Here is a 220,478-nt window from a genome sequence, read left to right as displayed (position 1 = left end):
GCACCGGATGAGGCGGTCCAGCTCAGCGACACTTGCGCGTTGCCAGCTGTCGCCGCCAGGTTCGTCGGTGCCGCAGGCGCTGTAGGATTGGTGGCGATAGAGATTTGCCCCAAATTGATCCAACCGTCCGTATTTTGTTCCGCATTGGCAAAACGAACTTTCTTGGCCGGCAGGAATGGTTGCCACGATTCGATGCTGCCCCTGCCTCTTACATCGGCTTCGCTGACGCTTTCCAGCGGATTGACTACACGCATAACCAGATTGAAATTGCCGTTCACGCCAGGATTACCGACGTTGTAATCAAAATAATAGGGGCTGCCGAAATTCAAATAGCTGCTTGAAGTATTCCAATCCGGGAAAGTGCGGATTTGCAGCGGTTGGACTTTTGACAAATCCCAGTTCGTCTCCCACGTCCGTACCACGTTTCCACCGGAATCCTTCAATCCGATCAGCACTTTCCAGGGATACGGGAACGGAGCCACACCTCTGTTTTCGATGCGAACCCCGACTTTTAACGGACTTCCCGATCCTACGTTGTTATAGTAGGATTCTTTTACGGACAATTCGTAGCCCATTTTGCGTATCGCTTCGGCCACTTTCGTATCGCCGCTATTGTAGCTGGTAATGCCTTGCTGATTGATCATCCAAGAGATGTGGGTCAGCTCGATGCTATCCAGCAAGTTGGATACTTGCCCGCCGCCAGTCGGCCAATTCGAGAACATCGATCCTTGAATCTCAGGCCGTGCTTCCCCGCCGATCGACTGGTTGATCCATCTGTTTTCCCCACCTACATCCAGAGCAAGCTGCAGGAAAGCGTCGGACCACCCTCCCATAGAAACCGGCAGCGTCATGCTTTTCGGCTCGGTCGATCCCGACCTGAATTCTTTGTAAGGCCATGAATCGTCGGCGAAACCGATATTGGCCTGTACAGCATGCCCGCCGCCCAAACTGTGGTATCTGATAACAAGTTTGGTTTTGTTGAACGCATTGTCATATGCGTCAATGACGGTATTTATCGATGCGTCCGTCGGAAAAAGGTTCGGATAACCGTCGGAGGTATCCCTGTCGAACGGCCAGGTATGCCACTCTCCCCATAGCCCAATCAATCCCATATGGACATATGAAATTCTGGGATCCCCATCATATTTCGCACCGAAGGCTTTAATAAAATTCGATAGCGCCTGCAGCAAAAACGGGCTGTCATAATCCGGACTTGTCGTCCCCCAGAACGTATTTTGACGCATTGTCACATTTCCGTTAAAGCACGCAGGAATGCCGTTTCCGGGATGAGTGCCCGTTCCGCCGGGATATTCCATGTAGAGCCGGATGGCCGCCTGATTCCCGCGCGAAGCCACCTCATCCAGCACTTGCTCAATCATTGCCCAATTATACGAACCGCAATTGGACGGGTTGGTCATGATCTCGCTCAGGGCAAAATAAGACCATTCCATGCTGTGCGGATAGCCGGTGGCGTAGTCGGTTTTCGAAAAGAAGAAAGGAAGGAAACCTTTCAGCGGATTGTCGAGCGGACCGGGCGCATAAGTTAAAGCGTGACTTTGCAGAGCCGGGTCCGCCGACGGACTGACCGGCGTGGAATGCGGTCCTGCGGGAGCCGCATTCACAACCGCAGGGATGACGCTCGTCAATAAAATGAATATCAGAACAAACAGAAGCTGTCGTTTTGCGATTTGTTTGTAGGATTTGCTTTTTACCATTCTCCTCATCCACAATACCTCCTCTTAATTCACGCTGATTGCGTCAATGAGCAGTACCGCATACGTGCTGTCACTGTGCACGAGTCTGATGTATTTGGCGTTGGCCAGCGACGACCCGAAAGCGCTGAGCGGTATTGTGATGTCGCTGTAGCTTCCTCCCGCCGTTCCGTAGTTACTGATCGGCCCGATGGTATGATCCGTTCCGTCATTCAGCACGACGTTCCAATGCTTTAATGTGTCGGAAGGATTCCAGTCCCTCATCCGCAGCACCAGATTCGTTTTCCCGGCCAGACTCCTGTTGATGTTTTCCTGGAAGTATTGCCCCGCTCCGCTGGAGTTAAGGACAATATTGCCGCCACTGTCGGAACCATAGTAAGCGCTGTCAATAACCCAACTGATGCTTTGGCCCAAGTCGTTCACTTTATTGTTGAAGTTCGTTGCACTCGCGAACGAATCGATCGTTACGGTGGATACCTCCGGCATCGCACTCGCCTGATTGGAGTTGCCGCTCGTGCCCGCCGAATTGACCGCTTGGACAACATAGTAATAGGTCGTACCGTTGGTCAGCCCCGTGTTCGTGAACGACACCGCCGTCACTCCGCTGGCGACTTGGGCGTATCCCGAACCGCTTGTCGTCGATCGCAGCACATTATAGCTGGTCGCGCCGGTCGATGCTGTCCAACTCAAAGCCACCTGTGCGTTGCCGGCCGTCGCCGTCAAGTTCGTCGGCGCTGCCGGTAAAGTCGGTGCTGCCGGCGTCGCGCTCGCCTGGTTGGAATTGCCGCTCGTGCCCACGGAATTGACCGCTTGCACGACATAGTAGTACGTCGTACCGTTAGTCAGGCCCGTGTTTGTATACGATGTCGCCGTTATGCCGCTGGCGACTTGGGCGTACCCCGAACCGCTCGTTGTCGAGCGCAGTACGTTGTAGCTGGTCGCGCCAGAGGAAGCGGTCCAACTCAGCGACGCTTGCGCATTGCCGGCCGTCGCCGCCAAGTTCGTCGGCGCAGCTGGTGCGGTCGGCGGACCACTGTTTATGGCAACCGAATTGGACAACACGTTATACCCTGTGGCAGCGTCCCAGGTGTTCTGATTCGCCAAACGGATCGAGTATTCCGGCCGAGATCGCAGGCTGCTTCCGTTATCCGGCAGCCACAGCGCAAGCTTGTAAGTTCCACCAGGCATGTTGGAAGGAAGGGTAACGGTCTGCGTGGATACATTCACAGAGCCGCTTTTCCACAGCCGCACATCAATGTTGTTCAATTGAACATTAAAACGGTTCGTTCCGTTATCGAAAACAAGGAAGACCGGCCTCGGTTTAATCGGACCGGCGTACCCGGCGTTGTTTAAATTGGCCGAGAACGCGAAGCTTGCGCCGGCGTTGGCCGACGTTGGAAAAGTGGCGTCAACAAGGCTAAGCCGGTAGCCCAACTTCCGTTTGATTCTCGTAAATGCCGTCTCGGCTGGATCGTTGCCCGCTGACGGCAGATTCGCATTTTTCCAGATGTTGGTGTTTACTTGCGCATAGTCCTCATTAATTTCGGTGAAATGCAATTTGCCCATTTCGGCCTGCACGTTCACGCCTGCCGAGTCGTTGGATCCGGAGGAATCGCAAGTTTCTCCGCCTACCATTTTGTTAGCTCCGGGTGAGGTCGCAAGGTCGTACATCCACTGTTTCTTTTGCTCTACATAGAACCAGCCCATCCAGGAATTATTGTCGTAAGTGCCCATATCCGCACTATCAGACAGAAAACAATCGTTATGGAATCCGATACGGTCCCTCTCCTCTTGTGTGAGTGGGCTGCTTCCGGATGGAGTCGGCAGTTCCAAAACTTCCTTGATAAAGATCGGATAACGAATGACGACCGGTATCGATGCAGGCGTCGTACCCAGAATGCTCTTAATAATGCGATAGCGCGTATCCGCCTGTGTTCGATTGAAAGGATCCGTAAAAGAACTAGTATGCCACTCGCCCCAAGGACCAAGATAACCGGCCTCGAGATGGTTGATCACATCGGCATTAGCTGTAAAAATAGCGCCCAACTGCTCGGTGTGGCGTATAATTTGACTTTCGGGGACGGACGGCGATTCGGACCAGGCGTATGCCGGCCGCAGTACGATTTTTAACCCGGCCTGACGTATGGCGGCAAGGCCCGAGCTAAGATTGTCGAGCAAAGCCTGGGGAAGGTCCTGATTTTTGTATTTATCCAAATGAATATAACTATGGATGAGCGTATTGCTGTTTTGCTTGGCGCGCGCAAACGTCCGGTCCAGCATATCCGGGTTAAAGCCTGCGATGCTTGTTGCCGCACTTGCGTAATCGTTGACGGCAGGGTCATTGATAATCTCGTAACGATTATGGAAGCCCCTTTCCGGATTGGCAAAGGCGGTCGCAGAATCACCGGTATACTGGAATGTTGCCCCGAATGCCTGCGTTACCGGCAGTGCACCAAACAGTACGACAGCAATAAGAAGCATTGCCCATACTTTTCTTCTCAGCATCATTTTTCACCCCATCATTCAAATTTTGTAATCGCTTTCGTTTATAATTTTGATCTCCTCTCTAGCTGTACAAGTATAGTAATGACCGGCACCACCTCTTTCTCAAAATCTGCTTGCTTCTCCATCACCTCCTTTAAAAAATATGCTCCAATAAAAAAATCCCGTTGAGAGGGATCTTGGATGCCGATTCTTATGACTGATGTGCTCTATGGGCTCTATTATATGACATTCAAAATGAGTAATCAACAAATATTTGCGCAAAAATTTTCTTAGACATTACGTAAAAAAGTTAAAGCCTCGATCTTTGCTTATGGTTCGTGATCAAATGAGTGCAAAAAAAAGAAGACCGAGCGGCAGCTCTGATCCTCTTCGGAAAACAGTATGGATATGTGGTTTTTTTGTTGCGGATTTTATGCTGCTAATGCAACTGTTTATTTAACGCCTCAATCTCCGCCTCGGACAAGCCGGTTATTCTCAAAATCACGGAAACCGACAAACCTTCTTGCAACATGCTAGCCACAATTTCTTTATCTCTTTCCGCCTTGCCTTCCTGCCTGCCTTCCTCTTTGCCCCTGGACTTTACATAGTCTAAAGCAGACTGCTCATCCAGCAGCGCTTTTTTCCGCATCTCATACAGCATCCGCGCTTCTTTGTCTTGGCTCAAAAACTCCAATGTCGTCATCGCTTTTTTCAAACCCGGTGTTTCCATCGCTAATTCCTCCCATCGATCCTGATTCGTACCGTTAATGAACATCATTTGGAATGTAGCTGAAGGTCAAGATATTGATCGAAATGACTTTTTGTAAGGTCGTGTACTGCTGGCCTTCCTCTAATTGCTCCTCGTACATTTTGGCCGAGTAATACAAACTGCGCTTTGCCATATCGTACTTGTTGCTCACCTGGATCTCCAAATTCACCTGTTTGCCATCCTCGGTTTTGGCTCGGATATCCAGAATAGACTGTTTATCGGTCAAGGCATTTTTATCGATATTCGAATTAAGTATCGTCAGACTGACAAATGGCTTCGGCTCCGTTTCCCGCAACGCTTCATTCAGGAAATTGAGCAACACTTCATCTTTATTTTCTTCGCTGCCAAAAATTTTTTTGAATACAAAATCGACAGACGGCTTCAACAGTTCAGTCATCGTTTCAACTCCAACGGCTTGCAATTGCCAGAGATTTTTCTCTTTCCATTATACCACAAAAAGGCAGAGCGCAGATGGGAAAGACGCCTACTGTTTGTCGCGGCTAGTGTGCCGCTGTACGGTGTGATCAAACAGCAACCAATTTATTCCTTGAATGATCATTGCCATCGGCCATCAGTCTTAGGTACTTTTCTTCTTAAAAAAACACTGCCCTTTTTTATTGGGCAATGTTTTCGTTATTCTTATTCATCGGTTGGATTTCATCGGTTCAGCTTGTTATATTACTTTTCTAGCTTCCTTTAGTCTCTCAAGTTCCTGCCTAACATCTTCTTTGAAGGCTAAATCCGGAGCGCTAATCGTAGTGGCGCCAACCATTTGGTTTACCCTGTGTGCCGCTGCGGACTTGGCTTCTACGTGCCAGATTTGTTCCTCCATTCTAATGAAGTTTTTCCGGATGTTCTCGGCATTCACCGAGTAAATCGTATTATTCGCGTTTTGAATAGCTTGAGCTGTGTTTACTCTGGACAAGTAGAGCAGCTTTTTGTCTTGTAGTTCACCATATAGCACCACCAACTTTTTCAACTGGTCCTCTAAGAGCAAGGTCTGCTGCTTCACAGTCTCATATTGTTCTCGGCATGCCTCGAGCTTCCTCTCACAGATCACTTTCTCCTCCACTGCCATCTGCGCAATTCCTTCCTCATTCCTGTCAATCGCCATATTCGCTTGTCGAATACGCGTATGTACAAGATGATTCAGCTCGGTAATCATCACTTCATACTTCCGCTCTGCGAGTAATTGATTGGATAAGGCAAGCTTCGCTTCGGTGATCTTTTCTTCCAGTTCTCTAATATATTGCTTAATCATACTAAGCGGGTTTTCCATTTTATCGAGTACCTCATGGATGTTAGCCATAGCGATATCGTTCATACGTTTAAAAATGCCCATTTTCCTTGTCCTCCTTAAGTAAGTTTCGTTCCCATTGGTCCAAGGCCGCTGCTCGCTGCGACGATGGCGCATGGTACAAGACGGAATGCCCGTCCATAGTTAACGCAGGCATAACCACAGTGTTTATGTTCATTCTTCTTTTTTTGATATTCTTCCAAAATACCCAGGCAATGATAACAAGTAAGAGTCCAAATGCAATAAAAAGGATCGGTCCACCATGGAATCCGTGATGATAATGACCATCTGCAAATCCCCCTGGGAACTGATTGCCGACATCAAACCGGCCTCCCGAATTTTCATGCCTCATGCTTTTCTCCACCTCTCTTCTCGTTTTTTTCTTACAAGTTGAAGTATAGGCTCCGTTTCTTAAAAGTTTGTTAACGCCAACTGAAGGACGGTTGAGCATTCACTGAGAGTCTGCTGAAATAAGTTTACGCACATCATAGAATTGCATAAAAATACAATATACCGTATACTTATGCATATCAAAAAATGGGAGGCTCTATCATGTCACTTGTCATAAGAAGTGCTGAACTTGATGATTTGGACGGTTTGACCGAGTTAATGTACGAATACATCGTTGGTTTTTATAAGAAACCCAGACCCGCCACTGAAAAAGTTCATCATTTAATTCAGATGCTTTTAGAAAAGCAAAATGGCGTACAGTTTGTTGCAATACAAAACGGAAAGTTAGTTGGTTTTGCCACATTATTCTTTACATTCAGCACGATGAAAGCAGATAAATATACCGTAATGAACGACCTTTTTGTTATTGAGCAATACCGAGATACAGAAGTGGAATTACAACTGTTTTTAGAATGTCAAAAATACACGCAGGATCATGAATTTGCCCACATGTCTTGGATAACGGGTACGGATAATACACGAGCTCAACGTTTTTTTGATAAAATGGGCAGCATGAAGGGGGATTGGGTTAATTATTCAATTATCTAAGCTCTTGTTATCCCCTGTACTGGAAAAAGCAGCAGAACCAATTTGGTCCGCTGCCTTCTCATTTTAGATCGATCGATACTTTAAAATTAAAGTGATAACGAGTAACACAACGCATAAAGATAATGTGTTTGTTATCAAAAAAGCTAAGCCGGCACCCGTGACAGCCAAACTTATTGCATAAGCTTCCATAAGGCTAATTCCTAAAAGCATAAGCAAATACGCCTTTAAACTTAAGTCCGCTACAGATTTCGTTTTCAAAATTTGAATGATTTGAGGAAGCCAACCCAATGAAAGAATAACGCCGCCGATTAGTTGCATGACAGAAAAAAACATCTAATGCACCTCATTTATTTCTATATGATGCCGCTTTTTGTTCTACACGTATCATATGTCGGAATGGGGATTCGAGTGTATTTTTATCGCATGCATTGGAGCGTGAGGAGGGCATTGAGTATAGCAAAGGGAACTCCATTCCCTTATTTCGGGGAAAAGTGGCATTTCGGGCGCCCGAGGAGAACTACAGGGTCTTATTTCACCACAATGATTTACCTCCCTGCTCGGAATGGTGAAATAGCAGACCCTAGTTCCCTTCCCCTAGCCGAAAGGGTTGTTTCCAGCAAAATAGCGCCCTGTAGTTCTCCTCTCCTGCATGAAAAAAGAGGCAAGCTTCGCCTCCCCCTACTCCATCTTCCGTACATTCGCCAAATCCGCTATTTTCTTGCTTTCCAGATACTGCTCCATCTGTCGTTCCGCGTCAATCACAACCTGCTGGATCAGACACTCGGTTCCGTGATTAAAGCTGCATTCGAACAAAGAGGCTGTCCCTTCGATCGCACGAATGATATCGAGAAAGGAGATATCCTCCTGCTTGTGCTTGAGGCGATACCCGCCGTTGGCGCCCGGTGAGGACTGAATCAGTCCGGCCTTGACAAGCTTGGTCATCAACTTGGATAGATAGGTCTGTGAAACGCCTAGCTTCTCAGCCAGCAATTGCACGCCAACAACAGGCTTATCGGGCGCTGACGTTACCAGATAAAGCATCGCGTGAAGCGCATAGTCGGTTGCCTGGGAATACTTCATTCAGCACCTCCATCAAAGATTATGTGAATCCATAATAACTTTAGCTCATCTAAAAATCAATTTCATCATTGACAAATAAATGTATTTGGGAGTAAGCTTTCAATGTAATTGAATATGTCCTCGTTAGGTGAGGCTCCTATACGAACATAGGCCACTGCCCGGAAATATCGAAAGATGCCAATGGGTAGAACAGGAACTGCCGGATTAAGGCTTTTCATAAGGTGGCTAAGAGCAACCGCTCTTTACGTTGTATAGTGCTAAAACTGGACTAGGGGGAACCGGTTTATTTCATTGTGAACTTATGCCCCCTGGGACCAATCCCGGGGGGCTTTCATATTATATGTACAAAGGGGGGAAACTGGAAATGGACAGTAGTAGTCGAATGCGACAGTTGAACAGATCAAAAAATGCTTTGCTGCCACGGAATTCGTATTTCCATCTACCAGTATGCCCTCAGCAAACCGTAAGCAAATCAAACCCTTTTTTGCAAAGGGTTCATTTGCCGAGCCGATGAACCTGATTGCAAACTGAACAATGGAATGTTTACGCTCTCCTCATGCAATGCTGAGGAGAGCTTTTTATTTGCAAAGGGGGTTTTCATGATGAAATGGAACGGTTTTCTCAATATTAGCAATAAATATAAATTCGGATTGGCCGACGTTATGGTCATTCTCATGCTCTTATCTATTCTTTATTTAACAGCCCATCTTGGTGCCGGCATGGAAGTTCCTTTATCCGAAAGCGATCAACCGACGATGAACCTTGACCCGCATCTGCTTCCTTATTACGCGGGACGATCGCTGCTCAGAATGTTTATTGCCTTCGGGGCTTCACTATTATTTACATTTGTCTACGGGCGTATCGCTGCATATAACCGCATGGCTGAAAAAATCATGATTCCTGCGATAGACATCTTACAATCTGTTCCGGTGCTTGGGTTTCTTTCAGCCACTGTGATGATGTTCATGGCGCTCTTTCCAGGGAGTCTGCTTGGTGTTGAATGTGCTTCGATTTTTGCTATTTTTACCGGTCAAGTATGGAACATGACTTTCAGTTTTTATCATTCCCTTACGACGATTCCACGCCCGCTAAACGAAGCGGCCAGTATTCATCGACTCGGCGTATGGTCTCGTTTTACCAAGCTTGAAGTGCCTTTTTCTATGATCGGATTAGTTTGGAACAGCATGATGTCATTCGGCGGAGGCTGGTTCTTTCTCGCGGCAAGCGAGTCGATCAGTGTGTTGAATCAAGACATTCATTTGCCTGGAATCGGCTCCTATATGGCAATGGCTGCCGACCAAGGGAATGTAAGGGCCATTATATATTCAATAATTACCATGGTCATTATGATATGTCTTGTGGACCAATTGTTCTGGCGGCCGCTTGTCGCTTGGGCACAAAAGTTTAAGAACGAGCACTCGGAAGCAGCGGAAGTTCCGCAATCTTGGGTTTATGACATTTTAAAACGTGCGCGATTCATTCGTTATGTCAATCATACCGTTGCCATTTTCTTTCACGACTTAACAAACAGATTCAAACAAAGGAGTTCCTCCATCCAATGGCCGAAACCGTCGTCTTTCGTGTCCAAAAGTGTGACCTCGATCATTTGGATCATCGTTATCCTCTTCGTTGCCAAGTATGTCTATGAAGCCGTTTTAGAAATCATACAGCTGTCATGGAGCGAATTAATTAGAGTTGTTGTGCTCGGAATGAAAACCGCACTGCGCGTATTCGTATCAACCCTTCTAGCTGTCGTCTGGACGGTTCCTGTAGGCGTCATGATCGGTATGAATCCCAAACTTTCAAGGATTGCTCAGCCCATTGTTCAGGTACTAGCTTCTTTTCCGGCTAATATGGCATTCCCCTTGTTTACAATTCTGTACTTGAAGCTTGGAGTAAGTATGAACATAGGTTCTATTCCGCTCATGATGTTGGGAACCCAGTGGTACATCTTGTTTAACGTCATTGCCGGAGCGATGGCTATTCCTTCCGATTTGAAAGAGGCAGCGTCGATTTTGCGATTGACCCGGGTACAAACATGGTTGAAGTTAATATTGCCGAGCGTGTTTCCGTTTCTCGTTACAGGGTGTATTACAGCAAGCGGAGGAGCCTGGAACGCAAGTATCGTCTCCGAGCTTGTATCTTGGAAAGACAGCACTTTACAAGCATCTGGATTAGGTTCTTTTATCGCCCAAGCAACAACAAAGGGAGATTGGCCGCAAATCATCTGGGGCATTATTGTGATGTGTTTGATGGTTGTGCTTGTAAACCGGCTGGTTTGGCGTAAGCTGTACGCGATCTCAGAAAAAAAATATCATCTGGAATAGAGGTGTTTGATCATGAAAAATACATTAATCCAACTTCAAAAAGTAAGCAAACGTTATGATATGCCCAATACGATGAATGTCAGCATTCTAGAAGATATACAGTTGAATATTGCAGAGGGTGAGTTTGTATCCATTCTGGGACCTTCCGGCTCGGGCAAATCTACCCTGCTGCGTATTATTGCCGGACTTGTGCCTCCTTCTCAAGGTACCGTTTTGTATAACGGGCATGAAATACAGGGAACCAATCCGGGCGTGGGGATGGTGTTTCAATCCTTTGCATTATTTCCTTGGCTTACGGTACTTGAGAACGTAAAGTTAGGGCTTGAAAACAAACCATTAACGGAAACTGAAAAAATGCGCAAAGCCCTCTCCATAATTGATATGGTGGGTCTCGACGGATTCGAAGGCGCATACCCCAAAGAACTGTCAGGCGGTATGAAACAACGTGTCGGCATTGGCCGCGCACTGGTTATGGAACCGGATATTCTGCTGATGGATGAGCCTTTTTCGGCCTTAGACGTGTTAACAGCGGAAAACCTTAAGCGGGACTTGCTTGAATTATGGACAGAGAAAAAAATCCCTACAAAATCAATCATTATGGTCACACACAGTATTGAAGAAGCGGTGTATATGTCCGATCGGGCGATTGTCTTATCTCGAGACCCGGCTCGTGTTATATCGGATATTGTGATTCCTATGCCTCATTGGCGCGACAAACAAGAAACGCAATTTACAGGGCTTGTTGATAAAATTTATTCCATATTGACCAAACGTGAAATCAAGCATAATGAACATGTCGAAGAACAGAAGAAAAAGATCGAAAAAGTTCAAGAAGTACCTGCGGGTGCGCTTACAGGATTTATTGAGTTGATTGATGATCTTGGCAAAACGGTCGATTTATACAAACTGGCGGATCAATTAAGCCTGAATTTGGAGGACTTTTTGCCAATTGTGGAAGCAGCTCAGATGCTCGGTTTTGCCTGCATCCAGCATGGAGATATCGAATTAACGGAAATTGGCCGTCATTTTGCTGATGCAAGTGTTTTGGACAGGAAAGATATCTTCAAAAAGCAGGTGCTTCAGCACGTCCCTATGGTCGAGAAGATTATCTGGATCCTGCATTCTAAATCGAACAACAAAATGGAACGGGAATTTTTCCTGGAAATCTTCGAAAAACATTTTGGATTAGAAGAGGCCGGTCATCAACTTGATATTTTGATTGATTGGGGAAGATATTCGGAATTGCTGGCCTACGACGAAAAAGCAAAATATCTCTATATTGAACACGAAACAGCCGCTGCATCGGAATAATGAATGACACAAGCCTCGGAATCGTTAACTGAGAAGAGACAGCCGCTCTACTTAGACCGGCTGCCTCCACTCAAAGTAAGCAATACAACATAACTTTTGAGCAATACTGTGAAACAAAAGTGCTGGGATTTCGATTAAAGTTATATTTGTAAACGCTTGCAAAAGAGAGGATGAGGATGATGACATTTGTTTCTCCAGGAAAGGCTAAAAAAGTAGGTTTTGCGCTTGGTTTGACCGCTTTGTTGACTGTCTCTGTGATGTCGCTAGCAAGTGCTGCACCAAGTATTGATTACCATATTTGGTCATTGCAGCAGCCGGACGGCTCGACGATTAGTTCGTCACAACTGGTTTCGGGATATTCCAGTAAATATTTCTATACGGCTTCCGACGGAGGCCAAGCGTTCATGGACCCTCAGACTGGGAGTACAACATCGGGCTCGTCTCATCCCCGTTCCGAGATGAGGGAACAAACAACCGGCGGAAGCAATGCAGCTTGGAGTTGGACCGGAACTAACACAATGACGAATACAGCAGCAGTGACATTACAGGGCGGAGGTTCGAGCGGTTCAACTACGATTGGACAAATTTTCAACAGTACCGATTCAATACCATTGGTCGAATTGGAGTATGAAGCAACCCCCAACTCCAAAGGAGGCAATTTCAAATTATTATATGAAGAGGCAAAAGGAGCCGGTACCTACACCGATTTAAGCACCAAAGCTGCTCTAGGTTCAAAATTCACTTATGAAATGTCGCTTTCCGGTGGCGTAGCGACCGTTAAAATCAATGGCACGCAGGTATTTTCTAAAAAACCAAGCTTCTCAGGAAAAACTTTCTACTTCAAGGCCGGCAATTACGATCAAACTGCGACATCAGGTTCGGTTAGCACTACGCCATATACTATTGTTGAGCTTTATTCCGTCAGTGTAGTACATAAATAAACGAATAAAAAACACAAGGAGCCCTTGCCGCGTGCAAACGGCTCCTTTGTGCTTAACTCATTTTCCTCTGTTAGCATTCTTTATTCAGAAATAAGTTCCACTATTCATCATCGAAATGATCAAGCGTCTTTTATTCTCACAATAGAGGTACATGCTTGAACCGATTGAACTACAGATCCATGTCTCTACAATGTTAACATTGAAAAGATTATAAATCGCAAGAATAGCCAATGCATAAGCAATAAACATGCACACTTGCATTTGCTTTAACGCTGTCTTTGAACTTTCTTTTCCAATCAGCGCTTTAACAAAATCAGATATCGTATAATATCCATTGTATAAGTGAGCTTGGAGAATAGCATCGTCAACAGACAATTTTATGGCCTTCGCAGATTCAATGAGTATACCTTCAATTTCAATACCACAGCGAGCGAATTCTTTTAATAATGTATGAGAGTTAATTTCTATTTTAAATTGGGATTTTGAGTGACAAAGACTCTGTACAAAACTAATGAATTTCTGTTCTCTTTCCGTATTCTTCAACATTTTTTTTCTAACAAAATAACTCTTTTCATCCATTCGATCCTCTCCTACCAATCATGTGGTATCCGCCATTCGCACTCCAAGTATAAAATAGTACGTCCCAGATAACTAGGGTGGAAAGTACATAACTTTCGGATACTGTGAGGCGCACAGAAAAACCGTCAGTTCACCCTGACGGTCCTTTTCATACGGATATGTCACCTTCACCTAACCTCTACATAACATATATGACAGTATTGAAGCATCTAGGAGGAACAGTATGATATATCGTTGTCCTGTATGTGGGGGTTGGTACGAATACTACAGTCATGGTCATAATGAGTTCTGGCTCCAGTCAGGCAAAGGGGCTGAAATAAAGGATCAGACAATCATAGATGAATGGAATTCGGTCTCCATTCCACCTGCGCCTACACTGCACTCCATCACAGTTGACCCGAAAACCAGCGCGCTGCTAATTTTAGATATGGAGACGACTATATGCAATCATCATCGCTGTATAGACTCCATCTCCAAGATTAATAAGCTATTAACGATGTCCCGCGATGCAGGCATGCTCGTTGTCTACAGCCTTACACATATGGGAAAACCTTCGGATATTTCCTGGCAGATAGCTCCCTTGCCCTGCGATCCTATTGTAAAATCAAACGTTGATAAATTTTACAACACCAATTTAGAAAACATCTTACAAGCCCATTGTATAAAGACGGTTCTTATTACTGGTTACGCTGCTAATGGTGCAGTCCTTCACACAGCAACCAGCGCTGCTTTCCGGGGATATGATGTAGTGGTTCCAGTTGACGGCATATCTGCAAACAATCCTTATGCCGAACAGTATACGGCGTGGCATATGCTGAACAGTCCCGGAACTCGCAATCGGGCCACTCTAACAAAAACCAATCTAATAACTACTCATTAACGGACCTCGCTGCCGTTATTTTGGATCAATGTGCTTAATCTCATCAATAACGGACTCCAGAGCCGCTACTTGACCAATAGACGACTAAATGCCCACAGATTTCGCAAATAGCTGCTTTGGCGTCCGTTAGAATTAATAAGTGGCTGATTTCCTTCGAATAAAGCCTACAGAGTCCGTTAGCGCAAGGGAAGCCAAAGGGTTCATTTTACTGCAGTAATACATACCTTTTATAAAAATCTATCAGTTTTTGCTCCATAGATGGTTTTAATTCATCTAACTCAGCATTCAGCTGTTCGAAAGTTTCCTTATCCATTTTGTATAATGGTTCTTCGTAGGTTAAGCTCGAGATAAAGGAAACTCGGTTTGCAGTCGGGGGATGCGAGGCATCCAGCCGTGCTCCGGCTTTTACGGAAGCTCGGTGCAACCGCTCCATTTCTCTTTCCGGTAAAACTCTAATCTTCTCTTGAAAATCTTCGAAAAAATGACCTGTTCTCTTTGTATTGATTACTTTGAAAATTGTAAATTCAAACATGCCGTCAAGATGCAGTTTATTCAACAAAGATATCGTGGCTTTAGGACTTGCCGTCTGAGTTACGAGCTGATCGGCTAAATATTCAGCACGTTGCGAATCTTGCCAAAATAGATGGCAAAGGATGTAAAGAAGAAAATGAATGAGCTGCGATAATGCCAACAGAACTAGATTCGCAAAAAACATGAAAAAAGCAAGAACCCGATAACCCGGATCCCAAAGCTGATCAGGTCGTATAACGGTATACCAGTAAGTTAACGTGTAAAAAGCGGAGCCTACCCAATAACTCCTATTTTGATCTCCATTGATACCATGAGCTAACTCGTGCGCAATTAATGCACTTAATTCTTTTTCATCAAGAATTTCTAGCAAAGGGAGTCCTAACGTGATTATTTTTTTCCGTCTCAAGCCAATCTCTCGGTAAGAGGCATTAAATTGTTCGTTTATCACAACGCCGTGAACCTTTTCTGATCCCATTACTTTAGCCATATCATCCATTACGCGATATAGGGCGGGAAAGGCGTCTCTCGTGAGCGGCTTTTCCCGCAATTGATGGAATCGAGGTCTAGCAGCCCATGAAAATACCAATAATAGACAACCCAGCAGCAAAATAATAATTTCTTGGTAATAAAAAACGACCAGAAGTAGCCCACTTATAAAAAGAAACAAGCTGAACAAATGAATAACAGAGGCGACAAGGTAGGTGAACAGGCGTAACCATGAAAAGGAAGTGCGCAAGCTGCCTTTCTGAATCAATCCCTGCAATAAATCCGAACCCATCTTCTCGCCAACCTGCAAATATGTACGTTCAAAAGCATTTTTGGGGTTGCCTTTTTTATGATCAGCCTTTACATTCCACTCGCATTTATCGCACCAAGTAATAAAGCCTTGGTGAACAGGAATTGTTTCCTCACATTCTGGGCATATTGTTGTTTCCTGCATGTCAATGTTCGAAATCATGCGTAAATTCATTCCCCCGTCGCTGAAGCTCGTTCCTTCGATATATCTTCCATCTAAAACCAAATTATTCCTGCTATATTTTTATTACGTTTTTGTACACGGTCTGTAAAAATCAGGCTTCCAATCCTACTGTCTCAACACGAATCGGTCCTAACTCCCCATCAATGCCTTTCATAACAGGCGCAAAATAGGCTGCGAAAGCCGTTAATATCGGAATGCTGCCCGCAATAACTAGCAAAACAGGAATTCCATATGAATTAGCAATAATTCCACCCATGTAACTTCCAGCAGGCTGTAAGGAGCCTCCTACCATAAGCCGTGCCGACATAACGCGCCCCCTTAGTTCGCTTGGAACCATCTGAGCGTAAAGAGAAGAGCTGAATGTGCCAAAGAATGGACCGCAAACGCCAAGTAAAACGATCCAGCATAAAGCCAGCATGAACGAACTTGTTTGACTAAGCGCCATATAAAGCAAGCCATGAGCGAAAATACTTCCAAGCATCGGAATCCGACGCCGTTTGAAATTATTTATCATTGAAACAAGCAAGGAACCCAGGCATATGCCACCCGCCATAGCGGAGCTCAGCAGTCCGATTTGCGAAGCATTTGCATGCAGATGTTGCATGGCAAAGGGAATCATCATGCCGCCTACGGCAACCGAGCACATATTTTTCATAGCGACACAGATCATGATCCCTAACAGTGCAGGCGCTTTTTTGAAAAAAGTAATGCCGTCCCAAAGCTCCCGATAATATAAGCCTGATGCCGGTGGCGCGTATTCTTTGGAATCCGCCAATCGGGTCGGAATAAGAAAAATGAATAGCGCTGAGATTGCAAAACTAACCGCATCTATGGCCAGCGCCGAAGCCGCCCCTAAAGATGAAATGACAAATCCCGCAATAGCCGGTCCTAGAATGACGGCTCCATATTGGGAGGCATCGATGAGCGAATAGCCGCGTACCAGTGACTGCTTAGGAATAAAAGATGGGAGAACGGCCATGCTTGCCGGTTGAAAAAGAGCAGACGCCGCTGCGTTGATGATCGCCATTGCAAATAGAACCCAAAGATGTACCAAGCCTAAGTAACTTAGTACAACTGTTATACCGATTGCTGTAAAACGTATCGCATCAAGAAGAGCCATTAAACGTAAGCGCTGAATACGATCTATTAAAGGCGCCCCGATAAAGCGGACAACCAGCTCGACGACTCCAGCCGTCATCGCAAGCGTTCCCATGATGACCAGGGAGCCTGTAGTTGTGTAAACGAACCATTGCAGTGCGAACAGACCGAAACAATCACCCAGAGTACTTACGATTTGAGCTGCAAACAGCTTCCAAAAATGCCCGTTTTTCAACGATCTCACTCCTCGTCGATAAATTCTTTCAGCTTAGCTGTAAGTTGATTCAGCGTTTCATCACGAAGGGAGTACGTTACGTGGCTCGTTCCCTCGGCTGTTACCCGGATGAGACCGGATGCTCTGAGCGCAACAAGATGGTGATGAACCGTGCTTTTGGCCAATCCGCTGAATTGAACAAGCTCGGTAAAACTTCGCGATTGTTTGCTCATATATTTGAGCATAGATAACCGATTATCGTCAGCGAGACTGCTCAACAATCGACTTAACGCCGGATGAGGCTGGTGTGAAGGTACTGGATTTACATCGCAAGCATAGAAACACACAATCATGTTCTTGTAATGGTTGGATGTGTTCGTTGGCTGCAGGTGATATTGTGGGACAAGCAGTATGACCTCCAGTTCTGGGGTGGGGAGCTGCCGAATCCCATTCGTTGCCTCTTCGAACAAGGCTTCCGGAGACATCGTCGTCATCCAGGTTCGCTTTGTTTCAGCGTCTTGCAGTAAGCCTTCCATCATTCGAGCATCAAGCTTTGAGAAATACTCTTGGTCCCATCTGCGGAGCAAATGCAAGCAGCGATTTTTTCTATCCAGAATGTTAGAAGGCAGTGAATCTACATGCGGGGAAAGCAAGTTAAGCAATTCCGCTGGCTGTAGGCGTTCTAACCAATTGAGAAACGAGCTGGTCGTAACTTTATCATGATCTGGACAGACAGCAATCAATAAATCCAATCCATTAAAGTCGTCGAGATCTGCCGCATCGAGTTCTTGGGAGAGCGAAATCGAAAGGCTGCTTTTCACCGATTTTCTCCAATCAGAACCTAATGCTGTGCCTTTCATGACATTTTTTTTGGCGTACGCAAACAAACTGATGACTAATTCAAAGGTAGGATTGCAGGCGATTTCAATACGATAGCTCATATTTTGTTCTACTCCGATCGAACTTATTTTATTTCTATTTTAACAAAACAAATGAACGTGTCAAGAGAACCTCCTGATTGAAGGGAACTTCATTCCCTTATTTAAGCGATAAGCGGAATTTCGGCGTATAAAGGGAAACTACAGGGTCTTATTTCACCTCAATCATCACATATCTGTTCAAAATGGCGAGATAGCGGACCGTAGTTCCCTTTCCCTCACGCAAAAGGCAGTTTGAGGTGAAATAGCGCCATATAGTTCCCCTACCTGACTGACTACCTGTCTGCCTGCGAGCAGGGAGGCTGGGACAGAGAATAAAAATAACCGTCAGGGAGAAAAAATCACCCTGACGGTCTATTAGGTTTGTTCCGTAGATTGCCGAACAACCAATTCCCCTGAAAACAAAGGCCGCTGCGCTGCCTTTCCTTCGATAGTGTCCAGCAGCAACTTCATGGCGGCTTCGCCCATTTGCGGACGGGGATAATGGATGGCCGTCAGCGGCGGGTCGGTTTGGGAGGACATGAGAATATCCTCGCAACCTGCCAACGCTAGCTGCTCAGGCACCCCGACACCCGCTTTGCGGCAAGCAGCGAGACAGCCCGCAGCCATCAAATCATTGGCGCAGACCAATGCGGTAAAGCCAACAGCACGGCTGCTCAAAACGGAGTAAAGCGTTCGTTCGGCCGTCTCGAACCTGCCGCCGCCAACCAATAAATCCTCCGCATGCCACGTACAGCCTGCTGCCTCCAACGCATGAATGAACGCCCGCAGTCTGACTTCATAATGGTGCATGGCTTCTCCGCCGCCCATGAAGCCAATTCGCGTATGGCCATGCTGCTGCAAATGACGGACCAATGCGGCCATCTCAGCTTCCCAGTCCACATCCAAATAAGGGATGCCGAGCTCCGGTCCAACCGGCTTCAAAACCGATGTAATCGGGATTTCCAGCGATTGGAAATGCTCCACCACCTGCTGCTTCAGCGATTGTCCGAGCAACAGGATCCCGTCCACTCGGCCCATAAACAGGCTTTTGAGCTGTTCTTCTTCCTCTTCACTGTAGGTTTGGAAAAAAACAAAGTATCCTCTGGCTTTCGCGTGATGTTCAATACTTATCAAGAGCCCCGCCTCGAAAGGGTTCCCGAGATAGTTGATCAGCACGGCAATCTGGTTTGTTTTTTTCGTTTTCAAGCTTCGAGCCAGCTGATTAGGTTGATAGCCAAGCTCGCGAATAGCTTCCAGCACTTTCTGCCTCGTCTCTTCCTTCACAATCTCCCGATTATTCAATACGTAGGAGACGACCGCAGAGGAGACTCCCGCGCGGTCGGCAACATCTTTTCTGCTTACCATATGCTTCCACCCAAATCAGATTTAGAATCAAATACCGAACGTATTGCCGCCGTTAACCGAGAGGCACTGTCCTGTAATAAAAGCAGACTCCGGCGATGCTAAGAAAACGACGGCGTTGGCGATATCAGCAGGCTCTCCGACTCGCCCTAAAGGCACACCGGCACTGTAGCCTTCCGTGCTGATTCCCTCATGCCGCTCAACGGGAATCCACCCGGGAGCGATCAAATTCACCCGAATGCCATGAGGTCCCAGCTCACTGGCCCATGATCGCGTCATGCCCACCATGGCGGACTTAGCCGTCACATAGCTGGAGAAATTCGCATTCCCGATTTGTACAACTTCGCTGCCGATATGAATGATGCTTCCTTCTCCACCACGCTTCATGCCCGGGAGCACAGCCTTCGCCAGAAGCAAAGGCGCCTTCACAAAAAACTCTAACTGATCCAAGTAAGTTTGCCAAGTACTCTCTTCAATCGATACCATGGGCTGAGGACCGGTTGCATTGTTGACCAGAATATCAATGCTCCTGCCAAACTGCCGCTCCACACGATCGATGAGCTCAGTTACCTCCGGCTCACTCGTGACATTCGCGCGGAATGCTGCGGCATGGCCCCCCGCATCCGTTATTCTGCGCACCGTCTCCTCCGCATCCTGAGCGCTGTTGGCATAATTGACCGCTACACGGGCACCCGCAGCCGCAAGTGCAGCTGCGATATGACGACCCAATCCGCGAGATGCTCCGGTTACCAGAGCGATCTTCCCTTCCAGTCTTGCCGACGCTGTCAAGACGATCACCTCTTCCTGTGAGCTTACTTGTAGACACTATTTCCAGCATCCTGTAGATGCAGTTCCTTTAATGGTACCATAGACTCTTGCGGAACATAAAATTTAAATGGATTCTCATCAATAACGCCTAACAATTGCTTCCGGTAAGGAGAAGCGTTCTCCAAAAGCTGCTCCGAAGCGGTACGGTAATCAATCGGTCTCATCCAGATCGGGCTGTAGCCTAAGAACAGCTGACGGCGTGTAAATTCGGACTGGTTTGGCGCACCGGCATGCCACAGATTTTGCGGGAAAATGAACACATCGCCCGGCTTCCCGCAGACTTGCACTTCTCCTGGCACCTGGCCGCGGACATCCTGACTCTCCGGATGAAACGGCTTATTGTGCGAACCCGGGATAATTTTCGTATTACCGCGGTCTGGCTGCGACATGTCGCTCAAAATGTAGCACGTTTTGATATAATACGTAGAAGTAAGTCCGTTTTGTTTAGGAAACTGCGGATGCGGTCCGTCTTGATGCCAGTTAATGAAGCTGTGCGATTCGGTCTTCACATCGTTCGGATTCGGCTTCCGAATCGTTAAATGCGAGATATGCAGCTGAATGTTATAGCCAAGCAGATTAACCATCAGCGGCAGCAGCGTCGGCTCATCGATCAGCGAGGCAATTTCATCGTCACGCTCTACACTGTTATAAATGTTGTAAGCCAAGGATTCCGGTTCTTCAGCGACGATGCGGTCAATGGCGGCATTCAGCCGATTAACCTTCTCTTCTGACAAAACACCCGGCAGAATCAAATAACCGTTCTCGTGAAATTGTTGCATCAAAGCAGGAATATCCAAAGTTTGTTGAGTCATAGTAAATCGCTCCTTTTTAAAATAAGATTTAATGTCATTATATCGCTCGAATTTACACGTGTAAATAGTCTTTTAAAAGGAGGGAAGGAAGCCCTTACCTCCTTCCTTCCGATCATTTTACTTCAAATATCCGAGTTCCTTGATTCTTTTCTCCGCTGCGTCCAAGTAAGCCTTATAATTCATCGAACCTTCCAAAGTCTTGAGGAAGTTGTCATAGTCGCTGAGCGGACGCTTGCCGTACAAGAATTTGGAGAACTCTTCTTCAATATAGCGACTCGCGTCTGCGGCGTTATAGCCGTTCGGCATATCAACAAATCCGCCCAAGCCGTCAATGTGCGGCTGTTTGCTTGCGAATTCCATAAATTTAACCTGCGGACCGAATTTCACAGACAAATATTCCATTTCCGGGCGGCCTGCGAATTGATACAGCCAGAAATAACCGCCCTCTTTGCCCATCAGATCCGTCGGAACAACTTTACTGCCATCGAGGTTATAATGCTTGCCTTTCACCCCGTATTGCACCAACAAAGAACCATCCTTCGAAGAAACATAATTCAGCAAGTCGATGACCTTCTGCAGCTTCTCCGGATTTTTCTCAAGCGACTTCGGAACGGCATACATGCCTGCTGCCTTACCGATGTCATAGGCGCTCGCATATTTGCCGCCAGGACCTTTCAAGGCATCGACCTGCACCCATTTCGCATTCGGATTCACTGCTTTCATTTGCTCGACAAACTGATCTTTCGTCATATTCGGCCAATCCAGGTAGACGATACCTGCCTGCCCTTTTATCGCCTTTTGCTGATGCTGCAGGCCCGTGTTGGCCAAAATCTCAGGATCCACCGAACCGGAAGCAATCATTTTCTGAACAAAGGCAAGCGCATCTTTCATCCCGGGATCATACAGCGAATTCACCATTTTATTATCTTTCACGTAGATTGTCGGTGTGCCGCCATCCATACCTACGCCATAGGCACCGAAAACAGTGTCAAACGCACCCAATTTACCGCCTGTGAGACCATACGTATCTTTTTTCCCATTGCCGTCCGGATCTTTCTCTGTGAACGCTTTCGAAACTTCCAGCATTTCTTCCGGTGTCGTAGGGACCTTGAGATTCAGCTTATCCAGCCAATCCTGGCGAATCCAATAAGTGTTGTAGGGAACCTGCGGTGACTTGGCAATGGCATACGTTTTGCCGTTCAGCATCCCTTTCTTCAAGCTGTCTTCTCCAATAAAGTCTTTTACCGTCTTAAGCTTATCCAAATAAGGCGTGAGGTCAAGCAATAGTCCTTGATCCGCAAATTGCTTTAATTGCTGGCGGTCTACAGCGAATAGATCTGGAAAGTTCGCAGATGACATGCGCACGTTTAACTGATTTTTGTAATCATCATTCGATGCATACACGGTTAGGTTGAGATCCGTGCCAAGCGCCTTATCCAGCTCTTGCTTAATAATGTCCTGATCAGGAGAAGGAAGGCCACTGCCCGTTTCGATAATGTCAAGTTTGACCGGTTTGGAGCCGGCTGCCGGCTTGCCGCTCTCCGCAGCTTTGTCGGCAGGCTTGTTCGCAGCAGGTGCTCCCCCGCAGCCGGCAATGAGCGTTCCTCCGGCGAAAGTCATGGCCAGAAGAATTGGCACGAGCAATTTCTTTTTCATAGATACCCCTTCTTTCTTTTGAAAAGTAAAGTTGCTTCTATTGTCGCCGTAGCGGAACGAACCAGGCTGCAGTCCTGATCCATTCAAGCACGGGGTCAACCTTTGACGGAGCCCATCAGCATTCCTTTGGTGAAATGCTTTTGAATGAACGGATACACGAGAATGATCGGCAAGCTTGCAGCGACAACAGACGCCATTTGCATCGTTTCGGTAGGAAGCATATTTTCGGCATTTTCCAGCGGTTGCTGGGTCAGCATCAGAATTTCGCGAATAACGACCTGCAAAGGAAACAAATTGCGGTCCGTCACATACATAATCGCTTGGAAAAATTCGTTCCAATGACCGACCATGTAGAACAACCCTATTGTAAGCATAGACGGAACAGAGAGCGGCAATACAATTTGCCATAAAATCCGGAATTCCCTCGCTCCATCCATCCGGGCCGATTCAAACAACTCTTCAGGAAGACTTTCAAAAAAGCTTTTCATAATCAAAATATTAAAGCTCCAAATCGCATTCGGTAAAATCATCGACCAGACGGAATCCAAAAGTCCCAAGGATTTCACAACTAAATATGTCGGAATAAGTCCTCCGCTGAACAGCATCGTAAAGACGACCATAAGGAGGAAATAGCTTCTGCCCGGCAGATTGCGGCGGCTAAGCGGATATGCCATTAGTGAAGTCAGAATCAGATTCACCAGGGTACCGACGACAGTGATGAAAATCGTCACCCAGAAAGCTTTTGGAATATTGGTTTCGGTGAAAAGCTTGTGATAAGCGCTAAAGGTGATGGACTTCGGAATGAGGATGAAGCCCCCGTTCTTCAGCACCTCGGAGAAAGGTGTGATGGACACGGCTACCACATACATTAGAGGTACGATGGCCGCTAGTGCAGCAAGTCCGAGAATAGTAACGACGATCGTGTTCACGATCCGGTCTTCCCAGCCTCTTACCATATGCCATCACCCCATTTCTTAGATAAATGATTGGAACCGAGTACCAGCACGAGGCCAATCACCGATTTGAACAATCCTACGGCTGCCCCCAGAGAGAAGTTTAATTGCTGCAGTCCCGTCCGGAACACCCAGGTATCTAAGATATCCGCAACTTGATAAACTTGAATGTTATACAGAATATAAATTTGATCGAATCCAGCATCCATAATATGCCCCAGCTTTAAAATGAGCAGCAGCACAATGACATTTCGAATGCCTGGCAGTGTAATGTGCCAAATCATCCGCAGCCGGCTTGCGCCGTCCACGCGGGCTGCCTCGTACAAGGTCGGATCGATTGCCGTCATCGCAGCCAAGTAGATGATCGCGCCCCAGCCGAGATCTTTCCAAACTTCCGAACTTACCAGAATGGTCCGGAAGTAATCCACCGATGTCATGAAGGGGATCGATTGCCCCCCGGCATCTTCGATGAAACGGTTGACAATGCCGGAGTTTTGCGAAAGAAGTGCGATTAAGATCCCGTAAATAATGACCCATGATAAGAAATGCGGCATGTACGTTAACGTCTGTACGATGGTTTTGAACCAGCGCAGCCTGCACTCATTGAGCAGCAGCGCCATAATAATTGGCGGGGCCATGCCAAAGAGCAGCTTATATATGCTGATGACGAAAGTGTTGATCATGAGCTGTCCGAAATAAGGGGATTCAAAAAACGTTTGAAAATGCTTGTACCATGGATCAGCCCAACCACTGCCGAGAATGCCATCCAATATTTGAAAATCCTTGAACGCAATGATCACACCATACATTGGAATATAGCGGAAAATAACGAAATAAATGACGCCGGGCAAAAGCATGAGATAAAAAGCGCGGAAAGCCCAAACCTGCTTCGCAGATAATCTAAACTTCGATTCTCCTGCCTTGCTCCCCGCTTTTGTCTTCTGCCCAACGACGACTTGCTGTTCCATGAGACCACCTCTTTTCCATCTGATCACTCGCTTCCTAACGGGTTGAGTTTAGTATAGCAAGCGCTTTCTTTGGAAAATATACAGTGATCCTGCGAAAATGTCCGAATTTTTGCAAACGCTTTAGTGTGGTTTTTCTGCATGTTCATGTTCCACAGCTGGAAGCTCGATGCGGATTAACGTGCCGACATCCGGCAAAGAGTGAATGGACAGTCCATACTCCGCTCCAAAATGGAGCCCAATTCGTTCGTGAACGTTCTTAAATCCGATTCCGGTGAATCTGTGTTTGCTCGGCGCTTGGTGACGCTCTCCAAACAGGCTGTTCACAGCCTCCCGGGTCATCCCGAGCCCGTTGTCTCTGATCGTAATGATCAATTTCCCCTTCACGCACTTCGTCCGGATACGGATCGTTCCCTCACGCTTGAGCGGAACAAGGCCATGGAAAATTGCATTTTCCACAAGCGGCTGCAAAGTTAGCTTCAGAATTGTTTTGGATAGCGAATCAGAAGCGGCGTCGATCTCCATCGTGAATTTATCGCCGTATCGTACCTTCTGAATGTACGCATACATGCGCAGTCCTTCCAGCTCGTCCGCCAAGGTGACGAACTCCGTGCTTTTATCAAAACTGAATGACAACAAGCCAACAAGCGTCTTGATCGTTTCCCGAACCTCTTGAATTTTGTGCTGCTTGGCCAAAGAGCTAATACAAGCGAGGGTGTTGTACAAAAAATGAGGGGCGATTTGACTCTGCAGCATTTTCAGCTCGAAATGCTTCTTGCGGCGTTCCGCTTCCTTCGTTTCCTGCAGCAGATGATGAATCCGCTCCATCATGGCATTATAGCTTCGCGCCAAACGGCCAATTTCGTCATTTCCGGTGGCGTGTATGGTGTGAAGCACTTCCATATCGCGAACCCGGTCCATCTTCGCAACCAATGTGCGGACAGGCAGCGTAATATATCGGCTTATCATATATGTGCTGGCTAAGACAAGGAATATCCAGAAAACGCCCGCTGTGCTGAAATTTCTATATAGGCTGCGGATATTTTGATAGAAAAAGCTATTCTCGTAGAAGGCGATAAAATACCAACCAAGCTTGTTCATCCCCGACTTCACGGCAACCAAATCGCCTTGCGGACCTCCAATCTCCGATGCTCCCAGAGGAAGCTCCGACACGCTGTCGACAAAGCTTGCATCCAGCTCCGGCGGGAACACAGACATATTATAAGGGAGCAGCCGGTATGAGCTCAGAGGAAGTGCGGCATCAAAGGCATGGACAACATTCTTTTTATTGGTGATGATCGCGAAGGTTTGATTTTTCGTATTCATGAATTGGGCGATCAGATTCGTTAATTGAACGAGATCGATCTCCACAACAGCGATCCCTTTTAAGGCCGTCGAAGAGGATTGAATCGGCAGCACGAAGGCGACTGTTTTACCCGACATCGGGGATTGATAAGGCTCGGTTATAAACATCCCGTAAGTTTCCTTGGCCTTCGTAAGCAGCATGGGGATGTGCGGGTTGCCGACGATTTCAAAAGTCGTTTGCGAGTTGGAAATAATGTGACCATCTTCTTCCCGAACCAAATAGAGCGACTTATACAACGTACTGTTCATATTCGCATAAGAGCGCAGAACGTCCGCTGCTTCCTTCTCCTTGCCTACGTTCAGCAGGTCTTCACGGGTAGAGATGAGCATGAGAATATTTTGCACATTATCCAAATAAGCGTTCATGTACAGATTGGTTCGGTCAATAATAATTTGGGCGTCCGAAACGACCTGCTTGCGAAACAAACCCTCCGCTTCCCGCAAGTTGATCCAGCCAAGTCCCCCTAACAGAATCAGCGTCCCCAGGGATAAAAAAAGAAAATGTTTGGCCACCATGCTCCAACTGCCAAACCATGAGATAAGCGCTTTCATATTGTCATCAGCCCTTTTTATAATCGGTTGGCGCTACCCCGGTCCAATTCCGGAAAAGCTGCGAGAAATAACGGTAACTCGGAATACCTACCTGTTCGGCCACTTCGTACACTTTAAGCTGCGTATTTTGCAGCAGTTGCATAGCCTTTTCCATGCGCAGCCGGGTCACGTAATCATTGAAGGATTCCCCGGTTTCTTCCCGGAACAGACGGCTAAGGTAGTACGAGCTCAGCCCAACCTCATCCGCAACGGAGGTCAGCGTAATCGGCTCACCCAGCTTAGTCTCTACGATCTTTTGGGCTAGGTGGACTTCTTTTCGAATCTTCCGTTCGTCCATCGTTCCTGACTTTTGCGGATTGGACAATTCCCGGCGCGTCCGTTCCTGTTCATAATCCCTTAGATCGGTTTCACGCCGGATCGCTGCTCTCGCCTTTTCAACGGCTGTCTTCATATCCGCTTCATCAAACGACAGCTTCGTAAAGTAGTCCAAGGCCCCCAGCTTCAGCGCTTCTTGCGCATAATGAAAATCGCTGTGACAAGTTAAAAGCACGAATTGGATGAGCGGAAATCTTTTTTTAACCATGCGAAACAATTCCAATCCATCCATGATCGGCATCGTAATATCCGAGATAACCAGATCCGGTTCCAAGGTTTCGCACAGCTCCAGGGCCTCCTCCCCATTCTCCGCTTCCCCGACCAGTTCAGCCCCGAATGAAGCCCATGGCATGGATCGGAGCTCTTGTCTTAACGGCAATTCATCGTCAATGATCAGCACGTTTATCGGTGTTATGGACATGTCGACCTCCGCCTTTTCAGTAAAATCCCTTACACTATTATGACAATGATATCAGTAATTATGTGCAAAATCACCCCTTGCGCGTGGCTTATAAGCCATGTGGGAACTACGAACCTTTATTTTTTTAAAAAATGACCATCTTGCCGCTCGAAGGGAACTACGATCCTGTATTTCAACATTTTCATACATAAATGTGTTAAATAGGGAAAATAAGACCCTGCAGTTCCCTCTAAACCTTGAAATTAGCCTATTTCCTCCAAATAGTGGCCTGTAGTTCCCTTCGGAAAAAAATCGGAAGGATGCGACACAACAAAAAAAGAGCTAACCTCAAACAGAGCATACTGCTTGAAGATCAGCCCCTATAATTATGGTTCTTTCCGTCACATCCCCTGAAGCGCATCCTTCAGTCTGGCCGTCACTTCCGGATACTCCCCGGCCACATTTCGATTCTCCCACGGGTCGCTTTGCACATGGTACAATCGGTCCCCTCGGTCTCGCTCGACAATCAGCTTCCATTCCCCGTCGCAAGCCATCCGCCAGGAACTCAGATGCTGCGGCCCATCGTCCAAGCCGGATATCTGCACCTCTCGTAAAGGGCTCTTCGCCTCACCTCGCAGCACGCTTTTCAAAGAAATCGAATCCTCCGCTTCTTCCATCGAGAGATCCGCCAAATCCAGTATCGTGCTTGCCAAATCCTGCAATTCAACAAGCGCATCGCTATACTGTCCCTTCCGGATGCCAGGACCGCTAATGACCAGCGGAATGTGCACGGAACCGCGCTCCGGCTTGCATTTGCCGAACTCATCGAAATCCCCGAGCATATCGCCATGATCCGATGCGTAGATGATCACGGTATTATCCAAGTCGCCTCTGCGCTTTACAGCATCTAGAAGCAGACCGATATTTCGGTCGATATTGGCCAGCATGGCGGCATAATTTTGCCGAATCCGGTTCCACGTTTGTTCCGGAACGCTGCTGCTGTTCGGCTCTTTGAATTGAACGTGCTCCCACTCGGCTTTCATCCGGTGTGTAATGTCCCACGGTTCATGCGGACCGACAAAGTTAACCATGAGAAACCACGGCTGATCTGCGGGAAACGTCTCCAGCATCTGAAGGCCGTTTCGCGTCAGCCAATTATCGCAATAGGCCTCATCCGGCAGATCCGTAGCATCCGTGCGCTGACCGCGATCTGTCATATCCTTCAGGTGAATATCCGCCAAGCCTTCCTTGTATAGATAGCTCATATAAGGGTCCTTCGGAGACTGTTTGCCCGAAATGATCGCATCGATTTTGCCCGCGTTATCAATCGCATCTGTAAAACCAAGCTGGCTTAATTCATCAATCCAGCCTTCCAGCCCCCACCAATGGGTGGCTTTGTGCAGGTCGAACTTGCCTACGCCGCCGACACGGTAGCCGTTATTTTTTAATTCGGAATAGAACGTTTTCCGGGATAGGGAATAGTTCTCATGATTACCGGCCACCTCCGGCTTGTTATACCGCAATCCCGATGCCAGACAGGCCCTTGCCGGCGCACACAAAGGAGAAGAGGTAACCGCCTTCGTAAAGGTGACGCCCTGCTTCATCAATGCTTCGATATGAGGCATACGCAGCGGCAATGCCTCCATGCCCAAATCGGCCAAAGCGGCCGGCGCATAAGGCATCCAATCTCCCCGGTGCGTGTCCGGAAACAGAAACAGAACGTTGGGACGGCTCATCCCTTTTCCCCCCTTTCATGAAGAATCGGATCTTCGACGCTTTGCTGCCACGCTAACAGCTCATGTTCCATTCGCTGCAGCTGTTCCCGCTTTGCAGGATCCTCCGCCAGATCGCAGGTTTCCCCTGGATCGTTATATAAATCAAAAAGCTGCGTCCGATTCGTACCCGCTCCACCGCTGCGGAAGTAGCGGATTAGTTTCCAGCGTCCGTCACTTACCATACGCTGAACATTTTTATAGGCGGCAAATACGTTCTTCCTTGCAGCCATGGCCTCGCCGGAAATCATTCGTACCATGCTCTTGCCCTCAACCGTTCGCGGCAGCGGCGTTTCGGTTAGTTCGCACAAGGTCGGAAATATATCGATCTGACAGCCAAGTCCGCAGACTTCCTTACCTTTCGGCAAGCCGGGTCCTTGCATAATAAGCGGGATATGAAGGCTGTGCTCATATAAGCTTTGCTTGCCCATAAGTCCATGCTGCCCCAAGGCTATGCCGTGATCCGCTGTATACACGATAATCGTCCGCTCTCGCTGATTCGTCTCTTCCAACGCTTGCACAATGCGGCCAATTTGTTCGTCCATATGCGTGATCATGCTGTAATACTCAGCCAGATGCCGGCGAACTTCTTCGGGCTTGCGCGGAAAGGAAGCCAATTGCTCGTCACGCACATGCAATTCGCCATTGTCGAAGGGATGCTCCGGCATGAAATTGCCGGGAAGCGGCATATCCTCACTCGGATACCGCTCTAAATAAGCTTGAGGCGGAGTCCTGGGATCATGCGGCGCTGTAAAGGCAACATATAAAACGAACGGCTCCTCTTCCTTATACTGCTGGATGAAATCAACAGCTGCTTCTGCAAAAAGCTCCGTAGAAAACTTTTCGCTCGTGGCGGCTTGATCCGAATCATAAATCCCATTGGGATCATAGTCATGTATGGGCAGCCCAATATGCTCCCCCATGCCGCCAAAGAAAATGTTCGCTCCGTCCGAGAAGCTTCTCGCAAAGCTCCCATTGCCATTGTGCCACTTGCCGGTGCCGAATGTCCGATACCCCTCCCTTTGGTACACCTCAGGCCATGTAGGACAGGAAGGATTTATCGCCCACAGCTGCGGATTTTCCGTCTCTTCAAGCGTAACTTCTTTCTCCGTCACCGTCGCACGAAAAACATTCGTCCCCGTCAAGAGACAGGCGCGACTGGGTACACAGAGTGCAGCGGTCTGTCCCCCCATCGTGTAGATGGAGGCAAATCTTACGCCTTCAGCCGCCAGCCCATCCAGAACAGGTGTTTGCACGACCTGATTTCCATAGGCGCCAATACCGTCGAATCGATGATCGTCCGCGATTATAAATACGATATTCGGCTTCTTGCCCCGAGCTTCGTGTTCTCTCATGTTAACCTCCAGAATCCGGCATTTATTTGATGGCGCCGCTCGTCAAACCTCGCTGCATGTACTTTTGACCGAATATATATAAAATCACAACCGGTATCGTAATCAGTACAAGCGCTGCGAACACTTTATGGTAATCAGAGGTATACTCTTTTATAAAAAATTTGGGAGCCATGGTCACGGTCAGCATCGTTTCCTTGCTAATGAAAACAAGCGGCAGCACGTACTGATTCCACGAATTCAGGAAAGCCAAGATGCCAATGGTCGTCAGTACCGGGATGGCTAAAGGCAGCATCACATGAACAAATCTTCCCCAGGCATTCGAACCGTCAATCTCCGCTGCTTCCAAAAGCTCGCCAGGCACCTCATCGAAAGCATTACGGGCCAGAAGCAATGAGAAAGGAATGCTCATCGCTACTTCCGGACCGATTAAGGACAAATACGTATTCATCCAATGAAACGATTTGATCGTTTGAAACAAAGGGACGAGCATCGCGACGGGAGGGATCATCAGACCGATCAAACAGATTGCAAAGACAGCGGAATCCCCGGGAAATCTCAGCTTGCTAAAGCCAAACGCCGCTAAAGAAACAACGACAAGCAGCAGCAGAACCACCGAAGTCGACACAATAAAGCTGTTGATTAGAAAATGCGGAAACAGTTCCAGACTGACGACAGCCTGGTAATTCCCCCACCCGTCCCCTTCGAACGAATACATCACCAGATAAATCATGGGAATCACCCAAACAGCTCCCAAGATGAGGAGAAGAAGATTCATCGTGATTTTCTCAGACAGTTGCATGCGACCGAACATCTTGTCTACCTCCTCACCTTGTTATAAACGCGCAGTTGGAACGCCGTATAGCCGAAGGCAATGAGCAGCAGAACTACAGAGACCGCCCCGCTGTATCCCGTTTTATATTTGAGCAGAGACTCCCGGAACAGGAAAGTAGAGATGAGCTCCGTCTCTCCTCCCGGACCGCCCTCTGTCATAATCCAAATGAGGTCGAAAACTTTGAGCGCATGGATAATGCCCAGAATGAGCAATGTGATGTGCGTACCGCTGAGCATCGGGAAAATGATATGGCGGAACTGCCTCATAACCCCGGCGCCATCGATTTTTGCCGCTTCAAATATTTCCTGATCAATATTTAACAAACTGGTGTAATAAATCAACATGTAAAATCCGGTGTTGGCAAAAATATAGACGGCAGCGATTGAATTCAGCGCCGAAGCTGGCTCGGACAACCAGGAATGCGTCCAGCTTTCAAACCCGGCAAACCGCAGCATCGTATTAAGCAAGCCGAAATTCGGCTCATAAATGCCGGCGAAAGTCGTGCCTACGGTGACAACCGCAATGACATGCGGCAAAAAGAAGATCGATTTAAACAGGCCGCCTGCTCCCCAAACGCCGTTCAGCAAGGTGGCAAGCAGGAGCCCAAGCGCCATCGACAGTGGAATGGTCATCACCAAAAAATAGAACGTATTGCCAAGTGCCTGATAGAAATTAGGATCATGAAACAGATTCACATAATTGTCGAGACCGATAAACAACTTACTTCCAATACCTGACCATTCAAAGAATCCGATGTAGATATTATAAAAAATGCCAAAAAACGTGAACACGGATACAAAAACAAGCAATGGCAGAGCGAAGTACAATCCAGTGAAGCGCCCTCGTTTTTTCTTTTTTGATTTGGCTGTTGCAGGTTTCGTTGTCGATAGCACGATATCCACTTGGCTCCTCCTCACAACCCTCACGGGTGGAGGAACCTCAGCTAATGATGACCGAGGCCCTCTTCTTCGTGAACGTAAGCTTAATTAATGAAACGAAATGTAATCTAAATGAGCAAAATAGTTGTTCGAATTCGTATTTTTCGTATGCTTCACGACTAATTTAATCGTATGATTGCCGGCTGCCAAATCTTGCTTATCCAAAGCCAGCACCTTATTTTGCTGCGAGGCCGCATAGGAGTCGAATGTCGTTTGCAGCACGCCGTCTACGTAAATATCGAATTTGCCCCCGCCTGCTCCTTTTTGGGTATACAACTTAACGCCCGTTCCGTTAAAAGCGTACTCGGCATAGGCATCCTGCGTGGAGCTGTAAGAAATCGTGCCGTCATAACTGGTAGCCCGGGAAATATGATTCCAAGCGCCGCTATAGGTGATGGCTGCATTCGTATCATCGACAATCGTGTCCGTTTGGGTTTGCACCGGAGTTCCCAAGTACTCGAACAAATCCAGATTGACGTTGGTCCCGCTCGAATTGGGGTTCTTTGTGCCGGTGGCGACCATTTTGATTGTGTGCGTGGCGTTCCTGAGCGACGTTGTTTCGTAAGCCGTTACATCAAAGACCGGCGACGACGCATAGGAATCATATGTCGCTACTTTATTGCCATCGATGTAAACATCAAAGATGCCTGTCGATGAATTTTTTTTCGTAATGAGCCTGATGCCCGTGCCTGTAAATGTGTATTCAGCAGAAGCACCGGCTTGAGCGGTGTTCCTATCCGTACTTTTGAAATAACTGGAATTGCTTTGATCGGCCCAGGTGCCGGTGTATGTAATGAGCGGGCTTCTGTCATCGGTTTGCCTCCAGCGCGGAATCTGCCCGATACTATGCATCAAGTCGAGCCCTGCCTGAGATATTTTCCCATTAGGACCTGGAGGAACGCTTACTGCAAATGAAGCATACCGCTTGTTGTAATAGTGCACCTTATTCGCTGTATACGCTGCGCTGCTCCACGGTGCCGCCGGCGATTCATTATTTTTATAGGACCAGTAATCCGTATACAGGCTCCAAGCTTCCTCCCAAGGCGTGCTATTGCCAACCGGCGGGTCCCCGTTCACTAATTCGGTCACATGCACATCGGAATCGGCCGCTTTATTATCATCATGGAAAAAGACGAGCGTATCCGGCTGTATCGATTTCACATGGGCTTCCAACTGCGCTGCTTGGCTATTATTGATGGCTTTGGCATGATCAAACCAAACCGCAATTACGTCCCCATAATTCGTCAGCAGTTCGGTCAGTTCATTTTTTGCAAAATCGATGTACGCGCTGTTCCCCATGACGCCACCCGGAAAATGGTACCTGTCATCCGCATTAAAATAGATGGCGAACTTCAAACCGTACGTCGCGCATGCATCGGATATCGCTTTGACGATATCAAGGTTTGGCGCAGAGCTGGTCGCTGTATCGTAGGTTGTATACGCGCTATCCCAAGCCGCCCAGCCATACCGGTGTTTGGCTACCGCAATCACGTAGTCCATACCGGCGTCTTTCGCAGCGGCTACCCATTGATTCGCATCAAAATCCGTCGGCGCAAAAAGCGTAGAAGGGAAGTTTTGCGGGTTCCCTTCGCCGCCGGCTGTACCGGTGTATGTGTTTAGTCCATAGTGAGGGAAAAAGCCAAAACCTAATTGTACATATTCATCCGGCGTTATCGCCCCAGCGCTGGCGGGAAAGGCAGAAACGGACAGCACCGACGCAACGAGCAAGCTGCCCATGGCTAACATCGCTTTCTTTTTCACAGTTATCTCCTCCTGTCTCTATTAGCGTTTCACGGCATCTGAGGCTTTTTGCACCTCGGCCATCGCTTGCTCCGGTGTAGCCGCTCCGGTCGCCACTTTTTGTAAATTAGCAAAAATCGCTTGTTCGATGGAGGCATTGTCCAAGAAGCGGATACCGCCTACTTGATTCGTAAGTGCGTTCAGAACCACATCAACCGATTGCTTCTCAATGTCCGTTTTAAGATTGGATTTATCCATGGACAGCCCTTCTTTCACGGGAAGGAACTGCAGCGCTTTGCTCAGAATCGTCTGATACTCGCCCGTAGCCATGAATTCCACGAATCTCCAGGCAGCCTCTTTATGCTTCGAATCTTTACTAATTCCAAGGGGTACATCGCCGTTAATGAGGACACTTGTTTGACCGCCGGCAATCGTCGGCATAGGCACGAGTCCGAAGGTGCGGTCGCCAATTTTCAAGCCATCCTTGTTCGCTACGTCTGTCATGATCCATGCACCGACGAGAATCATTGGAAGCTGTCTCTTCTGCTCATACATATCGCGAAGATCCGGATCGAATTTGGTCGTCAGGTTGCCGTCTTGGAAGAGATGATCCGTGTAAAATTGCTTGAAAGCATTCGTCGCCTGAATGAACGCCGGATCGGTAAACTTCGCTTTCCCCGCATCCGCTTCATATATTTTACCCGGCGCAATTTGATTGACGAGGGTATAGAAAACATCCGTTACAGTTGCGCTTTTGCCACCGGCAAACCCTAAACGCGGCACAATGCCCGGCAATTTGGCATCCTCAAATTTTTTCACGACTTGTTTCAGTTCGTCATACGTTTTAGGCGGCTCTGCGCCTACTTTCTTGAACAGATCTACATCATAAGAAAGGAACGGCGTAACCGCGACCCCTGTCGGTATCGTCTTATAATCATTTTTCTTGGACGATTCCAACGGTGTAGATTTGAACAGCTTCTGCCAATCTTTCCCTAACGATTTCTCCGCCAAAGGCGCTAACGGTTCAAGTACAGGCGAATAGTTCTTGATCATCGGTCCGTTGGAAAACGCCATAACATCCGGAACCTCGCCGCCTTGAATGGCAACTTGAATCTTCTTGTCGTAGTCAGCCGATGGCGTACGAACATAGTTCACTTTGATTTTAGGGTATTTCTCATTAAAAGCTTTGATTAAGGTTTGCCAGACGTTATCTTCCGGGGACCAGGACCAGAACGAGATTTCACCTGCGATCTCTTCCGGCTTTTGTGTAGCAAGGGCAGCTTTGGTATCGCTGGCTGGGGTTGCTGTGGTGCTTTTTGTCTGAGAGGAGCATGCGGACAAGAGAAGCAGGCCTATCAGCAAATAACTCATGAGTCTCATTCTTTTCATAAACAGAACACTCCCTTTGAACTTATTTAGTATAAACGTAATACCAAGTAAATAACTCGGCTTAGTTGATATTAATTTAATGTCTATTTGGGAATCTGTCAACAATGAGTTTTTTATCCTTATGAAAAGTCCATTTCATCCCATATTTCAGCTGAACCTCTGCATTTTAGATTATGAAACGCTTTCAAACTCTATGTATTTAGTATATATCTTATACTAAATAAAAGCACGGTAATTTAGGGGTTCCGCCAATATTTTTTTGACATGGAGAGATATTTTGTATATCATTCATACTAAATGAGTATCATGTACTGAAGTAAGGTTGTGATCAACATGCGTTCTAACGGACCGATCGGAAATTATGATCTTGTTAAAAAAATAAATATGGAACATGCCATCTCTACGATTCTGAAATACCGTCCACTATCTCGAGCGAAAATCGCCTCTCTGACAGGACTCAATAAGATGACCGTCTCCAGTTGCGTAGATCTATTCGTGCAGAAAGGCTTTGTCGTTGAACTCGGCACGACGGGAACTTCGAGAGGGCGCCCCCCTACTCTGGTCGACTTGAATGAGAAAGCGGGCATCTGCGTGGGGGTTGATGTTGAAATCAACCAATTCACCGTGCTCGTCACGGATCTGCTCGGCAAAAAGCTGGACAGCATGATTGTTCCGCTTCAAAGCAAAGATCCCTTCTTTTTCGTGGAAGCGATATCGACGATTTTGAAAGATTTAGAGAACAACCACGTGCATCGCCAGCTAGGCATTGTTGGGGTCGGTATTGTTATTCCCGGCTACTACAATATACGGACGGATGTGGTAGATTTCAGCGCGAACCTGCAGGAGTGGAACGATTTCCCCTTGCGGAACGAAATCGCCAAACGAGTTCCCGGGCTTACCATTCATGTGAATCCTGCGCCTTATGCGGGTGCGATGGGTGAAGTCCATTTTGGAGGGGCCAAATCGGCGGATCATCTCGTGTATGTCACCAGTTCTTGGGGACTATCCGTCGGCGTTTACAGCAAAGGAGAAATGTTCACCGGTACGACGGGAACGGCGGGGAGACTCGGGCATTCCACCATCCATATGAATGGCAAGAAATGCACCTGCGGCAGCAGAGGCTGTTGGGAGATGTACGCTTCTATCAAGGCGCTGTACGAACTTTTGGAAACAACCCCTCAAGAGCTGTCGTTCGCAGACATTGTGGAAGGCATTGAGCGCGGTGATTGCAAATTTACAAGTGCCGTGCACGAGCTTGGCCATTATCAAGGCATCGGCCTAGCGAACGTTATCAATGCCTACAACCCAAGGGTCATCTGCATTGGTGGGCTTCTTGCGCTGCTCGGCCCTGCGCTTATTAACTCCATCTGGAATACGCTGCGCGAAATGATTCCCGAGCGCTTTCTTCAGAATTTGGAGATCTACTGCTCCGATTTAGGGGAGCTAGGCGTTGCCCACGGAGGCGTTTCGATGGTGCTGAGGCAGCTTTCTACGACAATTATCGAGAAATCGTTGTTGGAGTAAAAAGATTCGAAGGGAACGAACAGGAACTACGGTCCGCTATTCCCACAAAAAGCAATCATTCGCCAGCTTCAAGGCGTCTACGATCCGCTATTTTGCCGATTCGAGGGCAGATGCAGGCTTCTGGGGTCAGATAAGACCCTGTAGTTCCGCTCACACCCGGTTTTCAGCTGGTTTCAATCAAATAGCGGATTGTAGTTCCCTTTTAATCAACGGGATTCGTCCCCGCCGTTCTGCCAATCATACCCCCGCAACGGCTCAGCTAAACGAAGCTTATGCCGGCCATGAAACGGGTCACGCGCTTCAGCCCGTACATAATCGTCCACATAATGCATCAGCAGCATCTTCTCTTGAATCGCCTCCGGCAGCGGGAGCAGTTCCTCCAGTGACGTATGCGACGGCAGCTGATCATCCTGCATATGGCATTCATGGAAGATCGTCTCGACTTCTCCGGCAACCTTGTTTATGTAGGTTTCATCTAACCGCGTATCCCCGCTAAAATAGAAATATGGCTTGCACAATAGGCCATAACTAAGCATTTCCGGCACATGCTGCGTCCGAATCAGCTCGAAGCGCACACCCGCGATTTCAAACGCATCCTCCACGCATTCCACGTCGAAATAGTCCTCAAAAACTCGCTTTCCTCTTGTGGTCAGCTCCAACCCATGGCGTAAAATTTGCCACAAATCGTCCCGCAGCCCTGCAGGCACATACAGCTTCGGCTTCGCTTTGCCGGGATATACCCGGTGAAACAAGGCCAGCTTTTGCAAGCCGTTAACATGATCCTCGTGCAAATGTGTCACGAAAATATGCTCCACCTCGTTGAGCTTCATCCCCATCTGATGCAAGCTAACATGGTTTGATTCCGGAAAGTCGATGCACAGATTCGTATCGGCAAACGTTACGATTGCGCTGTTATGGCCCTGCTCAACGCTGAAGCCGTCGCCGCACCCCAAGAATGTTAATTTCATAAAAACCGCCTCCTTGTTTATCTCCAAATAATCACGCCATTCCTAGCGAATTTGTAATATGATAGCTGTAGAAAGTTGACATTTTAGGAGGACAACATGAATACACAACACAAACCTAAGCCAAAAATCCAACTGCGTTCCTCGCTCTTTATCCTCATGATTTCGTTAATCATTGTACTACTAACCGACAGCGTATTCTACACGTACACGAAGAGAATGTTGACATCGGAGCTTAAAACCAAGCTGGAGCTGATTGCCGATAACGTCGCCATCTCCATCAAGCATTCCAAATCGGGAGAGAAATATGTTGAAAATCTAATCGGGCAAAATTTACGGACAGCTTCTCTTGCAGCTCAGTACCGGCTCGACCCTGATATTGAAAAAGTAACCAATGAGGAACTTGTCGTTCTCAGCAAAGAGTTGATGGTGGACCATATTACGCTCATGAAACGTAACGGCGATGACATCATTGGCTACAAATCCTCGGAACCCAAGGAAATCAATATGAGCACCAAAAACTGGAGTCGAGACTGGTTCAAAGCTTTTAACCAACTGCTCGATACGAAGGAAACGAATGTCAAAAGCGGCCAAGCGCTGCCGTTTTATTGGTCAGGGCCGATGAACACCTCTATGTCAGATCCGCAATATGTGGATAAATGGGGTTATTACTATGATGGACGTACGAATTACATTCTTGATCCTTATGTCCACGATACGTTTTTCCGGGATTATCGGCGGGAAACCGGCGTCGATGCCGTCATCAATGAAATGATTCATGGCTACACAGACCACGGCGTCCAAGAAATTGCCGTCTTTAACACTCCGATCTTCCTTGGAAAGCAGGAACAGTTCAAGAAAGAAGGCTACACCTGGTTCACCGACCGGGAAGTCTTATTTGGCACCTATACGATGAAGGATACACGGGATCAGAACATGGTGCAGTCGGTCTTACAATCTAATCAAACCCAACAGTTGCTGACCAACATCAATGGTAAAACATATCTCAAAATGTTCATCCCGCTCCAATTGGACATCCCTGTCGTCATTGGACTTACGGCCGATTACGAGAAAGTCCAGCATTCCATTGGGCAGCAGCAAATGAATCTCCTGCTTCTTATCGGGACAACGGCTATTATTGCATTCATTCTTGTTATTGTGAGCATACGCTTCATTAATCGTAATCGCGAAGCAACCGCGGAGAGCATTCAAGAAGTGTACGTCGATCATATCGGATCGCTGTTTCGCTCTATGAAGGAGCAACGGCACGATTTCAACAACCATGTTGCGACCATTCAATCGCTCGTACATCTCAAAGAGTTCGAGGAGTTGAGTCGTTATACCTCTGAGATCATCGGTGAAACGACCGCATTGAATGATATTATTCAAATCAATGTACCGGCCTTATCAGCCATTGTTCAGTCCAAGGTGATTGGGGCCGTTGAACGTAAAATTACGTTCCAGCATGAGGTTGCCAATCTGAAAGAAGTTCCTCTGGGTGCGGTAAAGGCAACCGATTTGGTTCGTATCATCTCGAACCTCATTGATAACGCGTTTGATGCCGTCTCTACGTCTAAGAACGAAGGAGACAAGCTAGTTCGCCTGGTTGGCTATGTTGAAGGCGGCTCGCTCATTTTTCATGTGATTAATAATGGGGAACCGATTGCAGGCGATATCCTTCAACGCATATTTGAGCCGGGCTTCTCGACCAAAAATACTGATGACCTTCACGCGGGATTAGGTTTGAGCATCGTGAAACAACTTGTCGGCAAATATGGCGGAACCGTTCAGGTCAGCTCCACAGAAACCGAAACAACCTTCACAATTTCGATTGCAATCTAACTATTACCTGGGAAATACACGGATTCCCCTCTTAGCGAGGGGGTCCGTTTTTACGTTAAAACCCTTTTATTATCCAGCAAAATATGGTATTATGAAGACGTTCTCAATTGTAAGCGTTATCATTTTAGGAGGGGGATAATAAAATGAACGTAGCGCTCGAAACTAGAAACAGCTATGAAAATTTCGTATTGGAAAGTGATATTATGTACTTCCGAGTCGGAGAGCATGGGCTGGTCTCTTTTCATGGGAAAAATTTTCACATTAAAAAACGGATGTCCACTGAGCAGATTATAGAGATTACAACGGGCGGCGCTTTTTTCAAGGTGAATACAGATTGCTATGTGAACACGAAAAAAATTGTTCAGATTCAAGAGGGCAAAGTATTTTTCGAGATCAAAGGCGCAGATTCCAAATTCATTTCGATTACCAAACTTCGCCAGCATCGTTTGAAGGATATCTTACAGCAGCACAAAACGGATGCGAAATAATCGCCGGAACACAGGGGCACCTGCTCCTGGCGACAAACAAAGCTTAATCAGACTCCTTCATGGAGATCTGGCTAAGCTTTTTTGTTGCCAGAATATCGGGCTTGCCAGTACAATTTCGATGCTATGTTGTATTTTATACAACCAATTAGCCTAATTTGGGGCTCAATGCACATCTATATTGTACTTTATACAACGATTTTGGGCTAAAAGCTGAGGATTCACACCATTTCGGGATAAATGGTTGTATATTGTGCAATGGGAGGCCAGTTTGGTAGGCAGATACCACTTTTATGTTGTATAAAGTACAACGTAGGACCAGTTAATCGTCATGCGTAGCGCCCAAAAAGAGCCCGCGATTACATCGCAGGCTCCTCTTGGGCGTTTATACTATGAAATTTTGGCGATTGTCTCTTGTTGATGTTCACGGATAAGGAACCGGATGTACTGAACTGTCGTATCTTTCACCTTTTTGGCTTCTTCCAAAGTAGCGAAACTGTACTCCGCATAATCCGTGCTTCCGTACTTGTTCAGCTCTTCATAATTCATACCAAGCGTGGAGAAGTTATGAACCAGCTCGTACGGTGTCTTCGCATCGACATTTTGCACGAAGATATCTTTGGAAAAGAAGGAGCCTTGTTTCTCTACTTTAAAAATGACACGAAACGGCTTGTCTTTATCTGACACAAAGCATTTGATGACAACGTCTATTTCCATCGTTTTATAATCCACAGCGTTCGTAGGTTCTTGATTTGGTCTATGTTTTGGCGTAAGGTTAGGCGAATGCATCCATCTTTTCAAAAATCCCAACACAAGATTTCCTCCCTATTAACGACATGAATATAACATATTGTAATAGATACATACCCAATTGACAAACCATAATTTACCTAAATTGGATTTAATTCCTTTTTCCCGGCTGCATTTCGATATTTCCAAATAATAATCAAACATAAAATGCCCGTCATAACTCCGCATCCGACAAAGGCTCCATTCGCACCGAAGCGGTCTGCGACATAGCCGGCAAATAAGCTTCCAATCGGCGTGGAACCGGCAAATACGAGCGAATACACACTCATGACCCGCGCACGGTACTCCTCTTTGGCATGCATTTGAAGATTAGAGTTGCTATTGGTGGCGAACATAATGTTGAAAAATCCAGTCAAAGCCAGCAGAGCGCCGCAAACCCAAACCGACGTGCTCAGCCCGTTAAGAATCAGACAGACGGCAACTACTAGACTTGCAATCATGCTAATTTTTACACTTGGTCCTTGTTTACTGCGAAATGACATCGTCAGCGCCCCTGCAAAAGAACCCACGCCGAGACATGACATTAGTGTGCCGTATGTGGTCTCTCCCAAGTGCAGCACATTTTTCGTGAAAACCGGAATGAGAATATTGAAGTTAAAAGCAAGTGTGCCGATCACCGTCACAAGCAGGACAGTCTGCGCCAGCAAAGGATCTCTTGCGATGTATACGATCCCGTCTTTAATTTCCTTCATGATGCCGTCGCGCGAGGTATTCTTGCGAACATAGGGCGCAGCTTGAATTTGAAATAAACCGTACAAGACAGCCACGAAACTAAACCCGTTGAGCAAAAAACACCACCCCGCCCCAAGCCAAGCCATCATCACGGCGCCAATGGAAGGTCCTACAATCCTGGCCATATTAAACGTGGTAGAATTGAGGGCAATCGCATTCATCAGATCTTCTTTTCCAACGATTTCGATGTTAAAAGCCTGCCTGGTCGGCATATCGAGCGTATTGTTGAGCCCCAGCAAAATCGCCAGCACGATAATGTAGCCGTACTTCACCGAATCGGTCAAAACAAGCGTTGCCAATGTAAAAGCAAGAATCATGGAAACGGTCTGCGTAACCAAAAGAATGTTCTTTTTGGGAAATTTATCAACGACAATACCCGCAAACAGGGAAAACAACAGGATGGGCAAAAATTGACAAGCCGCGACAAACCCTAGCTTGAGCGGTGAGCCTGTAATCGTAAGAACGAGCCAGGACTGCCCGATATTTTGCATCCATGTCCCAACGAGCGATACGCACTGTCCCAACCAGAGGTATCGATAATTGCGATGCGTTAACGCATGAAAGTGCCGGTTTATAAAAACCGAGCCTGCTCCCCTCATGTTCATATCGGTCTACGCCTCCTCTGCGAATCTGGCTGCATTATTACCCATTTTCTCCAAAATGATCAACGCTAACTGCTGCTCCTCTTGGGATAGACCGTAGGTCAAACGCTCGCGCCAATCCGTTAATACTTTGCGTACATCCTCTTTAATTAAAAGCGCCTTCTCGGTCAAATGGACTTCGTTGCATCTCTTATCCTTTTCGCTGACCGTGCGGGTTATATAGCCTTGCTGTTCCAGCTTTTTCAGCGCTTTCGCGGTCGTGCCTTTATCGATCTTCAAATAGTCCGCCAGTTCTTCTTGCGTGAGACCATCCTCTTTGTAGAGCGCATTCAGAAAAATATGCTGCCCTTTGCCGATATCATAGGCTTTCAAGTGCTCGCCTATATACATTTGTCCATAGCGGTATAGAAGCGAGATCCACCTGGGAATAGTGTTGGGGGCATCAATCATAGTTTTGTCTCCTTCCTTCAAGCAAAATGGTGGGAATTACCGAATCGTTGCACTTGCCACGATTTCATCATACGCTTGATTAGTTGCATCCGCAACTAATTTTTCACAAAAAAAGCGCCCTTTTCGAATGTTCGAATACAGGGCTTGCCTTATATGTTCCGTCAAAAAGAAGCGGTCGTCGTACCCGTTGCAACGACTGTTTTGGGAAGCTTTTTCCGCGCCATCCAGCGCCGTTGAACGAGGAAGCCGCGTATCGCTTCATCAAAAATCATAGCGACATAAACGCCATGGAGAAGCCATCCGAATTTGAGTCCGAAGACATAAGTGCCGCCTACGGCCACAATCCACATGATGCCGATGCTCACGTACATCACAAACTTGGTGTCTCCAACGGCGTTAAGCGCGTTATTAAGCGGCATATTCCACATTTTGAGCGGCTGCAAAATCAAGTTCATCGCCATCACCCCGACGACGATCGTAATAATCTCGTTGTTACCAGTAAATGCGCCTACGATATGTTTGCCTAATAAGAATAATAAGACCGTATTTGCAACCACAACCATTTCGCCCCAAAATAGCGCCTTATAGAGACTTCGATAAGCTTTCTCCATCTGTCCGGCACCAAATAAATGTGCAACCTGAATTTGGATAGCCATTGCAAAGGACCAACCGGCCAGGAAAGAGAAGGATTCCATCGTATTCAAGTAGGTTCGGGCCGTAAGCTGCTCAGCGCCCATAGTCGCTACCATTGAAAATAAGACCACCTGCGACAAGGTCCAAGAAGCCGAACTAACCGCCATCGGCAAGCCAACCTTCGCCACCTCTTTCAGCAATCCTCGGTGGAATACCCGCAGTTCCTTCCAAGTGATCAGCATGGAGAATGATTTGCGGAAAATATAAAACAGCACGACCAGCGCGATCATACGGCTTCCTACGGTTGACAGCGAAACACCGAAAAGTCCCCATTTTGGCAGCCCGAGCGCTCCAAAAATAAATATATAGTTGCCGATAATATGAATGATATTCATACCGACCGCAACAAGCATCGTGCCCTTCGTATTCCCCGTACTGCGAATAATGGTGCTCAATGTCAAAACAGCTGCCATGACAATCGTTCCGCTGCCCACAATCCGAATGTATTGCCGCGTCATCTCATAAAGAGACTCCGGCACATGCAGCAAATAGACGAATAGATCAACGCCGAAGTAAAGCAGCAGGGAAACAACGACGCCCAAGCCCAGCGTTAATGTAAAAGCCATCGAAGCCACTTTCCTCGCTTCTTCCTCTTTGCCGGCTCCGAGCTTCTGCGAAATGACAATTCCCGCTCCGCTGGAGATAAGTACGAACAGCATAATGACCGCTTGGAAAAATTGATTGCTGATCCCAACGACCGCAACCGCGTCGTCCGAAATACGGCTGACCATCAGCGTATCTGCGGTACCAATCATAAATTGCAGAAATAACTCAATCATTATCGGCCAGACAAGCCCGAATAGGGTCATTTTCTTAACGGTTTCCATAGCGGTTTCCTGTTCTATGCATAGTAGTGAACACGCGTTCACACACGCGCATACAATGATTTATTTTAGCAACTCTTTGGAGGAAGTCAATGGTATTGCGCACAAAAAAAAGCCCCTGCGACGAGGCTGAAAAGCGAACTACTCACTAACGGACCGAGTACCCCTTATTTCATGAATTTGCGTCCTTTTAAAATGCTAGCGGACACCATAGCCACTATTCCCCTTTGCAATGGAGCTTTCAACTGTTATAGGGTGCAATAACGCTTCTGGTGTCCGCTATTCAAAGAAACAAGTCATTGTATCGAAAAATAACGTCACTGAGGTCCGTTACAAGTAAATTGCCCGCCTCTCAGCTCTCAGCCTAGAGAAATTTCAGGCAAACCGGGCGTGGGACCGCCGCCGTTTGCCCGGTTTCCTGCAGCATCCCCGTCACCGCGTCAACGCGGAATACCGTGATGCTGTCCGATTCCTGATTCGCCGCAAGCAGGAAATCCCCCTGCGGCGACAAAGCGAAGTTCCGCGGCGTCCGCCCCAGCGTCGCCTGCCAACCCACGACGGACAGCGTGCCGCTGTGTCCGTCCACGGCATAAACCGCGATACTGTCGTGTCCGCGGTTAGAGACATACACATGCCGGCCATCTCCCGAGAGATGGATGTCCGCGCATGTGTTTTCGCCGCTGAAGCCCTCCGGCAGCGTCGAAATGCTTTGCAGCGCGGTCAGCGTGCCCGCGCTCGCGTCATAGGCCAGCACCGTCACCGTGCTGTCCAGCTCACCAACCGCGTACACGTGCCGGCTGTCCGCGCTGTAAACCAAGTGCCGCGGGCCTGCACCCGGCTTCACGGCCGCTTCGCCATGCGGCTGAAGGGTGCCGTTCTCCGCGTCAATGCGGCTCACCACCAGCCGATCAAGGCCCAGATCGGCTGAAATCGCATACCGATTGTCCGGCGCCGGCACAATCGAATGCGCATGCGGGCGCTCCTGGCGATCCGCCCGCGGCCCTAACGTGCCCTCATGCTTCACCAACTGCGTGGGCTCGCTCAGACTTCCATCCTCTTCAATCTTATAGGAAGTGACACTTCCGCTTGAATAATTGGCCACAAATACAGCGCGATTCGTCTGATCCAGGCTAATGTAGCAAGGAGCTGAGCCACCCGTTGGCTGCTCGTTCAGTTTCGTCAGCTTCCAGGATCCAGCTTCAATGGCATAAGCCGCGGCAGAGCCTCCGAAGCCGCCTAGATACGAATCAGTCTCACTGACCGAGTACAAGACGGTCCGCTGCGCATTCAGCGCAAGAAACGAGGCATTTGGCAAACCGGTATACGCATCCAACAGTGTTATTGCTCCGCTCTGCGGATCCAGCTTAAATAACGTAATCCCCGTCTTATTATCTTCATTCGTATAGGAACCCACGTAGCCATACATTTCCTTCTGTTCTCCAACTGACACTTGCTATCAGCCTCCGCATCTGCAAAATTTATGTAGTTCCAAACAGGTCATATTTGACTTCCGAGAAATTATGAATCATTTGTTCCTCTGTAGCAGTGTTTCCCGTTCTTTTATCAATCACTCTGCGCCATATTTCATTTTCCCGGTAAGTTCGACCTTCCTTTTCAAGAAAACGGTGATTTCGTTCTTCGATGTGATACGCATGTCTAAGTGGCTCACTGCTGTGAACAGAGCCTTTCAAGTGCTCATCCGTCAACCATAATCGGAACTGGAAGGTCGTCTTCGTCGGATTGTAAATCCGCAAATCAATGTAATTGTAAAAGACGCTCGCTCCGCTCCCGAAAGGCAGTACCCGGTGATCATCCGGAAAAGGATCAAAGCTGTGATGATGCCGTTCCACCACCTGAAGCGGCGTATGCAGCGCCATCCAAAACAGCAGATTGCCCAGCTGGCAAATCCCTCCTCCGATGCCCCGTTTCACACCTCCTTGCGAAAGCAGCAAGCCTTCGATGTAGCCTTTAGCCGACGTTGTTTTTCCAACCAATTTCCAGAAGGAAAAAGTCTCCCCCGGCCGAATCATAATGCCATCCATGCGGGCAACGCTGAGACTCAAATTCGTAATTTTATTTTCTTGCAATTGGGGATCGGAAGAGCCTAGCTTTCTCCGCAGTAAGGACTGATGCTTTTTGCATGCATAGGGAAGCGAATCTAACGCTCTATGCTTGGCATACGTAATCGACGGATTCAAATTAACCAAATGCCGCACCATTCTTAATTGGGCAATTCGCAGACGATACAGTACCGGGAACATGCTGAGCAGCTTTTGCTTCATCCTTGTGCACCTTCCTTTTTCACAAAAAAATGGGTTCGCCAAAACATTTCACCTATAAGATGTTTCAACCATCGATTTAGTTCAATGGAAAGGGGCTTTTCATTACGGACGAATGGCGTAAAGTTTTGGTGCTGCCCTAGAACCTTCAAAAGCTTTTAAAATTTGATTCGGATAAGCTTCCAGTTCGGACAGCGTGGCGATTAGAAAAGCGGGCGCCTCCCTTCCAGGTTCCTCTGACAATAGGCTTGCCTGCTCCAATGTCGTGTAGGCGAACCTCCCCCAAGGCACCGTATCTGCTCCTACAGCCGGATCGATCCAAAAGGGAATATGCAAGCCGTGGAACCAGGCCGCTTTGAGCACCTGCTCCGCAAATGCGCCAGAGCCATACAACGTTAAAGAGCGGATGGCGTCTTTTTTAACCCTTTGAATCATATCGAAAATCATGGCCTGGCTGCCGAAACCATCCCCGAGCCACAAGTAATAATGATACAAATAGTACGGAAAACGTCTGGTCACCATACCTTGAGGCCAATTTACATTCATAACCGACGGCGCATAATTGCAGCTGTTCAGGAAAGCTTCCGGTCCCGCCAAGTACCATTCCTCGGCTACTACTCCGCAAATCGGGGCTATGTACTCCGTGCAGAAATTGTCCTGGTGCGTTAAATTCCCCAAAACGCCCGCCTCTTCCGGCTTCGGCATCGCAAGAACGCGGTGCAGCGGCTTGCTCCACTCTTCAGGCTGGGCGGACGCCCGCGTTAGCCGTCCTTCTTTTTGCTGGAAGAGGTAGGCATAGTAGCTTTGAAAGGCAAGCGCTCCTTTTTGACAGGCTTGTTTGCTTGCAAATTCTTCATCCGTTCTGTGCAGCTGCGCTTGGACGGGGATAATGCGCCCAGACTCCACTGCGACGTATCGAAGGGTTGAGCCGAAACCGCCCATCATCAGCTCCTCCAAAAAAGCCGGCGTTCTCGCGATCCGCTTCCCCGCCTCGCTGCCGCCGCTGCCGGAACGCAGCATGCTGCGAATGTCCATCCCCTGCAGACGAAGTTCATCCAGCCGATTCGCGCCGACGGCGAGCAAATGTGTCATTTGCGGCTGCAATCCCGCAAGACTCACGATCTTTTCCAATGCTCCCTGAATCGTTCCTTGAAATCCGATATCGACCGTCACTAACCGCTCCGGCGCGCCGAATTCCTGCCTCAAATAGCCTACAAAAAGCTGCCTATGCCGCTCAATAGACGCTAAAAGTCTACTTTGCCCGGAGTCGCTAAGCAGATAATTGCGCAGGAGGTCGTAAATGGTTTGGCCATTATCCCCGGAAATGTGCCTGCACGCTTCGACTGTTTCCGTCAGGTAAGCTTTTAACCGCTCTTCTTCCATGCTGATATCAAGAACCTCGAAAAGCTCTCCCACTTTCAGACCGTGAATGCCTAGCAAATACGCAAGCTCCGCTTCACCAAAACGCTCCAGCCCCGCCATAAAAGTCGCTTGTCTGGACACATAAACAGGCTTCACCTGAAGCTCTACGCCTCTTTGTTGTGCGGCCTGCTCAAGCATCGGGGCCAGCAAATGCGCTTCTCTCATCAGCGGATTCACGCATGTGATGCCTTCTTGAACGCAAATATCAAGCACCCACTCACATAAGGTGTGCAAAAATGGCCCCAGCACTTCGGCGCCAAATCGGTAAAACATGCGCTCCTGATCTCCGTGGTTAGTAGCCATATCCGAGGCTGCAGCCAGCTTCCGCAGTGATTTCCATTCCGGGAGCACATCCCCATGTTTGACAAATTCCCAGTGATGCACACTATCGAAATGCTCGGGAATGACAGGATAGTGCAGTCCTCTAACGCCCTCTTTCGCTGCTCCCTCCACATCTGCGGCCGGATTGTCGCCAATGTGTACGATCGCCGAGGCGTCAATCTGCGGGTACAGCTCTTTGAGCCTGGCAAACAGATGCCCCGATGACTTGCCCTCCCGCTCTTCCGAAGATACGAATAGCGTGTCCACACTGGATAGATCCAGACCTGCGGACCCAAGAATCCGCCGAAGCTGGTCTGACGACAAATACATATCCGACAGCAGCGCCACCGGTATTTGCTCTTTTTTACAGGCATACAACAGGGATGTTACATGAGGGTTCAAATAGCAAACATCCTCCTCGGTCTCCACTTCCAACTGAACCAGCTTGACTCTGTTCACAATGGATTCCGGCATTTCATCATAAATCTGCTCCAACGTGACTTCGCCGAAGCCCGTCCGTGCGGCCTGCTTTTCACGCGCTTTATGCTCGGCCTTCATGCGCATTTCTTTGAATGCCGAAGGCGTGATCGAGCCTTTTAGACAGCCCTCCAGATGCGCCCGCTCCGCTATTTGGATAAAAACATCAGACGGATTCGCGCAAGTCCGGAATAAGAGCGTATCGAAGATGTCCAGACTTAGCAGCCGGACAGCCTGCAATTGCCCTGTTAAGGCGCTCAGATAACGATCATTTTGCCATAAAAGTAAATTAAGCGGGCGTATCAGGTTATTCGAACCTTTTAGCATCAAGAGCCTCCTTAGCGTTTGGCGTAAAAGAAAACTGAAACGATTGGATTTGAGAAGTATGACTCATTTGAGGTAAGCTTTATCTATGATAAATCGGAGGTGCTTCTTGTTGTCTGACCAACCCTTGGTGTCCATTATTATTCCAACGTATAATCGCCGAATCGAACTCGCTGAGCTTGCAGAATCATTATACCGCCAAACGTACAAAAACTTGCAAATCATTATCGTCAACGATGCCGGACCTGCGGTAGATTTCATTCAGGATCTGTACCCTGAGCTCGCCATCCAGATTGTGAATATGCCGCAAAACCTGAAGCACGTTCACGCTCGAAACCGCGGCCTGCAAGAGGTGAAAGGCGATTACATCATGCTGTGCGATGATGATGATTTGCTGCTCCCGATCCATATCGAACGCATGCTGCAAGAAATTGAAGGCTATGATCTCGTGTATCCCGACGTCGAAATCTTCGATTATGTGTATGAGAACGATGCCCGCTCCATCACCAATCGGTTCGTTTTTGCCTATGAATTCGATGTGCCGGCGATGCGCAGGTTCTCCACCTTTTTCTCCTCCGGCTGCATATTTCGCCCTGAGTTGATAGATGCTTTGGGACCTTTTGACACCGAAGTATTCCATTATTGGGACTGGGATTTCTTCCTGAGAGCCGCCGAGAAATTCCGCGTGAAGCGTACGCCAGCTGCTAGCGTCCTCTACGCTTTTGCGCAGCAGGGCACGAGCAACATGTCGGGCCAGCTCGACAATATGCGCCCCTTTTTGGACATGCTCTCCGTCAAGCACGGGCTCGGCGATTTACCGACCAAAAACTTCTTCCTCCTGCTGGAGGAACCGGAAGTTAAGGCGCGTCAAGCGAAGACCGAAATCGTCTGGGACGGAGAACCGATCCGTTCGCGTCTATTCAAATAAACCTTTGCCGTATAAGCTTCGAAACTCGCTCGGCGTCATTCCTTCATGCTCCTGAAACCGCTGGTTAAAATAGCTGGCGCTGGCATAACCGGCTTGCACAGCGATATCCTTGACCGGCAAGCTTTCCTTCTCAATCAGGCGCTGCTTCGCGAACTGCATGCGGCATAGCGTAATGAAAGAGAGCGGCGTCATTGAAGTCGCTTTGCGAAACAATTTGCAGAAATAATACGTGCTTACGCCTGTGAGCTCCGCCCATTCTTCCAGAATGAACGGTTCGCAGGCTTTTTGCTGCATGGTGGGAAGGATAGCCAGAATCCGGTCCACGGATTCCACCCCCCGATTGCTCGTTAAAGGTGCGGCGTAGCTCATGAATTCACTCAAAATTTTGTAGCTTAACGTGGAGAGGTTCGTCGGCTTCACAATGTTATTGGCCTCCGCTTCCAGCAGCAGCTCATGAAACGCTTCCTCAAGCTCGCTCCATCTTTTGAGCGTCCACAGCGTCCGCAGAAAGCCTTTTTCCAGCATAAACTCCTTCAGATGATTCCCGTAAAAATGAACCCATCGAACGTCCCAAGGATCTTCCTTGGAGGAGTAATAGCGTTGTTCTTGGAGCGGGAAGTACAGGAAAGCATCGCCTTTTTGAAGCACATGCTGCTCTCCTTCGATCTCCACGTACCCTTTGCCTGAAAGGATAAAATGGATGCTGTACGTCTCATAATAGCCTTCTTGCCGGTAAATGGAATGGTCTGGGAAATCTTGGTACCAGCCAACCGATTCCGGAAAAATGAAATACGGGCATTGCTGCAGCCTCGGCAGCATGACTTGCCGTCTCACCCTCATCACCTCTTTCCTTAATGACAATATTCCGATATCAGATGCAATATATTATCATATTCATTTTAAATAACTCGTTTTATAATAACAATATACCGCTATCAAATATTTTACTATAAGGAGATATGCTCTCATGACTAAGCTTCGTTGGGGAATTTTAGGATGTGCCGGAATTGCAATACGGGCGTGTATTCCGGGAATTGTGCAGTCCAAAACGGGAATTGTAAGCGCTATAGCCAGCCGCAGTTTAGAGAAATCTCAGGAAGTTGCCGAAAAGCTGGGCATTCCAACCGCCTATGGCAGTTATGAGGAATTAATTGCGGATCCGGATATCGATGCTTTGTACATCCCTCTGCCGAATCATCTGCATAAAGAATGGACCATTCGCGCTGCTGCTGCCGGAAAGCATGTGCTTTGCGAAAAACCGGCTGCGTTGACAGCTGAAGAAGCGGCAGAAATGGTAGCAGCCTGCGAGCAAGCCGGCGTACAATTCGCGGAAGCATTCATGTACAGACATCATCCACGCTACGAGCGGATCAAAGAGATCATTGCATCCGGAGAAATCGGCGACCTTCGCGGCATCCATGGCGCCTTCACGTTCAGCAATCCGGGCGACAGCAAGAATGTTCGCTTCAAACGTGAATGGGGCGGCGGTTCGCTCTATGACGTAGGCTGCTACCCGATCTCCGCTGCGAGAATGATTTTGGGCCGGGAGCCTAAGGCGGTTACGACCCATGCGTTCTTCTCCCCTGAACATGATGATGTCGATATGATGATGTCAGGCTTGGTCGAGTTCAGCGGAAGTGTTGCGCTAACGTTTGACTGCGGCATGTGGGCCGGCTTCCGCAATACGCTTGAAATCGTAGGCGCCAAAGGGCGTATTGAGATTCCTTCCGCCTACGTAACCCCAACCGAGGAATCCAGCCAGTTCATCGTCCATGTTGGCAATGAGCGCCGGGTAGAGAACGTCCCGTTCCTTAACCAATACGCGCTGGAGGTCGACGATCTGGCCTATGCCGCTTGGGGCGAGAAGCAGCCGAATTTTCCTGCGAACGATGCCACTCTTAACATGAAAGTGCTTGATGCTTGTCTGGAATCAGCAAGAAAGCGCTCCCGAATTGTTCTGTAACGACCACTACGATCATGCGAAAGGCTGGGATGACCGCGATGAAACATATTCAAATTAAAGGCTTAGATAAACCGGTTTCCAAACTGATTATGGGCTCTGACTTTTTCCGTCTGAACAACGGTCAGGAAGTCAGCGACATTCTTGGACATTACTTGGCGATTGGCGGCAATACCATTGACTCCGCCTTCATTTACTGCGGCGGCGAAAGCGAGCAGGCGCTTGGCATCTGGATGGATGAGCTGGGCAACCGTGATGACATCAACATTTTTACCAAAGGCGCGCACCATGATCAGAACGGCCCCCGCGTGAATGCGGAAGCGATCCGCAGCGACCTGTTCACATCGTTGGAGCGGCTGCGCACCGACTACATCGACCTCTATGCGCTGCATCGCGACGATCCGGCGATACCTGTCGGCGTGATTTTGGAAGCGCTGAACGAGCATGTAGAAGCCGGGCGCATTCGTGCCTTCGGCGGCTCCAACTGGACGCATGCGCGTCTGCAGGAAGCGAACGACTACGCTGCAAAGAACGGCCTTATCGGCTTCAGCTTCAGCTCTCCGAACCTCAGCCTCGCGAAAGCCAAAGAGCCCTTCTGGAGCGGCTGCGTCTCCGTCGACGAGGAAGCTCTGCGCTGGCACGAAGCTGCGCAGCTGCCGCTGCTGTCCTGGTCTTCCCAGGCGCGCGGATTCTTCACAGGCCGGTACTCGCCGGACGTGCTCGACAACGCCGACCTCGTCCGCGTCTTCTACAGCGACGAGAACTGGACGCGGCTGCGCCGCGCGGAACAGCTGGCACAGGAAAAAGGCGTAACCGCGATCCAGATCGCGCTCGCCTATGTGCTGAGCCAGCCGTTCCCGGCTTGCGCGCTCATTGGCCCGCGCAGCGAAGCCGAAATGCTTTCATGCCGCGACGGCGCGGAGCTTGTGCTCACTCCGCAGGAGTTGGCATGGCTTGATTTGACTGCTGCTACTGTGTAGCAGCATATGTTTAGGATGCCCCGGCTGCTTTCGGCCGGGGCTTTTGGCGTTTAGCTCAGCCTCTCTCACTGCCAATTCCCCTCAAATAAAGGACTATAATCCTCTCTCGACGAAAGAGATAGTCATTACTGAACGATTTTGCAAACCGAGGCTCACCGCAGTAGGTTGATCGGCGAATCCATCATAATGACGGAGTTGATTCTATTGAAATATTTTATTATTACCGGGACATCCCGTGGTCTTGGCGAAGCAATGGCGCTTCAGCTCATTTCTCCGGAACATCGCCTGATCTGTATTTCTAGAAAAAAGAACGATGCGTTGATGGCAAAGAGCAGCCACCTCCATTACATCGAATATGATTTGAATAACATTGACGGAATTGAGACTTTAATGGAACAAATATGCCGCCAAATCGATATGGCAAATGCCGAAGGAATCTACTTGATCAATAATGCGGCCGTTCTAGCACCATTTTCCCGAATCGAGCAGGCAAGCTCACAAGCGTTGATGACTAGTCTCCATGTAAATCTGCTAGCTCCCATCGTACTTACCTCATGTTTTATTCGTTCTACCGACCATCTGCAGATCGAGAAGCGGATTTTGAACATTTCCTCTGCCTCTGCCAAGCATCTTCTTCCAGGCATGAGCGTGTATTCTGCCTCTAAGGCCGGGTTGGATATTTTCTCAAGAAGCGTGGGATTGGAACAGGGCAATGAACCGACCTCAGTCAAAATCGTATCCGTTTGGCCCGGGATGATCGATACGAGCTTGCAAGAAGAAGCAAGAAATGCCAGTCAGGACACAGCCGCCTCAGCGGACATTTTCAGAATGGTAAAAGATCGGGGCATGCTCGCATCTCCTGCGGCAGCAGCCAAACAATTGATCAAACTACTGCTTGGCCATTCCTTTCATCAGGGGAGTGTTGTCGAAGAGCTTCGCGCAGAGCCTGGCACCTAATGGACGGCTCATCCATCCACATGATAAGATATACGTAAGCGTTACTTACATCGTTAGCTAGCTTTCCTGAGGGAAAGCTTTTTAGGAGGTTCCATGGGAAAGACAGATATTCGCCGAGATGCCATTATGCACGCCATTAAAGATAAAGGCTCCATCGCCTTGACCGATATCGTTCAGCAGTTTGCCGTATCCGAAGCAACGGCTAGACGGGACCTTGAAATTTTAGAACAAGAGAAACGCTGCATCCGCACCTTCGGTGGCGCCGTGCTGGAAAGCCTGAAGGTGGAAGTCCCCTTTTTCAACAAAATGGACCTCTGTACAGAAGAGAAGAAAGAAATCGCCGACAAAGCGCTAAACTATATTGAAGATGGCGATATCATCGGCTTAACAGGCGGGACGACAACGACGTTCATTGCCAAGAAGCTGAACCAATTCAAGAACCTCACCGTTATCACCAATGCGGTAAATATCGCCTATGAACTGATCGGCACACAAGGGCTGCAGCTCATTCTGACAGGCGGCGTGATCCGCACGCAAACGTTCGAGCTGTCGGGTCCTCTCGCCAATGCGACACTCGATAACCTCAGCATCCGCAAAACATTCATGGGCGTAGACGGCATTTCGCTAACGCGCGGCATGATGATTTACAACGAACTGGAAGCCGAGACGAACCGCCGAATGATGAAGCAATCGATGGAAACATTCCTCGTTGCCGACCATTCCAAGTTTAGCCGGAGCTCTTTATTTGTCATAGGTGAAGTGCAGGAAACGACCGGAATTATTAGCGATTCCAAAATAACCCCGGAAATGAAAGAAGCCTTCAAAGATGCCGGAGCCCGTTTCTTGTAAAAATAGAAAACTCGATCTCACGGTTCATTTACCGCGGGGATCGAGTTTTTTTTCAATTAACAGCACCTGTTAATTTTACCGCTCTCATAACGCTCATGCAGGGAATGCAGGTAGAACTCTTTTTCCGTCAAAAGGGGGGCGTCCGGATGGCACTCCTGCTGGTGCTTCACATATTTGGCATAGTCCGGAATATTGAAAATGACTTTGATCGTCGAATTTACCTTGCTCGTAAAGCTGGCAATCGTTCTCAACACGCATCACGCTCCGAATGTGGATTGGACGAACGGCGATTCTTGTAATTGAGGCTTTTGCTTTTGAATCAAAATGTTGAACCATAGACGGAACGAAATGATGATCATCAGAAGAACAACGATGCCGAAGAAAATCGTTAACCCCGCATCAATATAGTTGTTCGTTACGATTTGGTGCATAACGTCCATATTTTTGGCCGGCGCAATAACTTGTCCTTTATCAATGCCCTCTTGATACTTTTTCGCTGCCGCTAAAAATCCGATGCTGGCGTTTGCGGAAAATGCTTTTTGGTAGCCCGCAGTCAGCGTAGTCACGGCCAGGAACACGAACGGGAACATGCCAACCCAGGCATAGCGTGCTTTGCCCATTTTGATCATAATCGTAACCGCTACGGCTAGCGCGATAGCAGCCAACATTTGGTTGGCAATGCCGAAAAGCGCCCATAAAGAGTTGATACCGCCGAACGGATCGACAGCTCCTTGATACAGAAAGTACCCCCAAGCCAAGCAAACAATTAACGAAGCAATGAAATTGTATCTTAAATCTTTGGTTTGCCCAAAAGGCTTATAGAAGTTGCCGACTAAATCCTGCAGCATAAATCGGCCGACGCGCGTCCCCGCATCCACGGCAGTCAAGATAAAGACAGCTTCAAACAAAATCGCGAAATGATACCAGAATGCTTTGGCGCCGCTTAAAAAAGTAGAGAAAATTTCAGCCATCCCCACAGCCAGCGTTGGCGCTCCGCCCGTGCGGGAGAGTATGGTTTTTTCACCGATTTCTTTGGCCGTGCTTGTAATCAGGTCCGGGGTTAAGGTGAATCCCCAGGATGAAATTTTGGCAGCGACTGCTGCAGGATCGGTTCCAATTACCGCCGGTGAAGAATTCATCGCGAAGTACAGGCCGGGCTCCAGGGAACAAGCCGCAATCAAAGCCATAACCGCGACGAAGGATTCCGCGGCCATACCGGCAAAGCCGATAAACGGCGCATGGCTTTCTCTATCGATCATTTTGGGCGTCGTCCCGGATGAAATCAACGAATGGAACCCGGAAACCGCGCCGCATGCAATCGTGATGAACAAGAACGGGAACAAATTGCCGGAAAATACAGGTCCGGTTCCATCAATAAACTTCGTTACGGCAGGCATTTTTAGCTCTGGTAAAATAACCATAATGCCGCCAGCGAGTAAGAGAATAACGCCGATTTTCAAAAATGAGCTTAAATAATCCCTCGGAGCAAGCAGTACCCAAACGGGCAAAATGGAAGCGATAAGACCGTAGACCACCATCAAAACCGCGATTTGCGGAGCGGTGAACGTAAACATTTCAGCCAGCACCGGGCTTTCCGCAATATACTGGCCTGACCACAAAACGATCATCAACAAAACGAAGCCAATGATAGAGCCCTCGATCACTTTGCCCGGACGAATGTAGCGCATGTAAAAGCCCATAAATATGGCGATCGGCATCGTCATGGCGATGGTGAACATGCCCCACGGAGATTCTGCCAACGCTTTTACAACCACGAGTCCGAGAACGGCCACGATGATGATCAAGATCGCTAGCGTTGCAATGGAGGCTAACGTTCCGCTGAACCGCCCCACTTCATCCTTGGCCATTTGTCCAAGTGACTTGCCGTCACGGCGCATAGAGCCGACAAGGGTCACAAAATCCTGCACGCAGCCCGCTAGAACGGCCCCGATAATAATCCAGAGGATGCTTGGCAAGTATCCCATCTGCGCGGCCAGAATCGGACCAACAAGCGGTCCTGCGCCTGCGATTGCAGCAAAATGATGACCGAACAAAACAAATTTATTCGTCGGCACGAAGTCCTTGGAATCGTTATGAACGTGAGCAGGGGTTGCCCGGTTGTCATTTAGTTCATAGATCTTTTTGGCGATAAAACGGCTGTAGAAACGATACCCGAACGAATACGTACAAATAGCAGCAACGATCAGCCATATCGCCGAAATGCTCTCGCCTCTCGACAGCGCAAGCATGGCGAAACCTGACGCACCAAGCAGGGCAATGGCCGCCCAGATTACGTAGGAAGCGAATTTGTTTTTTAAAAGAAACATGTGTGTGAACACCCTCCAAATTAACATGAATGTTAGCGCTTACAAAGAGTATAGCTTGTTTGAGAAACAAGCGGAATACGTGGAACGCAACATGCCATTTTCGTGCCTCATGATGTTAAATTTCGAGTTTCAAACGCAGCATCTTCACATAATTCCGGCTTACAGGTATCGTGCATCGTCCGGCATCTTCCATGAGCAGGTTGTACGCCCCGTTTACCCAAGTCTTCATTTCGGAAATGGATGCGAGGTTGACCAGATAGCTTTTGTGGCAGCGGAAAAAACCGTACGGCTCCAGCTTGTGCTCCAGTTCCGATAAGGTATAAGACACGATATAAGCCTTATCATAGAGGTGAACTTGTACATGCTTGACCTCCTTACTGATATATATGATATCTTTCGGCGATACATAAATGATTCCCTCGTCCAATTCCAGCGCAAGCTTTACGCTTGTCTTAACGGATGGTATATGGCTCCCGCTTGCGGGCGCTGCGCCGCTGCGAGGCTGAATTTTGCGCAGCTCGCGGAAAACCATCACGATATCCTCTTCATCGTACGGCTTCAGCATATAGTGAAACGCACGAAGCTTAAACGCATGAACGGCATATTGATCATAGGCTGTGGAAAATACGATTTTCACCTGCGGATTGATTTCACCTACAATTTCAGCAACCTGCAGCCCGTTTAGATCCGGCATGTCCATATCCAGAAACAAGACATCCGGCGCTAACTCTTTGACCTTCTTTATTGCATCCATCCCGCCTGATGCCGCAGTAACCTTATCCACCTCCGCATGGCTTTCTAACAAATAAATCAGTTCTTCTCTAGCCGGCTCTTCATCGTCCGCAATGACAATATTCCAACCCACCCGCGATTCACCTCACCCAAAATGTAATCATCGTGCCTTCCCCCGGCTTGCTCACGATTTCCAGCGGATGCTCTTTGCCGTAATGATAATTCAAACGCTGCTCGATATTCCGCAAAGCCATCCCGGCGTGCTCCATCTGACTGCCCAGCCCGGCGGCTTCCAGTCCGATTCCGTTGTCCTCTACAGTAATACGCGTACGAGGCTTGCCATTGTTGCGCTCCTCTTGCACGGTAAGCCTGATGATTCCGATGCCCGGCTTGTTTTTAATACCGTGAACAATGGCATTCTCAATCAGTGGTTGGATCGTAAACGGAGGAATCGAATGATCCAGCAGCTTTTCATCGATTTCAGCGTAAAATTCCATCTGATCCCCCAAGCGGGATTTGATCAAGCTGAGGTAAGACATCACCAATTCGTATTCATCGCGTATGGTGATGAGGCTCTGGTTCCCGTGGCTCATATTTTTGCGCAAAAATCTGGATAAGTGCATGACCATCTGTCGCGCCTCTTCCGGTTTCGTGCGGATAAAGGATTTGACCGTGTTCAGCACATTAAACAGGAAGTGAGGATTCATCTGCGCCTGCAGCGAGCGAATCTCCGCATCCGCCAACAACTGCGTCTGCCGCTCGGATTCGACGAACGCATACTGCTGGGAGAGCAGTTCCGCCAGGGAGGACAGCATTCGCCTGCGTGACGGATTGTCATCCTGTTCCCGCTCAAAATACAAGCGAAACTGCCCGACCAGCGGGCGATTCGGCACACGGATGAGCAAATCGTTCCAGTGCTGCGTTTTTCTGCCTTCCGCTACCCACGCTTCGCCATCCTTGCTGAAAAATGCGCCGGCAGCCCTCATTTCCTCATTCAACACTTTTCCGATTTCCGCTACGGCCTTGTCGAACTCCAGCCGCCACAGCGGCATTGTCATATCCGCAATCTGCAGCGCTTTACGGGCATGCTCATCGCCAATTCGCGCCTCTTCCCGCTCCATCGTATTGTACAGCACAAAATACAAGGCAACGCCGATACTGTTTGCGAGTGTCTGCGGCAAGCCAATAAGCGAAACCAACTCAAGCGCATCATTCCACGGCTTAGCTAAAGCAAGAATAAGAATCATCTGCAAGGATTCGGCCATGAAACCAACAACAAAAGCGAGCTGCACGGACGATACTTGACGGAAGCGCTTCTTGAACGCATTGCGGCACAGTCCTGCCAAAATACCTTGCAGAATAGGCGCGATCATACAAGCAACGGCAACGAATCCCCCTAAGCTGTAGCGATGAACTCCTGCCAAGACGCCGACGATGAACCCGCTCTTGACGCCGCCGAGCAGTCCGGCAATGACAACACCAACGGTTCGCGCGTTCGCGATCGCCGCCGTCGGCGCAACTTCGCCGATCCAAGGCGCCGGCCTGTACGTATAGTCGGAAACGGTCACACCCGAATACGTCGCAAGTATCGCATAAGCTGAAAAAAAGAACAGGAAGCGCCATTGATACGTCCTGTCACCCTGATAGCTCATGTAACTGCGCATCCAGCGGCTGCGGGAAAAGGCAAACGCAAGCGCTATCAAGAAACCTACCCGCTCCATCATATCTACGAACAACTGAAGCAACTGAAGCATGAATCACTCACCTTTTATCATCTCATACCGTAATCCTAACAGAAATCGTGCGTGCTTGCAGTAGGTTGAGTTAGAGGTTTGAGACGGCCTTTTGGGACGGCTCACCGCGATTTCACACCGTCTCGGCGCGTGAGAAGGCCTTTTCCGACGGCTCAAGCCCCCGTTCCCCCAAACACAAAGAGACCGCCCAGGGTGGTCAGATTAGACCCTCCAAGACAGTCCCATTTGTAAACATCCGCCAAACCCTACCCGGCATTAGCTTCCTCAGCCTTCGGTTGAGCCGCTGCACTCGCTTTGTACTTCAACGTAGGCAGCATAATAAATACGCCAATCAGGAAGAGAACGGCTGAAGTGACATAAATGGACTCCAGCGAGAATGAAGCCTTAATCCTTCCCGCCAAACTCATCGTAAGCACCATCGCTCCCATGAACAGCGGGTTCAAAATCCCGTTCACACGACCAACAAACTCTTCTTCTGTGTTGCCGAGAATCATCGTGGAGATCCCGATTTGAATAGCCGGCATGACAAACCCGGAGAAAAATTGCATCAACAGCGCCACCCATACCAAATGGGTCAACCCCAATACCGCAAAAGCCACAACACTTACAGACATCCCGACGATCAACAGCGCTTGCGGGGACACTTTCTTGGAAAAGCCCATCGTCACACCGCCGCCGAGAATCATCGCAATGCCGTTAGCTGCCATAAACCATTGCAAATGATCCTTCGGCAATCCCAGATTCTCCGTTACTAGGAAGATTCCCAGCGGGGAGATTAAACCGATCGCCAAACCTGCTACGGCAAAGCAGCCGCCCAGGGTGACGAGCATTTTATTTTTCAGAACATATTTAAATCCTTGACCCATTTCAGCAAAAATGTGCGTGGATGGCTTCTCGGCTTCTCCTTCATTTTTGCGATCCGCAGGAAGAAACGTTAGCGCGAGTGCGGAAAGCAGGAAGCACACGCCCATGATGGCCACAGCGACTTCGATCCCGAAGTGATAGTAGACGAAAGTGCCCATGATAGGCCCCAAGATCATGAAGATCGCCATCATGGATTGAAACAATGACATCCCCATCTGCATTTGGGATTCATGCACATGTACCTTGAACAGCTTCATTCCGGACGGTTGGGAGAACTGGGACAAGATGGAGGAGACCAGCGTAGCGAAGAAGATCGCCTTCCATGAGCCGTAGTACAAGGTAATCATAATGACAAACACGGAAACGGCACTAAGGATATCGCACCAAACCATCGTTAATTTGGGTCTCCACCGGTCCGCAAAAGCACCGCCAATAAAGGAGAAAATAAAGATTGGCGCAAACTCGGCCACCGAAATTAAAGAAACCGAGTAAGGATCGTTATTGGTCATATCTGTGACATAGAGAAGAATCGCAAAGTTACGAATCCAGATTCCGATTTGTAATAAAAGACCAGACAGCATAATGGATTGCACGAAACGATTGGCAAAAAACGACCGCATCGTCGGCGCATCCGAGGCTACAACATTAGACATAACAAACACCCCTTTTCAATATAAAATAGATCCATCCAACATAACTCCTTTCTAACGTGACAAGAAGAAAAAAGTTGCACTAACCTCATCTAATTTAACGAAAAAGGGGGTTTAGCGTCTAGTGAAATACGTCATATGACCAGTCATAACTTCCTTGCCTCATAACTCCTGTCTCCATCCAACCGGATATTGTTCCGACAAAGTGACAGGCAGCCGCCCAACCGGCTTCTCGATCCCGAGCAGCACATTCGCCAGGGACACCATCGCGAGCGGACGATTTTCGTAACAGGCCAAATACGTCTTCACCTCAGGAAACTCAAGCAAATCATAGGGGTTGCGGCCGGCGGCTACGATAAGATGCAAATCTTCTTTCCCGGCCAACGCTTTGACCAACCCCGTCTGTCCTGGCGAGAACGCCGCATTATACGTGACCACAACCGCCTGCTTCGTGCTCTCGGCTGCTTGAAGAGCCGCGGCAATCTCCGACTCTGAAGGGTACAGTCCCAGGTACACTTCTTGAACAGGCTTTCCTGAGATTGCAGACAGCGTACTGCCCAGCGTCCCCTGCCGGTCCACAACCTCATCGATTTCCGTTCCCGTCTGCACTTCCGTCCAAATCACGAGCGTCGATTCGTTCCTATCCAGAAGTATGCCGGCTTCATTCTTCACCAGCGTAATGCTTTTACGGCTAAGCTCTTTCGCCAAAAACTGATGCTCCGGCGTTGAAATAGCGCCTTCCGGGATCGGCTCAAGCCTATCGTACTGAATGTCCCTTTTGCACTTATAGGTCATTACCCGCAGAACGGACTCATCAATACGAGACTCAGGAATTCGTCCGCTTTCAACGGCTGCAATCACCGCTTCCATGGCGGACACTTGGCGATCCAGCCTATGACTAACCAGTATAAGATCCGATCCGGCCTCAATGGCACGCACAGCGCCTTCTGCGACTCCGATGCCTTCGGATATCGCCTTCATCTCCAGACAGTCCGTTACGATGAGTCCTTTGAATCCCAATTCCTCCCGCAGCAGCTCCGTTAAAATGCGATACGATAACGTGGAGGGGACACCGTTTTGTTCTAACGCCGCGAACACGACATGCGCGGTCATAATCGCGTCTACGCCTCCTTCAATCGCTTTGATGAAAGGGGCCATCTCAAGCTCCATAAGCCGCTCCATGCTGTGCGGAACAACCGGGAGATCATGATGCGAGTCCTCTGACGTGTCCCCGTGCCCCGGAAAATGCTTAACCGTCGCAATCACGCCCATGTCCTGCAAGCCTTTCACGGCATGCGTCCCCATATCGCCTACGATCGCAGCCGTCTCCCCATAAGAACGTACGCCGATGACCGGATTCAAGCGGTTATTGTTAATATCGAGGCATGGCGCAAAGTTCATATTCACGCCCATCTGGCGCAATTCCTTGCCCATGATTTTAGAGCTTGCATATACGCCCGCCGGTGCAAAAGCAGCCCCAAGCGCCATATTTCCCGGCAGCAGCGTGGCTCCCTTTTCAATCCGTGACACCATACCGCCTTCTTGATCCACAGCAATAAATAACGGCTGTCCGCCGCTTCGGAGACTGATCTCTTGCAGTTCTGCCGACAAACGGGCCAATTGGTGCGCTTCTTTCACATTACGTCGGAAATAGATGACGCCGCCAAGCCCATAATCCTCAATTAATTGCGTAATCGCTGCATTAGGCTCTGGAGATTCAAAGCCGCAAATGAACAATTGTCCGACTTTTTGACGCAGCGTTAACGGTTGATGCAGGTTGCCGGATGACGATGACATAACGGACACACTCCTTGGTTTAAATGGCTAATCTTTCAGGCATGCGGTTCATCCTGCTAATTCGTATGCGTTTCTTCCTTATTCGAAGCATCCTGCTGCTTCTGTATTTCCGTCATCAGCGTAACAGGATCGGTTCTTCCGCCGACTAATTCCTGCATGCCGCGCTCCAGTTTCTCACGGACCTTCGTTTGAATGCGCGAGTCGAAGGCGGGGAAAGCCCCTTTACTGTTTGCAAACACATCCAAAATTTGTGTAATCAACGGATTCAAGTCGCTCGTATCCTGCAGCTTCATAGCCGGCGGCATGCCTTCTTCGACCAGCTGTCTTTTTTGCATCTCTTCCGTGTACATCTGTCTGATGAATTCCTTGATCGCAACAAGCTGCGCTGGGGTTGCTTTCTTCGAGAAGCCGTAAGCGTTTGACCAACCGCCATTGATATATCCGTCGCCTGGACCGCCCATATCCGGGAAGCTCATAAAGCCTATGTCCTTCACAATGGCAGACTTCTCCGGATCAAGCAGCGGCGTATTGGCCCAACTTCCGTCAAACATGAAAGCTGTCTCGCCGCTGCTGAATTTGTTTTGCTGCTCGGCATAGGAAAGCAATAAGCTGCCCTCTTGGAAATACCCTTTTTTCACCAACATGTTGTATTTCTCAAAAGCATCCACAACATCGGGATCCGTCCAATGCTTGCTTCCGTCCAGAAACCCTTCGATTGATTTCGGCCCTGCCGTGCGCACCCACATCGTATTGCTCATCATGTTAATGACCCAAGAATCTTTGGCCGCCAGCGCGAATGGCGTTATTTTCTGAGCTTTCAGTTTCGCTGCAGCGGCAAGCAGCTCATCCCACGTTTGAGGCGGTTTGATTTGATGATCGGCCAAAATCTTTTTGTTATAATACAAGCCCTCGACATACCCGGCCATCGGGATTCCATAAATTTTGCCGTCGACTGTAAATTCCTCAAAGCTGTAGAACTTATTCATTAGCCCCAGTTCGTTCAATATAGGCGTCAGATCAAGCAGTCTGTTCGCTTTGACATAATCCTTCGTGTCCGTTCCGCCGAACAAGTCGAAAATATCCGGCGGATTGCCGGTGGCCATCTCAGCTCGCAGCTTTTCAAACCGATTCACCTTGTCCTCTACACCATCCAGTGTAATCGACAGACCCGGCACCTTCGCCTCCGTGTTTTTCACGACCTCCTGCAGCATCGCCAAACGTTTTTTCTGCGTATCTTTGACCTGCGTATGACGGATGGTCAGCATAACCGGTTCTGCTTTAGCCCCGGAGCCAGGCGCTTCGCCGCTTAGATTGGTTAAGTTTAAACGGCTGCAAGCTGACAGGATGAACGATACGGCCACGACCCCTGCTACCTGGATCAACGTTCTTATTCTCATCTTTCTTGATCTCCCTTAGGCTTCTCTACTTTGCCTTCATGCGCTTCTCCCGATATTCCGACGGAATTTCGCCCGTAAACTTCTGGAATACTTTTGTAAAATAGCGCCTTTCGATATATCCAACCGACTTTCCGATGTCGGTAATGCTCTTATCGCTGTGCAGCAGCATCGACTTTGCCAACTCCATCCGGTGCTTGGTGACGTATTCGACGAATGTCTCCCCGAATTGCTGCTTAAACAATAAACTGAAATAACTCGAAGAGATGCCAAGGAAGCTCGCAATATCTTCAACCCCGAAATCATTGGCATAGTGCGTTCGAATATACTCCTTCGCTGCTGTCATCAGCAGCTCGCTGTTCTTCTTCTTGTTGGTACCTTGCAGTCCGATAGTTGCGAGCTGCACCATGACCTGATGCAGGTGCGGAATGCTTTCGCTCTTATCGAGGAGGCTCCATACTTGTTCCTCCTCCTGCACATTGAGGGAATTCATTTCGCGCAATTCACGAAGCACATGGAGGATCAGGAAATGCAGCATTTGATAGGCTCTGGCAAAAGAGCTGTTCGGCAAGCCCTCCAGCAGCAGTTTTAGTCGGTTTAATGCATCTTCCGTTTTGTTGCGATTCAACTGTTTGAGGCCGGTCACAATCTCCTCCACTAAATACCATAAAGAGTTGTTCGGATCTGACGGCTCTTTGGATTCCTTATAAGGCAGCACGGATTCTTGCTTATCGAGATGCAACTGCATGAACCGCTGCAGCTTCCGGTACGTTTCGGAGAGTGTGCGAAGTCCGACGGCATCAGGAAAGAAACCAACGCTAATGCTCAATTTCACGGATTCCCGGACATCTTTTTGCAATTTAAGGGCTGTTTCGTATAATCGTGACTGCGCCCCGGCATCACCGACCTTGCGGGCCTGTTCCTGTTCCACGTCGCCGGCATCGTCCCATTGAATCAGCAGACACCATTCGCCTTCACGCATCTGCAAAACGGAAAATTCCGCCTGGAAATCGGCTAATGAATCTTGCAAAACATTACGGACCGCGAAATTCCACAGCTTTCGTTCTTGCTCCGACCAAGGAAGCGATTTTTGCGAATAATCGTCCACATCGATCATGATGAAACCATACTTCAACGTTTCCAGGTCCATATTATCGATCGGAAGCAGCGAATAAGCGGAAATTTCGGAGTAATTCATAAGAACATCCTGCAAAATTTTCTCGTAGGCTAAATTTTTCATTTTGCCCCACTTGTGCTGCTCTTCCTGCTTCATAACCTTGGAGTCCCTGATTTCGCTTGCCAGCTTACGAATACAATTGCCTAGCTCCTCATAGTTAATCGGCTTTAATATATAATCGCTTACCCCTACCCGCATGAGCGAACGCGCATACTCGAAATCTTGATAGCCCGTCACCATCAGCACTTTGCATGACTCATTGATTTCACGGAGCTTTTGAACAAACGTAATCCCATCCATCAAGGGCATCCGAATGTCGCTCATCACCAAATCCGGCATATGCAGGCTGCATAGCTCCAGCGCTTCGACCCCATTTTTAGCTGTGCCTGCGATATCGATCTCCAGCTCTTCCCACGGTATAACCGCTTGCAGATTTCGTAAAATGTTAGGCTCATCATCGGCCAAAATTGCCTTTAGTCTCATAAGCCTGCCCCCTTTATTTTGGGAATCACGATCTTAATCGTCGTTCCGTGTCCTTCCATACTGCATATAAACATGCCGTAATGCGGACCGTACTGAATGCGTACGCGGTCAGCTACATTGCTGACGCCAAGTCCTCTTCGTTCTTCATTGACATTGGCGCCCAATATCTCGTGAAAAGGTGTTTCCAGCTCTGTTTTATAATGAAACTTAGCTAATTTCTCGGCGGAGATGCCTATCCCGTTATCCAAAATGTACAATCCAATTCGTTCCCCTTCATCGGTCACTTTGATCGAAATAACGCCCATATAGTCGATAGGCTCAAAGCCGTGCTGCAAAGCGTTTTCTACCAACGGTTGAAGGGTGAGCTTTAAGATGCTGAAATCCAGAATCTCTGCATCCGCCTCAATTTCGTACCGGAATTTATCTTCAAAGCGGAACTCCTGAATTTCCAGATAGCTTTTGAGATGCTCCAGCTCTTGTTTCAGCGAAATCTCTTCCCTGCTCTCCATGCCGATCCTTAGCAAATTGCCCAGCCGGTATACCATTTGACTGACTTTCTTGCCTTGGTTTTGAATCGCGAGCACATTGATGGACTCCAGCGTATTAAACAAGAAATGCGGCTTGATCTGCGCCTGCAGCAGCATAAGTTCAGCCTTATTTTTACGGTCCTGCTGGCGTTTGACCTCTTCCAGAAGATCCTCGACCCGCACGACAAGACTATTAAAACCTCTGGCTAGCGCCGTTGTTTCATCCTTGCCGCTTTCCTCCATGCGCGTCGTCAAGTCGCCGCGTTCGACTTTTTTCATCGCATTGAGCATGCGCAAAATTAGTTGAACGATGCGGCGAACGAACACTAAATTATAGACCAGCGCAAAAAACAAACAAACGAACGTAATCCCGGCGACCAGCTTCATAATCGTCTCGATTTCCCCCGCCACGTATTTCCATGAGGTGATCGACACGACACTCCAATCCTGTACGCCCATTTGATTAATATTTAGATGATAGAGCGAAACTAAACTTTTTTCATTTTGAAAATTGGCTTGAAAGCTTTGATTGCCTTGCCGCAAATCCAGCTTGCCCTGCAGCAATTGAAGCACATTGGCGCCTTCCAAATGCTGCTTATTGTCATAGAAAATAAGTCCGCTCTTATTTACGAGCAAGTAACGCTTCGAGCTTTCTTCATTCGTGTTAAAGGATTTGAAAATTTGATCCAGCTCATTAAACCTAAATTTGAGCAGCATGTAGCCGAGATTGTCCATCGTCCAGAAATCCTTGACCATCCTCGCTTGATAGAACTCCCCGCGCCCAGCGCCCAGCTCCTTATATTCAGAAGGGCCGATCCACATCGGGCTCCCGTTCAGTTCTTTTATATGCTCAAAAGCCATACTGCTCGACAGCGTTTTCCATGGCAGCGCATTTCCGCTCGTTCTTCCCGCGCTGAAGGATTTGCCGGCATTGTTATAGATCATGACCGATTGGATCGGCGAATAAGTCAAAATGGAGCCGCGCAGCAGCGTATCAAACGTATTCAAATCATACGACGAAGGCGCTTCTTCATTCGGCCTGACCTCGTCAATCGTTCGATAAATGTCTTGAATGCTGTCCTTGACCATCCAAAAGTCAGAGAAATAATTCGCTTCCTTGAACATGTAATAAATGTTGCGGGAAATCGCTTGCAAAGTAACTTCCGTCAAATCACCGTACTTCTTCTCAATCAGCTGTTGCGATACCGTATACACAGCAGTGCCGAGCACGAACAAAGGGATAATAATAAAAAATAAAAACCCGATAAACACCTTTTTGTTCAAATTCATCGACGTATGGCAAGCCCCTTCTAAACCGAATCAGGCACCATCCTCATGCTGGCGCCTTTTCACCGCTTCTATTTCATTATAAATGACGTGTCTTTGGGTCACCTAGGGATAGGTTTGAATGCTGCGGGGATAAGATCCTCTAGTCAGTCATGGAATTGAATGACCGGTTCCACCGTGACTTCCACGTTGCCTTTGAGAGCTTTGCTGATCATGCATGTCTGTTCTGCGCGATGGGCGGCTTTGCTTATTTTATCCAGCTGCTCCGGGGGAGTAGAAGCGGCTGCTAAAATTTGTGGGCGGTGTATGATGCGGTTCACCTTCATCGCCGGAAAGTTCTCTACATATATCTCCGATTTCAGCTCCAGAGATGCAATGCCTTGACGCTTCAGCAGCATGCCGAGCGTGATGAGATAGCAAGTTGCTGCCGCGCCTAGCAGCATCTCCTCCGGGTTCGTACCGATGCCGGGACCGTCCAATTGGCTTGGCACGGAAATCGCCGCAGCCAGGCTGCCGGTCCGAATGCGGCCTGTGCCGTCCAAACCGCCGGTCCACTCTGCTTGTAGATCAAATCGATGCTCGCTCATCGGTTTCACTCCTTTTTGTATCCAGCTGCGGATTGTAGATCTTGCTTCGGTGCAGGGTTAGACTGCTTTTCATCTCCGCTGCTGCTTATATGCAGGCCAATTACGCCTAAAATGATAAGGACAATGGAAATTACCTTCAACGTGGACACAGACTCATTGAACCACCAAATGCCGATGATTGTTATCAGCGCTGTACCTACTCCCGACCAAATAGCATAGGCCAAGGAGACATCAAGCTGCTTCAAAGCCAGCGTTAACAGCGTGAAGCACAGAATATAACAAATGCCCATCACCACCGCGGGACCGATCTTCGTAAATCCGGCAGACATCTTCATTGCCGTCGTACCTACCGTTTCGAACAATATTGCCAGCAGCAGAAACGTCCAATTCATATTCCAAACCATTTCATCCATCCTTTGCACCTGATCTTGTTGCTCTCATTGTAAAGGAATATTATGGGTTTCACCAGTTTATGGGGCGGGAAATCGTCCAGAAATAACTGTACAGAAAACAAAAATAACCGTATGAAAAGCAAAAAAGGCTGCACGCGGCAGCCAAGGTTTTGGGTATGTGACAATCCGTATTTAACATTCAAGCAAACTTGCTCCGAAGCCTCTCGGCCATGCTTAGGCATACTTCCCACAGATCGGACACGGGTTCGTTCGAAAATGGGATCGTAGGCATATAACCCGGAGGTCCGAATTCCGGCGTTATTGTTGTAAAGGCGAATCCTCTGTTCATTCGGGCTTTCCAAATATGTTCCCACCACATCTCATGCGTCTCCAGTTCCCGCTTATACTCAGGAGCGCCCGGATGAGGAACTTGCGGACCTTGTGCATAGCCTACCCGCGCATGGATATGAATCGTTCGCTCGAAGGCGATCTGCAAATTCTCCTGTTGATCCTCAAGGAGCGATTCACAGACGCAGCACCAGTGGCTGAAATCAGCCGTTATTTTCAAATCAGGAATAGCTTGGAGCAGTCTGGCCGTTGTCCATGGGGTAAACATAGCCCGGTGCCGGTGAGTTTCATGGCCTACTGGAATGCCATACTGCTTCTCTTCTTCGATGGCATGTGCGAAAAATTGCAGCTGACGCTCCTCGCTCATACAATCCCGGGCACTGTGGGAAATAACCAATATCGGGTCTAGTGAGGCCGCCGCATGGAGATTAGCCGTGAATGAGTCCTCGTGATTCTCGGAGGTAGAAATAAGCGCAATATACGCTAGATTGTACTCTTGCAGCAGCTGTGCAAACTCCTTCCGATGCTCCTCCCGTGGAACGGACGCTTCTACACCTGAAAATCCGGCATCCGCTATTTTGGCGATTGCTTCCCGGTAGGAGTACTCTTCCATCCCCCACAATGACTTAAATAACTTCATCTGCATGACCATTTCTCCTTCTCTCATTCCATAAGACTTGCATACAAAGTTTATCGAAAATAGATCCAGTGAACCATGGATACCCGTATTTATTCATGTATAATCGTACGGACAATAAAAAATCGCCCCCGCCCTGTGATCAGGACGAGAACGATTTATTTCCAGCAGTAGATGAAGGCCAGTTGTACATGCGCGGCGCTTCTCTTGCTATATATTGATCTCTATGAAAAAGCATATTTCATGTGTTGGAATCAAAACAATGAAAGCCCTACCTCTCTTCCATCCTTGCGGCTCCAATGACCGCGCCAGTACGAATTGCTTAACAAACACCTGCTGCCGAAACACGATGACACTGCCTCGGGTTTACCATAAAATGAGCTGATTTTACTGCATCATTGGGAGAAATAACAAACAAGGAGAGGGGGTTACTTTCTACTCGCTAATCGTCCGTATGGGGGTAAATGAGGTTTGGTCTAAAGTGTTTATATGGTTCATTTCAATCAATCTATCTAATATACATGAAGATTGTGAAGTTGTCAAGGATTCACCTACTTTAACGGACCCATAGCCTGCCCTTGGGCACGCGCACATCAAAAAACCGCGAGCCTCAGCCCGCGGTCCACTCTACACAGTAAATTTCTGCAGCGAAATTTGCAGCTCCTCTGCAAGTCCTGCCAATGACTTGGCAGAGTTCTCGATTTCCTCGGTCGTTGACATTTGCTGCTGGCTTGCAGCGGATGTCTCCTGACTGACGGAAATGCCTGTTTCCGAAACGGAGCTGACAATGCTCATCACCTGTTCGATGCGTTCATTAGCATCCACAAGCTGATGAATGTTCTGGTTCACACTCTCTACCTTCGCGTTGACTTTGTCAACGGATGTTTCGATGTGGATGAACGATTCTTGCGCTTCGCCGGATATCGTTAATCCGGCTTGCACTTTGCCCGCTCCATCTTGCATGGAGCTTACCGCGTGGTTGATCTGTCTCTGAATCGTGGAGACCAGATTCGTAATGTTACGCGCTGACGAAGCGGACTGCTCCGCGAGCTTGCGCACCTCTCCGGCGACGACCGCGAATCCGCGGCCCGCTTCTCCGGCTCGCGCAGCTTCAATCGCTGCATTCAAGGACAGCAGATTGGTTTGCGTGGAAATATCATTGATAACATTGACAATCTCGCCAATTTTATGAGCATTTTTCCCTAAAGCTTCAATGACACTATTCACTTCCAGCACTGCATCGGAAATCTCGTTCATCTGACCTGCGATCGATACGACGGAACGTTTGCCGTTCTGCGCAGCAGCCGTGGCTTGTCCGACGAGATGAGCCACTTCATGGGCGGATTCATCAATCAGCTTCGTGCTTGTAAGCATTTGCTGCACAGCCTCGTTCGCTTGATTCACGCCTGCAAACTGCTTCTCAAAATCTTCGGAAAGCTGCTGACTGGATGTCGCAACCTGTTTGGCCGCAAGGGAGCTTTGCTCCGAGCTGGCCAAAAGCTCTTCGGAGCTTGCCGAAAGTGTCAGCGCATTATCCGCGATTTGAGCCACCAAACTGCGCAAGCTTTCCGTCATGCTATTGAAAGAGCCGGTTAATTTGCCGACCTCATCGTGATAAGGATAGTCCCCTTTCACGGAAAGATCACCGTCAGCCGCTTTCTCCATGTGCTCCTGCAATTTCCGAATCGGAGTCGTAATAATCATGTTCAATGCCAACGCATTGGCCGTCATAATGATTATGGCAACGATGATCGTCGTGACGATCACCCAGTGCGAGGTCGCAGAGTCCCTGCTGCTTGTAAGCTGAAAACTCTCTGCCGCGGACTCTTTTAATTTCACCAATTTATTGAGTGCTTCTATGGTTTTGGCACTATGCGGCGATACCTCATTGTTGTACACTTGATAGGCAACTTGATTATTTTTCGTAGCGTGTTCAATCGTCGTCGTGACGATCTCGCGGTACTTCTTATTCAACTCTTCATAGCTTTGGAATGCAGCCTTTTCCTCATCCGTTAACCGGACGCCTCCCAGCTTCGCGACAAGTTCCTGATTGGTGGCGCTATTCTCATCCAGCTTAGCCTTGAGCTTGCCCTTGTACTTCACATCAACGGAAAGCATCATCTCCAGCATATTAGATTGGGTCTCGTTGAGATTCGATTTAAGTTGATTAATCCATTTGACAGATAGCAGACTTTCCTCGTACATTCTAGTCGTATTGCCAGACATCTTATCCATGAAGTAGTAACCCGTAATACCTACAATCAGAAGAAATAAAATGGCAATGGAGTTCATAAAGAGTAGTTTGTAGCGAAGTTTAAGGTTTCGAAGGACGGACAGATTAGCTTTCAAATTTCTAGTGTTCTTTAAAATGTTGCTATTCAAAATCGTGTTGAATTTCAATGTCCCGTGCTCCTCCCGAATGGCAGATCCTCTAAACAAACGTTAGATTACCTCACATGGAAATAATTAATTTACCTATGGTTTATTTTACAAACAAGTGAACGTTCTGTAAAGACATAATTCGCCAAAAACCGCATGTAACATCGAACTTTTTTCCTAGTAAACAACTGCCTTTTTAGGTCTGGATCGGGGATATTTTACTATGCAATCGATAGGTTTTATTATAAATCCGCTTTCTGGTGATGGAAGAGGAGCTAACATCTGGAAGGAAATTGAGGCGTATCTAAAGCAAAATCAGATCCCCCATGTGTTCAAAGCAACGACAAAAGCCGGCGAAGCCGCAGAGCTCGCCATTGCAATCATACAAGAACACCGGGTTGACAAACTGATCGTCATCGGCGGGGATGGGACGATACATGAAGCAGCTCAGGGGCTGGCACACATGCAAAAAGCAGGAATACACAGCAGACTTGCTGTCATTCCTGCAGGGACTGGCAACGATTTTGCGAAAGCCTACGGCATTCCCAAAGACCCGCTCCAAGCGCTGAATATCGCTTTAAAAGGGACGAACAGCGTACAAATCGACATCCTGCGCACAACGAACGGTGGGATCGCCGTTAACAGTATCGGCGCCGGCTTCGATGGCATGGTAGCCAAACTCACGAACGAGTCCACTTACAAAAAGTTTCTGAATCGCCTGGGACTCGGCAAACTGTCCTACTTTCTGACGATTCTCCGTGTGTTCGCAACATACAAGCCCTGCACCGCTTGGTTAGAGGTGGATGGGAAGGTTCATGAGCTGCCGCATATGTGGCTGGCTGCCGTCGCCAACATTCCTTTCTACGGAGGCGCCATCCAAATATGCCCTTCCGCCTCGCCTTACGACGGCATCCTCGATATTGTCGTGATTCAAAGCAAAGGGCGCTTCCGGCTGCTTCCTATCCTTTTCACCGTCTATCAAGGCAAACATACCCGGCATCCCGCCGTTACTTTTTATAAAGGCACATCGGTTTCTCTGCGCACGGAAATACCTCTGCTTATTCATGCGGATGGCGAATTTGCGGGAGCAACCCCACTGCACATTGAGCTAGCGCCCGCGGCAATAACCGTAATTTGTTAAACGGACAATTTCAAACGTTGACGTTGTACCATCAGATACACGACGAATACGGCTAAAATACATGCAATTCCAGTGATTGACAGGTCGGGAGATAATCCGTCTTTGGATATTTGCGTATAGATGCCAACACCGGCAAGCATCATGGCATTTTCCAGAAAATTTTGGACGGCAATTGTTTTCCCAGCGCCTACGATTCCTTGACCCCGGTCTTGCAGAACGGTATTCATAGGTACGATAAACACGCCGCCGCTGAATCCTACCAGGAGGAGCAGTCCTATCGTTGCGTACAAATTGGTAATGAGCGGGAACAACAAAATGCTGAAGATCATGAGAATTCCAAATATAAAAGAATTATAATAACGTTTCGCGGGAACAAGTTTTGGCGTCATCAGCGCCCCAATCATGATCCCTACGCCGGTTACAGCGACTAGCATAGAAATTTGATCGACGGAATGTATGCCAAGATGAGCCGGGACCCAAGCAATGATCGCCAAACGAACGACAGAGGAAGTCATCCAGAATGAGCCTGTGCCAACGAGAGAGAAACGGGTTTCGCGGTCTTTTAACAAAAACTTCAAATCGGACATGAACGCTCTCGCTGCCCGGCTATAGCGGATAGACGGATTTCCTTCCAGCTTTGGCATTTGCATCGTCATTTGCAAAGAAATCAAGTACAGTGCGAGACAGGCGATCATGGAGCCGGAAAGCGATATTTTAGCCAAAATCCCGCCACAGACAGAACCAAGCAGAATCGCCATTATCGTGTAGCCTTCCATACGCGCGTTTGCTTTCAACAGCTCATGGTCGGAATGTGTAAGCGCTGGCAGAATGCCATATTTGGCAGGCGAGTAGACCGCGGCCCCTATGCCGACAATACCATAGCTGACAGCGGGGTCGACGTGAAGGAACATCGCGAGAATGCCGATGCTTTTGATCGCATTTCCGACGAGAAGTACGCGGGATTTGGAATTTTTATCAGCAAAAGCGCCTACGAATGGCGCGAGCAGGACGAACGCGACGAGAAAAGAAGCCTGCACAACACCGATGTAATAGTCGGGCAAAGCGTTTTGTTTAATAATCGCCAACGTAATGAAGAGTATCATGTTGTCAGCAAAAGCGGAAAGAAATTGCGTCAAGTACAGTGTCTGAAGCGGTTTCATTTTCATAACGTTTCTCTCCTTTATGATGCATGATTTTCGAGCGCACCGCGTTTGATTGTCGCATAATCAATTTTTCCGCTGCCCAGAAGCGGCAATTTCTCCACATAACGCAGCTCTGCAGGTATATAAATGGCTGGGTTGCCTTTCTGTTTCATGGCTTCTCTAAGAGACTGAAGCTGCTCCATTGGGCTGTTGTGATAGACCACAATCCGTTCTCCCTTTCGCGCATCCGGAACAGAAATGGCTGCACACATTGTTTGTGGCGCCAAGCAGGCTGACACCAGCTCTTCGACCATCGGCAGCGACACCTTTTCCCCGCCGATCTTGGCAAAGGACTGCATCCGGCCCTGAATTAACACGTATCCTTCTTCATCGATCTGAACAATATCCCCGCAGCTGTACCATTCCGGAACAGGGACAAAGCCCTGCCCATGAATCAAATAACCTTTCATGACATTAGGGCCTTTCACAAGCAAATTGCCGCCAAGCTCGATGCCATCCACCTTTTCGATACGAACCTGGATACCAGGCAGCACCCGGCCAACCGTTCCCTTCTTCACATGCATGGGGGTATTAAGCGAAATCACAGGCGCCGTCTCGGTCGTTCCGTACCCCTCCAGAATCCGGATGCCGAATTTATCCGCCCAGATTTGACGAACTTCCTCTTTCAGCTTCTCGGCGCCAGCCACGACATATTTCAACGAACAGGCAAAATCATAAGCATGAGCGGTTCTCGCATAGGCCGACAGGAACGTCGATGTCCCGAACAAAATCGTAATGTTCCGGTCATACACGATCTCCGGAATCACTTTATAGTGCAGCGGGTTCGGATACATCACCATCTTCATGCCGGAAAGAACCGGAAGCATCGTCCCTGCCGTTAATCCAAAGGAATGAAACATCGGCATCGCCCCAAGCAGAATATCGGAGGCATTGAAAGCAACCACAGCCTTGGCCTGCTGAATATTGGCAAAAATATTACGATGGGTCAGCACGACCCCTTTCGGTTTGCTCTCACTGCCTGACGTGAACAGCACGACCTCATTCTTCTCTTCGCCGACCGGCCCCTTCGCCTTCGTCACATAGTCAACGATTCCTGACCATTTATGTTTATATGAAATGCTCATTTTAACCTCTTCAAGATAAATAACGGTGTAAGCTCCGCTGGCACTTTGGATAAAATCGGCAAGCCCCGCCTTCTCGATAAAAGCTCGAGACGTCACGATCACCTTCGCAGAAGCTGTTTCGCATGCGTCCAGCATGGCCTGCTTCCCTGAAGTATAGTTCAAGATCGCCGGCGTAACGCCTAATCGGAATAATGAAAACAAAGTGACGACATGTGCCGCCGCATTCGGCAGCAGGACTGCTGCGCGCTCTTGATTACCGAGCTGCTCCTTCAAGCGCCCCGCCATCGTATAAGTGGTCAACAGCAGCTTGCGGTAACTTAGAGCCGTATCCGATAATACGTCTTCGCAAATGATTCTCGAGACGCCATGCTGCTTGGCAGCGATGAGTAGTTCATTAAATAAATTAAGCTCCGGCTTCATTCGGCTGTCCACGATATGACTTTGCATGCGGCTGCCGATCAGATCCGTTGCCCGCTCCTTTTGAACTCTTCGAGTGAGACGATCATCCACCGGCACTTGAAAAGCTTCCCCTATCGTAATGGTGACCGCCGGAAACCAAATCTGCTTCATTTTGCCGCGAAGATAGGAGAACTTGGAATGCTCCAGCCCACTAATGGCGATCGGCACCATATGTGCCTGAGATCTTGAAGCAATATAACCGATGCCGCCGTAGACCTTCATCATGCTGCCCGTGGTAGTGATGCGTCCCTCCGGGAAAATGACGAGCGGCGTACCGCTCTGCACCGTTTTGAGCATTTTCCGTACCGAGTAAGGATTCAAAGGATCTACCGGAATATGCATCCGAAAATGGAGCGGCCAAGCAAAACGTTTGGCCATTTGGGTATTCACTACAAAAGCCACTTCCTTAGGCAGAATCAACGCCAGCACAACGGCATCCAGCAGAGACACATGGTTAGGAATGAGCACCGTTTTCTCTTTGAAATTTAACCGTTCTATCCCCTTTGCTTTTACACGAAAGACTCCCAATAAAGCAGGGCGCAGCAGTGGCAGCAGCAGCTTTAACAGCGTTATAAACAACCATTTGATCATGATGATTCCTCCTAAGCGTTCGCATGGCAAGGCTGGACAACCTTGCAGATTACGGCAGCATCCATGCTGTTATTGGGCTTCTCTTAATACCTGGTCATAATCCCATTGTATGCATTTGCCGTGATTCTGATAGTACTAACTTTGTCTAGTACTACTGCCCGAGGCTAGTTCCTCAGCCCGTGGGTGGAAGGTGAAGAATGCGAGGCCTCATCACGCTTCGGACACAGCAGCCGTTATCTTCACCAAAAGCGTCGTGCCTCACTGCTAACGGACACCCGAGACTCTATTTGCCGATTTTGCGGCGTAATTCGTCCCCATGTGAACAAGTAAAAGCGCAGGTGTCCGTTACATGTTCGAAGAGGTTCTTTTCCATCGAATAAGGGCCTCTCTGTCCGTCAGCGAGGACAAAAAATGCGCTAGCGCCCATTACATCTGCTCGCCCGACTGAGCAATCAGCCTTCCGCCCACAATAGGGAATCCTCATTCCCTTATTTAAGCAAATTGCCGAATTTCATGGGCCCAAGGGGAACTACAGGGCCTTATTCAACCTCCATCGCCCAAATATCAGTCAAAATGGCGAAATAGCGGACCCTAGTTCCCTCTCCCCCGCCCAATCGGCTGCTTTCCACAGAATAGCGGCCTGTAGTTCCCCCTATTAAAAAAAAGACCGCAGCACCCGAATCCGAATGCAGCGGCCTTTTTTTCAACTTTTTCACTTCGAAACTTCACTCGTTAAAGCTAATGTATTCCCCTCGGAATCTCGGAAGAACGCCATCCAAATATCCACACTGCCCATACTCGCAACCACATGAGGTTCGCTAATAAAGGCAACACCGCGTTCGATGAAAGCTTCATAAACGTACTTGATGTTCTCCACTTTATAATAAATTACCGAACCCGGGTGGTTAAATTCGGGCTTTTCCGGAAGGCTGATCATCAACTGAATGCCGCTGCAATCAAAGAAAGCCATTTGGGAAGCTTGAAACAAAAACTTCATTCCCAGCGTATCGCGATAAAAAGCAACAGCCCTTTCCATATCCGCAGCATTCACAGAAATTTGCCCAATTTGCGTCAAACCGATTTCGCTCATATGTCGCCACGTTTCCCCTTCCAAACAAGATACCCATATTCTACCATGCAAAGGGGTTAAGCGCCCAATACCTTCTTCAGCCTGGCCGGGAAGTCCGTGATAATCCCCGTAACACCGGCGTCGATCAGCCTCTGATAATCCTGTACATCGTTCGCCGTGTAAGGGTATGTAGCAAGTCCGGCAGCCGATGCCGCAGCAGCATCTTCCTTTTCAAACAGGTGATGATGAGGATGCAAGGAATGCACCTCGATGCCGATTTGCTGCGCATAGGCGGCATGGTTGAACAAGTCGGCGGCATACAGCAGACCCACCTTCGCTTCGGGCTCAGCCAGCTTGATCCGGTGAATCACCTTGTGATTGAAAGAAGAAATCACCACATCCTCCATTCTGCCGCTCTCACGCAAAAAGGCGAGCAGCGCCTTCTCCATGCGCCCTTCATACGCATGCTTCACTTCCACGTTGATGAGGAGTCCCCGTGGCACAAGGTCGAACACCTCCCGCAGCAGCGGCACCCGTTCCCCAATGAACGACTCGGAAAACCATGAGCCTGCATCGAGCCCCTGAATTTCCTTCCAGCTTTTTTCACAAATGAGACCTGTACCGTTCGTCGTCCGATCAAGCGAAAGATCATGACAAACGACAATTTCCCCGTCTTTCGTGAGATGCACGTCCAGTTCGACGCCATCAGCCCCTTGATCGACAGCTAAAGCAAAAGATCCTAACGTATTTTCCGGCGCTTCTCCGGCAGCTCCCCGGTGCCCTATCACAAGCGTTTTCTGTGTGTTCATTGTACACGCTCCTATCGTCATGAATGGCTCATGCCCAAATTATAGTAGATGGGTTCCTCTTTTGCCCAGTAAAAGTTCGTAAACTTTACGTAAATACGGCCCAAAAATTAACAAATCATTTATCCCTATTTAACATTGGTCAAATAACGCACAGCTAAGCTAATAGACGTAGAACTAGTCTAATAACCTTGTGGAGGACACTAAATGAGTACGCTCGATCAAGACTTGCCATTTACAACCGCTTCGAAAAAAATAACAACTCGCGCCGGGCTCCCTCCCCGTTCCCTCTTTCTCTCCAAATGGGCGGAAACGATACTTGGTTATGTTTTCTTATTCCCGTCACTTCTGCTGTTTGGCATCTTTCTGTTTTATCCTCTTCTGCAAACCGTGTATCTGAGCATGCACGATACCGATCCCAGAGGCAGGGTAGCTTCCTTCGTCGGCTTCGACAACTTCACAGCGATTTTCACATCAGAGCGATTTTATAAAAGCTTGGAAGTCACCGGTCTTTTCACCCTTCTGACGGTACCGACCAGCATTGTCCTTGCGCTTCTTCTCGCCGCTCTCACGCATAATCAGTTAAAAGGCATGCGCTTTTTCCAATTTGTTTTCTCCCTGCCTGTCGTTCTGTCCGTTAGTACTGCTTCCGTCATCTGGATGATGCTTTTTCATCCTAGTGTCGGCATGCTCAACTACCTCCTGCACACGATCGGCCTAGAGCCTGTAGCTTGGCTTACAGATCCTAGCTGGGCGCTGCTCTCCGTCTCCATGATGACCGTCTGGATGAATCTCGGCTTCAATTACATCGTCCTGTTCAGCGGCTTGCAAGGCATTCCCGATGAAATCTACGATAGCGCCAAAATCGACGGGTCCGGCCCGATCCGGACGTTTGTGCAAATTGTTTTACCGCTGCTTTCACCGACGGTGTTCTTCGTTACGATTGTTTCGATCATCGGTGCTTTCCAATCCTTCGGGCAGATCCATATTCTGACCAAAGGCGGTCCTGTCAACTCGACCGACGTTCTCGTTTATAACTTGTATCAAGACGCATTCATCAACTTCCGGTTTGGGACTGGAAGCGCGCAAGCTCTTGTGCTGTTCACGATCATCCTGATTTTCACCCTGGTGCAATTCAAAGTGTTCGAAAGGAACGTGCATTATCAATGAACCGTCCATTGCAAAATACATTCGTTTATGTCCTGTTGGCCATAGCCGCCGCACTTGTGCTGTATCCCATCTTTTACACGTTTTCAGCTACGTTCATGACGCCGGATGAAGCTTCGGCTTATCCGCCGCACTTCTTGCCGGGCAGCTTCTATATAGGCAGCATTCTAACCGTCTTTCACCTCGTTCCCATCGGCAGATTTATTACCAACAGCTTGGTCGTCTCCCTGCTCATCATGATTGGGCAACTGATGACATCCTCCATGGCCGCCTATGCTTTTGCCAATATTCGTTTCAAAGGGAAAACTTTCATTTTCTCGCTGTTTATGGCGACGATGATGATTCCTTGGGAAGTCACGATCATACCGAATTATTTGACGGTCAAAAAATGGGACTGGCTCGACAGCCTGCAGGGTCTAACGGTGCCTTTCCTGGCAACGGCATTCGGCACCTTCCTGCTCCGCCAATTTTTCCTGCAGCTGCCAAAAGAGCTCTTCGAAGCGGCGCGCATCGACGGCTGTGGACATGTCCGCCTCTTTGTCCGAATCGTGCTGCCTCTGGGAAGGCCCGCTCTTGCAACACTCGCGGTTTATGCCTTCTTGAACGCTTGGAATATGTATCTGTGGCCGCTCCTCATTACGAACAGCGAGAGCATGCGAACCGCACAAATCGGCATCGCCATGCTGCAGTTTGAAGAATTAACCGTGTGGAACCTCGTTCTGGCAGGCGTGACGATTGTCCTCTTGCCATCCCTGCTGCTGCTCGTACTCGGTTTAAAGCAGCTTGTTCGCGGACTTACCGCCGGAGCTGTGAAAGGTTGATCTTGTTGGCTCTTCTGCAAAAGCCTAGAGCTTAAAGCAGATTTCCATAAATAAAATGAACTAAAGGGAGAGAAACAAATCCATGAAATCCGTAAACGTAAGAGTTTCCGTTCTTGCAATGACAGCTCTCACGATGATGTTGACAAGCGCATGCGGCAAAGCAGAAGTAACGACATCCGGCAGTGCGGCGCCCGCTAGTTCAACTGCAGCGTCAGCAGCACCGACAAAAGCCGCAGAGCCGGTCAAAGTAATCTGGTGGCACTCCATGAGCGGAGAGCTAGGCAAGGCCGTAGACAAACTGGTGGCAGATTTCAATGCTTCCCAGAAAAATGTGCAGGTTGAGGCCGTTTTTCAAGGTACATACGATGAAAGCTTAAACAAAATGAAAGCCTCCATGGATACCAAAAGCGGTCCGTCTCTCATTCAAGTCTACGAGATCGGCTCCCGTTTCATGATCGATTCCAAAGCGATTACACCGGTTCAGAAATTCGTGGACGCCGACAAATTCGATCTTTCTCAGCTCGAAGAAAATATTTTGAATTATTACAAAGTTGACGATAAATTAAATTCTATGCCTTTTAACACTTCAAACCCAATCCTTTACTACAACAAAGATATGTTCAAAGCCGCTGGACTAGATCCAGAAAAGCCGCCAACAACATACGAAGAAGTTGCAAAAGCCGCGCAAGCGTTAAGCAAAGACGGTAAAGCTGGCGGATCCTTCGCCATTTACGGTTGGTTCATGGAGCAGTTTTTCGCCGGACAAGGCGCAGAATTCTTAAACAACGGAAACGGGCGCACCTCCGCGGCAACAGAAACGTTATTAAATAATGAAGCAGGCGTCAAAACATTGACCTGGTGGAAGGGAATGGTCGATAACAAGTCCCTTATGAATCTTGGTCGCAAAACCGATGATACGAAAAAAGCTTTCCTTGCTGGTCAAGTTGCGATGACACTCGATTCTACAGCTTCTTTACGTGGAATTGTTTCAGGTGCAGAAGGCAAATTCCAAGTCGGAACAAGCACGATGCCTAAACCAGCGGATGCCAAAGACGGCGGCGTTGTTGTCGGAGGCGCAAGTCTCTACATCTTGAACAACAAGTCCGAAGCCGAGCAAAAAGGCGCATGGGAATTCATCAAATTTCTGACGAACCCGCAAACGCAAGCATGGTGGCACGTCAATACAGGGTACTTCCCGATTACGAAAAAAGCTTATGATGAGCAGTTGGTGAAGGATAACTTAGCGAAATACCCGCAATTCCAAACAGCCATCGACCAGCTTCACAACACCAAAGCCAACAAAGCCACGCAAGGCGCGGTCATGGGTGTATTCCCTGAAGCCCGTCAGCTGGTTGAAACCGCCATTGAAGAAGCGCTCACAGGGAAAAAAGCACCGAAAGATGCGCTGGACGCCGCTTCGAAAAGCATTACGGAGAAGCTCGCCGCGTATAACAAAACCGTGAAATAAACCATTGACCTTTTCAAACAATCGGCATATACTTTTATTCAACTTCTATATTCGATCGTGCCTATGATGAGAATCCAACTCGGAGGCGTTTTCGCCAAGCATGCCTGCAGACTTTTTGTGGTTATGCTAAGTTAACCGGCACCGCCCGTTACCGCGGAACCAAGTGGAGAAGCATTCTCGCGAATGTTTCTTAAATTGGGTGGCACCGCGAGCAAACGCTCCTCGTCCCAATCGGATGAGGGCGTTTTTTTGTTGGTTAAAAATTCGGTTACGGGAGGCAGCTTAACATGAACAAAAGAAATCGCAGGTACAATTTCAATCCGGGTCCGGCCGCACTGCCATTAGAAGTACTGGAAGAGGCACAGGGGCAATTGGTGGACTATGAGGGCAAAGGGATTTCCCTGCTCGAAATGTCGCACCGCAGCCGCACGGTCGAGGAGCTGAATCATGAAACACAGATTCTTCTGCTGACTTTGCTCGGCTTGCCACAAGGATATGAAGCGATCTTTATGGGCGGAGGGGCAAGCACACAGTTCGCTCTCCTTCCGATGAACTTTTTAAAGCCTCATCAGACGGCCAATTATGTATTGACTGGCAGCTTTGCGGAAAAAGCTTATAAGGAAGCGTCTTATTTGGGGAGCACCCACGTCGCGGCAAGCTCGAAAGACCACAAATGGCGCTGCATCCCGGCTATAACGGAGGAATCTCTCAGCGGAGACCCGGCTTACCTTCATATCACAATGAATAACACGATTGAAGGCTCGCGCTATACGTCGATACCCGAAGTAACTTCCACACCGCTCGTTGCCGATATGACAAGCGAAATCCTAAGCAGGAAGCTGGATCTGAATCCATTTTCGATGATCTATGCCGGCGCTCAGAAAAACCTGGGTCCCGCAGGTGTCACGGTAGCCATTATTCGCGAAAGCTGGCTGGAACTAGCTTCCGACCGTATCCCGGAAATCATGCGCTATGCGGCATTTGCCACCAATAAATCATTGCTGAATACGCCCCCCGTCCATGCGATCTACATGATGAACTTAGTGTTAAAATGGGTAGAAAAACAAGCCGGCGTGGAACAATTAGAGAAATATAATCTTGTAAAATCAGGCTTGATCTATGATGTCATTGATGGGAGCGGTGGTTTCTATCAAGGGATTATTGATGCCAAAGACCGCTCACCGATGAATATCACTTGGCGCATGGCGAATGAGGATCTTGAACGTCAATTTATTGCGGAGTCCGAAGTTCACGGCTTTGAGGGCTTGGCCGGGCACCGCAGCGTTGGGGGTTTGCGCGCTTCCGCCTACAATGCCGTCCCTCATGAAGCCTGCCAGGCTCTGGCTGAATTCATGTTGGATTTTGCACGCAGACACGGATAAAACAAGAAGAGAAGAGGAATTTTCATGGACAACGCATTAGCGAAAAAGCTGCGATTGGTCAACAGCAAACGCGCCCTGATTATGAATGCACCGGAAGGCTACATCGACAGTCTGTTACCCTTGCCTGAAGGCGTTCATTTAACCGATTGCAAAGAGGGTGCACAGGCCTATGACTTCGTCCAGGTTTTCGCCTACACGCGCGACGATGTCGAACGACTAGCTCCTGCGGCCATTGAGGCCGTGACGCCGGAAGGCATGCTGTGGATCAATTACCCCAAAGGCACAGCCAAAATAAAAACGGACATCAATCGCGACTCCGGCTGGGATACCGTCAATCAGCTGAACTTTGAAGGTGTGAGTCTGGTCTCGATCGATGAGACATGGTCTGCCATGCGCTTTCGCCCTATCGGCCTTGTGAAGTCGCCGCGCAGCGAACGGTTAGCCAGTCGTGCCGCCGATTCAGCGAAACAAGCTGCTCCATCTGATAAAACGATCATCGTGCCTGATGATCTTGCGGAGGCTTTTGGCGCTGCCCCAGCCGCTGCCGCGTTTTTCGAGACACTGTCCTATACGAACCGCAAAGAATACGTCCGATGGATTACAGATGCGAAGCGCGAAGAAACACGAACGGGCAGGGTTGCCAAAACCGTAGACAAACTCTCCCGCGGCATCAAAAATCCGACGATCAAAGAGGAATAACACGCCCCAAATAAAAGAGTCCCGTAGAGCGGCTTGCGCCATGCTCTCGGGACTTTTTATCTAAAGGTGTTGGAAACCGCTCTAATGATGCTTATTTGCCAAGTTGGTGGATTGGGTGTCCAAGCGCACCTTCAGCCGCATCCATGATCATTTCAGTCAATGTTGGGTGGGCGTGAATCGTCAGTGCGATGTCTTCCAGGTTAGCACCCATTTCAACCGCAAGAGCAAGCTCTCCGATTAAGTTCGATGCTTCCGGACCAACAATTTGGCCGCCAAGCAGCTGACCTGTTTCTTTGTCGCCGACAAGCTTCACGAAGCCTTGACCTGCGTTCAAAGAGTTAGCGCGGCCGTTGGCTGCATATGGGAATTTACCGATTGTCACGTTGATGCCTTGGGCTTTTGCTTCCGTTTCACTCAAGCCTACGCCGGCAATTTCCGGATCGGAGAACACAACAGCCGGCATCGCTTTGTAATCAACGATGCTGGAGTGACCTGCGATCGCTTCTGCTGCCACTTTCGCCTCATAAGAAGCTTTGTGAGCCAAGGAAAGACCAGGGACAACATCACCAATGGCAAAGATGTGCGGGATGCTTGTTCTGCCTTGGTTATCAACTTCGATCAAACCGCGGTCCGTCATTTTCAAGTTAATAAGGTCAAGACCAAGCTCGCCATCCGTATTCGGACGACGGCCAACTGTTACTAGTACGTAATCAGCTGTAACTTGTTTCTCTTCGCCTTTAACTGTGAATGTTACCGTTACGTCGTTCTCGGTTTTCGTGCAGGATTGCGCCAACGCTTCTGTATGAACTTCTACGCCAACTTTCTCCAGGTTGCGTGCAACAAGCTTCGTCAATTCTTTCTCAAAGCCTGGCAGTACGTGATCGGAGCCTTCCAGCACCGTTACTTTCGTGCCAAACTTCGCATACGTTTGACCAAGCTCGATACCGATGTAGCCGCCGCCGATAACGATCATGCTTTTCGGTACTTCAGGCAAGTTCAAAGCTTCCGTGGAAGAAATAATTCTTCCGCCGTAAGGGAATGCTTTCAGCTCAATCGGACGGGAACCCGTCGCGATAATACAGTGCTTAAAGCGGTAGCGAGGAGCTTCTGCATCGTTGAACACACGTGCTTCGTGCTCGTTGATGAACATCACTTCGCCTTTGAACGTTTGAATTTTGTTGCCTTTGAGCAGCGCGCTAACGCCGCCCGTTTGTTTTGCAACGATGCTGTTTTTCCATGCTTGTACCTTTGCAAAGTCCACTTTCACGTTCTCTACAGAGATACCCATGCTGTCAGCGTGCTGCGCATGCTCATACGTATGAGCCGCGGAGATCAACGCTTTGGAAGGGATACAGCCGCGGTTCAAGCAGACGCCGCCCCAATCCGATTTATCAACGATAAGAACGCTTTGACCAAGCTGAGCTGCGCGAATTGCTGCGACGTAACCACCTGGGCCCGCACCAATGACGAGCAAATCAATATCTAAAGAAGCATCTCCTACTACCATGCTGTTACACCTCCAAGACGAGAAGCTCTGGATCAGCCAGAAGCTGTTTGATGTAGTTCAAGAAGCTTTGCGCTGTCGCACCGTCAACGATCCGGTGGTCGAAGCTCAAGGAAAGCGCCATAACCGATGCCGCAACGATTTGACCGTTTTTCACAACCGGTTTCTCCGTGATGCGGCCTGCACCCAAGATAGCAACTTCAGGGAAGTTGATGACCGGTGTAAAGAACATACCGCCTACGGAACCGATGTTCGTAATGGAGATTGTGCCGCCTTTCATCTCGTTCGGAGACAATTTGCCTTCGCGTCCGCGAAGAGCCAAGTCTTTGATGGAAGAAGCGATCGACCATACGTTTTTGCGGTCTGCGTCATGGATAACAGGAACGAGCAAGCCGTTGTCCGTATCTGTAGCAATTCCGATATTGTAGTACTTTTTGTACACGATTTCTTGCTTTTCTTCGTCGATCATCGCGTTCATGACCGGGAACTGACGGCATGCCGCTACCAATGCTTTCACGATGAAAGGAAGGTAAGTCAGCTTCACGCCTTTCTTCTCGGCAAGAGGCTTCGTGCGCTCGCGCAGCGCGACTAACGCGCTCACGTCGATTTCGTCCATCAGTGTCACGTGCGGTGCCGTGTACACGGATTTCACCATCGCGTTCGCGATTACTTTCCGGATTCCTTTGAACGGAATCCGCTCTTCTACGCGATCGCCCGCAGCGACCTGCGTGCTAGCCGCAGGTGCCGCGCTGCCAGCTGCTTCCGCTGCAGCTGGCGCTTCTACTGCCGGAGCCGCGGCGCTGCCCGCTCCGTTAAAGCCTAACACGTCCTCGCGTGTTACGCGGCCGTGCTTGCCTGTAGGCGTCACCTCTGCGAGTGTGATGCCTTTTTCTCTTGCGAGCTTGCGCACGCTAGGCGTCGCAAGCACTTCGCGGCCCGCGCCGGCGCTTGGCGCGGCCGGAGCAGCTGCTGCTGCTGGCGCTGCTGCAGGAGCCTCTGCTACGGCTACCGCTGTAGCAGCAGGTGCAGCTGGTGCAGCGTGGTTGGAGCTGGCGTGATGCATGGACTCAGCCGGCATCTCGCCAGTGACTTCGATTGTCATCACGAGCTCGCCAATCGTGCATACTTGTCCGTCTTTGACGGCAACGCTAACGACTTTGCCTTCTACCGGACAAGGAACTTCAACGACTGCTTTATCGTTCTGTACTTCCATAAGAATCGTTTCATCCGTTACGGTGTCACCCGCTTTAACGAGCATCTTAACGATTTCGCCTTCATGTATGCCTTCACCAAGCTCTGGGAACTTGTATTCAAACAATGCCACGTGTACAACCTCCTGTTACATTCGACTGTGAATTAGAATTCGAGTACTTGTTTAATTCCCGCAATGACACTTGCCGGGCTAGGCAACCAAGCGTCTTCGATTTGAGCGAACGGATAAACGGTATCCGGCGGCGCAATACGCAGAACTGGAGCTTCCAGGTGAAGAATCGCTTTTTCATTAATTTGAGCAATAACCTCTGCGGCTACACCGGAAGTTTTTTGCGCTTCTTGTACGATAATTGCACGGTTTGTTTTCTTGATCGAAGCGACAATCGTTTCGATATCCAGCGGAAGCAGGGTACGAAGGTCGATAACTTCAACTTTCACGCCTTGCGTTTTTTCGATCTCTTCAGCCGCTTTTACGGATGTATGAACCATTGCTCCGTAAGTAATAACGGTTACGTCGGAACCTTCACGAACAACGTTCGCTTTGCCAAGTTCAATCGTATATTCGCCTTCAGGTACTTCTGCGCGGAATGCGCGGTATAAGTTCAGATGCTCCATGAAGAAGACAGGGTCATTATCGCGAATTGCGGAAATGAGCAAGCCCTTCGCATCGTAAGGGTTGGAAGGAACGACAACTTTGATCCCCGGTGTTTGCACCAATAAACCTTCAAGCGCATCCGTATGAAGCTCAGCCGCTTTTACGCCGCCGCCGTATGGCGTACGGAATACGATTGGCGAGTTGTAACGGCCGCCGGAGCGGTAACGCATACGAGCAGCTTGCACGCAAATTTGGTCAAGCGCTTCGTAAATAAAACCAACGAATTGAATCTCAGCGATTGGACGGAAGCCTTGAACCCCAAGACCTACGGCAAGGCCGCCGATTGCAGACTCGGCAAGAGGCGTATCGAAAACGCGGTCTTCGCCGAACTCTTTTTGTAAACCTTCTGTAGCACGGAATACGCCACCTACATGGCCAACGTCTTCGCCGAACAAAATTACATTTGGATCTCTTTCCAGTTCCACGCGCATTGCGTCTTTAATCGCTTGAATCATCGTCATTTGTGCCATGACTTCTCCGTGCCTCCTAAGAGTTTTTCGCCAGAAAAACTGGCATCGTATGCAAATGCTTTGTCTTTCGCCAGAATCTGGCTCCATCAGCTAAAATTTATTTATACGCTTGCTTCTGTTCTTCGAGATGTGCCGGTGTAACTTCGAACATGGAATCGATCAGGCCAGGAACTGTCATTTTCTCAGTTTCTTCAGCTTTTTTGATATGTTCAGCTACTGTAGCTTTCGCTTCTTCTTTTACTTTTGCCTCTTCTTCTTCGCTCCACAGACCTTTTTTCGTCAAGAAAATACGCATGCGCGTAAGCGGATCTTTAGGCTCCCAATCGGATTCCTCGTCTTTGGTACGATATTTCGTCGTATCATCGGCCAAAGAGTGCGGACGGAAACGGTAAGTCAACGCTTCAATCAATGTAGCGCCTTCGCCTTTACGGCCTCTTTCAGCAGCTTCTGTTACGGCTTGAACAACAGCCAGAACGTCCATTCCGTCTACTTGCACGCCTTTGATACCGGCAGCAAGAGCTTTATGGGCAACAGATAGCGCGCCTGTTTGTTTCGCATATGGCGTTGTGATCGCATAGCCATTGTTTTGTACAAAGTAAATGGCAGGCAGCTTGAATGCTCCTGCAAAGTTCAAACCTTCGTAGAAATCGCCCTCGGAGCTTCCTCCGTCCCCTGTGTACGTAATCGCTACACGCGGTTGGTTGCGTTTTTTGAAGGCCATAGCAACGCCTGTTGCATGCAAAATTTGTGCGCCGATAATAATTTGCGGCATAAGTACGTGAACATCTTGCGGAATTTGACCGCCATGTTGGTGTCCGCGGGAATATAGGAATGCTTGGTACAGCGGAAGTCCGTGCCATACGAGCTGCGGCATATCGCGGTAACCCGGGCAAATAAAGTCATCTTTATTTAAAGCAAATTCACTGCCGATCATGGAAGCTTCTTGTCCGGATACCGGCGCATAGAAACCAAGGCGTCCTTGACGACCGAGATTTACGGCTCTTTCGTCCCATACACGTGTGAATACCATTCTTCTCATTAACTCTTTTAATTGGTCATCGCTAAGTTTAGGCATTTTGTCGGGATTTACAACTGTGCCGTCTGGAGCCAGTACTTGTAAAGGCTCAACCTTTTCTGTGGTCACTTCGTAATTTACTTGGCTGACAAGTGGCTTACTCATACCATTTCACCTCTTATATGATTTTGATGCCTGCTAGCTACACTTCTGTTATAGTATTATTATAAACCTGTTTTTGTGAATTGTACACCTGTTTCCTTATGACATATGACCTTTTTTCACTCAAGTGTATAGTACAGTTCATGAAAATATATAATACAGTTAACAATAAATTTACAACTGCTATAATACACCTTACCATTCCGTTTCCAACTTGCACTTGCAATCCCATTTTCCACCATTGGAAATAAAAGGAGATACTTATGACTGATGACTCACGTTATTATCAAAGAACCATTGTAAAAGATGCACTCACCTCTGTCCTGCTTCAAGAAACTCGCCCGCTTCGCATTTATTTGCCTCCCGGTTACAACGAGCTGCTCTCCTATCCGGTCATTTATTGCCAGGACGGCGAGCAATTCTTTAATTTCGGACGCATTGCCACAACGATCACCCGCTGCATTCTGGATGAAGACCTGGAGCCCGCCATCGTGGTCGGTGTCGATGTTCAGACAGCCAACCGTACGTCCGAATATGCGCCGGAAGGGGAACGTCATGACGCCTACTGCCGCTTCTTCGCCGAGGAGCTCCTTCCTTACATAGAAAGCCGTTATCCCGTACGCGCTGAGCGGAGTGAGCGTATTGTAGCAGGCGATTCCCTGGGAGGGACCGTTTCCCTGCATCTCGCCTTAGATTATCCTAGCCTTTTTTGCCGCGTTATATCCTTATCAGGCGCATTTTTCGACATTACCCGCGAGCGCCTCAAGGCGGTGGACGACTTATCCTGGCTGGAAATGTATATGCTGATCGGCTTAGACGAAACCGATGTCAAAACCGAGCGCGGAACCTTTGACTTCGTCAGAGAAAACCGCTTGGCTAAGGAGGATCTGGAGAGGAAGAATGCCGTTCTTCATTATATCGAAAAACCCGGCAAGCATTTGTGGGGTTTTTGGCAGGGCGAGCTGAGCGCGGCTCTGCATTATTTTCTTGCGTAAGAGACATCAACGGAACCATAGGACGCTGATATTGCCAGGGGCGTCCCCTTAAACCTGGCAGCTAAGTAATTGGCTTACCTCTAATTTAACGCCGATTACTCCAGCTATTCTCTGCAATTACATCACTTTTGTCCAAATAGCTGGATTTTCTCCCGCTAATTTCGCCAAATCCAGGAGATTTCGTCCAGTTACCGACGATTTAGATGGAGTTTCTCCTGCTAATTCGTTCCCTGCCACCGAGCAGCACAGATTAACGGTAGATTCTCCCGTTATTTTAGCTGGAGCAACTTATGGATTGGCCCCTTGGAACTGTGCAGCTGTCGCCAACTCCAGGAGATTTAGCTCAGCTGCCGATTTGGCTCCAAGTAGAGGCTTTCTGTTCCCTTATTTTGCAACAAACAAACCCAATTGCATCGCATTGTATAAAAAAACGGTCCCTCTTCCGTCAACTGACGAAATCAGACCGTTTTTTTACCCCTTAATCGCATATCGCTCTCTCAACAGCTCCACCATGCCGTCAATTTGACCTTCATCCGGATACCCCGGTATCGCCTCAGGACGCTTCACTTGCATCCCTCTGGCACTCATGATTTCAATTAAGTTCTCTGTAAATTGCTCTGCTGTTAAAGGGATATTCAAGCATTCCGCTAAACTGGCCATACTCCCCGGGGCTACTGTTGGATAATCGGCAGGATCTGTCGAACCAGCCGCGCGTTCGTAAAAGCTCCTGGCTAGCGTTGCTTTTCCCTCACCTTCACCTTCCACGATAATGAAGGCTTGCACCGATAAAGCCCGCTGCTGCCTGCGCTGTGCGATCCCACAAAACTTACGCCCGCCTACGCTTAAATCGAACTCTCCCGGACAAAAGGAGCCCAATACCTCGCCTTGATCGATACGATCGGTAAGTTTGCTCATGATTTCACGGATTAGGGCCACCATCATCTCAAAATCTTTCCGATGCTCCATGTCCCCCGGCTCTTTCGGCAGCAGCAGAGAAACATTCACGACCCCCAAATCCAGCGGAACCGCTGCCCCTCCTGAATTTCTTACAGCTGTATCATAGCCTTGGTCTATCAACCACTGGTTGGCAAGTGCGGCTTCCGGGAGGCGGCTGTCTCTAAGTCCCATCACAAAAGCTCGCGGGTGCCGCCATATGTGCAAAATAGGTGGCGATGATTTGCCAATCGACCGGCATAAAAGCTCTTCCAACGCAAAAGCATACAGGATGGATCGCGATTCTGATTCAAGCGTCCGATCCAGGATAACCATGGAAGAAGAAAGTGGTGCATGCATCATTTTTATATTCTCCTGAGCCAGCTATTTAAGTTCATCATCCGAATTGTAAGCGAAACGAGCGCTAGCCGCAATGTGAAAATCGGCTTTATTCGCCAAAAAACATCAAATTTTTGGATGCAATTCAAAGGATTTTCAGGTTTGCTGTCGAAATTAATTTTTGACTATCAAATTATTAATTAAGTAGGCGAGATCTTTGAACATTTTTGACGACTTACTCCTCAATATCCTTGTTCTAACCATCCCTATTGTTTTAACTCATATCGTTTGGCTTGATAGGCCGGGCACCCTTGACAGCTATGACAAGTATGGCAAGGTAGTCATCACGATTATTTGCTCATTAGCGGCCATATTTTGTATGACGCATCCCTTTTTCAAATCTATTGGCGATCATTTCGATCTCCACATTATCCCTGTACTCATAGCTTTTCTATACAGCGGCATACGCTCAGGACTTTTCGTTTCGGGAGTCATACTGGCCTATGCCTACATCATGAATGGTCCGAGTTTCTTCTGGATCGTTACCTTATTAGCTATTCTTGTCCCCTTCATCCTGGCTTTCATAGCGCTGAGCAATTGGAAGCACATAACCCCCAAAGTAATGTTTCCCACTCTGTTGGCTTTCGTTAGTGCTTTAGCTACTTTCTGTATCACTCTGCTGTATAGGGTTGGTTCATTCATTCAGGTAGATCACACTTTTTTATTTTACGGTTTATTGTATTGTCTGGTTCATCTGTTAACGATGTGGCTGTTGACCAATTTAATTTCCCGCATCCGTGATAATGTGAAAACGCGTCAAGAAATCCAACGCTCCGAGAAGCTCAATGTCCTAAGTGAATTAGCTGCCTCTGTCGCCCATGAAATTCGCAATCCCATGACCGTTGCCCGGGGCTTTATGCAAATCCTCAGTCAGTCCCAAGTCCCTGAAGAGAAAAAGCAAGTATATACGGCCATGGTGATTGAAGAGATTGACCGAGCCCAAAGTATTATTACCGATTACTTGTCCTTTGCCAAGCCGGAGGCTGAGAAGCTGGAACAGCTGGATATCTCTTCCTTATCGCCCATGCTAAGCAATCTTCTTGACCCTTACGCCGCCGCACGGGGAGTGGACCTTCAAATCCATATGGAGAATTCTCTGTTCATCCAAGGCAATTTGGACAAAATGATGCAATGCCTGGTGAATCTAACGAAAAACGGTATTGAAGCTATGCCGACCGGAGGGCCGCTACGAATCATAGCCTTCAAAAAAGGTGCACAAATTATTTTGAAAATCATGGATACGGGGGTCGGCATGACCGCCGAACAGATCAATCGTCTCGGAACGCCCTTTTACTCAACAACGAATAAAAGCACAGGTCTCAGCATGATGGTCTCCTATCGTATCATTCGAACATTCGGAGGCGACATTGAAGTCGCCAGTCAGCCCGACCAAGGCACCTGTTTCACGATCTCATTGCCCGCCGTTTGACCCGCTTGCCAAAATATCCATGATCCCTTTGAACAAAGGAATGGCCTTGTTGCTCTCCGAAGGATCCGTGTTCTTGATCACAACGGAAACCGCATACTTCGGAGAATCGACCGGGCCATATCCGATAAACCACTGATTCACTTTCTCCTGCTTGCCAACCATAGTTTGAGCCGTACCGGATTTTCCTGCGAGCTTCCACTTCGCACCCTTCAATCCTTGGCCTGTTCCTTCCGTCACGACCTCTTGCATCCAGTTCAAAAGCGTACGGCTTGTTGAAGCCGAAACGTACCCGCTGCTTCCTTCCAACTTATGCGGCTCAAATGACTCCATCACCCGATCGGTTTGGTACCGGATTTCTTGGACTACCCTTGGCGAGTACCCCTTGCCATTATGCAGCAAAGTAACAATCATATTAGACGCTTGCAATGGGGTCATCATGACATCCCTTTGACCGATAGCCGTTTGCATAAGAACCCCTTCATCGTCGTGCGGCGTATGGGCGCCAAAGAGCTGTCCGTTCTCTTCGCTGTCCAATTGCCGGAGGATCACTTTCGAGTCCGTTTTCCCCGTCCATCCCACCTCGTCGAGCACGCCAAGCTTATGCGCATAGCTTTCTAGCTGAGCAGGCGTCAGACGCTGCATGACTTTGGCGAATACGATATTGCAAGATTGCGCAAATCCCTGCTCTAAGGTCAAAGGGCCATGCCCCTCTTTCCTCCAGCAGGTGAAACCATATTTGCCAAGGGCGCCTTCACAAGTGAACGTCTCATTCGGTTTAACGACTCCAAAATCCAGGGCAGCAGCGGCAACGACTGTTTTGAAAATAGAGCCGGGAGCAGTCGCTTTAAGCGCATAGTTGCTCCAGCTTTTACTGACAAGATCCACAGATGTCGGATCATAATTGGGCCTGCTTGCCATGGCGATGATATCCCCATGCCCCGCTTCTTGAACGACAGCGGCTCCTTCGCGTATGTTCAGCTTATCCATGAGCGTTTCTATCTGCTGCTGTACGCTTGCATCCAGAGTCGTTACTAGCTTGACGGGATAGAACGCATTATTCGGCGCAATCATACGGGCGTCAAGACCCGATAACGGCCTTTTCCCGGCATCCATAAAGTACGAGATCGAAGTCTCCCCTATGCCGCGAAGCCACAGATCGAACGTTTTTTCAAGCCCGGCTCCGCCAATCTTTGTTGTTAGCGCGACTTTGCCTTTCTCTAAATCTGCGCCGTACAAATTCATCACGCGATCCGGATTTTGCCCGATGAATCCGATCAACTGCCGTGCCGTCATCCCGCTTGGGTAGCGATCCTCCATCTCCACAACCTTCACATTCGGCAAATGAAGCGCCTCGATCTGCCGCTCCTGCCCGTCCGTGAGCGGTGCCGGTTTGCCTCCATCGGCAGCGCGCCATACTTGCGGTTCTTTCAGATCCTTCGTGAATGCACGCCAAGAGTCCGTGTTCGTCCGCAAAATTCCAACAAGTTGACTCACCTGCTGCGGATTAGGCTGCAGTTGGCTGTGGATTGGAAATACGACAAGAGACTTCACAATTCTTCCTGTCATTGGCTGCAGATGACGGTCCAGAATTTCCCCACGACCGCTTTCAAGGACGAGCGCACGCTGCCTTTGAACGACCGAATTCTTAAGCAAATTAACCCCATGTGAGCTGTAATTTTCCGTAGCCGCAATCTGGATCCAAAAAAGTTTGCCTGCTAGGCCAATAAACAGGAGCACGATCGTAAGAAGAACAAGAAAGATACGACGTTTTTCAAGTGAAGATAACTGTTTGACCCTCATACGCCTAACCCCTAACTTTGTCATCAATCATAAACTCTGATATTTTCAGTATCGTCATCCTTGATCAACGACAAACCGTAAGGCGCCTCGCTGCCAAACAAAAAAAGCCCACCCTCTTTAAAAGAGAGCGGACTGCGAATAGTATGTATGAGTGCTACACTTCGAATTTGGACAACGTGTCGTTCAAAGATTTGGAAAGCTGATCCAGCTTGTCCGACAATTTGACTAATCCGTCGCTAATGCTAAGCTGCTCAGAGCTCAAGGAAGCAACTTCCTCCGATGTCGCAAGCGATTCCTCTGCTACCGCACTGACATTCGTCATAGCGTCAGAGAGAACAACTTGGGACTGCTCCAATGTGGAAATCGAATCGCTTACTGTGCTCAGCTGCTCAATGAAACCGCCCATGTGACTGGTTACTTGTTTAAAAATAATATCGGCTTCTTTCACCGCTAAAATTTGTTCTTTGAATATCGGCGTCGCTGTCGAAAGCACCTTAACCGTCTCATCGATTTCTTTCTGGATGGTTTCTGTAATTTGACCCACGACATCAATCGACTGACGGGATTGGTCCGCCAGTTTCCGAATCTCATCGGCAACAACCATGAAGCCTTTGCCGGCAGCTCCGGCGCGCGCAGCTTCAATTGTCGCATTCAAGGATAAAATGTTCGTTTGCTTCGTCATATTGTTCAGAACATCCAAAATTTTGCGAATCGAACGCGTGCTGTCTTTCAAATTATCGACTTTATCAACCATCGATCGGATCATTTCTTCCGTCAGATTCGTCTTGGAGATAAGCTCCGACATATATTTCGTGCCCTGCTCACTGGAGCTCTGCACATCCGCAGCGGAAGTCCCCATCTCGAGGTTTGCTTCGATCACCTGCTTCATTTGGATGCCGATATGATGCGTCAGCTCATTTCCTCTTTCCGACTCCGTCGCCAAGCCTCCGGCTCCATTGGAAATTTCGTCCGTTGCTACAGCAATTTCTCTTGCCGCAGTAGCCGTTACTTTGGAGGAATTCGTTAACTCTTGCGCGGTTTCAAAAACTGCTTGCGCAGAAGTGCTGGTTTGTTGAACCAACGTCGTAATCTGCTGCATCATGACATCGAAGCTTGCGCCTAGCTGTCCGATCTCATCCTGCGTTGCATAGTTGGCACGCACCGTTAATTTACCTTTAGCGCCTTGCTGCATCAGATTACGAAGATTAATGAGCGGCCGCCCAATCATTCTGGCAACAAATAATCCGATTAATACAGCCGCAATAGCTGCAAATAAAGCGATTAGAAGCGTATAGTTGAATATTTTCCTAGCATCATTCACTAAAGCGCTTACCGGGATATCCCCGACAAGGTTCCAACCGGATAACGGCGATTTGTAATAGGCCACCAAGTGATCGTCTTTCGTAATAAAGGAGTCGTTTTCTTTCTCTAATTGCTCTTTGGTTAATTGAACAGCAGCATCTTTTTCAATCTCCGTAGTTTCTGTAACCGCAATGTTCTTATTCGCTGCACTCGTAATGGCAACCTTACTGTCTTCTCCCAAAGACATCCCATTGAGTTCTTTCGTCAAGAGATCTGTGCTGAGCTCCAATAAAAGAACGGCTGACGTGCTGTTCGTCAAAGTATTCCTCATTAAACGGCCGATGGCGAACGTATTTGTGGAGGAACTGGAATATCCCTTAAGTTTACTATCGAACCAGGCGACTTTCCCGCCGTTGTCCACAATTTTCTTAAACCACTCCGTCGAGCCGGAATTTTCGTTTAATGAACCTCCCCCGGAACCTGTAATGACGATCAGCTTGCCGTCAGGCCGGTAAAGGTGAAGCGTTTTAATTGACTTGTTTGCAAAAGTCACGACATTCAATTTATCTGTTAGTTGGCGAACAACCTCCAGCGATTCATAAGACGCAGGATCCAGCGTAGGAACTTTGTCAAGCAGATCCTGCAGCTCCTTATTCAACATAATTTGCAAGGATGCCTCTTCAAAGGTTTGATAAAGGAAGTCCAGCTTCTGACCTGCTTGCGTCACGGTTTGCAAAGATGATTTTGACGCTTGGTTCTTAATAACGTTTTTGGAAACGCTGTAAGAAATCATACCCACGATAAGAACAAAGAATAGAATACTGATAAAAAACATTAAGAACAGCTTCATGCCGACAGACTTCACCGGATTTTCAAACTTAACCTGCTTCATTTCTTTAAACGCGCCTGTGCCCACTTGCATCGATGTCTTACCTGCCGCACCAGCCATACGCCCCCATGGAACTTTTCGGAATGTTTGAACCACAACTTTGTTGACAAATGCGAGAATACTTTGGAGTCTTTTTTTCATTTTTGTCACCGCCATTAGTTTCTGTTTCATTGTCCCCCTACTATTTTCCTAAAATGAAAAGGGTTTCAATTAAGGTTTTTAACTCATTTCGACATGGTTTAACAATTTCCTTTAATATTCGCTTAAAAAAGCAATAAAAAAAAGAAACTTTCTCCAATATACCCCAGTCTGGAGAAAGCTTCCATGGTACTATTTACCTGTTTTCTTGCGCATCATATCCCATTTTTTTACAGGGAATTCTGTTTTAAGCTTAATAACTTGAAGCGGATGCCTTGCTGCATCCAGTTCCTGTCCTTCTTCATTCCAGATTGCGCCAACCTTTTGTTTAAAATGCGTCCCCTCAGGTCCGAAGAATTCAATTTCCTGTCCCGGCTTGAAATGATTTCTTTGCTGAATCAGCGCAGTGCCTGATTCTTCGTCATAGGACAACACCAGGCCTACGAAATCAAATCCAACCACCTTATCCTCCGGTTCGAAAATATGATCTTCATGGCCGGGCGCTTCATAGAAGAAGCCTTCGTTTAGCGGACGGTTGGCCGCCTTGTGGATCTCTTCCTGCCATACAGGATTCAGTTTGAAATTGTCCGGATCTTCGAAATACGCATCGATGGCTTGTCGGTAGGCATTGACAACGGTAGCCACATAATGGATGCTCTTCATCCTTCCTTCAATTTTGAAGCTGTCTACGCCCGATTCGATCATATCCGCGATATGTTCAATCATGCTAAGATCCTTCGATCCCATTGTAAAAGCGTCATCCTCTTCGCCAAACAAAGGCAAATCCGTTGCGAGCGGCGCTGACAAAGGTTGATCCTTAGCAAATAGATCATACTTCCAGCGGCACGATTGCGAACAGCCTCCGCGGTTGGAGTCGCGGTCCGTGAAATGATTGGATAGCACGCATCTGCCGGAATAAGAACTGCACATCGCGCCATGAATGAAGGCTTCAATCTCAACATCAACATGAGCTTTAATCTGATCGATTTCCGTCATGCTCACTTCACGGGCCAAAACCACGCGTTCAATGCCTTGGTCTTTCCAAAACTTCACCGTTTGCCAGTTCATCACAGACTGCTGCGTGCTCACATGAACTTCCAGCTTAGGCGCCACTCTCCGGCATGTTTCCATAATGAGCGGGTCCGCCGCGATAATCGCTGAGATGCCTACCTCCTGAAGTCCCCGCAAGTATTCATCAAGACCCTCAATGTCCTCGTTGTGCGCATAAATGTTCGTTGCAACGAACACTTTTGCCCCGTACCCGTTAGCAAACTCAACCGCTTCATGCATCTCTTCAAGCGAGAAATTATCAGCACTGGAACGGAGTCCGTATTTCTGGCCGCCAATATATACCGCATCGGCTCCGTAATGGATGGCGAACTTCAGTTTTTCCAAATTGCCCGCAGGGGCAAGCAGTTCCGGTTTATGCAGTCTTACACGCTTTCCTCTTGCACGTGCTTCTAATGCTGTCGTCATCTCGAAAACGCACCTTCTTCCATCTATCAATATACCTGTTCCTTATAGAAAAAACCGTACGACAATTCACGTTCAGGATCTTGCAGTTCTGTTATCGCATCCAGCCATTCCTGCTGAAACACGAATCCTTCCGGGTCCGCTGCGTAAGCGTCAATAACCGCACGATAGCTTCTAATAACCGTTTCATTATAGGCAGCAGACTTCAATAATCCTTCGATTTTAAAGCTATCGATGTTGCCATCCATAAGCTCGGGCAAATTCTCAAGCATGCAAATGTCTTCTGAGCTCATGATATGCGTACCGTTGCTGTCCTCATACACAGGGTACCGCTGATCACGGCGTTCATGCTCAATCAAGAACAGGCCGCGTTCGATAGAGCGATCCTCAGAGGATGCATCTTTGCCTTGGTGTTCGATATAATTTTTCACTAACTCTCTCTTAGAGTGATAGATATTAGTGATACCATGCACTTGAACTTCAACAGCCAGTTCCGTATTTTCTTTAAACATCAATACTTGTTCCATGTTCAGCTCTCTAGCCAGCACAACCCGGGAAGCTCCCTGTCTCCCCCAATAATTCGCAGTCGCGAAATTGGTGGAAGTCATCTCTGCATTCCAATGCAGAGCTATCGGCGCAGGCAAACTGCGCGCAGCCATGAGGACAGATGGATCGCCGAAAATAACGCCATCCACGCCATACTCCTGCAGCTTGCTTAAATATTCGAATAGACCCTCTAAGGAGCCATTATCAAAAATTTTATTAACTGACACATACACCTTAGCTTGCTTCTCATGCGCCCAAACCACAGCTTCCTCGATTTCGTTCAGTTTCACTTCTCCGGGAAGCCGCATGGCATAGCGTTCTTCACCGACAATCACGCTATCTGCGCCCGCTTCAATACATCTTTTCAATTCAGCGACTGTGCCGCAGCTTACTACTAGCTCTGGTTTTTTCACTTGCTTACCTACCTTCTGTCAGCTTCCTAAAGTCATTCTATTTCACAGTTTTCTTGCTTTCCGCAATATTCTTCTTGTGTTCCTCAAATGTTTCGGCGAACAAGTGCCCTTTCGTGCCGTCCTTTTTTGTTACATAAAACAAATACTTCGTTTCCTGCGGGTAGATCGCTGCTTTCACCGAGGCAAGGCTCGGACTGGCAATTGGCCCCGGAGGCAGGCCTGTATTCAAATACGTATTATAAGGGCTCTGTATTTGCAAATCCTTTTCCAACAACCGCTCTTTGGATTTATCAAATAAATACTGCACCGTAGCGTCGATTTGCAGGGGCATATTTTTTTTCAATCTGTTTTCAATAACGCCGGAAACGAGCGCCCGTTCGTCGTCCTGGACAACCTCCCGCTCAATCAAGGAAGCGATTGTCAGCATCTGATGCACGCTAAGCCCGCGCTCTTTAAGCTTGTCCTTCCAGTCAGGGGGTAGTAGGGCCAGCTCCTTGTCTAGCTGCTGCAGAGTTCTCTCGATGAATTCTTGCTCCGTTGTGCCCTTCTTAAATTCATAGGTTTCCGGGAACAAATACCCCTCAAGCCGGTGCTTCAGATTCTTATTGTCCGGAATACCGCTAGCCGCGGTGTCTCCTGTCAGACCTGTCGGCGAATCGGCCAACTGCAGGAAAACATCCTTGCTCCATGGCGTCTGCTCACTTAGTTTAGCGGCAATCTGTTCAATGGTGAACCCTTCCGGAATGGTAACGCGAATAACCTCTTCCTTTACGGTTTCCCCTTTATTCAGTTTTTCAATCATCTCATCGAACGATATGCCGGGCTTCATGCTGTACTCGCCGGCTTGAAACCTGGAACCCTGTTTCTTCACTTTCAAATAATACGTAAATATCGATGAGTTCTTAATAAGCCCCTTTGTTTCAAGCTCCCTGGCTATTTCTACAGACCCGGCGCCTTGAGGGACGGACACCCTCACTTCCTGCTCGGAAGCTGTAACCGGCTGCAGTCCATTGGCGATATACAATCCAATACCGCTAGCTGTTCCGATGATAATGAGCAAGAACAGCCCAACAATCAGAAGCGTGAGCTTCAGCTTGCTTCGTTTGGTCGTATGTCCTTCGCTCTCTTGATCAAGCATATTGTTCACGAGTAATCCTCCTAAGCTTCTTGCAGCAGCAGAACTCTACTATGGCAAGCTCTCTAAGCAAACAAAAACGAGCGGATGCGCTCCGCTCGGTTGTTTGCTTCTTACAAGTCATCCCCATCTGGAAATACCATCTCATCGTAGAGCTCAGACACGTTTTCATACTCGTCGTCGTCTTCGATCGTTTCCAGCTCGTATTCCCCGTCCGCACCTTGTGTTACTCGGAAAACAGCAACCTCGTCTTCCTTCTTGAGTTCATCGGATTGCAAAACGGCATACGTTTTATTGTCATATACGAATTCTTTAAGAAGATGATATACCGTAGATTCATTTTGCTCATCAAACAAAATAATATCATCCCCGTAAGCTTTACGCAATACGTCAGAAGGCGTCGTACTCATGCTTCTTCTTCCTCATCGAATTCTGCCATTAATGTGTTGAATGTTTCTTCCACGATGTTCCATTCTTCTTCATCCTCGATGGTAAACAGCTTCAAATCCTCGCCGTCGTCATCTTCTTCATAACGGAATGCGTACACTTCATCGGATTCTTCGTCTCCTCCGTCTGTAGGCACCACCATCATGTACTTCTTGTCAGAACCGTCCACTTCGAATTTCATGATAACCTCGAACTCTTCTTCGTTGCCTTCATCGTCCGGGATGTAAATGATTTCTGGTTCCTCTTCACGCAATTCTTCTTTGGACATGTTCATTCACCTCTTCATATTGGCATCCATGTACCCTTGCAGGATGATCTGCGCAGCCATTTTATCAATGACCTGCTTCCGCTTCTTCCGGCTCACATCTGCTTCAAGCAGTGTGCGAGTCGCAGCAACGGTCGTTAAACGCTCATCCCACAGGTGCACTGGTACACTTAGTTTTTGTTCTAACTCTTTCGAGAACTCGATGGCAAGTTCGCCACGAGGACCGATCGTGTTGTTCATATTTTTGGGCAAGCCGACGACAATTTGCGTGACGCCATACTGTTTGACAATGGCCTCCAGCCGGTCGATGTCTTCCCCTGGCTTACGACGGTGTATGACTTCAAGCGCTTGAGCTGTCCATCCTAGCTCGTCGCTCATCGCAACACCAATCGTTCTATCCCCATAATCCAAGCCTATCCATCTCATGCCGGTTCCCATTTCCTTCTATTTGTGTTGACCCAGATAAGCACGAACCAACTCTTCAATCAGTTCGTCCCGTTCCCGTTTACGAATGAGGCTCCGGGCATTGTTATGCCTTGGAATATAAGCAGGATCTCCGGAAAGCAAGTACCCGACAATCTGGTTGATCGGGTTATACCCTTTTTCCTGAAGAGCATCGTACACCGCTAATAACACATCTTTCGGCGATGTCTCAATTTCTTCTGCTTTCACGTTGAACTTCATCGTTTTATCCATGGAACTCATCAGGAGCACCCCACTTTCCTTGTGATACCATTTGTAAAATATTTGAAAACTGTTCCGTGTATACTGGTTTATATTCTCTATGGGTTTAAAAATTCCTGTCCCATAAAAAAATAATTATGCAAATTGGGACAGAAGTCCTTCTACGCCGGATAATGCAGCCTGCAATTTGGAAGCATCTTTACCGCCTGCTTGCGCCATATCCGGTCGACCTCCACCGCTTCCGCCAACAGCTGTCGCCACTTCTTTAATGATTTTGCCGGCATGGAAGCCTTTGGCTACAAGATCCGGTGTGACGGCAGCGACGAGGTTGACTTTCTCGTCCGCCACTGCGCCAAGTACGATGACAGCAGAACCCAGCTTCGTCTTCATCTCATCGACAATGTTGCGAAGAGAATCCATATCCGCAGCGTTCACTTGGGCAGCTAATACGGATACGCCTGCCGCTTGTTTCACTTGATCGCTTAACGAGCCCGCTTCAATACGTCCCAGCTTGCTGCGCAGCGACTCGTTCTCACGTGCCAGTTCCTTCACTTGCTGAAGCGCTGCTTCCACGCGTTTAGGAACATCCTGAACGTTTGACTTGAGCATGCCCGCTGCTTCTTTCAACAACTGCAGCTGCTGGTCAAGGTATTCGTACGCGCTGCGGCCGGAAACCGCCTCAATCCGGCGTACGCCTGATCCGATACCGGACTCGCTGACGATTTTGAACAGTCCGATTTGTCCGGTATTCTGCACGTGGCAGCCGCCGCACAGCTCTAAGCTGTAATCGCCAACTTGCACGACGCGCACGATATCGCCGTATTTCTCGCCGAACAAGGCCATAGCCCCCATCGCTTTCGCATCGGCAATTGGTTTCAATGAGATGTCGACTTGGATGTTATTCCAAATTTGACGGTTCACGCGCTGCTCCACATCCTGCAGCTCTTCGCTGCTGATGCTGCCGAAATGCGAGAAGTCAAAACGCAAACGATCCGGTTCAACAAGGGAACCCGCTTGGTTAACATGCGCGCCCAGGACTTCCTTCAGCGCTTTATGAAGCAAATGCGTGGCGGTATGGTTCTTGATGATATCCCCGCGCTCCGCAGCCGCTACAATGGCTTCTACGGTATCTCCTTTGCGCAGAACGCCTGACTCCACGACAACCTTGTGTACGTGCTGCCCATGAGGCGCTTTGCTCACATCTTCAACCTTCAGCGTGACTTGACCGCTGCGGATTGTTCCATAGTCGCTCACCTGACCGCCGCTTTCCGCATAGAAAGGGGTACGGTCTAGAATAACTTGGCAAGTCTCGCCTACGCCTACGATATCGACAAGCTCGTTCTCATGAACGATGGCTTCGATACTAGCAGTAACTACCAATTCATTATATCCAACAAATTCGCTTTTAACCGTCAACTCAGACAGCGGACCGCCCTGTACCTTCATTCCGCCTTCTTTCTGACTTGCCGCTCTAGCGCGGTCGCGCTGCTCCTGCATCGATGCGTCGAACCCTTCGCGGTCAACCGTCAAGCCTTTCTCCGCAGCAAAATCCTCGGTCAAATCGAATGGGAAGCCATACGTATCATACAGTTTGAAGGCATCCGGTCCGCTGATTTGATTCGTGCCGGCTTGGCGCGTCTTCTCAACCATCTCGGCAAGGATCACCAAACCATCGCTTAACGTTTCGTGGAAACGCTCTTCTTCCGTACGGATAACCTTCTCGATAAATTCGCGTTTGTCAACAACTTCCGTATAGTAGACGCCCATGATTTCGCCGACGGTGGCAACCAGTTTATACAGGAACGGTTTATCCTGGCCAAGCACTTTGCCGTAACGCACAGCGCGACGCAGCAAACGACGGATGACGTAACCGCGACCCTCATTGGAAGGAAGCACGCCATCGCCTACGGAGAAAGCAACGGTCCGAATGTGATCGGCGATCACCTTAAAGGCCACATCATGATCATCGCTCACATGATATTTCACGCCTGTAAGCTCGGACGTTTTATCGATAATCGGTTTGAACAGGTCTGTGTCAAAATTGGAATCTACGTCCTGCAGAATCGAAGCGAAACGCTCCAGTCCTGCTCCCGTATCAATGTTTTTGTTAGGAAGCGGTGTGTAGCTGCCGTCCTTGTTATGGTTGAACTGTGTAAATACGAGGTTCCACACTTCCAGGAAGCGTTCATTTTCTCCGCCTGGCCAGCATTCCGGATCAGACAAGTCACCGTATTTATCGCCGCGGTCATAGAAAATCTCCGTACAAGGACCGCATGGACCTTCGCCGATGTCCCAAAAATTATCTTCTTTGAGCTTGTAAATGCGCTCTTCCGGGATGCCGATTTGTTTATGCCAAATGTCAAAAGCTTCTTCATCGTCTTCGTGCACGGTGACGGAAATGCGATTCGGATCAAAACCGATCCACTGAGGTTCCGTCAGGAACTCCCATGCCCATGGAATGACTTCTTTCTTAAAGTAATCGCCGATGGAGAAGTTCCCCAGCATCTCAAAAAAGGTATGGTGACGCCGCGTTTTTCCAACGTTCTCGATGTCATTCGTCCGAATACATTTCTGAGCGTTTGTAATCCGCGGATTTTCAGGAATTTCCCGTCCGTCCAAATAAGGTTTCAAAGGCGCAATACCTGCGTTGATCCATAGCAGTGACGGATCATTGTGCGGAACAAGCGAAGAGCTGGGCTCTACCTTGTGCCCTTTACTTGCGAAGAACTGCAACCACTTGGAACGAATTTCACTTGCCTTCATCTCTCTCAAGCCTCCATATTTGTCTATAATGTTTGAAAACAAACAAAAAACGCCCCTGTAACATACAGGGACGAATCATCGCGGTACCACCCTGGTTATTGCGCTCTCCTCCTGCCGAACGTGCGGCAAAGAAAATCAAGCAATCTCCTTGTGCGGATCTGTAACGGGTCCAACCGGTGGAGTTCTTCCACACTCCGAAATCAGCGTTCAGCCATCCTAGCACCGAGAGGTTCTTCCAGCCGGATTTGCTGTGAAATCTGCATTCCGGAACCTCATCTCTGACAGTGGACTATGACTTACTTCGATTTCATCAACGTTTTTGCAATAGATCTAGATAAGGCAAATTATAACTTTATGCCGCAACCGTGTCAATATTCTTGCATGTTCTTGAAACCTATTTGGGCAGGGCAACGTATGTATGTACTATACAATCTTGTTAAAATTTAACGATTAGGAAGTGGTGCTAATGGATCTCTCATCGCTGACATTGCTTGGGTTAATTGCTCCTGTTTTTGTGCTCGTGATCTATATCATCACCAAAACGCTCATTAAAAAGGAAATTCCGGATAGCCGATATAATCCTTTCGATTATATTACCGGCCAATCCCGCGTTGAATTTCAAGAGCAGAAGGAACAAAAAGAAGAAAAGAACGATCAAGGAGACGACAAAGATAAAGCTCTAAAAAATGTGGTTGACAATCGTTCTCAATGATCGTATACTAAACTCATTGATAATGATTTTCATTATCGCACTAGCAACAAAGACGAATCAACGTATCATTCATTCCGTAGCCCATTTGATGGTTTACGTATGCCACACCCTTTAATATCCTCAACCCTCGTGCAAAACCCCTGTGCGCCATGATCCCGCAAGTCATGGTGCACGGGGGTTTTGTGCGTCTGCCTTTATATTAGGCTAGGTTGTGGGTCTGTGAACATAATGCAGGAAGACATGCTGAATGATAACCTTCATGACTGCGAAGAAAGGTACCGCCAATATTAAACCGACGATGCCCGCTACTTCCCCGCCTACCAATAAAGCAAAGATAATGACTAACGGGTGCATATGCAGCTTTTTTCCCACTACCTGCGGTGAAATGACATTCCCCTCCAGAATTTGGACGGTGAGGTTCACCAGCGCGACGAACAGCACCATTTTCAGCGAAATGGTTGAGGCCATGATGATCGCCGGCGCCGCTCCAAAAAACGGCCCTAGGTACGGAATGATATTGAAAATCGCGACAACGCTGGCAAGCAGAAGCGCATAAGGCATATCAATGAGCCAATACCCCACATAAGCAAGTCCCCCGATAATAACGCAAACCAATAGTTGACCGCGAATATAATTCCCAAGCGCCGTATCGATGTCGATGAGAAGCTTGACTGTTTTCTTGCGATGCTCCTTCGGTACGATGGCCAGCGCCGTCTTCTCGATAATTTGAAAATCTTTCATCATATAAAAAGCAACAAACGGGACGATAAAAGCGACAAACAGCATCGAGATTGTGCTGCCAATTTGGTTCATGTACTCTGATATCGCCATGGAAATACTGTTTTCCAGCTTCGTTAAGGAATGATTGAAGCCCGTTCGCACGCTGTCGGGCAGCAGTTGATTTTGATTAAAGCCGTCTACAATCGATTGGGCGCGCATTTCCATCTGCGGCATATGCTCGTTCAATTCCGCGATTTGCGTCATAAACACCGGGGTCATATTCATGATAATGACGGTGAGCGAAGAGATAAACACACAATAAATGAGCAACACGGCAATCGTTCTTGGCACCTTGCGCTGGTTGAGCATATTCACTACCGGGTTCAAAATGTACGAAATAATCACCGCGATGAAAAATGGCGCTAAAATCGCTTTTAAAAAAGTAAACAAGCTTTGTAGAATAGGCTTAATTTGCAGCAGCATATACAAACATGCCAGGGCCAAAAGCAAATATACTAGCCCTACAAACCATCGATTTTTCCAAAAACGTTCCAACCCGTTCACCTCAGTGATTCTAAAAATGTTTATGCCCATACAGTATATGTACATGCTGGTCAAATTAACCTTCACAGACTGAAAACAAAAAAACGTTACTTTCTCAGCACAGGGTGTGCTCAAAAAAGTAACGTCTCCGGCTTGCAATTATGATTAATTGGCGTGTTCTTGGATCAAAGGCATTTCTTCTTCAAAAAACAAATCATCCAGAGAACTTAGCGTACCGTCTTCCTCTACTTGATACACGGACATTTTCTCTCCGTTGACGCTGAGTTCGATAAAGCAACCCCAGCAATAAAATTGGTGGGAACCGATCTTTCCAATATCTTTGGAATTACAGTTTGGACAACGCATCTTGCTCACCCTATTCTTCTTTGGATACGAAGAGTTCTTCAATTTCCTGAGAGCAATGTACAGGCACTATAATAGCATCTTCCCCTTTGGTTGCCGAATCCGGCATAGGAAGCCATCTGCGCCCTTCCTTCAAATCAGAAATAAACCCTTCGGACAATTCATAACCTACTATTTGTTTACCCCAATCTTGGGTTAAATAAACATCTTCTACCACGCCTAATTTGTCTCCACCGATTGTAACGACTGGAAGACCCTTAATCGCCCGGCTGCCTTCCAGAAAAGCATGGCACTCCTCTGCATGCTCAAACTCGATAATGACTTTATCGTTCGGTATGGTAACGGCATCTTCGCCGGCAGCGACGACTCCATCCCACGGTACGTACCGTAAGGAGGATAACCACATCTTTGCTTCAAGAATGATGCCTCGTATGTTCCACTCAGGGTCAATCAATATATCTTTCACTTGGCCTATCTGCTTGCCGGAATCTACCGTCAGAACGGGAAGTCCGATCAAATCGTGCGCTCTGCGCAAGGTGTTTTCCTCCTAGAACCACCCGGTACTAATTATTACGCAATCGTTTGACAATGGTTGCAATTTTCTGGGCGGCTGTTTCAATTTGATCTTTAGAATTCCCCATTCCAAAGCTAAATCGAACGGCAGAGGATGTAACATTTTCTGGAAGTTTCATTGCTTGCAGAACGTGCGACACTTCAAGCGAGCCTGACGTACAAGCAGAGCCGCTTGCAGCAGCCACATCTTCCAAATCAAGATTCATGAGCAGCGTTTCTGTGGATATTCCCGGAAAGCTAACGTTCAAAATATGCGGGACACGTTGTTCGGCATGACCGTTTATCGTAAATTGATCTCGGCCTAAATGCTGCTCCAAGCTGGCAAGCATGCATTGTCTAAGCTCAGCAGCATTCTCATACAGACTGTCAACCCTTGGGAGAATAACTTCTATCGCTTTGGCAAACCCTGCGATGGCCGCAACATTCTCTGTTCCAGCGCGGCGTTTTCTCTCTTGAGCGCCGCCATAAACGTGCGGGACGAGCTTCGTGTTCTTGGATACGTATAACGCGCCTATACCATTAGGACCATATATTTTATGAGCGGATAAGCTCAGTAAATCAACCGGGAGTTCACGAAGATTCAGGGGAAGTTTACCTAACGCTTGTACGGCATCGACATGAAAAGGAATTTGCCGGCTTTGTGCCAACCGGCCTACTTCTTCAATCGGCTGAATCGTGCCGACTTCATTATTCACATACATGATGGAGATGAGAGCCGTGTCGGGACGAATAGCCGACTCCACATCTTCGACTTGAATAAGACCAGTCGGACCTACTGGGAGGTAGGTCACCTCGTAACCGAGGGTCTCCAGCCGTTCGCAGGGATGCAGGACGGCATGATGCTCAATCTCTGTCGTAATGATATGTTTCTTGCCTTCTTTGTTCCCGCCAACGATCCCAAAGATGGCCATATTATTGCTCTCGGTTCCGCCACTCGTATAAATGAGCTCGCCGGGCAGACAGCCTAATGCCTTAGCCATCCCGTCACGGAAGCGGTTAAGCGCCGTTCTCGTCGCTCTGCCGAAGCTGTGTGTGCTGGAAGGATTACCGAAATATGCTGTATAAAAAGGAAGCATAGCCTCCATAACGTCGGGATGTACCGGCGTAGTTGCCGCGTGATCAAGATAAATAGGATTCATAGGACACCCTTAAATATAAAACATGTAATTGTCGTGTTTGCCAACATCCTCGAAAGAAATCAGATTCGCAAGCGTGGTCGAATCGAGCACTTCCGCAATACTATCGCGGATACGAATCCATAAGTCACGCTTCGCCGGATCATCTTCCTCCGTAAAGTCGACTGGACTGATCGGTCCTTCCAAGACACGAATCACTTCTCCTGCAGTTACTTGGTCAGCGGCTTTAGAAAGAATATATCCACCATACGCTCCACGAATGCTTTTGACCAATCCCGCGTTACGCAAAGGAGCAACAAGCTGCTCGAGATAATGCTCGGATAGCTGGTGCTTTTCGGCAATACTTTTCAGTGAAGTCGGACCTTCACCAACTCGATTGGCCAGCTCCATCATGATCGTTAAACCATAGCGGCCTTTTGTGGAAATTTTCAAAATTACACCTCATTCAACATTTATGCCATCAAGGGGGCTAATTGATATTACGAAAAATTGTGAGTTGCTTACCGTATGCTTGTCCGCGTTCAGACATGATGCTCGTCCCTATCTAGGTAAACAGCGTTTCCATTTTCAAGAAAAACATTCCTAAACATCCGTATATCGTATACATGTTATCATAAAATCCTTGTTCTGTGGGGGAAAAACAATGACATTCTCATGAAATATTTTAATTTTGTACCATAGAGATGTATAATAGTTAGAGTTTCATAAAAGTCTTACAGGATGGAAAAGAGGAACACAAGCGATGAATAAAAAAACACGTGTCATTCTGGGTATGTCCGGAGGTGTCGATTCTTCGGTTGCCGCGCTGCTGCTCAAGGAGCAGGGGTATGAGGTCATCGGCATTTTCATGAGAAATTGGGACGATACCGATGAATTTGGCCATTGCACAGCCGAAGAAGATGCAGAGGATGTCCGAAGAGTTTGCGACCAGATCGGAATCCCTTTCTATACAGTTAATTTTGAAAAACAGTACTATGACAAGGTTTTCTCTTATTTCTTGGACGAGTACACCAAAGGCCGCACGCCGAATCCGGATGTCATGTGCAACAGGGAAATTAAATTTGGCGAATTGCTCCAAAAGGTCATGGATCTAGGCGGCGATTACATTGCAACAGGCCACTATGCGCAAGTGAAAGAGCAAGATGGCGAGTATACACTCCTGCGGGGCAATGATCCGGGCAAGGATCAAACGTACTTCCTCAACGTGCTGACCCAACAGCAGCTGTCCAAAGCGATGTTCCCCATCGGACACTTGCCGAAGCCTGAAGTTCGAAAAATTGCCGAAGCGGCCGGACTCGCAACAGCCAAGAAAAAAGACAGCACAGGCATTTGCTTCATCGGCGAACGCGATTTTAAAGAGTTTCTTAGCCAATATTTACCGGCCAAACCTGGCAATATGGTAGATATTCGCAATGGCGAAGTCAAAGGCAGACATGACGGTCTGATGTACTATACGCTCGGCCAAAGACAAGGACTTGGCATTGGCGGCTCAGGTTCCGGCGAACCATGGTTCGTTGTGGATAAAAATTTGGAAACCAACGAATTGCTGGTGGTTCAAGGCGAGCAGTATCCCGGTCTCTACTCAAAAGGATTGACGGCTTCCGATGTGAACTGGATCTCGCCAAGAAAGCCGCAAGGCCCTTTCGCCTGCACGGCTAAATTCCGCTACCGTCAGCCTGACCAAGGCGTCGTTCTGACTTTTCAAGAGAACGGAACTGTGGAAGTGGTTTTCGATTCGCCGCAGAAAGCTGTCACGCCTGGGCAATCCGTTGTTTTCTATGACGGTGACATTTGTTTAGGCGGCGGTGTGATTGATAAGGTTCATAAATAATATCAGATAATGTTACATGGGGCGAGTAGAAAGGATGATCAATTTGGTTAAAGTGAATGAGGTAACCAGGAGTGCAGCTACGTATGAGGATGTTGCGAAAATCGTGAAAGAGGTCGGCATTCTCCCTCTCTCCTCTTTCATACCGGATCATCCTTCCCTTGAATCTGTGACAACCCACGAACAGTGGCATACCGGTTTAGAGACCGATCCTTGGCTGTGGCGCGATCGCCTGCCGGGGGACGGACTTGCCGCTTATGGGCGATTTTTTGCAAAGAAGCCTTTATTGATTTCAGCGGAGCTTTTTCCATTGGTCAAAAATCTGTTGGAGGAACCTTATTCCGTTGAAGAACGCTACGAGGACGGGCAGCTGCCCAAATCGGCTGTGGAGCTGTTTCAAGCGGTCGAGGCGAACGAAGGCATTGATGTCAAAGAGCTGCGTGCTGTCACCGGTATGAAAGCCAAGGAGTCCAAAAATGAATTTGACCGGGCGCTCATTGAACTGCAGAGCAAGACGGATATCGTCATTGCAGGCATCAGCGAGCGTTTGAATGCCAACGGGACGAAGAACGGCTGGAACAGCACCTGCTATATGACCGCGCTGCATTGGATGGAGCTTCATGGTTTGAAGGTGAATGCATTGCCTACTCCTGAGGCGAAAGGCCAGTTCAGAACCTATATCCAAGAACGTTACAGCACAGCTGCCGCTCAGTATCTTGGGAAGATTTTTAAGCTGTAGTTTAAAAATAGTGCAGATTATAAAAAGGAGTTAAGCAGTTTTGTTCTTGCTTAGCTCCTTTTTTTGTGGCGTCCACTGCTTGATTCGTGCACCATATGCCCAAATTTACCTCATAGCCTGCAAGTATGCAGTCTCATGCCGACGCAAACCATAAGAGCGAAAGGTGTGAGCGAATGAGTAAAATCTCAGCCGTCCTTCTCCTTATCGGGCTAAGTTGGTGCTGCACGGCACAAGTGAGCATGGAGACAGGCATAGAGACAGACATACTTGAAACGATAGCCCGACAAGCAGCTCCGTCTCAGGAACCCGATCCCCAATATGCAAAATGGAGCCGATTGGCCTTTCATGAGGCCGGCAAAGTATACACATTGCTTGATTACAGATACTTGGGTCATTCACACGTTGCTGCCGGGGTGGATCAACAGCAGTTTCGCTTCTGGGTTAGACACAAGGGCGTGGAGTTTCCGCTAATCGTATCTATTCGATATGATCCTGTATCGGAGAAGCTTTTTACCATCGATATGGAACAAGAAAGAAGAAGGAACTTACAGATCCTATAGATCTGCAGGCTTCCCTCTTCTTTTTTGTTGATTGAGCCTCATCTTCTCTTCTGTCCCCTGTTCGCTGGCTGCAAAGATGATTTCATGTTTGATTTCGTCCGGCAAATATTGCTGCTGCACATAATGTCCGGGATAGTTATGCGGGTACATGTATCCTTTATGTCCGAGCTGCTCTGCTCCCTTGTAGTGCGTATCCCGCAAATGAAGCGGCACGTCTGCGGACTTAACCCGTTCCATCAACTGTTCCGCACGGGAAATGGCGATCGGAATCGAATTCGATTTGGGACTTTCTACGGCGAATAAAATTGCCTGGGAAATGATGTACTTCGATTCCGGCCAGCCGATCTTGTGGTAAGCGTCCATGGCCGTCACGGACTGAACCATGGCCTGCGGATTTGCCAAGCCAATGTCTTCGCTGCTGGCGACGATGAGCCGCCGCAGGAACGTCATGGGATCCATGCCGAGCTTCTCGACGGCGTATAAGAACCAGAACAGAGCGGCGTCGCTGGAGCCGCGCACGCTTTTGTGAAAAGCGGACAGGACGTCGTATTGCGTCGACTCGTCCGCTTTCACAATCGGGCGGCGGACCGACTCTTCCGCCACCTCAAGCGTGATCCGAACCGTACCGTCCGGTTCGGGAGAAGTCGTCAGCGCTGCCAGCTCCAGCGCGTTTAAGGATCGGCGGATATCGCCAACGGCCATCCGCGCGATATGCTCCAGCGCCTCCTCGTCTGCGTGGAGGCGCATGAAGCCGAGCCCCTTGACGGGGTCGGCGATGGCTCTTCGCATGGCGATGAGCGCATGCTCCGCCGTGAGGGGCTCGAGCTGAAACAGCGTCGAGCGCGACAGCAGAGCCCCGTTCACATGGTGAAACGGGTTCTCTGTGGTCGCCCCGATGAAGATGAGGATGCCCTGCTCTACCGCAGGCAGCAGCGCATCCTGCCGCGAGGTGTTGAAGCGATGCACCTCGTCCAGGAACAAGATCGTCTTGCGTCCGTACATCGCTTTGTTGGTCTTCGCCAGCTCGATAATCTCTCGCACGTCTTTGACCGAAGCATCTACGGCGTTCAGCTTCATGAACTCTCCCTTTGTCCGGTTCGCGATGATATTGGCGAGGGTAGTCTTCCCTGTGCCCGGTGGACCATAGAGCAGGATGGAGCTCACTTGATCGGCTTCAATGGCTCTGCGCAGCAGCTTCCCTTTGCCGACAATTTGCTCCTGACCGATATACTCGTCCAGCGTTGCAGGACGCATACGGTCGGCTAACAGCTTTCCGGTCGGTTCTTGCGATGAGGCATATGTAAACAAGTCCATATTGGTTATTCCTTTGCATTGGGTTTAGAAAGACTTGTTCCATTATACCCCGCATGGGTTAGGCTGTCATGTCTTGTGTGGGATGGCTGCCTTCAAGCCTCCAAGCTGCCGGGCTGCTGCGCTACAGGGCCTCCGGACCTCCAAGTTTCCAGCTTTCGAGCCCCCAGATTACGGCAAGGGAACTACAGGACGCTATATCCGCGTAAAGGGCCGCTTTCAAGCGCCAAGCGGAACTACAGGGCCTTATTTGCCCTCCACGCCCTGTTTTCCAGCCAAAACGGGCAAATAGCGGACCATAGTTCCCTCCAGATGGCTAGATCCCCCTATACAGTCGAAATAACGCCCTGTAGTTCCCACATTACTCACGATCCCTAGCAGAAAGGGGCTGTCTCCAAAGATCATACCTGATCTTTGGAGAGACAGCCCCTTATCCATTTATTTCTTCAAACCGATCTCCAGAAGATCCTTCACGGCTACACTCACCATGATCAAACCAGCCACTGGAGGAACGAATGCGTTGCTCGCCGGCGGTTGCTTCGCTTTGCGAATTTCCGGCGCATTCGCGGGTACGATTTGCTGCGTGACGTCCTCACGCGGTTTCATTGGCTCTTCGGTCGAGAAGACGACCTTTACGCCTTTTTTGATGCCTTCTTTGCGCAGCCTTTGGCGCACAACCCGGGCGATCGGGTCCATGCTCGTTTTGGAAATATCCGCGACTTTGAACTGCGACGGGTCCATTTTGTTAGCGGCTCCCATGCTGGAGATGATCGGGATTTTCCGCTCCAGACACTGCTTAATGAGGTGAATCTTATAGGAAATGGTGTCACTTGCATCGAGCACATAGTCGATGTTATGGGCGAACACTTCCTCATACGTTTCCTCGGTATAGAACATCCGCATGGAAATAACATCGCATTCCGGATTGATTAATTTGATGCGATCCCGCATCAAATCCGCTTTGGGCTGCCCCACAGTCGTCGTAAGAGCATGAATCTGACGGTTAATATTCGTGATGTCGACAACATCTTTGTCGATCAGAATCAGCCGTCCGACCCCTGTACGCGCGAGCGCTTCTGCAGCGATTGAACCTACACCGCCGATACCTAATACGGCGATGGTGCTGTTTTTCATAATTTCCAGGCCCTCTGGGCCGATGGCTAGTTCAGTCCGCGAAAATTGGTGAAGCATAGAAACACTTCCTCTTTCATTGTTCTTAAGCTTTAGCAGGCTGCTTAAGCGCTACGCGAATCGACAGCTGCTCAAGCTGTTTGTCATCTACCGTGCCAGGGGCGTCCGTCAACAAGTCCGTTGCGCTTGCTGTTTTCGGGAATGCAATTGTTTCTCTCAAGTTGGTACGGCCTGTAATCAGCATAACCAAACGGTCGAAACCGAATGCAAAGCCGCCATGCGGAGGCGTGCCGTATTCGAAAGCTTCCAGCAAGAAGCCGAACTTCTCAACCGCTTCCTCTTTGGAGAAACCAAGCGCTCCGAACATTTTTTCTTGGACTTCGCGTTGGTAGATACGCATCGAACCACCGCCTACTTCATAGCCGTTCAATACAAGGTCATACGCTTGCGCGCGAATTTGACCAGGGTCCGTGTCGAAGTAATGAATATCGTCTTCGTTCGGACGCGTGAACGGATGGTGCTCCGCTACATAACGTTTCGCTTCTTCGTCATATCCAAGCAGCGGGAAGTCTACGACCCATGCATATTTGAACTGTGAATCGTCGATCAATCCAAGTTGACGGCCGATTTTCAAACGCAGGTTGCCCAGAACGTCCGCCACGACTTTTTTCTTATCTGCGGAGAAGAGCAGCAAATCTCCTTCTTCAGCGCCTAGGCGCTCCGTCAGAGCAGCGATTTCAGCTTCATTGAAGAATTTCACGATAGGCCCTTTGAATTCGCCGTCTTTGACTTGAATCCATGCCAAGCCTTTGGCACCATAACGCGCTGCGAATGGCAGCAAGTCATCGATTTCTTTACGGCTCCAAGTGCCGCAGCTTTTTGCGTTCAACGCTTTGACTTGGCCGCCGCCTTTCACTACATTCGCAAATACTTGAACACCGGAAGTTTGAACGATATCCGATACGTCCTGAAGCTCTAGTCCGAAACGCAGGTCCGGCTTATCGGAACCGTATTTCGCCATCGCATCCGCATACGTAATACGTTGGAACGGACGAGGAATTTCCACTTGGGCGGTTTCTCTCATTAAGTTCACGACGAGTTCTTCCAAAATGTCCAGAAGCTGATCCTGGGATAAGAAGGAAGTCTCGATGTCGACTTGTGTGAATTCCGGTTGACGGTCTGCACGAAGATCTTCGTCGCGGAAACAACGTGCGATTTGGTAGTAACGTTCCAAACCACTAACCATTAACAACTGTTTGAAAATTTGCGGGGATTGCGGCAGCGCGAAAAACTCGCCTGGATGAACACGGCTTGGCACCAAGTAATCACGAGCGCCTTCCGGTGTGCTTTTCGTCAAAATCGGTGTTTCCACTTCGACAAATCCTTGATCGTCCAAGAAATTGCGGAAAATTTTGGACGCTTTGGAGCGAAGCATGAGCGTTCTTTGCATTTCCGGACGGCGAAGGTCCAAATAACGGTATTTTAAACGAACGGCTTCATCCACTTCCACGCCGTCTTCAATGAAGAACGGAGGCGTTTTGGCAGCGTTCATGATTTCGATTTCCGTTACTTGAATTTCAATTTCACCTGTCGGGATATTTTTGTTAACCGTTTCCGCGTCACGTTCTACGACTTTCCCTTTTACGGCAAGCACGTATTCGTTGCGAGCACGGTCGGCGATAGCCAGAGCATCCCCTGAGAAGTCCGGGTTAAATACGGTCTGTACAAGCCCGCTGCGGTCACGAAGATCAATAAATAGTACGCCGCCTAAGTCACGTCTTCTTTGTACCCACCCGTTTAAAATTACAGTCTGTCCTACCTGGGCTTTCGTTAGCTGCCCGCAATGATGTGTTTTGAGCATCATAATGTTGTTGCCTCCTCATGAGTAATTATCAAATTTAAAAACTATCTATTCGAATAGTGTCTTTGCGGCATTTGAGGCAAGATCCACTAAACTTACAATGACTTGAGATCCGGTTTCCATTTGCTTCAGCGTAATTTCGCCGCGGGCTAATTCGTCGTCTCCGAGAATCGCCACATACTTCGCTTGAAAACGGTCTGCCGATTTCATTTGCGCCTTCAATTTGCGCCCTTGGTAATCTTTCTCGGCTTTGAGACCTTGGACCCTTAACTGGTGCAGCAGTTTCGTAACTTCTTTCTCAGCCGTCTCGCCTAACCCGATCAGGTACACATCCAGCGGTTCCGGTTTCGGAATTTCGACACCTTGCGCTTGCAGGACTAACAGAATACGCTCAAGTCCTAATCCCAAGCCTACGCCCGGCTGATCCGTGCCATGACCGCCAATTTGCTCAACTAGACCGTTATAGCGCCCGCCTCCGCCAATCGTATCAATAGCGCCAATTCCGGCTGCTTTGTATTCAAAAGCGGTATGCGTGTAATAGTCAAGCCCGCGCACAAGGCGAGGATTAATGCGATATGGAATTTCCATAGCGGTTAAGTGCTCTTGTACCAGAGAAAAGTGCGTGGAGCATTCTTCATCCAAATACTCAAGAATTTCAGGGGCGCCTTCCCCGTATTTCTGATCGATTTTGCAATCAAGAATACGCATCGGATTGCGGTCATAACGGGATTGGCAATCTTTGCAAAGCTTATCTTTCACAGGTGCAAAAAACTGCTGCAGCTTCTCACGGTAAGCCGTTCTAACGGATGGCGTGCCCACCGAATTAATTTCAACGGTTACTTCTTTCAATCCTATTTCCTTGTAAAAAGTGTACCCCAGCGCAATTACTTCGGCGTCAATGCTGGGATCGACGGATCCGAAAGCCTCAATGCCGAACTGGTGGAACTGACGGTATCTACCTGCTTGCGGCTGTTCATAGCGGAACATAGGTCCCACGTAGTACAGTTTCGTTAAATCAGGCACTCCGTACAGCTTATTTTCGACATAAGCCCTAACGACGCCGGCTGTTCCCTCAGGACGCAAGGAAATGCTGCGATCGCCTTTATCCAGAAATGTGTACATTTCTTTTTCGACGATATCCGTCGTTTCTCCGACACCTCTGGAAAAAAGCTCCGTGCTTTCGAAAATCGGCGAACGGATTTCTTTGTAATTGAATCGTTGACATAAGTCTCTTGCCTTGCTCTCCAGGTACTGCCACTTCTCCACTTCACCGGGAAGCAGGTCCTGCGTGCCTTTTGGCTTTTGAATGCTCATGTGTTCAACCTCCCTTTATCAATTTGTTTGTACTTGATCATATAACAAAAAAATCCCCCACCCCCGACGTTCGTCAGGGACGAGAGATTTGATTCACAAATTCACCCGTGGTACCACCCACATTCAGCTCATCCGCTCTCATGCCAAAGGCATATCAAACAGAATTTGCTCTTAACGGTTAACGCCCGCGTGTACGCACTAGCCGCTACTAGACGGTCGATATATATCGACATGTCGTTCCCGGCAGGTCCTCGGGGAGGTCTTTTCGTTCGCTCATCATAGGAAGCTTGCAGCCTGGACTTCCTTCTCTGGTCATGTGGGGGCGAAATACTTTATCCCTTCAACGGATCACAAAGGTATTGAATTATTGTTTATTGTAAACATTGGCAGAAGTAAAGTCAAGAGACAGGCGTCCATTCGACTTATCTTTCTTGGAATCGTTAATGTAGGTCTGCCCATTTTTGCAACTCGTCCATAACGGGCTTGAGTCCTTTTCCTTTGGCAGTCAATTCATATTCAATACGAACCGGAGTCTCCGGGTACACATGTCGGACAATGATCTCTGCAGCCTCAAGTTCTTTGAATCTCTCCGAAAGCATGCGATCGCTCATACTCGGGATAAGCACGGATATGTCTTTAAACCGTTTAGGTCCCGACAACAAGACATGCACGATAAGTCCTGTCCAGCGCTTTCCTAGAAGTTCAAATGCATTCTCGAATTTAGGGCACAGTTGATAGTCTTCCATAAAAATCATCTCCTTATTAACAATTTTAACATAGTCGCTTGACAAAAGTAAGTATTGCGTAATAATATACTAACATAAAGTAAGTAGTTAAATAAAATTTATTTAAAGAGGAGTTGTTAGTAGTGGCTTTAGGTCTACTTATTATTCGTTTGGTGTTAGGTTTAACATTCGCCGCGCACGGCACACAGAAAGTATTTGGTTGGTTTGGCGGTTATGGTCCAAAAGGCACAGGCGGCTTTTTTGAATCCATCGGCATAAAACCCGGCGTTCTCATGGCTGTTCTTGCCGGATTGTCGGAAATTGCAGGCGGCCTGCTCTTTGCTGCCGGACTTTGGACACCGCTTGCCGCTGCACTTATTATACTTACTATGCTGGTTGCTATTGTAAAGGTTCACGGCAAAAGCTATTGGGCCACTTCGAACGGGTTTGAGTACAATTTGCTTTTGATTGCCGTGGCATTGGGTGTTGCGCTTATCGGTGCAGGCGACTACTCCCTGGACGCTTTAATCGGGTAAAAACATAAGAGGCTATCTCAAAAGGTCCGGAGCGACCTGATGAATAGCCTTTTTTTATGCGCACTTTTGAAAAAGAAAATAGCCTGCAGCACAAAGGTTGCAGGCCTCTAGACAATATATAAATTAAAGGGGGTCGACTTTTATTATATCCGCACTTGATTAAAGGCATATGAAAATTAAATTACAATTTCATTACAGCGTTTCCTCTTCTATTTTCAATCATTTTCATTTTTTCTCCCCCGTATATTCAGTCTTTTTTCACATATACATGTACAACAAGGCGAATGGCCTTGAATTTATCATCAGGAGGCTGTAACAATGACAACACAAAACGAGTTTCAAGAAGAACGGCAGGATCTAGTGGTGCTCTTCTCCGAAGAATCCGAAACCGAAGCCGAAGTTGAAGATGAAGTAGCCGAAGAAGCAGCCGAAGAAGAGGCCATTGAGGATTCGGACGAAGCTGAGGAAGCGGAAGAATCTGCGGAAGAAGAGGAAGTCGAAGGGGAAGAAGAAGCTGAAGAGGAAGTTGATGCCGAGGAGGATGCCGAAGCGGACAATGAAGATTCTGCAGAAGAAGAAGCGGAAGAATCTGCGGAAGCCGAAGAGGATGCTCCCGAAGCAGACTGAAAAATGTAAACGCAGTCACAAAAACTTCCATTGGCTTCGAAAAGAAAAAGAGCCTTACCGCCACAATCGACTGCGGCGCAATAAGGCTCTTATTTGTTGTTTTAGGGCTTGCCCGTAATGCCAATCTTTAAATCTCGAATTAACATATAGGTGTCAGCATTCGTTAGCTTCGCCTTGTCTGCGATGAGCTTCAAAGAAGCGTCTGTGAGCAGCTTATTCTCCATTAGCTTAGCTTGAGCTTCTTTGGACGCAGCTGTCAGCCCTAAAGCTTGTGTTATCGTATACGTGGCTTGCTCAAGAGATAACTGAACTTTATCGGCGTTTTCCAGCTTCGCAATGGCCTGGGAGACATCGCCTTTGAAAGCATCAGGCTTCATTTTCTTCGCACCGCTCACAAGATTCACCATTCGCTTCGGATTGGACGCATCGTCCAGGTGGAAATTATTATCGTACGCCCCGGAAGCCAGCCCCAGCATAAGCGCCGTTTTCAACCCTTCATACGCTTTATGCTCCATAAAAGGCTGCGGCTTGAGTGTAATCGGATGAACTTCCATCCCCTGCTTGTTGAGTTGGTCCTGCAGCTTGGCAATCACTTCTTTGGACGCTGACAGTTGTCGGAACGTCATCTTCTCTTGCTTCGCGAGCATCGCTGCAGCTCCCGCTGCTTCTCCTTCCGCCATGCCCGTCGGCATTACGCGCGCACTGCCGTGCGGCAGAGTATCGTAGCTGGCCGATCTGCCTACGACAAGCAGTCCGTCCACTTTCTGCGGCACAAGGCTGCGGAACGGAATCGCATACTGCTTAGGTTTGCAAACGACAGTTCCCGAGTCTGTTGGAGAAATTCTTTGAATATCAACGGGATAAGAACCGAATCCGATACGGTCCCATTGATCGTTGTTCGTACAGACGTCAACAATATTTAGCCTGTATTCCCCCTGCATGTGGCGTGTTTCCCTCACATATAATTCCGGTGCCGAACCATCCAACTCAAGGCTGGCGAATTCAGGGAATGTCTTTTGCATATAATCCAAAATATTAGGCAGCTCTTTTTTCCCTATGTCAAAAGCTTCTTGAACGGACTTCGGATCAAAAGCATCCACCCCGAAGATTTGCAAAGCATTAATCAGTACTTTATCGTCATTTTCCCTACCCATGTTCAGCCCTCTCATTTTGGCTCTTTCTTTGTTGAGAGGCGGGTATTTGCTCATTTCACCATAACCGAACACGCTGACTTCATTGACGCCAGTATCCGGATTGTTGTCACCATTTAGCCGTTTGGCCATCAGGTTCCAAACCTCAGGGGTGACATTTTTCAGACGAAACGCCAGCGTCACGGCCATTTTGGATTTGGGATCGCCAATATCCTCATGCCCGATCGTGAACGGTACGCCCGCTGCCGCAGCGAAATCCCCATCTTGCGTGGCATCAATGACAGAAGCGGCCTTCACAACTTGTGTGCTGCCGTTTTCGAGCGTAATCGTAGCGCCAGTAACGGATTTTTTGTCCTCTGAAAGCAGCGGATCGATTTTTTTGGTTTTGAGCAGCACATCGATATTAGATTCATTTTTGACCAAATCATAGAACGCATTAGCGGCCGTATTCACATCGAAGGAATCCCCTTCAATTTTGGAATACCACTCCGAGAAAAAGCCTTTGTTAAACACATCGTCCTTCCCCAACAAGTTCTTGCTGGAGGAGTAGTTCATATCAATGGAGTTAATCCAGCCGAGCGTCATAAGCCCCCCGAGGATCTCCCGATTACGTCCATCTACCAAAAGGGTATTCAATCCATTGCGGGCAGCTGAAACAGCCGCTGCAACCCCCTCCGGGTCCGTACCCACGACAATAACGTCGTAAGCCTCTTTCGTTTTCTTCACGGATTTCACTTCTTCGAATTCTTGTTTCGCGTGACTTTGTCCACCGCTGACATGGTACTTATATTGATAATACAAGGATGCCGCTGCTGCCAGCACCGCGAGTAGAATCAAGGTCCCCATCAACCAAAGCCATCCTTTGGAAGCGGAATTGTTACGATTCGGATTTGCCATAAAAAACGAAAGCACCCACCTTGTCCCCTGCTTTTCATACAGCTTACCGGTTAAAGGTTTGATAAGCTTTCTTGAGCAGTCGATTTATTTATAAGCCAAAAACATCAATTGTTAGTTTACCACATTTTAAAGACGTAGAGAAATTCTGCCACTTTCCGGCCTCTTATCTACAAATAAAGCCCCGCACGCTCATGAGGCAGCATGCAGGGCTTTACGATTAACGATATGATTTCTTTGGAACACTTTTCAGCTTTTCTTGCTCAGATGTGAACTCAGAACTCATTTCTGCATCCGCTAGTCCTGGTGCTTGACTCATCCGCTCTGCAAGTGTCGTATGCAGCAGCTGCTGCTCTGGCGCCGTCATGGCTTTGTGTTTGATCGATTGACGCATCTGGATGCTCCTAACTGCAAGAATCTACAGTTTTAGTATAACCAGGCTGTCCGCTTCTTATCCTTTTGTCAGGACGTGTTGCCGTCTATTTGCTATCGATAATCAAAGTCACAGGTCCCCAATTGGTCAATGAAACATCCATCATTTCGCCGAATGACCCCGTTTCCACCTGTAAGCCTTTCGCACGCAGCAGCTCGTTGAACTTGTCGTAGAGCGGTTTTGCGATCTCCGGTCTAGCCGCCGACATGAAGTTAGGACGCTTCCCTTTGCGGCAGTCACCGTACAAGGTAAACTGGGAAACCGATAATATTTGGCCGCCTGTCTCCAGAACAGAATGGTTCATTTTGCCGGCTTCATCTTCAAAAATACGCAGCCCGGATACTTTGTCCGCTATATACACGGCATCCTGCTCGGTATCCTCATGCGTTATGCCTACTAACAGCATAAGACCATGATCGATCCGGCCAACAGATGTACCGTCAACGGTTACTTCGGCGCGCTTGCACCGCTGCACTACTACTCTCATCGCCTTCTGAATCTCCTTACTTTCGTTCGCAACCGCGTGTTAGCTCTGCATAATTCGCGATACGGAATAAACGTCTTTCACACGTTTGATTCTCTCGACAACCGACTGCAAATGATCGATATTTTTGATCAAAATCGTCATATGAATCGTTGCCATCTTATTTTTATCGGATCGGCCCGAAACCGCTGAAATACTCGTCTTGCTTTCTGAAACAGCCTGCAGCACTTCGTTCAAGAAATCTCGACGGTCATGGCCTGTAATCTCAATTTCCACATTGAAGTTGGATTCGATGGCCTCACACCAGTCGACCTCAATGACCCGTTCCTCTTCGCCCATGCTTGTAGGGATATTCGTACAATCCGACCGGTGTACGGACACGCCGCGTCCTCTTGTAATGTAGCCGATGATCAAATCACCGGGAACTGGATTACAACAGCGGGCAAAGCGCACAAGCAAGTTGTCCACGCCCTTCACCCTTACGCCGTTGGTAGGACGGCTCTTCCGTTCGCTTACACTAGGCGCCTTAACTTCTTTAACTTCCGTAGTCAGCTGAAGCACCTGAGCTTCTTCCGCTTCCTTACGCAGCTTCTCCGTCAGCTTCGTGCATATTTGCGCGGCTGTAATACCGCCAAAACCGACGGCAGACAGCATATCTTCAATGTCGTTAAAATTGAACTTCTTCGCCGCTTCGAGCATTTTCTCATCGCTCATCAGTGTCGGCGGATCTATGGCCAACCGCTTGAGCTCGCGCTCAATCATGTTTTTCCCTTTTTCGACGTTCTCTTCACGCTTTTCTTTTTTGAACCACTGCTTGATTTTGCTGCGGGCGTGGGAGGATTGCGCGAGCTTGACCCAATCCTGACTAGGTCCGTATGAATGCTTGGAGGTCAATATTTCAATGATATCCCCTGTTTTCAACTTGTGATCCAAGGGTACGATGCGGGAATTCACTTTGGCGCCGATGGTCCGGTTACCGACCTCTGTATGAATGCGGTATGCAAAATCCAAAGGTACGGAGCCTGCCGGCAGCTCAATGACTTCGCCTTTTGGCGTAAACACAAAAACAAGGTCCGAAAAGAAGTCCATCTTCATCGATTCCATAAATTCGGAAGCATCGTTGGTTTCTTGCTGAAGCTCCAAAATTTCACGGAACCAGCTCATCTTGTCCTCAAAGGTACCTGAAGGAACGACAGATCCGCCCTCTTTGTAGGCCCAGTGGGCGGCGATACCGAACTCCGAGGTCCGGTGCATTTCCCAAGTACGAATTTGAACCTCTAGCGGCTCTCCCTTAGGTCCTATGACCGTTGTATGGAGTGACTGGTACATATTCGGCTTAGGCATCGCGATATAATCTTTGAAGCGTCCCGGCATCGGTTTCCACAACGTATGAATGATACCCAAAGAAGCGTAGCAATCTTTGATGCCGTCGACGATAACGCGCAGCGCCATGAGATCATAAATCTCATTGAATTGCTTGCCGCGGGAGCTCATTTTTTTATAAATACTATAAAGATGCTTAGGTCTTCCGGAAATATCTCCTTGAATCCCCATTTCATCCAGCTTCTCTTTGATACTGTGAATAACGTCTTCAATATACTGCTCACGCTCGGTTCGCTTCTTCTGCATGAGATTCACGATCCGGTAATATTGCTGTGGATTCAAATAACGGAGGGCGATATCCTCCATTTCCCACTTGATGGTGGAAATACCGAGTCTGTGCGCAATCGGACAGAAAATTTCCAGCGTTTCCTCCGCAATGCGGCGCTGGCTCTCCTCGGATTGGTACTTCAATGTCCGCATATTGTGCAAACGGTCCGCCAATTTAATCAAAATAACGCGGATATCCTGCGCCATAGCGACAAACATTTTGCGGTAGTTCTCATTCTGCTGCTCTTCCTTGGACTTGAACTTAATCCGCTCAAGCTTCGTTAAGCCATCAACAAGCATTGCACAAGTTTTCCCGAATTTATCTAGAACAGTCTCCAATGAAACTGTTGTATCTTCAACGACATCATGCAGAAGCGCCGCTATCACGGAAGTGACGTCCATCTGCATGTTCACCAGTATATCTGCAACAGCGAGTGGATGCAGAATATAGGGCTCCCCCGATTTGCGCACTTGGCCATGATGGGCTTCATCCGCGAATTCATAGGCCTCCCGTATCCTCTGCAAATCATTCTCTTTCAGATAGGTGGCTGCCTTCTCTAACAGCTGCTCTATACCCATGCATCTACCCATTCCCTTTAAAAGTTGTTTGAAAAGCGAACTTTTCAACCGCTTATCTTTAGTCGATTTTTATTCATTATGCCTGCAAGGCAGGCTCCGCGTCAACTAGGCGGTACGATACTTTCGACAAAAACCAGCATTTCGCCTCAAATCCATAGAAGTTATGCCTGCCTTACCGGCCTATCAAGGTACAAAAAAGAATCGAATAAAAATTCGATTCTTTCCATTATTTTAATATTGAACTAAGGAAACCACATCTAAACCATCAAACTTGTTTCTGCCTTCCAGGTAGGAAAGCTCAATCAGGAATGCCGCTCCGACAATTTCTCCGCCAAGCTGTTTAATCAGGTCGATGGAAGATTGAATCGTTCCGCCTGTTGCAAGCAGGTCATCGGCGATCAGAACTTTTTGCCCCGGTTTAATCGCATCCTTGTGCATCGCTAATTTATCTTTGCCATACTCAAGCGCATAGTCCACTTCAATCGTCTCGCCAGGCAATTTACCGCTTTTGCGAATCGGAATAAAGCCTACGCCAAGCGCATAAGCGAGCGGAGCGCCGATTACGAAGCCGCGAGCCTCAGGACCGGCAATGACATCAATTTCTTTCTCTTTTACCATTTGTTTCAACTGATCAATCGCTTCTTTATACACAGGGCCGTCTTGCAGCAATGTAGTGATATCTTTAAAGCGGATGCCCGGTTGCGGGAAGTCTGGGATAACGCGGATATAATCTTTGAAATTCATATGATTTCCTCCAATAATTGTTTTTCTTCTTTATTTATCTGTTGAGCAATCCACTGCTCTAGTTCTTTAGCCGAAGAATACATCACGATCGATTCAACTTCCTGACGATTCATTCTATGCTGATAGATGCGGGATGCTGTAAGATCTTTCTTTGCCGGTGACGCATGCAGCTTCACGATAGCGCCTTGTCTTTCGATAAACGCCAGTTCTTCAAACACCGATATAATAAATTGAATCATCGCCGGTGACAGGCCCGATCTTCGGCTAAAAGAGGTCATGACGCGTACATCCTGAACATTCAATGAGCCTTCTTTTTGCAAAGTGCCGTACATCATCTTGAACATTTCTCGAGACGGCAACGTGCTTCCGCTGTCAGGACCTAAATCTGCAAATACAGGGTAACAGCGCATCATCCCTGCAGCTTGCTGCAAAACGCTCTGTAAACCGGCGATGCTCCTTGGGATCGTATACAGAATAATATCCTTCATATGGGCAAAATCGAGCTGTCCGGCACTTGCGTTGCCTGGCCGCAATTGTCCGCTCTCTTGAACGATCCAAAAGGGAACCGAGTCGCCAATTTGAAACGCAGTGGCCGCAAATGCCCCCGCATCCGTCTCGTCAAAAAGGACGATAGCCGGCACTTGACTGTTAGCAGCGCTTGAAGCAAGGGAACTCTGAAGCGTATTCAGCTTTGCGCTCAATTGTCCGGCCCCCCGCCAGTCAAAGAGCTGCATATGTGTGATTTTCAAATCCTGCATGACGATTTGAGGCTTGCGCACACCGTTCCACTCGTTGATGGACAGCTCGCCAAGCACATCGACCTTAGCCGCCGGCGCGATTAGTCCTGCCAAGCTGCCTTTGCTGAAACCGACGGCTTCCACCGAGCAGCTTACTTCATCCTTGGCCTGAGAGAGCGCGAGCTTCAGATGCTGCTTCTCCTTCCCCATGGTTCGGATGTCGCCAAGCAGCAAATCGGTGAACATGAATCTGGGGGCCGGATTGCCCATGCCGAACGGAGCCAGCTTCTCCAGCGCCTCGATGCTTGCGATCGGAACGTCGGGCAAGCTGCATACGGCATCAGCCCTTAATAAAGGGATGAAATCTTGGTCCGTCAGTGTCGCAGCCGCCAGTTCATTCAGCTTATGTGTGAATGCCTCCAGATGAGTGCTGCTTAAGCTCATGCCTGCCGCAGCTTGGTGACCGCCATAGTGGTCAAGCCACTCTTCACAGGCCGTCAAAGCCTTGTGCAAGTCAAAGCCGGCGATGGACCGTGCCGAGCCTTTGGCTATTCCTGTCTGCGGGTCTATGCTGAGCACCAAGGTCGGGCGATAAAATTTCTCCACGATTTTGGAGGCTACAATGCCGACAACCCCGACGTTCCACCCTTCCTTCGCAACGACGATCACTTTGTCCAAGCCGGTGGCTTGCTGCTCCTCAGCCAGAACAAAGGCTTCTTTCGCCATTTCTTCAACGATAAGCTGACGCTCTTTATTCAACATATCCAATTCATAAGCAATATGCTCTGCTTCGGTCTCATCTGTTGTTGTCAACAGTTTAACAGCAATATCCGCCGCTTCCAACCGGCCGCTGGCGTTGATTCGTGGCGCAAGAGAGAAGCCGATATGTCCTGCCGTCACTTCCTTGCGTTCAATGCCCGAAACACCGATGAGGGAACGAAATCCTGCGTAGGCTGATTCCTGCATGCGCTGCAGGCCTTGTTTGACGATTAACCGATTCTCTCCCGTTAGGGGCATTAAATCCGCCACCGTGCCAAGCGCCGCAAATTCAAGCAGTTCTTCCGGCAGCCTGTCCAGCAAGGCATGGGCCAGCTTTAAGGCAACGCCGACGCCCGCGAGATGTTTAAAAGGATACGGGCATCCCGGCTTCTTAGGATTAATGACCGACAAAGCCTGGGGCAGGTGCTCCGGAGGCTCATGGTGATCTGTAACAATAACATCTATGCCCAGTTCCTGGCAATAAGCTATTTCTTGAACGGCGCTTATGCCCGTGTCCACGGTAATTAATAAATCGACGCCTTGTTCTTTGGCTAAGCCAACCGCAGCGCGGTTCAGACCATAGCCTTCACGAATGCGATGCGGGATATACGTATCAAACCGGGCGCCCAAGCCTTTTAACAAATGATACATGAGCGAGGTGCTGCTTACGCCATCGGCATCGTAATCCCCATACACCCGGATAAATTCATCGTTCTGGATAGCTTTCCGGATACGCTCTACTGCCGAACCCATTCCGTCCAGCAAATACGGATCATGATAATGCTGAACCCCGCCATGCATAAATTGTTCGGCATCCGGCACGGTCCTTATGTCTCGGAGAACAAGCAGTCTGGCCACAAGCGGTTCGATCTGAAGCTCGCGCACAAAAGTTTCTATGAGCATTTCATCCGCATTTCCAATGCTCCATCTTGCCTTTGGTGCTAGCACTCGGTGTGTCCTCCTTAGCGTTTTCCGCGAGGAAAACTTTCTTCGTAAGCGTTGCTGCTATGATTAATGAATGACAGACGGGAGCTCGCTGAGCTCTGAATCCGTTGTATGCTTATAGGGATAACCTGCATCGTAAGGGGCCACATGCACAACCACATCCGATACATGATGGAATCGTTTCATCAACTGCTGTTTAACCTTTTTGGAAATTTCATGCCCTTCCCATACCGATACCCTTGGATTCACGCTGATTTTGATATCGACGACGACATAATGTCCTTGCTCTCTGGCCCTTAGGTCATCTACCGTGACCACGCCTTTGACCAGTTGAACCACGGCAATCAAATCGTCAGCATCTTCCTGCTGCAGGACGTACTCCTGCTTTTTATGTAATGCTGCCCTTACGAGAGAATATCCCATCCTAACGATCAAAAGAGAGACGATGATTCCTGCTAAAGGATCCATATAATAAAGGAAAGATACATCCAAGTAACCGGCCAGCGCAGCGCCGAATACTCCGATTAGAGCCACAATAGTAGAGTATATATCGGATCGATGTCCCCTGCTATTGGAAATTAATTCCTGAGAGCCGATTCGTCTGGCCATCCTGATCGCGTATTGATACATGATTTCTTTGACAGCGAGAGAAATGCCAAGCGCAACGAGTGCGTAATTCTTGATGACATGTTCCGGCCCGGCCCACATGTTTTTAATCGCAGAGATGCCCATCTCAATACCAACAACCAGGACGACGATAGCCAGCAAAATGGTTGCGACAGAAACTTTTTTCTCCGGTTCATGGGGATTCGCTGCCTCGGGCGACAATCTTGCCGATCGTATTCGAAGCAGTGCAGCGGAGGAGGCGATTGCCCCCGATGCCGAATGCGCCGCGTCAGCTAACAGGGCTGAGCTTTGCACCATAACCCCAACAATCCCTTTCAGACACGCAAGAACTGCATTGCCGGCGATACCGCCCCATATAGCGAATTCCGTCTTTTGAAAACGCTCGTCTTTCACGCTGACACTCCCCCTGAACGGATACAAAGGCCGCGCAACATTCACGCGGCCGGTTATTATGGTTATTACGCTGCAGCTTTCTTTTTAGAACTACGTAACGATTTTCTTTTCAAGAGGTACCAGAGCGAACAAGCAATAACGATAGATGAGTAAGCACCGCTTGTCAAACCGACCAGCTTCGCAAGTGCGAACAGCTTAATGGACTCGCTTCCGAATATGTACAAGCAGCCTGCCGCAATCAATACCACGAGAACGGTATTGATATTCCGCGCCATCGTCTGCCAAATACTATCGTTGACCAAGGCAACGAGGTCCTCATCCGTTTTGAGCTTGGCAAATCTTAAGTTTTCACGGATGCGGTCAAAAATAACGATTTTATCGTTGATGGAATAACCGATTGTCGTCAAAACCGCCGCCAAAAACGGCAAGTTAACCTCTAAACGGAAAATAGCAAATACCGCGATAACCATGAAAGCATCGTGCAAAATAGCAATAATCGCGGCAATCGCAAAGCGCCATTCAAACCGGATGCTGACATATACGCAAATCAATACGCTGGCAATAGCTACCGCATACACGGCTTTAAGCAGCAATTCTTTGGCCAATTGAGGATCGACCGTGTTAATTTCTTTGGAAACCTCTGTGCTATAAGCAGTTGCGAAAGCTGCCTGAATTTTATTAACCGTATCATCGTTAAGAACATCGTCGAAACGGATCGAGACCCGGTCGCTGTTATTCCCGCCGATCGTCGGGTCCGCATAGCGCGACTTCAAATCGCCGCTCGATACAAGACCTTTCAGAAGCTCATCCACTTTCGCTTTGTCCAACTGTTTGCCGACGACAAGATCGATATTCGTTCCTGCTTTGAAGTCGACGCCGAAGTTCATTCCCGAGATCAGGACGAAAGCCAGACCAATGACAAGAAGTACAATCGAAATTCCAAAAAATTTGTTGCGCGTTCTTACAAAGTCAAACTTGTTTTTAGAGTCCACGAATGTCTGCCTCCTTCACACCGAAATAACTTGGCTTTTTGAGCAAGTTGCCTCGTATGATCAGATGCAACAGCCATCTGGAGAAAACAACGTTCGTTAAGATACTGATAACAATACTTAACATCGTAATAACCGCGAAGCCGCGAATCGCGCCGTTTCCTACATAATACAGAACAATACCGGCGATCAAGTTCGTGACGTTGGCGTCCATAATGGTACGGAAGGAGTGTTTGGAGCCCGCTTTCAAGGATGAAAGAATGCTCTTGCCCGCGCGAATTTCTTCACGAATTCTTTCGTATGTAATAATGTTTGCGTCAACTGCCATACCCGCTCCCAATACGAGGGCTGCGATACCCGGCAGCGTCAAGGTCGCATTCATAAAGTCGAAAATTGCCAGCAGCACCCAAATGTATGTAATGAGCGTGAACGCCGCAACAAGCCCCGGTGCACGATAGTACAGCACCATAAAGAGGAAAATCAGGATCGATGCAATCAGCCCTGCGCGTGCCGTTTGGTGCAGGGAGGCTTTACCCAGCGTCGCATCAACACGTTGAATGTATTTCTCGGTTAACTTCAGCGGCATTGCCCCTAAGTTAATCATTTTCGCTACTTTCGTCGCTTCTGTTACGCTTGTTTGTGTAATAATAGCGGAATCGCTGTCAATCGGGAAATTAACGGATGCTGTCGATTGCACTTGATCATCCAAATAAATGGACAAGGTGCTGCCAACCAGCTTCGTCGTTACTTCCTTAAACTTCTCACGGCTTTTCATTTTGATTTCTACAATCGGCTGTTTCGTGTTCGGATCGTAGCTCAATTTCGCCGCGTTTTCTACGAAATCCGTACCGTTCATGTAGACGGTGCCATCCGGACCTCTGAAGGTAAGAACAGACGGTTTGGACATCAAGGATCTAACTTCTTCCTCGTTCTCCACGCCGGCAAGACGTACGCGAATTCGATCTGATCCTTCCGGGTAGACCTCTGGTTCTGCTACACCAAGGGAGTCAGCCCGTTTAGCAAGACTTTCCGCCGCTTGCGTAAGCGTTTCCTTAGTTAAAGGTTGTCCAGCTGTTAAAGGCTCTGCGGTGTACAAAATTTCAAATCCGCCTTTTAAATCCAATCCAAGCTTGATTCGTTCTACAAGTCTAGGGCTTGTTGCTCCGATTGCGCCAAGAACAATTACAACCGTTAGAAAAAAGAACGATATTCTTTTCCAATCCAGCATCTCTTGCTTGTCTCCCTTCAATACTCAATATGCCTATTATATACAGGTCTGAAAATCGAGTCAATTTAAGTCGCTTCATGAAAAATAAGCCCTTTTCTTAGAATTGGGCCCCTCTATACATACTTATCGTCATCCAGTTCATAAACTGGGTCGATTTCAGTGATAAAATGTCATTCACAATTTGATGAAGAGAAGGGACACCCGTTTTACGGTACTTGTCACTCACACAATCCCAAATCTCTTTCCCGGTGACATGTTCATAGCCAAGCAGTACAAATTCCTCGACTTTGCTCAAGCAAAGGCTCTCGATAATTTCGTTCAGTTCAAAATCGGAAAGATCAATCCCGGCTTCCTCTTCCGTATCCGGGGGAGCAGACTCTCCTTCCTCAAGCTGTGCATTCTCCTTGTCCTCAGGATGATGAGGCACTTGATCGTTATCTTCTCCATTCATAGAGAGATCCTCCTAAGGTTCGATTTATCTGAATCATTGGATACATTCGATGTTCACCTGCCTTTTTCCTGCCAAGCTTTGACCTGTCCATAAAATGTTAGCATGAGCCCCACCAACCCGCGCATATCCATAGTGTAAGACAAGTATCGGAAGAGGGTATGGCATGACCAAGCAATCGTTTATCAGAGGTACGATGATTCTTTTGGCCGCAGGCATTTTGAACCGTATTCTCGGCTTCATACCCAGAATAACGTTGCCGCGTGTCATCGGCGCAGAAGGCATAGGCATTTATCATATGGGTTGGCCTTTCCTCTCCGTCATTCTGACGATCATTACAGGCGGTATTCCTGTTGCGATTGCCAAGCTGATTGCGGAAGCCGAAGCCGAGCGCAACGAAACGAGAATCCGCAGCATTCTGCGAATTTCTTTAGCTTTGACAATTGCCCTTAGCGTTCTATTTACAATTGCCTGCGTTGCGGGAGCCTCTTGGATAACCTCCCATCTGTTAACGGACACACGCGTTTATTACACGTTCCTGTGCATGAGTCCTATGATCCCGATCATTGGGATCTCCGCCGTATACCGTGGTTACTTTCAGGGCAGACAGAATATGATTCCTACAGCCACTTCGCAAATCATGGAAACACTGATTCGCATTGTGATGGTGCTTCTATGCTCGTATGTAATGATCCCTTACGGGATCGAATATGCCGCGGCCGGGGCCATGGTGGGTGTTCTTGCCGGTGAAATTGGCGGACTGGCTGTGCTAGCCATCCATTTCAGGTACGACAAGAAATCGTCCCCCAAACTGCCTGTCGCCAACATCGGCACAACGAAAACGAATGGCCGGCTGGCTAATTTCCGCAGAATTCTGCGCATCTCGATTCCGATTACCGGAAGCAAGCTGATTGGCGCAAGCTCTTACCTGTTTGAATCCATTCTAATTGCGCAAAGTCTGGCCATTGCCGGCATTACCACGTCGCTCGCTACAGCCCAATATGGCGCTTTACAAGGGATGGTGATTCCCATCATTCTGCTGCCCAGCGCACTGACCATGTCCTTATCGGTCTCGCTTGTCCCCTCCTTAAGCGAAGCCGCCGCCCGCAAAGATATCAAAACCATCCATGCGCGTCTGCATCAATCCTTGAAGCTGGCGCTAGTCACCGGAGCACCGTTCGCGGTCCTCATGTTCGTGCTCGCTGAGCCGATCTGCAGGTATATGTACAATCAACCCGATGTAGGCGTCATGCTGAAAATGATGGCTCCTATCGCCATATTCATTTATTTTCAAGCGCCTCTGCAATCGACTTTACAAGCTTTGAACAAGCCCGGCGCCGCGCTAATCAACACGCTCATAGGCTCGAGCGTCAAGCTGATCCTTATTTATTGGCTGGCCAGCAAACCGGAGCTTGGCATTCACGGAGCCGTTTTTGCCATCAATGTTAATATTGTACTGGTTACGCTCCTGCATTGGAACAGTGTTGTGCGCTTGTTGAAATTCCGCATGGAAGGCAGCGATTTCGGGAAAATAGGAGCGGCAATGGCACTTTCCGGCCTATCCTGCTACTTCATCATGTATGTCCCCTGGACTTCTGTTGAATGGCTTCGTTTTGCAGCTTCGTCTCTTACAGGTATTGTCGTGTATATGTTTTTCATTACCGTTTTCCGACTGATTCGTTTGAAAGATCTGACCCGAGTCATGAACTTGGGCAAAAGAATTATCCGTTAACCTATCTCTTCCGGTCAAGGAACATCCGCCCTCTATGATCAATGGAGCAGTAAAACACTTCTTTGAAATCGCGCGCTCCTTTGATCTGCAGCTGGTTTTTCAGCCAAAATCTCGTTTTCCCTATTTTTTCCAAATTATCATCCTGCACTTTGCCATCCATAATGAGCGGCAGCGGAAGACCCTCATAACGAATCGTGCCTTTGAGGCCATGTTCGTCTATGGTGGTCTCTTTTACTTTCTCTTTCTGGCTTTTCTCCACAACGCTTAATTTCCCCGAAGGCTCAAGAACGGCAAACTCCACATCGGCGACATTCATGATCTTATTTTGTCTTAACTGCTGCATTAAATCATCCAAATTATACCGGTGCTTCCTCATTTCCTCCCGATCGATCAAGCCTTCTTTAATAATGACGCTGGGTTCTCCATCGAATAGAATCCTGAGATTTCTATTCTTCAGGGTGATGTAGGCAATAAAGATTTGGATAAGCACTAGCGTAGCCATTGGAACGAGCCCGGCCATAAGCGGTTTCGCTGCATCCTCCAGCACGAAAACAGCAATTTCGGCAATCATAATCGAAATGACCAGATCAAACAGCGACAACTTCCCGATTTCCCGTTTTCCCATGAGACGGAGCATGAGGAATACGACAAAATAGATCAGCACGGTACGAAAAAAAATGGTCAGAATATCCATGAATAGCCTCCCTGATCTAAGCTCTTGCTTGTTCTCGGAGTTCACTGGTATTCTGACCGCTGATGCACTTCATCATGCAGATTTTACGTATTCAATTGTTGGCAATTACAGTAGAAATAACTTGAAATACACCGTTGCTGCAATGAATAAAACCAAGGAGATTGGCCCTGCAATCATGAAATAATTACGAAAATTCAGCCCTCCACCTTCTTGCTCGGAAAGTGCTGCCGCATACATGCCAGGTAGGGAACCAAAGAGCGTAACCCCGCTTCCAATCGCCGTACCGACAATCAGCGACCACCATAGAGGCTGGACAGTCACTTGAGAAATACTTTGCATATCCTGGCCGACATGCTCGATCACTGGAATCATAGCCGCGGTATAAGGCACGTAATCCACAACGGATGATCCGAATCCTGTCAGCCATAACAAGAGAATGGAGAAGAACGACATGCTGCCCTGGCTGATTTCTAGTCCTCTAACTGCGATGAACCCCGAAATTCCTGCATACGTTAACCCGCCAACCATGATGAATATTCCTAAGAAAAACAAAGCCTGTGTGTCGAGTATGCCATTCCAGACGGAAAGGTAATCTTTTCTTTTGACAAGCTGGATCAGATCTTCGTAATTGAGTGCCAAGAACGCTATTGCTCCACCGGCGGCAATGTAAGCTGCATGCCAGCCCAAAATGCCCTGAAATAAAAAAGCCAGCAGCGTTAATCCCGAAATGGCACATCCTCCAAGAAACATGACCCTGTTTTCGGGTAAATAAGAGTCTGGTTGCAGACTAAGAACTTCCCGCTTGTATGTTTCCGGAATGATCATCTTCCTGCCATAAAGAATCCACATCGTGAGGTAAACGATGGCAAGCATGATAATAACGAGCGGAGCGATTTTGATCAGCATTTCTCCTGTTGTTATATGCTCCGCCGCACCGATCAACCTGTTGGACCAGTTGCCCAACAGAGTTGCTGCACCGCCTAGATTCGCGGATAACAAAACAGAAATCAGAAAAGGAACCGGCGATAATTTCATCATCTTCGTTGTTTTAAAGAGCAGCGGGACGATGACAGCAACAGCAAGCAAGCTGCTCAATAATGCCGAAACGACAGCGGCCAGCATCGACAAACACAGCAGTATCGTAAAAGGCTGCAGCCGAAACACGCGTATGATTTTGCTTGCCGAATAAGCAATAAGTCCAGTTTTCTGAAAAAGCCCGGCAATGACAAATAAACTGATAAGAAACAAAAGGATCTCCCAATTCGCGTATGCGGTAAACGCCTTTCCTATTGGAACAATGCCCAGCAGCAGCATCAGAACGGCTCCGCCAAGCGCCGTATACATTCGGTCCCACTTCTCGATCAATATACAAACATATGCTGCCATAAAAATAATGAGAGCTGCAATAGCCTGCCATAGAGCGGGTCCTTGAGAAAATTCCGTCATAATTATTCACCCTTCCTTTGAACAGTCTGTACTAATTCTATGTGCTTGGCCATACAATGATGTTAATGAAAAGAACGAAAATAAGAAAGGATTGGTGCCTGTGAACCCCATGAAAACGGTCAGTCAGGTTCGAATAACATCTCCATTATTTTCCGGTCTTGCCTACTCATTAAGCATGATGACAATTGGGACAATAATTACATCATTATTCTTATTTTTGACAAGCACACAAGAGAGTTCCCTGCATACTTTAACTACGATTATCCATGCCGCGGCGCTTTTTATCGGAGGTTGGGTTTCTGGCAAAAGAGCCGGAAACCGCGGCTGGTATCATGGGGGACTCGTCGGATTCGTTTATTTCATCCTTATTTTCCTGGTAGGCTTTCTTGCTTTTGACGCGGGGCTGAATCTTAATTCCCTGCAATTGCTCGGCATCTTGTTCGCATCAGGTGCGCTTGGAGGCATACTTGGCGTAAATACGAATAAATAAGACGTTTCCGTGAAAATATCACTATCCCCCTTAGATTGTGGTATAATATCATAGTTATATTCGCAATAATTTCCAATATTAGGGGGAAAGCACCATGAGCCCGTTTCAGTCTATGACGCATGCAACGGTCTATATAGTCATAACTGTCATTGTCTTTCTGATTGCAGCTACTCGGAAGAATCCGTTCGCCATCGCCGGAAGCTTCGTTCAAGAAATATTTACATCCCGCAAGTATATGTTCCACTTCGCCGCACTCATTACGATTCTCTTTTTTAACAAGATCGAGATGTGGGTCGAGAAAAGAATTAACTATAAAGCTGATTTTACCAAATCTATCTATGGCATTGAAGGCAACTTTGTTGCATCGATTCAAAATTTCTTCCATAATGACACGCTGACGGTGATAAGCAGTTACTTCTATGTTGTGGTCTTCCCAGCCGTCATGATTGCTTCCATCGCCCTTTATACGTATAAGAAAAATTATAAGCTATTTTACGCTATTTGTTACGCGCTCATGTTCAACTATATGATTGCGATTCCGTTCTACCTGTTCTTTCCGGTCAACGAGGTCTGGTCGTTCCATCCTAATGTTAAACTGCTGATTTTGGACGTATTCCCAACTTTCGAGCAGGATTACCGTCCGCTCTCCGGACTGGATAATTGTTTTCCCAGCCTGCATACGTCGATCTCCGTATCTATGGCTGTTATTGCCGTCAAGAGCCGCAATACGTTCTGGAAAATATTCGTGCCGATTTCATCCGCTTTTATCATTTTCACCATTTTTTATTTGGGCATCCACTGGTTATCCGATATGTGTGCCGGCGTTGTCCTCGGCGTCGTGGCGGCCAGACTGGGATTGCGAATTTCCGAAGGACGCCTCATTCTTGGCGAACAAGCGCTGCTTAAGCGATCTTTAAAAAACAACGAACTATAAAGCCAAATAAAAAGCGAGAGCCTCATGAAGGTTCTCGCTTTTTCGTTTTATTCCTTTGCTGTCGATTGCGATACAGCATTGATAGCAGAACGATCAAAAGTCATTTTCGTTGCATCGTTGACACGAAGCACACAAATGTCGTCCGTGATCTCCATAATCGTGCCGTGCAGTCCGCCGATCGTCACGACCTTATCCCCTTTTTTCAAGCCCCCAAGCATTTGACTGCGCGTTTTCTGTCTTTTTTGTTGCGGACGAATAAGTAAGAAATAGAGAACTACAAACATGAGCACTAAAGGCCCGTATGTATACAAATATCCTACCGCGCCAGTATTCGCAGTTGTAGTTTCAGCCAATAGAAACATAGGTATCCTCCTTTCTTAAAATCCTCTTTCATTATCATTCAGCCCATAGGCGGCAAAGAATTCATCACGGAAATCAAGCAAGCGATCTTCCATAATGGCTCCTCTGACATCGCGCATAAGCTGTAGCAGAAAGTGAAGGTTATGAATCGTTGTCAATCTAATTCCAAATGTTTCATCCGCTTTAATTAAATGACGAATATAGGCCCTGCTGTAATTTGTGCAGGTATAACATGAGCATTTGGGATCAAGCGGACCGAAATCCGTCGCATGCTTCGCATTCCGAATCACAAGACGACCTTCGCTTGTCATGCATGTCCCATTTCTGGCAATCCTTGTTGGGAGTACGCAATCGAACATGTCGATCCCGCGGATAGCGCCTTCAATTAACGCATCAGGGGAACCCACGCCCATCAGGTAGCGCGGTTTGTTAGCCGGCATCAAAGGCGTTGTATAGTCCAGCACTTCATACATCAAATGCTTAGGCTCGCCTACGCTCAGTCCACCAATAGCATACCCCGGGAAATCCATGGAAGTCAACTGTTCGGCGCTCATCCTGCGCAGGTCCTCATACATCCCGCCCTGGATAATTGCGAACAAGCCTTGGTCTTCCGGTCGGCTGTGACTTTTCAGGCAGCGCTCAGCCCAGCGCGTCGTACGTTCCAGCGATTTCTTCACATAATCGTGCTCGGCAGGGAACGGTGGGCACTCGTCAAAGGCCATCATAATATCCGAACCAAGCGCATTCTGAATTTCCATTGCTACTTCCGGGGAGAGAAACAGTTTGTCACCATTAAGATGAGATTTAAACGTTACGCCTTCTTCTGTGATTTTGCGCATGTTGCTAAGACTAAATACTTGAAATCCTCCGCTATCCGTTAAAATAGGGCGATCCCAGTTCATAAATTTGTGCAGCCCGCCAGCGGCTTTCACAATATCATGACCTGGACGAATGAAAAGATGATACGTATTGCTCAAAATAATTTGAGCGTCCAACGTCTTCAATTCTTCCGGGCTCATCGTTTTCACTGTTGCTTGAGTACCTACCGGCATGAAAGCCGGCGTTTCAATGACACCATGCGGTGTGTGCACCCGGCCTAGACGGGCTCCGGATTGTTTGCAAGTTTTGATCGGTTCGTACGTTACTGCTGCTGCCATTACATCCACTTCCTATTCTAAGCGTCCTCTAGTCCTTGCATCTTTCAGTAAATAAGCATTGCGTCCCCAAAGCTGAAAAAGCGATACTGCTCTCGAACGGCTTCTTCATAAGCCTGCATCACATAAGTCCTTCCGGCCAGTGCACTAATCAGCATGAGGAGCGTTGACTTCGGCAAATGAAAATTCGTTAACAACGCATCCACCACCCCGAACGTATATCCCGGATAAATAAAGATACTCGTCCATCCCTGTGAAGGCTGAATATCTACCTGCTTTCCGGCTTCGGCGCCTGCTTGTTCGCGGCTGAGACCTGCAGCGGTCTCCAGCGTTCGCGCAGATGTCGTGCCGACGGCGATAACGCGCTTGCCGTTCGCTTTCGTTTCATTAATCGCTGCCGCTGTTTCAGGCGAAAGCACGTAGTACTCGGCATGCATTTGATGCTCTTCAATGGTGTCTACAGAGACCGGACGGAATGTTCCCAGTCCGACATGCAGCGTGACGAACGCCAGACGCACTCCCTTCGCCTTCAACTTCTCCAAGTAAGCCTCCGTGAAGTGCAGTCCTGCCGTCGGAGCTGCGGCTGAGCCTTCGTGCTTCGCATACACCGTTTGATAGCGTTCCCGCTCCGGCAGCTGCTCCTTAATATAAGGAGGCAGAGGCATTTCGCCTAACCGGTCCAAAATTTCATTAAAGATGCCCTTGTAGCTGAATTGCAGCACGCGCGCGCCCATGTCGCCCACTTCCACGACTTCTGCCGTCAAAAGGGGCTCTTCACCCTGCGCACCGTCTTGGTTTACGCCAAAAACAGCCACTGCCCCCAACTGCATGCGCTTCCCAGGCTTCACCAGAGCTTCCCAGCGATCCTCGCCCAGCTGCTTTAAGAGCAAAAGCTCAACCTTAGCTCCCGTGTCCTTCTTCACGCCAAATAGCCGTGCTGGAATGACCCGTGTGTCATTCATCACGAGCAAATCCCCGGCTTCCACATAATCAATCAGCTGTTCAAAGGTTTGGTGACCGATTTCTCCGGTCTGCTTATTCAAAGTAAGCAGTCTAGACGCCGTGCGATTAAGCAGCGGCGTCTGGGCAATCAACGATTCAGGTAATTCAAAGTCAAATGCTTGTACATCCATGTGTGTGTATTCATTCCTTAGTTATGTTGACTCCAGCATAATATGTCTGAAGTATTTTTTTGTAATCATAGCCTTGTTCAGCAAAACCTCTTGCTCCCCATTGGGACATCCCTAGCCCGTGCCCATAGCCTGTACCCCGGAAAACGAATTGTTTGGCTTGCGTTGGCGCGGTTGGCGTGACGGAAGGTGCGGTTGGGGTTCCCGGCTTATCCGTTGGTTTAGCCAGCCCGCTTGTACCTAACGCTGTCAAATCCGTCTTCTTCAACACTGTCGGTTGGGATTGATTGCCTGACAGCACATAGACGGAGTCGGCACCGGCGCTGCCGGTCTGGGTACTTCCTGCTCCCACAATGGCCAGATTCGTTCCTTGCGAGGTATTACCAGTATAACTTCCCGCTCCTTCAATTTCAAACAATGTGCTGGGCAATCCGCCAAGTACCGTGCGCAAGGCGTCAGGATAGGGAACTTTCACCACAACACCATTCGCCTTAAGCTCAGTGACCCTACCGGAAGGGCCGCGCCCAGATACTTCCAGCGATGTCAGTTCCCCATTCACCGTTACCCCTGCTGCCGCTAATTTGCTTTTCATCTCGCTGGCCGTATAAGGGCCTCTTATCCATGAATAAGCGTTGGACTCTTTTTCCTGACCCAAAACGAGCACTTTTTCCTTTGCAGCAAGCTGATCAATGGAGGGATTCGCTATGTTGTCCACGTATGGAGCCGAACGCACATTAACGCCCTGTTCGGTCGCCTCATAGTAGGAAGCGCCATCCTTGCTCTTTTGCCCGCTATCCTTCAAATATACGCCTGACACATATCCGATTCGGCCACTCCCCATTTGGACGCGGTACCAAATCGCTTTGCCTTTTTCTGCGCCGTCATCGGGGCTAACCACACTGCGCAAATAAGCTGCGGGATTTCCCCAAACCTCTGACGGGTCTGCCGTCATGCCTCCTGAATTGGATGAGAACACAGGGGAAATCAATCCGCTTTTATCCGAAATGACTTCATCCTTCGTGGCATCAACCGCTTGATTGCCTGCAGCAAACTCTTTTTGCATGCCGTAATAAGCTTGATCCAGCGTTGTATCCGTCACTTGTGCGATTTCATATTTATTTCCCTGCTTGATGGCAAATGTCCGGGCAGCGACGGCTTGCGCTTTCAAAGCCTCCGCAGGCCACCCTGCGCCGAGCTCTGCGCCTAACACGCCATATAAGTAGGATTCCATCGGCACTTCATTCACCAATGCTAATTTATTCTGATATGTACTGACTTCCATGTCGCCACGGTATTTGCGGTCCGCTTTTTCTTTTACCGCAATGCCCTCAACTTTCGGATGAATCATGGTTTTTTGCTGACCGGTCCCTGCTGCATAATGTGGAACCGATGCGGTTCCGTTCGCAGACGCCGTTACATCCGATCTTCGAATGAGATAAGATGCCTTGGTGTTGGCAGCTTGCAAAGGGATGCCTGGAGCCGCTTGCAAAGCCGCCTGCTTCACAGTCTCCAATTGGGCGGGAGTCGCTTCATTGCCAACCCATACGCTGAAGACGGGCGGCTTCCCAGCGGCATCTTCTTGCAAGGCCACATCTGCCTGGATGCCTGCACCGGCATAAACAGCCGCTTGCTGCAAAGCAGCAGCCTCCGTGGCATACGTGCCTGCGCTTAAGTGGAGCGGACCTGTCACTGCCGGCGGAACTTGTTTGGTGAACGCAGCGACCGCTGCGTCTCTAAGCGCCTGAGTGGCAGCGCTATCAGCCGCTTCCTTGGTTGGGAAGCTGCCGTAAAACACCTGGTACACGGTTTTCCCTTGCTTCACCCGACTTAGCACATAGCCATCTGCCGCCATCGTGGCAAGCTTGGCATATAGTCCCTTAGCTGAAGCAAAGTCCGCAGTTTCCAGCATCATAACACTGTATTGATCCAGCGACACGCGGATGACAGTATCCGGAACGGAAAGCCACAGCTGATCGACGGCTCCGACGGCACTGCGCACGCTGATGTCCATTCCGCTGGTCGAACTAAACGTGGTAACCGGTTCTATCAATTTATATTTGGTTGAATCTATGAATAGAGCAACGCGCACTTCATCCAGATGTTTTATTCCCGCAGCATAAGCTGTGACTGGGACGCCCTGCACCTGAAATGTTCCAAAAGTCAAAGCAGCCGTCGTAATTAATGCGAGGGTCTTAGTGGCTAGCAGCTTTTTTCTTCGTTTCATTCGACAATAATTCCTTTCCTTTTGCAGCATTCTACTAAGTTAGACTCTAGCATGCGGCAGAAGTTTTGTTTCGTAGAATAATAAAAAAGGCCGGAGCGCAAAAATACCAGTACCATGCGCATAAGGAGCATTCGGTGGGCATTCGGCAGAGCATTCGGCAGAGCATTCGGCGGAGCATTCGGCGGAGCATTCGGCGGAGCATTCGGCGGAGCGTTCGGCGGAGCATTCGGCGGAGCGCCAGCGGTCCAGCATAAGGGAACTGAGAGCCTCTATTTCGCCGAAAACGGCCAGATGCTCATTTTAGTTGGAACTACAGGGCCTTATTCGTCTGCCTAGCCCAACATTTCGGCCAAAAACGGCAAAATAGAGCCCTGTAGTTCCCCTTCAACCGCCAAAATGCCGATTGCAAGCTGAATAGTGGACTACAGTTCCCTTTTGGGGTGGGAGTTCAGCGGGTGGGGTTCAGCGGTGGAGTTCAACTAGTTGGAGTTCTACGTGCGGAGTTCATGAGTGGAGTTCAGCGGGCAAAGTTCTACGAGCTAGAGTTCTACAACCTCGCGCATATGGAACACTCGGTCTAGCATAAGGGAACTGAGAGCCTCTATTTCGCCGAAAACGGCCAGTTGCTCATTTTAGTGGGAACTACAGGGCCTTATTCGTCTGACTAGCCCAACATATCGGCCAAAAATGGCAAAATAGAGCCCTGTAGTTCCCCTTCAACCGCCAAAATGCCGTTTTCCAGCTGAATAGTGGACTACAGTTCCCTTTGGGGGTGGGAGTTCTACAAGCGTGGTTCAGCGAGTGGGAGTCCTGCAAGCGGAGATCCACCAACAGAGTTCCACGAGCTGGGGTTCCACGAACGCAGTTCCACGAGCTAAAGTTCCACGAGCTAAAGTTCCACGAGCTAAAGTTCCACCACCCAGTCAGCCCGGGGCCCTCACTCCACAGCGCTTCGACTAGCCGCCGACTCCCCAAATTCGACACCAACCTCCAGCCGCATCGCCAAGCTCTCTTGGCTAAAGCCAAAAAAAGGAGCCGATCGGCCCCTTCTTTGTGATCCTTATGACCGTTGTTCCGGCACCGGCAAACCAAGGTGATGATACGCTTGCGGCGTAACGGTCCGCCCTCTCGGAGTACGCTGCAAAAATCCAATTTGCAGCAAATAAGGCTCGTAGACGTCCTCGATCGTCTGACTCTCTTCACCGATGGTGGCAGCGATCGTCTCCAGGCCGACAGGACCGCCCTGGAAGCTCTGAATGATCGCTCTCAGCATCTTATGATCGATTTCGTCCAGACCCAGGTCATCGATCTGGATGCGCTTCAGCGCCTCTTTGGCGATGTCCAGCGTGATGATGCCATCGCCCTTCACCTGCGCGAAATCGCGCACCCGCTTCAGCAAGCGGTTCGCGATACGCGGTGTTCCGCGCGAGCGCATGCCGATCTCGCGCGCAGCTTCGCCGACGATGCCGACCTGCAGGATGTCGGCCGTCCGGGAGACGATGTAGGTGAGCTCCTCCACCGTATAAAACTCCAGCCGGCTGACGACTCCGAAACGGTCGCGCAGCGGCGCAGACAACAAGCCGACGCGCGTCGTCGCGCCGATCAGCGTAAACGCCGGCAAGTCCAGCCGCACCGAGCGTGCGCTCGGACCCTTGCCGATAATAATATCAAGGGCAAAATCCTCCATCGCCGGATACAGCACCTCTTCCACCGTACGGTGGAGGCGGTGGATTTCGTCGATGAACAGCACGTCGCCTTCCTGCAAATTCGTCAGGATGGCAGCCAAATCGCCCGGCCGCTCGATAGCGGGGCCGGAGGTCGTTCTGATGTTCACGCCAAGCTCGTTGGCGATGATGTTGGACAGGGTCGTCTTCCCCAACCCTGGCGGTCCATAAAGCAGCACGTGATCCAGCGCTTCCTTGCGCATTTTGGCTGCTTCAATATAAATCTTGAGGTTCTCCTTAGCCTGCTTCTGGCCGATATATTCAGCCAAATAACGGGGACGCAGACTGTACTCTATGGCGCTGTCCTCCATCATCAAATTAGCCGATATAATCCGGTCATTATCCATGGTGATCCTCCTAACTCATCGTATACAAAGCTTTCAGAGCAAGCTTCATCAATACATCTACGGAATCCGACGGGTTCGCATTTTCTTTCACTTGCAGCCATGCGCGATCCGCTTCCGCTTCCGTGTAACCAAGCGTCATCAGAGCTTCCTTGGCTTCCGTCCAGGCTTGACCGCCTTCCGTAATCTGAGCTGAGCCAACTACGCTTAGGGCTACTGCAGCTTCAGGACTGGAGAACGTCACGGAACCTAACTTGTCCTTGAGGTCCAATATAATCCGCTGAGCCGTCTTCTTGCCAATGCCTGGCAGCTTGGTCAAGAAAGCCAGATTTTCCTGGCTGATTGCCAAAATGACCGCCTCCGGCCTGCCTCCGGCCGCAAGAATGCCCAGCGCCACCTTCGGCCCAATCCCCGTCACATCCAGCAGCAATCGGAATAAGGCCTGCTCATCGCGTGAGATGAATCCGAATAGCAAATGAGCGTCTTCGCGCACATGATAATGGATGAACATGGTAACATCCTCGTTTTCCTTATGCGAAAGCGCGTAAGGATTAGGGCAAAACACACGATAGCCTACGCCGTTCACATCCAGTACCGCATACTCGCTTTCGCGAAGCGCAACTTTTCCTCGTAAGAAATCTATCATCTTTTTCTGACCTCATTTATTCTGGATTGCAAAGCAGAAGAATGCGCATGACAAATAGCAATCGCAAGAGCATCCGCTACATCATCAGGCTTAGGCACCTGCGACAGTTTGAGTAAAATTTTGACCATTTCCTGGACTTGGTGCTTCTCTGCATTCCCATAGCCGACAACCGACTGCTTCACTTGCAGCGGTGTATACTCCGCGATCGGCAGACCTGCCTGAACACCGGCCAGGATCATAACCCCGCGCGCTTGCCCAACAGTAAATGCCGTCGTTACGTTACGGTTGAAAAAGAGCTTCTCTATGGACATCGCGTCCGGTTTATACTTTTCTATCAATTGCGTTGTAGCGTCGTAAACATCCTTCAGTCTTAGACCTGGATCCGTATGTGCCTTCGTCTGAATGGAACCATATTGTACAGGAACGAGCTTACTGCCAATTTTATCAATAAAGCCAAAACCTACAATCGCGATCCCCGGATCAATCCCCAGAATACGCACAGCATTTCTCTCCCATCTAAAAAAAGCGAACATATGTAGTCATTTCCCATTATAGCAGATAACAAAAAAAAGAGATAGACTCGGGATTCCCCTCATCTACCTCATCATCATCTGTTTAATTATGGTCTTGTCATCGCTTTTTCCGTCTCTTCCACGGCATAATCGCTGAATGTTGATAATACGCTATTATACTCCTCCATATCGGAGATGCGGATGCCCTCGCGCAGCTTTTGCACCGCATCAAGGGGTAAGCTGCTTTCCAAATGCTTGATATTTAATTGAAAAAACGTCCGTATCAAGTTATCCTTCGCGGGAGTGCCGTTAAACAACGAAAGATTGCTGCTTCCGTCAATGCCGAATACCGCCTTCTCCTTGCAAGCCGGAGACAAATCATCGATGTTTTCGGTAAATGTGACATTTCCATTAGGACTAACGCTGAGTATCCAGTTCGGATGCTTCACCTGCATATTCAGCAGTTGATCGGAGGATTGCAGGCCGAGCGTACTCCGTTCCTCCCCGCATACGTAAGACTTAAGCAAGTAGCTCTCTCTGCTATCTGTTATCCGTTTGAGTGTCGCTTCAGCTTCCTTCAGACGTTGATCGTCTTCCGGCGACTGCGCAGCCATGACAGCTTGAGACGGAGGATCGCCCGCACCCGGGAAACTATTCGTCGCATATAATATGGAACCTACCGCACCTACAAGGAAGATCATCCCTAATGTCAACCAACTGCGTTTCCAACGCAGCCTTCTTTTCCAATGTTTCAAAAAACGTTGTACATTCACTGAAATCCCCTTCTATTCTCTTTTTTCCGTATTGTTACCATTTGCATGAGGCGCTATACATCATTTACCATAGAGAGAAGCATCAAACCAATCAAGACGGACGGTGAAGCTCTATCATGAAAGGTAAAAGACGGATTAAGCGTACAACGCTCCTGATCATCGGAGTTGTCCTATTGTGGGGAGCCGTTGCCATTTGGAACGAAGTCACCAAAATCGAAAAAGGCGTGTCCACTCCGCGCTCAACATCTGCCTCCCAACCTTCCAATAATCCAAAAAGTAACCAAACCTCCATAAATCCGGTAACAAATGGGAATAAACTAAGTATAAAATAGCTATATAATTTGACTGTTGCCGCAGAAATGATATAGTCAGAAGTAGATGAAATATTCTCATACTTATCCACGGAAAACGATATATATTTGAAACAGGCTGCCCGCTGATTTTCTAACGCAAACGGTAAAGCCTAATCTTTTCGAAGTCAGTTTTCTTACGAAAACTCTAAGGAGGGGAAACACCATGAATGTCGCAGAACTTCAATTAATTCAATTATCCAGACGGGGCGACCGCAACGCTTTTGTCGAATTAGTCGAGTTATACCGTAACAAAATACAAAAGCTTGCTTTCCGTATGCTTCATAACAGGCCCGATTCGGAGGATATCGTCCAAGAGACATTTATCCGCGTTTATTTAAACCTGAATCACTACGATGAGAGTCAAAATTTCTCTACCTGGATTTATCGGATCGGCAAAAATGTCGCCATTGATTTGCTGCGCAAAAAACGGCCCGTTCAATCCTTAGATGCCGAACTGAACGATCATGACGATGATTACAGCTACTACAGCAAGCTGGCAAGCCAAGATCAGTCGCCCGAGAACGCTGTTCTCCAAACTGAAATTCAAGATCATATGCACACCTCCATCAACAAATTGGCCGATAAATATAAAAGTGTCATCACGCTCTACTACCTGGAAGAGCACTCGCTCCAGGAAATTAGCACGAAGCTGAATTTGCCGATTACTACGGTAAAAACACGTCTGCACCGCGGGCGCGAATTGCTCCGTAAGAAATGGGGCATGAATTTCGTCGTCGGCCTCATGGTCTTTTTCACTATCGGGATGATTGCCTAAATTTCGCAATCCGCCAATGAAGAAGCCTCCTTTACCACTGAATCGTGGTTTAGGAGGCTTTTTCGTTACTTTCAGAAATTAATCCACGGAACGTTCGGTTTGGCTTCTTCATTCTCCAAGGACGCTCTTTGCTGACGTTTCAAGAACGCATGGAGCGAGTCATTGCCCGACGATTTCGCTTTCTTGGAAGAGCTGCGGCCATTTTTGGACTTCGACGGCTTATTGCTGCGAATGTCAATTTCAACAACTTCTTCTTTATCGGTCTCTTCGGCAAGTTGGTGAGTATGCACTTGCGGCATCATCGGCGACTCGTATGGGGCCTGATAGTGATCTCCGGCATAGGGAATGCCATATGGGCCAGGATGAAAGGCAAACGGATCATGCATAGCCTGCCCCATGTCATGAGGAAAGCCCGGCGCGTATGAGCTAGGCATAACAGGCATGCCGTGGTGATAGCCTTCGTGGAAGCCGTGGTGGACACCCTGTTGATGGCCATCCCATGGACTTGCTGCGAAACCGGATGGAAACCCTTCCGGAGCGGCCATCCACGGTTGTTCCATCATGGACGGTCCACCGCAGCCGCAGCCTTCGCTGCTCACCGGGAATGAGTTCTGCTGAGCGTTGAGAGGAGCTTGTTCCCAAGGCTGTTGATGCTGCTGATGATGATGTTGATGATGCTGATACGGCGAAAATGCCGGAAAAGCGTCAGCCTCATGCTGCTCCGAACCCGGGTAAGCAAATACTTCTGTCGCCGCAATATGGAACTGCTTGAACGGATGAACGGCTGGCTGCTCATACGGTTCTTCCAGCGAAATAACCCCTGGCTCCGCCTCAGGCACTTCCGGCATCGAAGTCAAAGGAACTCCAGGTTGCTTAGGTGCTGGAGCAGGAATACTTGGCGCTTGCAGCGCAGCTTCCGGGATGGGCTCTTGCGCAATCGGCATCATTGGCGGCGCTGCCTCCGGGATGGCCTCTTGCGCTGGCTGATTGGCCTCGATCGGTTCCACCGGCTGAGCCTCCGGCATATGATCGAAAGGCATTGTCGACGGTTTGGACGACGATGGCGGCTGCATGGCTTCGCCTTCAAGATTTAATTTGGGAACATACACGACTTCCCCCGTCATAAGTACATTGGGATTTTTCAGCTGCGGATTGGCCGCAATCATGGCCGGAAGCGGCACATCCCAAGCTTTGCCAAGTTTCCATAAGCTGTCTCCCTGCTGAACAATGTGCTTATACACAATCTCGTTCGCAGGCGGTTCGACCGGTTTCGGTTTGGAAGGTATTTTCACCTTCATGCCGATATCCAGTTGATTCGGATCAGCAATTTGCGGGTTGAATGCAATGAGCTGATCCAATGTGATGTGGTATTTTTTTGCAAGTTCGTACAGAGTGTCTCCCTTTTTGACAATATGGATTTTCAACACTTTACCTCCTTTTTTCGTTAGAAAAAACTGGCTTCGGAAGCTTAATCACAGTGTTTTCTCAAGAAACTTGCTAGCTAAGCCACCTTCTTATTCACAATGATATTACATCTTATGCGCGCATCTGGGCTTTTGCCCCTCTCGGACAAAAAAAATCCCCCGCGCTGACATGCCGGAGGAAAGTGGAATTAACTCGTATATGAATAACTAGGATAGCAACCTAATATGCGGACCTGACACCCGATCGCTTCAATTTCTTGAATTGCCGACGGGAGCAGAACGGAATCCAAGGAGCCCGCAATATCGATATAAAAATAATAAGTGCCCAGCTTCTTTTTGGTAGGCTTGGACTCAATTTTGGACAGATTGATTCTCCGCCATGCGAAAGCCGAGAGCACTTGGTGAAGGGCACCCGGAAAATCTTCAGGCAGCGTGACAAGAATCGTTGTCTTCATGTTTTCCGAAGGCTTCAGCTCCGAAGCTTCCGCACCGACAAGCAAGAAGCGCGTCATGTTGTCCTTATGATCCTGTATCTCTCTTTGCAGCATGGGGACGCCATAATTCGTTGAAGCAATCGCCGTCCCAATGGCCGCTACAGACGGGTCCTGCAGGTTGGCAACAATGCGTACGCCTTCTGCCGTGGAACTGACTTGTTCAAATTCAGCTCCGCTTAAATACTGCTTCATAAAACGGCTGCACTGCGCAGGTACGACATGATGAGACAGCACCTTGCGGATATGGCCGTATGGATTGGATTCATCCGCTTGGCCTTCCGGACTCGCGTAGCCGATCAGATTCATATCGATGGGAAATACCCACTCCGCCCGAATCGGAAGATCCACTTCGTGAACGAGCCAGTCCACATGCAGGTGAACGGAGCCTTCCAGCGTGTTTTCGATCGGAATCACACCAAGCTCCGTCTCTCCCGACGCAGTCGCATTGAACACTTCCGAAATTAGTTTATAAGAAACGTACGTAAAATCCTCGCCTAGAAAATGGCGGGTAGCTTCTTCCGAGAACGTGCTAGGGCCAAGAATCGCTACTTTCTTCATGCAAGAACCTCCTTCTCCACGAATGATTGAAGATCCCCGTCACTTTGGAGAAGCAGCGTCGTCGTGACGCCTTCGCCGCTTGGCTTTAACCACAGCGTCTGGGCGTCTATCCCTTCTTTGGCCAGCGTCTCCTTCAGAAAAGCTTCCAGTTCCGCCTTACGGCCGCTTCGCTGGTCCACAAGCGCTAGCATCGTAGGCCCTGCTCCGCTGAGAGCAACCCCAAGCGCACCATGGTTCTCGGCTTCCTCCAGGAGCGTCTTCATGCCGGGAATGAGCGCAGCGCGGTACGGCTGATGCAGCGCGTCCTTCATGGCATGACGGATCATTCCGAGATTGCCTGTGCTAAGCGCGGCAACAAGCAGAGAAGAGTGGCTGAGGTTGAACACCGCATCTTTCATCGGCACCACCTTCGGCATGACCCCTCTCGCCTTCTCTGTAGCAAGCTGGAAGGCCGGTATCGCCACCAGCACTTCCAATTTCGGGTCCGGCTCGATCCGAATGGATTCAGCCTTCTCGCCGTCCCAGAACGCAACCACAATCCCGCCGAAAAGGCTCGCCCCTACATTGTCCGGGTGCTTCTCTAGGCGGCTTGCGATTTGAAACAGCTCGTACGTTGTGAGCTTATTTCCGATGAGCGCGTTGGCGCCTGCAAGAGCTCCCACGATCGCTGACGCGCTGCTGCCCAGTCCGCGGGTAAGCGGAATTTCGCTGTACATCGAGATATCCAGCTCAGGGTGAGAGACGCCCGCCTCTTGAAACACCATCTGAGCGACTTTATAAATTAAATTCGTCTTATCCGTCGGAATCCCGTGCATTTGATCACCGATCAAGTGAATCGTGGTCTGATCCGAGATGGCCATATCGATCCAGGCATATAAATTCAAGGCCATCCCCAGTGAGTCAAAGCCAGGACCTAAGTTTGCCGTGCTTGCCGGCACTTTCACTCTTACCTTTTGCACTGCCTTATAACTCATTTCGAAATTGCGCCTCTTTTCTATAAATTACCCTTCAACGCGGTACACGCTTTTGATCGCATGTATAACGTCCATGGATTCAAACTGTTTCAGCACATTTTTCATGCTGGCTTGGTTCGCGTCATGCGTAATGATGATAATTTCAGCCTTAGGATTATGCTTATTCGGATGCTGGAACACAGACTCCAGGCTAACCTCATGCTGTGCAAAAATTTGCGTAATTTGCGCAAGCACACCCGCTTTATCTTCAACGTGCAAAAGAATAAAGTTTTTGCACGCAATTTGCTCGTCTGTCTTCAGCTTCTTCTCTTTGTAAGGCGCAAGCACCCTGCGTCCATTCACGCCCAACTTTAAGTTGCGCACAACGGCAACCAAATCGGCTACGACGGATGTTGCCGTTGGCAATTCGCCTGCGCCGGCTCCGTAGAACATCGTCTCGCCTACCGCTTCACCGGTCACGTACACTGCGTTGAAGACGCCATTTACGGAAGCAAGCGGGTGAGAGTTTTTCACCATTGTAGGTTGAACGCTGACCGAAATATGGCCGTCGTGATTTTCAGCGATACCAAGCAGCTTTACTTCGTATCCTAATTTTTTGCCGTATTGGATATCCTCTTTCGATACGCCCGATATTCCTTTCGCTTCAACATCGCTTAGCGCAACATTGGCGTGGAAGCCAAGAGTGGAAAGAATCGTCATTTTGCGAGCGGCATCCAGCCCTTCCACATCGGAAGTCGGATCGGCTTCTGCGTAGCCAAGCGCTTGCGCTTCTTTCAGCACATCGGCATAGGCGGCGCCTTCTTGACTCATTTTCGTCAAAATGTAGTTGGTTGTTCCGTTAACAATCCCCATGATCTTCGTAATGCGGTCGGAGGAAAAACCCTCTACGAGCGCGCGAATGATCGGAATACCGCCGGCCACACTGGCTTCATAGAAAACGTCGCAGCCGTGCTCCGCTGCTTTCGCCAAAATTTCAGCACCGTGCATCGCCATAAGATCCTTGTTCGCCGTCACGATGTGTTTCCCGTTGCCCAGCGCCGTTAATATATGATCCTTCGTAGCGGAAACGCCGCCCATCACTTCAACGACGACATCAATGTCATTATCGCTGATCACATCCCACACATTCTCCGTAAGCTTGTCAGCATCGACGGAAATGTTGCGCAGCTTTGATTTATCTTGTACCAAAATTTTGGCAATTTCGATGGCAGCGCCTGTTTGGCGCTGTAAATCCTCTTGATGACCTTCAATAATACGCACAACACCAGTTCCTACTGTGCCCAGTCCGAGTAATCCAACCTTGATCGGTTTCATTTCATTAGCCTCCCGAATACGATTTCTATTTTAACTGCCTTGACCGATGATCATGGCACGCTTGACTCCCTCTTGCGACTGAAGCCGGTCCAATATTTGACGAATCTCTTCCCCCATCGATGTGGTTTCCACAGAAATGACGACATTGGCCATTCCTTGAAGCGGAATCGTCTGATGAATGGTAAGTACATTGCCTTCCAAATTAGCTATAAGCGCCAGTACGCGGGACAAAATCCCCGACCGGTGCTCCAAATCCATCGAAATCGTGATGATACGCTCTCTTTCCAGCTTACTTAGCGGGTGAATGCCATCCTTGTACTTATAAAAAGCGCTACGGCTAAGCCCGACTTGTTCAACAGCATCGTGAATCGTCTTCACTTCGCCCCGTGCCAGCAGCTCCTTCGCCTGTACCGTCTTCAGCACGCCTTCCGGCAAAATATCTTCCCGGACTAAATAGTACCTCTCAGGACCGGTGTGCTTGATCGTTTGTAAAAACTCTTTGCTTTCCGGCACCACGTTACCGTCCTCTCTAGAAAGACTATTGTTTATCTATAGAGGACATTATATCGAATCATGCCGTTTGAAGCAATAGGCAAATTACTCTTAAACTAGCTTCTTTGCAGGAGCCAGTTTACTTGTGCTAAGCTGAGTGTACTAGAAAAAGAAAGGGACCGCTACTATGATTACACTCCGAATGATGTCTACAGCTCTCCTGTGGAACAGCCGAGACGAATTACTAATGATGAAACGTTCCTTAACGCGTACACTGTCGCCTGGACTATGGGCAGCCATCGGCGGCCATTTGGAGCCAGATGAGCTAAGCAATCCGCGTGCCGCCTGTCTTCGGGAAATCTGGGAGGAAACCGGCATTGAACACGATGAGATTCACGGACTGCGCCTGCAGTATATTTTACTGCGATTAAACGGCCAGGAAGTGAGACAGCAGTTTTTCTATGTTGGCTCTACCGATGTCACCCCCCGCATTACCACTCCCGAAGGTGAGCTGCATTGGGTTCCGAGAGAACTTGTTCTCGAACGTCCTCTTCCTTTTATTTTTCGCAGTTTGCTTGAGCATTATTTAGCCAATGGACCTGCCCCAGACCCTTGGATCGGCTCCGCCGGCGTTAGCAAAGACAGCGGTCTGCCCACGATTCATTGGAATCCATTCGTTGATCCTAAAGAAGTATAGAAGAATGTAAACTAACTGGAAAATCTCCCTCTAAATGGCTCGAAAGTGGACCTCGCAGGGGAAATAGATGAAAAAACTCCCGTTACTTTGAGCGGATTCAACGAATTCTCATGAAATCAGCGCAAATAGAGGTAGTTTTTCCTGTTAAATGGATCTGACATGCTTCTGCAGTCAAATTAGAGGGAACTTTTCCCTTATGTTGAACACAAGGCGACTTTCGCTCGCCCATAAATGCAAAAAAACAAAGGAGTTAAGCAGACGCAAGCCGCTTAACTCCTTTGTTCATTTTTCCTGAATATTGACTATGTCCATTATTGCGCTTAAATGGCACTGCCGCCAAATAAGAAACGATATTCCCAGTGACGGTTTTCGATGGAGTCAATACGAACTCCGCCACTATCCTTGGAATATGTATGCAGAACTTGTCCGTTTCCTAAATAAATACCTACATGGTTAATTGTCTGCGTGGACTTATTCACACCGCTGTATGCCGACTTGCTTGTCCCTTTGTAAGACATGAAAAACATGAGATCGCCGGGTTTCAAATCATGCCAATCCGTCTTGGCGTTCCCGAGCGACTTTACATAGCTCCCTTGACCTCTGGAGTCGCTTGGCAGCTTCAAGCCAATGCCGTCCAAGAAGGCCTGGCGAACGAAATCCGAGCAATCAAACGTATTGGTATTATCCCGGCTGGAGCCGTATTCATAGGGCGTGCCTAAATATTTTTTGCCTGCAGCAATCACTTTTTGTACTTTCTCACTGACCGATCCGCTGCTGGAGCCATTGTTATTATTGGGATTAGAACTTTCCGGCGTTGTTACGCCAGACGTTGTAATGTATTTCGAACTGGTGCTAATGTAACCTTCCTTACCATCGGATGCTTTTACTTTGTACCACCAATTATTCACTTTGGATATAATGGTTACTTTCTCGCCCGCCTTCAAGTAGCGGATACGTGCTGCATTCGTGTCTGCGCCTTGGCGTAAACTGACGGAGCTCACAATTTGACCGGTCGCTGTTGCGGCCGAAGCTTCTTTGGGCATTGGGACGGTAATTGCGCCGAAAACAAGTGCTGGAACTAGCGCTAGGGTGAGTATTTGTTTTTTCATGATGTGTGCCTCCTTAGCGTTTTGCTTATTCACATTGTAGCAAGCGACTTTCGCGATCTTGCAAATGCCAAGCTATCCGGCATCGAAAGGGCTGCCTTTCATAGTGATTCGCAAGCCCAGGTTTGTTTCAGGGGGTAGGCCAAAAAAAAGACCTCCTTAGCCGAATTAACAGCATGCAGGAAAGTCTTTCATCCAATTTTCTCTGAGTTATCCGTGCGAGGATAATCTTTAAGTGTGAAACGGTGGCTTTGATCCACCCATTTTTGCATGACTTTCTGCGCCTCTTTCCTTTGCAGCAACGATTCCGCTAGTTGAAAGCCCTCCTCATAGCTGCCTACTTTATCGAACCACGTCAATCTGAGGCCCGCATTAAAAATGACATGATCGCGCTCCCGCTTCACCTCATCGGAATTTTCTCCACCAATAATCCGGCGCAGCATCGACAGCTGATCAACTTTATCCATAGGCTGCAGCGGTCCGCTCCGGAAGCCGAATTTCTGCGGTTCCACCACTCGTGCCTCGTCCCCCCATGGCGTAACGATCCGAATCGTGCTGTTCTGGTAGATGGGCAGATCCCCGGAACCTTCTATTCCGTTCACGAGATATACATTTTGTATGCCTGATCTCATGGAAATCGGTATCAGCGACTCCATCGTCTTCTGCTGACTGACGCCAATAATCATATTCATGGATTGCACGGGATTCATCACTTTCTCTATCACGTTGAGGACCGTACGCAGTCCTATTTGCTCACGAACCTGCTTCAACTTCCCGAGCGGCTGGCAAAGCTGATCGGTTTGTAGAAATCCAATGTGCAGATGAAACAGCATCGTTTCCCATGCTTTTGGTGCCAGATCCATGGCGACGCCGAAGCCTTCCAAAATTTCTTGCATGGCTGTTCCCCGTCTTGAAGGGATCGAGTCTCCTCCGTGCAGCACTTGGGAGAAACCCACTGAGGCGAGCAAGAGACTAACCGGCAATGTGACAGGAAAAAATTGGCGACCTTCCGATGGACCCGCACAATTGAGTGAATCCGCAAAAGGATGATAATGCAAAGAATAGCTGCGGAAAACATCAATAAATGCCCTCAGCTCTTCATCCGCTTCCCCTTTCATGCAAAGCGCCATTAAGAAAGCCGCGCATTGCGCGTCTGTGGAGTCCCCTCTCGCCATTTCATGCGCTGCTTCAACGGCTTCTTCGTAGGATAAATCGCGCGTTGTTCCCTGCTGACCCGACCCTAGAGCTTGAATCCATCTTTTCATCGTTTCTCCCCCTTCCCTTATGGATTAGTGAGCCGTTCACCTTAATGTCATAATTTATAACACGCAACTGAGATTCATAACGAAATCGTAATACTTTCCAGTTTTTATGTCAAGTTATATGACATTAATATCACCCTATTTCCCTTTTTGGATATAAAAAAACACCCATCCCTAAGGATGAGCGTTTCTATTAGCCCTTCTCGTCAAACTCAAAATCAAAATCACCGATTTGAATCGTCTGCCCATGAACAGCGCCACGGCTGCGCAGATCTTGATCGATTCCCATGTTGCGCAAAATGCGAGCGAATCGCGCGACGGCATCCGGCGTGCTGAAATTCGTTCGTTTGATCAACTTCTCAATCGAAGGGCTTTCGATTACAAACGTATCGTTTACCCGGCGAATGGTGTAATCATTCTCCTCTTGTTTCTCGAAGCGGTACACTTTGCGCTCTTCTTTCTCAGCTACGCCCTCTACTTCAGGCGCATGCGGTATGCTCTCTACAATGTCAGATATCTTGTAGAGAAGCTCCTGCACGCCGCCTCGCGTTAACGCCGAGATCGGATACACCTCAAGCTCTTTGCCGTCGGCAGCAAGCTGCTCCTTGAATAAGGCAAGATTATCCTCGGACTCTGGCATGTCCATTTTATTGGCTACAACGATTTGCGGACGCTGCTCCAGCTTCGCATTGTAGAGCTTAATCTCCTCATTGATCATGAGGAAATCTTGATAAGGATCGCGCCCGTCTGCCGCAGACATATCGACTACGTGCACGATAACTCGCGTCCGTTCCACATGGCGCAGAAATTCATGGCCGAGCCCCACGCCCTCGTGGGCGCCTTCAATCAGACCCGGAAGGTCCGCCATAACGAAGCTGCGGCCGTCACCGACATCCACAACCCCGAGGTTCGGGGTAAGGGTTGTGAAGTGATACGCTGCAATTTTCGGCTTTGCAGCAGAAACAACCGACAGCAGCGTGGATTTACCCACGCTGGGGAAACCGACGAGGCCGACGTCTGCCATGACCTTCATCTCCAGTACAACCCAGCGCTCAACGCCTTCCTCGCCGTTCTCCGCAATCTCCGGAGCCGTGATGCGCTGCGTCACGAACCGAGTGTTGCCCCGGCCACCGCGGCCACCTTTGGCAACAACGACTTCCTGGCCGTGTCGCGTTAAGTCTGCGATGATTTCTTGCGTATCATCGTTGATAACCGTCGTACCTGGCGGAATGCGAACAATCATGTCTTCCGCATTAGCGCCATGCATGGACTTGTTGCGGCCCTTCTCGCCACGATCCGCCTTAAAATGCTTCTGATAGCGGAAATCCATCAGTGTACGCAAACCTTCGTCGACACGGAAAATCACATCGCCGCCATTGCCTCCGTCACCGCCGGCAGGACCGCCTTCCGGTACGTATTTCTCGCGCCGGAACGCCACTAATCCATCGCCGCCGTCGCCGCCTTTTACAAACACTTTCGCTTTATCTACAAACATTTCAACACCTCAACTAAGATAAGACTTTGGTCTTCAATTAAAGACCCCTCTATTATAAAAGAAACGGCAGCCTTATTGTAATAACTGCTTCTCCTTCTTGCCAATCATTATGTTCGAGTGAATATAAGCCCGCCTGAGTACCCACGCTTTCCTTAACCGCTTTCTCGAGCCGTTCTTTTTGATAAGGCCCTTGATAGACGAAATCCAGCAGCAGGCCATCGTCTTGAAGTGCGAATTCCAAGCTTAGTTTGCCGCTTTCATCCTCACCCGCTGCCGCATGCATTTGCACACATTCAACCGTTTGCCTTACCAATTTTTCAATCAGACCGCCACTCAGAGGAAGTTGTCCTAAGTTAATCTCTTCATCTAACGCAACTTCGAGCTCTAATGACTTCGACTGAACTCGGAATATGAGCAAATAAGCAATTAACGAAGGGATGCCCAGCTTGGAAAGATTGCTTTCCTGCTGCATATTCATTTTTATTTTTTCCATATAAGGCTGTAAATTATCAAACTTCTTCAGCTGAATATAGCCAAATAATATTTGGGTATCGTTCATCCAATCGTGACGCAATCGGTTGATCACCTGAATCAAATTTCTCTGAGCAAGATCTTCCTGCTCCCGAAGCTCTTGATTCCGTCTCTCTTTAACGCTGCTTACTTGCAGTTTGAAAGCTGCGTAGCCGCAAATAACGATGATTAGGAGCAATGCCGCCCTGACGATCCAGGGTTCCAGAAACATCATCCCCGTTAATCCAATGAGCACAAGTGCCAATAAATAAACTTGTGCGCTGACCACTCGTTTCATCCCATGTCCGCTCCGTTCTCCCGCTTTGTAACCGTCCATCAAGTATAGCATGGCTATCTTGCAAACGTCACCAAACAAATGAGAAAACCTCTGCCCTTGGCCATTCGGAAATGAGCGACCGCGTTTAGAGGTTTGCTTCTTATTAGGAAAAAATCCCTGACGGGCTTATCGCTCGCCAGGGATTCTCATTACGCTTCTAGAGCTGCAGCCACAGGAGCTACATCAACTGGGTATACACTCACTTTTTTGCGATCGCGGCCTAAACGCTCGAATTTCACTACGCCTTGTACTAAAGCGAAAAGTGTATCGTCCGAACCAATGCCCACGTTCGTTCCTGGGTGAATTTTCGTACCGCGTTGGCGATAGAGAATGCTTCCCGCAGTAACGGTTTGACCGTCAGCACGTTTTGCGCCAAGGCGCTTAGAGTGTGAGTCACGTCCGTTCTTTGTGGAACCTACACCCTTCTTGGAAGCGAAAAACTGGAGATCCAATTTCAACATGATGTTATCCTCCTTTGTGATAGATTATTTCAATCGTTATATAGTCACCGTAATTTTCTGCAATGGTTTGTAGCATGACGACCATCGATTCCAGAATCACCTGGACTTTATTCCAATTCTCCGGTACAGCACGAGCGCTCTCTGGTATCGTAATATCCATGAAGCCCCGCTTCATCTCGTGAATGGGAATGACACCCGTTAGCGATTCAATCGAATTATATGTACCGAACGTAACCGCCGATACTGCAGCGCAGACTAGGTCTTTGCCAGGTACGTCATATTCAGCATGGCCTTCCACTACAAAAGATACAATTTGAGGTGAATCCGGTACTAGACGCTTTATGGTCACGTAGATCATAAGGCCGCCTCTTACGCTTGGATTTTCTCAACTACAACTCTTGTGTATGGTTGACGATGACCTTGCTTTTTGTGGTAGTTCTTTTTCGGTTTGTACTTATACACGATAACTTTCGCGCCTTTGCCGTGTTTCTCCACTTTCGCGGATACTGCAGCACCGGATACCAATGGAGCACCTACAACTACGCCGCTCTCTTTGGATACCATAAGCACACGATCAAAAGAAACAACTTCACCTTCAGCTGCGTTCAATTTTTCGATGTAAAGAACATCGCCCTCTTGAACTTTGTACTGTTTACCACCAGTTTCAATAATTGCGTACATTTTTCATGACCTCCTCATGTCTCAGACTCGCCTTGTCCAGGTGACGGCCGTGGATAAATATCCAATGCCGTGCTTGAACCCGTTTCGCGCGGTTACAGCATGCCTAAACAACACACTCCGAGTATTATATCACAGATATATTTTGATATGCAATGTTTTATTTGCGTTTTCGCGTCATCTCAAGCAAACCCAGCCTCGTCCAGCCAACGATAATCGTTTTGGAACGATCTTTGCGCACAGCCTGCGTGATATTTTCCATGACCGCGGCGCGGTTTGCCTCTGAAGTCATATCGATAAAATCAACGATAATAATGCCTCTTATATTCCGAAGACGCAAAAGTCTCGGAACTTCACTTGCCGCTTCTCGATTAATATCCGTAACCGTCTGTTCCAGATCAATGGAACCGGTATATCTGCCTGTGTTCACATCAATAACTGTGAGCGCTTCGGTTTGATCAATAATCAAATATCCCCCGCTTGGCAGCCAAATCTTGCGTCTAAAGCTCTGATTCAGTTGTTCCGTTACGCCAAATTGATCAAACAGAGGAATTTTCCGGTCGTAAAAAGCGATTCGCCCCCGCCAGCTTGGGTGCTGCTTGCGAAGCAATTGTCTCATTTCTTCAAATACCTTGGCATCATTAAGCCAAACTTCATTCACATCCGAAGTAATAACATCTCGGGCTAACCGCGGCAAAAGATCAAGATCCTGATAAAGCTGCTCGGGAGCCTCTGCCCCATGCGCTTTGGATTGGATAGTTTGCCACAGATCCCGCAAGTTTTGCAAATCGTCACGGATCGCTTCTTCGCTTTGACCGAGCGAGCCTGTACGCAGGATAACCCCTTCACCCGGAAGTAAATTGCCCTCTGCCAACTGCTTGAGGCGCTGTCTTTCGGCTTCCAAATCGATTTTTCGGGAGATTGCAATGTAATCGGCGCCTGGCATGTACACAATCCAGCGGCCAGGGATAGAAACATGAGTTGTTACTCTGGCACCCTTAGTGCCTTGCGGATCCTTCGATACCTGTACCATGAGTGTCTGCCCCACTTCGGCAAGTTCCGTTATGGAGGGTTTAATTTTCGGTTGCTTGTCCAAATGGACAGGGAGGAGATCGTCTATATAAAGAAAGGCATTCTTCGCAAGTCCAATATCGACGAATGCTGCTTGCATGCCGGGAAGTACATTGACGATGCGACCCATGTAGATGCTGCCTGCTCTTTGGGAATCAAGCGGATACTGCGAATCATACTCAACAAGGCGACCCTCTTCCAGCAAAGCCGCTTGTGTAAGTTCCGGTGCGCAGTGAATTATAAGTTGCTTCATACACGTTCACCTCAACAGTTATTTTACATGAAAAGATCGGAAACTGCACTCCCCGGTTTTTTTCCATCTAAATAACCGCTCACCAATTGCTGCTCAGGCACAATGGCTTGAATACGTCCCGTTTCGTTGACAATATAGATTAAGTGATATTTTTCCCGCATAAAAAGCTTCAAGGTATCCGCCATCGTCCGGTGCTTCGTTATGACGATCGGCTGCGCCAACGTCCCGCGGCTTAGCAGACGGCTCACCCGGCTCCCGCGACTGATAAGAAAGCGAAAAAAGTGATACGGCAGTTGCCGGTAAGCGTACCAATTGGACACTAGCAAGAAAATGCCGATCACCAGGATATTTAACGGCAGCTGACCGCTAATTAGCTGGATAATAGCCATGACAATGATACCCAAACTTAAAAACATGGAAATCCACACGGTGTACAAAATCGTATTATGGTAAGACAACAGGTACCCGAGCAAAGACTGCATCACTTTGCCGCCATCCAGCGGCATGACAGGTAGGAGATTGAACAGCCCGATCATCACATTCGCTTCGATAAAGTAATCCCACCAGTTGCTTGATCCTGCCCCCACCCACTTCATAAAAAGAGCCAGAAGGATTAGCCATACATGCTGCATCGGGCCGGCTAACGCAACAACGAGCTCTTCCCAGGTCGGTACGCTGCCGAGCTCATCCACAACGAGCACGCCGCCAAATGGGAGCAGCTGCACTTCCCTCACCCGCCAGCCAAAGCCGTTTGCGGCAGCCAAGTGGCCGAGTTCGTGAACGAGAACGATGCCAAATAAGGTGATAGCCTCCAAAAAATAACCTGTCAGGGCAGAACCGATCAAAACGAGCGTAAATAACGGATGAAACCGATAAGTTGTTCCGAAGAATTTAATCAAAGGAAATCACATCCGTTGGGTTGACAGGGCGGCCTTCTCTCGTAAAAGCAACATATATCGTCCCTTTCGCCGGATCTTTCTTGGATGCCTTGCCGATAGGTTCACCCACTTTCATCCAGTCTCCCGCCTCCACACTTGCCTCGCTTAAACCGCCATATAACGATTGCAGCCCTCCCGGATGGCGTATGATTACCGTTATACCGGTTTCAGGCGTCATGCCGGAGAAAACGACTTGTCCTGTATCAAGCGCATAGACCGGCGCAAATTCCGCTGTATTCAGCGTAACGCCAAGCTGGTTGGTTCCATCGAACGGTTTGAGGATGCTTCCTTTGACAGGGACAAACATCGTGCGCTTCGACGTGCTCACTTTAACGGCTTCATCCCCATCCCGGTTAAAACTTGGAATAAACGACGGGGAGCCCCCGAACTGATTGGTATACCAAGCGGAGAGCGCCGTGAAATCATAAGACTGAGTGAGCGAAGCAGCAACGAACTGCTTCCCTTTGTTTGCCCATGGCTGATTGATCTGAAACATAGCGTACAGCGCCGCAAATATGACGCAGCTAATCAATAGCTTGACCGTTATTTTACGCGGCGAAGGAGGCGCAAACAGTCCTCGCTCACCACCCGCTGGATCCACGCCGCCATTTAGCGTCTTATCCATCAATAATTTCTGCCGCCAGGCGTACTCGGGATCTTCCTCCATGCGCCTTTTCCAATCTGCATCCACATAGAGCGGCAGCTCCGGCTGTTGTCTAGAAGGCGCGCCATGATCCAAGAGCCGGCTTGCTCTCGCCGGACTTCCACTCAGGCTGGAATTGTCCGCTGCCTCGCGCAAGTTCCGAAGCCGTTCCAACCGCCTTTGTTTCACTTTATCTTTGACTTCCATGACAGCCCCTCCCACATGTTTTCCGTCCGGAAAGCAATCTGCCTATCGGCGTACCTGCAAATCTCACATAGTACAGCCTATGAGAAGAAGGACAAGATTATGTGACAAACCCGCATGGAATCTCTTCTGTCCAAACTGCTAACTGGAGATTCTCCCGCTAATTCCACATGAGGGAAACATTTGAGCAGTTTAACTGGAATTTCACCATCTAATTCAGCGCAATCTCCACGAATTAGGTGAATGAGATGTAATTAACGGAAGTATTTCCAGTTAATTGGTTCCGAATATGGGCAACTGCGAAAAATAGCAGGATTTTTTCCCGTTAATTCTATTACGCACAATTCATGCTCAACAGAAAAAGACAGCGCCCCCCATTTTCGGGGTGTAAGCGCCGTCTCTCTGTAAAGTCCATCATATCGAAAAAGGTACAGCATCCTCATTTTATTGGAGTGTGCTGTACCTTTACTTGTCAGAACAATTCCGGTTCACGCTCCTGATGCAGCTTAACGCTCATGACCAGACCAAGCGAAAGCATGTTAATCAGCAAAGAGGTTCCTCCATAACTAACAAAAGGTAGCGTGATTCCCGTTAATGGCATAATTCCGATCATCATGCCTACATTTTCAAAAATTTGAAAGACGAACATGGAAACGACGCCAACCACGATATAAGCTCCGCTTATTTGAGTGCTTTGGATGGAGATCAGAATCATGCGGTAGATGAGCAAGAAATAAATAAGAAGCAGAACAGCGGAGCCCCTGAAGCCGAATTCTTCCCCCACCACGACAAAGATGGAATCCGAATAAGCAAAAGGAATGAAGTTACTGTGGACTGAGGTTCCCTTCAGGTAGCCCTCGCCTTCCAGCCCCCCTGACCCGATGGCTCTGATCGCATTTTTTACTTGATAACTATCGTCTTCCGTCACGTCTTGGGGATACAAGTACGTGTCGATCCGATCCATCCAGTGGCTGAATCCGAAGCCTTTGAGCGCATCATACAAACTAGTATGAAACGTCTTATACAGGGTGAGCAGCAGGAAGCCTAGCCCTGCAAAAATAACGACGCTCAACAAGACATGCGTGTATTTGATATTGCCGATCCAAAGCATGCCGAGCAGGATAATGACGAAAATAATTGCATTCCCTAAGTCCGGCTGAATTAGAACGAGGATGAACGGCAGCAGCACCGCCGCGCATACTGGGATTAAATCGTTTTTGATTTGCAGCAGCTCGCCGCCGCGCTTGGCCAGCAGCGCTGTTACGCAAATAATCAGAATCAGCTTCACCAGCTCGGCAGGCTGGAAAGTTAACCCTCCCGGAAGCTCAAACCAGCCGCGCGCGCCGTGAATCTTTTTACCGAAAAAATAAACCGCAACCAAGGATACGATGCCGATCCCGTACAAATAAGGAGCAATCCGTAAGAGTACACGATAATCAAAAAGACTGCAGGCTAGAAAGGAAATTAAGCCGACGGCATATAGAATAAGAATTTTGGTAATCGAGATAACAATCGACGGGTGATCCACGGATGCGCTGTAAACCGTCATCGTGGAGATGACCATGAAGGCAAACAAGATGATAACAATAGGAATATCGATGTTTTTCAGTTTCGCAAGCACAGCACGATCATCCTATTCCGATAAACTTTTTCATACGTTTAACCCAGCCTGTTTTATCTTCGAGCTGCATGAGCGGCACCGTGTCTCCCAAGATGCGGCGTGCCACGTTGCGATAAGCAATCGCCGCGCGGGAAGACGGATTCATAACGGTAGGCTCGCCTGCGTTGGCCGCCTTAATGACATGCTCATCATCGGGAACGATGCCTAACAAATCAATGGCGAGTACCGAGCAGATTTCATCGATATCCAGCATCTCGCCTTTTTTCATCATCACCGGACGAATACGGTTAATAATCAGCTTTGGCGAGGAGATTTTCTCGTTCTCAAGCAATCCGATAATGCGGTCGGCATCACGTACAGCGGCATTTTCCGGGGTCGTTACAACGATTGCTTTGTCTGCGCCGGCCACCGCATTCTTGAAGCCTTGCTCGATGCCGGCCGGACAGTCAATAATCACGAATTCGAAATCTTTCTTGAGCTCAAGCACAATATCTCTCACTTGCTCCGGCGACACCGCATGCTTGTCCTTCGTCTGAGCAGCAGGCAACAGATACAACTCTTCGAAGCGCTTATCTTTGATTAAGGCCTGCGGCAAACGGCAGCGTCCTTCCGCGACATCCACAAGGTCATAGATAATCCGATTCTCGAGTCCCATAACGACATCCAAGTTGCGCAAACCGATATCGGTGTCCACCATGCATACTTTCTTCCCTAAAAGTGCCAATGCTGTTCCAAGATTTGCTGAAGTCGTTGTTTTACCAACGCCGCCTTTTCCCGAAGTAACAACGATTGCTTCTCCCATTTGTTCTCACCCCATGAGCTAATTTCTATAAAAAGCTATCATTTAAAATTCGAATCAGGCCAAATCCGATGAAGCTGATGAAGCTTATCGATTTCCATTTTACCATCTTTTACATAAGCAAATTCCATAAAAGCCTCTTCAATTCCCCACTCGTCGGGTGAACGGCTAATAATTCCGGCGATCCGCAATTGAGTCGGACGCATATGAGATGCCGCAATGATCGCTTTATCATCGCCGTCGATTCCCGCATGCGCCATTCCGCGAAGTGAGCCCATAATATAAATGTTCCCGGTAGAGGTAATGGTTCCGCCTGGATTAACATCGCCTAAATATAGTAAATCGCCCTCATGATGGAGCGTTTGTCCCGATCGAATCATTCCTTTAAGTGTGGACATTTGGGCGGCAGGTTCTACGGCAGCTTCCTTCCTAGGCTCGCTTTCAATCGATTGAATAAGCAGATTGCCTTTTTGCTTGATGACAGATCTGATTTCTTCTTTCTGCTCCTCGGTTGCTTCTCTGCTGCCTAATTTAACGTGCACATGAATAATTGGTCCGGTCAATATTTGCTGATGCGTCTTCTCCAGCTTATGCTGCAGCTCTTTCAGCAAATCTTGCCACTCGCATGCGTCGTTTAGTAAAAATACGAGGCCATCTTTGACCCCTTTTATCATCACGTGGTGCTTAGCTACAGACATAATTGAATGACGACCTCCCAACCTATACATTTCGGCTCATGTCGTAGATTCTCCTGCTAACCGCCTGGAAAATTAATCTTCACTGTTCGCAGGCACGCTCCGTTTTCCTTCAAGCAGCTTGCGAATAGGGACATAGCAAACCAAGGCGAAAAGCAAATTAAACAGAACGCTTGGGAGCATGTAGTGGGTGAGAGCAAAATTCAAATCAATGTCAATAAGCTTAAACAAGCGGTTAATGCCATAATTGATGAACTCAAACAACAGTAAACCGACTCCGGTGATGAGCAAATTATAAAAAATCAAATTAGGCTGTCTGCGCTGTGCCAGACCGGCCAAATAACCGGTTAGTCCCATCCCGAAGGAATAGACGCCGAGCATCGCCCCATAATAGTTAAAATCGTGCAACAGACCGAATATAAGCCCATAAATAAGTGCGGAATGCCGATGATGAAAAAGACCGATGAACAAAATAAAAACCAGAGTAAAATGGGGTGTAACATGCACGCTGCCTTGCCATGAGGCCGGAAGCAGCCAAACCACAATGGAGCCTTGCAAAATAAACAAACCTAAAAGAATGAGCCACAGCAGATGTCGATTCACGTAACGGCTCACCTCATTTCACTTCCGGAACTTCGACCACAAATACTTCACGGATACGGTTAAACGATGCTTTAGGCTTCACCATAACCTTATAGGTGATCCCGAATTCCCCCGGTCCGATGGAAGAGATCGTCCCTACTTCAATACCCTTTGGAAATACTTGTCCCAAGCCTGATGTAATAATCGTATCTCCGACTTTCATATCGCCCTCATGTTCTACCTTGTTCATGACAAGCTCGCCGGTTTTGGAATCAAAGGATTCGATCATCCCGAAGGGTTGATTCTCATTGCCCTTCACAGTGACGGCAATCGCCTTGGAGTTGTTGTCGGAATCCGTAATTTCCGTCAGCAGCTGCACGTTCGAATGGAAGCCGAACACTTTACTTACTCTACCCACCAATCCGTCAACGGTCATGACGGCCATATTCTCTTTGATGCCGTCCTTGTCGCCGAGATTAATTGTAACCGTACTGTTGTACGGATCCGGATCAATGGTAACGACTTCAGCGATCCGATACGTATACACGTTAGCCTGACGTTGTCGCTCTGTGAAGCCAAGCGCTTCCATCAACCGCTTATTCTGCGATTCCAACTCATTCAGACGCTGCGTATCCCGTGCATACTGTGTAAGGGTCAGCTTCAGCGTCTTATTTTCTTCATAAATAACTCTTAGCTGCCGGATATCTTCGAAGAAACCCGCTACCTGCGCAGCGGGCTTATAGAAGAGTCCTTGCGTCCACGATACCGAGTCTTTGACAAATTTCTCCGGCCATGTCATCGGTGCTCGGTTCCCCAGTGTTAATCCCATTAATATAAAGAAGCAGACTAGACCGAACATCAGGAATATCAGCCTCTTGTTTCCCATGAATTTGAACAAAATGAGCACCTTCTAACGAATATTAACGCTTCTTATATCGCGAACTTGATCCTGACTTGTTTTTGAATAAATGAATGTTTTCCAAGGCGCGGCCTGTTCCAATCGCCACGCAATCGAGCGGATTCTCTGCAACAAGGACAGGCATGCCGGTTTCCCTGGCAAGCAAACGGTCCAGATTGCGCAGCAAGCCGCCGCCCCCGGTTAACACAATCCCGCGGTCCATAATATCCGCTGATAATTCAGGCGGACACTTCTCAAGCGTAACCTTCACAGCCTCAACGATCGCATTAACTGTATCCGTCAGCGATTCCGTAATTTCGTCGGACGTTACGCTCATCGTCTTCGGCAATCCGGAAACAAGGTCGCGTCCGCGGATTTCGAGCGTTTCCGGTTTTTCCATCGGCAGTGCGGAGCCGATTTCCATTTTGAGCGTCTCCGACGTACGTTCCCCAATCATCAAATTGTATGTACGTTTAATGTATTGAATGATGGCATCGTCCATTTCATCGCCGGCGATACGGATGGAGCGGCTCGTTACGATCCCTCCAAGCGAGATAACCGCAACCTCCGTGGTTCCGCCTCCGATATCCACGACCATGCTTCCGGTCGGTTCCCACACCGGGAGATCAGCCCCGATCGCTGCAGCAAACGGCTCCTCAATCGTGTACGCTTCACGCGCGCCTGCCTGTTTCGTTGCGTCCTCGACAGCGCGCTTCTCAACGGCCGTGATGCCGGATGGCACGCAAACCATAACATTTGGGTGCCTCTGGAATAACCAGCGCTGTTTTTGAGCTTGCCTCAAAAAGTAGCGAATCATCGTTGACGTCGTTTCGAAATCCGCAATGACACCGTCCTTCATGGGGCGAATCGCACGAATGTTGCCCGGCGTGCGGCCGATCATTTTTTTTGCTGCGTCTCCGACAGCCTCGATTGTTTTCGTATCCGTACGTAGAGCAACCACAGACGGTTCTCTAACGATTATTCCTCTGCCTTTTACATAAACCAGTGTATTCGCTGTACCTAAATCGATTCCTAGATCTTTCGTAAAGCCTCCGAACATGGCAGTTACTCCTTTCCTATTGCCAACCTATTATATTACATAAAGCCTTCTTCCTTCAAACTTATGAATCTCTGATCACCTATGATAACATGATCCAACACTTCAATACCAATTATTGTTCCGGCTTCCACTAACCGATGGGTTAGCTGTATATCCTCCGGACTTGGCGTGGGGTCACCGCTAGGATGATTATGTACACAGATAATGGAGGCGCTGCTTCTTTTAATGGCTGCGCGGAATACTTCGCGGGGATGGACAATGGATGCGTTTAAGCTGCCCATGGAGAGAGTTTCTTGCGCAAGCACGTGGTTCTTCGTATTCAAAAATAAACAAACGAAATGCTCCTTCTGTAAATAACGAAGTTCTTCGCTTAGCAAATTTGCAATATCCTTCGGGGAACGAATGGTCACACGCTCCGAGAATTTGCTTTTGGCAATTCTGCGCCCGAGCTCAATACCGGCCATAATTTGCAGTGCCTTTGCATCACCGATGCCCCTAATCTGCGTTAACTGGTCTTTGCTCATGTCTACAAGACTTCGCAATCCCCCGGATTCGCTAAGAATGCGGTTGGCTAGACGAACCGCTGACTCCGAAACCGTCCCCGTTCGAAGAATAATCGCCAACAGCTCGGCATGGCTCAAGGCTCCGGCTCCATATTGGAGCATTCGCTCTCTAGGTCTTTCCTCTAACGGCACTTCGCGCAGCAATAAACTTGTGACTTCCATCAATTCCCCTCTTTCCTTCTGTAGGTTATGTTACTTATCCGCATCCCATTCATACCGACAAGGGTCTTAAAACGACACAAAACCCCCGGATGGTTAAGATCCGAGGGCTTCTAGGACAACTGCTCATTATTCGATTGCGGACATCCGAACGCTTTGATTCGTTCCAGCATACTGCCGATGGTGTAACCATCGAAGTACAATTCCATCTGCTTTTCTGCGTCAGCGAAAACATTTCCCATCAGCTTATCCATTTTGGATGAAATCATACAGTTCTTATTTTTCTCATCGCCGGAGCACCAACTTGGCTTCAAAGAGCCGTGACAGGTCAAGCGGTAAATTTCACCCAGAGTCACATCATCCGGATTGCGGCAGAAAATGAATCCGCCTCCGATGCCTTCTTTGGTTGAAACGTAACCGGCTTTTCGCAGAAAGCCCATAACTTTGCGGATACGGGCGGAATGCGTGGATACATTCGCAGCAATTTCTTCGCTGGTTGCCATATGATCAGGCAAATTAGCAAGAAATACGAGACTGTGGACGGCTATCGTAAATTCGCTGTTCATGGCCATTCCTCCCTGAAGAATGCGAAGTCGTGTCGCTTACTGTCATTGTAACCGTTACAGATTACACAGTCAATGTATGAACGCCCAGAAACCGAAAGATTACAAGACTTGGATATCAAAGTTCAGCAGCAAATCGCTCAGCAAGGAAAGCGGTAACCCCACAACGGTAAAATAGTCGCCTGCAATCGATTCCACGATGGTGGCTCCGATCCCTTGAATCGCATAAGAACCCGCTTTATCCTTAGGCTCTCCGGTTGCAATATATCGGCGAATTTGAGCATCTGCCATCGATTTCATCTTCACATGGGTCACGCTATGCGAGACGACGTGTTTCCCTGTTTGTGCATCAACACAGGCAACCCCGCTATATACTTGATGCGTTGTGCCTTGCAGAGCTTTCAGCATCCGGAAGGAATCCTCTTCATCTACAGGTTTGCCCAGAACCTCATCTTGAAGCACGACGATGGTGTCAGAGCCAACAATAATCCCGTGCTTTTCGTCGGACTCCAGCATGTCCCGAACCGTTGACGCTTTGCGTACGGATAAAACTTCCACCAGCTCGGAAGGCGTTATTTTTCCTTCTACGGTCTCATCCGCGTCGCTCACCCGAATGATATAGGGTAGTCCGAGCGATTGAATCAGTTCCTGCCTCCGCGGCGAGGAAGATGCAAGAATAAGTCTTTGTTCTGGGTTAAGGGATTTACTCAAAAGAAACAGCTCCTAGCTTTCAATAATTTCCGTAAAATGGTTCAATGCCGACTATAGCTTGCGATATAGGAGGAAGGCCCCCACTAATCCAAGAATACTGCATAAGTTTAGTCTCACCAGAAGGTGCAGCTCATATTTCACAACTTGCAAATCTGCCTTGGGATCCCAAGTGATAGAGGCCGATTTGGTCAAGAAAGACAAAGCAGGCACAGAAGCCAGCAATTGGCCTACAATAATCCCGGTTATCAAGCCGATAATTAGAAATATGACTAATGTAAAGGTGCCTTTCTTCATCGCTGTCATCCTCTCTTCTATGTACAAGCCCTATTATACGGGTACAAACTATTTTTTTCCATGAAAAAAGTAGCCGAATGGTGATTGTTACCTGCTTACAACCTGAGCTGATCCTAGTAAGATAGTTTATCGGAGGTACTTCAACAATGACATTACTTAAAAAACTTGTCCTGCTCACTTTTATACTTACGATAGCGTTTCCCTATCAAGCCTTCGCCTACAAAATTGTACTTGACGCCGGACATGGCGGGAGCGATCCCGGTGCTATTGGGGTAAACGGTTTACGAGAAAAAGATGTCAACCTCGATATCACCCAGAAGCTCCGGGAAGAGCTAACCAATCGGGGCTACGAGGTTGTCATGACACGAACGGATGACACGTACTGGTCACTCGCGCAGCGCGTTGACTTCACTGATGCCTTGCAAGCGGATTTATTCGTTTCCGTCCATGCCAATTCGCACCCGAACGGCACAGCCAATGGAAGCATGGTGCTCTACTACGACAACGCGTACCCCCAAGAAGATTATCCCGCTAGCGAGAAAATGAAACAGTTGACGCCTTACAGCAAAGATCTGGCGCAGCACGTCTTGGATGCGCTAGTCTCCGCTGCCGGCACCAAAAACTTAGGACTAGTGCCAAGTGCGGTCTATGTAGCCAGAATGGGAAGCATTCCAAGCATTCTTGTGGAAACTGCTTTTTTAAGCCAATCCAGCGATGCAGCATTGCTTGCGAACGATGCGGTGCGATCCAAAATGGCACTGGGAATTGCAAACGGGATTGCTGCTTATACGCCGCCTATGTTTACAGATTCCCTTGGGCATTGGGCAAGAGAGGCCATCCTTCGCATGAAGAACAAAGGAATTATTGACGGCATCGCCAATCGGTATGAGCCGGATCGCGCTTTGAAAAGAGCCGAATTCCTTACCTTGATGGACCGGGTATTTTCATTCAGCACACTAGAGGCGGCTTGTGCGCCAAGCGGAACCGTAACCACTGCGGTTTATGCCTGCCAGACGGCTGATCAAACGTACAAAGACCTGTCCCCTTCCTATTGGGCAAGTCCTGTTTTCGCCAAAGCCCAGAAATTGAACCTGCTTCAAGGCTATGCCGATGGTACGATTCGTCCCGAGCAGCCGATCACACGCGGGGAAGTCGCTTATCTCTTCGACCGGCTTATCCAAATGACTTCAAAAAGCACGGGGCAAACCGCCTCTCCTAAGGTATCGTTCGACGACGTACCCGCAGAATTGTGGAGCGCGAAAGCGATCTATGCGCTGAAACAAAAAGGCATTATTAACGGAATCACCGATACTTCGTTCAAACCGGAGCAAACGATGACACGCGCAGAGATTGCTGCCTTGTTGGATCGTTATTACGCAAAATAAAAGCAGCGTATCTTCAGAGGCTTATCTTAAAGCTCTGGCAGATACGCTGCTTTTTTAGTTACGATACGCTGATTTTCTTAAGAAGTTCTTTCTGTGCAAGGATGTACTGCATCATGGATGTTTGAGCTTGCCACAGCATCGCTGTGGATGGGCTTTTCTTGTACTCATCCATGGACTGCACGGCGCTGTTTAGCGAGGATGTCATCTTTTGAACAATGGGCTTGGCGTCATCGTTTAAGCCTTCATTGAGTGACGCGGACAATGTTGTCAGGGACTGATGGGAGGCGTGAATGGCTTGCAAGGAGCTGTCCGAAAGCGCAGTCGGCTTCGTTTCCGCAAGATGAATTACGGCCATTTCATTAATTGTATTCACTAGCTTATCCCCTTCTGCTAGAAAAGAAGGAACCGCCTCCGGCTTTTGACCACCCCAACGGATTCCCGCCGCAGCCGGAATATCCAAGCTTTTGATATACACTTCTATCGATTTATCCACTGTTTGTACTTGTTGTCTAAGGGTGTTGGCGTCATCCTTATTCTTGGCAAATCCTACGAATACCGTGGGCTTATCCGAGGTATCCAGTGCAGAAGCCAACCCTTTCTTTTTCAGCGTATCCTGGATGGCTTGGGCTCCCTGCAAGGAACTGAAAACGCCATTCTGCAGGATCGTGTAAGATTTAGCGGGAATTTGAACCGGGGTCACGGCAGCGGCCGTCGCCGGCAGCGCGGATGCTTGATCTGTGCCCGTTTTGGCAGCTCCGACCGGCGCTTTCGATGGAACAGCCGCCTGCACGTTAGCCGAAGGCACGGCTATTGTATTTTTGCCCTGTGCGGCCTCTGTTGCGATACGATCGGACGATGAAAACATAGAGAGGACAAAAAATCCGAAAGCGATCCCCGTAACGACAGCTCCGGCTACCGAAGTGGCAATGCGAATCCAGGGCGCACCGCTCGACTTCGCATATCTGGCGCCTGTTTCCGGCTCTACAAAGGGGCCCCTCTGCGTCCAGCTTGACCACTCGTCGCGGTTTCGCTCCGTAATCGGCTCCTGCTCCTGTCTTTCAACAGGAACTTCTCTGCCTCTCTGCTCCTCCCGGACAGACTGGGATTCGCGAATAATTCGCTCGACTCGCTCGCCTTCCGTCTCAATCTGACTGCTCCATCCCCCAAAATCCGTCGTAAACGTATTTAGCGCATGCGGTTCAAATAAGCTTTCTACCTGCTCTCTCTCAGCTTGATGATAGGGAGAAATCTCCTCGGATTTACGGACGTCTTTCGTCTCATTCGCTACTACTTTGAACTCTTCCTGATAGAGTGGGATTACCTTCTCTTCCGAAACCGGCACTCGCGAGGCTTTGCGGTTAGGTTCTGCAGGCTCTTTGGCATCGAAACGATACGTAATTCTTGCTTTACTCATTCTCTTCACTCCTCGTAAAATGTATTTGGAAACGGTCCAGCCGTCATCTTGTCCAAATCTTCTGTTACTAGATTATGATTGAGAGAGTTGAAATATGTTCGGTAATGCAAAAAAAGACCGCCTCCAGCCAATTGGCTTACAGCGATCTTTCCTCTAACCGTTCGTTTCGTATTTCTTGCGCAGTGATTTGGCTAAGCCGTCTGCCGCTTTCCAAATATCCCCCGCTCCCATGGTCAGTACCAGATCCCCCGGCTGCACATGGTCGATTAAGTAGTGGAGAACTTCATCCCTTGTGGCAATATGCTGTACATTGGGATTGCTGTTGCTCTTAATCAATTCAACCAGCTTGGCTGAATCTACGCCCTCAATTCGCTTCTCGCCAGCGGGAGAATAAATATCGGTAATAATAACCTCGTCAGCCTCATCGAAAGAACGGCTGAACTGCTCGAATAAATAATAGGTTCGTGTGTAGCGTTGCGGTTGGAAGACGGCAATGATCCGTTTGCCTGTCGCTTTGGCAGCGGAAATCGTCGCTTGAATTTCAGTCGGGTGATGAGCGTAATCATCAATGACCAAAATGTTTTCCACTTCCCCAAGCACTTGAAATCTACGCTTCGCACCGCGAAACTCTTGAATGGCCTCGGCAATCTTCTCAAAAGGCAGTCCAGCTTCCAAACATGTGATCAACGTAGCTAACGCATTATATACATTGTGCTTACCTGGTACGGACAAGCTGACTTCCCCTAGCAGCGTACCTTTGCAATGGACGTTAAACGTAACCTTGCGGTCGCCTAAGGAAATATCGCTGGCCATATAGTCAGCATCATTATCTATTCCATACGTAACGACTTCGCTTTGAATAGACGGAATCATCTCACGCAAGAACATATCGTCTTGACAGACAATCGCTTTTCCTCCGGGTCTCACTTGACTGAGGAACTGCTTGTAAGCTTTCTTTAAGTTCTCGAAATCACCGTTATAGTTCTCCAAGTGATCCGCTTCGATATTATTCACTAAGGCAAGCGTAGGGTGATATTGAAGGAAAGTGCCGTCGCTCTCATCGGCTTCCGCCACAACGAAATCACCTTTGCCTGCTTTGGCGTTGCTGCCCACATTCATGATTTCGCCGCCTATAATATAGGTAGGATCGATACCGCAAATCTCCATGACCAGAGCGATCATCGAAGATGTCGTCGTTTTGCCGTGAGCGCCCGCAACCGCGATTCCTTTGCGTTCATTCATCAGTCTGGCGAGCATCTGGGAGCGGTGAATAACAGGAATATTCAATTCTTCCGCCGCTTGCATCTCCACATTATCTTTGGATAAGGCTGTCGAGTAAACTACCAAATCAGCACCCGAAACATTGCGGGCTTCATGCCCGATATAAACTTGCGCGCCCTTCGCCTTTAACTTTTCCGTTAACTCTTGGTGTGCCAGGTCGGAACCGGAAATCCGGTATCCCATCTCAAGCATGACTTTGGCAATTGCGCTCATGCCGTATCCGCCGATGCCTATAAAATGTACGTGTTCAGCTTGACTCACGCCGTTCTCACCATCCTTTTTCAGAATCGGTTTGATAGGTAATCCAAGAACGAACATCAGAGATTAAATACAGCGTGCCGGATACGACCGCCAGATCATCCTGCTCAGTTCTGCTTGTAAGGAGTTCTAATGCCCGCTTCCAATCGCGCTCAACCACGATATCGACCTCACGGTTCATATCGTGAAGAAGCTCACGTGCAAGCTCTGCGAGCATAGAGGCATCCCCTTTTTTATGAAAATCGGGTTCCGTAATAATAAGTGTATCCACCAATGGTAGTATATGCCTGAGGTAGCCCGTATGATTCTTTGTCGAAAGCATTCCCATCATCAGATTCAGCTTTCGGTAGCTGTATACGGTTTGGAGCGCAGCGGCAAGTGTCGCGGCTCCTTCAGGGTTATGCGCGCCATCAAGCAAAATGCGGGGCTCGTTCGAAATCATCTCGAGACGGCCCGGCCAACGGGTTTCTTTCAGCCCCTTATACAGGTCTTCATCGTCAACGATGCAGGCATAATATTGACGAAGCACTTCCAACGTCATCACTGCCACGGCGGCATTCTTCAGCTGATGCTCGCCATTCAGCGAGATCGGCACGCCCGGGATCGGCCGGAACGGGCCCCTGAAATCAAAAGTTTGAAGATCCAGCTCGCTTGTCACATTCGCGTAATCGAATTGATCGCCAAGCGTGTAAAGCGTCGCTTTCTTCGCTCGGGCCGCCTGCTCGATTACGCTCCAGCCTTCATGGGGCTGCGCTGCCGTAATAACGGGCACGCCCGCTTTAATAATACCAGCCTTCTCTGAGGCTACTTTTTCGATCGTATCTCCAAGAATGTCCATATGGTCATGGCCTACATTGGTAATGACGGTCACAACCGGATTCACGATATTCGTGCTATCCAGCCTGCCCCCTAAGCCCGTTTCCCATACCACATAATCGGGATACGCCACCTTGCCGAAATACATAATGGCAAGAGCTGTAGAAATTTCAAACATCGACGGGGAGCCAAGCTCTGTTTCGGCAATCTCGTCAATGACCGGCTTCATGTCATTCACCAATCTAAGCAGGTCGTCATCCGGAATATCCTCGCCGTTCACTTGGATACGGTTCGTATACTTTTCCAAATACGGGGACGTGAACGTCCCCACATCATAGCCGCATGCCCGCAAGACGGAAGACAAATACGCACATGTGGAGCCTTTGCCGTTCGTCCCTGCTACGTGAATGAATTTCAATCTGCGTTCGGGGTGACCAAGCTTTTCCATCATCAGCTGCATTCGCTGAAGTCCCGGTTTGATGCCGAGTTTCTCCATCCGGCCAACGATCCAGGCGATCGCTTCCTGCGCGCTTTGGAAAGCTGCCGGATGGTTGTCTTTGAATTCGTTCATCGATCTCATCCTCATTTACTATATGAATCACCTTGTATACGTACCTAGGCAATCGTTGGTTTTCCTTCAATTATCCTTTTAATTCCGCTAAACGAGCTATCACTTTGTCCCGCTTATCCGCATAGTCGGCAAGTTTAGCCTTCTCTTCCTCGATCACCTTCGCAGGCGCCTTGGCCACGAAGCCCTCGTTGCCCAGCTTTTTCTCAATACGCTCGACTTCACCGTGCAAAGTTTGCAGCTCTTTGTCCAAGCGCACAAGCTCTTGGGCGATATCGATCAGCCCGGCCAGCGGCAAGAACAGCTCGGCTCCGGTAATGATCGACGTCATCGCTTTCTCCGGCGCAGCCATTTCGGCGTCGATTTGCAGCAGGGACGTATTGCAGAAACGTTTCAAGTATTCTTCATTGTTACGAAGAATGCTTTGCGTTTCACTGCTTGCCGGCTTGATCAGCAGCTCAACCTTTTTACTCATCGGCACATTCACTTCAGAGCGGATATTACGAACGGACCGGATGGCATCCATCAATAGCTCCATCTCGCGAACAGCATCTGGGGATTCGAACGCCGCATTCTCGGTAGGCCAAGAAGCAAGCGTAATCGTTTCGCCTTCATGCGGCAAATGCTGCCAGATTTCTTCGGAAATGAACGGCATGAACGGATGAATCAAACGCTGCGTGCGGTCAAGCACATAGGCCAGGACGGACTGCGTCTTCTTCTTCGCAGCGGCATCCGTTCCGTATAAGCTCAATTTGCTGAACTCAATGTACCAATCGCAGAGGTCATCCCAGATGAAATTATACAGCAAGCGGCCGGTTTCGCCGAATTCATAGCTGTCAATTAAACGGGTTACGTCGCGAACCGTTTCGTTCAAACGATGCAGAATCCAGCGGTCTGCCGTACCCAGCTGACCCGTCAAATCGATATCTGCGGCCGTAACGCCTTCGAGATTCATAAGCGCAAAACGGGACGCATTCCAGATCTTGTTGGCAAAATTCCGCGCTTGCTCCACGCGCTCCCATCGGAAGCGGAGATCCTGCCCCGGCGTGCTGCTCGTGGAAATCATGTAGCGCATAGCATCTGCGCCATACTTTTCGATCACCTCTAGCGGATCTACGCCATTGCCAAGCGATTTGGACATTTTACGGCCTTCGGAGTCGCGTACAAGACCATGCATCAACACGTCTTTGAACGGAATTTGCTCCGTAAATTCAAGGGCCGTGAAAATCATTCGGGCAACCCAGAAATAAATAATATCATAACCCGTTACTAGAACATTCGTCGGGTAGTAGCGTTTAAGGTCCTCAGTCTCATTCGGCCAGCCGAGTGTGGAGAACGGCCATAGGGCAGAGCTGAACCAAGTATCAAGCACGTCGTTGTCTTGCTTCAGGTTTGTGCTTTGGCAGTGTGAGCAAGCGGAAGCGTCCTCACGGGAAACGGTGATTTGACCGCAATCCGCGCAATGCCAAGCTGGAATGCGATGGCCCCACCATAGCTGACGGGAAATGCACCAATCGCGAACATTTTCAATCCAGTTCAGATAAGTCTTCTCGAAGCGATCCGGAACGAAGTTTACGCCTTTGCCGGATTTTTGCGCTTCAATGGCTTTATCGGCAAGCGGCTGCATTTTCACGAACCACTGCGTGGACAGATACGGCTCGATGACGGCGCCGCTGCGCTCACTGTGACCTACTTGGTGAACGTGCTCTTCGATTTTAATCAGAACGCCTTGTTCCTTCAGATCGGCAACGATTTGCTTGCGGCATTCGAACCGGTCTTTGCCTTGGTATGGGCCTGCATTCGCATTCATCGTGCCGGTTTCATCCATCACCAGAATTTGCGGAAGCTCATGGCGCTTGCCGACTTCGAAGTCGTTCGGATCGTGGGCAGGCGTAATTTTGACGGCGCCGCTGCCGAACTCTTTCTCAACGTACTCGTCCGCAATGACCGGAATCTCGCGGTTTACAATCGGAAGCAGCAATTTCTTGCCGATCAGATGCTGATACCGCTCATCCTTCGGATGAACAGCAACGGCCGTATCGCCAAGCATCGTCTCAGGACGCGTGGTAGCGACAACGATGGAATCCAATCCGTCCGTCGTTTTGTAGGACAAGTGATAAAGCGCACCCTGAACCTCTTTATACTCAACTTCGATATCCGAAAGCGCTGTACGGGCCGCAGGATCCCAGTTAATAATATAGTTGCCGCGGTAAATAAGCCCTTTCTCATACAAGCTTACGAAAACTTCACGAACCGCTTGCGACAACCCTTCATCCAGCGTAAAACGCTCACGGGAGTAGTCCAACGAAAAGCCCATTTTGGCCCATTGTTCGCGAATCGTGTTCGCATAATGCTCTTTCCATTCCCAAACTTTCTCCAGGAATTTTTCGCGGCCCAGGTCATAGCGGGATTGACCATCCTCACGAAGCTTTTGCTCGACTTTTGTTTGCGTAGCGATACCCGCATGGTCGGAACCAGGCAGCCAAAGCGTGTCAAAGCCCTGCATCCGCTTCGTACGAACTAGAATATCTTGAAGGGTAAAATCAAGCGCATGCCCGATATGCAGCATGCCCGTTACGTTAGGAGGCGGGATCACAATGGTGTAAGTTTCCGCATCCGGACGGCTGCCCGCCTTGAAAAAGTCATTCTTGATCCAGTAGTCATACCACTTTCGCTCCGCTTCTTTGGGATCGTACGTGGTAGGCATTTGCAGTTGCTCTTTGATTTCATTCGCTTCGGTCATAAGATTACCTCCATCACTGTTATATCTGTTAAATAGGCTTTTGGGGCCTGTAATTAAGCGCTGGCTTCGGGTCAAATCAAACAAAAAAAGCCCTCCGCCCGCAAAGGACGAAAGGCTTGCTTCCGTGGTACCACCTTTATTCCGCGCAGCTTCATGCATGAAGCGCGTGGCTCTCAAACAGATAACGGCTGCGGCCGGCAAATGCTAAGTCAGCTATTCCGCAAGTAGCGGACGCTTGCCATCACATTCACAACTCCAGGGCGACTTCGTTCGGTTGCTTCCTATGGAACCTTTCAGCGCTGCAGTTCCACTCTCTGAAGGGCATTCCGCCTACTACTCCCTATCAACGTTTCCAGTATTACTCAAAATGGTTTACATCATATGATAACGAACATTTCAAATAGAGTCAATATATCATTCCAGTATTACCGATTATGTGTAAAATATGCTTGCACGAATCAAGATGTTCCGGCAAAAATAAAAGCCCCTAGCCGCGAAAGCAGCCAGAAGCTTTTGTTTATGTATCCGGTTTATTGCCCTGGCAGATAGATAACCTGCCCTGCCGAAATCTCCTGATCGCTGAGCCGGTTCAAAAGCTGCAGCTCGCGCGGGTTAATCTGATAGCGCTTGGCAATCGCCTCTAACGTTTCTTCCTTTTGAACGATGCACATTTTGACCTTTCTAAATTCCTGCGAATTCGCCTGGCGAAGGAACAGCCGTTTCCATTCGACGGCATCGATCCGCGACTCCTCAGCAAGCGCAGCCTGCGCTTCTTCCTCCGCCCGCCTCTTATCCGTAAGGTAAGAGCCCGCTTTTGAAAGTAACGATTTGAGGCCGTACGGGTTGAGGTCCACTGCCTCGTTGGCCTTTTTGCCGAACGCAACCTTGAGATCCTTCTTCTCTTCCGTAACCACCGTGCTGTCCGAATGGGGGGTCACCTTCAATTCGGTTTGTTCAATCTCGACGATGGCCGAACCGCCATCACTATACTCATCTTCCTCAATGGCCGGCGGTGATGGCTGTGAAGAATGCTCGGAGACAGAAGCTTCATTCACCGGCATTGGTTCAGGCATCATATGAACCATTGGCGGCTCTTGTGGAACGGACTCCGGATATGGCATGGGGGTTGGTTCTTCGCGCGGAGCCTCTTGAATCGGCTGTGTGGGATTGGCTGGAGGCGGCTCGAAGCGTTGGATATCGACCTCATGCACGAACGTAACTTCCTCTTCTTCCTTCCAGCTCTCTACCGGTGCAGAAACGATCTCGACGCCTTGCAGAGACAGCACGCCCGTCACATTCAAACTTCTCGCGGAAAGCAAATCAATGTCGAAATTCTCAATCTCCACTTGAATATCTTCCACACGATGAATGCGATTTAAAGGCAATGTGATCTCAACTGGAATCAAATGCTCTAGCAGTCTGGGCGCTCCCCCTTCTTCACTGGCATAATTGCCTGTCAACAGCAAATTCCCTTTCAGTATCGCTTGATCATCCAAAGTAAGCACCTGAATGTGAGGAGACAACTCTACATCGTTCAACTCCTGTATACCCGCCAAATTCTCTTGCAAGTGAACACGCTCATAGATATCGAATCTTAGACCTGGTTGTTGTTCAGACACCGGATTAATCCTCCCTTCCATCAACCCCGGATGCCGGAGGGCATTCTCGGATTGTTGGACCATTTACTTGTTTGTCTTTCTAAGTATATGGGTGGGAAGAGCATGGCATGACTACATTTTTGTCGCAGCCTCGACTTTGGCCAGCAATTGCTGAAAATCAAGCGGCAAATTCGCATGAACTTCAATCGGCTTTTGCGTAACAGGATGCTCGAAGGTAAGCCTCTCCCCATGGAGGGCTTGGCGGTGAAATAAACGGGAAGAACCCCCGTATAGAGAATCTCCGGCAAGCGGATGGCCGAGGTGACTTAGATGGACTCGAATCTGATGCGTTCGGCCTGTATCCAGCTCCAATTCTACCAGCGCTGCATGTTTCAGTTGGCGAAGTACCCGGTAGTGCGTCACCGCTTGATCTCCGCCGGGAGTCACTCGGCGCTTGCCGGAATGATGGCGGTCTTTGCCGATAGGTGCGTCTATGACCCCTTGCTTCGTTTTGAATACGCCTTCCGCTATCGCTACATAACGCCTGTCAATCCGCTTATCGCGCATGGCTTCATCGAGCAGGACATGGGCCCATTCATTTTTAGCATATAGTACAGCGCCTGTCGTATCTTGATCTAAACGATGAATATGCCGCACGGCACAGGCTTGACCTGTCGATTGATAATAGGAAGCGACTGCCGAAGCCAGCGTACCGCCTTGGCCCGCTTCCGAAGGATGAACGGACATCCCTGCCGGTTTATTGACGACTAGACAGAAATCATCTTCAAAGAGGATCTCAATATCATGCTCTTCAGGTTTGAAGGTTCCTTCTTCATTCGGAAACACCTGGAGTCTCACCAAGTCGTCTTGAACCCGAATACGACCCTGAGACGCTAAGCGCAAAAAGTATTTGCGAGGCACGGGCAGCAAAGCTGCAATTTCGTCTACGGCCCCTGGCCTCAATGGCTTCCACGCCGCATTCGGAAGGGGCAGCTCCAACCATTCGCCGCTGCGCTTCCACGCTGTCATGAACGTGTTCCTCTATGAAAAGAGAATAGAATAGCAAGCAAGATTAATAAAAAGATAAAAGTCAAAGCCATTAAATCTATAGGAAAATCAAAAAAGTAGTATCGTTTCATGGATCAATAACTCCTTAAGGATAGTTGGATGGCGTACACTTTATTTTAACAATTACCAATATCAATTGCATGCAAAAATATGATAATATAAGTCTAGTATTGATTTTTTTCGACATTATATCATCAAATAGCATACTAGAGCAGGAGAGGGACAACTTGGGTAGTTCAATTTTAGAACATTTTCGCAGCTACAGTTGGTTGAAGCGCATTTTACTAGTTATAGCAGCATGTACATTCCTTAGTTCAAGCTTTTTATATCTGACTCCGCCGGGAACATTCATCCGCGAGTATTTAGCCAAGACCGTCATCACCACGCAGCATCGGGATTGGGCTTGGATTTTCGTAGGCGCTCAGCGCAGAGACCAAATGGTTCTTGAAATGCAAAATTTGACCGAAGTCAACTCGGTTGAAAAGCAAGACTTGCATGCCGTTCAATTCAATACAAATCGTCCTCTTGAAAGTCTTGTAAAGGTCGAGGACATTTCCGGCCAGTTCTGGAAAGGCAAAAAGATGTATGTCTATGATCCGCGTACCATTCGCGTTGTTGTTCCCGCTAAACAAGGGGAAGGCGAGCGAATCACCTCCATGGTTCAGCGCACAGGCGCTGTCGCTGGTGTAAACGGCGGAGGATTTAACGATCCGGACGGTCTAGGAAACGGATTTGCCCCAATTGGAGCTATTATGTCCGGCGGAGAAATCCTTTATACCGACCAAGAAGGCAGCATTCCGCAGCACATTGTAGGGTTTACCAAAGAAGGCACGCTCATCATCGGGAAATACACGATTGACGATTTGCTCAAGCTCGGCGTTACGGATGCCGTCTCTTTCTATCCGCGCGTTATCGCAAACGGCAAACCGCTCATTACGAGCGGCGATGGCGGCTGGGGACGAGCGCCTCGTACAGCAGTAGGCCAAAAGGCCGACGGTACCGTCATCTTCATCGTTATCGACGGCCGTCAAACCCATAGTGTCGGCGCAACGCTCAAGGAAGTACAAGATTTGTTCCTAGAGGATGGCGTCATCAATGCAGGGTTCTTGGATGGCGGAGCATCTTCCGAAATGGTGTACAATGATGAACTGATTACGAAGCCTTCCAGCCGGTACGGCGAGCGCCGCTTGCCTTCAGCTTTCCTCGTTTTCGACCATCCGGATGAGGTGAAAGTGAAAAACGTTTGGGCGGGTCTTACAACCATCGATCCCGGCGGTGCTTATGATCATCCTGATTTCTTGAAAGAACAAGCAGAGAAGAAAGCAAACCCGCCAAAAGCAACACCAAAACCATCGGCTACGCCAACACCGTCAACGAAACCTGAATCCAGCAACGAGGCAGGCAAGAATGGCGGAGCATCGCAGCCTCCTTCAGAATCGGACAACGGTTCTGCCAAACCAAACACATCGGCGAAGCCGCAAACTTCACCAACGCCGACGCCTCCGGGTTCAGGAACTCCGACTCCCACTCCAGGAACAGGAACTGGAACGGGCACAGGATCAGGAAACGGCAGCGGCACAACAGGTACCGGAGGCTCCACAACTGGAGCTTCCGCAACGCCTAAACCGAGCGCGACGCCAACGCCGAGCTCGACCACTACGCAAGGGCAAGGCCAACAACAAGGCCAACAAGGTCAACAGCAAGGTCAGCAGCAAACCAGCGGCAATGGAGCGAGCCCTTCCCAGCCACCGGCCAGCACTCCACCTTCAGCAAACTAGTTTGGTTGGCTACATAGATTGCACAAGAGGCTGTATCCGAGCTCATCGTAGATGAACTCGGATACAGCCTCTTTGTTGCATTAGGAAGCAGTTAGTCTCTTATTTTCGCAAAAGGAGTCTTAATGTCTCTCAAGTAGATAAATCTAATTAGCGGCCCCTCTGTTATTGTGCAAATAGGAGCTACTTAAGACTCTTATTGCTTCGCTTGGGGGCAGTTTTCACATGTTCCACGGAGATAGAAGTCTCCAAAGACTTCTATTCTTAAAAAATCGCCTCATTTTGCTCAAATAGAAGCCCCTATAGACTCCTATTGCTTCGTATGAGGCAGTTTTCGCTTGTTCCACCGGAAATAGAAGTCTCCAAAGACTTCTATTCATGAATAATCCCCTCATTTTGCGCAAATAGAAGCCCTTAAAGACTCCTATTGCTTCATGTGAGGCAGTTTTCGCATGTTCCACCGGAAATAGAAGTCTCCAAAGACTTCTATTCTTGAAAAATCACCACATATTGCGAAAATAGAAGCCCCTATTAGACTCCTATTGTTTCGTACGGGGCAGTTTTCGCATGTTCTAACAGAGATAGAAGTCTCCAAAGACTTCTATTCTTGAAAAACCCCCTCATATTGCACAAATAGGGGCTGCCCCAAGGTCTTATGACCTCGGGACAACCCCTTCCCTTGACCGCGGGACCAGCATGGCCAGCTTACAAACGTCTCAACGCCTCACGATGCGCGTCAATCGTCGCCGCGATGTCTTCATCCGTGTGCGCCGTGGATACAAACATGCCTTCGAACTGCGAAGGCGCAACCGAAACGCCTAAATCGAGCAAATGACCAAAGTAAGCGTTAAATTTAGCTAAATCAGCTGTTTTGGCCGTCTCGTAATTCGTAACCTTCTGCTCCGTGAAAAACGGACAAACCATCGAGCCTACCCGATTAATGGTGCTTGCTACGCCAAATTCCGCCGCATTCCGGGTGAATCCGGCTTCAAGCATCGCGGATTTGCGCTCAAGCTCCTCGTATACATTCGGCTCGCCCAAGAGGGACAAAGTCGCAAAGCCAGCAGCCATCGCTAACGGATTTCCGGACAACGTGCCCGCTTGGTAAATCGGACCCGCAGGAGCCATATGCTCCATAATGTCCAGACGGCCTCCATAAGCGCCGACAGGAAGCCCACCGCCGATAACCTTACCCAAACAGGTTAAGTCCGGTGTAACGCCGTACAGGCCTTGTGCGCAGTTCTTATGCACGCGGAAGCCTGTCATCACTTCATCAAAAATAAGCAAACTTCCGTATTGCTTCGTTATCTCACGCAAACCTTCCAAGAACCCCGGAGCCGGAGGGACAACGCCCATATTCCCAGCGATAGGTTCAACGATCAGAGCGGCGATTTCTTCACCGAACTTCTCAAACACTAATCTCACAGAATCCAAATCATTGTAAGGCACCGTGATCGTATTCGTGGCCACACTGCTAGGGACACCCGGACTGTCAGGCAAACCAAGCGTGGCAACGCCGGAACCGGCTTTGATCAGCAAGGAATCCGCATGACCATGGTAGCTTCCTTCGAACTTGACGATCTTGTCCCGCTTCGTATATCCGCGGGCTAACCGCAAAGCGCTCATCGTCGCTTCTGTTCCTGAATTCACCATACGCACCATATCAATCGACGGTACGCGGTCAATGACCAGCTGCGCCATTTGCGTCTCCAAAAGTGTGGGCGCGCCAAAGCTCGTCCCCTTCTCGGCTGTCGCTTTAATCGCTTCCAGCACCGCAGGATGCGCATGCCCTACGATAAGCGGTCCCCAAGAGCCTACATAATCAATAAACGTGTTGCCGTCAATGTCCGTGACGCGGGAACCAACGCCTTTTTCCATGAATAAAGGAGTCAGCCCAACGGATTTGAAAGCGCGAACGGGACTGTTGACGCCGCCTGGAATGATCTTCTTGGCTTCTTGAAATGCGGCTGAAGAGCGCGTGTCGATTCTGCTCGAATTTTCCATAATTTTATACCCCCCATTAAACTTTGTATGATAAACTGTTGACATAAAACAGATCAAAAGGCGGTGCCGATCATGCTTGAAATCATTAAAAAAGTACCCTTATTCGCCCGGCTGAACGAACATCAGCAAGACGCTTTGGCACAGATTTGCACGAGACGATCCTTCAAAGGGAATACCGTCCTGTTTTCCGAAAAGGATACGGGCAACGTCTTTTATATGGTTGTAAGCGGATCTGTCAAAATCTTCACAACGGGCAGCTCCGGCGAGGAGAAAATACTGTCCATCTGCAAGTCGGGCGAGAGCTTTGGCGAGCTGTCCCTAATCGACGGCAAGCCGCGCTCGGCTTCCGCACAAACGCTGGAAGACTGCGTGCTGCTATCGATGACAGCGCAAAACTTTCTCGATCTGCTGCGCAATCATTTTGACATTACTTTAGTCATTATGCAAGAACTTAGCCACCGGCTGCGCGATACAAACCAACAAGTGTATGATTTGACCTTTTTGGACGCCAGAACGCGCGTCATCAAAAGCTTAATCACAATGGCCAATAAACATGGCATCCGTTCCGGCCATACGATTACGATCAAGCTCGTGCTCAATTTCGATGAAATTTCACAGCTCGCCGGCGTTCAAAAAACGACGCTCATGCAGGTTATCCGCGATTTAGAGGAAAAACAAATCTTGGCCATCTCCCCTTCCGACTTCAAGTTGGATCTGGCCAAGCTGCGTTAGACGGAGCCGGCTGTTACAGCAGGCTCCTTAGCGGAAACACGGTCTGCAAGCTGCCAGGCAGCCTCTTTCCCCTGCCTGATGCAGTCAGGCAGGCCGACGCCATGGAAGCCCGCCCCCGTTACCAACACCTGAGGCATTGCAGCCTCCAACTCCTCCCGGAAGCGCGCGATCTGCTCCAAATGCCCGACCGGGTATTGAGGCATGGAATGCATGAGCCGCGTTACCTCCGTAAACAATGGCTCGGCCGTTAAACCAAGCAAGCTGCGCAAATCGTGACGCGCTTTGCTGATTAACTGCGCATCCGACAAGGCAGGCCATTCCTGCTCGCCGGAACGGCCGATGTAGCAGCGCAGCAGCACCTTGCCGTCCGGCGCCGTGTGCAGCCATTTGGCAGAGGTTAGCGTGCACGCCGTGATCGTACTGCCTTCACTCCTCGGAACCAGGAAGCCCGAGGCATCCAGTTCGAACGGAATATCTTTACGGTCGAACGCCATAATGACATTTGCCACAGAGATATAGTCAATTTTGTTCAATTCGCTCGCTGCGGGGAAGTGAGCTAGCATCTTGGCAGCCTGATGCACCGGCGACGTTAGAATAACGCCATCGACCATTTCGCTTCGGCCGTCTTCGAATACCACCTCAGCTTGCTGTCCTGACTGCCGCACGGAAGCAACCCCAACGCCGGTTCGCAGATCGGTCGAATCCAGCGCAGCGACTAAGCCGGAGACCAGTGTCTGCAGCCCTTTTTTGAACGTCACGAAAACGGAATTCCGGACAGCCGAAGGTAAGTGCGCCGTTTCTTCGGCCACGTTTTTTCGGCTTGCCATCATCCCAAGGATCAAGCTTCGATGCTTCTGCTCCATCGTTCGAAACTGAGGGAACGTAGATTTCAAGCTGAGCTTGAACGTATCCCCGGCATAAATGCCTGCTAACAACGGTTCCACGATGCGTTCCAGCACTTCTTTGCCTAATCGCCGTTCCAAGAAATGTCCGAGAGATTCGTCGTTCGTCACTTCACGCTTAGGCAGGACCAAATCCAACGCCGCCCGCAATTTGCCTAGAGGCGAGATGAGGCCCGTCTTCATGAACGGTGTCATTTGTGTGGGGATACCGAGCACTAAACCCGGCGGCATCGGGTGGAGCTTGCCCTGACGAACAATAAAGGTCTTCTTGGCCTTAGGATTGGTACCGGTAAGCTCATGCTCAAGTCCGAGGTCATACGCCAGATCAATAATGGGCCGTTTCCGCGCAAGGAAAGAGTCGGGCCCCTTTTCAATCACGAAGCCCTCTTTCTCAAGCGTATGAATTTTCCCGCCAAATGACGGCGATTTCTCCACAACCGAAATACGGAATGGAGCACCTTCCGACTCCAAACGTTTTTTTAAGTAAAAAGCAGCGCTAAGCCCTGTGATTCCCCCGCCAACAATCATGTAGTGAGGAATACGGGTACTCATGACTGTTCACTGACTTCTTGCCATTTCGTATGCACAACATCGCTTAGCGTCTCCATGTAGAGGGGGTCGGTATTAAGCGATTCCGTTCGTTCCAAATGCACGCCCAGCTCCTTAGCCAAGGCTTGCGCTTCAATATCGATATCGTAAAGAACCTCAAGATGATCGGAAACGAATCCGATCGGACACAGCAGAACGTTCTTCACGCCTTCTTCTTTGTGAATTTGCTGCAGGACATCCAGGATGTCCGGTCCAAGCCACGGCATGGCCGTTTGGCCTGCGCTCTGCCAACCGAACTGCCAGTTCGTCAACCCGACACGCTCCGCAATAGCTTTAGAAGTAGCAAGCAATTGGTCCGGGTACGGGTCCTTCATTTCAAGAATTTTCTCCGGCAGGCTGTGCGCCGTAAAAATCACGCGAATATCGCTGCGCTGCGCATCGCCGAACTTCGTTAGCGCCTTCTCAACCCGCGTGCTTAGAGCATCGATCAGCTTAGGATGAAGATGATAGTCCAGGACAAAGCTCATTTTAAGACCCAGCTCCTCAGCCTTCTCCTTCGCTCTTTTCACGTAGCCGCCAACGCTCATCGTGGAGTAGTGAGGCGCCAGAACGACACCTACAGCTTCCGTAAGCCCGTCTTTAACCATTTGCTCAACGCCGTCTTCAACGTACGGCTGAGCGTGCTTCAGGCCTTGATAGCACACGAACTCCGCTTCCCGATGTTCGGCGCGCAATGTGTCCTCAAGCCCCTTCACTTGCTTATTCGTATTTTCACGCAGCGGAAAGAATCCGCCTACAATCGCTTCATACCTTGCAGTTAATTCGTGCAACTGCTCGGGAGTAGGCGGAGAACCGCGTCTAATATGTGTGTAATACGCTTCCACTTGATCCAGGCTTTCCGGAGTCCCGTAAGACATGACTAATACACCAACACGACGTTTGGTCATCCTAAACACCACTCTTTTCTGCTTGTTGAGTTAATACGGAACGCGAGTACGCATGAATGAACGCTGTCAAATCTTTGAGCTTTTCAAGCGACGCTTCCGGGAACAGCCCGTGCCCCAGGTTGAAAATATAACCCGGCTTCTTCATTCCCTCATCCATGATGGCTTTCGCCTGCTGCTCAATCACATGCATCGGGGCCGTTAACACATAAGGATCCAAGTTTCCTTGCACGGCAAAACGCTCGCCAACCCGTTCACGCCCTACCGAGATCGGAATACGCCAATCCAGACCGATGACATCGGCTTGCAGGTTATTCAAATAAGGGAGCAGTTCGCCCGAGCTTACGCCAGGGAAATAAATTTTAGGCTCCTTCAAGTGGGAAAGCTCTTTGAAAATACGCTCCATTGTTGGCAGCACATACAGCTTGAAATCGGCAGGAGAAAGCGCGCCTACCCAGCTGTCGAACACTTGAACCGCTTTAGCTCCTGCAGCGATATGGGCTTTCAAATAGGTAATCACCATATCTCCAAGTTTGTCCATTAACGCAAACCAAACAGCAGGCTCGGCGTACATAAGCTGCTTAGTGCGAATATAGCTTTTAGATGGCTTCCCTTCAATCAAGTAACTGGCAATCGTAAATGGCGCACCCGCAAAAGAAATAAGCGGAACTTCCAGCTCTTTGTCCAAAATCCGAATGGTCTCAATGATATGGGATAAATCCTTCTCCACGTCAATAGGACGCAAACGCTCAACATCCTGTTCAGTACGAACCGGCGTATGAATGACAGGACCAATATCCTTGACAATATCAAAATCGACCCCAAGTGAAGCCACGGGATTCATAATGTCTGAATATAAAATTGCCGCATCAACACCGAGCTTCTTAATCGGCATCATCGTAACTTCTGCAGCAAGCTCAGGCTGTTTGCAAATTTCGAGCAGCGTATATTTCTCTTTAATCTTGCGGTAATCCGGGTCGTAACGTCCGGCTTGACGCATATACCAGACCGGCAGCGTATCGACCTGTTCTTTCCGGCATGCTTTAATAAAATTGTCGTTATAGCTCATGAGGCACCTTCCTCTTGTTTCCATCTATTCTCATTCATTATGCCCTAATTATACCCCTGTCACAACCGACGTAAGCTCACGTTTTGCGACAATAGTATGACAAAAGAACCATCCGCGTCTAGCCGGGGCAGCCGTTCAATTTCCTCGGGAAACTGCTCGTCTGCTCTTCTAGGATGAATGGTTCTGATCTGTGAAAAAATTAGCTGTTCTTCAGATAACGGGCAATATCTTTAGCAAAATAAGTCAGGATAATATCGGCGCCTGCGCGCTTGAAGCTCAGCATCGTTTCCATAACGATCGCTTCTTCATTCACCCAACCCTGCAAAGCGGCAGCTTTGATCATGGAGTATTCGGCACTCACATTGTAAGCCACTACCGGCAAGTCGAAATTATCTTTGAGCATCCGAATGATGTCCATGTAAGCAAGAGCCGGCTTCACCATTAAGAAGTCCGCGCCTTCTACAACGTCGCTTTCCGCTTCGCGCAGCGCTTCTCTGCCATTGGCCGGATCCATTTGATACGTTTTGCGATCGCCGAATTGCGGCGTGGAATGAGCGGCATCCCGGAATGGGCCGTAATATGCCGAAGCATATTTCACCGAGTACGCCATGATCGGCGTATTCTCGTATCCGGCTTCGTCCAGACCTGAACGAATGGCATGCACGTAACCGTCCATCATGTTGGATGGCGCAATAATATCCGCACCGGCTTTGGCTTGGGAAACCGCCGTTCGAACCAGCAGCTCCAGGGATGGATCATTAGCCACATCGGCTGCCCCTGTTACCGGGTGATGGTGAATCACGCCGCAGTGACCTGTATCCGTGAACTGACACAAGCACGTATCAGCAATAATGAGCAAGTTCGGGTTCAACTCTTTAATAAAACGGGTTGCTTGTTGGACGATGCCGTCTTCCATGTACGCGGATGTGCCTTTTGCGTCTTTGTGATCAGGAACGCCGAACAGAAGAATGGCTTGAATTCCCAGCGATGTAATTTCGTCGATCTCAGCTTTCAGCATATCCAGCGACAAATGATAAACACCGGGCATAGAGGCTATCTCTGATTTTACATTCGTCCCGTGCGTAACAAAAATCGGCTGTACCAAGTCGTTGACCGTTACTTGATTTTCACGAACTAAATTGCGAATAGCTGCATTACCGCGCAAGCGGCGGTTACGAACAATGGGGAAACTCATGAGGATTCCGCCTCCTTATTTGGCTGGACAATCCGAACAGCTTCAACTGCGGCCGGTCGGATGCCGTTTATTTAGGTTGAATCATGCTTTGAACGAGTGAAGCAACTGTGGCCTCTTCGGCCATATGCGTGACCGGCAGACCGTATCGTCGCACCGTATCTGCGGTTTTGGGTCCGATGCATGCAATTTCAACACCTTGCAGAAGGGATACCGGATCTTCGATTCCCAACTGCTTCAAGGCTTCTATCAAATTCGTTACGGTCGATGAGCTAGTAAAAGTGATGATATGAATGCTTTGATTTTGAAGCAAATGAATGACTTCGGCACCGTCGTCTGTGGTGAGTACATTCTCGTACACATCTACTTCAGCAACTTGCAGACCTAACTCGCGAAGTTTAGCGGGCAAATAATCACGTGCCAAATCCGCTGTTGGCAAAAGGACTTTCTGACCCTTTATCAAATCGGATTGAATCGCCTCAAGCAGGTCTTCCGCTTGAAACTTGCTTGGGAGCACATCAGCGATAATTCCCCGGTCGGCAAGCGCTTCGGCAGTTTTGGGTCCTACTGCGGCAATGCGGGCATTGCCCATTCTGCGAACATCGATCCCTAGCTGGCGCAAACGGTTGAAGAAAAACTCCACCCCATTCACACTAGTCAACAAAATCCAATCGTACGTATGCAGTTCATTTAAAGCTTCATCCAAGGCTTGCTGAGCTTCCGGACTGCTTGGCGGCTGCAGCTTGATCACTGGGAATTCAACGGGTTCTCCCCCCAGATCGTCGATCAAATCAACCAGCTCGCTCGCTTGACTTCTTGCTCGGGTCACCAGAACTCGGCGGCCAAAAAGCGGCTTCTTCTCGACCCAAGCCAGCTTCTCGCGCAGCTTCACAACCTCGCCGACAATAATGACTGCGGGTGATTTGAACTCAGCCTCTTTCACTTTGTTTGTAATATCGGCCAATGTTCCTGTGATGGTAGCCTGATCGGCCCAGGTGCCCCACCGGACAAGCGCAACCGGCGTTTCCGGCGATTTGCCGCAGCGGATCAATTCGCGGCAAATTTGTTCCAGATTCGCCACGCCCATCAAGAAAACCATCGTGCCGATGGCTTTGGCCAGGTGCTCCCAGTCCAATCCGGAGTATGTTTTATTCGGATACTCGTGCCCCGTAATAATCGCGAACGACGAAGTGAAATTGCGGTGTGTGACCGGAATTCCCGCATAGGCCGGAACGGCAATCGATGACGTGATGCCCGGGATGATGTCGAAAGTCACATCGTGCTCCGCAAGCAGCTCCGCTTCCTCGCCTACCCGTCCGAAAACGCTGGGATCGCCACCCTTGAGACGGGTCACGATTTTCCCTTGCAGAGCCAAATCTACGAGCAAATGATTGATTTCTTCTTGCTTTAATATATGCTTGTCCGGAAGCTTGCCGACAAAAATCAGCTCAGCGTCCGGTCTGCGATGCTTAAGTAAACGAGGGTTTGCCAGGCGGTCATAGACGATCACATCCGCCTTCTGAATAGCTTCCATGCCACGAACTGAGATCAGCTTGGGGTCTCCTGGACCTGCGCCAACGAGATAAACTCTCCCTTTGCTCAAGCGGCTCACTCCCTCACCTCAGCTAAGATACGTTCAGCCCCTTGCGCGATCAGCTTGTCCGCAATGAGTCGGCCTAGCGCTTCCGGATCGCTCCCGGAAGCCGTTTCCTTCAGCATGGTCGCGCCATCCGGCGTGCCGACCATGCCCGTCAGCGTAAGCAGCGGCGCCTCGAGCCCGCTGCCGGCTTCGCTTACGCTCGCGTAAGCGCCGAGCGGCACCTGGCAGCCTCCATTGAGTCTGCCGAGGAAAGCCCGCTCTGCTCGCACCGCGAGCGCAGTAGGCTCATGCTGGAACTTGCCCAGCAGGTCCAGCACGAACGCGTCGCCGCCCCGGCACTCGATGCAGAGCGCCCCCTGCCCTACGGCAGGGAGGCACTCTGCGGGCGGCAAGTAGGCGCTGATGCGATCCTGCCAGCCGATCCGGTGCAAACCGGCCGCGGCCAGCATAATCGCATCGAAGTTCTCTTCCTCGAGCTTGCGCAGCCTCGAGTCGATGTTGCCCCGGAGCGACTCGATGCGGAGGTCCGGGCGGAGATGCTGCAGTTGGCTCGCTCGGCGCAGCGAACTAGTCCCGACAAGCGCCCCCTGCGGCAGCTCTTGCAGGGAACTGTACCCTCGCGTGATGAGCGCATCGCGCGCGTCTTCGCGCTTCGGTATCGCGCCCACGACAAGTCCGTCGGGAAGCTCGAAGGGCATATCCTTCATGCTGTGGACAGCCATGTCGATCTCGCCGTCGACAAGAGCCTGTTCGATTTCTTTGACGAACAAACCTTTGCCCCCTACCTTGGACAAAGTCACGTCCAAGATGCGGTCGCCTTTCGTGACAATTTTCTTAATTTCAAATTGACAGGCAATCCCGTGCTCCGCAGCAAGCTGCTTTAAAAGCTCTACCACTTGCCCCGTTTGCGTCAAGGCCAAAGCGCTTTGTCTAGTTCCTACAATAATGGTTTTCATCTCTACCCGCCTCCCTATACTTGCTGCCCGAAATCTTTGAACGTTGACCATGAAGGCCGGTCCGTATCCGGTTGACCCGCTTCTCCTGTCGGCCAAAGCTCTTTCTCTATAGCCATGTACAGCTTGTCCTTCCAACTCTCGAACGTGCCGGCGCGGATTTTGGCCAGTACGTCCCATTCCAGCATCTCTTTAAACATTCGTTGTCGCGCCTGCTTATCCGCTACTTTGCTTTGAACGAGATGACGCACCTCGCTAAGAAAATCAAGATAAGCTGCGTACTCCTCGCCATAACCGCTATCCAGTTCGCGGGCGATCTTACGAGCCGCAGATGGACTGGCGCCCCCCGTGGAAACAGCAATCACCAGTTTCCCTCTTCGCACAACGGAGGGTTGAATATAAGAGCTAAGCTCCGGCTGATCAACGACGTTGACCAGCTTGCCATGCTTGTTGGCAAGCTCGTAGACCTGCGCGTTAACTTCATCGTCGTTCGTAGCCGCCACAACGAGCGTATACGGCATGACAAGATCGCCTGTCATCATAGACGGATGAAACGTCTGCCTGTGCAGTACCACTTGCGAGCTTTGGCCCATCTCGGCTAGTACTGCCGTAAATGTCTGGCTGACAACAGTCACGAGGGCTCCTGCTTCAAGAAGCGAAAGCACCTTACGTTCAGCTATTGGCCCGCCGCCGATAACCAGACACTGCCTGCCCGCCAAATTCACCATAATCGGATACGGATGCTTCATGTCATCAGCTCCATATCCAGTCGTGGAATCCTGAAACCAGATTGGACACAACGAAGTTAATCACAACAATGAGGAAAGCAGCAAGGTTCCAAGCAGCTAATTTAAAGCCTGAAATCCGCATCGACTTTTGCTGGAATAAATAGAACGCATACGCAACCAAAACAAAGAAGGAATTAATCACCTTGGGATCATAGAGCAAGTTATGATTCCCTTCCAGTATAACCCAGACCACACCGAGACTTAATGCCATAAGAAGCAGCGGAGCCCCGATGATAACGGAAAAATACGTATAGTGCTCAATTTTCTCAAGGGACGGCAATCGCATCACCGTTTGAGAAAACTTTTTGGCCTTCAGCATACTGTGTAAAAATACGTACATGCACGAGAAGATAGCCGCAATGGAGAATGCCGCGTAGCTGCCAATTGCTAGAGTAATATGTATAAATAATAGCTCGTCGTTGATGTCCCAACCGGATTTGATCGGCATTACGTGGGGATTTCCAAATACGTTTAATGCCAGCATGGCAAATCCAAGCACATTCACAAAAAATACGAACAATTCAATCCGGAAAAAACGATTTACCAATAATGAAACCGTCACGAGCAGCCACGAAAACATGAACAGGACGTCCGATCGGGTAAATACCCATTCTGTCAAATGACCGTACAAATTAATGCCTAAGTAAGCGGTCTGCAGAACCCATACAAACAAAAGCAGCCCCGTCCCCATCCGTTTTGCGCTCCGGTTCGCATTCGCGAAGTCCGAAAAGTAAAACAGTAGGCTCAGGGCATACATATAAATCATCGCATCAAACAACCAGCTACGAGTTACCATGGCACCTCTCCCAGGCGATTAGCGCCTTTTTTCTAAGATTTTGCCAGAATATCCGCGGTCTGCAAACCGCGCACGGACAGCTTGTCTTCCAGCAGCTGTTTAGCTTCCAGCGCTTTTTGCCCCGCTTCTTTCTCCTGTGCTAACTGACTGGCTTGTTCTTGTTGTTCTAACGTCTCTTCGAGGGCAAAAAGTTTCGTGAAGAGCTCAAGCGCTTCTTCCCCATGGCGTTCTCCCGCCATTTCCTTAATGCGCAGGATCGGGTCGCGCAGCACTTGGTTCACGATGCTTTTCGTTAATTTCCGAATAACTTTAATTTCACGTTCATCAAGATCGGGCAGCTTATTCAGCATGCTTTCCATCGTCTCTTCATGAATCTGGCTTGCTTTGGCCTGGAGTGCGTTAATAACCGGACTTACGCCAAGAGTCTTTGTCCATTGCTCGAACACACCTATTTCCGATTCAATCATCGTCTCAATCTTGGCCGCTTCTTTCTTTCTCTCTTGCAAATGCTTGTCTACGATATGTTCCAGATCATCAATATCATAAAGGAACACATTCGGCAGATCGCTGATTTGCGGATCCAGATCGCGAGGCACCGCAATGTCCATCATGAACAGCGGACGTGACTTTCTTTTTTGAACATACGACTGGATATCATTTTTAGTAAGGACATATCCGGGAGCGCCCGTAGAGCTGATAATAATATCCACTTCAGGCAAATAAGAAGCCATGTTGTCCATGGTACAAGGAATGCCCTTGAATTTCTCCGCCAGCTCCGCCGCACGCTCAAACGTACGATTCACAACGATAACTTTGTTAGCGCCGTTGGCATACAAGTGCTTAACGGTTAGTTCGCTCATCTTCCCAGCGCCAATAATCATAACCGTCTTATTCATATAGCTGCCGAATATTCGCTTGCCGAGCTCCACCGCGGCATAGGAGACAGAAACGGGATTATTGCTGATGCCTGTTTCGGAATGTGCCTTTTTGGCAAGTGTTACCGATTGTTTAAACAATGTATTGAAATAAGATCCGGTAGCTTTCATTTTTTGAGACGATAAAAAAGCTTCCCGTACTTGTCCAAGAATTTGGGTTTCCCCGATCACCATAGAATCTAAACCGCTCGTTACGCGGAATAAATGCTCAATCGCCTTCTCATTTTCATGCATATATAAATGTTTCTGAAACTGATCTTTGGGAACTTGGAACCACCGTTCAATAAAATGAGTCAAGTAGTGGCTGCACATCTGTGGTCGATCCACAACGGCGTAAATTTCCGTGCGATTGCAGGTGGCGACGATTACACATTCTAATATGCTTTTCGTTTCTTTCAATTCTGTCAATGCAATCGGCAAATCCTGTTCGGAAAGAGCGAACTTTTCCCGAATTTCGACCGGAGCCGTGCGATAGTTTAAGCCGACTGTTATAATATGCAATGGTACCACCTGCCTTTCATTCATTTTCTATGAACCATTATATCACAGCAAACTCAGCAAATCCGACAAATTTTTTGTATAAATTATGAATGCTTCGCTCCTGCTCGTTAGTTTTAACAGCAATCGGCTGCCCTATACCTGAATTGGCAAGATGTCCAATTATTGAAGCAGCTTTTTGCGAAGAAAAGCGGTCAAATTACGGTCCAGCTCTGCCAGCTTCGTATTTTGGGAGGTGATAATATCCCCATTGGATGCCATGATCTTCTCATAAACCTCATACATGCTTTTGTACTGAAGCCCGGCTTCCTTCAATGTCTGCAGTTCTTCCGGCTTCAATGCCCGTTCTCCGCCAATCTGAAGGCGCTGCACATACTGGGTCAACTGCGTCATGCTGGACAATGGAGTCAGATAGTCCGCTCCTCCCGCCGCTAATACAAGACGCTCATGCGTGTAGCCCGCCGAATATAGCGCTTGTTTGCTTCCATCCAGTTCGTCTGTGGTCTTGCTTTGCGCAGCTTCTTCCAAATTGCTCTTTAAAAGCTCCATCTGAAAAACAGACACTTGAAACAGCAGATGGGTGGCATCGTGCTCTTCTTTATGATGGCCAAGCATTTGAGACAGCTGATAGACGGGCCAGATCATGAGGAAAAGAACAACACTATAAAGGATTGCTTTTCTAATTATTTTTTGTCTCACAGCGTTATATCCCCGCTTCCCTAATTGGACATGTGTCGCAATATCATTGTATGGGAAGGCGGACAAACAAATAACCACGGATTTCTCCGTGGCTATCGTTATTGTTATGTGCAGAACCTTATTTCACAAGCTCTGCTTGCTTAATTTCAGGAGTTTCCACTTGCAATTCACCCATTCCGCGAACTAACTTCTTCGCATAGAACGTTTCTGGTTTCAATACGGATACCATAAAATCAATTGCTAATTGAGGGTCCACAGTCTCACCGCATGTGTAGCAGTCAAGCGCGGCAAAACCTCTCTCAGGATAAGTGTGAATGGAGAGATGACTCTCGGACAACATAACAAGTACAGTTGCTCCTTGTGGTTCAAATTGCTTGGATTGTACAGATAGTACGGTTGCTCCGCATACCTCGGCAGCTTCTACCATCTGAGCCTGCAACCAATCTGCATTGTTCAGAAGTTCGAAATCTACCCCCCAAGTATCTACAGCAACGTGTCTTCCGAAAGTTGAGTATTCAGTTTCCATCTTTCGGTTCCCCCTTCCTAGGAATAAAATGTGTGTAAAAATTTCATCCGCTAGGACCTACGTCATTCACTTCCCGAGGGTATTATCTCTCGCAACATTCAATGTCCTGAGTGAATCCTGGTTCCTATATTGTTTCAACGAGAATAAAAATAACATCTATCGACGAGAAATGCAATAGTTTTTTTTGGCAAGGGCCTTCTCATCCGTACACGCAATATCTAATTTATGTAGAAGACGGGCAACTTGTTCATTCCTGCCAAAAAGTCGCAATTTCGACACAAAAAAGACCCGAAAACCGGGTCTTCCATTAGCCATGTATATGTGGTTGTTAAGCCTCCAGAATAAACAAACGATGTGTAAGTTCATTGAGGCGATTGTCAATCTGCTGATGTTCTCCTTGGTCCTGCACCATATTGCGCAAATCAAGAAGATGGTTAATTTGGTCGTAGATCATTTCGATCTCTTGTTCGACTTCTCTCTTCTGGAACATTTCCTGCATGAGGCCAATAGTGTCTCTGTACTCATAAATGACCGTTAACAATTGCCCTTTGACTTCCTCAATCTTCACAACAGTGCCGCGTTCGTAATAGTAAACCATTGTATAACTAGGGTAAATTCGGTTCACCGTAGCGCTTCCTTTAAACTCCGATACAGCTTTACGCATTAAATTAGCCAGTAATGTATTACTTAATCTGCAGGATCCTGTACATTCATATAGGCCCGATTTCTTCTCAAATGAAAGGACGATTTCCTGACCTGCGCCATCTTGAAAAACAACCTCTTGATTGCCATTTTCCAAAACTTTTACTTGCAAAGTCACTTGATGATCCACGAACATTTGAAAAAACCTGAACATCTCGGCTTCTGTTAACTGGAGGCAGGTCTTGACATATTCAGTCGCTAACCTTTGTGCCATAAAAATCCCTCGATTCTTTGTTTTCAAGCAATGAACACTTACCTTGTTTATTATTATACTACATACGGCATTAATATTCCTGCGTGCATTTCATGATAATCCGCCAAATATTCTGAAAAAACCAAGGAAATACGGAATGCCAGTAAATTTTCCCTAGAATACCTCACTTTCCTGTGTACTTCTTCTTCATTTCCTCTGTCTTTTGGCATCCTGCTCTGATTTACACAAAAAACCGCCCCTTTGAATCAGGACGGCTCTTGTTCATTCTTTTCTTCAATTGTCTCTGTTGATGGCTCGGCTGGATCTTCTTGTCCATAAGCAATGGCTTGCTCCAAAATGCTCCAAAGCTCGTCCTTTCCGAGCGTAAGCTCTGAGGAGAACATCAGCGGCTGGACACCTTTGTCCATACCCAGCGTTTCCCGAACGATTTTGAGATGTTTGGGCCATTGGCTTTTCGGGATCTTATCCGCCTTGGTTGCAACAACGAGAACGGGCACGTCGTGATGTCTTAGCCATTCATACATGGCTTGGTCGTCTTTGGAAGGCGGATGTCTTAAATCCACCAACTGCATGACGAGGCGCAGCGTTTCACGATGCATCAAATAACTCTCAATGAATTTGCCCCATTGCTCCCGTTTCGTTTTGGATACTTTCGCATAGCCGTAACCGGGAAGATCTACAAAATATAAGTCCTGATTCACTTTATAATAGTTCAATGTTTGGGTTTTTCCGGGCTGCGAGCTGGTTCTAGCCAAATTTTTGCGGGAAATCAAGCAGTTAATGAGCGACGATTTTCCGACATTAGAACGCCCTGCCAGAGCAATCTCCGGCAAGGCATCCTCTGGATATTGACTAGGTCCAACCGCACTGATAACAAACTCAGCTTGATTGACTTTCAAGATAGTTCAACTACTTTCTATGGTTATCCGACGTGAGCAGGCGGCCTATTCTGGACAAGTGCATGTTCGAGCACTTGATCCATATGGCTGACCGGAATAAAAGTCATCTCTTCGCGGACACTTTCTGGAATTTCTACGATATCCTTCTCATTATCTTGAGGCAGCAGAATGGTACGGATACCGGCTCGATGCGCAGCAAGCGCCTTTTCCTTCAAGCCTCCGATCGGCAGTACGCGGCCGCGGAGCGTGATTTCTCCCGTCATGGCAACGTTGCGGGAAACCGGGATATTCGACAATGCCGAAATTAATGCAGTAGCCATCGTTATGCCGGCGGATGGACCATCTTTCGGTATCGCACCTTCCGGAATGTGGATGTGAATGTCGTTCTTCTCGTGGAAGTCAGGCGCAATGCCGAGCATGTCGGCCCGTGTACGCGTATAGCTGAAAGCTGCTTGCGCAGATTCCTTCATCACATCGCCGAGCTTACCTGTCAGTGTCAGCTTGCCTGTTCCTTGCATCACCGTGACTTCAATGACCAAGGTATCTCCCCCGACTTCCGTCCAAGCAAGCCCTGTGACCGCCCCGATCTGATCCTTATCTTCCGCTACATTGTAACGGAACTTAACAGGACCTAAATAATCCTTTAAGTTCTCCTCCGTAACATGTACCGGTGTAGAAGGGTCTGACACGATTTTTTTGGCGGCTTTCCGGTTCATCCCTGCCACTTGCTGTTCCAAATTACGAACGCCGGCTTCGCGCGTATACTCACGCACGATTTTCATTAAGGCCGAATCGTCAACCACAAGCTGCTCATCTTCGAGACCATGGTCTCGTTTCTGCTTAGGCAGCAAATACTTCTTCGCAATTTGCAGCTTCTCAATTTCCGTATAGCCCGGGATATAGAGAACCTCCATCCGGTCTAACAAAGGGCGCGGAATGTTGTGCACGGCATTGGCTGTCGTCACGAACATGACATTGGACAAGTCAAACGGAACTTCAATGAAATGATCACTAAAAGTGCTATTTTGCTCGGGATCCAGTACTTCCAGCAGCGCCGATGCGGGATCTCCGCGGAAATCCATCGCCATTTTATCGATTTCGTCCAATAAGAAAACTGGATTATTGGCTCCGGCATTTTTCATCCCTTGGATGATCCTGCCCGGCATAGCGCCAACATACGTGCGGCGATGGCCGCGAATCTCAGCTTCATCTCTAACGCCGCCAAGGGAGATGCGGATAAACTGTCTGCTCATCGATCTGGCGATAGAACGGGCGATGGAGGTTTTACCTACCCCCGGAGGGCCAACCAGACAAAGGATAGGGCCTTTGAGCTTCTTGACCAGCTTCTGTACGGCTAAATACTCCAGCACGCGCTCCTTAGGCTTCTCAAGTCCGAAATGATCCTCGTTAAGGATTTCTTCCGCCTTGTTTAAATCGAGGTCATCCTCGGTTGATTTGGACCAAGGCAGGCCAAGCAGCCAATCGATGTAGTTGCGAATGACTCCGCCTTCAGCCGAAGTTGCTGGCATTTTCTCCAGGCGGTCGATTTCCTTCTCGACCTTCTCGCGCACTTTGTCCGGCAGTTCGGCTTCCGCGAGCTGGTTGCGCAGCTCATCGACTTCGCCGGCGCGGCCTTCCTTATCGCCAAGCTCCTTCTGAATAGCTTTCATCTGCTCGCGAAGATAGTATTCCTTCTGCGTTTTCTCCATCTGCTTTTTGACGCGTTGGCTGATTTTGCGCTCCAGCTCGAGCACTTCCCGCTCATTATTTAAAATATTGAGCATTTTCTCGAGCCGTTCACGCACATCCACCGTCTCTAAAATGTCCTGCTTATCCTTAATTTTAAGTGACAAATGGCTGCAGATCACATCAGCCAAACGGCCTGGCTCGTCGATATCCGACACAGCCGCAAGCGTTTCCGGCGTAACCTTTTTCGATAAATTGATATAATGCTCGAATTGGTTCAGTACCGTGCGCATGAGCGCATCGATCTCAGGATCAGTCACTTCTTGTTCCGGGAGCTCTTTCGCTGTAACTTCATAATATTCATCATTCACGAGGTACTCTACAATCTCAGCACGCAACACGCCCTCGACTAAAACACGAATGGTTCCATTCGGCAGTTTCAGCATTTGCCGCACCTTCGCAATCGTTCCGATGCGATAAATATCTTCTTTGGAGGGCTCTTCTATGTTGATCTCAGATTGAGAGCAGAGGAGAATCATGCTGTCATCCACCATTGCCCGCTCTAGTGCTTTAACCGATTTTTCCCGCCCTACATCCAGATGTAGAACCATGCTCGGATAAACCAGCAGTCCCCTAAGAGGCAATAGCGGCAATCTGCGCACCTTGATTTTTCCGGGTCCCATCCTCTGCACCTCCATATATAGGGAGCTTTGAGCCTGGCTCAAAGTCTCACATTATTTTATTCATCCATTGCCCTTTACATTTTAACAAAACTACACAGAAAACACCAATTGGCATCTAACGCGTCATGTAAGGTAATGGCAAAAGCGGATTACGAATCAATCGTATGCTGTGAATTCGCGTGCAGGATCGGGAGAGAGGATGATGCAATCGTACGCTCAGCGGCAAATGGCATAGGGATAACATTATCATGCAGCTCAATGCCTAATGCAACGCTGAGAACATCCTCGATGGAATCGGCGGCAATCACTTCAACGCCAGGCAAATCCGCAAACATCTCTTGCCAATTTTCTTTTGGAATCAAGACTTTGGTCGCCCCGGCTTGAAACGCCGCTTCAACCTTAGCCACAACGCCGCCAACCGGCTTGACTTTCCCGTGTATGCTCATTTCACCCGTCATAGCGAGTTTGTTATCGACAGGAATCTTATGTATCGCAGACGCGATAGCTGTTGCCATTGAAACACCGGCAGAAGGCCCGTCGATCGGCACACCACCAGGGAAATTAATATGCAGATCATAATCGGAGGTGTTAAAACCTAGCTTGCGAAGGACCGTTAACACATTTTCCACAGAGCCGCGAGCCATGCTTTTCCGGCGGATTGTCCGAGAGCCTCCTCCCATTTCTTCTTCATCCACAACCCCCGTGATGTTGAACTTCCCTGTACCTGCGACGGCAACAGGAATTGCGGATACCTCGATCTCAAGCAGAGTACCCAAATTAGGACCATAAACCGCTAGTCCATTGACAAATCCGATCTGCGGCTGTGCAGGCACTTTGCGTTCGGGTCTGGGAGGAATTTGCGATGAATTTACAACCCATTCTATGTCGGAGGCGGTAATTTCATCTCTCTTATCCGATAAAGCGATGCCTGCCGCAAGCTGAATGACGTTCACAGCTTCCCTGCCGTTCGTTGCGTATTTCATAACAACCTGAACTGCAGCCTCACACTTCTGAAAGCCAATCTTGTCTAGAGCTTTTCGTGCGATCTCGCCGACTTCCTCAGGTAAGAGCGGTCGGAAAAAGATTTCCAAGCAGCGCGAACGAATAGCCGGTGGAATCTCGCTTGGGGTACGTGTCGTTGCACCTACTAAACGGAAGTCCGCGGGAAGGCCATTTTGAAATATATCATGGATATACCCTGGAATGTTCGTATCTTCGGAGCTGTAGTACGCACTCTCAAGAAATACTTTGCGGTCTTCCAGCACCTTTAATAATTTGTTCATTTGCGTCGGGTGCAATTCACCGATTTCATCGATGAACAGAATGCCCCCATGCGCTTTTGTCACCGCACCCGGCTTCGGCTGCGGAATGCCTGCAACCCCCATCGCGCCTGCCCCTTGATAAATAGGATCATGAACAGAACCGATCAGCGGGTCGGCAATTCCTCTCTCGTCAAAACGAGCCGTCGTTGCATCAATTTCCGTAAACTTGGAATCCGGGCGGAAAGGAGACTCCTGGTTTTTCTTAGCTTCCTCCAGTACGACACGGGCTGCAGCCGTTTTTCCGACACCCGGAGGGCCATAAATAAGCACATGCTGCGGATTTGGACCGCACAAAGCAGCTTTCAGAGCTTTCAGGCCTTCAACTTGACCTACGATATCCTGCATGGAGGAGGGTCTTGTTTTCTCTGATAGCGGTTTTGTCAGCGAAATGGATCTAAGCTTTCTCAGCTTCTCCAACTCTTTCCTGGATTCTCTATCGACAGCAGAACGATTCGTCTGTTGGTTACGCAGTAAATTCCAGAAATACAGCCCGATGACAACCGCAAAAAACACTTGAATTACCATTAAAATAATACTTAGACTCATTTGTCATACCTCCTCAAGAGTTTCGCCCCATGCAATACCGCCCTCGTAAGTTCGTCTTCGCTTGGGCAAAACGGTTCGTAAACCTTAGCGATAACTTCCATTATTCCCGTGTAAAAGAAGGTTAATCCAATCCATGCAAACTTTTGAATGACGTATGAGAGTCCCTCTCATGAAGAAGGATAAGAGGAGATATTTCATGCAAAAGGATGTGGCATTTTGAAGCAATTTGTGATGATCGCCCTACTATTCCTTTGCCTCTGTGCAGCAGGCTCAGATGCATACGCTTTTGCAGGGAATCCCCTTCTCCCTTATGCCGATATTGTCATCGACGTAGGCCACGGAGGCGTTGACTCTGGAGCCAGATTCGGCAAGTACCAAGAGAAAGACATGAATTTAGCCATTTCCAAAAAAACGTATAAGCTTCTTCAGAAAAAAGGCTATCGCGTCATTATCAATCGAACGGATGATTATGCTTTAAGCCAAGATAATAAATGGTCCTTTGGAGGAAGACATCGCAAAGATTTGGCACAGCGGGCCGGAATTGCCAATACAATTAAACCCAAGATGATGCTGAGCATGCATATTAACTGGTCGAACAAACCCGATCGAAGAGGTCCGATCGTCTTTCACCAGAATCAGTCGGAGAGCATCCTGCTTGCCAATCTGCTTCAGACGTCACTTAATCGCGTGTACGGAACAGATGAACAGCCTATACTTGGCAAAAAATATTATGTACTCAGAAATACCAAGTGCCCTTCGGTTATTGTCGAACTTGGGTTCATTTCCAATAGAACGGACCGTAAACTGCTGAATAGCTCTTCTCACCAATCAAAGCTTGCGGAAGCCGTTACCCGTGCTGTGGACGAATACTTTGCGATGGTTCATAAAAGCCCTACTTCACATTAAGCTTCACGGTCTGTGATATTGGGACGAAGGTCGCTTCCTTCTGCAGAGTTGGAATGGCTTCTTTGATGACTTGGGCTGTTTTCTTGCCTGGAGGACCTACATGACCGATCGCAATGACCAAATCCCTGTCCTTTACAAGCTTTTTAAACTTCACCATCTGCTTGCTAATGTGACTATACGTATACAGATCATCAAAGAACAACTGGTTTTCCGAATATGGGACGCCCTTCTGGCTGGCCAACTTCCCGATCAAGCTTTTGGGCGACGTTCGGCTATCCAATAGAATGAGATTTCTCTCTTTGCATATATCAACGAGAATGTTCATCACTCTTTCATCGGCTGTTGCTTTGGAGCCCATATGATTATTGATGCCTATCGCATAGGGAACATCCTCGATGGCCGTTACGATCCGCTTATGGATCTCATCGTCGGATAAGTCCGTTGTAATGGCTCCGGGACCAAGCCAACTCTTCTTGCCGCGCACAGGCTCCATGGGAAGGTGCAAAATGACCTCATGGCCCTTCTCGTGGGCTAACTGCGCATCTTGCTTTGTGGAGGGCAAGAACGGCATTACCGCTACTGTGAAAGGGATCGGCAGTTCCAACATCTCGGTTGTGCCGTCCATATTGTTGCCAAAGTCGTCAATCACAATGGCGATCTTCTTCGTCGTTGATTCCACTGCGGGTTGATTTGGAACGATGCCAGCCGCTGCTCCAGCATGTACGGGCAGCAGCAGTAGCGAAATGCCCATCGTTACCGCTAGCGAGATTTGACGTGTTGCTGAGCTTTTAATCAAGAAATTCATGGTCATTCTCCTTCATCCTTAGAAAAACTTGCGGGACTTGAGCAAGCTTTCCAGTTTCTCTCATTATGCTTCGCTTGAGCTCCAAATATGCGTGCTGAACATAACAAAAAGCCGTTAAGTTACCTCACGTGGAGGTTCTTAACGGCTTAGCGTATGTGTTCAAGAAAAAATTAGTGCTTACGGCCAGGAATAGCGCCTGTTTCTTCAAACGCTTTTACGATGATATCAATTTCTTTTTTCAACTCGCTGAGAAGCTCTGCCTCCGGTACTTTGCGGATCATCTCTCCGTAACGGAACAGCATGCCTTCGCCGCGGGCACCCGCAATCCCAATATCGGCTTCGCGAGCCTCTCCGGGTCCGTTTACGGCACAGCCGAGGACGGAAACTTTAATCGGCACTTTGATTTTGGCAATGTACTCCTCAACTTCGTTTGCGATCGAGAACAAGTCAATGTCCAGACGCCCGCAGGTCGGACAGGATACAAGCGTTGCAGCATTCGTGATTAATCCGAACGTTTTTAACAGCTCGCGTGCAACCTTAATCTCTTCAACCGGGTCTGCGCTAAGCGAGATGCGAAGCGTGTTGCCGATTCCCATGTTGAGCAGCGTTCCAATGCCCGCGGCACTCTTCACAGCGCCCGTAAAGAGCGTTCCAGCCTCGGTAATTCCGAGGTGAAGAGGGTAGTTGAAGGCTTTCGCAGCTTGCGAGTAAGCGGCAATTGCCATCGGTACGTCAGAGGCTTTGAGCGAAACGATAATATCTTGGAAATCGAGTTCTTCCAAAATGTTGATGTGGAACAAGGCGCTTTCCACCATAGCTTCCGGTGTCGGATAACCGTATTTCTCAAGCAGATGGTTCTCGAGGGAACCAGCGTTAACACCGATTCGAATCGGAATTCCGCGTTCCTTACATGCTTTAACAACCGCTTCTACCTTCTCGCGGCGACCGATATTGCCCGGGTTAATCCGCACTTTATCAATCCCATTCTCAATCGCGGCAAGCGCTAGACGATAGTCAAAATGAATATCGGAAACTAGCGGAATATGAATTTGTTTCTTAATCTCTTTAATCGCTTCGGCGGCTTCCTTATTGTTCACAGTCACACGAACCAATTGACAGCCTGCTTCTTCAAGACGAAGAATCTCGGCAACGGTTGCCTTTACATCCGCTGTTTTGGTCGTGCACATGCTTTGCATAATGACTTCGTTGCTGCCGCCGATCGTTAAGTCGCCCACTCGAACGGGACGCGTGTCTTTTCTATGGAACATTATGGTTTCTCTCCCCATGACACCAAACATCCTCCGCTCCAATTTCCTGCATAAGGAAACCGGATTGGAGGCTGTGTGTTCGTTTATGAAATTATGGGTTACGCACTTTCTTCTTTCTTCTTGCCTGTCGCTTGCGAGCCGTCTTTGGTCGTCAAAACAGGCGCAAGCTTGTTTTGAACGGTTTCCTTAGAGACTACGCAAGAGGAGACGTCCGTTCTTGAAGGGACTTCAAACATCACGTCAAGCATAATGCTTTCGATGATTGCTCTCAGACCGCGCGCGCCGGTATTCCGTTTAATCGCTTCCTTGGCAATGGCGTCAAGCGCCTCTGCGTCGAACTCGAGTGAAACGTTATCCATTTCGAGCATCTTCTGGTATTGTTTCACGAGCGCGTTTTTGGGCTCGGAAAGAATACGAACAAGCGCTGCTTCATCCAGCGGCTCTAGAGTAGAGATAACCGGCAGACGGCCTACGAATTCCGGAATCAATCCGAATCTGAGCAGATCTTCCGGAAGCACCATAGATAAGTACTCGCCTGGTTTCAAATCTACTTTGGCGCCGTCCGTGGAGAAGCCAATCACTTTTTTACCGATTCTGCGTTTAATAATTTGCTCTAGACCATCGAAGGCTCCGCCGCAAATAAACAGAATGTTTGTTGTATCAATTTGAATAAACTCTTGATGCGGGTGCTTGCGTCCGCCTTGCGGAGGAACGGATGCGACCGTACCTTCAAGAATTTTGAGCAACGCTTGTTGAACACCTTCGCCGGAAACGTCTCTTGTGATGGACGGATTCTCGGATTTGCGTGCTACTTTATCAATCTCGTCGATATAGATAATGCCGCGCTCGGCTTTCTCCACATCATAGTCTGCAGCTTGAATCAGTTTGAGCAAAATGTTCTCAACGTCTTCACCCACATAGCCTGCTTCGGTCAAAGAAGTTGCATCCGCGATCGCGAATGGAACATTCAAAATTTTGGCAAGGGTTTGCGCAAGCAGCGTTTTACCGCTTCCTGTTGGTCCTAGAAGAACGATGTTACTTTTTTGTAGTTCAACATCTTCCAGCTTGTTTTGGGAATTGATGCGCTTGTAGTGATTATACACCGCTACCGCAAGGGATTTCTTCGCTTGTTCCTGCCCGATCACGTACTGGTCCAAAATGTTGCGGATTTCCTTAGGTTTCGGAACATCCTTCAGATCCAGCTCTTCTTCGTGACCTAGTTCTTCTTCCACAATTTCTGTGCAAAGCTCTATACATTCATCACAAATGTAAACTCCCGGACCGGCAACAAGCTTGCGAACCTGGTCCTGAGATTTTCCACAAAAGGAACATTTGAGTTGGCCTTTTTCATCGTTAAATTTAAACATGGGATCACTCCTTTATTTCAAGTCGTTTCGAGTGATAACCTCGTCGATTAACCCGTATGCTTTCGCTTCTTCAGCGCTCATAAAGTTATCCCGGTCGGTGTCTCTTTCGATCTTTTCAAGCGGCTGTCCCGTACGATCCACATAAATCTGGTTGAGTTTTTGTTTCGTTTTGATAATCCAATCCGCGTGAATCTTAATATCGGTCGCTTGACCTCTTACACCGCCGAGCGGTTGATGGATCATAACTTCAGCATTCGGCAGCGCGTATCGCTTGCCTTTGGCGCCAGCTGTTAACAGCAAGGAACCCATACTTGCAGCCATACCTACGCAAATCGTAGATACATCCGGTTTAATAAATTGCATGGTATCGAAGATACCCATTCCAGCTGTTACAGATCCACCTGGTGAGTTGATATATAAGTGGATATCCTTATCGGGATCCTGAGCAGATAAAAAAAGCAGCTGGGCAATGACCAAATTAGCCACATCATCATCAATGGCGCTCCCAATGAAAATAATGCGGTCCTTAAGTAGACGCGAGTAGATGTCGTAAGAGCGTTCCCCACGTGCCTCTTGTTCAACAACCATAGGAATAAGACTCATTGTACCAACTCCTTTTGTGGCTAAAGCCATGTTTTCCAAATTGGGATTCAGTAACAGTTTAACATGTTTGAGCAGCAAAGTCATTTTTTCAGAAGACTGCTATGTATACAAGGAATTACATATGTCGTGAGTCAGTTTGAGGCTAAAATAGGGTAAAAGAAAGGCACGTTGCTTACGTACGTGCCTCTACTAACCTTATTTATACTGCTGCGGAAACATGCTTGCTATTTTCAAGCAAGAAGTCAACCGTTTTTCTAATCACAAGATCGTTGCTCAGACCTTCCAGGCTGCCGTTAGATGCAAACAGCTCACGAAGTTCTGCAGTTGATTTTTGGTAGGATGGTGCATATTTCTCAAGTTCCGCGTCAACTTCTTCGTCGGATACAGTGATTTTTTCTGCAGCTGCAATAGCTTCAAGAACAAGGTTGTTGCGAACACGCTTCTCAGCATCTTCTCTCATTTGATCTTTCAGCACGCTCTCATCTTGACCGGAGAACTGGAAGTAAATCTCAAGCGTCATGCCTTGGGAGCGAAGACGTCTTTCGAATTCTTTCACCATGACATCAAGCTCTGCTTCTACCATGGAAGCTGGGATTTCAACATCCGCGTTTGCTGCAGCTTTCTCAACGACAGCTGTTTCCAGAGCAGCTTCTGAATCTTTTGTTTTGCGCTCTTGAAGACGGTTTTTCAATTCTTCTTTGTACTCTGCAAGCGTATCGTACTCGCTCACGTCTTTAGCAAACTCGTCATCAAGTTCTGGCAGGTTTTTGCGTTTAATGTCGTGAATTTTCACTTTAAACACAGCCGCTTTGCCTTTCAGATCTTCGGAGTGGTAGTTCTCAGGGAAAGAAACGTTAACGTCTTTCTCTTCGCCTTTGCCAAGTCCTACAAGCTGCTCTTCGAAACCAGGAATGAAGGAGTTGGAACCAAGCTCAAGGGAGTATTTCTCCGCTTTTCCGCCTTCGAATGCTACTTCATCAACGAAACCTTCGAAATCAAGAACGACGACGTCGCCGTTAGCTGCTTGTCCTTCTTCAAGAACAACCAATTCAGCGTGGCGCTGTTGCAGACGGGAAAGCTCGCTGTCCACTTCTTCGTCCGTTACATTCGCGTCTACCGCTGGAACTTCGATGCCTTTGTAGTCGCCAAGAGTTACTTCTGGCTTAACCGTAACTTTTGCTTTGAATTTCAGAACTTGTCCTTTACCGAATTGCTCAACGTCTACTTCAGGACGATCAACAGGCTCGATTTTGACCTCTTCGATCGCTTGTACGTAAACTTCCGGTAAAATGATGTCAAGTGCATCTTGATACAGGCTTTCTACACCAAATTTAGCTTCAAAGATTGAACGCGGCACTTTACCTTTACGGAATCCTGGAACATTCACTTTCGCGGATACTTTTTTGAATGCTTTATCCAATGCATCTGCGACGCGCTCTGCGCCAACTTCCACTTCAAGAACGCCTACGTTCTTCTCTATTTTTTCCCAACTTGCTTTCATTTTATGCTTTCCCCTTCCAAAAATGTACGATGACATATTTTCACGTTACGCTCATTATAACCATTCTATTATAACATATAACAAATTCATTTCAAGGCGACCTTTCGCCTCTAGGACGGATCAGGGTTAAACTGTTTCACAAAAGCCTGCAGCACAAGATGGGCCCGCTTCCATTGAAGCGTCATTGAGTCCACAATTCCGTAGTTATCCAACAATTCTTCCCGATTTGCGGAGCCGAATAACCGCTCTTGAAGGATCGCGTGCAAGGCGGATGCCCACACGTCGACAGCTCCGTCCTCCGCTCTAAGCAGATCGGTGTAAATCGATGTCCCATAGGCATAAGCCAAAAATTCCTGCCAGGTTTGTTTTGCAAAATAGACAAAATCCGGTTGGCTTATTTCACTAATATCCCCGACTCTGCGAATCATATCACGAATTTGGGAAGGAAATTCCTCCGGGCCGAGCGGCGTCTCTTCGATCTGGGCGGCGATCATGCTCCCGTTCTTCGGGAATTCTACGAAACCTTGCTCACCCATCTGCTTAAGCGCCTGCAGCGCTTTGAATTGGATGTGCGGATGCCGCGGTTTCTCGCTGAGCCATTCCTTCACGCTTGCACTAATACCCGATTGATCGACAAAACCCAGCTGCTCAAGAGCGCTGACTTGCTGCTCCAATGAACCTTCCTTGAGCAAATTCAACAGCTTTAGCGCATAAGTGCCGTCATCCGTTGATTTCTCTTGTATGTATTGCCTTAACAAATCCTCTTCCCCTTCTATCTCCTCATCCGACGGACTCGACATGGGGAACATCGTTTCCGGAAACATCGTTTGCAACCAAATGCTCAGCGCTTCCCATTGTTCAACTTTGTGCGGGTTGGCGCCCGGAAATTGAAGCAGAAAAGTTAGCATCTGAAGAGCATCGCTATACTGCTCACTCTTTAGAAAGCGGGTAAGCTCCTCTTCGTAATACTGCTCTGTTTTCGGAAAAAGAATCACATTATTCATAGATGGCTCTGCTATGTGGATCACCTCAGAAATCTTGGTCTCGCTGGTGACAGTTTACTTGATTGTTTCCCTGATTGCAAAATAATTTTAAAACAAGTGTTGACTTACCATAAAAAGATATGATAATATAACTCTTGCTTCGCCAAACAGCTACACGCTGGGCGGTAAGAAGAGGTTTATGTCTCAGTAGCTCAGCTGGATAGAGCACACGCCTTCTAAGCGTGCGGTCGGGGGTTCGAATCCCTCCTGGGACGTTCAGCAAGTAGAGAAAGCCGCGAGAAATCGCGGCTTTTTTTGTTTTTCTTTATTTTATAACTCAAATAGACAGTTCTTACACGGAAGGCCGGTTTGGCTGATGATGGCCAGGTTCTGTGGAATCCATATTCGATTGGATGCGTGAAGATTGTTTCGAATGATCGATTGTACTTTGCGCCTTTTGTTTCATGCTTTTGTTTTTACCCATGTTGGACATTCCCCTCCTGTAAGTGGAGCCCGCAGAGTTTGATCTCTGCAGGCTCTTTGTTGGTGCCATTAGACTACTTTAGTGCTTCTTGTGAGGCAGGTTGCTGCCTGGCTGACCGTCACCTTGTGTCCTGAAATTCTTCGCGGCTTTCCTCTGCTTGTCGTGCAGCTTGCTAATGAAATGACTATCCATGAGCATTCGCCTCCTGAAGAAAGAATGGCACTACCTCTATAGAATGTCACGCAAGATCGAGATTTAAACGCATGGCTAAATTTAGTATAGCGCCTCTGGCTTCAGCATCTGTTTTGACTTTTTCGTACAACGCTTCGAAATTGCTGCGGTTTTCAATAAATTCAGGTTCTGTCTTAATTGCGGTTTGTGTCCAATTGATAAGCACATTCTCGGCTTGTGTCAGTTCATTAAAGGCACGGTGCAGACCGACGCGTTCGATGATTTCTTCCATTTCCGCCTGTGCGACTTCTTTGCCCGCTTCTTTCAATTCAGCGATCCGTTTATCGGCTTGTTGACTAATTTGCACAAAATGCTCTCGTGAGGCTAAATAATCGATTTGAGCTTTGGAATGCTTCTTTTTCATTGCCATCACCTTCCTTATTTCGTCAATGGATTTGCCTCTTAGTAACCATCCTGTAAACAATCCTAACACAAAATCTGCCAAAGGCTGCCCCCGCCCTCCCTCGGACAGACATTATCTACCCCCATTTCGCATACCCTTTATCATCATTCTCTCTTCAAAAAGAAAGGAAGGAACGTCAATGTGCGGAATAACGGGTTGGATAGATTGGCGGAAAGACTTGACCGGGTACCCGTCCATTCTAGAAGATATGACGGAATCGCTCCATTTGCGTGGACCAGATGCTTCCGGTACTTGGATCTCACAGCATTGTGCCCTCGGCCATCGTCGTCTTAGTGTCATGGATCCGGAAAACGGCGCCCAGCCCATGATCCGGAAACAAGGAGACTACACGTATACGATCGTATATAATGGCGAACTTTATAATGCCCCAGAGCTGAAAAAAGAGCTTGAACTGCGCGGCCATCATTTCCGCACAACGTGCGATACGGAAGTGCTGCTTGTTGCCTTTATGGAATGGGGGCGGGCTTGTGTAGACCGTTTGAACGGTATTTTCGCATTTGCCGCATGGGATGATCAAGAACAATCCCTCTTCTTGGTGAGAGACCGGCTTGGCGTAAAGCCGCTTTTTTATTCTCATCAGAACAGTGTTCTTCTATTCGGTTCTGAACCAAAAGCCATTCTTGCCCATCCGGATTTCCAAGCGGAAGTCGGCGCTGAAGGCTTGGCAGAAATCTTCGCAGTAGGGCCTGCACGTACGCCCGGGCACGGCATATATCGCAATATGTCCGAGTTGAAGCCGGGACAATGCGCCGTTTTTGACCGCAACGGCTTATCCATCCGGACGTACTGGAAGCTGGAGAGCCAGCCGCACCCGGATGATATTGCCGCTACGGCCAATCAGGTTCAGCAACTGCTGAACGACACAGCCCAGCGGCAGCTTGTTTCTGACGTGCCCATCTGTACGCTGCTGTCCGGAGGGCTTGACTCCAGTGCGCTTACGTCGCTCGCCGCCGAGCATTACAAAGAAAGCGGAAAAGGCGCTCTGCATACTTTTTCGGTGGATTACAAAGATAACGATAAACATTTCAAAGCCAACTTATTTCAACCGAATTCCGATGCCCCATGGATTAAGCGGATGACCGAGCATCTTGGCACCGAGCATCATTATATTGAGTTCGATACTCCCGAACTCGTGGAATCTTTGAAAACAGCCGTTTTTGCTAGGGATACACCGGGAATGGCCGATGTTGACGGGTCCCTTTATTTATTTTGCCGGGAAATCAAAAAGAATGCCACCGTTGCGATCTCCGGCGAGGCTGCGGATGAAATCTTCGGCGGATACCCGTGGTTTCACAACGAGGAGGCTCTGTCTGCGAACACGTTCCCTTGGTCGCTAAAACTGCCGAATCGGGTCAATCTGTTGGCGCCAGATTTGGTGGATTGGATTAAACCGGTCGAATATGTCAGCAATCGGTATCAACAAGCTTTAAGCGAAGTGCCGCGGCTAGCGGGCGAAACGCAGCAGCAAAACCGGATGCGAGAAATGTCCTACCTCAACATCACGCGGTTTATGCCGACGCTGCTCGATCGGAAAGACCGCATGAGCATGGCGGTTGGACTTGAAGTTCGGGTCCCTTTCTGCGACCACCGCCTCGTTGAATATGTGTGGAATATTCCTTGGGAAATAAAAACATCTGGGGATCGCGAAAAAGGCATTCTGCGAAAAGCGCTGAAAGGCGTTCTTCCCGATGATGTCCTGACGCGCAAGAAAAGCCCGTATCCAAAGACACACAACCCGAATTATTTAGCAGCCGTGCGCAAATGGGTGCTGGAAATTCTCGATGACTCCAGCTCGCCCCTGCTGCCATTCATTGATGTCAAACAAATACGCGCACTCGCCAGCTCTGACACGAACGACTTCGATCTTCCATGGTTCGGCCAGTTGATGACGGGGCCTCAAATGTTCGCTTATTTAGCACAAGTGGACACGTGGTTGCGAAACTATAAAATATCGATCCGTTAATATAAAAGGCCTGCTGTCCACTGATGCGGAAGCAGGCCTTTTATATTAGGATTCGTTTTGATCAGGCAGTCTATCCAAAAACAACCGCAAAGCTTTGGCGCGGTGACTGATTTCATTCTTCTCTGCCACCGTCAGTTCCGCCATCGTTCTGCCCAGAGCGGGAATATAAAACAACGGATCATAGCCGAATCCGCTTTCTCCGCGCGGTTCAGCGATGATATAACCCTGACAGGTGTCTTCAGCTTCAATAGTCTCATTGGCTACCGGATCGATAAGCGTAAGCGCACAGACAAAGGCAGCCTCGCTTAGAAGCTTGGGTTGACCGTCTTCCCCCGGCAGTCCTTCAGCAGGGCCAATCTCGTTCAAAGCTTGGAGCAGCTTAGCGTTGTTATCCGCATCCGTTGCGTCTTCCCCGGCATATCTAGCCGAATAAACACCCGGGGCACCGCCCAACTCCTTCACACACAAGCCTGAGTCATCTGCAAGCACAGGAACATGGAGATGCGCCGAAATGATCTGCGCTTTGATCCGCGCATTCTCGGCAAACGTCGTCCCGCTTTCCACGATGTCCGGAAGGTCCGTATAATCAGCCAAGCTGCGAACTTTATAGCCTTTGGGACCAAAAAGACTCTCAAACTCCTTGACTTTGCCCTCATTGCGCGTTGCAATAACGACGATATTACTTCGTAGCCGCATGTTGTGCACCTCGAATACGATCTGCGATAGGGCCCAGTACCTTGCACTGCTCTTCGATCATCGTATGAATCCCTGTTTCCGCAAGTGCTAGGAGCTCATCCAACTCTTTGCGTGAAAAAGGAGCATCCTCGCCGGTTCCTTGGATTTCTACAAATTGGCCCTGCCCTGTCATTACGACGTTCATATCCACCTTAGCCTGCGAATCCTCTTCATAGTTAAGATCGAGGCGCGGGGTTTGGCCGATAACGCCGACAGAAACAGATGCCAGGAAGTCGTTGATCGGGAACTTCGCCAAGTTTTTATCTGTCGCCAGCTTGTTGATGGCAAAAGCCATGGCAACGAATGCACCGGTAATCGAAGTGGTGCGTGTGCCTCCGTCAGCTTGGATGACATCGCAGTCCAGTGTAATGGATCGCTCGCCCAAAGCTTCCAAGTTAACAACGGAACGAAGCGCACGGCCGATTAGACGCTGAATCTCCATCGTGCGTCCGCCCAGCTTGCCTTTGGCAGCCTCACGTTGATTTCTAACCTGTGTGGCACGCGGCAGCATGGAATACTCAGCCGTTACCCAGCCTTTGCCTTGGCCTTTCATAAAAGGCGGGACGCGTTCTTCAACCGTTGCCGTACAAATTACTTTCGTATCCCCGACCTCAATAAGTACCGAGCCTTCTGCATGCTTTATGTAATGGGGGGTTATTTTCATAGGGCGCAATTCTTCATTCGTTCTTCCGCCAATTCGCATAAATCGTGTTCTCCTCCTGTTGCTTCCACGGGAAGCTGATTCTCTCGCCCCATTGTAACAAAGTAGCCGGAGAAAAGCACCCTCATCCAGAACAATGATGTCCGGCTGGCCAAAGGGATGAGAAAACCCCTTATGCAAGAAATGCTTTTGCATAAGAGGTTCGATACTCCGGGTCAAGCTGGTTACAGCTTGGTCGGATTGATATGAGCCGGTCTTGCAACAGGCTTGGTGTAATTCTGAGTACTGTCTGAGGAAGTAAATTTCACAGCGCCGTCCACTTTAATCTGAACTTGCTTAAAGCCTGTATTCTCAGTCAACGAAAGAATAACGGACTTCAAAGCATCTTCGGACGCTTTCTGGTCTGCGCCAAGCAGCTTGTTCGAGAAATCCACCGTAATCAAGGAATCGGCCGGATTAATGCTCTTCACTTCCGTTGCGGCATTCAGAACGCCAGCCAGCCCTTTCTTCTGGTCAGGCCCTTTGATGAGCTGATCAACAACGGCTTTCGCGACATTATCCGTTCTTTTGACAAGTCTGGTAACCGGAACATAATATTTGTAATTTTGATCGTTTTGATTCAAGAAATAGAGCGTCACCGGCGTAGATTGCCCGAACTCCGCATCTTCCGCCTTCTCCAGGTTAATCCCCATCGAACGCGCCAGCGGCGTATCAAGCGGTGTTTTGCCTTTCGGCATTTCTTTGAGATCCTTGCCATCGACACGAAGCTGCACTTTCTCTACAGTCGGGAAGTTTGTAAGATTCCACGTGATGGCTTCCAGTATTTTTCTTTCATTTTGCCCATCATACGTGAGAAACTCTTTAGAGAAATCAACGATGGCGCGTTTGTCTGATGTCACATTCAAGCTAATGACTTTCGTGCCTTTCGGCAGCAAAGCCTGAAATCCCGATGGAAGCAGACTGGAGACAGGACCTCCGTCCACCATGTACTCCAGCGTCGTTTTGGCAACCGACACCGTTTTCGGCAATCCCAGACTGAGCGGGGCCACGAAGCCTTTGGCATCTTTCACATACACCGTCATTTGCGATGAGTTATCGTCGATCATGTCGATCGTGACCGCAGCTGATGTCGTCTTAGCGTCCGCTTCCGCACCCGTGGACGGAGGTGCATCGATGTCAGCTTTCTTCCCAGTTCCCAGAACCGAACATCCTGTGGTCAGCAAGGCAATCACCCCCGCGATAGCGGCTGAACGAATCCAATGTTGATGTTTCATTTGCTTATTTCCTCCTTCGAGTTTTTGCAGAAGCTTCTTCAGAAGCATCTGCCGCATACTTCCTTCGGCATGGCCTGTACATTGCTTTTTCGTATTATTATGTATACGGGACTTTGTCCGATTTATAACTACTTTTTGTCCATCTGCTTTTAAAAAAGTCAACCCGAAAAAATAGGTCCCCTTTCCGATGAATCCCTATCCTTTTCGGCATCATAACTTGATATGCTATACTTGTAGAACAGACTGATTTTGATCTAATTGGAGGCGCTCAGATGAGAACATTCCTCAAAGACAAAACGCTCATTTTCAACGAATTCAGGGAAGAAGTTTTCAGTCACTATCCTCAATCCGTCATCGAAGAAGCTGTTGCCCGCCTGCTCGTCGAAATCAAAGGCATCAAGAAAATTCCTTATGAGATGATCACAACGACTTTGCTCGGTGTTTTAAGCAAAACCGAAACCTATAACGTCATGACCACGCTCATGGAACTGCAAAAAAAGGTCAAGCACGATTCCGAGCTGCTCGCAAGCATGAAAGACCCTGCCTATAACGTGCATCGTACCATCGCCATGTCGATTTGTGGGCTGTATGGCAGCGGCGCGGCTTCCCTCTTCGGTTTCGTGGATTGCAAATTCCGTTTTTTCTTCCCGACGAAGCGCCCTAAATCGTTTATTTCAAAAGGGATATGCGCAATTGTAGCTTCAACGGCAAGCGTCATCATTTCGGAGAATGTGAAAGTCGATTATACGCAGCGCAATCTCGCTATGCTCGCAGCAAGAGGCGTCCAGCTTGAGGATATGGTGGAGATTCTGGATCAGCTTCAGCGCCCCTATAACCCGGACATGGCGCGCAGCCTTTGCGAAGAGCACATCGTTGCCGTGCTGCGCAAACAGCAGACCTTCCACGCCCTGCAGCTGGCAATCAAAATAGATACCGCCGTCGAAGCCGGGGAATTCAGCCGGCAGTACAATCATATCGTCGGGCAGGACGAAGGTCTTTTTGGCGTGGATGAGAGCATCGCGACTGCCGTTCCACTCATGTACGGAACCATTGCGCTCACGAATTTCGGCTACCTCGACAAAGAGAAAATCGGGATCATCAAAGCCCTCGACAGCGACCACTCCGAGGGAAAATGCAATACGTTCATTGACGACATGGTATGCGGCATTGTGGCTGCAGCCTGCGGCCGGTTAGCGCACAATAATGTGCCTACGTATAGTAAGCCTTTGAAGTAGGGGGGCACGGCGAACCTTCTCCGTTTGGGAAAGGGAACTAGAGGGCGCTATTGAAGCAAAATCAGCTCCAGGTGAAATAGCGGACCTCAGTTCCCTCCGATTTGCGAAATAGCAGTATTCGGGCAAATAACGAATCGTAGTTCCTCTTGAAATGAGCCGGAAGCACTCTACAACCTAGATCAGCCGTGAGAAAACACAAAAAAGCGCACCAGATTTCGCTCGCTGGGATTAACAGGCGGATTTGATGTGCTTTTTTGTATTTTTCAGCATCCCTTAGGCCGCCTGGGACTGAGGGCAAACCACTAGCCCCGATCCGAACTTCAACCCAAACCACTAACCCAAACTCAAACCACTAACCCAGACAGCTAACGCTGTTTTTCAGCGCTAACTTATGCTAAGGCTGCAAATGGTCCGCGATAACGCCGTTAAACACGCTTAACTCCTGTGAAAAAGACGAAAAGCAGCTGGATCTGATGCACTTTTCACATCAAATCCAGCTGCTTTGTTGAGCATATGTCGCGAGTCCAAGGACTCATTGATCACTCGCCGTTGCCCACCGCCATATATTGAAGAAGCTCCGCGGCAGGATCCGACAACCGGATGCGTCCCTCCGCTTCCAGCAGGATGAGGTGAGCGATCGTCTCCGACAGCGCGAACCTCATCTGATGCGTGCTGAGCCGGTCGCCGAAGGTTGCGCGGCACACCTCATAAGCGCTAAGCGGCGCGCTTAGCTGTCCCTCCATGAGCGCAAGCCGCTCATGGTGATGGCGCACCAGTTCCTCGGTGCGTGCGCCAAAGCCAGACCACGGCTCCCGGTGCCCGGGGTAAGCCATTTTGACCTTCAGCCTGCCGATCTCCTGCAGGCTGCGAAGGTACTCGCCGAGCGGGTTCTCTTCCACCTCCGGGAGGAAGGAAACGTTCGGCGATATTTGCGGCAGGACGTGGTCGCCGCAAAAAATCACCTCCGCCTCGGCGTCATAGAAGACCAGATGACCCGCGGCATGGCCGGGGGTCTCCATGGCTTCGTACACGCGGTCCCCGAGGCGCACAGGTCCTTCCCGCAGCAGCGTAACCTGCGGCTGCGGGGAAACCAATTCGACGAAGCTCACCATGTGCTTCGCCAACTCCTCCAGCCCGGCTTCCGGGAAGCCGTGCCGGGCAAAAAGCGTCAGGAGCCGCGCCGACATCGGCTCCTCCGGTCCCCACAGGAGCTGTACTTGCGCATTTCCGGTCTCTGAGAGGAGAACCGGCGCACCCGTGCGCTCCTGGAACCACCCCGCCATCCCGTAGTGATCGGGATGGTGATGGGTGAGCACGATTTGCTCGACGTGCTCGAAGCCAATCCCGCGCTCTTGCAGTACCTGCAACCAGAGCGCCTCGGCATCCGGGGTATGCAGCCCCGGATCAATGACCGTGTACCCTTTGCTGCCGCGGATCAAGTAAGCATTCACCCAACGAAGCGGAAAGGGCAGCGGCACCTTCACTTGCGTAATCTCATCTGTATGTTCCGTCACGATGTTCATTTGCTCGTATTCATCCTTCCTTGTGCCCGACAAAAATCATCCGGCCCGAAACATCGGCCTCATAAGCCTGACCGTCATAACCGCCGTATACGTGATCAATATGTAAACCTGCTTTTTGCAGCATCGCTTCGAACGCTGGCCGGTCGTATAGTTTAACTTGCTCCAAATATTGCCGACCAGGAGCCCCCTCCTCGGAAATCACAATCCGCTTGCGAACGCAGCCATCTTCAATGGTTCTCGTTTCACGAATGTGAATATCTCCTTCCATACGCTGAGATTGCGGAACAAGATGAGCACGAATATAAACCGGATTCAAAAAATCGATAATGAAGCGACCGCCTTTTTTTAAAAGCCGATTCATCTCGTGGAACACCACTTCATTCTGTTCGTCCTCATCAAAATAGCCAAAAGAAGTAAACAAATTCACAACCGCATCAAACTGGCGCTGGAGAGGAACTTCCCTCATGTCGCCACGTACCCAAGTCACTCGTTTCTGCTTGTCCAATTGTATCGCTTCATTCAAAAGCACCTCCGACAAATCCACACCTGTGACTTCATAGCCAAAATCCGCTAACGCCATGGAGTGACGCCCCATCCCGCAGCACAGATCCAAAACCTCTGCACCTTGCTTCAGCTCAAGCCAGTCCATCATTTTCTTCACTTCATGATACGCGCCCTGCATATCTCGATGCTTATAAACAAGCAAATAATCGTTCCCAAAACTTTCTTGATACCAAGCCATGTCGCAACACCTTCAATTTCTATTTATGATCATTAGTAATTTCTTCAAAAGAGTCCAATTTCCGCTTCACAATGCGCAAGCCATCCCTTGCTTCTTCTTTACTGAAGTTGCCTGTTTCGAGCTGTAAATCTTCCATATCAAGTAATTTTTCATAAAAAATAATGCCTTGCCCGATTAAATCCGCCTGATCCGGATGATCCTCCATATAATGGAACAAAACATCTTCCACTTTCGCATAATCGCCCTGTTTCTCGTAGTGAGCGAAGAGCAGTCTTTTCATATCCTCCGGGATCATCCATGCTTTAAGCCGATCAAGACTCGTCAGAATTCGAGATGAAATCTCTGCATTCTCCTCATCCTTAGGACCAACCTCCGAGGAAAGCGATAGGTGCAGCAGCAAATCAAGAGATTTTACATAAGCCAGGTAAGCCTCATCGGTTTGTTCATGTTGTCTCAATAGATCTCCACGGCCGACAAACATATCCACAATGACCATCGCTTTCGCTGTATCCAAATTCCCATGATAGGAAAGCAGTTCCAAAATATCCTTGCTTGACAAAGCCTGTAAGGAGCGAACATTGAGCCCAAGCAAATGCCGGCTCGCTTCATCCAATTGCTGCTGAGCATCCCCTAGCGGAATATGTTCCTTATTAAAAAGAATACGATGCAGTACCTGAGTCATTTGTTCAATCTGCCGCATAAAATAATCACGTTTGAACATCAGAAACCTCCTTTGCTCAAAAGAAATGCCTCATTTCAGCTTACCACGCCTCGGATAGAAACTCAAAAGCGGATAACGCCTATTTTTGCGTCCATACCGCACCATTGGCAGCAGCCCTTCATAAACTAATTTTGACTGTATCCCTTAACCTTGTATTTCCCAATACCCGAGCAAGGAGGGGTGACACACATCCATGGGCAGCGACCACAAAAACAAATTTCTACTTACGAACCGCGAACGCGAAGTATTCGAACTATTAGTGCAGGACAAAACGACGAAGGATATCGCACAGCAGCTTTTTATCAGTGAAAAAACTGTGAGAAATCA

The 220,478-nt window shown here is 48.6% G+C and carries 199 protein-coding genes, 1 tRNA gene, 1 pseudogene, 1 riboswitch and 1 other annotated feature; of the genes and pseudogenes, 42 read left to right on the top strand and 159 right to left on the bottom strand.

Going from position 1 to position 220,478, the window contains the following annotated elements:
• From GC097_RS30465 to GC097_RS30445, 5 genes and pseudogenes are all read right to left on the bottom strand, one after another.
• Nucleotides 1–1,724: DUF4832 domain-containing protein (locus GC097_RS30465; protein WP_171687010.1), on the bottom strand; the 1,724-nt coding region annotated here is incomplete at its 3' end.
• A 15-nt stretch (nucleotides 1,725–1,739) separates the two neighbouring features.
• A complete protein-coding gene (locus tag GC097_RS30460) occupies nucleotides 1,740–4,217 on the bottom strand; it encodes a DUF4832 domain-containing protein (RefSeq protein WP_171687009.1) in 2,478 nt (825 codons plus the stop codon).
• 418 nt (nucleotides 4,218–4,635) lie between these two features.
• Nucleotides 4,636–5,362, bottom strand: a pseudogene (locus GC097_RS30455) (Rpn family recombination-promoting nuclease/putative transposase).
• Between the two features lie 276 nt (nucleotides 5,363–5,638).
• A complete protein-coding gene (locus tag GC097_RS30450) occupies nucleotides 5,639–6,307 on the bottom strand; it encodes a PspA/IM30 family protein (RefSeq protein ID WP_171687008.1) in 669 nt (222 codons plus the stop codon).
• Nucleotides 6,294–6,614: a hypothetical protein gene (locus tag GC097_RS30445; protein WP_171687007.1), complete on the bottom strand. Its 321-nt coding sequence runs from the start codon at nucleotides 6,612–6,614 to the stop codon at nucleotides 6,294–6,296. The genes GC097_RS30450 and GC097_RS30445 overlap by 14 nt, the downstream gene beginning before the upstream one ends.
• Nucleotides 6,615–6,814: 200 nt before the next feature.
• Between GC097_RS30445 and GC097_RS30440 the strand changes: the two genes are divergently transcribed.
• The gene (locus tag GC097_RS30440; protein ID WP_171687006.1) at nucleotides 6,815–7,261 is read left to right on the top strand and encodes a GNAT family N-acetyltransferase; all 447 of its coding nucleotides are present in this window, start codon (nucleotides 6,815–6,817) and stop codon (nucleotides 7,259–7,261) included.
• 63 nt (nucleotides 7,262–7,324) lie between these two features.
• On the opposite strand, the gene GC097_RS30435 is transcribed toward GC097_RS30440, so the two are convergent.
• Nucleotides 7,325–7,579 carry a PQ-loop domain-containing transporter gene (locus GC097_RS30435; RefSeq protein WP_246294547.1) on the bottom strand — a complete coding sequence of 85 codons (255 nt, stop codon included), beginning with the start codon at nucleotides 7,577–7,579 and terminating at the stop codon, nucleotides 7,325–7,327.
• 360 nt (nucleotides 7,580–7,939) lie between these two features.
• Entirely contained in the window at nucleotides 7,940–8,341 is a 402-nt protein-coding gene (locus GC097_RS30430; protein ID WP_171687004.1) for an RrF2 family transcriptional regulator, read from the bottom strand.
• A gap of 112 nt (nucleotides 8,342–8,453) precedes the next feature.
• Nucleotides 8,454–8,624, top strand: a riboswitch (M-box (ykoK) riboswitch).
• Nucleotides 8,625–8,940: 316 nt separating this feature from the next.
• On the opposite strand from GC097_RS30430, the gene GC097_RS30425 reads away from it, so the two are divergent.
• From GC097_RS30425 to GC097_RS30415, 3 genes are all read left to right on the top strand, one after another.
• Nucleotides 8,941–10,668, top strand: a complete 1,728-nt coding sequence (locus tag GC097_RS30425; RefSeq protein WP_246294546.1) for an ABC transporter permease — start codon at nucleotides 8,941–8,943, stop codon at nucleotides 10,666–10,668.
• 12 nt (nucleotides 10,669–10,680) lie between these two features.
• Nucleotides 10,681–11,979: an ABC transporter ATP-binding protein gene (locus GC097_RS30420; RefSeq protein ID WP_171687003.1), complete on the top strand. Its 1,299-nt coding sequence runs from the start codon at nucleotides 10,681–10,683 to the stop codon at nucleotides 11,977–11,979.
• Nucleotides 11,980–12,155: 176 nt separating this feature from the next.
• Nucleotides 12,156–12,920, top strand: a complete 765-nt coding sequence (locus GC097_RS30415) for a polysaccharide lyase family 7 protein (protein ID WP_171687002.1) — start codon at nucleotides 12,156–12,158, stop codon at nucleotides 12,918–12,920.
• A gap of 84 nt (nucleotides 12,921–13,004) precedes the next feature.
• On the opposite strand, the gene GC097_RS30410 is transcribed toward GC097_RS30415, so the two are convergent.
• Nucleotides 13,005–13,499, bottom strand: coding sequence for a hypothetical protein (locus GC097_RS30410; RefSeq protein WP_171687001.1), 495 nt, complete (start codon nucleotides 13,497–13,499; stop codon nucleotides 13,005–13,007).
• A gap of 223 nt (nucleotides 13,500–13,722) precedes the next feature.
• Between GC097_RS30410 and GC097_RS30405 the strand changes: the two genes are divergently transcribed.
• Nucleotides 13,723–14,379 (top strand): cysteine hydrolase family protein, encoded by a 657-nt coding sequence (locus GC097_RS30405; RefSeq protein ID WP_171687000.1) that lies wholly within the window; start codon nucleotides 13,723–13,725, stop codon nucleotides 14,377–14,379.
• Nucleotides 14,380–14,584: 205 nt separating this feature from the next.
• Here the strand turns inward: GC097_RS30405 and GC097_RS30400 are convergent, their stop codons facing one another.
• The 17 genes from GC097_RS30400 to GC097_RS30320 form a co-directional block, all read right to left on the bottom strand.
• Nucleotides 14,585–15,880, bottom strand: a complete 1,296-nt coding sequence (locus GC097_RS30400) for a M48 family metalloprotease (protein ID WP_171686999.1) — start codon at nucleotides 15,878–15,880, stop codon at nucleotides 14,585–14,587.
• A gap of 100 nt (nucleotides 15,881–15,980) precedes the next feature.
• Nucleotides 15,981–17,222, bottom strand: coding sequence for an MFS transporter (locus GC097_RS30395; protein ID WP_171686998.1), 1,242 nt, complete (start codon nucleotides 17,220–17,222; stop codon nucleotides 15,981–15,983).
• Nucleotides 17,223–17,227: 5 nt separating this feature from the next.
• On the bottom strand, nucleotides 17,228–18,142 hold the full coding sequence (locus GC097_RS30390; protein ID WP_171686997.1) for an ArsR/SmtB family transcription factor: 915 nt from the start codon (nucleotides 18,140–18,142) through the stop codon (nucleotides 17,228–17,230).
• A 354-nt stretch (nucleotides 18,143–18,496) separates the two neighbouring features.
• Nucleotides 18,497–19,486 (bottom strand): LacI family DNA-binding transcriptional regulator, encoded by a 990-nt coding sequence (locus GC097_RS30385; protein WP_171686996.1) that lies wholly within the window; start codon nucleotides 19,484–19,486, stop codon nucleotides 18,497–18,499.
• A gap of 27 nt (nucleotides 19,487–19,513) precedes the next feature.
• Nucleotides 19,514–20,272 carry an SDR family oxidoreductase gene (locus GC097_RS30380; protein WP_216625942.1) on the bottom strand — a complete coding sequence of 253 codons (759 nt, stop codon included), beginning with the start codon at nucleotides 20,270–20,272 and terminating at the stop codon, nucleotides 19,514–19,516.
• A 23-nt stretch (nucleotides 20,273–20,295) separates the two neighbouring features.
• Nucleotides 20,296–21,123 carry a phytanoyl-CoA dioxygenase family protein gene (locus GC097_RS30375; RefSeq protein ID WP_171686995.1) on the bottom strand — a complete coding sequence of 276 codons (828 nt, stop codon included), beginning with the start codon at nucleotides 21,121–21,123 and terminating at the stop codon, nucleotides 20,296–20,298.
• A 117-nt stretch (nucleotides 21,124–21,240) separates the two neighbouring features.
• Nucleotides 21,241–22,779 carry an extracellular solute-binding protein gene (locus GC097_RS30370; protein ID WP_171686994.1) on the bottom strand — a complete coding sequence of 513 codons (1,539 nt, stop codon included), beginning with the start codon at nucleotides 22,777–22,779 and terminating at the stop codon, nucleotides 21,241–21,243.
• Nucleotides 22,780–22,874: 95 nt separating this feature from the next.
• Complete coding sequence (locus GC097_RS30365) at nucleotides 22,875–23,735, bottom strand: carbohydrate ABC transporter permease (protein ID WP_171686993.1); 861 nt, start codon at nucleotides 23,733–23,735, stop codon at nucleotides 22,875–22,877.
• A complete protein-coding gene (locus tag GC097_RS30360; protein ID WP_171686992.1) occupies nucleotides 23,729–24,700 on the bottom strand; it encodes an ABC transporter permease in 972 nt (323 codons plus the stop codon). The genes GC097_RS30365 and GC097_RS30360 overlap by 7 nt, the downstream gene beginning before the upstream one ends.
• Before the next feature lie 120 nt (nucleotides 24,701–24,820).
• A complete protein-coding gene (locus tag GC097_RS30355) occupies nucleotides 24,821–26,614 on the bottom strand; it encodes a sensor histidine kinase (protein WP_171686991.1) in 1,794 nt (597 codons plus the stop codon).
• A 7-nt stretch (nucleotides 26,615–26,621) separates the two neighbouring features.
• A complete protein-coding gene (locus GC097_RS30350) occupies nucleotides 26,622–27,410 on the bottom strand; it encodes a response regulator transcription factor (RefSeq protein WP_171686990.1) in 789 nt (262 codons plus the stop codon).
• Between the two features lie 380 nt (nucleotides 27,411–27,790).
• Nucleotides 27,791–29,125 carry a sulfatase family protein gene (locus GC097_RS30345; protein WP_171686989.1) on the bottom strand — a complete coding sequence of 445 codons (1,335 nt, stop codon included), beginning with the start codon at nucleotides 29,123–29,125 and terminating at the stop codon, nucleotides 27,791–27,793.
• Nucleotides 29,122–30,516, bottom strand: coding sequence for a sulfatase family protein (locus tag GC097_RS30340; RefSeq protein ID WP_171686988.1), 1,395 nt, complete (start codon nucleotides 30,514–30,516; stop codon nucleotides 29,122–29,124). The genes GC097_RS30345 and GC097_RS30340 overlap by 4 nt, the downstream gene beginning before the upstream one ends.
• A gap of 22 nt (nucleotides 30,517–30,538) precedes the next feature.
• On the bottom strand, nucleotides 30,539–31,327 hold the full coding sequence (locus tag GC097_RS30335) for a carbohydrate ABC transporter permease (protein ID WP_171686987.1): 789 nt from the start codon (nucleotides 31,325–31,327) through the stop codon (nucleotides 30,539–30,541).
• A 5-nt stretch (nucleotides 31,328–31,332) separates the two neighbouring features.
• On the bottom strand, nucleotides 31,333–32,250 hold the full coding sequence (locus GC097_RS30330) for a carbohydrate ABC transporter permease (RefSeq protein ID WP_171686986.1): 918 nt from the start codon (nucleotides 32,248–32,250) through the stop codon (nucleotides 31,333–31,335).
• Between the two features lie 84 nt (nucleotides 32,251–32,334).
• Nucleotides 32,335–34,047: an alpha-L-fucosidase gene (locus GC097_RS30325; RefSeq protein ID WP_171686985.1), complete on the bottom strand. Its 1,713-nt coding sequence runs from the start codon at nucleotides 34,045–34,047 to the stop codon at nucleotides 32,335–32,337.
• 21 nt (nucleotides 34,048–34,068) lie between these two features.
• Nucleotides 34,069–35,415, bottom strand: a complete 1,347-nt coding sequence (locus GC097_RS30320; RefSeq protein ID WP_171686984.1) for an ABC transporter substrate-binding protein — start codon at nucleotides 35,413–35,415, stop codon at nucleotides 34,069–34,071.
• Between the two features lie 333 nt (nucleotides 35,416–35,748).
• Here GC097_RS30320 and GC097_RS30315 point away from each other — a divergent pair, with 333 nt between their 5' ends.
• A complete protein-coding gene (locus tag GC097_RS30315) occupies nucleotides 35,749–36,939 on the top strand; it encodes an ROK family protein (RefSeq protein ID WP_171686983.1) in 1,191 nt (396 codons plus the stop codon).
• Between the two features lie 206 nt (nucleotides 36,940–37,145).
• On the opposite strand, the gene GC097_RS30310 is transcribed toward GC097_RS30315, so the two are convergent.
• Complete coding sequence (locus GC097_RS30310; protein WP_171686982.1) at nucleotides 37,146–37,907, bottom strand: MBL fold metallo-hydrolase; 762 nt, start codon at nucleotides 37,905–37,907, stop codon at nucleotides 37,146–37,148.
• Between the two features lie 96 nt (nucleotides 37,908–38,003).
• Here GC097_RS30310 and GC097_RS30305 point away from each other — a divergent pair, with 96 nt between their 5' ends.
• A complete protein-coding gene (locus GC097_RS30305) occupies nucleotides 38,004–39,746 on the top strand; it encodes a sensor histidine kinase (RefSeq protein ID WP_171686981.1) in 1,743 nt (580 codons plus the stop codon).
• A gap of 143 nt (nucleotides 39,747–39,889) precedes the next feature.
• Nucleotides 39,890–40,234 (top strand): LytTR family transcriptional regulator DNA-binding domain-containing protein, encoded by a 345-nt coding sequence (locus GC097_RS30300; RefSeq protein ID WP_171686980.1) that lies wholly within the window; start codon nucleotides 39,890–39,892, stop codon nucleotides 40,232–40,234.
• A gap of 387 nt (nucleotides 40,235–40,621) precedes the next feature.
• On the opposite strand, the gene GC097_RS30295 is transcribed toward GC097_RS30300, so the two are convergent.
• The 7 genes from GC097_RS30295 to GC097_RS30265 form a co-directional block, all read right to left on the bottom strand.
• Nucleotides 40,622–41,044: a hypothetical protein gene (locus GC097_RS30295; RefSeq protein WP_171686979.1), complete on the bottom strand. Its 423-nt coding sequence runs from the start codon at nucleotides 41,042–41,044 to the stop codon at nucleotides 40,622–40,624.
• A gap of 77 nt (nucleotides 41,045–41,121) precedes the next feature.
• Nucleotides 41,122–42,378, bottom strand: a complete 1,257-nt coding sequence (locus tag GC097_RS30290; RefSeq protein WP_171686978.1) for an MFS transporter — start codon at nucleotides 42,376–42,378, stop codon at nucleotides 41,122–41,124.
• A 6-nt stretch (nucleotides 42,379–42,384) separates the two neighbouring features.
• A complete protein-coding gene (locus GC097_RS30285) occupies nucleotides 42,385–42,825 on the bottom strand; it encodes a MarR family winged helix-turn-helix transcriptional regulator (protein ID WP_171686977.1) in 441 nt (146 codons plus the stop codon).
• Between the two features lie 161 nt (nucleotides 42,826–42,986).
• Nucleotides 42,987–44,345 carry an MATE family efflux transporter gene (locus tag GC097_RS30280; protein ID WP_171686976.1) on the bottom strand — a complete coding sequence of 453 codons (1,359 nt, stop codon included), beginning with the start codon at nucleotides 44,343–44,345 and terminating at the stop codon, nucleotides 42,987–42,989.
• A gap of 361 nt (nucleotides 44,346–44,706) precedes the next feature.
• Nucleotides 44,707–45,792: a lactonase family protein gene (locus tag GC097_RS30275; protein ID WP_171686975.1), complete on the bottom strand. Its 1,086-nt coding sequence runs from the start codon at nucleotides 45,790–45,792 to the stop codon at nucleotides 44,707–44,709.
• 28 nt (nucleotides 45,793–45,820) lie between these two features.
• On the bottom strand, nucleotides 45,821–46,624 hold the full coding sequence (locus tag GC097_RS30270; protein WP_171686974.1) for a VanW family protein: 804 nt from the start codon (nucleotides 46,622–46,624) through the stop codon (nucleotides 45,821–45,823).
• Between the two features lie 102 nt (nucleotides 46,625–46,726).
• Nucleotides 46,727–49,168 (bottom strand): HAD family hydrolase, encoded by a 2,442-nt coding sequence (locus GC097_RS30265; RefSeq protein ID WP_171686973.1) that lies wholly within the window; start codon nucleotides 49,166–49,168, stop codon nucleotides 46,727–46,729.
• A gap of 109 nt (nucleotides 49,169–49,277) precedes the next feature.
• Between GC097_RS30265 and GC097_RS30260 the strand changes: the two genes are divergently transcribed.
• Nucleotides 49,278–50,093, top strand: a complete 816-nt coding sequence (locus GC097_RS30260; RefSeq protein ID WP_246294545.1) for a glycosyltransferase family 2 protein — start codon at nucleotides 49,278–49,280, stop codon at nucleotides 50,091–50,093.
• Here GC097_RS30260 and GC097_RS30255 read toward each other — a convergent pair.
• Complete coding sequence (locus GC097_RS30255; protein WP_171686971.1) at nucleotides 50,082–50,927, bottom strand: helix-turn-helix transcriptional regulator; 846 nt, start codon at nucleotides 50,925–50,927, stop codon at nucleotides 50,082–50,084. The two genes, GC097_RS30260 and GC097_RS30255, sit on opposite strands and share 12 nt — an antisense overlap.
• A gap of 133 nt (nucleotides 50,928–51,060) precedes the next feature.
• On the opposite strand from GC097_RS30255, the gene GC097_RS30250 reads away from it, so the two are divergent.
• The 4 genes from GC097_RS30250 (at nucleotide 51,061) to GC097_RS30235 (ending at nucleotide 54,839) form a co-directional block, all read left to right on the top strand.
• A complete protein-coding gene (locus GC097_RS30250) occupies nucleotides 51,061–52,056 on the top strand; it encodes a Gfo/Idh/MocA family protein (protein WP_171686970.1) in 996 nt (331 codons plus the stop codon).
• A 38-nt stretch (nucleotides 52,057–52,094) separates the two neighbouring features.
• Nucleotides 52,095–53,033 carry an aldo/keto reductase gene (locus GC097_RS30245; RefSeq protein ID WP_171686969.1) on the top strand — a complete coding sequence of 313 codons (939 nt, stop codon included), beginning with the start codon at nucleotides 52,095–52,097 and terminating at the stop codon, nucleotides 53,031–53,033.
• A 186-nt stretch (nucleotides 53,034–53,219) separates the two neighbouring features.
• The gene (locus tag GC097_RS30240; protein WP_171686968.1) at nucleotides 53,220–53,990 is read left to right on the top strand and encodes an SDR family NAD(P)-dependent oxidoreductase; all 771 of its coding nucleotides are present in this window, start codon (nucleotides 53,220–53,222) and stop codon (nucleotides 53,988–53,990) included.
• 93 nt (nucleotides 53,991–54,083) lie between these two features.
• Nucleotides 54,084–54,839, top strand: a complete 756-nt coding sequence (locus GC097_RS30235; protein WP_171686967.1) for a DeoR/GlpR family DNA-binding transcription regulator — start codon at nucleotides 54,084–54,086, stop codon at nucleotides 54,837–54,839.
• A 56-nt stretch (nucleotides 54,840–54,895) separates the two neighbouring features.
• Here GC097_RS30235 and GC097_RS30230 read toward each other — a convergent pair whose 3' ends face one another.
• The 13 genes from GC097_RS30230 to GC097_RS30170 form a co-directional block, all read right to left on the bottom strand.
• Nucleotides 54,896–55,093 carry a YbdD/YjiX family protein gene (locus GC097_RS30230; protein WP_312875748.1) on the bottom strand — a complete coding sequence of 66 codons (198 nt, stop codon included), beginning with the start codon at nucleotides 55,091–55,093 and terminating at the stop codon, nucleotides 54,896–54,898.
• A 3-nt stretch (nucleotides 55,094–55,096) separates the two neighbouring features.
• Complete coding sequence (locus GC097_RS30225; protein WP_171686966.1) at nucleotides 55,097–57,166, bottom strand: carbon starvation CstA family protein; 2,070 nt, start codon at nucleotides 57,164–57,166, stop codon at nucleotides 55,097–55,099.
• A gap of 115 nt (nucleotides 57,167–57,281) precedes the next feature.
• Nucleotides 57,282–58,031, bottom strand: a complete 750-nt coding sequence (locus GC097_RS35110) for a LytR/AlgR family response regulator transcription factor (protein WP_171686965.1) — start codon at nucleotides 58,029–58,031, stop codon at nucleotides 57,282–57,284.
• Nucleotides 58,032–58,038: 7 nt separating this feature from the next.
• Nucleotides 58,039–59,652, bottom strand: coding sequence for a LytS/YhcK type 5TM receptor domain-containing protein (locus GC097_RS30215; RefSeq protein WP_246294544.1), 1,614 nt, complete (start codon nucleotides 59,650–59,652; stop codon nucleotides 58,039–58,041).
• 245 nt (nucleotides 59,653–59,897) lie between these two features.
• Nucleotides 59,898–61,169 carry an MFS transporter gene (locus GC097_RS30210; protein WP_171686964.1) on the bottom strand — a complete coding sequence of 424 codons (1,272 nt, stop codon included), beginning with the start codon at nucleotides 61,167–61,169 and terminating at the stop codon, nucleotides 59,898–59,900.
• A 159-nt stretch (nucleotides 61,170–61,328) separates the two neighbouring features.
• Nucleotides 61,329–62,963, bottom strand: coding sequence for a beta-N-acetylhexosaminidase (gene nagZ, locus GC097_RS30205; protein ID WP_171686963.1), 1,635 nt, complete (start codon nucleotides 62,961–62,963; stop codon nucleotides 61,329–61,331).
• Nucleotides 62,964–63,019: 56 nt separating this feature from the next.
• Nucleotides 63,020–64,360, bottom strand: coding sequence for an extracellular solute-binding protein (locus tag GC097_RS30200; RefSeq protein WP_171686962.1), 1,341 nt, complete (start codon nucleotides 64,358–64,360; stop codon nucleotides 63,020–63,022).
• A 25-nt stretch (nucleotides 64,361–64,385) separates the two neighbouring features.
• Nucleotides 64,386–66,017, bottom strand: a complete 1,632-nt coding sequence (locus GC097_RS30195) for a response regulator transcription factor (RefSeq protein ID WP_171686961.1) — start codon at nucleotides 66,015–66,017, stop codon at nucleotides 64,386–64,388.
• Nucleotides 66,014–67,834, bottom strand: a complete 1,821-nt coding sequence (locus tag GC097_RS30190; RefSeq protein ID WP_171686960.1) for a cache domain-containing sensor histidine kinase — start codon at nucleotides 67,832–67,834, stop codon at nucleotides 66,014–66,016. Before GC097_RS30190 ends, GC097_RS30195 begins: the two co-directional genes overlap by 4 nt.
• Nucleotides 67,835–67,977: 143 nt before the next feature.
• The gene (locus GC097_RS30185; RefSeq protein WP_171686959.1) at nucleotides 67,978–68,418 is read right to left on the bottom strand and encodes an OsmC family protein; all 441 of its coding nucleotides are present in this window, start codon (nucleotides 68,416–68,418) and stop codon (nucleotides 67,978–67,980) included.
• Nucleotides 68,419–68,423: 5 nt separating this feature from the next.
• A complete protein-coding gene (locus tag GC097_RS30180; protein ID WP_281364404.1) occupies nucleotides 68,424–68,822 on the bottom strand; it encodes a DMT family transporter in 399 nt (132 codons plus the stop codon).
• Nucleotides 68,823–69,009: 187 nt separating this feature from the next.
• Nucleotides 69,010–69,804, bottom strand: a complete 795-nt coding sequence (locus GC097_RS30175; protein WP_171686958.1) for a sugar phosphate isomerase/epimerase family protein — start codon at nucleotides 69,802–69,804, stop codon at nucleotides 69,010–69,012.
• A 618-nt stretch (nucleotides 69,805–70,422) separates the two neighbouring features.
• The gene (locus tag GC097_RS30170) at nucleotides 70,423–72,195 is read right to left on the bottom strand and encodes a methyl-accepting chemotaxis protein (protein WP_171686957.1); all 1,773 of its coding nucleotides are present in this window, start codon (nucleotides 72,193–72,195) and stop codon (nucleotides 70,423–70,425) included.
• 202 nt (nucleotides 72,196–72,397) lie between these two features.
• On the opposite strand from GC097_RS30170, the gene GC097_RS30165 reads away from it, so the two are divergent.
• Complete coding sequence (locus tag GC097_RS30165; protein WP_171686956.1) at nucleotides 72,398–73,315, top strand: diacylglycerol/lipid kinase family protein; 918 nt, start codon at nucleotides 72,398–72,400, stop codon at nucleotides 73,313–73,315.
• On the opposite strand, the gene lplT is transcribed toward GC097_RS30165, so the two are convergent.
• The 5 genes from lplT to GC097_RS30140 all read right to left on the bottom strand — a co-directional run bounded on the left by lplT (nucleotide 73,312) and on the right by GC097_RS30140 (nucleotide 78,530).
• Nucleotides 73,312–74,481 (bottom strand): lysophospholipid transporter LplT, encoded by a 1,170-nt coding sequence (gene lplT, locus GC097_RS30160; RefSeq protein WP_171686955.1) that lies wholly within the window; start codon nucleotides 74,479–74,481, stop codon nucleotides 73,312–73,314. The genes GC097_RS30165 and lplT overlap by 4 nt on opposite strands.
• Before the next feature lie 14 nt (nucleotides 74,482–74,495).
• Nucleotides 74,496–76,652 carry an AMP-binding protein gene (locus GC097_RS30155; RefSeq protein WP_171686954.1) on the bottom strand — a complete coding sequence of 719 codons (2,157 nt, stop codon included), beginning with the start codon at nucleotides 76,650–76,652 and terminating at the stop codon, nucleotides 74,496–74,498.
• 539 nt (nucleotides 76,653–77,191) lie between these two features.
• The gene (locus GC097_RS30150; protein ID WP_171686953.1) at nucleotides 77,192–77,368 is read right to left on the bottom strand and encodes a hypothetical protein; all 177 of its coding nucleotides are present in this window, start codon (nucleotides 77,366–77,368) and stop codon (nucleotides 77,192–77,194) included.
• The gene (locus GC097_RS30145) at nucleotides 77,365–77,742 is read right to left on the bottom strand and encodes a VOC family protein (RefSeq protein WP_171686952.1); all 378 of its coding nucleotides are present in this window, start codon (nucleotides 77,740–77,742) and stop codon (nucleotides 77,365–77,367) included. Before GC097_RS30145 ends, GC097_RS30150 begins: the two co-directional genes overlap by 4 nt.
• A gap of 56 nt (nucleotides 77,743–77,798) precedes the next feature.
• Nucleotides 77,799–78,530, bottom strand: coding sequence for a glycerophosphodiester phosphodiesterase (locus GC097_RS30140; RefSeq protein WP_171686951.1), 732 nt, complete (start codon nucleotides 78,528–78,530; stop codon nucleotides 77,799–77,801).
• A 204-nt stretch (nucleotides 78,531–78,734) separates the two neighbouring features.
• Here GC097_RS30140 and GC097_RS30135 point away from each other — a divergent pair, with 204 nt between their 5' ends.
• The 5 genes from GC097_RS30135 to GC097_RS30115 all read left to right on the top strand — a co-directional run bounded on the left by GC097_RS30135 (nucleotide 78,735) and on the right by GC097_RS30115 (nucleotide 84,064).
• Entirely contained in the window at nucleotides 78,735–79,697 is a 963-nt protein-coding gene (locus tag GC097_RS30135) for a carbohydrate ABC transporter permease (RefSeq protein ID WP_171686950.1), read from the top strand.
• On the top strand, nucleotides 79,694–80,515 hold the full coding sequence (locus GC097_RS30130) for a carbohydrate ABC transporter permease (RefSeq protein WP_171686949.1): 822 nt from the start codon (nucleotides 79,694–79,696) through the stop codon (nucleotides 80,513–80,515). Before GC097_RS30135 ends, GC097_RS30130 begins: the two co-directional genes overlap by 4 nt.
• A gap of 82 nt (nucleotides 80,516–80,597) precedes the next feature.
• Nucleotides 80,598–81,983: an ABC transporter substrate-binding protein gene (locus GC097_RS30125; protein WP_171686948.1), complete on the top strand. Its 1,386-nt coding sequence runs from the start codon at nucleotides 80,598–80,600 to the stop codon at nucleotides 81,981–81,983.
• 287 nt (nucleotides 81,984–82,270) lie between these two features.
• Nucleotides 82,271–83,365, top strand: coding sequence for a 3-phosphoserine/phosphohydroxythreonine transaminase (serC, locus tag GC097_RS30120; protein WP_171686947.1), 1,095 nt, complete (start codon nucleotides 82,271–82,273; stop codon nucleotides 83,363–83,365).
• Nucleotides 83,366–83,389: 24 nt separating this feature from the next.
• Nucleotides 83,390–84,064 carry a YdeI/OmpD-associated family protein gene (locus tag GC097_RS30115; RefSeq protein ID WP_171686946.1) on the top strand — a complete coding sequence of 225 codons (675 nt, stop codon included), beginning with the start codon at nucleotides 83,390–83,392 and terminating at the stop codon, nucleotides 84,062–84,064.
• A 91-nt stretch (nucleotides 84,065–84,155) separates the two neighbouring features.
• On the opposite strand, the gene lpdA is transcribed toward GC097_RS30115, so the two are convergent.
• The 4 genes from lpdA to pdhA form a co-directional block, all read right to left on the bottom strand.
• Nucleotides 84,156–85,571, bottom strand: a complete 1,416-nt coding sequence (gene lpdA, locus GC097_RS30110) for a dihydrolipoyl dehydrogenase (RefSeq protein WP_171686945.1) — start codon at nucleotides 85,569–85,571, stop codon at nucleotides 84,156–84,158.
• A 4-nt stretch (nucleotides 85,572–85,575) separates the two neighbouring features.
• Complete coding sequence (locus GC097_RS30105) at nucleotides 85,576–86,892, bottom strand: dihydrolipoamide acetyltransferase family protein (protein ID WP_171686944.1); 1,317 nt, start codon at nucleotides 86,890–86,892, stop codon at nucleotides 85,576–85,578.
• A 32-nt stretch (nucleotides 86,893–86,924) separates the two neighbouring features.
• Nucleotides 86,925–87,905: an alpha-ketoacid dehydrogenase subunit beta gene (locus tag GC097_RS30100; RefSeq protein ID WP_171686943.1), complete on the bottom strand. Its 981-nt coding sequence runs from the start codon at nucleotides 87,903–87,905 to the stop codon at nucleotides 86,925–86,927.
• A gap of 97 nt (nucleotides 87,906–88,002) precedes the next feature.
• On the bottom strand, nucleotides 88,003–89,085 hold the full coding sequence (gene pdhA, locus GC097_RS30095) for a pyruvate dehydrogenase (acetyl-transferring) E1 component subunit alpha (RefSeq protein WP_171686942.1): 1,083 nt from the start codon (nucleotides 89,083–89,085) through the stop codon (nucleotides 88,003–88,005).
• Nucleotides 89,086–89,345: 260 nt separating this feature from the next.
• Here pdhA and GC097_RS30090 point away from each other — a divergent pair, with 260 nt between their 5' ends.
• Entirely contained in the window at nucleotides 89,346–90,077 is a 732-nt protein-coding gene (locus GC097_RS30090) for an alpha/beta hydrolase (RefSeq protein ID WP_171686941.1), read from the top strand.
• Nucleotides 90,078–90,548: 471 nt separating this feature from the next.
• Here GC097_RS30090 and GC097_RS30085 read toward each other — a convergent pair whose 3' ends face one another.
• Complete coding sequence (locus tag GC097_RS30085; RefSeq protein WP_171686940.1) at nucleotides 90,549–91,373, bottom strand: lipoate--protein ligase family protein; 825 nt, start codon at nucleotides 91,371–91,373, stop codon at nucleotides 90,549–90,551.
• Nucleotides 91,374–91,566: 193 nt separating this feature from the next.
• On the opposite strand from GC097_RS30085, the gene GC097_RS30080 reads away from it, so the two are divergent.
• A complete protein-coding gene (locus GC097_RS30080; protein ID WP_171686939.1) occupies nucleotides 91,567–92,838 on the top strand; it encodes an ATP-binding protein in 1,272 nt (423 codons plus the stop codon).
• Here the strand turns inward: GC097_RS30080 and GC097_RS30075 are convergent.
• The 10 genes from GC097_RS30075 to alaS all read right to left on the bottom strand — a co-directional run bounded on the left by GC097_RS30075 (nucleotide 92,821) and on the right by alaS (nucleotide 104,693).
• Entirely contained in the window at nucleotides 92,821–94,638 is a 1,818-nt protein-coding gene (locus tag GC097_RS30075) for a peptidoglycan D,D-transpeptidase FtsI family protein (RefSeq protein WP_171686938.1), read from the bottom strand. The two genes, GC097_RS30080 and GC097_RS30075, sit on opposite strands and share 18 nt — an antisense overlap.
• Nucleotides 94,639–94,792: 154 nt before the next feature.
• Nucleotides 94,793–96,970, bottom strand: a complete 2,178-nt coding sequence (locus tag GC097_RS30070) for a methyl-accepting chemotaxis protein (RefSeq protein WP_246294543.1) — start codon at nucleotides 96,968–96,970, stop codon at nucleotides 94,793–94,795.
• A gap of 189 nt (nucleotides 96,971–97,159) precedes the next feature.
• A complete protein-coding gene (locus tag GC097_RS30065) occupies nucleotides 97,160–98,443 on the bottom strand; it encodes a peptidase U32 family protein (RefSeq protein ID WP_171686937.1) in 1,284 nt (427 codons plus the stop codon).
• 26 nt (nucleotides 98,444–98,469) lie between these two features.
• A complete protein-coding gene (locus GC097_RS30060) occupies nucleotides 98,470–99,399 on the bottom strand; it encodes a peptidase U32 family protein (protein WP_171686936.1) in 930 nt (309 codons plus the stop codon).
• Nucleotides 99,400–99,436: 37 nt separating this feature from the next.
• Nucleotides 99,437–100,537, bottom strand: a complete 1,101-nt coding sequence (mltG, locus tag GC097_RS30055; protein ID WP_171687020.1) for an endolytic transglycosylase MltG — start codon at nucleotides 100,535–100,537, stop codon at nucleotides 99,437–99,439.
• 110 nt (nucleotides 100,538–100,647) lie between these two features.
• Nucleotides 100,648–100,944, bottom strand: coding sequence for a DUF1292 domain-containing protein (locus GC097_RS30050; RefSeq protein WP_171686935.1), 297 nt, complete (start codon nucleotides 100,942–100,944; stop codon nucleotides 100,648–100,650).
• Nucleotides 100,941–101,249, bottom strand: coding sequence for a DUF1292 domain-containing protein (locus tag GC097_RS30045; protein ID WP_167067890.1), 309 nt, complete (start codon nucleotides 101,247–101,249; stop codon nucleotides 100,941–100,943). The genes GC097_RS30050 and GC097_RS30045 overlap by 4 nt, the downstream gene beginning before the upstream one ends.
• Before the next feature lie 6 nt (nucleotides 101,250–101,255).
• Nucleotides 101,256–101,672, bottom strand: a complete 417-nt coding sequence (gene ruvX / locus GC097_RS30040; protein ID WP_171687019.1) for a Holliday junction resolvase RuvX — start codon at nucleotides 101,670–101,672, stop codon at nucleotides 101,256–101,258.
• An 18-nt stretch (nucleotides 101,673–101,690) separates the two neighbouring features.
• Entirely contained in the window at nucleotides 101,691–101,951 is a 261-nt protein-coding gene (locus GC097_RS30035; protein ID WP_028555746.1) for an IreB family regulatory phosphoprotein, read from the bottom strand.
• Between the two features lie 114 nt (nucleotides 101,952–102,065).
• Nucleotides 102,066–104,693, bottom strand: coding sequence for an alanine--tRNA ligase (gene alaS, locus GC097_RS30030; protein WP_281364398.1), 2,628 nt, complete (start codon nucleotides 104,691–104,693; stop codon nucleotides 102,066–102,068).
• A 466-nt stretch (nucleotides 104,694–105,159) separates the two neighbouring features.
• Between alaS and GC097_RS30025 the strand changes: the two genes are divergently transcribed.
• Entirely contained in the window at nucleotides 105,160–105,405 is a 246-nt protein-coding gene (locus GC097_RS30025; RefSeq protein ID WP_171686934.1) for a DUF3951 domain-containing protein, read from the top strand.
• 204 nt (nucleotides 105,406–105,609) lie between these two features.
• Here GC097_RS30025 and GC097_RS30020 read toward each other — a convergent pair whose 3' ends face one another.
• The 5 genes from GC097_RS30020 to cymR form a co-directional block, all read right to left on the bottom strand.
• On the bottom strand, nucleotides 105,610–106,680 hold the full coding sequence (locus GC097_RS30020; RefSeq protein WP_171686933.1) for an AI-2E family transporter: 1,071 nt from the start codon (nucleotides 106,678–106,680) through the stop codon (nucleotides 105,610–105,612).
• Nucleotides 106,681–106,833: 153 nt separating this feature from the next.
• Nucleotides 106,834–107,034 (bottom strand): YrzR-like zinc ribbon domain, encoded by a 201-nt coding sequence (locus GC097_RS30015; RefSeq protein WP_079419326.1) that lies wholly within the window; start codon nucleotides 107,032–107,034, stop codon nucleotides 106,834–106,836.
• 10 nt (nucleotides 107,035–107,044) lie between these two features.
• A complete protein-coding gene (locus tag GC097_RS30010; RefSeq protein WP_171686932.1) occupies nucleotides 107,045–107,566 on the bottom strand; it encodes a PRC-barrel domain-containing protein in 522 nt (173 codons plus the stop codon).
• Between the two features lie 28 nt (nucleotides 107,567–107,594).
• Nucleotides 107,595–108,743 (bottom strand): cysteine desulfurase family protein, encoded by a 1,149-nt coding sequence (locus tag GC097_RS30005; RefSeq protein ID WP_171686931.1) that lies wholly within the window; start codon nucleotides 108,741–108,743, stop codon nucleotides 107,595–107,597.
• Between the two features lie 9 nt (nucleotides 108,744–108,752).
• Nucleotides 108,753–109,172, bottom strand: a complete 420-nt coding sequence (cymR, locus tag GC097_RS30000; protein WP_171686930.1) for a cysteine metabolism transcriptional regulator CymR — start codon at nucleotides 109,170–109,172, stop codon at nucleotides 108,753–108,755.
• 310 nt (nucleotides 109,173–109,482) lie between these two features.
• Here cymR and mnmA point away from each other — a divergent pair, with 310 nt between their 5' ends.
• The 3 genes from mnmA to GC097_RS29985 all read left to right on the top strand — a co-directional run bounded on the left by mnmA (nucleotide 109,483) and on the right by GC097_RS29985 (nucleotide 111,867).
• Nucleotides 109,483–110,571, top strand: coding sequence for a tRNA 2-thiouridine(34) synthase MnmA (mnmA, locus tag GC097_RS29995; protein ID WP_171686929.1), 1,089 nt, complete (start codon nucleotides 109,483–109,485; stop codon nucleotides 110,569–110,571).
• A 16-nt stretch (nucleotides 110,572–110,587) separates the two neighbouring features.
• Entirely contained in the window at nucleotides 110,588–111,307 is a 720-nt protein-coding gene (locus GC097_RS29990) for an AlkZ-related protein (protein WP_171686928.1), read from the top strand.
• Nucleotides 111,308–111,480: 173 nt separating this feature from the next.
• A complete protein-coding gene (locus tag GC097_RS29985; RefSeq protein WP_171686927.1) occupies nucleotides 111,481–111,867 on the top strand; it encodes a DUF3889 domain-containing protein in 387 nt (128 codons plus the stop codon).
• Here the strand turns inward: GC097_RS29985 and GC097_RS29980 are convergent.
• From GC097_RS29980 to GC097_RS29960, 5 genes are all read right to left on the bottom strand, one after another.
• The gene (locus tag GC097_RS29980; protein ID WP_171686926.1) at nucleotides 111,862–113,181 is read right to left on the bottom strand and encodes a replication-associated recombination protein A; all 1,320 of its coding nucleotides are present in this window, start codon (nucleotides 113,179–113,181) and stop codon (nucleotides 111,862–111,864) included. The two genes, GC097_RS29985 and GC097_RS29980, sit on opposite strands and share 6 nt — an antisense overlap.
• A gap of 435 nt (nucleotides 113,182–113,616) precedes the next feature.
• Nucleotides 113,617–114,369: a tRNA threonylcarbamoyladenosine dehydratase gene (locus tag GC097_RS29975; RefSeq protein ID WP_171686925.1), complete on the bottom strand. Its 753-nt coding sequence runs from the start codon at nucleotides 114,367–114,369 to the stop codon at nucleotides 113,617–113,619.
• Nucleotides 114,370–114,394: 25 nt separating this feature from the next.
• Nucleotides 114,395–116,173: an aspartate--tRNA ligase gene (gene aspS, locus GC097_RS29970; protein WP_171686924.1), complete on the bottom strand. Its 1,779-nt coding sequence runs from the start codon at nucleotides 116,171–116,173 to the stop codon at nucleotides 114,395–114,397.
• Nucleotides 116,174–116,218: 45 nt separating this feature from the next.
• Entirely contained in the window at nucleotides 116,219–117,484 is a 1,266-nt protein-coding gene (gene hisS / locus GC097_RS29965; protein WP_171686923.1) for a histidine--tRNA ligase, read from the bottom strand.
• 440 nt (nucleotides 117,485–117,924) lie between these two features.
• Nucleotides 117,925–118,230 carry a winged helix-turn-helix transcriptional regulator gene (locus GC097_RS29960; RefSeq protein WP_171686922.1) on the bottom strand — a complete coding sequence of 102 codons (306 nt, stop codon included), beginning with the start codon at nucleotides 118,228–118,230 and terminating at the stop codon, nucleotides 117,925–117,927.
• 122 nt (nucleotides 118,231–118,352) lie between these two features.
• Between GC097_RS29960 and GC097_RS29955 the strand changes: the two genes are divergently transcribed.
• Nucleotides 118,353–118,745, top strand: a complete 393-nt coding sequence (locus GC097_RS29955) for a DoxX family protein (protein ID WP_171686921.1) — start codon at nucleotides 118,353–118,355, stop codon at nucleotides 118,743–118,745.
• Between the two features lie 318 nt (nucleotides 118,746–119,063).
• A complete protein-coding gene (locus tag GC097_RS29950; RefSeq protein WP_171686920.1) occupies nucleotides 119,064–119,372 on the top strand; it encodes a hypothetical protein in 309 nt (102 codons plus the stop codon).
• Between the two features lie 101 nt (nucleotides 119,373–119,473).
• On the opposite strand, the gene GC097_RS29945 is transcribed toward GC097_RS29950, so the two are convergent.
• From GC097_RS29945 to GC097_RS35105, 10 genes are all read right to left on the bottom strand, one after another.
• Nucleotides 119,474–121,420 carry an FAD-dependent oxidoreductase gene (locus tag GC097_RS29945; protein WP_171686919.1) on the bottom strand — a complete coding sequence of 649 codons (1,947 nt, stop codon included), beginning with the start codon at nucleotides 121,418–121,420 and terminating at the stop codon, nucleotides 119,474–119,476.
• 217 nt (nucleotides 121,421–121,637) lie between these two features.
• Entirely contained in the window at nucleotides 121,638–121,811 is a 174-nt protein-coding gene (locus GC097_RS29940) for a hypothetical protein (protein WP_171686918.1), read from the bottom strand.
• Nucleotides 121,812–121,896: 85 nt separating this feature from the next.
• Nucleotides 121,897–122,337, bottom strand: coding sequence for a D-aminoacyl-tRNA deacylase (gene dtd, locus GC097_RS29935; RefSeq protein ID WP_171686917.1), 441 nt, complete (start codon nucleotides 122,335–122,337; stop codon nucleotides 121,897–121,899).
• A gap of 39 nt (nucleotides 122,338–122,376) precedes the next feature.
• Complete coding sequence (locus GC097_RS29930; RefSeq protein ID WP_171687017.1) at nucleotides 122,377–124,563, bottom strand: RelA/SpoT family protein; 2,187 nt, start codon at nucleotides 124,561–124,563, stop codon at nucleotides 122,377–122,379.
• Between the two features lie 231 nt (nucleotides 124,564–124,794).
• On the bottom strand, nucleotides 124,795–125,307 hold the full coding sequence (locus GC097_RS29925) for an adenine phosphoribosyltransferase (RefSeq protein WP_171686916.1): 513 nt from the start codon (nucleotides 125,305–125,307) through the stop codon (nucleotides 124,795–124,797).
• The gene (gene recJ, locus GC097_RS29920; protein ID WP_171686915.1) at nucleotides 125,304–127,751 is read right to left on the bottom strand and encodes a single-stranded-DNA-specific exonuclease RecJ; all 2,448 of its coding nucleotides are present in this window, start codon (nucleotides 127,749–127,751) and stop codon (nucleotides 125,304–125,306) included. Before recJ ends, GC097_RS29925 begins: the two co-directional genes overlap by 4 nt.
• Before the next feature lie 63 nt (nucleotides 127,752–127,814).
• Nucleotides 127,815–128,768 (bottom strand): cation diffusion facilitator family transporter, encoded by a 954-nt coding sequence (locus GC097_RS29915; protein ID WP_171686914.1) that lies wholly within the window; start codon nucleotides 128,766–128,768, stop codon nucleotides 127,815–127,817.
• A 65-nt stretch (nucleotides 128,769–128,833) separates the two neighbouring features.
• Nucleotides 128,834–129,760: a protein translocase subunit SecF gene (secF, locus tag GC097_RS29910; RefSeq protein WP_171686913.1), complete on the bottom strand. Its 927-nt coding sequence runs from the start codon at nucleotides 129,758–129,760 to the stop codon at nucleotides 128,834–128,836.
• Nucleotides 129,750–130,982 (bottom strand): protein translocase subunit SecD, encoded by a 1,233-nt coding sequence (gene secD / locus GC097_RS29905; RefSeq protein ID WP_171687016.1) that lies wholly within the window; start codon nucleotides 130,980–130,982, stop codon nucleotides 129,750–129,752. Before secD ends, secF begins: the two co-directional genes overlap by 11 nt.
• A 100-nt stretch (nucleotides 130,983–131,082) precedes the next feature.
• Nucleotides 131,083–131,436, bottom strand: coding sequence for a post-transcriptional regulator (locus GC097_RS35105; RefSeq protein ID WP_171686912.1), 354 nt, complete (start codon nucleotides 131,434–131,436; stop codon nucleotides 131,083–131,085).
• 163 nt (nucleotides 131,437–131,599) lie between these two features.
• Between GC097_RS35105 and spoVB the strand changes: the two genes are divergently transcribed.
• Nucleotides 131,600–133,165, top strand: coding sequence for a stage V sporulation protein B (spoVB, locus tag GC097_RS29895; protein WP_171686911.1), 1,566 nt, complete (start codon nucleotides 131,600–131,602; stop codon nucleotides 133,163–133,165).
• A gap of 1 nt (nucleotide 133,166) precedes the next feature.
• On the opposite strand, the gene GC097_RS29890 is transcribed toward spoVB, so the two are convergent.
• Nucleotides 133,167–133,859 carry a DUF421 domain-containing protein gene (locus tag GC097_RS29890; protein ID WP_171686910.1) on the bottom strand — a complete coding sequence of 231 codons (693 nt, stop codon included), beginning with the start codon at nucleotides 133,857–133,859 and terminating at the stop codon, nucleotides 133,167–133,169.
• 105 nt (nucleotides 133,860–133,964) lie between these two features.
• A complete protein-coding gene (locus GC097_RS29885; protein ID WP_171686909.1) occupies nucleotides 133,965–135,305 on the bottom strand; it encodes an ArsB/NhaD family transporter in 1,341 nt (446 codons plus the stop codon).
• Between the two features lie 109 nt (nucleotides 135,306–135,414).
• On the opposite strand from GC097_RS29885, the gene GC097_RS29880 reads away from it, so the two are divergent.
• On the top strand, nucleotides 135,415–135,795 hold the full coding sequence (locus tag GC097_RS29880) for a TIGR04086 family membrane protein (protein ID WP_246294542.1): 381 nt from the start codon (nucleotides 135,415–135,417) through the stop codon (nucleotides 135,793–135,795).
• A gap of 94 nt (nucleotides 135,796–135,889) precedes the next feature.
• Nucleotides 135,890–136,729 carry a phosphatase PAP2 family protein gene (locus GC097_RS29875; RefSeq protein WP_171686907.1) on the top strand — a complete coding sequence of 280 codons (840 nt, stop codon included), beginning with the start codon at nucleotides 135,890–135,892 and terminating at the stop codon, nucleotides 136,727–136,729.
• 47 nt (nucleotides 136,730–136,776) lie between these two features.
• Here the strand turns inward: GC097_RS29875 and yajC are convergent, their stop codons facing one another.
• From yajC to GC097_RS29855, 4 genes are read right to left on the bottom strand one after another with little or no spacing between them, the layout of a single operon-like run.
• Nucleotides 136,777–137,091: a preprotein translocase subunit YajC gene (gene yajC / locus GC097_RS29870; RefSeq protein ID WP_171686906.1), complete on the bottom strand. Its 315-nt coding sequence runs from the start codon at nucleotides 137,089–137,091 to the stop codon at nucleotides 136,777–136,779.
• A gap of 15 nt (nucleotides 137,092–137,106) precedes the next feature.
• Nucleotides 137,107–138,246 (bottom strand): tRNA guanosine(34) transglycosylase Tgt, encoded by a 1,140-nt coding sequence (gene tgt / locus GC097_RS29865; protein ID WP_171686905.1) that lies wholly within the window; start codon nucleotides 138,244–138,246, stop codon nucleotides 137,107–137,109.
• A 44-nt stretch (nucleotides 138,247–138,290) separates the two neighbouring features.
• Nucleotides 138,291–139,376 carry a tRNA preQ1(34) S-adenosylmethionine ribosyltransferase-isomerase QueA gene (gene queA, locus GC097_RS29860; protein WP_171686904.1) on the bottom strand — a complete coding sequence of 362 codons (1,086 nt, stop codon included), beginning with the start codon at nucleotides 139,374–139,376 and terminating at the stop codon, nucleotides 138,291–138,293.
• Between the two features lie 10 nt (nucleotides 139,377–139,386).
• Nucleotides 139,387–141,597, bottom strand: a complete 2,211-nt coding sequence (locus GC097_RS29855; RefSeq protein WP_171686903.1) for a SpoIID/LytB domain-containing protein — start codon at nucleotides 141,595–141,597, stop codon at nucleotides 139,387–139,389.
• A 114-nt stretch (nucleotides 141,598–141,711) separates the two neighbouring features.
• Between GC097_RS29855 and GC097_RS29850 the strand changes: the two genes are divergently transcribed.
• Nucleotides 141,712–141,933, top strand: coding sequence for a hypothetical protein (locus GC097_RS29850; protein WP_171686902.1), 222 nt, complete (start codon nucleotides 141,712–141,714; stop codon nucleotides 141,931–141,933).
• 724 nt (nucleotides 141,934–142,657) lie between these two features.
• Here the strand turns inward: GC097_RS29850 and ruvB are convergent.
• The 4 genes from ruvB to GC097_RS35100 all read right to left on the bottom strand — a co-directional run bounded on the left by ruvB (nucleotide 142,658) and on the right by GC097_RS35100 (nucleotide 145,596).
• Nucleotides 142,658–143,668: a Holliday junction branch migration DNA helicase RuvB gene (gene ruvB / locus GC097_RS29845; RefSeq protein WP_167069207.1), complete on the bottom strand. Its 1,011-nt coding sequence runs from the start codon at nucleotides 143,666–143,668 to the stop codon at nucleotides 142,658–142,660.
• A gap of 10 nt (nucleotides 143,669–143,678) precedes the next feature.
• Nucleotides 143,679–144,311 carry a Holliday junction branch migration protein RuvA gene (ruvA, locus tag GC097_RS29840; RefSeq protein WP_171686901.1) on the bottom strand — a complete coding sequence of 211 codons (633 nt, stop codon included), beginning with the start codon at nucleotides 144,309–144,311 and terminating at the stop codon, nucleotides 143,679–143,681.
• Complete coding sequence (gene ruvC / locus GC097_RS29835; protein ID WP_171686900.1) at nucleotides 144,308–144,811, bottom strand: crossover junction endodeoxyribonuclease RuvC; 504 nt, start codon at nucleotides 144,809–144,811, stop codon at nucleotides 144,308–144,310. Before ruvC ends, ruvA begins: the two co-directional genes overlap by 4 nt.
• A gap of 119 nt (nucleotides 144,812–144,930) precedes the next feature.
• A complete protein-coding gene (locus tag GC097_RS35100) occupies nucleotides 144,931–145,596 on the bottom strand; it encodes a BofC C-terminal domain-containing protein (RefSeq protein ID WP_171686899.1) in 666 nt (221 codons plus the stop codon).
• A gap of 116 nt (nucleotides 145,597–145,712) precedes the next feature.
• Between GC097_RS35100 and GC097_RS29825 the strand changes: the two genes are divergently transcribed.
• Together GC097_RS29825 and sigW are read left to right on the top strand one after the other, a co-directional pair.
• Entirely contained in the window at nucleotides 145,713–145,928 is a 216-nt protein-coding gene (locus GC097_RS29825) for a hypothetical protein (protein WP_171686898.1), read from the top strand.
• Between the two features lie 184 nt (nucleotides 145,929–146,112).
• Nucleotides 146,113–146,724: an RNA polymerase sigma factor SigW gene (sigW, locus tag GC097_RS29820; protein ID WP_171686897.1), complete on the top strand. Its 612-nt coding sequence runs from the start codon at nucleotides 146,113–146,115 to the stop codon at nucleotides 146,722–146,724.
• A gap of 71 nt (nucleotides 146,725–146,795) precedes the next feature.
• On the opposite strand, the gene GC097_RS29815 is transcribed toward sigW, so the two are convergent.
• The 5 genes from GC097_RS29815 to thrR form a co-directional block, all read right to left on the bottom strand.
• Nucleotides 146,796–148,148, bottom strand: coding sequence for a LysM peptidoglycan-binding domain-containing protein (locus GC097_RS29815; RefSeq protein WP_171686896.1), 1,353 nt, complete (start codon nucleotides 148,146–148,148; stop codon nucleotides 146,796–146,798).
• Between the two features lie 188 nt (nucleotides 148,149–148,336).
• Nucleotides 148,337–149,200 carry a prephenate dehydratase gene (pheA, locus tag GC097_RS29810; RefSeq protein ID WP_171686895.1) on the bottom strand — a complete coding sequence of 288 codons (864 nt, stop codon included), beginning with the start codon at nucleotides 149,198–149,200 and terminating at the stop codon, nucleotides 148,337–148,339.
• Nucleotides 149,197–150,174 carry a homoserine kinase gene (gene thrB / locus GC097_RS29805; RefSeq protein WP_171686894.1) on the bottom strand — a complete coding sequence of 326 codons (978 nt, stop codon included), beginning with the start codon at nucleotides 150,172–150,174 and terminating at the stop codon, nucleotides 149,197–149,199. Before thrB ends, pheA begins: the two co-directional genes overlap by 4 nt.
• 27 nt (nucleotides 150,175–150,201) lie before the next feature.
• Entirely contained in the window at nucleotides 150,202–151,488 is a 1,287-nt protein-coding gene (locus GC097_RS29800; protein ID WP_171686893.1) for a homoserine dehydrogenase, read from the bottom strand.
• Nucleotides 151,489–151,518: 30 nt separating this feature from the next.
• On the bottom strand, nucleotides 151,519–152,004 hold the full coding sequence (gene thrR, locus GC097_RS29795) for a transcriptional regulator ThrR (RefSeq protein WP_312875747.1): 486 nt from the start codon (nucleotides 152,002–152,004) through the stop codon (nucleotides 151,519–151,521).
• Between the two features lie 178 nt (nucleotides 152,005–152,182).
• On the opposite strand from thrR, the gene GC097_RS29790 reads away from it, so the two are divergent.
• Nucleotides 152,183–152,677, top strand: coding sequence for an NUDIX hydrolase (locus GC097_RS29790; protein WP_246294541.1), 495 nt, complete (start codon nucleotides 152,183–152,185; stop codon nucleotides 152,675–152,677).
• Nucleotides 152,678–152,997: 320 nt separating this feature from the next.
• Here GC097_RS29790 and GC097_RS29785 read toward each other — a convergent pair whose 3' ends face one another.
• The 20 genes from GC097_RS29785 to GC097_RS29690 form a co-directional block, all read right to left on the bottom strand.
• The gene (locus GC097_RS29785) at nucleotides 152,998–153,786 is read right to left on the bottom strand and encodes a C40 family peptidase (RefSeq protein ID WP_171686891.1); all 789 of its coding nucleotides are present in this window, start codon (nucleotides 153,784–153,786) and stop codon (nucleotides 152,998–153,000) included.
• A gap of 188 nt (nucleotides 153,787–153,974) precedes the next feature.
• Nucleotides 153,975–155,048 (bottom strand): anthranilate phosphoribosyltransferase, encoded by a 1,074-nt coding sequence (locus tag GC097_RS29780; protein ID WP_171686890.1) that lies wholly within the window; start codon nucleotides 155,046–155,048, stop codon nucleotides 153,975–153,977.
• 190 nt (nucleotides 155,049–155,238) lie between these two features.
• Nucleotides 155,239–156,540, bottom strand: a complete 1,302-nt coding sequence (gene obgE / locus GC097_RS29775) for a GTPase ObgE (protein WP_171686889.1) — start codon at nucleotides 156,538–156,540, stop codon at nucleotides 155,239–155,241.
• A gap of 52 nt (nucleotides 156,541–156,592) precedes the next feature.
• Nucleotides 156,593–157,399 (bottom strand): Spo0B domain-containing protein, encoded by an 807-nt coding sequence (locus GC097_RS29770; RefSeq protein WP_171686888.1) that lies wholly within the window; start codon nucleotides 157,397–157,399, stop codon nucleotides 156,593–156,595.
• Between the two features lie 137 nt (nucleotides 157,400–157,536).
• Nucleotides 157,537–157,848 (bottom strand): 50S ribosomal protein L27, encoded by a 312-nt coding sequence (gene rpmA / locus GC097_RS29765; protein ID WP_171686887.1) that lies wholly within the window; start codon nucleotides 157,846–157,848, stop codon nucleotides 157,537–157,539.
• 4 nt (nucleotides 157,849–157,852) lie between these two features.
• Entirely contained in the window at nucleotides 157,853–158,206 is a 354-nt protein-coding gene (locus GC097_RS29760; RefSeq protein WP_171686886.1) for a ribosomal-processing cysteine protease Prp, read from the bottom strand.
• 11 nt (nucleotides 158,207–158,217) lie between these two features.
• The gene (gene rplU / locus GC097_RS29755; RefSeq protein ID WP_127455312.1) at nucleotides 158,218–158,529 is read right to left on the bottom strand and encodes a 50S ribosomal protein L21; all 312 of its coding nucleotides are present in this window, start codon (nucleotides 158,527–158,529) and stop codon (nucleotides 158,218–158,220) included.
• Between the two features lie 13 nt (nucleotides 158,530–158,542).
• Nucleotides 158,543–158,633 (bottom strand) — a sequence feature (ribosomal protein L21 leader region).
• A gap of 53 nt (nucleotides 158,634–158,686) precedes the next feature.
• Complete coding sequence (locus GC097_RS29750) at nucleotides 158,687–159,850, bottom strand: Rne/Rng family ribonuclease (RefSeq protein WP_171686885.1); 1,164 nt, start codon at nucleotides 159,848–159,850, stop codon at nucleotides 158,687–158,689.
• Nucleotides 159,851–159,873: 23 nt separating this feature from the next.
• The gene (locus tag GC097_RS29745; RefSeq protein ID WP_171686884.1) at nucleotides 159,874–160,749 is read right to left on the bottom strand and encodes a M50 family metallopeptidase; all 876 of its coding nucleotides are present in this window, start codon (nucleotides 160,747–160,749) and stop codon (nucleotides 159,874–159,876) included.
• The gene (locus GC097_RS29740; RefSeq protein WP_171686883.1) at nucleotides 160,742–161,638 is read right to left on the bottom strand and encodes a M23 family metallopeptidase; all 897 of its coding nucleotides are present in this window, start codon (nucleotides 161,636–161,638) and stop codon (nucleotides 160,742–160,744) included. The genes GC097_RS29745 and GC097_RS29740 overlap by 8 nt, the downstream gene beginning before the upstream one ends.
• Nucleotides 161,639–162,107: 469 nt before the next feature.
• Complete coding sequence (locus tag GC097_RS29735; protein ID WP_171686882.1) at nucleotides 162,108–163,256, bottom strand: FtsW/RodA/SpoVE family cell cycle protein; 1,149 nt, start codon at nucleotides 163,254–163,256, stop codon at nucleotides 162,108–162,110.
• A 7-nt stretch (nucleotides 163,257–163,263) separates the two neighbouring features.
• Nucleotides 163,264–164,058: a septum site-determining protein MinD gene (gene minD / locus GC097_RS29730; RefSeq protein WP_171686881.1), complete on the bottom strand. Its 795-nt coding sequence runs from the start codon at nucleotides 164,056–164,058 to the stop codon at nucleotides 163,264–163,266.
• 38 nt (nucleotides 164,059–164,096) lie between these two features.
• The gene (gene minC, locus GC097_RS29725) at nucleotides 164,097–164,753 is read right to left on the bottom strand and encodes a septum site-determining protein MinC (RefSeq protein WP_171686880.1); all 657 of its coding nucleotides are present in this window, start codon (nucleotides 164,751–164,753) and stop codon (nucleotides 164,097–164,099) included.
• A gap of 72 nt (nucleotides 164,754–164,825) precedes the next feature.
• The gene (gene mreD, locus GC097_RS29720) at nucleotides 164,826–165,353 is read right to left on the bottom strand and encodes a rod shape-determining protein MreD (protein WP_171686879.1); all 528 of its coding nucleotides are present in this window, start codon (nucleotides 165,351–165,353) and stop codon (nucleotides 164,826–164,828) included.
• Nucleotides 165,354–165,366: 13 nt separating this feature from the next.
• Nucleotides 165,367–166,218 (bottom strand): rod shape-determining protein MreC, encoded by an 852-nt coding sequence (mreC, locus tag GC097_RS29715; protein WP_171687014.1) that lies wholly within the window; start codon nucleotides 166,216–166,218, stop codon nucleotides 165,367–165,369.
• Nucleotides 166,219–166,252: 34 nt separating this feature from the next.
• Nucleotides 166,253–167,290, bottom strand: coding sequence for a rod shape-determining protein (locus tag GC097_RS29710; RefSeq protein WP_171686878.1), 1,038 nt, complete (start codon nucleotides 167,288–167,290; stop codon nucleotides 166,253–166,255).
• A 35-nt stretch (nucleotides 167,291–167,325) separates the two neighbouring features.
• Entirely contained in the window at nucleotides 167,326–168,015 is a 690-nt protein-coding gene (gene radC, locus GC097_RS29705) for a RadC family protein (RefSeq protein WP_171686877.1), read from the bottom strand.
• A gap of 110 nt (nucleotides 168,016–168,125) precedes the next feature.
• Complete coding sequence (locus GC097_RS29700; RefSeq protein ID WP_171686876.1) at nucleotides 168,126–168,578, bottom strand: RrF2 family transcriptional regulator; 453 nt, start codon at nucleotides 168,576–168,578, stop codon at nucleotides 168,126–168,128.
• A 99-nt stretch (nucleotides 168,579–168,677) separates the two neighbouring features.
• A complete protein-coding gene (locus GC097_RS29695; protein ID WP_171686875.1) occupies nucleotides 168,678–169,286 on the bottom strand; it encodes a Maf family protein in 609 nt (202 codons plus the stop codon).
• Nucleotides 169,287–169,337: 51 nt separating this feature from the next.
• Nucleotides 169,338–169,580, bottom strand: coding sequence for a DUF4321 domain-containing protein (locus tag GC097_RS29690; protein ID WP_171686874.1), 243 nt, complete (start codon nucleotides 169,578–169,580; stop codon nucleotides 169,338–169,340).
• A 146-nt stretch (nucleotides 169,581–169,726) separates the two neighbouring features.
• Between GC097_RS29690 and GC097_RS29685 the strand changes: the two genes are divergently transcribed.
• The gene (locus GC097_RS29685; protein ID WP_171686873.1) at nucleotides 169,727–170,965 is read left to right on the top strand and encodes an N-acetylmuramoyl-L-alanine amidase; all 1,239 of its coding nucleotides are present in this window, start codon (nucleotides 169,727–169,729) and stop codon (nucleotides 170,963–170,965) included.
• Between the two features lie 58 nt (nucleotides 170,966–171,023).
• On the opposite strand, the gene GC097_RS29680 is transcribed toward GC097_RS29685, so the two are convergent.
• The 6 genes from GC097_RS29680 to GC097_RS29655 all read right to left on the bottom strand — a co-directional run bounded on the left by GC097_RS29680 (nucleotide 171,024) and on the right by GC097_RS29655 (nucleotide 180,672).
• Entirely contained in the window at nucleotides 171,024–172,379 is a 1,356-nt protein-coding gene (locus GC097_RS29680) for an SPOR domain-containing protein (RefSeq protein WP_171686872.1), read from the bottom strand.
• Between the two features lie 153 nt (nucleotides 172,380–172,532).
• On the bottom strand, nucleotides 172,533–173,921 hold the full coding sequence (gene murC, locus GC097_RS29675) for a UDP-N-acetylmuramate--L-alanine ligase (RefSeq protein WP_171686871.1): 1,389 nt from the start codon (nucleotides 173,919–173,921) through the stop codon (nucleotides 172,533–172,535).
• A 7-nt stretch (nucleotides 173,922–173,928) separates the two neighbouring features.
• Nucleotides 173,929–175,314, bottom strand: a complete 1,386-nt coding sequence (locus GC097_RS29670) for a bifunctional folylpolyglutamate synthase/dihydrofolate synthase (protein ID WP_376768435.1) — start codon at nucleotides 175,312–175,314, stop codon at nucleotides 173,929–173,931.
• Between the two features lie 61 nt (nucleotides 175,315–175,375).
• The gene (locus GC097_RS29665) at nucleotides 175,376–178,045 is read right to left on the bottom strand and encodes a valine--tRNA ligase (protein ID WP_171686869.1); all 2,670 of its coding nucleotides are present in this window, start codon (nucleotides 178,043–178,045) and stop codon (nucleotides 175,376–175,378) included.
• A 530-nt stretch (nucleotides 178,046–178,575) separates the two neighbouring features.
• On the bottom strand, nucleotides 178,576–179,664 hold the full coding sequence (locus GC097_RS29660; protein ID WP_171686868.1) for a LysM peptidoglycan-binding domain-containing protein: 1,089 nt from the start codon (nucleotides 179,662–179,664) through the stop codon (nucleotides 178,576–178,578).
• A gap of 111 nt (nucleotides 179,665–179,775) precedes the next feature.
• On the bottom strand, nucleotides 179,776–180,672 hold the full coding sequence (locus GC097_RS29655) for an RluA family pseudouridine synthase (RefSeq protein ID WP_171686867.1): 897 nt from the start codon (nucleotides 180,670–180,672) through the stop codon (nucleotides 179,776–179,778).
• 266 nt (nucleotides 180,673–180,938) lie between these two features.
• Here GC097_RS29655 and GC097_RS29650 point away from each other — a divergent pair, with 266 nt between their 5' ends.
• The gene (locus tag GC097_RS29650) at nucleotides 180,939–182,489 is read left to right on the top strand and encodes a phosphodiester glycosidase family protein (RefSeq protein ID WP_246294539.1); all 1,551 of its coding nucleotides are present in this window, start codon (nucleotides 180,939–180,941) and stop codon (nucleotides 182,487–182,489) included.
• A gap of 702 nt (nucleotides 182,490–183,191) precedes the next feature.
• Here GC097_RS29650 and hemL read toward each other — a convergent pair.
• On the bottom strand, nucleotides 183,192–184,490 hold the full coding sequence (gene hemL / locus GC097_RS29645; protein WP_171686865.1) for a glutamate-1-semialdehyde 2,1-aminomutase: 1,299 nt from the start codon (nucleotides 184,488–184,490) through the stop codon (nucleotides 183,192–183,194).
• Nucleotides 184,491–184,562: 72 nt separating this feature from the next.
• On the opposite strand from hemL, the gene GC097_RS29640 reads away from it, so the two are divergent.
• The gene (locus GC097_RS29640) at nucleotides 184,563–185,222 is read left to right on the top strand and encodes a Crp/Fnr family transcriptional regulator (protein WP_171686864.1); all 660 of its coding nucleotides are present in this window, start codon (nucleotides 184,563–184,565) and stop codon (nucleotides 185,220–185,222) included.
• On the opposite strand, the gene hemG is transcribed toward GC097_RS29640, so the two are convergent.
• The 15 genes from hemG to lonB form a co-directional block, all read right to left on the bottom strand.
• Nucleotides 185,219–186,676: a protoporphyrinogen oxidase gene (gene hemG / locus GC097_RS29635; protein ID WP_171686863.1), complete on the bottom strand. Its 1,458-nt coding sequence runs from the start codon at nucleotides 186,674–186,676 to the stop codon at nucleotides 185,219–185,221. The genes GC097_RS29640 and hemG overlap by 4 nt on opposite strands.
• Entirely contained in the window at nucleotides 186,673–187,620 is a 948-nt protein-coding gene (hemH, locus tag GC097_RS29630; protein WP_171686862.1) for a ferrochelatase, read from the bottom strand. Before hemH ends, hemG begins: the two co-directional genes overlap by 4 nt.
• 1 nt (nucleotide 187,621) lies before the next feature.
• Entirely contained in the window at nucleotides 187,622–188,686 is a 1,065-nt protein-coding gene (gene hemE / locus GC097_RS29625) for a uroporphyrinogen decarboxylase (protein ID WP_171686861.1), read from the bottom strand.
• A gap of 199 nt (nucleotides 188,687–188,885) precedes the next feature.
• Entirely contained in the window at nucleotides 188,886–189,881 is a 996-nt protein-coding gene (gene hemB / locus GC097_RS29620) for a porphobilinogen synthase (protein WP_171686860.1), read from the bottom strand.
• Between the two features lie 67 nt (nucleotides 189,882–189,948).
• Nucleotides 189,949–191,481 (bottom strand): uroporphyrinogen-III C-methyltransferase, encoded by a 1,533-nt coding sequence (cobA, locus tag GC097_RS29615; protein ID WP_171686859.1) that lies wholly within the window; start codon nucleotides 191,479–191,481, stop codon nucleotides 189,949–189,951.
• A 5-nt stretch (nucleotides 191,482–191,486) separates the two neighbouring features.
• Nucleotides 191,487–192,434 (bottom strand): hydroxymethylbilane synthase, encoded by a 948-nt coding sequence (hemC, locus tag GC097_RS29610; protein ID WP_171687013.1) that lies wholly within the window; start codon nucleotides 192,432–192,434, stop codon nucleotides 191,487–191,489.
• 14 nt (nucleotides 192,435–192,448) lie between these two features.
• Nucleotides 192,449–193,180: a precorrin-2 dehydrogenase/sirohydrochlorin ferrochelatase family protein gene (locus GC097_RS29605; RefSeq protein ID WP_171686858.1), complete on the bottom strand. Its 732-nt coding sequence runs from the start codon at nucleotides 193,178–193,180 to the stop codon at nucleotides 192,449–192,451.
• 4 nt (nucleotides 193,181–193,184) lie between these two features.
• Nucleotides 193,185–194,015, bottom strand: a complete 831-nt coding sequence (locus tag GC097_RS29600) for a cytochrome C assembly family protein (protein ID WP_171686857.1) — start codon at nucleotides 194,013–194,015, stop codon at nucleotides 193,185–193,187.
• Nucleotides 194,016–194,047: 32 nt separating this feature from the next.
• A complete protein-coding gene (gene hemA, locus GC097_RS29595) occupies nucleotides 194,048–195,451 on the bottom strand; it encodes a glutamyl-tRNA reductase (protein ID WP_171686856.1) in 1,404 nt (467 codons plus the stop codon).
• Between the two features lie 159 nt (nucleotides 195,452–195,610).
• Nucleotides 195,611–196,093 carry an S-adenosylmethionine decarboxylase gene (locus GC097_RS29590; RefSeq protein ID WP_171686855.1) on the bottom strand — a complete coding sequence of 161 codons (483 nt, stop codon included), beginning with the start codon at nucleotides 196,091–196,093 and terminating at the stop codon, nucleotides 195,611–195,613.
• 172 nt (nucleotides 196,094–196,265) lie between these two features.
• Entirely contained in the window at nucleotides 196,266–196,673 is a 408-nt protein-coding gene (gene speD / locus GC097_RS29585; RefSeq protein WP_028556978.1) for an adenosylmethionine decarboxylase, read from the bottom strand.
• A 328-nt stretch (nucleotides 196,674–197,001) separates the two neighbouring features.
• A complete protein-coding gene (locus GC097_RS29580) occupies nucleotides 197,002–197,589 on the bottom strand; it encodes a non-ribosomal peptide synthetase module (RefSeq protein WP_171686854.1) in 588 nt (195 codons plus the stop codon).
• A 245-nt stretch (nucleotides 197,590–197,834) separates the two neighbouring features.
• The gene (gene yihA / locus GC097_RS29575) at nucleotides 197,835–198,488 is read right to left on the bottom strand and encodes a ribosome biogenesis GTP-binding protein YihA/YsxC (protein WP_171686853.1); all 654 of its coding nucleotides are present in this window, start codon (nucleotides 198,486–198,488) and stop codon (nucleotides 197,835–197,837) included.
• A gap of 23 nt (nucleotides 198,489–198,511) precedes the next feature.
• Nucleotides 198,512–200,857 (bottom strand): endopeptidase La, encoded by a 2,346-nt coding sequence (lon, locus tag GC097_RS29570; protein ID WP_171686852.1) that lies wholly within the window; start codon nucleotides 200,855–200,857, stop codon nucleotides 198,512–198,514.
• A 149-nt stretch (nucleotides 200,858–201,006) separates the two neighbouring features.
• Nucleotides 201,007–202,725: an ATP-dependent protease LonB gene (lonB, locus tag GC097_RS29565; RefSeq protein WP_171686851.1), complete on the bottom strand. Its 1,719-nt coding sequence runs from the start codon at nucleotides 202,723–202,725 to the stop codon at nucleotides 201,007–201,009.
• Nucleotides 202,726–202,941: 216 nt separating this feature from the next.
• Here lonB and GC097_RS29560 point away from each other — a divergent pair, with 216 nt between their 5' ends.
• Nucleotides 202,942–203,631 carry an N-acetylmuramoyl-L-alanine amidase family protein gene (locus GC097_RS29560; protein ID WP_171686850.1) on the top strand — a complete coding sequence of 230 codons (690 nt, stop codon included), beginning with the start codon at nucleotides 202,942–202,944 and terminating at the stop codon, nucleotides 203,629–203,631.
• Here GC097_RS29560 and GC097_RS29555 read toward each other — a convergent pair.
• The 6 genes from GC097_RS29555 to GC097_RS29530 form a co-directional block, all read right to left on the bottom strand.
• Entirely contained in the window at nucleotides 203,618–204,436 is an 819-nt protein-coding gene (locus GC097_RS29555) for a divergent polysaccharide deacetylase family protein (protein WP_246294538.1), read from the bottom strand. The genes GC097_RS29560 and GC097_RS29555 overlap by 14 nt on opposite strands.
• A 170-nt stretch (nucleotides 204,437–204,606) precedes the next feature.
• Complete coding sequence (gene ispG / locus GC097_RS29550) at nucleotides 204,607–205,704, bottom strand: flavodoxin-dependent (E)-4-hydroxy-3-methylbut-2-enyl-diphosphate synthase (RefSeq protein WP_171686849.1); 1,098 nt, start codon at nucleotides 205,702–205,704, stop codon at nucleotides 204,607–204,609.
• Between the two features lie 98 nt (nucleotides 205,705–205,802).
• A complete protein-coding gene (gene clpX / locus GC097_RS29545) occupies nucleotides 205,803–207,071 on the bottom strand; it encodes an ATP-dependent protease ATP-binding subunit ClpX (protein ID WP_167069059.1) in 1,269 nt (422 codons plus the stop codon).
• Between the two features lie 12 nt (nucleotides 207,072–207,083).
• Nucleotides 207,084–207,674: an ATP-dependent Clp endopeptidase proteolytic subunit ClpP gene (gene clpP, locus GC097_RS29540; protein ID WP_029194632.1), complete on the bottom strand. Its 591-nt coding sequence runs from the start codon at nucleotides 207,672–207,674 to the stop codon at nucleotides 207,084–207,086.
• Nucleotides 207,675–207,873: 199 nt separating this feature from the next.
• On the bottom strand, nucleotides 207,874–209,175 hold the full coding sequence (tig, locus tag GC097_RS29535) for a trigger factor (protein WP_171686848.1): 1,302 nt from the start codon (nucleotides 209,173–209,175) through the stop codon (nucleotides 207,874–207,876).
• A 110-nt stretch (nucleotides 209,176–209,285) separates the two neighbouring features.
• Complete coding sequence (locus GC097_RS29530; protein ID WP_171686847.1) at nucleotides 209,286–210,179, bottom strand: hypothetical protein; 894 nt, start codon at nucleotides 210,177–210,179, stop codon at nucleotides 209,286–209,288.
• A 180-nt stretch (nucleotides 210,180–210,359) separates the two neighbouring features.
• On the opposite strand from GC097_RS29530, the gene GC097_RS29525 reads away from it, so the two are divergent.
• A tRNA-Arg gene (locus GC097_RS29525) sits at nucleotides 210,360–210,433 on the top strand.
• Between the two features lie 77 nt (nucleotides 210,434–210,510).
• Here the strand turns inward: GC097_RS29525 and GC097_RS34840 are convergent.
• The 3 genes from GC097_RS34840 to GC097_RS29515 all read right to left on the bottom strand — a co-directional run bounded on the left by GC097_RS34840 (nucleotide 210,511) and on the right by GC097_RS29515 (nucleotide 211,318).
• Entirely contained in the window at nucleotides 210,511–210,642 is a 132-nt protein-coding gene (locus GC097_RS34840; RefSeq protein WP_281364396.1) for a hypothetical protein, read from the bottom strand.
• Between the two features lie 78 nt (nucleotides 210,643–210,720).
• Nucleotides 210,721–210,834 carry a DUF4023 family protein gene (locus GC097_RS29520; RefSeq protein WP_082562468.1) on the bottom strand — a complete coding sequence of 38 codons (114 nt, stop codon included), beginning with the start codon at nucleotides 210,832–210,834 and terminating at the stop codon, nucleotides 210,721–210,723.
• Between the two features lie 46 nt (nucleotides 210,835–210,880).
• Entirely contained in the window at nucleotides 210,881–211,318 is a 438-nt protein-coding gene (locus GC097_RS29515) for a hypothetical protein (RefSeq protein ID WP_246294537.1), read from the bottom strand.
• Nucleotides 211,319–211,415: 97 nt separating this feature from the next.
• On the opposite strand from GC097_RS29515, the gene asnB reads away from it, so the two are divergent.
• Nucleotides 211,416–213,260: an asparagine synthase (glutamine-hydrolyzing) gene (gene asnB, locus GC097_RS29510; protein ID WP_171686846.1), complete on the top strand. Its 1,845-nt coding sequence runs from the start codon at nucleotides 211,416–211,418 to the stop codon at nucleotides 213,258–213,260.
• Nucleotides 213,261–213,305: 45 nt separating this feature from the next.
• Here asnB and GC097_RS29505 read toward each other — a convergent pair whose 3' ends face one another.
• The 3 genes from GC097_RS29505 to GC097_RS29495 form a co-directional block, all read right to left on the bottom strand.
• Entirely contained in the window at nucleotides 213,306–213,956 is a 651-nt protein-coding gene (locus GC097_RS29505) for an XTP/dITP diphosphatase (RefSeq protein WP_171686845.1), read from the bottom strand.
• The gene (gene rph, locus GC097_RS29500) at nucleotides 213,940–214,698 is read right to left on the bottom strand and encodes a ribonuclease PH (RefSeq protein WP_171686844.1); all 759 of its coding nucleotides are present in this window, start codon (nucleotides 214,696–214,698) and stop codon (nucleotides 213,940–213,942) included. Before rph ends, GC097_RS29505 begins: the two co-directional genes overlap by 17 nt.
• 182 nt (nucleotides 214,699–214,880) lie before the next feature.
• Nucleotides 214,881–215,930 (bottom strand): GerMN domain-containing protein, encoded by a 1,050-nt coding sequence (locus tag GC097_RS29495; protein ID WP_171686843.1) that lies wholly within the window; start codon nucleotides 215,928–215,930, stop codon nucleotides 214,881–214,883.
• Nucleotides 215,931–216,202: 272 nt separating this feature from the next.
• On the opposite strand from GC097_RS29495, the gene GC097_RS29490 reads away from it, so the two are divergent.
• Nucleotides 216,203–217,165: a phosphatidylglycerophosphatase A family protein gene (locus GC097_RS29490; RefSeq protein WP_171686842.1), complete on the top strand. Its 963-nt coding sequence runs from the start codon at nucleotides 216,203–216,205 to the stop codon at nucleotides 217,163–217,165.
• 539 nt (nucleotides 217,166–217,704) lie between these two features.
• Here GC097_RS29490 and GC097_RS29485 read toward each other — a convergent pair.
• The 3 genes from GC097_RS29485 to GC097_RS29475 are packed head-to-tail and all read right to left on the bottom strand — an operon-like array spanning nucleotide 217,705 to nucleotide 220,151.
• Nucleotides 217,705–218,688 (bottom strand): MBL fold metallo-hydrolase, encoded by a 984-nt coding sequence (locus GC097_RS29485; RefSeq protein ID WP_171686841.1) that lies wholly within the window; start codon nucleotides 218,686–218,688, stop codon nucleotides 217,705–217,707.
• 10 nt (nucleotides 218,689–218,698) lie between these two features.
• Nucleotides 218,699–219,430, bottom strand: coding sequence for a class I SAM-dependent methyltransferase (locus GC097_RS29480; protein ID WP_171686840.1), 732 nt, complete (start codon nucleotides 219,428–219,430; stop codon nucleotides 218,699–218,701).
• A 19-nt stretch (nucleotides 219,431–219,449) separates the two neighbouring features.
• Entirely contained in the window at nucleotides 219,450–220,151 is a 702-nt protein-coding gene (locus GC097_RS29475) for a DUF6483 family protein (protein ID WP_171686839.1), read from the bottom strand.
• A 193-nt stretch (nucleotides 220,152–220,344) separates the two neighbouring features.
• On the opposite strand from GC097_RS29475, the gene GC097_RS29470 reads away from it, so the two are divergent.
• A partial coding sequence (locus GC097_RS29470) for a LuxR C-terminal-related transcriptional regulator (protein ID WP_171686838.1) occupies nucleotides 220,345–220,478 on the top strand: 134 nt, incomplete at its 3' end.

Source organism: Paenibacillus planticolens (genome assembly GCF_013141725.1).
In the GTDB taxonomy this organism is placed as follows: domain Bacteria; phylum Bacillota; class Bacilli; order Paenibacillales; family NBRC-103111; genus Paenibacillus_E; species Paenibacillus_E planticolens.
The sequence above is the reverse complement of the archived record's forward strand: the minus strand, read 5'-3'. Positions and strand labels throughout refer to the sequence as shown.

Excerpts from the sequence above, each read along its gene's own strand:
- GC097_RS29665 (WP_171686869.1), bottom strand. The coding sequence starts at position 178,045 with ATGACCGAAGCGAATGAAATCAAAGAGCAACTGCAAATGCCTACCACG.
- GC097_RS30305 (WP_171686981.1), top strand. The coding sequence starts at position 38,004 with ATGAATACACAACACAAACCTAAGCCAAAAATCCAACTGCGTTCCTCG.
- minC (WP_171686880.1), bottom strand. The coding sequence starts at position 164,753 with ATGTCTGTAGCTAAGCACCACGTGATGATAAAAGGGGTCAAAGATGGC.
- hemH (WP_171686862.1), bottom strand. The coding sequence starts at position 187,620 with ATGACCAAACGTCGTGTTGGTGTATTAGTCATGTCTTACGGGACTCCG.
- lonB (WP_171686851.1), bottom strand. The coding sequence starts at position 202,725 with ATGAGTCTAAGTATTATTTTAATGGTAATTCAAGTGTTTTTTGCGGTT.
- GC097_RS29485 (WP_171686841.1), bottom strand. The coding sequence starts at position 218,688 with ATGAACATCGTGACGGAACATACAGATGAGATTACGCAAGTGAAGGTG.
- hemL (WP_171686865.1), bottom strand. The coding sequence starts at position 184,490 with ATGGAAAATTCGAGCAGAATCGACACGCGCTCTTCAGCCGCATTTCAA.
- GC097_RS29520 (WP_082562468.1), bottom strand. The coding sequence starts at position 210,834 with ATGGATAGTCATTTCATTAGCAAGCTGCACGACAAGCAGAGGAAAGCC.
- GC097_RS30320 (WP_171686984.1), bottom strand. The coding sequence starts at position 35,415 with ATGAAAAGAATGAGACTCATGAGTTATTTGCTGATAGGCCTGCTTCTC.
- GC097_RS29680 (WP_171686872.1), bottom strand. The coding sequence starts at position 172,379 with ATGAGTAAAGCAAGAATTACGTATCGTTTCGATGCCAAAGAGCCTGCA.
- GC097_RS30210 (WP_171686964.1), bottom strand. The coding sequence starts at position 61,169 with ATGTCTAATGTTGTAGCCTCGGATGCGCCGACGATGCGGTCGTTTTTT.
- GC097_RS30065 (WP_171686937.1), bottom strand. The coding sequence starts at position 98,443 with ATGACGACAGCATTAGAAGCACGTGCAAGAGGAAAGCGTGTAAGACTG.
- speD (WP_028556978.1), bottom strand. The coding sequence starts at position 196,673 with ATGGAAACTGAATACTCAACTTTCGGAAGACACGTTGCTGTAGATACT.
- GC097_RS29605 (WP_171686858.1), bottom strand. The coding sequence starts at position 193,180 with ATGAAGCATCCGTATCCGATTATGGTGAATTTGGCGGGCAGGCAGTGT.
- GC097_RS29945 (WP_171686919.1), bottom strand. The coding sequence starts at position 121,420 with ATGGCAAATCCGAATCGTAACAATTCCGCTTCCAAAGGATGGCTTTGG.
- GC097_RS29495 (WP_171686843.1), bottom strand. The coding sequence starts at position 215,930 with ATGAAACATCAACATTGGATTCGTTCAGCCGCTATCGCGGGGGTGATT.
- mnmA (WP_171686929.1), top strand. The coding sequence starts at position 109,483 with ATGAATAAAAAAACACGTGTCATTCTGGGTATGTCCGGAGGTGTCGAT.
- GC097_RS30440 (WP_171687006.1), top strand. The coding sequence starts at position 6,815 with ATGTCACTTGTCATAAGAAGTGCTGAACTTGATGATTTGGACGGTTTG.
- GC097_RS30435 (WP_246294547.1), bottom strand. The coding sequence starts at position 7,579 with ATGCAACTAATCGGCGGCGTTATTCTTTCATTGGGTTGGCTTCCTCAA.
- GC097_RS29790 (WP_246294541.1), top strand. The coding sequence starts at position 152,183 with ATGATGTCTACAGCTCTCCTGTGGAACAGCCGAGACGAATTACTAATG.
- GC097_RS29950 (WP_171686920.1), top strand. The coding sequence starts at position 119,064 with ATGACAACACAAAACGAGTTTCAAGAAGAACGGCAGGATCTAGTGGTG.
- GC097_RS29960 (WP_171686922.1), bottom strand. The coding sequence starts at position 118,230 with ATGGAAGACTATCAACTGTGCCCTAAATTCGAGAATGCATTTGAACTT.
- GC097_RS29490 (WP_171686842.1), top strand. The coding sequence starts at position 216,203 with ATGAGAACATTCCTCAAAGACAAAACGCTCATTTTCAACGAATTCAGG.
- pheA (WP_171686895.1), bottom strand. The coding sequence starts at position 149,200 with ATGAAGAAAGTAGCGATTCTTGGCCCTAGCACGTTCTCGGAAGAAGCT.
- GC097_RS29780 (WP_171686890.1), bottom strand. The coding sequence starts at position 155,048 with ATGAAAAGATGGATTCAAGCTCTAGGGTCGGGTCAGCAGGGAACAACG.
- GC097_RS29940 (WP_171686918.1), bottom strand. The coding sequence starts at position 121,811 with ATGCGTCAATCGATCAAACACAAAGCCATGACGGCGCCAGAGCAGCAG.
- nagZ (WP_171686963.1), bottom strand. The coding sequence starts at position 62,963 with ATGTCATCGTCATCCGGCAACCTGCATCAACCGTTAACGCTGCGTCAA.
- GC097_RS29505 (WP_171686845.1), bottom strand. The coding sequence starts at position 213,956 with ATGCGGCTACGAAGTAATATCGTCGTTATTGCAACGCGCAATGAGGGC.
- GC097_RS30375 (WP_171686995.1), bottom strand. The coding sequence starts at position 21,123 with ATGACTCAACAAACTTTGGATATTCCTGCTTTGATGCAACAATTTCAC.
- GC097_RS29480 (WP_171686840.1), bottom strand. The coding sequence starts at position 219,430 with ATGGCTTGGTATCAAGAAAGTTTTGGGAACGATTATTTGCTTGTTTAT.
- GC097_RS30350 (WP_171686990.1), bottom strand. The coding sequence starts at position 27,410 with ATGTCCATAACACCGATAAACGTGCTGATCATTGACGATGAATTGCCG.
- GC097_RS29875 (WP_171686907.1), top strand. The coding sequence starts at position 135,890 with ATGAGCCCGTTTCAGTCTATGACGCATGCAACGGTCTATATAGTCATA.
- GC097_RS29770 (WP_171686888.1), bottom strand. The coding sequence starts at position 157,399 with ATGCTATACTTGATGGACGGTTACAAAGCGGGAGAACGGAGCGGACAT.
- GC097_RS29880 (WP_246294542.1), top strand. The coding sequence starts at position 135,415 with ATGAAAACGGTCAGTCAGGTTCGAATAACATCTCCATTATTTTCCGGT.
- GC097_RS30135 (WP_171686950.1), top strand. The coding sequence starts at position 78,735 with ATGAGTACGCTCGATCAAGACTTGCCATTTACAACCGCTTCGAAAAAA.
- GC097_RS29655 (WP_171686867.1), bottom strand. The coding sequence starts at position 180,672 with ATGACAGCGTGGAAGCGCAGCGGCGAATGGTTGGAGCTGCCCCTTCCG.
- lon (WP_171686852.1), bottom strand. The coding sequence starts at position 200,857 with ATGGGACCCGGAAAAATCAAGGTGCGCAGATTGCCGCTATTGCCTCTT.
- sigW (WP_171686897.1), top strand. The coding sequence starts at position 146,113 with ATGAATGTCGCAGAACTTCAATTAATTCAATTATCCAGACGGGGCGAC.
- GC097_RS30015 (WP_079419326.1), bottom strand. The coding sequence starts at position 107,034 with ATGCGTTGTCCAAACTGTAATTCCAAAGATATTGGAAAGATCGGTTCC.
- GC097_RS29590 (WP_171686855.1), bottom strand. The coding sequence starts at position 196,093 with ATGATCTGGCCCGTCTATCAGCTGTCTCAAATGCTTGGCCATCATAAA.
- GC097_RS30410 (WP_171687001.1), bottom strand. The coding sequence starts at position 13,499 with ATGGATGAAAAGAGTTATTTTGTTAGAAAAAAAATGTTGAAGAATACG.
- GC097_RS35105 (WP_171686912.1), bottom strand. The coding sequence starts at position 131,436 with ATGAATGGAGAAGATAACGATCAAGTGCCTCATCATCCTGAGGACAAG.
- hemC (WP_171687013.1), bottom strand. The coding sequence starts at position 192,434 with ATGAAAACCATTATTGTAGGAACTAGACAAAGCGCTTTGGCCTTGACG.
- GC097_RS30155 (WP_171686954.1), bottom strand. The coding sequence starts at position 76,652 with ATGATCAAATGGTTGTTTATAACGCTGTTAAAGCTGCTGCTGCCACTG.
- GC097_RS30245 (WP_171686969.1), top strand. The coding sequence starts at position 52,095 with ATGAAACATATTCAAATTAAAGGCTTAGATAAACCGGTTTCCAAACTG.
- GC097_RS30185 (WP_171686959.1), bottom strand. The coding sequence starts at position 68,418 with ATGAGCGAGCATCGATTTGATCTACAAGCAGAGTGGACCGGCGGTTTG.
- minD (WP_171686881.1), bottom strand. The coding sequence starts at position 164,058 with ATGGGAGAAGCAATCGTTGTTACTTCGGGAAAAGGCGGCGTTGGTAAA.
- GC097_RS29710 (WP_171686878.1), bottom strand. The coding sequence starts at position 167,290 with ATGTTCGGAGGCTTTACGAAAGATCTAGGAATCGATTTAGGTACAGCG.
- GC097_RS29760 (WP_171686886.1), bottom strand. The coding sequence starts at position 158,206 with ATGATCTACGTGACCATAAAGCGTCTAGTACCGGATTCACCTCAAATT.
- GC097_RS30075 (WP_171686938.1), bottom strand. The coding sequence starts at position 94,638 with ATGAGGGTCAAACAGTTATCTTCACTTGAAAAACGTCGTATCTTTCTT.
- GC097_RS29600 (WP_171686857.1), bottom strand. The coding sequence starts at position 194,015 with ATGGTAACTCGTAGCTGGTTGTTTGATGCGATGATTTATATGTATGCC.
- GC097_RS30290 (WP_171686978.1), bottom strand. The coding sequence starts at position 42,378 with ATGAACATGAGGGGAGCAGGCTCGGTTTTTATAAACCGGCACTTTCAT.
- GC097_RS29885 (WP_171686909.1), bottom strand. The coding sequence starts at position 135,305 with ATGACGGAATTTTCTCAAGGACCCGCTCTATGGCAGGCTATTGCAGCT.
- GC097_RS29640 (WP_171686864.1), top strand. The coding sequence starts at position 184,563 with ATGCTTGAAATCATTAAAAAAGTACCCTTATTCGCCCGGCTGAACGAA.
- GC097_RS30200 (WP_171686962.1), bottom strand. The coding sequence starts at position 64,360 with ATGAGAATAAGAACGTTGATCCAGGTAGCAGGGGTCGTGGCCGTATCG.
- hemG (WP_171686863.1), bottom strand. The coding sequence starts at position 186,676 with ATGAGTACCCGTATTCCTCACTACATGATTGTTGGCGGGGGAATCACA.
- GC097_RS29925 (WP_171686916.1), bottom strand. The coding sequence starts at position 125,307 with ATGAATTTCAAAGATTATATCCGCGTTATCCCAGACTTCCCGCAACCG.
- GC097_RS30265 (WP_171686973.1), bottom strand. The coding sequence starts at position 49,168 with ATGCTAAAAGGTTCGAATAACCTGATACGCCCGCTTAATTTACTTTTA.
- mltG (WP_171687020.1), bottom strand. The coding sequence starts at position 100,537 with ATGCTTGATCAAGAGAGCGAAGGACATACGACCAAACGAAGCAAGCTG.
- GC097_RS29740 (WP_171686883.1), bottom strand. The coding sequence starts at position 161,638 with ATGGAAGTCAAAGATAAAGTGAAACAAAGGCGGTTGGAACGGCTTCGG.
- rpmA (WP_171686887.1), bottom strand. The coding sequence starts at position 157,848 with ATGTTGAAATTGGATCTCCAGTTTTTCGCTTCCAAGAAGGGTGTAGGT.
- GC097_RS30190 (WP_171686960.1), bottom strand. The coding sequence starts at position 67,834 with ATGAATTTGAACAAAAAGGTGTTTATCGGGTTTTTATTTTTTATTATT.
- GC097_RS30100 (WP_171686943.1), bottom strand. The coding sequence starts at position 87,905 with ATGGCACAAATGACGATGATTCAAGCGATTAAAGACGCAATGCGCGTG.
- GC097_RS29685 (WP_171686873.1), top strand. The coding sequence starts at position 169,727 with ATGACATTACTTAAAAAACTTGTCCTGCTCACTTTTATACTTACGATA.
- GC097_RS30445 (WP_171687007.1), bottom strand. The coding sequence starts at position 6,614 with ATGAGGCATGAAAATTCGGGAGGCCGGTTTGATGTCGGCAATCAGTTC.
- GC097_RS30420 (WP_171687003.1), top strand. The coding sequence starts at position 10,681 with ATGAAAAATACATTAATCCAACTTCAAAAAGTAAGCAAACGTTATGAT.
- GC097_RS30400 (WP_171686999.1), bottom strand. The coding sequence starts at position 15,880 with ATGAATTTACGCATGATTTCGAACATTGACATGCAGGAAACAACAATA.
- mreC (WP_171687014.1), bottom strand. The coding sequence starts at position 166,218 with ATGGGAAACAAGAGGCTGATATTCCTGATGTTCGGTCTAGTCTGCTTC.
- GC097_RS30355 (WP_171686991.1), bottom strand. The coding sequence starts at position 26,614 with ATGAAAGCGCTTATCTCATGGTTTGGCAGTTGGAGCATGGTGGCCAAA.
- GC097_RS30025 (WP_171686934.1), top strand. The coding sequence starts at position 105,160 with ATGGATCTCTCATCGCTGACATTGCTTGGGTTAATTGCTCCTGTTTTT.
- GC097_RS29990 (WP_171686928.1), top strand. The coding sequence starts at position 110,588 with ATGGGGCGAGTAGAAAGGATGATCAATTTGGTTAAAGTGAATGAGGTA.
- clpP (WP_029194632.1), bottom strand. The coding sequence starts at position 207,674 with ATGAGTCTTATTCCTATGGTTGTTGAACAAGAGGCACGTGGGGAACGC.
- GC097_RS30235 (WP_171686967.1), top strand. The coding sequence starts at position 54,084 with ATGGGAAAGACAGATATTCGCCGAGATGCCATTATGCACGCCATTAAA.
- lplT (WP_171686955.1), bottom strand. The coding sequence starts at position 74,481 with ATGAAAATGAAACCGCTTCAGACACTGTACTTGACGCAATTTCTTTCC.
- asnB (WP_171686846.1), top strand. The coding sequence starts at position 211,416 with ATGTGCGGAATAACGGGTTGGATAGATTGGCGGAAAGACTTGACCGGG.
- tgt (WP_171686905.1), bottom strand. The coding sequence starts at position 138,246 with ATGGCAGCAGCAGTAACGTACGAACCGATCAAAACTTGCAAACAATCC.
- GC097_RS30140 (WP_171686951.1), bottom strand. The coding sequence starts at position 78,530 with ATGAACACACAGAAAACGCTTGTGATAGGGCACCGGGGAGCTGCCGGA.
- dtd (WP_171686917.1), bottom strand. The coding sequence starts at position 122,337 with ATGAGAGTAGTAGTGCAGCGGTGCAAGCGCGCCGAAGTAACCGTTGAC.
- GC097_RS30310 (WP_171686982.1), bottom strand. The coding sequence starts at position 37,907 with ATGAAATTAACATTCTTGGGGTGCGGCGACGGCTTCAGCGTTGAGCAG.
- GC097_RS30430 (WP_171687004.1), bottom strand. The coding sequence starts at position 8,341 with ATGAAGTATTCCCAGGCAACCGACTATGCGCTTCACGCGATGCTTTAT.
- GC097_RS30340 (WP_171686988.1), bottom strand. The coding sequence starts at position 30,516 with ATGAGAGAACACGAAGCTCGGGGCAAGAAGCCGAATATCGTATTTATA.
- GC097_RS30070 (WP_246294543.1), bottom strand. The coding sequence starts at position 96,970 with ATGAAAAAAAGACTCCAAAGTATTCTCGCATTTGTCAACAAAGTTGTG.
- GC097_RS29930 (WP_171687017.1), bottom strand. The coding sequence starts at position 124,563 with ATGGGTATAGAGCAGCTGTTAGAGAAGGCAGCCACCTATCTGAAAGAG.
- GC097_RS30165 (WP_171686956.1), top strand. The coding sequence starts at position 72,398 with ATGCAATCGATAGGTTTTATTATAAATCCGCTTTCTGGTGATGGAAGA.
- GC097_RS29975 (WP_171686925.1), bottom strand. The coding sequence starts at position 114,369 with ATGCTTCACCAATTTTCGCGGACTGAACTAGCCATCGGCCCAGAGGGC.
- GC097_RS29890 (WP_171686910.1), bottom strand. The coding sequence starts at position 133,859 with ATGGATATTCTGACCATTTTTTTTCGTACCGTGCTGATCTATTTTGTC.
- queA (WP_171686904.1), bottom strand. The coding sequence starts at position 139,376 with ATGGATGTACAAGCATTTGACTTTGAATTACCTGAATCGTTGATTGCC.
- GC097_RS30145 (WP_171686952.1), bottom strand. The coding sequence starts at position 77,742 with ATGAGCGAAATCGGTTTGACGCAAATTGGGCAAATTTCTGTGAATGCT.
- spoVB (WP_171686911.1), top strand. The coding sequence starts at position 131,600 with ATGACCAAGCAATCGTTTATCAGAGGTACGATGATTCTTTTGGCCGCA.
- GC097_RS29980 (WP_171686926.1), bottom strand. The coding sequence starts at position 113,181 with ATGGACTTGTTTACATATGCCTCATCGCAAGAACCGACCGGAAAGCTG.
- GC097_RS29700 (WP_171686876.1), bottom strand. The coding sequence starts at position 168,578 with ATGAACAGCGAATTTACGATAGCCGTCCACAGTCTCGTATTTCTTGCT.
- yajC (WP_171686906.1), bottom strand. The coding sequence starts at position 137,091 with ATGTTTCTATTGGCTGAAACTACAACTGCGAATACTGGCGCGGTAGGA.
- GC097_RS30125 (WP_171686948.1), top strand. The coding sequence starts at position 80,598 with ATGAAATCCGTAAACGTAAGAGTTTCCGTTCTTGCAATGACAGCTCTC.
- GC097_RS30415 (WP_171687002.1), top strand. The coding sequence starts at position 12,156 with ATGATGACATTTGTTTCTCCAGGAAAGGCTAAAAAAGTAGGTTTTGCG.
- GC097_RS30115 (WP_171686946.1), top strand. The coding sequence starts at position 83,390 with ATGGACAACGCATTAGCGAAAAAGCTGCGATTGGTCAACAGCAAACGC.
- hemE (WP_171686861.1), bottom strand. The coding sequence starts at position 188,686 with ATGAGCTATAACGACAATTTTATTAAAGCATGCCGGAAAGAACAGGTC.
- GC097_RS30345 (WP_171686989.1), bottom strand. The coding sequence starts at position 29,125 with ATGAGCCGTCCCAACGTTCTGTTTCTGTTTCCGGACACGCACCGGGGA.
- GC097_RS30035 (WP_028555746.1), bottom strand. The coding sequence starts at position 101,951 with ATGAGTTCCATGGATAAAACGATGAAGTTCAACGTGAAAGCAGAAGAA.
- alaS (WP_281364398.1), bottom strand. The coding sequence starts at position 104,693 with ATGAAGGCAAGTGAAATTCGTTCCAAGTGGTTGCAGTTCTTCGCAAGT.
- GC097_RS29475 (WP_171686839.1), bottom strand. The coding sequence starts at position 220,151 with ATGTTCAAACGTGATTATTTTATGCGGCAGATTGAACAAATGACTCAG.
- GC097_RS30405 (WP_171687000.1), top strand. The coding sequence starts at position 13,723 with ATGATATATCGTTGTCCTGTATGTGGGGGTTGGTACGAATACTACAGT.
- GC097_RS30130 (WP_171686949.1), top strand. The coding sequence starts at position 79,694 with ATGAACCGTCCATTGCAAAATACATTCGTTTATGTCCTGTTGGCCATA.
- GC097_RS29580 (WP_171686854.1), bottom strand. The coding sequence starts at position 197,589 with ATGGCACAAAGGTTAGCGACTGAATATGTCAAGACCTGCCTCCAGTTA.
- ruvX (WP_171687019.1), bottom strand. The coding sequence starts at position 101,672 with ATGAGATGGATAGGCTTGGATTATGGGGATAGAACGATTGGTGTTGCG.
- GC097_RS30215 (WP_246294544.1), bottom strand. The coding sequence starts at position 59,652 with ATGCTTCAGTTGCTTCAGTTGTTCGTAGATATGATGGAGCGGGTAGGT.
- GC097_RS30460 (WP_171687009.1), bottom strand. The coding sequence starts at position 4,217 with ATGCTGAGAAGAAAAGTATGGGCAATGCTTCTTATTGCTGTCGTACTG.
- GC097_RS29985 (WP_171686927.1), top strand. The coding sequence starts at position 111,481 with ATGAGTAAAATCTCAGCCGTCCTTCTCCTTATCGGGCTAAGTTGGTGC.
- lpdA (WP_171686945.1), bottom strand. The coding sequence starts at position 85,571 with ATGGTAGTAGGAGATGCTTCTTTAGATATTGATTTGCTCGTCATTGGT.
- GC097_RS30385 (WP_171686996.1), bottom strand. The coding sequence starts at position 19,486 with ATGGTAAGCAGAAAAGATGTTGCCGACCGCGCGGGAGTCTCCTCTGCG.
- GC097_RS29555 (WP_246294538.1), bottom strand. The coding sequence starts at position 204,436 with ATGAATTTCTTGATTAAAAGCTCAGCAACACGTCAAATCTCGCTAGCG.
- GC097_RS30280 (WP_171686976.1), bottom strand. The coding sequence starts at position 44,345 with ATGGAAACCGTTAAGAAAATGACCCTATTCGGGCTTGTCTGGCCGATA.
- thrB (WP_171686894.1), bottom strand. The coding sequence starts at position 150,174 with ATGAGTTATAAGGCAGTGCAAAAGGTAAGAGTGAAAGTGCCGGCAAGC.
- radC (WP_171686877.1), bottom strand. The coding sequence starts at position 168,015 with ATGGAAGTCACAAGTTTATTGCTGCGCGAAGTGCCGTTAGAGGAAAGA.
- GC097_RS30335 (WP_171686987.1), bottom strand. The coding sequence starts at position 31,327 with ATGTTCGGTCGCATGCAACTGTCTGAGAAAATCACGATGAATCTTCTT.
- hemB (WP_171686860.1), bottom strand. The coding sequence starts at position 189,881 with ATGAGTTTCCCCATTGTTCGTAACCGCCGCTTGCGCGGTAATGCAGCT.
- GC097_RS30250 (WP_171686970.1), top strand. The coding sequence starts at position 51,061 with ATGACTAAGCTTCGTTGGGGAATTTTAGGATGTGCCGGAATTGCAATA.
- aspS (WP_171686924.1), bottom strand. The coding sequence starts at position 116,173 with ATGATGCTCAAAACACATCATTGCGGGCAGCTAACGAAAGCCCAGGTA.
- GC097_RS30450 (WP_171687008.1), bottom strand. The coding sequence starts at position 6,307 with ATGGGCATTTTTAAACGTATGAACGATATCGCTATGGCTAACATCCAT.
- GC097_RS30300 (WP_171686980.1), top strand. The coding sequence starts at position 39,890 with ATGAACGTAGCGCTCGAAACTAGAAACAGCTATGAAAATTTCGTATTG.
- ruvA (WP_171686901.1), bottom strand. The coding sequence starts at position 144,311 with ATGATAGATTTCTTACGAGGAAAAGTTGCGCTTCGCGAAAGCGAGTAT.
- GC097_RS30390 (WP_171686997.1), bottom strand. The coding sequence starts at position 18,142 with ATGAGCTATCGTATTGAAATCGCCTGCAATCCTACCTTTGAATTAGTC.
- GC097_RS30050 (WP_171686935.1), bottom strand. The coding sequence starts at position 100,944 with ATGAGTACGACGCCTTCTGACGTATTGCGTAAAGCTTACGGGGATGAT.
- hisS (WP_171686923.1), bottom strand. The coding sequence starts at position 117,484 with ATGAGCATTCAAAAGCCAAAAGGCACGCAGGACCTGCTTCCCGGTGAA.
- GC097_RS30180 (WP_281364404.1), bottom strand. The coding sequence starts at position 68,822 with ATGGTTTGGAATATGAATTGGACGTTTCTGCTGCTGGCAATATTGTTC.
- GC097_RS29690 (WP_171686874.1), bottom strand. The coding sequence starts at position 169,580 with ATGAAGAAAGGCACCTTTACATTAGTCATATTTCTAATTATCGGCTTG.
- GC097_RS30315 (WP_171686983.1), top strand. The coding sequence starts at position 35,749 with ATGCGTTCTAACGGACCGATCGGAAATTATGATCTTGTTAAAAAAATA.
- pdhA (WP_171686942.1), bottom strand. The coding sequence starts at position 89,085 with ATGAGTAAGCCACTTGTCAGCCAAGTAAATTACGAAGTGACCACAGAA.
- clpX (WP_167069059.1), bottom strand. The coding sequence starts at position 207,071 with ATGTTTAAATTTAACGATGAAAAAGGCCAACTCAAATGTTCCTTTTGT.
- ispG (WP_171686849.1), bottom strand. The coding sequence starts at position 205,704 with ATGTTCCATAGAAAAGACACGCGTCCCGTTCGAGTGGGCGACTTAACG.
- ruvB (WP_167069207.1), bottom strand. The coding sequence starts at position 143,668 with ATGGATAATGACCGGATTATATCGGCTAATTTGATGATGGAGGACAGC.
- GC097_RS34840 (WP_281364396.1), bottom strand. The coding sequence starts at position 210,642 with ATGGGTAAAAACAAAAGCATGAAACAAAAGGCGCAAAGTACAATCGAT.
- GC097_RS29855 (WP_171686903.1), bottom strand. The coding sequence starts at position 141,597 with ATGAAACGAAGAAAAAAGCTGCTAGCCACTAAGACCCTCGCATTAATT.
- tig (WP_171686848.1), bottom strand. The coding sequence starts at position 209,175 with ATGAAAGCAAGTTGGGAAAAAATAGAGAAGAACGTAGGCGTTCTTGAA.
- GC097_RS29530 (WP_171686847.1), bottom strand. The coding sequence starts at position 210,179 with ATGAATAATGTGATTCTTTTTCCGAAAACAGAGCAGTATTACGAAGAG.
- GC097_RS30285 (WP_171686977.1), bottom strand. The coding sequence starts at position 42,825 with ATGATTGATGCCCCCAACACTATTCCCAGGTGGATCTCGCTTCTATAC.
- GC097_RS30225 (WP_171686966.1), bottom strand. The coding sequence starts at position 57,166 with ATGTTTCTTTTAAAAAACAAATTCGCTTCCTACGTAATCTGGGCGGCC.
- GC097_RS30045 (WP_167067890.1), bottom strand. The coding sequence starts at position 101,249 with ATGTCCAAAGAAGAATTGCGTGAAGAGGAACCAGAAATCATTTACATC.
- GC097_RS30085 (WP_171686940.1), bottom strand. The coding sequence starts at position 91,373 with ATGATGCATGCACCACTTTCTTCTTCCATGGTTATCCTGGATCGGACG.
- GC097_RS29785 (WP_171686891.1), bottom strand. The coding sequence starts at position 153,786 with ATGAAAAAACAAATACTCACCCTAGCGCTAGTTCCAGCACTTGTTTTC.
- GC097_RS29800 (WP_171686893.1), bottom strand. The coding sequence starts at position 151,488 with ATGAAACCGATCAAGGTTGGATTACTCGGACTGGGCACAGTAGGAACT.
- GC097_RS29850 (WP_171686902.1), top strand. The coding sequence starts at position 141,712 with ATGCGCATAAGGAGCATTCGGTGGGCATTCGGCAGAGCATTCGGCAGA.
- GC097_RS30195 (WP_171686961.1), bottom strand. The coding sequence starts at position 66,017 with ATGAGACTAAAGGCAATTTTGGCCGATGATGAGCCTAACATTTTACGA.
- GC097_RS30175 (WP_171686958.1), bottom strand. The coding sequence starts at position 69,804 with ATGCAGATGAAGTTATTTAAGTCATTGTGGGGGATGGAAGAGTACTCC.
- GC097_RS29750 (WP_171686885.1), bottom strand. The coding sequence starts at position 159,850 with ATGAAGCAACTTATAATTCACTGCGCACCGGAACTTACACAAGCGGCT.
- obgE (WP_171686889.1), bottom strand. The coding sequence starts at position 156,540 with ATGTTTGTAGATAAAGCGAAAGTGTTTGTAAAAGGCGGCGACGGCGGC.
- GC097_RS30240 (WP_171686968.1), top strand. The coding sequence starts at position 53,220 with ATGACGGAGTTGATTCTATTGAAATATTTTATTATTACCGGGACATCC.
- GC097_RS30360 (WP_171686992.1), bottom strand. The coding sequence starts at position 24,700 with ATGGAACAGCAAGTCGTCGTTGGGCAGAAGACAAAAGCGGGGAGCAAG.
- GC097_RS30365 (WP_171686993.1), bottom strand. The coding sequence starts at position 23,735 with ATGGTAAGAGGCTGGGAAGACCGGATCGTGAACACGATCGTCGTTACT.
- rph (WP_171686844.1), bottom strand. The coding sequence starts at position 214,698 with ATGCGAATTGGCGGAAGAACGAATGAAGAATTGCGCCCTATGAAAATA.
- GC097_RS30425 (WP_246294546.1), top strand. The coding sequence starts at position 8,941 with ATGATGAAATGGAACGGTTTTCTCAATATTAGCAATAAATATAAATTC.
- GC097_RS29670 (WP_376768435.1), bottom strand. The coding sequence starts at position 175,314 with ATGAGATCGATGAACGAATTCAAAGACAACCATCCGGCAGCTTTCCAA.
- GC097_RS30270 (WP_171686974.1), bottom strand. The coding sequence starts at position 46,624 with ATGAAGCAAAAGCTGCTCAGCATGTTCCCGGTACTGTATCGTCTGCGA.
- rplU (WP_127455312.1), bottom strand. The coding sequence starts at position 158,529 with ATGTACGCAATTATTGAAACTGGTGGTAAACAGTACAAAGTTCAAGAG.
- GC097_RS30005 (WP_171686931.1), bottom strand. The coding sequence starts at position 108,743 with ATGAATCCTATTTATCTTGATCACGCGGCAACTACGCCGGTACATCCC.
- GC097_RS30090 (WP_171686941.1), top strand. The coding sequence starts at position 89,346 with ATGACTGATGACTCACGTTATTATCAAAGAACCATTGTAAAAGATGCA.
- GC097_RS29825 (WP_171686898.1), top strand. The coding sequence starts at position 145,713 with ATGAAAGGTAAAAGACGGATTAAGCGTACAACGCTCCTGATCATCGGA.
- GC097_RS30370 (WP_171686994.1), bottom strand. The coding sequence starts at position 22,779 with ATGAAAAAGAAATTGCTCGTGCCAATTCTTCTGGCCATGACTTTCGCC.
- serC (WP_171686947.1), top strand. The coding sequence starts at position 82,271 with ATGAACAAAAGAAATCGCAGGTACAATTTCAATCCGGGTCCGGCCGCA.